The sequence below is a fragment of the Cupriavidus oxalaticus genome (assembly GCF_016894385.1).
GTDB classification, from domain to species: domain Bacteria; phylum Pseudomonadota; class Gammaproteobacteria; order Burkholderiales; family Burkholderiaceae; genus Cupriavidus; species Cupriavidus oxalaticus.
Window position 1 is genome coordinate 899221 of the sequence record NZ_CP069812.1, and the last position, 228586, is coordinate 1127806.

Genomic DNA, 228586 nt, shown 5'->3' on the forward strand with positions numbered 1-228586 from the left:
GCACCGGCAAGGCGCGCGCGGCGATCCGCCATTACCTGAAGACCACCAAGCTGGACGAAGCGATCCAGCTCGGCGAGCGGCTGCTGGAACAATGCGCGCGTCAGCTCGGCATCGAGCTGAAGGCGGTGCCGCAGTCGGTGTGGGACCGCATGATCCAGTGGACCGGCAACAAGCAGCGCGAAGACATCTTCGCCGACCTGGCCCTTGGCCGGCGCGTGCCGGCGGTGGTGGCCAAGCGCATGGAGATCCTGCTGCAGGAGCTGTCCGGCGACGTCGACAGCGCGCTGCTGGCGGCGGTGCAGACCTTTGCCGGCGAAGAGGCGCCCGCGGTGCCGATCACCGGCGACGAAGGCATGTCGATGATCTTCTCGGCATGCTGCCGCCCGATCCCGGGCGATTCGATCGTCGGCTACCTGGGCAAGGGCGAAGGGCTGCAGATCCACGTGCAGGACTGCAAGATCGCCAAGCGCCTGCACAGCAAGGATCCGGAGCACTGGATCGACGTGATGTGGGCCAAGAAGACCACGCGTGCCTTCGACGTGTCGATCAAGGTGATGGTGCGCAACGTCAAGGGCATCGTCGCGCGCGTCGCCGCGGACCTGACCGCTGCCGATGCCAACGTCGCGCACGTGGCGATGGAGCAGCAGGACGGCAGCCACCAGGAAGCCACCTACATGCAGTTCGTCATCCAGGTGCAGAGCCGCCTGCACCTGGCCAACGTGATGCGCGGGCTGCGCCGCAACCCGGATGTCATCCGCATCTTCCGCGACCGCAACGACGGCTAGGAGGCCGTTTTAGGACGGCCCTGGCGTCGTTGCGCGGCCTTGCCGCACACTTGTACTGTCTGCGGCCGCGCGCCTGGCCAGGACCGCCCTAAAACGGCCTCCTGGCTATTGTTCCCGGCGCGGGTAGCTGACTTCCAGGATGTCGATCTGCTCGACCCCGGCCGGCGTGCGCAGCGGCACGGTGTCGCCTTCGCGCGCCTTGATCAGCGCCTTGGCGATCGGCGAGATCCAGCTCACGCGGTTGCTGTCCAGGTCCACTTCGTCCATGCCCACGATGGTGATGGTGGTCTCTTCGCCGGCGCGGTTGGCGTAGGTGACGGTGGCGCCGAAGAAGATCTGGTCGTTGTCGCCCTGCAATGAGGGATCGACCACCTCGGCCTTGTCCAGGCGGCGCGTCAGGAAGCGGATGCGGCGGTCGATCTCGCGCAGGCGCTTCTTGCCGTAGAGATAGTCGCCGTTCTCGGAGCGGTCGCCATTGGATGCCGCCCACGACACGATCTGCACCACATCGGGCCGGTCGACGTCGATCAGCTGCATCAGCTCATTGCGCAGGCGGTTGTAGCCTTCGGCGGTGATGTAGTTCTTGGTGCCGGGTGGCAGCGGCGTCGCGCCTTCGGGGAGGTCGTCGTCCTCGTCGCCAGAGGACTCTTTGACAAATGCCTTGTTCATGGTCCGGATCACATCTTCGGGTTCCCATTATAGAAAAACGCTGCGGGCAGGCTCACGCTCGCAAAAAGATGCGAAAAAAGTGTCGAGGGGGGTTCACAAATCTGAAATCTCAGATATAATCTCTTTTCTCGAGTGCGGCTGTAGCTCAGTTGGATAGAGTACTTGGCTACGAACCAAGGGGTCGTGGGTTCGAATCCTGCCAGCCGCGCCACCTATGCAGTAAGAAAAGGGCTTCCGGAAACGGAAGCCCTTTTTGTTTTCCTGCCTCTCTCCCTGTCTTTCCCATCGCTTGTAGTCCCCGCGCCGCCAGCGTTTTTGCTGCGCCACGGCTTGCGCGCGTCCTTGCCGCCTCCTAGGCTCGACTCAAGGGCAGTACAAGCCAAACCGGAGCAATGGCATGGAAAACGACTGGCGCGTCGAGCAGTACCGCGACATGGATGTCTACGTCCAGGTGTCGCCGCAGGGCCAGGGCAGCATCGGTCGATGGGGCTATGAAGTGCGCGTGGCCCAGGAGGGCGTCGATCCCGCCGATGCGGGCGATACCGAAGTGCTGGTGAGCGGCTCGCAGCAGTTCGCCACGCGCCATGCGGCGGAGGTGGCGGCATTCGGTGCCGGCTATGCGCTGGTGGACCGCCTGCTCGGGCCGCCGCCCGAGTGATGCCGGTGCGCGCTTCGCCATGGCATAGATCACGGCATGATCCATGGTGATCGATGGCCAAGAAAAGACTTGCCAGATGTGCGTGAATCCGGCATAATCTTTTTCTTCAGACGCGGGGTGGAGCAGTTGGCAGCTCGTCGGGCTCATAACCCGAAGGTCGCAGGTTCAAGTCCTGCCCCCGCAACCAACACCTTTCGCGGCATCCGCCGCAATTCTTCAGGGTGTTGTTCACAAGGCCGTCCGGCCTGATTCATTCCCAGCTCCGAACTGAACTGCGAACCTCCGCGATGATCGCGCGCGGTGCTTGCTCGTCGTCAGGCCGGCAATCGTTGCGCCGCCTGCAGGAAGGTATTGCGCACCAGCGACTGGTCTTCGCGCTCGGCTGCATCGGCGCGCTCCTGCAATCGCTTGGCCAGCACCGCCAGTGTGCCTTGTGCCTGCGGACCGCCTGCCGCCTGGCATTTGGCTACCGCTTCGCGCATCACGGCATCGAGCTCGGCGCTAACATCGGCACCATCGAAGGCGCTCACAGACAGGGCTGAAATTCGTTCCAGATAGAGATTGACCAGCGCTTCGTCGTGCAGCGGTTCGGACATGTCTTCTCCTTGGCGATGACGGGAATACAAAAACCATTGTAGTGGAGCCGGCGCCTGCGCAAGCTCAAACAATAATGATTCTTGTTCGAGAGATATCCGGGTTCACATACAATACGCGTTCACGACGCGTCCGTCCGGCGTGCGCGCTTTCCCCATTCTTGCCCAAAGGTTGTCGCCACCATGTTGCTGCAGATTCCAGACGTACTTTCCAAGGCCCAGGTGGCGCAGGTCCGGCAGATCATCGACGCCGCGCCATGGACCGATGGCAATGAAACCTCGGGCTACCAGTCGGCGCTGGCCAAGCGCAACCTCCAGCTGCCCGAAGGCTCGCCAGCGGCGCGCCAGGTTGGCGACCTGATCCAGGATGCGCTGGGCAACAACGCGTTGTTCTTCTCGGCGGCACTGCCGCTGAAGGTCTATCCGCCGCTGTTCAACCGCTACGAGGGCGGGCACACCTTTGCCAACCATGTCGACAACGCGATCCGCTACCTGCGTGGCACCAGCTTCCGCATCCGCAGCGACCTGTCGGCAACGCTGTTCCTGACCGAGCCGGACCAGTACGACGGCGGCGAGCTGGTGGTCGAGGACACTTACGGCCAGCAACGCGTGAAGCTGCCGGCCGGGCATATGGTGCTGTACCCGGCCACCAGCGTCCACCACGTGACGCCGGTCACGCGCGGCGCGCGGGTGTCGTCGTTCTTCTGGATCCAGAGCATGGTGCGCGACGATGGCCAGCGCTCGCTGCTGTTCGAGATGGACGGGCGCATCCGCCAGACGGCGCAGGAACTCGGCCAGTCGCATGAAGCCGTGATCGGCCTGACCGGCGTCTACCACAACCTGCTGCGCCGCTGGGCGGACGCCTGAGCGCCGCCGGCGCCCGGCGCCGGTTACCGGATATCGGCGGGGCGCTGCGTCGATGCAACGAAGGGCGCGGCTATTCGTCGCGCCGTCGTCGCATCTGCAGCTGCAACTGCTCGATCGGGGAGGGTTGGATGCGGCGCCGTGCCGCCCGCAGGGCGCGGTTCGGCCACAGCACGTAGTTGGTGTGCGGGTCCAGCGGCTTGCCGAGATACGAGACCCAGACCTGCACGCCGTGTTCGGTTTCGGCGATCACGGCCGCGACGGCGCGCGCCGCGGCGGAAGGGGACTTGAGCAGTTCCGCCAGGGCTTCGACGCCCTGCACGACATGATGCTTTACCCCTGAAAACCATGCGTACTGACGCATGGCGGACAACAAACGCTTGGTCATGAACGCGACTCTGGTGTGGTTGGAAGTGCGAATGAGACTGCGCTCCGTTTGATTTGTTCAACGGAAGCTTGCGGACGCCAGTATGACGGTGCGTGCGCTCCCACGCATTCGGTGCGTACCCTGAGGCCGGCACTTTTGCCGGGGTGGCGGCAGCATCACACGACGCGCGCCGGCTCGGGGGCCAAGGCAGAGAGTACCATTGCCAGCCGGTCGAGCGCCGGGTCGATGTCGAGCAGGTCGATGGCGCCGAAGCCGAGCAGCAGGCCGGCGCAGGTTGGCGGCGGCGTGACATAGAAGGGGTCAAGGGTGGCCAGTTCCAGGTCCGCGAGCCGTGCCATCGCCACCAGCGCGTCGCTGGCCACGGGCACGCGCAACCGCGCCGCCAGGTGAAAGCCCGCCATGGCCGGCAGGGCTTCGAGCCACGGTGACAGGTCGCCGTGCAGCCGCGCCAGCAGCCGCGCGCGCCGCTGTGCATGGCGCGCGTGCGAGCGCCGGATATGGCGCAGCAGGTGTCCCTCCGACAGGAAGCGCGCCAGCGCCTGCTGGATCAGCGTCGGGGTGTACCAGTCCATCAGGTGCTTGACCTTGCGCGCCGCCGGCATCAGCCATGGCGGCACCACCAGGTAGCCGCCGCGCAGGCTGGCCAGCAGCGTCTTGGAAAACGTGCCCAGGTACACCACGCGCCCGTGGCGGTCCAGTGTCTGCAGCGCGTCCAGCGCTTGCCCGCCATAGCGGAACTCGCTGTCGTAATCGTCCTCCAGGATCACTGCGTGGCGGCGCGCGGCCCAGTCGAGCAGCGCCTGCCGCCGCGCCAGGCTCATCGGCACGCCCAGCGGCGACTGGTGCGACGGCGTGACGAAGACCAGTGTCGCCTCGCCGGGCAGCGCCTCCACCACCAGTCCTTCGCCGTCGACCGGCACCGGCACCACGCGCGCGCCCAGCCCCTGGAACAGCGCGCGCGCCATCGGGTAGCCGGGATCCTCCATGGCCACCGCGGCGCCCGGCCCCAGCAGCAGCCGGGCGGCCAGGTCGATGCCCTGCTGCGCGCCGCCGGTGACCAGGATGTCGGTGGGCGCACTCTGCACGCCACGGGTGAAGGCGATATGGGTGGCAATGGCCTGCCGCAGCGGCATCTCGCCGGCCGGGTCGGCGGGGCCGGGCGGGCGCTGCCGCTCCGCCGCCAGTGCCGCGCGCACGCAGCGCGACCAGGCTTCGTGCGGGAAGCGCGCGGCATCGGACTGGCCCGGCTGGAAGGCATAGCGCGCACCACTGACCGGCCCGAGGAAGGGCGTCTCGACCGCCATCCAGCGCTGCACCGCCGGCGGCAGCACCGGCGCGGCGGCGATGCGCACCGGCTTGCGCGCCAGCCCCTCGGCAACATAGGTGCCGTCGCCGACGCGGGCGTGCAGCCAGCCCTCCGCCACCAGCCGCTCGTAGGCGGTGGTCACGGTCTTGCGCGCGACGCCCAGCTGCGTGCCGAGCAGCCGCGTGGGCGGCATGCGCGCGCCGGCTTCCAGGCGCCCGGCCTGGATGGCGTCGCGGATCTGGTGGACGATCTGCGCGGTCAGGTCGCCGGCGTGGTCCAGCGCGAGATGGAGCTCCATGGTCGTTGTCCGAAATTGGTCTACCAAGTTTGACGCAAATTGGCAGTGTACGGAGCCAATCGCGAAGCCTATCGTTGAGTCCAACGGGCCAGCGCCCGCCAATCACTCAACTCAATCACTCAACCGGATCCCTGGAGAATCGACATGGAAGAACGCATGAACTGGCAAGACGTGGCCCCTGACGCCTACAAGGCCATGATCGGCGTGGAGATCTACATTGCCCGCTGCGGGCTGGAAAACAGCCTGAAGGAGCTGGTGAAGATCCGTGCCTCGCAGATCAACGGCTGTGCCTTCTGCCTCGACATGCACGTGACCGACGCGCGCAAGCACGGCGAGAGCGATCGCCGCCTGAGCCTGCTGCCGGCATGGCGCGAAGTGAGCTGGTTCACCGCGCGCGAGCGTGCCGCGCTGGCGTGGACCGAGGCGCTGACGCTGCTGCCGCAGAGCCAGGCGCCTGACGCCGACTACAACGCGGTGCGCGAGCAGTTCTCGGAAAAGGAAATTGCCGACCTGACCCTGCTGATCTCGATGATCAATGCGTGGAACCGCTTCGGCGTCGGTTTCCGCCGCCAGCCGCCGGCGCTCTGACCGCAGCACCACGGTTCGCAGCGCCACAGTTGCCGCCGCGGCCGGTCGATTGACAAGCCGCGGCGCGCTGCATTAGCTTGTGCCACAGAAGCTGCACATATGGCACAACCGCCGGCGCGCCGGCAGGGGAGGCATCGTGGCGATACGGCAAGACGCGGAAACGGATGGCGGCCCGGGAAGGGACCCGGCAAGCGGCGCGGATCCCCAGGATGCCGTCGAGGTGCGCCGCGATCGCGGCAAGGCCGTTCGCCAGCAGGTGCCACGCGGGGCGCACGAGGCGCTGGGCAACCTGGACCGCGATCCCGTCAAGCTGCTCGAGATCAGCAGCGAGGGGCGCGTGCCCCGGCTGGTGCCGCTGCGCTACGGCCGCATGCTGGAATCGCCGTTCGCCTTCTACCGCGGCACCGCCATCATCCAGGCGCACGACCTCGCCGGCACGCCCGACACGGGCCTGACCATGCAGGTCTGCGGCGATGCCCATGTGGCCAACTTCGGGGGCTATGCCACACCCGAACGCGCGCTGCTGTTCGACCTCAACGATTTCGACGAAACCAGCCCCGGTCCGTGGGAATGGGACCTGAAGCGGCTGTGCGCCAGCTTCGTGGTGGCTGCGCGCCATTTGCGCCATCCCGCCGACACCGCCGACGACCTGGTGCGCCAGGCGGCGCGCAGCTACCGGGACCGGATGCAGGCCTACGCCGGGATGGGCATGCTCGACACCTGGTACGACCGCATCACCTTCGAGCGGCTGCTGGACGAAGAGACCTCGCCCAATGTGCAGAAACGCATCCGCCGCGGCATCGAGCGCGCGGCCGACCGTACCCACGAAACGCTGCTGCCCAAGCTGGCCGAACGCGTCGAAGGCCGCTGGCGGATCCTGGACGCGCCTCCCGCCGTGTTTCATGTACGCGGCAAGCAGACGCTGTTCGATCCGGGCGACGACTGGCTGACCGCGGCAGATCCCGAACAGACGCTGGAACAGTCGTTCAAGGACTACCTGTCGACGCTGGCGCCCGACCGGCGCCGGCTGCTGGGCCACTTCACGCGCCACGACCAGGCCTTCAAGGTGGTCGGGGTCGGCAGCGTCGGCACGCGCTGCATGATCCTGCTGATGGTCGACCAGCACGACAAGCCGCTGTTCCTCCAGGTCAAGGAAGCCAGGCGCTCGGTGGTGGCGCGCTTTTTCAAGGGGCCGCAGGCGGCGCACGAGGGGCGCCGCGTGGTCGAGGGCCAGCGCCTGATGCAGGCGGCCAGCGACCTGTTCCTGGGCTGGACCAAGGGGCCGTTCGGGCGGCACTTTTACATGCGGCAGTTGCGCGACATGAAGCTCTCGCCCCAGCTCGAACTGATGGATGCGGAAGTCTTCGGCCGCTACGCCGCGCTGTGCGGCTGGGTGCTGGCGCGGGCGCATGCCAAGGGCAGCGGGCTGGCCGCCGAGGTCAGCGGCTACCTGGGGCGCAGCGACCGGATGACCGATGCGATGGTAGGCTACGCCAATGGCTATGCCGACCAGGTCGAGCGCGACTATGGGCAGTTCGTCGCCGCGTGCCGGTCGGGCCGTCTGGAGGCGCGCACCGACGCCGACATGGCGGGGGAATTCCGCGTATAGCAACGTTGCGTTCACGCTTTGCCAGGAGTCTGCCCATGACAGAAGACACCCTGCTGCAACTGATGGCCGAGGTCGAGAAGGAAGACCCGATCGACTACGCCGACCTGCCGTTCGATGACCGCGCGCTGCGCCAGCTGGCCTGCCGGCTGATCGCGGAGCGCTCGGAGCAGATGGAAGCGTCCGGCATGCCGATGGAAGCGCTGCTGGCCACGATGTGGGCCTCGACCGCGAAGCTGGTGCTCGAGAACCTGGTGCTCAACGCCCGCCTGCTGACGCTGCAGGGCATGCCCGAAGATGCCCAGGCACTGATCGACCGGATTGCGCGCCAGTCGCGCGGCGGGCCCGATCGCGAGTCCTGACAGCCTCCCGTTGCGATGTGCCGCAGTCACCACTGTCTGCGGTGCGCCGTCCATTTCGCTAAAATACCGGTTTTCGCCCAGCCGGCCCGCCGCGCCCGTCATCGTGCGCGCCAGGGCGGCCAACCAGGAGGATTTCGGGTGATCAAGTGGATAATCGTCGCGGGCTACCTCGGTGCCATCCTGTATGTGCACTTCCGCGGCAAGGTAAGGCTGAAGATCTGGCGCCAGCTGCTGGACCATTCGGCGCTGGTCGCGCCGATCAACTGCTTCATGTACGCGTTCTCGGGCGTGCCGCGCACGCCATATATCCCGGTCGATCGTTTCCCGGACCTGGAGAAGCTGCGCGCCGCGTGGCCGGAGATCCGCGACGAAGGCCTGGCGCTGGCCGCGATGCGCAAGATCAAGGCCGCGGACAAGAACGACGACGCCGGCTTCAATTCGTTCTTCAAGTACGGCTGGAAGCGCTTCTACCTGAAGTGGTACGAGGCCCAGCACCCGTCCGCCGAAGTGCTGTGCCCCAAGACCGTGGCGCTGCTGCGCGAGCTGCCGAGCGTGAAGGCCGCGATGTTCGCCGAGCTGCCGCCGGGCGGCAAGCTCAATCCGCACCGCGACCCGTTCGCCGGCTCGCTGCGCTACCACCTGGGCTTGTCCACGCCCAACGATGACCGCTGCTTCATCGAGGTCGACGGCGAGCGCCACAGCTGGCGCGACGGCGAGGGCGTGGTGTTCGACGAGACCTACCTGCACTGGGCCGAGAACCGCAGCGACGCCAACCGGCTGATCCTGTTCTGCGATATCGAGCGGCCGATGCGCTATGGCTGGGCCGCCAGGTTCAACCACTGGATGGGCCGCAAGGTCATGACCGCGGCCAGCTCGCCCAACGACGAGCACGACCAGACCGGCATGATCAACAAGCTGTTCCGCTTTGTCTGGCTGGGCGGGCAATATCGCCGCCGCTTCAAGGCGTGGAACCGCCAGCTGTACTACGTGGCGAAGTTCGGGCTGATCGTGGGGGGCGTGGCGCTGGTCATCTTCCTGTAGTACGCGATGTCATCAGCAAAAGAGCCGGCGCAAGCCGTAATACCGTTCAGTTAATGCATCAAGCACCACTGTCATTCCCGCGCAGGCGGGAATCCAGCGTCTTTTGAAGTCACTGGGTTCCCGCCTTCGCGGGAACGACAGTGGTTAACTGAACAGCATTACGGCGCAAGCCGGCTCTTTTGCGTCGGGTTGCTTCAGTTCTCGCGCCGACGCTCCTTGCCCAGCGCCTCGTAGTGCGCGCGCTTGGCTTCGTACATGCGGCTGTCGGCCACCTTGACCGCGTCGGTGAGGCGCTCGCCCTGCACGCAGGTGGCGTGGCCGATGGAAAAGCTCAGGCGCACGCCGGGATAGAAGGTGTTGTTCAGCTCGACCACCTTTTCGATCTGCTCGACCACCGTGGCGGCGCCGCGCTCGTCGCGGCCGGGCAGCAGCACCATGAATTCGTCGCCGCCGATGCGCGCCACGCAGGCCTGCTCGCCCACCGCCTTCTTCAGCACCTCGCCGGTGCGGCGCAGCAGGCCATCGCCGTCGCCGTGGCCGAACTGGTCGTTGACCACCTTGAGCCCGTTCAGGTCCACCGCCACCACGCTGACCGGCCACGGGCCCTTGCGGCCCAGCCGCGACAGTTCGTCTTCGTAGTAGGCGCGGTTGTAGAGCTTGGTCAGCACGTCGTGCTTGCCCAGGAATTCAACATAGGCCTCGGCCTTCTTGCGCGCGGTGATATCGGTCAGCGACACCAGCACCTGGTCCCAGTCGGCCTCGCAGCCGGGGAAGACCGACCACTGCATGAAGACGTCGACCTGGCGGCCGTCGAGCGCGTAGTTGATGACCTCGCGCTGCTGCCACAGCTTTTCGTGCCAGAGGTCGATCAGCTGCTCGGCGAAATGGATGCGCATGTCGTCGCGGAACACGTCGCCCAGGCGCGACAGCAGGATCTCCCTGGACTCGGCGCCGAACATCAGCAGCGTCTGCCGGTTGACGTCGAGCACGCGGATCTCCTGCATGCAGCGCGAGACGAAGTCCGGATGCACGTTGAGGAAGGTGCGGAAGTCGGTGATGCCGGCCGCGCGCACTTCATCGAGCAGCACCTTGACCGCGCTGAAGTCTTCCACCCACAGCGACACCGGCGAGTGCTCGAACAGGCCGACGGCGTATTGCTCGCTGCGGCGCAAGTCGCGTTCGGTGCGCGCGCGCGCGGTGATGTCCTCGATCGACAGCAGCACGCGCTCCCATGTGCCTTCATGGCCGGGCATCACCGTGGCTTCGAGCCGGATGTCGAGGCGTTCGCCGTCCAGCGTGTAGTTGACGGTCTGGCTGGCGAAGCGGTTGGCGCCGTCCCAGAGCTGGCCGAGTTCTTCCACGTGCTGGTCGAACATGTCGTCGCGGAAGACCGTCTCGAGGTTGGCGACGAGGTCGTCGAGGTCGGCCGCATGGAACAGGTCGAGCGTGCGCTGGTTGACGTCGATCACGCGGATCAGCGACGAACACTGCGCCACCTGGTGCGGATTGGCGCGCAGGTAGGCGCGCAGGTCGGTGACCCCGTCGCGGCGCAGTTGTTCGAAATGCACCCGCACGTCGCTGAAGTCTTCCAGCCACAGTGACACGGGGGCGAGTCGGAACAGCGTCCGGTAATCGTCGAGGCTGTTGTCCGGCCCGGTGCCGACAGGGCGGTTGCGCGATGCCGCGGATAGACTGCTCAAGGCCACTCTCCTTTGTTCTTGTTCCCGTCTGGTGGCGGGGCCTGGCAGCGTTTCCGGGAACCAGCCGGGGCCAAGGCCGCCGCGCCAGCGCATTAGGATAGGCGAGGCGGCGCCAAATGGGGCAAACGGGGCGTAAAAAGCAGGTCAATCCGGTCGCGCGGTCGCGCGCGTGTTGCAAAAATGCGCGTGGCCCCGCGCGCGGCTAGCCGGCCAGGCGGTGCACAATGCCGGCCAGCGTGGCCAGTGCCCGCTCGATCTGCGCCGAGCGCGGCGTGCCGCAGTTGATGCGCAGGCAATGGTCGAAGCGCCCGGCGTTGGAGAACATCACCCCGGGCATCACGCGGATGCCAGCCTGCAGCGCCTGGTCGAACACCGCCTCGGACGATACCTGCGCGGGCATCTCGACCCACAGGTGCATGCCGCCGCGCGGCGCACCCAGCCGTGTGCCCGCCGGAAAGCTGGCCGCCACCGCCTGCGCGAACCATTCGCGCTGCAGCTGCAGCCGCGTGCGCAGACGGCGCAGGTGCCGTTCATGCGCGCCGCTGGCGAGGAAGTCCGCCGCGGCCATCTGCGACAGCATCTCGTTGGGCCGCGACAGCCCGAACTTGAGCATTTCGACGCGCGGCTGCCATTTGCCGGCAGCGATCCAGCCGAGCCGCATGCCCGGCGCCAGCACCTTGTGCAGCGAGGCGCAGTGGATCACGTTGCCGCTGCCATCCCAGGCCTTGGCCGCCGCCGGCTGGGTATCGCCGTCGGCGGTGGCGGAGAAGCAGTCGTCCTCGATCAGCGCGATGCCGCGCGCCTCGCACCACTGCACCAGCCGCGCCTTGTGCGCGTCCGGCATGATGCAGCCGAGCGGGTTCTGCAGGTTGGGCACCACCGCCACCGCGCGGATATTGTCGTAGTGCTGCGCCGCCAGCTCGAGCGCCTCGAGCGAGATCCCGGTCTGCGGGCTGCACGGGATTTCCAGCGCGCGCATGCCGAGGCTTTCGAGGATCTGCAGCAGGCCGTAGTAGGTGGGAGACTCCACCGCGATCACGTCGCCCGGGCCGGCCACCGCGCGCAACGCCAGGTTGAGCGCCTCGGTGCAGCCGTGCGTGATGACGATCTCCTCCGGCGCCAGCTGCATCCGCGCGTGCAGCGCCTGGCGCGCGATGGCGCCGCGCAGCGGCGCATGGCCTTCCGGCTCGACCGCCTCGGCGAACAGCATCGGATGCCGGCGCAGGGCGCGCGCCGCGGCGCCGCGCAGCGCATCGGCGGGATAGAGCGAGGGCGCGCAGTAGGCACCGCCCAGGTTGGTATGGACATGCTGGTGCTGGCTGCGGGCCAGCAGTCCCGAAATGCGCTGGTGGATGCCGACGTACTGCGCGGGGTCGGGCAGCGCGGCGTCGGGTTCGGTCAGCGGTGCCAGCGGCGCGCGCAGCGGCGCCGAAACAAAATAGCCGGCGCGCGGACGGGCTTCGAGCAGGCCGTCGCTCTCCAGCTGGCGGCAGGCCTGCAGCGCCGTGGACAGGCTGACGCCGTGCAGTCCCATCAGCGCGCGCACGGACGGCATGCGGTCGCCGGCGGTCAGCGTGCCGGATTCGATGGCGCGGCGGTAGTGGCCGGCAACCTGGCGGTAGAGCGGGGTGGATTCCATGGCGGCATGGTGGCGCGGTTGGCCATCGGGGTACAGATACAGAGGCGGGGCGCCTGTATCGTAACAGTCCCGATTTTGTCCTGCTGTTCCGGTAGAGGTTGCGCGGGGATGTGCCTGCCGCTTGCTGGGGCCCGCCGATAGGCTGGAGGCCTGAATCTGTTACCGGAGCCAAGCCATGCCAAGCGTATCGATCGACACTTCAGGGCGCGTCTTGCCGGCGTCCGCCACGCGCCTGTCCGCCGGACAATGCCTGCAGCTGTGCGTGCCGGCCGGCACGGTGCTGCATGCCGGCGCCGGCCGGATCGAGGTCAGCGGGCCGCCGCAATGGCTGGCCGAAAGCTGGCACGTCCCGCGCTGGCGCCTGCGCGCGGGCGAGACGCTGGCCATACCGGCGCGTGGCTGGCTGCAGGTCGTGGCGCGCGGCGACGCCGCCTTCACCATCGCCATGCCGCTCGGCGTGATCGACCGCCTGGCGGGCCTGCTGGCGTGGCGCAGGCGCCGCGTGCCGTCGCCATGGCGGCACCGGCCGCAACCGATTGCCGACCCGGCGCCGGAAAAACTATAAAATTGCGCTCCGGCCGGCCTGGCACATTGGTGTGCCCAACCCCCCGGCCGCAGTTCCCGGGTTCCCCATGCTACGTCTAAGTGAAGTCAAACTCCCGCTCGACCATACCGAAGCCGACCTGGACGCCGCCGTGCGTGCCGGCGCCGCGCAGATCGGCGTCAAGGGAGACGGCCTGATCGGCTATACCGTATTCCGCCGCGCCCACGATGCGCGCAAGCGCTCCGATATCAAGCTGACCTACATCATCGATCTCGAAGTCAGCGACGAAGCCGCGGCGCGCAAGCGCATGGCCGGCAAGCCCAACTGGAGCGTGACGCCCGACATGGAGTACCACTTCGTCGCGCGCGCCCCGCAGGGCGGGCCCGCGCTGCGCCCGGTGGTGATCGGCATGGGCCCGTGCGGGCTGCTCGCCGGCCTGATCCTGGCGCAGTCGGGCTTCCGCCCGATCGTGCTGGAGCGCGGCAAGGAAGTGCGCGAGCGCACCAAGGACACGTTCGGCCTGTGGCGCAAGAGCGTGCTCAACCCGGAGTCGAACGTGCAGTTCGGCGAAGGCGGCGCGGGCACGTTCTCGGACGGCAAGCTGTACAGCCAGATCAAGGACCCGAAGCACTACGGGCGCAAGGTGCTGAACGAGTTCGTGCGCGCCGGCGCGCCGGAAGACATCCTGTACAAGGCGCGCCCGCATATCGGCACCTTCCGCCTGGTCAGCATGGTCGAGAAGATGCGCGCCGAGATCATCGAGCTGGGCGGCGAGATCCGCTTCGAGACCCGCGTCGACGATATCGAAATCGATGGCGGCCGGGTGCGCGGCCTGAAGCTGTCCAACGGCGAATACCTCGAGGCCGACCACGTCATCATGGCGGTGGGCCACAGCGCGCGCGACACCTTCCAGATGCTGCACGAGCGCGGCGTGTTCATGGAGGCCAAGCCGTTTTCGCTGGGCTTCCGCATCGAGCATCCGCAGGGGCTGATCAACCGCAGCCGCTTCGGCAAGTTCGCCGGCAACAAGCTGCTGGGCGCCGCCGACTACAAGGTGGTGCACCATTGCAGCAACGGGCGTTCGGTGTACAGCTTCTGCATGTGCCCGGGCGGCACGGTGGTGGCGGCGGCGTCGGAGCCGGGGCGCGTGGTCACCAACGGCATGAGCCAGTACAAGCGCGCCGAGCGCAATGCCAACGCCGGCATCGTGGTCGGGATCACGCCGGACGACTATCCGGGCGGCCCGCTGGCCGGCATCGAGTTCCAGCGCAAGTGGGAAGAGCGCGCGTTCGAGCTGGGCGGCAGCAACTACAACGCGCCGGGCCAGCTGGTGGGCGACTTTATCGCCGGCCGTGCGTCGACGTCGCTGGGCTCGGTCGAGCCTTCGTACAAGCCGGGCGTGACGCCGACCGACCTGAGCACGTCGCTGCCAGACTACGTGATCGAGGCGATCCGCGAAGGCATTCCGGAGATCGACAAGAAGCTGCCGGGCTTCGCGCTGCATGACGCGGTGCTGACCGGCGTGGAGACGCGCACCTCGTCGCCGCTGCGCATCCGCCGCAACAACGACGATTACCAGAGCATCAATGTCAGGGGCCTGTACCCGGCGGGCGAGGGCGCGGGCTATGCCGGCGGCATCTACTCGGCCGCGATCGATGGCATCGAGGTCGCTGAAGCGGTGGCGCTCAGCATCGTCGGCGGCAAGCAGGCTTAGGTTTGCCTCAGATACGCCGCGGCGCCCAGCGCCGCGGTGCGTCCGCTGGCGAAGCAGGCCGTCAGCAGGTAGCCGCCGGTGGGCGCTTCCCAGTCCAGCATTTCGCCCGCGCAGAACACGCCGGGCAGGGCGCGCAGCATCAGCCGTTCATCCATCGCTTCGAAACGCACGCCGCCGGCGCTGCTGATGACCTCGTCAATCGGCCGCGGGCGCAGCAGGCGCAGCGGCAGCGCCTTGAGCGATACGGCCAGCGTGCCGGGATCCTGCATCGCATCTTTCGCCAGGCATTCGCGCAGCAGTCCGGCCTTGACGCCGGTGATGCCGAGCCGGCTCTGCAGGTGGCTGGACAGCGAACGCGACCCGCGCGGATGGTTCACTGCGTTGCCGACCTGTTCCGCGGTGTGCGAGGGCAGCAGGTCGAGGTGGATCACCGCGCTGCCATCGGCTTCGATCCGGTCGCGGATCGGCGCCGACAGCGCATAGACCACGCTGCCTTCGATGCCGGTGGCGCTGATGACGAACTCGCCCTGGCGGTAGTGTGCGTTGCCGTCGCGATCGGTCAATGCGATCGCCACCGGCTTGACCGGCGTGCCGGCGAAACGGTCGGCAAACGATTCGCTCCATGCCGCATCGAAACCGCAGTTGGCGGGACGCAGCGGTGCGACATCGACGCCACGCTCCGTCAGCCGCGGCACCCACGCGCCATCCGATCCCAGCCGCGCCCAGCTTGCGCCGCCGAGCGCCAGCACCACGGCACGTGCGGACACGGATGCTTCGCCCTGCGGCGTGGCAAAACGCAGCGTATGCGGCGCGCCCTCATGACAGTCCAGCCAGTCCAGCCAGCGATGGCGCATATGGAACTGCACGCCGGCCTCGCGCAACCGGTGCAGCCACGCGCGCAACATCGGCGCGGCCTTCATGTCGGTCGGGAAAACGCGGCCCGAGCTGCCGACGAAGGTGTCGATGCCAAGCCCGTGCACCCACTCGCGCAGCGCCTGCGGGCCGAAGTCCCCAAGCATCGGCGCGATCTGCGCGGCACGGTCGCCATAGCGGCCGAGGAAGGCGGGTTCCGGCTCGGCATGCGTGAGGTTCATGCCGCCCTTGCCGGCCATCAGGAACTTGCGCCCGACCGACGGCATCGCGTCATAGACCGCCACGCTGAGGCCTTGCGCCACCAGTACCTCGGCCGCCATCAGCCCGGCCGGGCCGCCGCCGATGATTGCCACGTCGGGGCGGTTGGAAAGCGAAGGGGAAGGATTGGCGAGGGACATTGGCGGTCGGGCGAGGGCAGGGTGTTTCCGCGCGGATTATAGAGCCTGCGGCAGCGCTAGAATGACGGTTTCCCCCGTATTGCCATCATGTCTTCCGCCGCCACTTCCGCAGCCGCCGCAGATTCCGTTATCGCCGCCACCCGCCACTGGCTGGAACGCGCGGTGATCGGCCTGAACCTGTGCCCCTTTGCCAAGAGCGTCTATGTGAAGGAGCAGGTGCGCTACGTGGTCAGCACGGCGACCGAAGCGCCGGATGTGCTGGATGAGCTTGAGCGCGAGCTCCGCCTGCTCGATGAGACGGATCCGGCGGAGATCGACACCACGCTGCTGATCCTGCCCCGCGCGGTGGCCGATTTCCTCGACTACAACGACCTGCTGTACTTCGCCGACCGCCTGCTCGGCAGCCTGGGCCTGGCAGGCACGCTGCAGATCGCCAGCTTCCATCCGCAGTACCAGTTTGCCGATAGCGAGCCGGACGATATCGAGAACTACACCAACCGCGCACCGTATCCGATCCTGCACTTGCTGCGCGAGGACAGCATCGCGCGCGCGGCGGCGGCCTTCCCGGATGCGGCGGATATCTACGAGCGCAACCAGGCGACCATGCGCCGCCTGGGGCATGCGGGCTGGCGCCGTGTGATGGCGGGCGAGGACGAAGCCGAAGACAAGGCCACCGGCAAAAACCCGCTCCCGAAAGACTAATGCCGTTCAGTTAGCCGCCGTCGTTCCCGCGAAGGCGGGAACCCAGTGACTTCAAAAGACGCTGGATTCCCGCCTGCGCGGGAATGACGGTGGGGCTTGATCCCTTAACTGAACGGCATTACCCCCGAAAGACTGACTTACGCTGGCTCGGCCGGCGTGACCGGCGTGACCGAAACCGGAGCGGTGAAGAAGCGCTCGTTCATCTCTTCCAGCCCCAGCGTTTCCAGCACGTTCTGCAGCCGCTCCGCCGGGCGCCGGCGCGGCAGGTCCTTGTACTGGGCGATGATGAGCTCGTTCTTCATCGAGTGCTCCCATCCCACCAGCTCGGTCACGCTGACCTGGTAGCCATGCGCCTCCAGCTGCAGGCAGCGCAGCACATTGGTCACCTGGCTGCCGAATTCGCGCGTATGCAGCGGATGGCGCCAGATCTCGGTCAGCGGATTGCCCGCCAGCAGCTTGCCCTTGTGCTTGCGCAGCACGCTGGCCACTTCGGCCTGGCAGCAGGGCACCAGCACGATGTGCTGCGCGCGCTTGGCCAGCGCGAAGCGGATGGCGTCGTCGGTGGCGGTATTGCACGCATGCAGCGCGGTGACCACGTCGACGGTCGGCGGCAGCTGCGGCGAGGTGATCGAGTCCGCCACCGACAGGTTCAGGAACGACATCCCGGGAAAGCCCAGCCGCGCTGCCAGCGCCTGCGAGGTCTTCACCAGTTCCTCGCGCGTCTCGATGCCGTAGATATGGGAGTCGTCCTTCAAAGCCTTGAAGAACAGGTCATACAGGATGAAACCGAGGTACGACTTGCCGGCGCCGTGGTCGACCAGCGTGACGCGGCCGCGCTCATCCTTGACCTGCTGCAGCAGCGGCTCGATGAACTGGAACAGGTGGTAGACCTGCTTGAGCTTGCGCCGGCTGTCCTGGTTCATCTTGCCGTCGCGCGTCAGGATATGGAGTTCCTTGAGCAGCTCGAGGGACTGGCCGGGGCGGATTTCGTGGGTATTTGACATGAGGACTGCACAGGCTGCGGGACGCGGCGCGCCCCGGAAATGCCGATAGTTTACCGAAGTTCCGGCCCACCCCCACCTCGGCAGGGGGCGTTGTGCGCTCAAGTTTCGCAACCACGCTGCCGATGGTCATGGATCGATAACAAGTGGAGCGCCAGCCGCCCGGGCCTGCGCTGTCCGCCAGCGCGGGCAGGCTGCCGTGGCCGATCGGCATGCAGCTCCGCACCAAATGTCAGGGGACTCATGATGCACGAGTCGGGTTTGCGCCTGGAGCTGACCGAGCCAGGCGAGCAGGTGCATGCGCGCTACGTACCGGAGCCAGGCAGGCTGGCGCCGGATCATGCCAGCCTGAAACAGTGCCTGGACCGCCAGGGCTGGGCCGGCGCCAGGCTGGATGCACGCGCTGTCGCGCAGTTCCTGCAGCAATGCCAGCGCGCCGAACATGAAATCGACGCCGCTATCGGTGTACTGGTCGATGGCGCGTTCGAACTCGATATCACGAACGACGGCCTGGCCGTGCGGCTCACGCTGATGCCCGCCGAAGGCGGCCGCCCGGTCACGCAGGACGATATCCGCCGCGCCGTCGCCGAGCGCGGCGTGGTGCCGCCGCTCCAGGCGCTGGCGCTCGACGCCGCGCTGGCCGAAGGCCGCTGCGAGCTGCGCACCATTGCCGCCGGCGTCGCGCCGCGCCAGGGCGAGCCGGCGCGCTTCCTCAACCTGCTGCAGCCGCGCAAGCCGGCGCAGGCCGATGAAGGCGATTCGCGCGTCGACCTGCGCGACCTTGGCAACCTGCTGCTGGTCAGCCCCGGCACGCCGCTGATGCGCCGCGTCCCGGCGGTGCCCGGCCATGACGGCGTGGACGTGTTCGGCAAGCCCATTACCGCCGATCCCATGGACGATCCACCCTTTGCCGAGGGCCTGACCGGTGCCGCCGCCGATCCCGACGACCCTGACCTGCTGGTCGCCGTGATCGCCGGCGCGCCGGTGGTCGGCGTGCATGGCATTGCGGTGAGCCCGGTGGTGCAGGTGGAGGCAGTCGACCTGCATTCGGGCAACGTTGCCTTTGACGGCACGCTGCGCGTGGCGGGCGATATCCGTACCGGGATGTCGGTGCGCGTCAGCGGCGACGTGCTGGTCGAAGGCACCATCGAAGCCGCCGACATCGACGCCGGCGGCAATGTCGTGGTCAGGGGCGGCATCATCGGCAAGGCCGAGACCGGCCGTTCCGACGGCGGCATCAGCCGCGCCAGCGTGCGCTGCAAGGGCGCGGTCAAGGCGCGCTTCATCGAGAATGCCGTGGTCGAGGCCGGCACCGAGGTGAACGTCGACAGCGGCATCCGCCAGAGCGACGTTGCCGCGGGCGAGCGCATCGTGGTCGGCGGCCCCGGCGTGCAGGGCAGCATCAGCGGCGGGCGCACGCGCGCCATGCTGGCGGTGCGCGCCGCGGTGCTCGGCAGCCCTGCCGGCAGTGCCACCAACGTGCAGGTGGGCTTGAACCCTTACGCGGACGCGCAACGTGCCGCGCTCGAGGCCGACCGCCGCAGGCTGCTGGAAGAGCAGAACAAGGTCAAGCAACTGGTCGCGTTCTTTGCCGCGCATCCGGAGAAGGCCGTCGGCGACCTGCGCGAGAAGGCGCGCGCGACGCTGTTCAAGCTGTCGCGCGACCTGTTCGAGCTGGAAGGGCGCCTGGCCGAACTGGGCCAGCAAATGCAGCCATCGGCCGATGCCGTGATCGACGCCGCGCGCCGCATCCATGGCGGCGTCACGCTGCAGGTGGGCAGCCGCGTGCTCAAGGTGATGGAAGACAAGCCTGGTGGGCAGATCCGCCTGGTCGAGGACCGTATTGCCGTGACCTGACGGCGACCTTCCCCGCTCCCGAATTTGTACTATCCTGCAGGTATGTCCTGGGGTGCCGCAGGATGGGCGAGAGAGCTAGTTTCGGGCAGTGAATGCAGAAGCGGACCAGCAAACTGTGGAAGCGTTACACGGAACCGAATCACGTGGCACTTGAGATACCGGAAGGCCAGCCAATGCGGCTGGCCTTCCTCTTTTGCACGCACGTGCATCGCGCGCGATCCGACCTACACTGAAGGTGCAACCAGTCTCTCACAGGAGGTTGCCATGACTGCCGCACTGATCACGGCACTGGCGCTGATCGCTCTGGTCGCCTGCGCCGCCATTGTCATCTGGATCCTGCGCGAGAAGAACCCGACGCTGCTGCAGCAGCAGGAGCAGTCGGTGCGCACATGGTTCGACCATATGATCCACCGCCACTAGCGGCTGCACCGCCGCCTGACGGTACGTGCCGCATGAGCCCGCCGTGCAGGCTAATGCCGTTCAGTTAACCACCGTCGTTCCCGCGTAGGCGGGAACCCAGCGACTTTTTGTCCCCCATCGGGGGGCTTTAAGACGCTGGATTCCCGCCTGCGCGGGAATGACAGTAGTGATTGATACCTTAACTGAACGGTATTACGCCGTGCAGGCGGGCTTTTTCGTGGCGCCGGCCCTATGGCACGTCTCCTGCTGCCGACATGTGCAGTTCGTGCAGCCCGCTGCGCTCGACACGCGTGCCGAGCGCGCGTCCTTCGTAGGCGAACATCGCCAGCAGCCATGCGATGTCGACTTCACCCGCATATTCGAGACGGAAATGGCTGCGCCGCAGCGGCACCAGCCGCAGGTCTGCGTTGCCTGCCGCATCGAAGCTGACGAACACCATCAGCGCCAGGTCCGGCCGATAGTCGTCGTAGCCGCCGATGCCCTCGTAGTCGTTGATGAAGTCGCCACAGCCGTAGAGGATGGGTTTGCCCGCATGCAGCTCGATGCCGAGTGGATGGTGCGAGGAATGTCCATGCACGATATCCACGCCGGCCCGTTCCACCAGCCGGTGCGCGAAGGCGCGTTGCGCCGGATCGATATGGTAGCCCCAGTTGGCACCCCAATGGATCGATGCCACCACGAGGTCGCCGGCACGCCTGTCCTTGCCGATCCGCGCGGCAATGCGGTCGCACGAGGCGGCGGACCAGTCATCCAGCAGGTTTACGCCGGAGTGGCCGGCGGTGGCGCGCCATGCCGCCGGCGTGCCGCAGTTGTGCATGGCGAAGGCGAACACCGCGATGCGGCCGGCCTGGCCGCCCGGCCGCGGCAGCCACGCGGGCTGCATCGCGCTGTCCTCGTCGGGGCCGGCACCGGCGTGCGCAATCTGCGCAGCATCGAGCGCCGCCAGCGTATCGGCCAGGCCCGCACGTCCCCAGTCGAGCACATGGTTGTTCGCCAGTGATACGCAGTCGATGCATGCCGCCTGCAGGCAATCGACATTGTCCGGATGCATGCGGTAATGCACGGCCTTGCCGGGCCAGGCGTCGTCGCTGGTGGTGATCGCCGTTTCCAGGTTGGCAATGCGCGGCCATGCGCCGCGGCGGTCGAGTTCCGCGAGCGCGTCGCCCCACGGATACGCCGGCGCCACCGGGCGCGCCATCGGGCCCGCCTTGCGCTCGGCCAGGCGCACGTAGTCGAGCGCCGAATGCACATATGACTCATGCAGCAACGGCTCGCTGGGATGCGCCAGGATCTGGTCGATGCCGCGCCCGGTCATCACATCGCCACACAGGAACAGGGGAGGGGGGCTGGTTGTGTCCATTGCGTAGCCGGTCGGCGCCGTTTTGCACCGTGCCGGCAGTGCTTCCATGATAGGCGGGCGCGGCGCCATGATCGTGTTGCGGCACCTGGACGGGGCGCACTGCACGTCGCCGATCATGCCGCGTTTACATTCGGCAGGGCCCTGCCTTAAATGGTGAAGTCATCGGTCCTCGTGGCCATCTTCCTGCACCCCGGCAGCCGCGCGTCGTCCGATGGTTTCAACCCGCATCGGGAGGCAGATCATGGGCCAGTTATCCCAAGAACATGTTGAGTCACTGAAGGCGCGCCTACGCGGCCGGCTGCTGCAGCCTGCCGACGCCGCCTACGACGAAGCGCGCCGCATCTGGAACGCGATGATCGACCGCCGGCCGCAACTGATCGTGCAGGCCGCCGGCGTCGCCGACGTCGTCGCCGCGGTCAACGTTGCGCGCGAGCACGGCGTGCTGCTGGCGATACGCGGCGGCGGCCACAATATCGGCGGGCTGGCGATCTGCGATGGCGGCATGGTGCTCGACCTGACGGCGATGCGCTCGGTGCGCATTGACCCGCAGGCACAGCGTGCCTGGGTCGAACCCGGCGCCACGCTGCGCGACTTCGACCATGAGGCGCAGGCCTTCGGGCTGGCCACGCCGCTGGGCATCAACTCGACCACCGGCGTCGCGGGTCTGACCCTCGGCGGCGGCTTCGGCTGGCTCAGCCGCAAGTTCGGCACCACCGTCGACAACCTCGTCTCCGCGCAAGTGGTCACTGCCGACGGCAAGCTGGTGCGCGCCAGCGCCGACGAGCACCCCGACCTGTTCTGGGCACTGCGCGGAGGCGGCGGCAATTTCGGCGTGGTCACAATGTTCGAGTTCCGGCTGCACCCGGTCGGCCCCGAGGTCTATGGCGGCCTGATCATCTACCCGCTCGAGCAGGGTCCCACCGTGCTGCCGGCCTTTCGCGAGCAGTTCAAGTCGATGCCGGATGAATTGACGGTATGGGCGGTGTTGCGCCAGGCGCCACCGCTGCCGTTCCTGCCACCGGAGGCGCATGGCAAGCCGATCGTCGCGCTGGCGATCTGCTATATCGGCCCGCCGGAGCATGGCGCCGCGCTGGTCGAGCCGCTGCGCAAGCTGGGCACGCCTTATGGCGAGCATGTCGGACCGATGCCGTTCACGGCATGGCAGCAGGCCTTCGATCCCTTGCTGACGCCGGGGGCGCGCAACTACTGGAAGTCGCACAACTTCGCCGGGCTCGACGACGGCCTGATCGCGATGCTGGTCGAGCAGATCGGCAAGCTGCCGTCGCCGCAATGCGAGGTGTTCGTCGGCGCGATGGGCGGCCAGACCAACCGCGTGGCGCCGGACGCCACCGCCTATGCCAACCGCGACGCGCAGTTCATCATGAACCTGCACGGGCGCTGGGACACGCCGGCGGAAGACGACGCCTGCATCGGCTGGGCCCGCGAGGTGTTCCGCGCCGCGGCGCCGTTCGCGCTGGGCAGCGTCTACGTCAACTTCCTGACGCAGGAAGAAACCGACCGCGTCGGCGCCGCCTACGGTCCCAACTTCGCACGGCTGGTCGAGGTCAAGCGCCGCTACGACCCGGGCAACCTGTTCCGCCACAACCACAACATCAACCCGGCGGCATAGCGCGCAGCCGTTCACGCGGCTGCAACACTGGCGTGCCAGCATCGGCGCGACCGCGATGTATCCGACAGGAGGAGCAGATGAGACCGGGCGAGGCAGAGCTGGTACGGCGTATCCACAACGAAGTGGCCGACTACTACGACGAAGAGATCGAACTGGAACTGGACGACCGCGAAGCCAGCGAAGCCTTCGGCGACCCGGTACACCTGCCCGACGGGGCCGAACAGGACAGCCGCCGCCACTATTTCCGCGAGCTGTTCCGCCTGCAGGGCGAACTGGTGCGGCTGCAGAGCTGGGTCGCGGCCACCGGCCACAAGCTGGTGATCCTGTTCGAGGGGCGCGACGCCGCCGGCAAGGGCGGCGTGATCAAGCGCATCACGCAGCGGCTGAATCCGCGCGTGTGCCGCGTGGCCGCGCTGCCCGCGCCCAACGACCGCGAACGCACCCAGTGGTACTTCCAGCGCTACGCGGCGCACCTGCCCGCAGCCGGCGAGATCGTGCTGTTCGACCGCAGCTGGTACAACCGCGCGGGCGTGGAGCGCGTGATGGGCTTCTGCAACGACGACCAGTACGAAGAATTCTTCCGCTCAGTGCCCGAGTTCGAGAAGATGCTGGTCCGCTCCGGCATCCAGGTCGTCAAGTACTGGTTCTCGATCACGCACGACGAACAGCGCCTGCGCTTCCTCAGCCGCATCCACGACCCGCTCAAGCAATGGAAGCTCAGCCCGATGGACCTGGAATCGCAGCGGCGCTGGGAGGACTACACCAAGGCCAAGGAGACCATGCTCGAACGCACCCACATCGCCGAGGCGCCGTGGTGGGTGGTGCAGGCCGACGACAAGAAGCGCGCACGGCTGAACTGCATCCACCACCTGCTCAGCCTGGTGCCCTACCAGGACGTGGATGCACCCACGATCGTGCTGCCGGCGCGCGAGCGGCATGAGGACTATGTGCGGCATCCGGTACCGCACGAGATGTTCGTGCCGGAGGTGTACTGATCCACCTTGCCTGGTTAGGGTAAGTGCGGGGTGCGGTATCGTCCCCGCAGCGGCAGCGCTCCCTATAATGAAAACGGCCACCTGGCAAACAAGGGTGGCCGTGCATCGTGGACCTGTTTGCTTTTTGGGCGACCATGCTTGTCGCCTACCTCCTGATGAAGCACGCTGGCTGCTTCAGCCAGCCGGTGCTCTATCCCGACTTCGACCATCCGTTCCGGTATTGGTGGGCGCGGCGGTTGGGGCGGTAGCCTGTCTCATCCCCGTTCGCTGGAACGTCTTGGCCGACGCGTCTGCGGCTGCACCGTGCGCGCCATTGCGTCCCGCTGTCTGATGGCTGACAACCAGTCTGGCTGGCAGGCCGTGCGATTGATCCCCTTCTGAAACTACCTGGTGCGTCCGGCCGGCGCTGAAGGCACTGCCTAGAATGCCCCGTCCGCACGAGCTTTGCGACCACGGACACCGATAGCGCTGTCGCGTCGTTTCATCACCCAAGCGCGTGTCAGCATTGCTTCCGTTTCTGGATCAACCTATAATTTTTATAGCTCATGCCGTGGGCCAAAAGAGACTGGGAAACGCATATCCGCAAACTCTGCCGCGACACCGCGCGGATCTTCTGGACCTCGCATGCGGAGCAGCAGATGCAGGAGAGGCATATCGCCAAGGCCGTTGCACTCGACGTACTACGGCTCGGCGTCATCCGTCGCGAGCCCGAGCCTGATATCAGGACCGGCCACACCTTATGCAGGATGGAGCGGTTCTGTGCCGGCGCTCCCATTGGCATTGTCGTGGCGCTCGAGGCGGAAGGCGCCTCGGCCTGCATCGTCGTGACGGCTATCAACCTATAGCGACTTCAGGGACTTCAGGGACTTCAGGGACTTCGCTATCCATGCACCACTACACCGACGGCGGGCTGCCAAATATCTGGTTGGCCAACGGCTATGAAATCAAGCACACGCCCTACGGCGACGCGGTCTCGATCCAGGACCTGGATGGGCTGGTCAAGGCGATCTGTGGCGCGCTGATCCGCAAGAGCGCCAAGCTGACCGGCGCCGAATTCCGATACATCCGCCAGGCCATGCTGATGTCGCAAGCGACGCTGGGCCAGGCGCTCGGGCGTACGGACCAGGCCGTCGCCATTTGGGAAAAGAAGGACTGTGTTCCGAAGGCCGCCGATCTGGTCCTGCGCGTCCTGTATGCCGCGCATATGGATGGCAACGAGCGGGTGAAGAGCCTTGTGAAGGCCATGAACGCGATCGACCGCACGATCCATATCGTCATGCGCGAGACGCCGCGAGGATGGGAGCCTACCGAGACGGAAGAAGACCCGCTTGCGCTGGCTTGATTCGCACCGCTCGCGCCGCGCAGGAGCAGGCAACAAAAAACCCCGGAGAGCGTGACGCTGTCCGGGTTTGTGTGGGCGATGCCCTGAATTCTTTTGGTGCCGAAGAGAGGAATCGAACCCCCGACCTTCTCATTACGAATGAGCTGCTCTACCGACTGAGCTACTTCGGCAACAAGTTCCGGTGAACTGGAACAGCCCGCAATACTAGCAGCGTTTTTACGGCTTGGGAAGCCCTTTTGTGTCGCCGGTGCCATCCGGCGGGGGGCGGGGGGAGCCGACACGTCGTTCCCGCGAAGGCGGGAGCCCAGTGACGTTTCGTCCCCTCACCGAGGGGGCTTAAAAGACGCTGGATTCCCGCCTTCGCGGGAATGACAGCAGCCTCGGCAAGGTCCGCAAACGATCAGGCCTTGCCTTCGGCTTCGTGGTGGTAGCGGGTGACGCGTTCCACTTCGTTCTTCGAGCCCAGGATCACCGACACGCGCTGGTGCAGCTTTTCCGGCTGCACGTCCATGATGCGGATCTGTCCGTTGGTGGCGGCGCCGCCGGCCTGCTCGACCAGCATCGCCATCGGGTTGGCTTCATACATCAGGCGCAGCTTGCCGGCCTTTTCCGGCTCGCGCTTGTCCCACGGGTACATGAACACGCCGCCGCGGGTCAGGATGCGGTGCACGTCGGCGACCATCGAGGCGATCCAGCGCATGTTGAAGTTCTTGCCGCGCGGGCCTTCGTCGCCTGCCAGGCATTCGTCGATGTACTTGCGCACCGGCGGGGCCCAGTGGCGCATGTTCGACATGTTGATGGCGAATTCCTTGGTGTCTTCCGGAATCATCAGGTTGGACTGCGTCAGCACGAAGCTGCCGGCCTCGCGGTCCAGCGTGAACACGTGCACGCCGTTGCCGACGGTCAGCACCAGCGTGGTCTGCGGGCCGTACACGGCGTAGCCGGCGGCGACCTGGTGGGTGCCCGGCTGCAGGAAGTCGGCCTCGGTCACGGTCTGGCCGGGCTTGGGCATGTGCAGCACCGAGAAGATGGTGCCGATCGACACGTTGACGTCGATGTTGGACGAGCCGTCGAGCGGATCGAACAGCAGCAGGTATTCGCCCTTCGGGTAGCGGTTGGGAATCTCGTAGAACGATTCCATTTCCTCCGACGCCATCGCGGCGAGGTGGCCGCCCCACTCGTTGGCGTCGAGCAGCACTTCATTGGCGATCACGTCCAGCTTCTGCTGGGTTTCGCCCTGCACGTTGCCGGTGCCGGCCGAGCCGAGCACGCCGGCGAGCGCGCCCTTGTTGACGGCGTTGGAAATGGCCTTGCAGGCGCGCGCGACCACTTCGATCAGCAGCCGCAGTTCGGGCTGGATCGTGTTGTGCTTGCGCTGCTCCTCGACCAGGTAGCGGGTGAGGCTGATGCGAGTCATGGTTGGTTCTCCTTGGATGGCCGCAATTCTACATGCCCGGCCGGCCCCGGCCGGGCAAAGGGGGCGTTGCGGGGCCTCCCTGACATACTCCGCGGTTCAGGCGGCCAGCGCCTTGCCGACGATCTCCCTGACGTCGCGCGACAGCGAGCTGCTGGCGGCCACGCGCTCCAGTTCGGCGCGCATGCGGTCGCGCAGCGCCAGCTCGTATTTCTGCCAGCGGTCCATCACCCGCGCCAGCCGTGCGGCCACCTGCGGGTTGATGGCGTCGAGCGCCAGTACCTGGTCGGCCCAGAAACGGTAGCCCGAGCCGTCTTCGGCGTGGAACTGCGCCGGGTTGCCGGAGCAGAAGCTGAAAATCAGCGAACGCGCGCGGTTGGGGTTGCGCAGGTTGAACGCCGGGTGCTCCATCAGCCTGAGCACGGTGTCGATGGTGCGCTTGCCGGCGTGCGGGCCTCCCGGTTGCGGCCCCACGCTGCCGCGCTGCATGCCTTGCAGCGAGAACCACTTGTCGATCACCAGCGGGTCGTCCTCGAAGCGCTCGTAGAAATCGGTGAGCGCATGCTCGCGCCCGGGCGCGAAGCTGTTCACCAGCGCCGACAGCGCGGCGAAGCGGTCGGTCATGTTGTCGGCAGCCTGGTACTGCTGGTCGGCCAGCGCGTGCATGTCGGCGTCGCCGCTGTCGGCGAGGTAGCCGAGCGCGAGGTTGCGCAGCGCGCGCTTCGCGGCGGAGGTCGCATCCGGCGAATAGGGGCCGGGCGTGGCGTTGGCCTCGTAGGCCGCCAGCCAGTCGGCCTTGAGCGCGCGGGCCAGGCCTTCGCGCATGAACTGGCGGGCGCGGTGGATGGCGGCAGGATCGGCCACGCCCATGCGCTCGGCCAGGTAGGCTTCGGCGGGCAGCACCAGCGCCTGCTCGCGGAAGGCGGGGTTGAGCGTGTCGTCGGTCAGCACCGCGCGCATGGCCTGCACCAGCGCCGGGTCGAGCCTGAGTTCGCGGCCGGCCTGCACGTCGCCGACCAGCTGCAGCAGCGCGCGCGTGGCCAGGCGCTGGCCGGCTTCCCAGCGGTTGAAGGCGTCGCTGTCGTGCGCCAGCAGGAAGGTCAGCTGCGCGTCGGTGTACTCGGCATCGACGATCACCGGCGCGGAGAAATTGCGCAGCAGCGAGGGCAGCGGCGCTTCGCTCCCGCGCGGCAGATTGATGAAGCGGAAGGTCTGCTCGGCCTGCGTGAGGTCGAGCACGCGCGTGGTCGCGCCGCGCGCGCTTTCGCCCTCGAGCTGCAGCGGCAGGTCCGTGCCGTCGGCGCCGAGCAGGCCGAGCGCGAATGGGATGTGGAAGGGCTGCTTCTCGGGCGTGCCGGCGCGGGTCTCGATGCCGACCTTGGGGCAGCGCTGCGTGAGCGTCAGGGTCAGGCTGCCGTCGTCGGCGTTCCAGGCGGTGCGCGCGGTTACCACCGGCGTGCCGGCCTGGCTGTACCACAGGCCGAACTGCGTCAGGTCGCGGCCGTTGGCATCGGCCATCGCCGCGCGGAAGTCGTCGCAGGTGACGGCCTGGCCGTCATGGCGCTGGAAGTACAGGTCCATGCCCTTGCGGAAGCCGTCGCGGCCCAGCAGGGTCTGGTACATGCGCACGACCTCGGCGCCTTTCTCGTACACCGTGACGGTGTAGAAGTTGTTGATCTCTTCGTAGCTGTCCGGGCGCACCGGGTGCGCCATCGGGCCGGCGTCCTCGGGGAACTGCACCTGGCGCAGCACGCGCACGTCTTCGATGCGCTTGACCGCTCGGCCCGATTCCGAACCCATCATGTCGGCGGAGAATTCCTGGTCGCGGAATACGGTCAGGCCTTCCTTCAGCGACAGCTGGAACCAGTCGCGGCAGGTCACGCGGTTGCCGGTCCAGTTGTGGAAATATTCGTGGCCGACCACTGCCTCGATATTGGCGAAGTCCGTGTCGGTGGCGGTTTCGGCATTGGCCAGCACGTACTTGGTGTTGAAGATGTTCAGGCCCTTGTTCTCCATCGCGCCCATGTTGAAGTCGCCGACGGCGACGATCATGAAGCGGTCGAGATCGAGTTCCAGCCCGAAGCGCTGTTCATCCCAGCGGATCGAGTGGACCAGCGAATCCATCGCGTGGCGGGTCTTGTCCAGGTCGCGCGCCTCGACCCAGACCTGCAGCAGCTTGTCCTTGCCGGAGGCGGACTGGATCCGTTCCTCGATGCGTTCGAGCTTGCCGGCCACAAGCGCGAACAGGTACGACGGCTTGCGGAACGGGTCTTCCCACACGGCTTCGTGGCGGCCGTCGGGCAGGTCCTGCTGGCTGACCAGGTTGCCGTTGGACAGCAGCACCGGGTAGGCGTCGCGCCTGGCGCGCAGCGTGACGCGGAAGGTCGCCATCACGTCCGGGCGGTCGAGGAAGTAGGTGATGCGGCGGAAGCCCTCGGCCTCGCACTGGGTGAAGAAGTTGCCGTTGGACACGTACAGGCCCGACAGCGTGGTATTGGCCGCGGGCTGGCACGCGGTGGTGATCTCGAGCGTGCCCTGCGCGGGCAGCCCGGGGATGGTCAGCGTGCCGGCGTCCTGGGTGGCGTTGGCCACGGGCTTGCCGTCCAGGCTGACGCCGACCAGTTCGAGTTCGTCGCCGCACAGCACCAGCGGCGCGTCGGCCGCGGCGCCGGGCTGCCGCGCGAAACGCAGCGTGCTGGTGACGACGGTGCGCTGGGGATCGAGATCGAGCACCAGGTCGGCATGGTCGATGGCGAACGGGGGCGCGGTATAGTCCTTGCGATAGACGGTAACGGGCGTGTCGGTGCGCAGCATGGAGAGATCCTGTCTTCGGAAGACCGTTGAAAAGGGCAGGCCATGCGCGCGCGGGCGAAGCATGGCGCCGAAGTCCTCATTGTAGCCAAGGGGGTGGCGGGGCATTGTCAGCCGCCGCACCCCGGTCGGCGGGAATTCCGCCGGTGCCGCGTGGTCTCAGAGACACGCGGGACGATTTCGAGCGTGTGGAAAGCGAGGTAGCACTATGTGGCAGCGCGCAGGCGGTGTCGGCAATGAAAAAAAACGAAGCGCTGGGTCCATGGGATTCCCTGGGCTCTGGGGCGCGCTGGCGCTGCTGGTGGCGCTGCTGCTGTCAGGCTGTGCCAGCACCGTGGTGACCGATGTCACCGCCTTCAGCCAGCCCGGCTGGCAGAACGACGCGCCGCGCACCTACAGCTTCGAGCGCACGCCGGAGCAGGCGGGCCAGCTGGACCGCCAGACCTACGAACAATGGCTGGCCGAGGCGCTGTACGACGCCGGCTACGAGCAGGTGCCGGAGAAGCAGGCGCGCTACCGCATCAGCATGGACTACGACGCCGCGCCCGGCATCGTGCGCGTGGCCGAGACGGTCTATCCCGATCCCTGGTACGGCCCGTGGGGACCGTATTGGGGGCCGTACTGGGGGCCGGGCTATTACCGCCCATGGGGTCCGTGGGGGCCGTGGGGGCCGGGCTACTGGCCGCCGCAGACGGTGGTGCGCGACGTGCCGGTGCTGTTCTCTAACCTTCGCGTCTACTTCCGGGACGCCGCCAGCGGCAAGCGCGTCTACCAGGTCACGGCGCAGAACCAGACCGAGAACGGCAGCCTGCCGGCGACGATGCCATACCTGATCCGCAGCGCCTTCACGGACTTCCCGGGGGACAGCGGGCGGCCGCGGCGGGTCAAGCTGGAGGTCGAGAAGCCGCAGAAATAGGGCTGCGTGCAAATGCGTGCAGAAGCATGCCTCTGGCGTTCATTGCATACCCATTGGTAAAAGCTGTTTAACTGGGACATTCCGCCCAAAATACGGCTTTCGGACTGGCTTTGGTGGCACTTTGCACGAAGCCGGGGCTAGAATAACTGTTCGATTTTTCCGGCCTTGTGGTCGGAGTCGCCAGTTTCGCTGCCAGGTTTTTCTTCGCTTCCGGTCCTTCTCCCGATTGCGGCCGATACGAATCAGGGCGGGAGAAGGGCGCTTCCGGCACGGGCCACTTTCCGGACGAGCCAATGAGCAGCCAGAACAGCGGTGATGCACCGCAACATGCCCCGAACAGTCCTGAAGCGCAACTGCGCCTCGCTGCACTGGAATACCACCGCAGTCCCACCAAGGGAAAGATCCAGGTCACCGCGACCAAGGCGCTGTCCAACCAGCGCGACCTGTCGCTGGCCTACTCGCCGGGCGTCGCGTACGCCTGCGAGGAGATCGCGAAGGATCCCGCCACCGCCGCCGAATACACCTCGCGCGCCAACCTGGTGGCGGTGGTGACCAACGGCACCGCCGTGCTGGGCCTGGGCGACATCGGCCCGCTGGCCGGCAAGCCGGTGATGGAGGGCAAGGGCTGCCTGTTCAAGAAGTTCGCCGGCATCGATGTGTTCGACATCGAGCTCGACGCACGCGACCCGGACAAGATCGTCGAGATCGTCGCCGCGCTGGAGCCCACGCTGGGCGGCGTGAACCTGGAAGACATCAAGGCGCCGGAATGCTTCTACATCGAGCAGAAGCTGCGCGAGCGCATGAACATCCCCGTCTTCCATGATGACCAGCATGGCACCGCCATTATTTCGACGGCGGCGCTGCTCAATGGCCTGAAGGTGGTTGGCAAGGATGTCGCCAAAGTGAAGCTGGCCGTGTCCGGCGCCGGCGCGGCGGCGATTGCATGCCTGGACACCATGGTGAGCCTGGGCGTGAAGCGCGAGAACATCTCGGTGGTGGACTCCAAGGGCGTGATCTACGTTGGCCGCGACGCCAACATGGAAGCCAACAAGGCCCGCTACGCGCAGGACACCTCGGCGCGCACGCTGGCCGACATCGTCAAGGGCGCCGACGTCTTCCTGGGCTGCTCGACCGCCGGCGTGCTGACCGGCGACATGGTCAAGACCATGGCCGACAAGCCCATCATCCTGGCGCTGGCCAACCCCGAGCCGGAAATCCGCCCGGAAGTGGCCAAGGCCGCGCGCCCGGACTGCATCATCGCGACCGGCCGTTCGGACTATCCGAACCAGGTCAACAACGTGCTGTGCTTCCCGTACATCTTCCGCGGCGCGCTCGATTGCGGCGCGACCAAGATCACGGAAGCGATGAAGCTGGCCTGCGTGAAGGCGATCGCCGAGCTGGCCGAAGCCGAGCTGAACGATGCCGTGGCTGCCGCCTACGGTGGCCGCGAGCTGAAGTTCGGTCCCGACTACATCATCCCGACGCCGTTCGACCAGCGCCTGATCGAGAAGATCGCGCCGGCGGTGGCCAAGGCCGCTGAAGAGTCCGGCGTGGCCACGCGCCCGATCCAGGACCTGGAGGCGTATCGCCAGCAGCTGTCGACCTACGTCTACCACACCGGCCTGATCATGAAGCCGGTGTTCTCCGCCGCCAAGGCCGCGCCCAAGCGCGTCGCCTACGCCGAGGGCGAGGAAGAACGCGTGCTGCGCGCGGTGCAGAGCGTGGTCGACGAAGGGCTGGCACGCCCGACCCTGATCGGCCGTCCGCACGTGATCCAGATGCGCATCGAGAAGGCCGGCCTGCGTCTGAAGGCCGGCGTGGACTTCGATCTGGTCAACCCGGAAGAAGACCCGCGCTACCGCGCCTACCACGAGGCCTACCACGCGCTGCGCGGCCGCGATGGCGTCACGCCCGACATGGCCAAGGTGGCGCTGCGCCGCTCCAACACGCTGATCGGCACCATGCTGATGCACATGGGCGACGCCGACGCGCTGCTGTGCGGCACCGTGGGCCGCTTCGAGGCGCACCTGGAGCATGTGCGCGACGTGATCGGCCTGGCGCCGGGTGCCAAGGTGTTCGCGGCGATGAACGCGCTGATGCTGGAAAAGTACACGCTGTTCATCACCGACACCTTCGTCAACGACGATCCCACCGCGGAAGAGCTGGCGGCGATCGCGCAGCTGGCCGCCGAGGAGATCAGGCGCTTCGGCCTGCATCCCAAGGCCGCGTTGATGTCGCACTCGATGTTCGGCTCGTCGACCCGTCCGTCCGCGCGCAAGATGCGCGAGGCTGCCGCGATTTTGGCCAAGGCGGCACCGCACCTGGAAGTGGAAGGCGAGATGCAGGGCGACGCCGCCCTGGACGAAGACGTGCGCCGCCACTTCCTGCCGTCGACCCAGCTGGCCGGCAGCGCCAACCTGCTGGTCATGCCGACGCTGGACGCCGCCAACATCGCCTTCAACCTGCTCAAGATCACGGGCGGGCAGGGCGTGACGGTGGGCCCGATCCTGCTGGGCGCGGCCAAGCCGGTGCATATCCTGAACCCGCAGGCGACCACGCGCCGCATCGTCAACATGACGGCGGTGGCGGTGGCGGAGTGCAATGCCACCCGCTGATGCGGTGAGAGGGTAGTTGCCTGGCGTAGCGCCAGGATGCAAAAGGCCGGGTCATCGACCCGGCCTTTTGCTTGATGCTGCCCTGCCGCACGGCAAGCGCGGCAGGCATTCGGTGCGGTGGCTATTGCAGCACGTTGTACTGCTCGCGCATGACCACGATGATGGACTTGGCGGCGGCCAGCTGGGTGTCGAGGTTTTCGACGTATTCCTGTCGAAAATCGACCTCGGCGCTCCAGTTGCATCCGGTGTGGTCAGGCTGGTGCATTCGCACCGCGTGCAGCTCGCATTCGCCGCACTCGGGGTTGTTGTCGAGGCACTGGTTCAGGATGGCCATCAATTCGGATCGCGTCTTCGCATATCGCCGCATGAGTCACCTCTCAAGGATGGAGTTTTGAGGCCTGGAACACCAATCTAGGTAGCGCAAGTTGACGCTTCCAATTGAATCCCGCTATGGAGCGAAGGTTTCCGATCCGCGCGGGGGGCTTGGCATCTAATGGCGCAGCGCAGCATTCGGTTGATGTTTTCCTGCTGCAAGTGATGGGTGCAACTGCAATAAAAAGCCCGCCGGAAGGGCGGGCATCAGGACTGCGGATGAGCCGGTTACGCCATCAGAACTTGTGGCGCACGCCCACGCCGAAGGTATCGCCGTGCTCGATGCCGGTGATCTTGTCGTAGTAGTAGGCGGCGTACACGTCGGTACGCTTGGACAGGTTGTAGTCGTAGGCCACCGCGAAGGTGTTGCGCTTGAAGTCGCCCAGCGAGTTGTCGACCTTGCCGTAGGCGTAGGAGGCCAGCAGGCTGCCGGCGCCGATGGGCACGGAGGCGCCGAACTGTCCGTCGATGTGCTTGGTGTCGCCCGACGGCGCGGTGGTGGCGCGGGTCTTGATGTACTGGCCCTGCGCGAACAGCTTGACCACCTTGAAGTCATAGGACAGGCCCAGCTGGGCGGCGTCCTGGCGCGACAGGCCGGCGTCGGACATGTCGGTCGGCACGTTGTTGAAGCGCACCTGCTGGTAGGCAACGGTGGCCGCGAACGGGCCGCTGAAGTACATCAGGTTGCCGCCCCACTTGTTCTTGCCCGCGGCGCCGGCTTGCTCGCCGAACGAGTACATGATGTTGGCGGTCAGGCCACCGAAGTTCGGCGTGGAGTAAAGCACCGAGTTGTTCCAGCCCGAATCGCCGATGATGCCAGGATCCACCACCGCGCCGCTGGTCGCGCCGAAGTAGGTGTGGAAGATCGTCGGCGAGAACACGTACGAGTCGATCAGCGGGTTGAACAGGATGGTCGACACGAAGTACGGCGTGGTGTTGCGGCCCAGCTTGATCGTGCCGGCCTTGTCGTTCTGCAGGCCGACGTAGGCATTGCGGCTGAACATCGAGTCGCCGGTGAAGCGGCCGCTGTTGCCGCTGTCGGTACGGAAGAAGCCGTTCAGGTCGAAGATGGCCTTGGTGCCGCCACCCAGATCCTCGGTGCCCTTGATACCCCAGTAAGACGTCTGCATCCCGCCCGAATTGGCGACCCATGCGCGCTCGCCCACACCCGGGCTCTTGACCGCACCGACGAACATGTCGGCCTGGCCGTACAGCGTCACGCTGGACTGGGCCATGGCCGTGCCGGAAAGAAGGGTAGCCGCTACCGCCGCCAGCTTCAGTGCCGGCTTGTACTGCTTCTGCATGTTTAAGACCTCCGTGGTTTCGAATCCTGCTTGGAACGTTGTGTACTGGGTCCCTGTCGGGTTCTTTTAATGTCTTTGTGCTTTTATTCGTGCCGCCTGGCTTTGGCTCGGTGTGGTGTTGCTTGGGTGCCGGCGGCATCGGGTACAGCGTTTTTTGTTATACAGGTGACGCTTTTTTTCTCAGGCGGATACTAAGTCGTCAAGACGGAACTGCGCAATGCGATGGATCTGGTTGATGCACGTTTGCAACTCTTCTTTCGGCGAGTTTTCTACGCGGCGCGCGAACTCCGCGATGATCCCGTGGCGGTCGTAGCCGCGCACGGCGAGGATGAACGGAAAGCCGAACTTCCGGTTGTACGCGGCATTGAGCGCCTGCAGGCGATCGAACTCTTCCGGCGTGCACAGGTTCAGGCCCGCGCCGCTTTGCTCGCGCGTGGATTCGGCGGTCAGTTCGCCGCGCACCGCGGCCTTGCCGGCGAGCTCGGGGTGGGCGCGCACCAGCTTCAACTGCGCGGCCTCGCCGGCGTCATCCACGGCGCTGCGCAGCGCCTGCGCCAGCGCGGCGGCATCGGCAAAGGGGCGTTGCGTGGCAGCGGCCTCGGCGAACCACGGCGAATGTTCATAGATGCCGCCCAGCACCTGCACGAATTCCGCGACAGGCATGGTGTTGAGTTGGGCGAGGGTGTAGGTCTGGCTCATGCTGGATCCGGGTTACCTGGCGGGCGTGTAGGGGTGGGTCTCGGCCCAGTGGCGGGCGATGTCGACACGGCGGCAGATCCACACCTTGCTGTGGCCCTGCACGTAGTCGAGGAAGCGCTGCAGCGCGCGGAAGCGGCCGGGGCGGCCGAGCAGCCGGCAGTGCATGCCGATCGACAGCATCTTGGGGCTGTCCTGTCCTGCGGGATCGCCTTCCTCGTAGAGGACGTCGAACGCATCCTTCAGGTACTGGAAGAACTGCTCGCCGGTGTTGAAGCCCTGCGGCGTGGCAAAGCGCATGTCGTTCGAGTCCAGCGTGTACGGCACCACCAGGTGCGGCCTCTTCGCGCCACCGGTGACTTCCACTTCGGTCCAGAAGGGCAGGTCGTCGCCGTAGTAGTCGGAGTCGTACAGCAAGCCGCCGTGCTCGACGACAAGCCGGCGCGTGTTGGGGCTGTCGCGGCCGGTGTACCAGCCCAGCGGCAGTTCGCCGGTCAGCTCCTTGATGATCTGCATGCCGATGCGCATATGCTCGCGCTCGGTGGCTTCGTCCATGTTCTGGTAGTGGATCCAGCGCCAGCCGTGGCAGGCGATCTCGTGACCCAGCTCGACGAAGGCGCGGGTCAGTTCGGGATGGCGCTGCAGCGCCATCGACACGCCGAAGATGGTCAGCGGCAGGCCGCGCTTCTCGAACTCGCGCAGGATGCGCCAGACGCCGGCGCGCGAGCCGTATTCATAGATGCCCTCCATGCTCATATGGCGGTCGGGATAGGCCGCGGCGCCGACGATCTCGGAGAGGAACTGCTCGGAGGCGGCGTCGCCGTGCAGCACGCAGTTCTCGCCGCCTTCTTCATAGTTGAGGACGAACTGCACGGCGATGCGCGCGCCGCCCGGCCAGCGGGCGTGCGGCGGCCGGGCGCCGTAACCGATGAGATCGCGTGGATAGTTCTCTGTTGTCATGGTCGTTGCTTGCTTCAGGGAGAACCGTCCGGGCCGCGGCGCGTGCAAGCGCCGTTGACTGTGCAATGAGCGTGCCAGTCACTGGCCCGGCGGCGTACTTCGATATAACCGTTACTCGGTGCCGTGCGAATTGGCGGCGGCGTTGCGCATCGCTTCTTCGCGCGACTGGATGCCGTTGTAGAACAGGTTCAGCGCCACGGCCACGATCGTGCCGAGCACGATGCCGCTGTGGGTGAAGGGGTCGGTCCACTTCGGCAGATACTGGAAGAACGTCGGTGCCAGCGTCGGGATCATGCCGAAGCCGATCGAGATGGCGACGATGAACAGGTTGTGGCGGTTGCGGTTGAAATCGCACGAGCCCAGGATGCGGATGCCGGTGGCGGCCACCATGCCGAACATCACGATGCCGGCGCCGCCGAGCACGAACTGCGGCACCGAGGCCACCACGTGGGCCATCTTGGGGAACAGGCCGAAGGCGATCAGGATCAGGCCGCCGGCCGCGGCCACGTAGCGCGAGCGCACGCCGGTCACGGTGACCAGGCCCACGTTCTGCGAGAACGAGGTGTACGGGAAGGTGTTGAAGATGCCGCCGATCACGGTGCCCAGGCCGTCGGCGCGCAGGCCGCGGGTCAGGTCGTCGTTGCTCAGCTTCTTGCCGGTGATGTCCGACAGCGCCAGGAACATGCCGGTCGATTCCACCAGCGTGATCAGCATGACGATGCACATCGACAGGATCGCGGTTACCTCGAAGGTCGGAATGCCGAAGTGCAGCGGCGTGATGACGGCGACGAAGCTGGCTTCATCCAGGCCTTCGAACGAGACCTTGCCCATGCCCATCGCCACCAGCGTACCGATGATGATGCCCAGCAGCACCGCGCAGTTGGCAACCAGGCCGCGGCCGTACTTGGTCAGCAGCAGGATGGTCACCAGCGTCAGCCCGGCGATGCCGAGGTTGGTCAGGTCGCCGTAGGCGAGGTTGGGCACTTCCTTAGCCACGCCGTCGATCACCGCGCGCGTGGTGGGCTGGCCGCCGGCCGCCCAGTTGATGCCGACGCGCATCAGCGACACGCCGATCAGCGTGATCACCGTGCCGGTCACCACCGGCGGGAACAAGCCGAGCATGCGCCCCATCATCGGCGAAATCAGCATGCCGAAGATCCCTGACGCGATCACCGCCCCGTAGATGCCGAGCAGGCCGACGTTGGGATCGGTGCCGATGGCGATCATCGGCGCCACCGAGGCAAAGGTCACGCCCATCATCACGGGCAGGCGGATGCCGAATTTCCAGAAGCCGATCGCCTGGATCAGCGTGGCCAGGCCCGCGGCGAAGAGGTCGGCGTTGATCAGGAAAGCCAGCTGGTCCTTGGGCAGCTTGAGCGCGCCGCCAACGATCAGGGGTACGGCAACCGTGCCGGCGTACATCACCAGAACGTGCTGCAAACCAAGCGCGAGCAGGCGCCCTGAAGGCAAACGCTCGTTGGTGAGGTCCGTGGGGACCGTGGTGCTTGCGGAATTCATTGGTGCGTCTCCTCTCCTTTGGTTTGATGGGAACGCCACGTCCGTGCCTGTTCTGTTGCCAGCAATGCGTGTTGCTGGCGTTGTAAATGTTGTTATCGGCGTGCCGTCGCCGCGCTCTCGTTTGCGCTGCCTGGGAGCGTTGTGGACGGCGGGCAGTCAGGCCTTCTTTTTGCGGGGGCGTGGCGGGAACACCGTGCTAGGTGGAGCGGCCTAGTACGCTGCGAAGATCGAAGTTGCCCGGCTCGTCCGGCTGCACGCGGTCGGCGCAGGCGCCGAGGTGGTGCGCCATGCGCGACTGGGCCAGCGCGGCATCGCCCTGTTCCAGGGCGTCGAGGATTTCCTCGTGTTCGTCGAACGAGCAGGCGTTGTTGCCCGGGGCTTCCACGCTGGCGATCATCAGCGTGGTGCGCGACACCAGCCGGCGCATCATGTTGACCAGCAGGGCGTTGCCCGACAGCTCCGCCAGCGCCGTGTGGAATTCGGCGGACAGGCGGATCCATTTGGGGCGGTCGTGCGTCAGGAAGGCCTGGCGCTCGCTGGCGACCATCTTGCGCAGCGGTGCGATCACGGTCTTCACGTCAGGCATGCCGGCGAGTTTTTCCAGCACCGCGCGCTCCAGCATCTGGCGCAGCTCGAACATGTCGTGCGCCTCGTCGGTGGAGGGGCTGGCGATAAAGGCGCCGCGGTTGGGTTCCAGGTCGACCATGCCGTCGGCGGCCAGGTGCGACAGCACCTTGCGCACGGTGTGCCGCGCGGTGGCATAGATCTCGCAAAGCGAATGCTCGGTGAGCTTGGTGCGCGGCGGCAGCCGGTGCTCCATGATCGCGTCGTAGATCTCGTGGTACATGCGTTCCTCGACCGAACCCTTGCGTGCGGGCTTCTCCGGCCTGGCGGGCAGGGACCCGGTTGATTCGGCATCGGACATGCCGGTGACACCGGCAATCAGCTTCAGGCTCTTGGACATCTTGGCACCAGCAGTCATGCAATCAGGTCGGTCCGGACTCCGGTAATCCCGTGTATCAGGGACTGGTGATCCGAAAATTGTTGACAATTATTTGGTTGTGGATCCAGAATTGTCAACAAAACCAACTAAGGTTTTCGACAACTCAGGGAAATCCCTGAATTGCCAACCGGGTCGGGCAGGCGCATTGTCGCCACGCACCAACCCAGCGCCGGGATGCGTTACCAGACGTACCGAGCGGGCACCATTCCCACCAATGGTGCTAGTGAAGGCAGCGGCGCCCCTCACAACCCAATCGCAAAAGGACAAATACGATGGGACGCTTGACTACCCATGTTCTTGACACCGCTGCCGGCACGCCCGGACAAGGGATGTCGATTACTCTCCATAAAATTGTCGACAATCGCCGCGAAACCCTGAAGACCGTGGTCACCAACCACGACGGCCGCTGCGACCAGCCGCTGCTGGAAGGCGCCGACCTTGCCGCCGGCGTGTACGAACTGGAATTCGCCGCGGGCGACTATTTCCGCGCACAGGGCACCAAGCTGCCCGAGCCGGCTTTCCTGGACGTGGTGCCCCTGCGCTTCGGCATTGCCGACGTCAACGCGCACTACCACGTGCCGCTCCTGGTTTCGCCCTGGTCGTACTCGACCTACCGCGGCAGCTGACGCGGTGGCATAGGGAAACAGGAGACAAGACATGGAAGGCTATATCCTCGACTGGGCCAATATGCTGCTGCGGTGGGTGCACGTCATCACCGCGATCGCATGGATCGGCTCTTCGTTCTATTTCGTGTGGCTGGACAACAGCCTGACCAAGCCCACCGCGCCCGACCTGAAGGAAAAGGGTGTCGACGGCGAGTTGTGGGCCGTGCACGGCGGCGGCTTCTACAACCCGCAGAAGTACCTGACCGCGCCCAAGCAGTTGCCGGAGAACCTGCACTGGTTCTACTGGGAGTCGTACTCGACCTGGATGAGCGGCTTCGCGCTGCTGGTGGTGCTGTACCTGTTCAACGCCAGCACGTTCCTGATCGACAAGAATGTGTTCGACATGTCGCCTGGCGCGGCGGTCGGCTTTGCGGTGTCGTACCTGCTGATCGGCTGGATCGTCTATGACAGCATCTGCCGCCTGTTCAACAAGAACGACCGCCTGGTCGGCATCCTGGTGGCGGTCTACATCGCGGCAGCCGCTTACGTCGCATGCCATGTCTTCTCGGGCCGCGCGGCGTTCCTGCTGACCGGCGCGATGGTGGCGACGATCATGAGCGCCAACGTGCTGGCATGGATCATCCCGGGCCAGCGCAAGGTGGTGGCGGCACTGAAGGCCGGCCAGCCGGTGGACCCGATCCACGGCAAGCGCGGCAAGCAGCGCAGCGTGCACAACACCTACTTCACGCTGCCGGTGCTGTTCGCGATGCTGTCGAACCACTACAGCATGACCTACGCCCACAAGTACAACTGGGTGGTGCTGATCCTGATCATGCTGTCGGGCGTGCTGATCCGCCAGTTCTTCATCCTGAAGCACAAGGGCAAGATCAATGTGCTGTGGCCGGCCGCCGGCGTTGCCGCGCTGGGCGTGGTGGCCGTGATGATCGCGCCGCAGCCGCGCCCGGCCGTGGCCAAGGGGGGCGAGGCAGCCGCTGCGACCGTCAGCTTTGCCAAGGTGCAGGAAGTGATGAACGCACGCTGCGTGCAGTGCCACGCCGAGCAGCCGAAGATGATGCCGACGGCGGCCAAGGGGATCAAGCTGGAGACGCCTGAGGAGATCAAGACGCATGCGCAGCTGATTTATCAGCAGGCTGTACAGCAGAAGGCGATGCCGCTGGGTAATGTGACGCAGATTACCGACGACGAACGCGCGCTGTTGGGGCAGTGGTTCGAAGGCGGGGCCAAGACTACGAATTGATCGTGGTTTGAGTTGAAAAGCATTGGGGCTGGCTCTTGCCGAGCCGGCCCGCGAAATCCGAGCATCGGTGATCGACGGTCTGGAGGGCTGAGTTGTTGGCGGTCGTTAGTACCGGACCGGCGAGGGTTTGGACGGGGCCTTTGGGTCCCGTTTTTTTGTGCGCCCAGCATGGGCGCACTCTTGTGGGTGCAAGTCCCACCGTAAGTTGATCACAGCGAACGAAGCGAAGCGCAACTGCGAAAGGGCGCCCGATCGTGGGGAGGAAGCGTGGAGCGAAGCTGCGAGCCGAGGGACACGAACCGGATAGAAGGCGGTGCCGACCAGGACGAGCGGGCAAAAAGCCGCGAAGTTCTCGTGATCAAGGGGCGGCGGCGTAAATCCGGCGGTTGTGCAGCGAAGGAGTGCGTTCTTACCTGGGGAGATCTCGCCTCATGCCTGAAAGGGCAACGGCGTCGAGCCGGAGCGAGAAGTCAGCAGAGGTCGAAGTAGTTGGGGGTAGCGCCGGCAAGGCTCGAATCCGCCGACGAAGGACCAAACGAGAGGGAGTGTTCGAAGCCGTGTCGATGCAACAGGCATTGCGTCAGAAGCCCGCGCGAGCGGGGCGAGCGAGGGAAACGGACGGTGAAGCCGGCCGGGAACGCGCCTGCGACGAAGCCTGCGGCCCGCGACGCGAACCAGAGAGCACAGGGTCGGCGCTGCTGGCAGCGGCGCTGACGCGAGAGAACCTGAAGCAGGCGTTCAGGCGGGTCCGACGCAACAAAGGCGCCGCTGGCGTGGATGGTCTGGATATTGATCAGACCGCTCGTTATCTGGCGTCGGCGTGGCCTGAGATTCGCGAGCAACTGCTCAAGGGGACGTACCGGCCTAGTCCGGTACGGCGGGTAACGATTCCGAAGCCGGACGGAGGAGGCGAGCGCGAGCTCGGTATCCCGACGGTGACGGATCGGCTGATCCAGCAGGCGCTGCTGCAGGTGTTGCAGCCGATTCTGGACCCTACCTTCAGCGAGCATAGCTACGGCTTCCGTCCCGGCAGGCGTGCGCATGACGCGGTGTTGGCCGCGCAGTCGTATGTGCAGTCGGGTCGACGAGTGGTGGTGGACGTGGATCTGGAAAAATTCTTCGACCGGGTCAACCACGACATCCTGATTGATCGCCTACAGAAGCGCATCGGGGACGCCGGAGTCATCCGGCTGATCCGGGCGTATCTGAACAGCGGGCTGATGGATGGCGGGGTGGTGCTGCAACGACACGAGGGTACGCCGCAGGGCGGTCCCCTGTCCCCGTTGATGGCCAACGTGCTGCTTGATGAGGTGGACAAGGAGTTGGAGCGCCGCGGCCATTGCTTCGTGCGCTATGCCGATGACGCGAACGTGTATGTGCGCAGTCAGCGGGCGGGTGAGCGGGTGATGGCTCTGTTGCGGCGGCTGTACGGCGTACTGCGTCTGAAGGTCAACGAGGCAAAGAGCGCGGTGGCGAGCGCGTTTGGCCGCAAGTTCCTGGGTTACGAGTTCTGGGCGGACCGGGATGGTGTGGCAAAGCGCGGGGTGGCAGCCAAGGCGCTGCTGACATTCAAACAACGCATCCGCGAATTGACCCGCCGCTCAGGCGGGAGGAGTCTGCAGGCAGTGGTGGACCGGCTGCGGCCCTACGTCCAAGGCTGGAGGGCTTACTTCCGGCTGGCGCAAACCCCCAAGGTCTGGCGAACGCTGGACAAGTGGATGCGTCACCGGCTGCGGGCCATCCAGCTCAAGCACTGGCGCCGTGGTCTGACCATTTACCGTGAGTTGCGTGCGCTGGGTGCTTCGGCTGAGGCCGCCCGGCAAGCAGCGGCGAATAGCCGGTGCTGGTGGCGCAACAGCGGGGAAGCGCTGAACCGTGTCCTGACCATCGCCTACTTCGACCAGTTGGGCATGCCCCGTCTCACTTAACCTCAACCACTCGAACCGCCCGGTGCGGACCCGCATGCCGGGTGGTGTGGCAGGGGCGCAGCCAGTGACGGCTGCCCCCTATGCCGATTGTTTTCGCCGCGATGCGATCGTGGGACGGGGGCTGTGCACTGCTGGTGCAGTTGGTGACATGCTGTCGGCTGTTCAAGCGTCTGCTGTCGCTGTTGGTGACATGCTGTTGGTCGTTGAAGCGTTGGAGTCGCGGTTGGTGACATGTTGTCGGCCGTTGAGCCGCCTGGTTCCGCCCTGCTGGGCGGGTCACTTTTTGGCCGAGCGCCAAAAAGTAACCAAAAAACGCGTCGCCTGAGCGGCTGGCTATCAAGTTGGCGGCGTGGGTGGTTCGGGCGGTGGTGATTTCCGTTCGATGTGGGTAGTGGTTCTAACCTGCTACGCCAGGTGAGTTTGGGATCGTGGCTGCGTTAATCCACTATTGGACGATCCCCATGCCGGGCGTAGGCCGCCTGCTGCATGCCATATCGGTGGGACGCCTTCGGCTGCGCTACGCGCCGGCCCGAACGTGGCAGCGCGGCCGATCTCGCCATGGCCATTGCTGTCGCCGCCCAGCGAGCGAAGCGATGCGGGTTCGTGCCGGGGCGCCTCGCCCGCGAGACTGAGCCGCGCGTAGCGCAGCCGTAGGCGATGATGCGATACCGCAGGGAGCAGGCGGCCTACACCCGTCCTGGGGATGGTTCAAAAGTCGGGATTCGCCAGGCACCCACACTCACTCACCTGGCGTAGCAGGCTGGCATCGCGACCACGCCTCACTGAAACCAAAATCGCAATCTAACCAGAAGCGCCAAATTGGATCAGCCAGCCGCAGGCGACGCGCTTTTTGGTTACTTATATGAACGCGCCCCGGTTTGCAAGGTAACGCCAACATCAGGCTTGGACAGGATTGGCTGCAGACTTATATCCGGCCTTGCGATGCAGGCCATGCCTGCGGGCCCTGATGGATTTCACCGGGAGTGTCCCTATCTTTTTGCCGTGCTTTGAGCACCAGTAACCAATTGAGCTTGCACTCCCGCGGTCCAACCTGTTTTGCCATCACGCTGACATTACCGTCGCAACCTGTGGACGGGTTCCTTCCTTGCTAGCTCAGCCTGCCGTCAGGCAGGCCTGACCGAGACGTAGTCTCGGTCATAGGCCCGATCGTGGGTCAACAGGGCCCAGATGGTACGCACCGTCTTGTTGGCCAAGGCAACCGCCGCGACGTTCTTCGGCCGTCGCTGCGCGAGCAGCAGGCTCCAGCCCGGCTGGTTCTTTCTGCGCAGGTGACTCAGCACGACCCGAGCGCCATGAATCAGCAAGGTGCGCAGGTAGGGGTCGCCGCGTTTGCTGATGCCGCTCAGCCAGACCTTGCCCCCGGTGCCGGTCTGTTTGGGCACCAGGCCAAGATACGCCGCCAGTTGCCGCCCGGACTTGAAGGTGCGCGCGTCGCCAATGGTGGCGACCATGGCCGTGGCGGTCAGCATGCCGATGCCAGGAATGGCCAGAATCGTTTTGCAGGCCCGATTCTGCCGACCCCAGGCATCAATGCGTTGATCCAGGCGAGCTATCTCTCGATCGAGCCCTTCGATGCTTTGCAATTGCTCATGCACGAACTCGAACAGCAGGGGCGGCACGCCCCGTTCGATTTCGTCCATCCCTTGTACGATTTCCTTCAGGCCAGCTCGTAGCCCGGGACGGATCCGGATCCCGAATTCGAACAACATGCCGCGCAGCTGGTTGACCAGCATGGTGCGCATCTTCACGCGCAGTTGGCGCATGGCGTGCAGGCCGAGCACACATTGTTGGGACTCGGTCTTTGCTGCCACGACCGGCATGCCCGGCTGCTGGACTGCGGTCCAGATAGCACGGGCGTCGGCCGCATCGGTCTTGTTCGTCTGCACGAACGGTCGCACGTACCGGGCGTGCAGCAGCACCGGCTCATGACCCAAGGCTCGCACTTGGCGGGCCCACCAGTGCGCACTGCCACAGGCCTCCAGCGCGATGCGTCCAGGCTCGCGATTCGCGAGGAACTCCAGCAGCTTGGACCGACTGAAGCGACGATTGAAACACTTGCCCGAAGGCTCGACCCAATAGAGCTGGAAGACAGTCTTTGCAATGTCCAGACCGTAAGTCGTAGTATTCATCTCGGGTCCTCCATCCTCGCGTGGTTGGTCACACTCCCACTCTGGCACATCGATGCCGTTTCGTGAGGGGGGACCCGCCTACCCTGTCACGTTTCCCGGATGCATAACCGACTACCGGCACCTTTGATCGCAGGCCGGGGCGCGTTCATTCCATCTTTTTGGCGCTCGGCCAAAAAGTGACCCGCCCAGCAGGGCGGAACCAGGCGGTTCAAGGGCCGACAGCATGTCACCAACAGCGACAGCAGACGCTTGAACAGCCGCCAGCATGTCACCAACAGCGACCACCCCCGAATTCAACCTCCAATATTCATCAGCGCCAACACACCAAGCACCACAAAGATCCCGGCCGCAATCTTATGCACCAGCCCAATCGGCATCTTGTTGGCAAACTTGTCGCCCAGCAGCACCGCCGGCGCATTGGCAATCATCATGCCGAAGGTCGTGCCGGCCACCACAGCCACCACCGCGTCGCTGAAGCGCGCCGCCAGCGCCACCGTGGCGATCTGCGTCTTGTCACCCATCTCGGCGAAGAAGAACGCAACGATGGTGGTAGCCAGGATGCCAAGCGCGCCCTTCACCGGCTTGGCCTGCTCGGCATCGTCGAGCTTGTCGGGAATCAGCATCCACGCACCCATCGCGATAAAGCCCAACCCCAGGATCCAGCGCAGCAGGCTTTCGCCGACCACATGCGTGATCCAGCCGCCAAGCGCGCCGGCAAAGCCATGGTTGACCAGGGTGGCGATCAGGATGCCAAGGATGATCGGAATAGGTTTGCGATAGCGTGCTGCCAGAACCAGCGACAGCAGCTGCGTCTTGTCGCCCATTTCAGCAAGGGCGACGATGCCTGTGGAGACGAGGAAGGCTTCCATGTTGCTATGTGGGATAACCGGGCCGCAATGCATCGCGAGATGCCAATGACGCACACCTTTCCCGGCCCGGCCAGAAAGGTATGGTCATCGGTCTCGCCAGGCGTGGACGCTGCCTGGGCCAGTCTGGCCAGGCGGGGTCCGGAGCTGCGCACGCCATAACCGCAAGCGGTCAAGTCTGTTGACGTACGCCCCTGTCCCCCGGAATCCGCATTGCGCGGCGCGGTGAGAGCAGGGCGGCTACTCCCCAATGGAAGCGGCAATTATAACCGCGACGGCGGTGGATCGTCCATCGCCGCCGCGGTCGGTATGGCGATCAGGCCGGCACCGGCGCGTTCTCGCTGGTCTGGCGGCCGCGGAAATCGGTCCAGCACAGCGCCTTGAAGTCATACAGCTTGCAGCGGCGCGCCGTGTCGAAATACCAGCGCCAGGAGAAGTTCTCGATGATGATGCGGCCCGGCAGCGCGTGCTCCAGCAGCGCCTGCGCGCGCTTGAGGCGATACAGCGGCACGCTCATGTCGACGTGGTGCGCGGTGTGCTCCATGATGTGATGCAGCGCGGAGCCGATACCATGGCGGAAGCGCAGGTGCACTGTGGTCGAGACAAACGGCTGCGCTTTGGCCCACATGGCCTTGGTGTCGTACCAGGCCACGCTGGCATGGGTGTGGTGCACGTACAGCACGAAGCCCACGGTCACGTTCCACACCAGGAAAGGCAGCACGAAACCGGCGCCGACCAGCATCCAGGCCGACTGGCCCGTGGCAAAGGCCAGTGCCACCAGCGCGCCGATCCAGGCCACGCCGAAGGCCGCCACCAGCAGGCAATCGCGCACGAAGACCGGGCGGCGGGTGGCCATCTGGCGCTTGCTGGGGAAGAACAGCTTGCTCCACCAGATCTCGACCAGGTAGTACAGGCCCGGGCCGAAGCCGGTGCGGTAGATGCGCTCCAGCGCGCGCCGCCAGCGCGGCAGCGCGTTGAATTCTTCCAGCGAGTAGGGCGCCCAGACGAAGTCGAAGCCTTTCAGGTTGGTATAGCCGTGGTGGACCACGTTATGGCCGACTTCCCACAGGCTGTACGGCGTCAGCGACGGCAGGAAAGTCAGCCGGCCCAGCCATTTGTTCAGGCCGCGGCGCGGCGTCAGGCTCTGGTGGCAGGCATCGTGGCCGATGATGAACAGGCGCGCGATCACCAGCCCGGCCAGCACGCCCAGCCCCAGCTTGGCGGCCCAGTGCGAGGCCAGCACCACGCCGGCCAGCACGGCGGCGAACAGCAGGTAGTCGAAGGCGAACAGCGCCAGCGCGCGCGGCGTGCTGCGCTCGCCCAGCGGGATCAGCCAGCCGCGGATGACCTTGCGCGACGGGAATGGCGCGTCCGGGGCGATCGGCTCCGGCAGCGGCAGCCGGCCGGGCTTGGCGGACTGCCGGGCATGCGGGGCATGCTCGGGATGCGCTGAGGGCGTGGATGGGATTGCGGTCATGCGGAACCTTCTGGTTTTGCGGTCGGATGGCGTTGGCCAGTGCTGCCAATGCGGCCGGCGCACGCCGGCCATGGCGAAACCGCAAGGTTAGAAGGCTTTGCCGGTGGGGTTCTTGACGGGGGTCAATCCGGAGGGACGCGCTAAGCGGTAAAAGCGCGCCCGCCACGAGAGGGCGGGCGCCGTGGTGCCGGACGGGAGTGCGGTATGGGACGGATCAGGCGGCGGCGCGCACCGGCTCGCCCATGATGTAGACGCTGTCGATCACGCGGTCGTCGCCCAGCATGGCAAAGGCGAACAGTTCTTCTTCCAGCGTCTCCGAGCGGTTGCTGCGGCGGGCGATCAGCGGCGTGGCCTTGGGATCGAGCACGACGAAGTCGGCCTCGCAGCCCTCGCTGAAGCTGCCGACGCGGCCGGTCCAGCCCAGTGCCTCGGCGGCGGCGCGGGTGGCCAGGTAGAACATGCGCAGCGCGGTCAGGTAGTAGCCGCCCATGCGCGCGACCTTGTGCGCGGCGTTCATGGTGCGGAACATCGAGAACGAGGTGCCGCCGCCGACGTCGGTGGCCAGCGTCACGTTCAGGCGGTTGGCATCGGATTGGTGGAAGTCGTAGAAGCCGCTGCCCAGGAACAGGTTGGAGGTCGGGCAGTGCGCCACCGCGGCGCCGCTGTCGGCCAGCCGGCGGCGGTCGTCCTGGTCCAGGTAGATGGCGTGGCCGTACATCGCGCCAGGGCGCAGCAGGCCGTAGCGGTCGTAGACGTCCAGGTAGCTGCGCGCGTCCGGGAACAGCTCGGCGACCCATTTGACCTCGTCGCGGTTCTCGGCCACGTGGGTCTGGATAAAGGCGTCGGGGTAGGCGCGCGCCAGCTCGCCGCAGGCGGCCAGCTGTGCTTCGGTCGAGGTCGGGGCGAAGCGCGGCGTGATGGCGTACGACAGGCGGCCCTTGTTATGCCAGCGCGACAGCAGGTCGGCCGAGTCCTTCGCGCCGGTCTCGGCGGTATCGCGCAAAAATTCGGGGCAGTTGCGGTCCATCATCACCTTGCCGGTGACCATGCGCAGGTTGCGCGCCTCGCTTTCGGCGAAGAGCGCGTCGGCCGAGGCCTTGTGCACCGTGCTCCAGACCACCGCGCTGGTGGTGCCGTTGCGCAGCAGTTCTTCGGTGAAGAAACCGGCCACGCCGCGGGCGTAGTCGGGATCGGCGAAGCGGCGCTCTTCCGGGAAGGTGTAGGTGTCGAGCCAGTGCAGCAGGCCCGGCGACGGCGACGCGATCATGTCGGTCTGCGGGTAGTGCACGTGGGTGTCGATGAAGCCCGGCACGATCAGCTTGCCGCGGTGGTCGACGATCTCGGCGCCGGCCGGGATGCGGTCTGCCAGCTTCGCATACTCGCCGGCGGCGGCAATGCGGCCGTCGGTGACGATCAGTACCCCGTCGTCCCAATACTGGTACGCATCCTCATGGAACTGCGGATCGCGCAGGAAATGCAGCACGCGGCCGCGGATGGCACGGGTGGTGGACTCAGTCGTGGGGGTGGTCGTCATCGTTTGTCTCTTGTGGCCGGCCCGCGCGCGCCGACGTTACGTCACGCAGCGGGCCGGGCTATTGGCATGCGCCGCTCAGGCCGTGGGGGCCGTCGCGGGCGGGGATTTGGGCCTGGCCGACCAGAAGTGGTCGACTTCGGCCAGGAACTCGGCCTTCTGCACCTCGGGCAGGAAGGCCGCTTCAAAGCTGTTGCGCGCGAGCTTGTGGGCATCGGACTCGTCCAGCGGCAGCGCGTCGAAGGTGGCTTCCCAGTTGGCGTTCATGTAGCCGCCAAAGTAGGCCGGGTCGTCCGAATGCAGCGTGATGGCCACGCCCGCATCGAGCATGCGCTTGAGCGGGTGGTCGCGCAGGTCGGGGTAGACCTTGAGCTTGACGTTGGACAGCGGGCATACCGTCAGCGCCACGCGCTCGCGCGCCAGGCGCTGGACCAGCGCGGCATCGTCGATGGCATGCACGCCGTGGTCGATGCGTTCCACATTAAGGATGTCGAGGGCGTCTGTGACGTACTGGGCCGGGCCTTCCTCGCCAGCATGGGCGACCAGGTGCAGGCCCAGTTCTTTCGCCCGCGCGAACACGCGTGCAAACTTCTCCGGCGGGTTGCCTTGCTCGGACGAATCCAGCCCCACGCCGACAAAGCGGTCACGGTAGGGCAGCGCGGCGTCCAGCGTGGCAAAGGCGTCTTCCTCCGACAGGTGGCGCAGGAAGCACAGAATCAGGCTGCTCGAAAAATCGTACTCGGTACGTGCCTGGGCCAGGGCATCGGCAATGCCGTCGATCACCACGCCGATCGGCACGCCGCGCGCGGTATGGGTTTGCGGATCGAAGAAGATCTCGGCGTGACGGACATTGTCGGCGACGGCGCGCTTGACGTAGTCCATGGTCATGTCGAAGAAATCTTCCTCGGTCAGCAGCACGCTGGCGCCGGCGTAATAAATGTCGAGGAACGACTGCAGGTCGGTAAAGGCGTAGGCGGCGCGCAGCGCCTCCACGCTGGGGTAGGGCAGCGCCACCTGGTTGCGCTGGGCCAGCCGGAAGATCAGTTCCGGCTCGAGCGTGCCTTCGATATGCACATGCAGTTCGGCCTTGGGGGTACGGCGGATCTTGTCCGCCAGCGCGGCATCGATGGTCATGGGGGCCTCGTGTTCTCTATGCCCGCCGGCCAGGGCCGGCGGCACGGGTTCTCAGGGATGCACCGCCTCCGCCAGGCCCGCACGCAGCGCGGCTAAGCGCTGTTCGCGAACCTGGAGCAGCTGGGCGACGATGGCTACCGCAATCATAGCCGGAGCTTTGTCGGTGATCCCGGGAACCCCCATGGGGCATGTCATTTCCGCAAACCTGGCCGGGTCGATGCCATGCTCGGCCATGCGGTGTTCAAAGCGCGCGCGCTTGGTCTTGGAGCCGATCAGGCCGAAGTAGGCGAAATCGGTGCGCTTCAGGATTTCTTCGCACAGGGTCTGGTCGAGCGCATGGCTGTGCGTCATCACCAGGAAATAGCTGCCCGCCGGTGCCTGCGGGACCACGGCCTCGGGCGTGTCGCTGGCCTCGGCCTCGACGTTGTCGGGCAGGCCGCCGGGGAACAGCGTGTCGCGCTCGTCGACCCAGTGCACGCGGCACGGCAGCGTCGCCAGCACCTTGACCAGCGCATGGCCGACGTGGCCGGCGCCGAACAGCACCACGTGCATGGCGTCCGGCACCAGCGTGTCGGTCCAGCTGCCGTCCGGCTGCAGGTCGACGGTGGGCAGGACGGCGCAGCTGTCGGTAAAAGTCACCGCGCCGCTGGCGGGTACGTGCCGCTGCAGCGAGCGGTGGGTGGCGAAATTGCGCTCGACCGCGTCGAGCCACGCCAGGTCGGCCTCGCCCAAGACCTCGAATGCCAGCTGCACCACGCCGCCGCAGCACTGGCCAAGCGCCGGGCCCAGCGGGATGCGCTCGATGCGCCGCTGCTCGTGCCGCACCAGCATCTCGCGCGCGATATCCATGCCGCGCCATTCCAGGTGGCCGCCGCCGATGGTCCCGACCAGGTCGTCCGGGCTGACCAGCATGCGGATGCCGGGCTCGCGCGGGGCCGAGCCCTTGACCTCGACGATGGTCACCATCGCCACCGGCACGCCGGTGCGCACCATGCGGGCGGCGTCGGCGAAGCGGAAGGGTTTGAGCGGTGCGTCCTGCATGTGGGGGCCTTATCGGAAAACTGGGTCTTGCCTGGGGCAGGGTGGGCGCGCGCCTGCTTCGTCCGCCGGCCCCGTGCCTGTCACGGCAGGCACGGGGGGAAAGTCCGGGGCACCCGCGGGCGCGCGCTTCCTTGCGATCGCTTCGTTGCCTGCGCTCAGGCCGCTTGCGTTGCCGCTTCGCGTACCGCTTCCACGGCGTCGAGGATCGCCTCGCTGGTGGCGGGCGCCTTCAGCGGCGGGTTGATGCGGTAGTCGCCCACCGCCGCAATCGCGTCGCGGATCGCGAAGAACACCGAGAACGGCAGCAGCAGCGGCGGCTCGCCCACCGCCTTGGAGCGGTGGATGCTGTCCTCGACGTTCTGGTTCTGGAACAGGCGCACGTTGAATTCCTCGGGGCAGTCGTTGACCGTCGGGATCTTGTACGTGGACGGGGCGTGCGTCATCAGCTTGCCGTCCTTGTTCCACCACAGTTCCTCGGTGGTCAGCCAGCCCATGCCCTGGATGAACGCGCCCTCGACCTGGCCGATATCCAGCGCCGGGTTCAGCGAGCGGCCGGCGTCGTGCAGCGCGTCGGCACGCAGCAGCTTCCATTCGCCGGTCAGCGTATCGACCAGTACCTCGGAGCAGGCGGCGCCGTAGGCGTAGTAGTAGAACGGGCGGCCCTGCAGCTTGCTCTGGTCCCAGTGCAGCTTGGGCGTGGTGTAGAAGCCGTCGGACCACAGCTGCACGCGCGCCAGATAGGCCTCGCGCGCCAGTTCGCCGAAGGACACGCGCAGCTCGCCGGCGCTGACCAGGTCATCGTTGAAGCGCACGTCGGACGGCTCGACGCCGGCCTTGCGTGCTGCAAACGCGGCCAGGCGCTCGCGGATCTGGCGGGCGGCATCCTGCGCGGCCTTGCCGTTCAGGTCGGCGCCGGTCGATGCCGCGGTAGCCGAGGTGTTGGCCACCTTGCTGGTATCGGTCGCGGTCACGCGCACGCGTTCCATGCGGATGCCCAGCTCATGCGCCACCACCATCGCCACCTTGGTGTTCAGGCCCTGGCCCATTTCGGTGCCGCCGTGGTTCACCAGCACCGAGCCGTCGTTGTAGACATGCACCAGCGCGCCGGCCTGGTTGAAGTGGGCCACGTTGAACGAAATGCCGAACTTCACCGGGGTGATGGCGATGCCCTTCTTCAGGATCGGGCTCTGCGCGTTGAAGGCGCGCGTGGCCTCGCGGCGGGCGCGGTATGCGCTGGTCGCGACCAGTTCGTCGATCAGCTCGTGGATGACGTTGTCTTCCACGGTCTGGCCGTACGGCGTGACGTTGTTCCCGGTCTTGCCGTAGAAGTTGGCGCGGCGCACTTCGAGCGAATCCTTGCCGACGTTGCGGGCCACGTTGTCCAGGATGTACTCGATCGCAAACGCGCCCTGCGGGCCGCCGAAGCCGCGGAAGGCGGTATTGCTCTGGGTATTGGTCTTGCCGCAGTAGCCGTCGATCTGCACGTTCGGCAGCCAGTAGGCATTGTCGAAGTGGCAGATGGCGCGGGTCATCACCGGGCCCGACAGGTCGGCCGAGAAACCGGCGCGCGACACCATCTGGACCTTGACGCCCTCGATATGGCCCTCGTCATCGTGGCCCACTTCGTAGTCGAACACGAAATCATGGCGCTTGCCGGTGATCATCATGTCGTCGTCGCGGTCCGGACGCAGCTTGACCGGGCACATCAGCTTCCACGCGGCCAGCGCGGCGCAGCAGGCGAACAGCGCCGACTGCGATTCCTTGCCGCCGAAGCCGCCGCCCATGCGGCGGCACTCGACCAGCACCTGGTGCGCCTGCCAGCCCAGCATATGGCACACGGCGTGCTGCATCTCGGTCGGGTGCTGGGTCGAGCACCACACCTGCATGCCGTCGTTCTCGCGCGGCGCGGCGTAGGAAATCTGGCCTTCCAGGTAGAACTGTTCCTGCCCGCCGAGGTGGATCCTGCCGCCGTCCTTGTGGGCAGCGCCGGCGATATGGCTGACCGCCTCGCCGCGCTTCAGGTGCATCGGCGGCAGCACATAGCTGCCGGCTTCGTGCGCGGCTTCCGGCGACAGCACCGGCGGCAGGTCTTCATACTCGATCACGCCCAGGCGGGCGGCGCGGCGGGCGGCGTCGTGCGAGGTCGCCACCACGATAAAGACCGGCTGGCCGATGAACTGCACCACGTCGCGCGCCAGGATCGGGTCGTCGTGGATGATCGGGCCGCAGTCGTTGGTGCCGGGGATGTCGTCCACCGTCAGCACGGACACCACGCCGGGAGCGGCGCGCACCTTGTCGAGCGAGATCGACTTGATGCGGGCGTGCGCGCGGCTGCTCATGCCGAGCGCGGCGTGCAGCGTGCCGGCCAGCTCGGGGATATCGTCCGTATAGGTGGCGGTGCCGGCCACGTGCAGGTGGGCGGATTCATGCGGACGCGAGATGCCGACCTGCGGCACTGCCTCGGCGGCAATGCCGGCGTCGAGCAGGAAGGGTTCGGTTTGCTTGTTCATGCCGATTTTCCTTTTTCTCTCAGGCCGTGACGATTGCGATGGTGCCGGCGCCGGGCGCACGGACATTGACGGCTGCCGCGGGCAGCGCTTCGCTGGTGGTTTCCAGCCAGAAGCGGTACAGCAGGTTGGCGGCGCCGCGGCTGCGGTACGACGCGGTCGCCCGCATGTCGGTCAGCGGGGTGTAGTCCTGCGACAGCGCGGCCATGCCGGCGCGGGCGGTGGCTTCGTTCCACGGCCGGCCGATCAGGGCCGCTTCCGTGGCGGCCGCGCGCTTGGGCGTGGCCGCCATGCCGCCGAAGGCGATGCGCGCCTCGCGGACGATGCCGTCCTGCACGGTGATGCCGAATGCGGCACACACGGCCGAGATATCCTCGTCAAAACGTTTGGACAGCTTGTAGGTGCGGAAGTGCTGCGGCCCCGCCACGGGCACGCGCAGCGCGGCGACGAATTCGCCTTGCTGCATGGCGGTCTTCTGGTAGGCCAGGTACAGGTCTTCCAGCGGCAGCGTGCGGCGGGTTTCGCCAAGCTGCAGCACCACTTCCGTACCCAGCGCAATCAGCGCCGGCATCGAGTCGCCGATCGGCGAGCCGTTGGCGATATTGCCGCCCAGCGTGCCGGCATTGCGGATCGGCAGCGAGGCAAAGCGCTTCCACAGTTCTTCCAGTTCCGGATGCGTGGCATTCAGCGCGGCATAGGCTTTTTCCAGCGTCACGGCAGCGCCGATCTCGACCATGCCGTCGCGTTGCTCGATCCGGTTCAGGTCTTCCACCTGGCCCACGTAGAGCAGGTTGCCCAGCTCGCGGAACTGCTTGGTCACCCACAGGCCGACGTCGGTGCTGCCGGCGAGAATGCGGATATCGGGCTGCGCGGCCTTGATCGCGCCAAACTGGGCCGCGGTGCGCGGGGCGAAGAATTCCTGCCCTTGCGCGCGGTAGCGGAAGGTCTCGCCGCGCTTGAGGTTGCGCAGCGTGTCGGCGATCTGCTTCGGGTCCAGCTTGCCGTCGGTCGGGGCGGGCAGGGCCATCATGCGCTCGCCGGCGTCGATGATCGGCCGGTAGCCGGTGCAGCGGCACAGGTTGCCGGTCAGCGCGTCGCAGATGGTCTGGCGCGAAGGCGCCTCGCCGCCGGGGGTGTGCTGCTGGTACAGCGCCCACAGCGACATCACGAAGCCGGGGGTGCAGAAGCCGCACTGCGAGCCGTGGCACTCGACCATGGCTTCCTGCACCGGGTGCAGGGTGCCGTCGGCCTGGCGCAGGTCCTCGACCGTGATCAGGGCCTTGCCGTCGAGCGTGGGCAGGAACTGGATGCAGGCATTGACCGCCTTGAATTCGACGTCGCCGCCGTCCTGCAGTTCGCCAATGACGACGGTGCAGGCGCCGCAGTCGCCTTCGGCGCAGCCTTCCTTGGTGCCGGTGCAGCGGGCGTCTTCACGCAGGTACTGCAGCACGGTGCGGGTAATGGGGGCGTCGGATACTTCCTTGACCTGGCCGCGGTGGAAAAAGCGGATGGTTTGCGTCTCCATGGTCTTCTCTCTCTTGGGGATGGCGGAAACATAGCATCGCTACGTTTCATGCAATATTCGACCCAGGTGATATGCGCCATCAGCGGGCACGCCGGTCGGTGCCCGGCCGCACTGAGCGGTATGCGGATTTGACCGATTGTGGGGTGCTTGTCATACACTATGCGCCGTTCCCATCCCCCACGCCACCCATCCGGCCCCCGCCGGAGGGCTGCCCATCGCCATGCACGGACGCGACCATCTCGATACATATTTGCTGCGGGTGCTCCACACCCTGCTGACCGAGCAGAGCGTGACCCGCACCGCCGTGCGCCTGGGCCAGTCGCAGCCCGCCATCAGCAACACGCTGAAGCGCCTGCGCGAGATCACCGGCGACGCCATCCTGGTGCGGGGCAAGAACGGCATGGTGCCGACCGAGCGCGGCCGCGAACTGCTGGCGCTGGCCGAGCAAAGCCTCGCGGCGATGGACCGCATTGCCCGCCCGCCGCAGCAGTTCGACCCGGCCACCACTACGCGCACCTTCCACCTGGGGGCGCCAGACTACCTCGACGCCTTCTTCCTGCCCAATATCGTCGAACGCGTGCGCCGGCTGGCGCCGGGCGCCAAGCTGTTCGTGCATCCGATGACGTCGTCGTCGGACTTCCTCGACGACCTGGAACAGGGGCAGCTGGATATCGTGGTCGGCAACTGGCTGTCGCCGCCGGAACACCTGCATATCTCGCCGCTGTTCGACGATGAGGTGGTGTGCATGCTGGGCGCGCAGCACCCGCTGGCGCGCAAGGGACTGACGCTCAAGCACTACCTGGAGATGCCGCACCTGGCCCCGGCGCCATATGCGTCGATGCAGCGCAGCATGATCGACCAGGCGCTCGCGGAGCAGGGCTACAAGCGCAATATCCAGGTGACGCTGCCGTACTTCGGGCTGGTGCCGTATGTGCTGATGAAGACTGACATGGTCTTCACCACCGGCCGCCAGTTCGCGGCGCACTATGCGCAATATCTGCCGATCCGCATGGTGCCGTCGCCGGTGTCGTTCCCGCGCATGCGCTTCTACCAGCTGTGGCACGAGCGCTGCCACGCGGCGCCGGACATCATGTGGATCCGGCGCATGATCGCGGAGGTGGCGGCGGACCTGCCGCAATTGCCGCGGCTGGAGGCGGAGGCGGGTTGATCCCCCTGCCCCCGGGCGATTTATTTCTGCGCGGTCTGCGCCTTGTAGTTCGGGAAGAACAGCTGTTCCCCTTCCACCTTGTAACTGGCGATCGCGTCCTGCCCTTCCTTCGACGTGACCCACTCCATCAGCTTCATCGCATCCCCATAGTTGGTGCCCGGGTGCCTGGCCGGATTGACCGCGATGATCCCGTACGGGTTGAACATCTTCGGGTCGCCCTCGATGGCGATGGCCAGGCCGGTCTTGGCGCGGTAGGCGCCGTAGGTGGCGCGGTCTGACAGCGTGTAGCCCGGCATCTGCGCGGCCATGGTCAGTACCTCGCCCATGCCCAGGCCGGCACTGACGTACCACGGCTTGCCCTTGGGCTCGATGCCGATTTCTTTCCAGTACTCCTTCTCCATCACGTCGGTGCCGGAGTTGTCGCCGCGCGAGATGAACTTGCTGCCGCTGCCCGACAGCTTGCGGAAGCCGGCGAGCACGTCCTTGCCGCCCTTCAGGCCGGCCGGGTCGTTGGCCGGGCCGACCACGATGAAGTCGTTGTACATCACGTCGCGCCGGTTGACGCCGTAGCCGGCGGCGACGAAGGCGTCTTCCATCTTGCGGGCGTGGACCAGCAGCACGTCGACGTCGCCCATCTCGCCCATTTTCATCGCCTTGCCGGAGCCGACGGCGATCACCTTGACGCTGACGCCGGACTTCTGCTCAAAGCGGGGCAGCAGGTACTTCAACAAGCCGGAGTTGTCGGTGCTGGTGGTGGTGGCGAGCTTCAGTTCGCCGGCGTGCGCGGCCGACATCAGGACCACGCAGGCGGCGGCGGTGGCGCGGCGCAGGTGGCGGAACGGGCTGGAGGTGTGGCGCGGCTGCATGGGGAACCCATTGAGTTATGTTTTAATGGACATAATTGCCTTTCCCTACAGGACTCGGGGAGAATGCAGCGAAAGACAATAAAACAGGGGTGTTCATTGTGATCCAGCGGAATTTCAGATGTAAATATGAAGCGAGGAACATATGACGTTCGGCTTTGACCTGTTTCCGGTCATTGCGCCGGACGACAACCCGCGCGCCAACGACAAGGTGTTCCAGTTGCTCAAGGCCGTGCGCGAGACCGGCTCGCTGCACCGGGCCGCGCGCGAGATCGGCCTGTCCTACCGCCATGCCTGGGGGGTGATGCGCACATGGGAGGAAATGCTGGGCCGCTCCATGCTCGACATGGAGCGGGGCCGCGGCGCATCGCTGACGCGTTTTGGCGAGCGGCTGCTGCGCGCCGAGCTGCGCCTGCGCGAGTCGGTCGAACCGGTGGTGCAGAAGGCCATGGCGGATTTCATCGCCGAGCTCGACGATGCCCAGCAGCCGCAATCGTGCGTCCATTTCACCGGCAGCCATGACCCGGCCGTGGAAGTGCTGGCTGCCGCGCTCGGCCAGGCGGTCGCGCCGTTGCAGCTGGACACGGTGTTCTGCGGCAGCGTGGAAGGGCTGGTATGCCTGCAGGAGCGGCAGTCGGAGCTGGCGGGCTTCTACGTCTCGCCGGTGCAGACGGCGGGATCTGTGGCGCATGTGACCCTGCGCAAGTGGCTGCGGCCGGCCTCGGTGCGGCTGCTGCGCCTGGCGTGGCGCGAGCAGGGGCTGATCGTGGCGCCGGAGCTGGCGCGCGAGATCCGCGACCTGCGCGACCTGGTGCGCACCCAGGCGCGTTTCGTCAACCGCCAGCGCAGTTCGGGCACGCGCATGCTGTTCGACCAGTTGCTGGCGGCACAGGGCCTGTACCAGGACCAGGTCGCCGGCTATGACGAAACCGAGTTCAGCAACGAGAAGGTGGCTGAGGCGGTGCATGGCGGCCGCGCCCAGGTTGGCTTCGGGCTGCGCATGAACGCCGAAAGTCACGGCCTGGCCTTCGTGCCGCTGACGCGCGAGGCTTACTACCTGGCGCTGCGCAAGAACGACCAGACCGCCGGCTGGATGGCGGCGCTGCTGGCCTTGCTGGCCGATCCGGCGTTCGCAAAACGCATCGAGGCGCTGCCCGGCTACGCCATGGCCGAGCCGGCCGGGGTGCTGACGCCGCAGGAAGCGCTGCCCTGGTTCGGGCCGGACGGCAAGGAGGGCACCTGAGCGGCGGGCCGGGCGGCAGGAGCGGATGATGGGCTGGATGGCGGGCGCGCTGCCCGCCCGCTCCGCTCGTATTACACTCCTTGCCAGGGCGTGCCCCGCGCACGCCCGGCCTTGCAAGGAGCAACATGCTGGAAACCGCCGCGCTGGCCGCGGGCATGTCCTGGGCCAGCGGTTTTCGCCTCTATCTCGCCGTGTTCGCCGCCGGCGTGCTGGCACGCCTGGGCTGGCTGGAGCTGCCCCCCGGGCTGCAGCCGCTGGAATCCTGGTGGGTGATCGGCGTGGCCGCGGTGCTGGCCGTGGCCGAGTTCATCGCCGACAAGGTGCCGGGCTTCGACTCGGTCTGGGACGGCATCCATACCTTCGTGCGCATCCCCGCCGGCGCGATCCTGGCGGCCGCCGCGTTCGGCCAGCTCGACCCGCAGTGGATGGTGGCGGCCGGCCTGATCGGCGGCACGCTGGCCGGCACCGCGCATGCGGCCAAGGCCGGCACGCGAGTCTTGATCAACGTCTTGCCGGAACCGTTTTCCAACTGGACGGCCTCATTCACCGAGGACATGACCGCGATCGGCAGCCTGCTGCTGGCGTTTTTCCTGCCGGTGGTGTTCCTGGTGGTGCTGGTGCTGTTCCTGGTGGCCGCCATCTGGCTGCTGCCCAGGCTGTGGCGCGGCGTGCGCCGGCTGCATGCCACGCTGCGCGGCGGCAGCGCGCGGCCGGGGCGGCCGGGACCGCCCTAGCGCCTTGCCGTTCACGCCGGACTGCATTCCGGACCGTATCCCTGGTCCCTGGCTTTCCGACCGACCCGAGGCGCACCGGCGCCACGCGCAATATCCGAACAAACAACCGAACAGCTAACCGAACAACCGATGCCCCCCGAGTCCGCCATCGACGCCCCGACCACCAACGCCAGTCCCGCCGCCGGCGCGAACACCGCACAAGCAGGCAGGTTTTCCGCCTGGCGCCAGGCGCTGCGCATGGCGCGCCGCGACTGGCTCGCCGGCGAGCTTTACCTGCTGCTGTTCGCGCTGGTGCTGGCGGTGGCGGCGCTGTCCAGCGTCGGCTTCATGGCCGACCGCATGCGGCTGGGGCTGGAGCGCGATGCGCGGCAGATGATCGCCGCAGACGTGCTGCTGGTCTCGGACCATCCTTTCGACGCCGCCTTCGCGCAGCGTGCCGGGAAGCAGGGTCTGGCCGTGGCGCAGACGGTAACCTTTCCGAGCATGGCCACCGGCATCGGCAAGCCGCGCCCGGCCGGGGCCGACGCGCCCAGCCAGCTGGCCGCGCTCAAGGCTGTGACCGACGGCTATCCGCTGCGCGGCAAGCTCAGGGTGACCAACGCGCCGGGCACGCCGGACGCGCCCGCCGAAGGCATTCCGGCGCCGGGCACGGTATGGGTCGACGAAGCGCTGCTGGGCGCGCTCGGCGTGAGCGTGGGCGATGCGCTGCAGCTCGGCAGCCGCACCTTCCGCATCGACCGCATCATCACGCAGGAGATGGACCGCGGCACGGGCTTCATGAACTTCGCGCCGCGCGTGCTGATGCCGCTGTCGGACCTTGACGGCACCGGCCTGATCGGCTGGGGCAGCCGCGTGACCTACCGGCTGCTGGTGGCCGGCCCGGACGCCGCCGGGGCCGCGTACCAGAAATGGGCGCAGGATGAAATCGGCCGCCGCAAGCTGCGCAACACCCGCATCGAGTCGCTCGAATCCGGCCAGCCGCAGATGCGCGCCACGCTCGACCGGGCCGAGCGCTTCCTGTCGCTGGTGGCGGTGCTGTCGTCGATGATCGCGGCGGTGGCGATCGCGATGTCGGCGCGCCGCTACATGCAGCGCCATACCGATGCCTGCGCGGTCTACAAGTGCCTGGGGCTGTCGCGCGGGCAGATCCTGCGCGCGTTCGGGCTGGAATTCCTGCTGGTCGGTGCGGCCGGCGCGCTGGCCGGGGTGCTGATCGGCTACGTGGCGCACTACGGGCTGCTGCTGTCGCTGGGCGGGCTGCTCAAGGTGTCGTTGCCGCAGCCGTCGGCGCTGCCGGCGGTGGTGGGGGTGCTGGCGGGGCTGGTGCTGCTGACGGGGTTTGCGTTGCCGCCGCTGCTGGCGCTGACGCGCGTGGCGCCGCTGCGGGTGCTGCGCCGGGATATCGGGTTGCCGCCGGTATCGGCGTGGATTGCGTACGCGCTCGGCCTGGGTGCCTTCGTCGCGCTGCTGCTGGTGGCGGCGCGCGACCTGCGGCTCGGGCTGACCACCGCGGGCGGCTTCGTCGGTGCGGGCGTGGTGTTCGGCCTGCTGGCGCTGGGGCTGCTCACGCTGCTGTCGCGCCTGCTGCGCGGGCGCCTGCGCGGCGCCGCGTCGATGGGCTGGCGCTTCGCGCTGGCGGTGCTGGAGCGCCGCCGCGGCGTCACCGTGCTGCAGACCGTGGCGCTGGCGGTGGGGCTGATGGCGCTGCTGCTGCTCGGCATGACCCGCAACGACCTGGTCGATTCGTGGCGCAGCGCCACGCCGGCCGACGCGCCCAATCGCTTCATCATCAATATCCAGCCCGACCAGCGCGAGCCGCTGCGCACGATGCTGGCCGGCGCGGGCATCAAGGACCTGCTTTATCCGATGGTGCGCGGGCGCCTGACCCATATCGGCGAGCGTGCGATCCAGGCCGGCAGCTTCGAGGACGGCCGCGCGCGCAACCTGGTCGAGCGCGAATTCAACCTGTCCTATACCGATGTGCTGCCGGAGGGCAATCGCGTGATCGCCGGGCGGTGGTCCGACGGCAGCGCCGGCGCCGACGCGGGCGCCTCGGTGGAGGAGGGCATCGCCAAGACGCTGGGAATCCGCCTCGGCGACACCCTGCGCTTCGACGTGGCCGGCCAGGCGGTGCAGGCGCGCGTGACCTCGTTGCGCAAGCTCGACTGGGGCTCGATGCGGGTCAATTTCTTCGTGATCCTGCCGCCGGCGGCGATGCAGGGCATGCCCGAGACCTATATCACCTCGTTCCACCTGCCCGCGGCCAGCGCGGCGCTGGGTAACCGGCTGATCGCGGCCTTCCCCAACATCACGGTGGTCAATACCGACATGATCCTGCGCCAGATCCAGGACATCCTGGACCAGGTGATCGCGGCGGTGGAGTTCCTGTTTATCTTCACGCTGGCTGCCGGGGTCACGGTGCTGTACGCGGCGCTGTCCGGCGCGCGCGACGAGCGCATGCGCGACGCCGGCCTGCTCAAGGCGCTGGGGGCGTCGGCGGCGCTGGTGCGGCAGACCCAGTACGCCGAGTTCCTGGTGGTCGGCGGGCTGGCCGGCTTGCTGGCGAGCCTGGGCGCGATCGCGGTGGGCTGGGGGCTGTCGCAGTTCGTCTTCGACTTCCCGTACCGCTTTAATGCATGGATCGTGCCGGTCGGCGTGGTTTCTGGCATGCTGTGCGCTTTTGCCGGCGGCTGGCTGAGCCTGCGCGAAGTGCTGCGCCAGCCGGCGCTGGCGACCTTGCGTGACGCCTGAGCGGCGCCATGTCCTTGAGTTTGTGATGAGTACTGAATCCAATCAACAATCCGGCAACGCCGACGGCACCCCTGAGGTCACGGCGTTCGAGCTGGTCGGCGGCGAGGCGCGCGTGCGCGAGCTGGTCGACCGCTTCTACGACCTGATGGACCTCGAAACCCAGTTTGCCGGGCTGCGCGCGATCCACCCGCCTTCGCTGGAAGGCTCGCGCGACAAGCTGTTCTGGTTCCTGTGCGGCTGGCTGGGCGGTCCCAACCACTTTATCGAGCGCTTCGGCCATCCGCGCCTGCGCGCGCGCCACATGCCGTTCGAGATCGGCATCAGCGAGCGTGACCAGTGGATGCGCTGCATGGCATTGGCGATGCAGGACGTCGGCCTGCCCGAGGACCTGCAGCTGCGCCTGATGCAGGCGTTCTTCCAGACCGCCGACTGGATGCGCAACGTGGCGCGCTGAAGCCACACTGAAGCGCCTGCCTTCCCCTTTTCACCGCGAAAGAATCGCCGCCCATGTCCGTGCAACTGCCTGAAGCTGCCTGCCGCGTGCTCGACTTCTGGTTCGACCAGCCCGCTTCGGCGGCCTGGAATACCGCGCGCCCCGCATGGTTCACCAAGTCGGATGACTTCGACGCCCGGATCCGCGCGCACTTCCTGTCTGACTGGCAGGTCGCCAGCGAGGGCGCACCGGATGACTGGTCAGTCACGCCCGCAGGCGCCTGCGCGCGCGTGGTGCTGCTGGACCAGTTCCCGCGCAACATGTTCCGCAACGACCCGCGCAGCTTCGGCACCGATGCGCAGGCGCTGGCGCTGGCCAGGCGCATCGTCGCGACCGGCATGGACCGTGCGCTGCCGACCGACTACCACCGCATGTTCTGCTACATGCCGTTCGAGCATTCGGAAGTGCTGGAGGACCAGGACGAGGCGGTGCGGCTGATGACGCAGCTGCGCGAGTCCAGTGGCGGGAAGGTGGATGGGGTGGAGTGGGCCGACAAGCACCGCGAGATCATCGCGCGCTTTGGCCGCTTCCCGCACCGCAACGCGGTGCTGGGCAGGCCGGGCACGGCGGAGGAACTGGCGTTCCTGCAGCGGCCGGGCTCGTCGTTCTAGGCGCGGCAGGAGCCGCGCCGGGCGGACATCAGGTCATCAGGTCTTGTCGCGGGCCTGCTGCCACTTGTCCACGCGCACGCGCGGCGCGGCGGCCAGCTGGTCCAGCAGCGTGCCGGGCAGGTCCGCCACATGCAGCAGGTCGGCATGCACCTGCTTCAGGAACCCTTCCTGCACGGCATGGCCGAGAAAGCCCAGCATGCCGTCATAGAAGCCGCCGACATTGAGCAGTCCCACCGGCTTGTCGTGGTAGCCCAGCTGCAGCCAGGTGAAGGTCTCGAACAGCTCTTCGAAGGTGCCCACGCCGCCGGGCATGGCGATGAAGGCATCGGAACGGTCGGCCATCATCTGCTTGCGCTCGTGCATGTTGCGCACCACGTGCAGCTCGGTCAGGCCGCGGTGGCCCACTTCCTTCTGCATCAGCGCTTCCGGGATGATGCCGATGACGGTGCCGCCGTGTTCCAGCACCGCGTCGGCCACGGTCCCCATCAGGCCGACCTTGCCGCCGCCATAGACCAGCGCCAGGCCGCGTTCGGCCAGCGTGCGGCCGAGCAGGTGCGCACCCTCGGCATATTCGGGGCGGTTGCCGGGGCTGGAGCCGCAATAGACGCAGACGGATTTCACTTCTTTTCCTTTGCCGCCTCGGCGGCCGTCCTGGACGCCGCGTAGTCGCGGGCCAGCTGATCGAACGCCGCGCGCGCGCGCCCGCGCAGGTAGGGCGCGAGGATCGAGAAGATGTGGTAGCTCGAGCCATGCAGGTAGCCGCGGATCTGCTCGGCATCGTTGTACTGGCGCGGATGCTGCACGAACTGGAACGACAGCCAGTAGGTGGCGATCACCACCATGTTGGTGCAGATCGCCTCGACCTGCTCGGGCGTGGCTTCCATCTCGCCGTCTTCCAGGAACTGCCGGCAGATCTCGTGCGCAAAGCGCTGCTTCTGCTCCACGATGCGCTTGAAGTTGGTCTCCAGCATCCGGTTGCGCGCCAGCAGGTCGTTGATGTCGCGATACAGGAAGCGGTAGTTCCACAGGAACTCGGACATGTACTGCAGGTAGCCCCAGCTCTCGTCCAGGGTCGCCTTGTGGTCGTCCGGCATCTTCAGGCGGCGCTCCATCTCCTGCTCGAAGCGAACGAAGATGGAGTTGATGATGTCGTCCTTGTTGCGGAAGTGGTAATAGAGATTGCCGGGGCTGATCTCCATGGCTTCCGCGATTGTCGTGGTGGTGACGTTCGGTTCGCCGACTTCGTTGAACAGGCGCAGCGAGACGTCGAGGATGCGGTCCCTGGTGCGGCGGGGGCCGGTTTGCGGTTTCGGTTCCATGGGCGTCCGGGCGGTCGGTCGATCGGTCGATCGGTGAATCGTGGCAGGGTAGCGATTATAAGCAATCGGCCCGGCGCGCCCCCGGATGGCCCCTCGTCCGGCGTTCAGCCCGCCAGCGCGCGGACCCAGCGCGCCACGTGGGGGCCGGCAATGGCAAGCCAGGTGCCGCCGCACAGCACCAGCGCCAGCAGCACCGCGGCGCTGCCGAAGTCCTTGGCGCGCTTGGACAGGCTGTGGCGTTCCAGCGAGATCCGGTCGATCGCCGCCTCGACGCTGGAGTTGAGCAACTCCACGATCAGCACCACCAGCAGCGTGCCGAGCAGCAGGATGCGCTCGACCACCCCGACCGGCAGCAGGAAGGCGCATGGCGCCAGGATCGCCACCAGCGTCAGCTCCTGGCGGAATGCGCTTTCCTCCAGCACCGCGTAGCGCAGGCCGGACAGCGAGTTGATGGCGGCGCGCCAGGCGCGTGCCAGGCCGCGGTTGCTCTTGTGGGGGTTCTGCTCGATCGTGTAGTCAGCGCTCTGGGCTGCCGGCGGCCTCTGCAGGGGCGGGTCGGACGGCAGTTCCGGATGGGGTTTCGGCATGGCTTTGCGGTGCGGGTTGGGCCGTTGCGCCGCCCGGCTTGCCGGCGGCGAACGGCCGCAAGTGGGCCAGGAACTGCTCGGAAGCGGCGCGCCATGAAAACCGTTCGGCATGGGCTCGGGCCGTGGCGCGGTCGATGCGCAGCGCTTCCAGGCAGGCTTCGCGCAGGTCTTCGTGCATCACGCCCGCGGGGCTGTCGCCCAGCACGTCGATCGGGCCGGTGACCGGGTACGCCGCCACCGGCAGGCCGCTGGCCAGCGCTTCCAGCAGCACCAGCCCGAAGGTATCGGTGCGGCTGGGGAACACGAAGACATCAGCCGAAGCATACACCCGGGCCAGTCCCGGCTGGCTCAGCACGCCCAGGTAGTTGGCGCCCGGATAGCGCGCACGCAGCGCGGGCAGCGCGGGGCCGTCGCCAACCACCCACTTGGAGCCGGGCAGGTCGAGCGCCAGGAAGGCCTCGACGTTCTTCTCCACCGCGACGCGGCCCACGTACAGGAAAATCGGGTGCGCCGTGTTGAGCACGTTGGCGCGCTGCGGCGTGAAGATGTCGAGGTCGACGCCGCGCGTCCACAGCACGCCGTGGTCGATGCCGTGCTGGTGCAGGTCGTCGAGCACCACCGGCGTCGGCGCCATCACCGCCTGCGCCGGGCCGTGGAACCAGCGCAGGAAGCGGTAGGTCCAGGCCAGGGGGATGCCGAAGCGCGCCTGCACATACTCCGGGAAGCGCGTGTGGTAGGCCGTGGTGAAGGGCAGGCGCCGGCGCAGCGCATGGCGCCGGGCGGCCAGGCCGAGCGGGCCTTCGGTGGCGATATGCAGGGCATCGGGGCCGAATGCTTCGATGCGCCGCCGCACCCGCGCCGACGGCAGCAGCGACAGCCGGATCTCGGGATAGGTCGGGCACGGCACCGTGCGGAATTCCAGCGGCGTGATCATGTCCACCGTGTGGCCCAGTGCCTCCAGCTCGCGGCGCGTGGACTTGAGCGTGCGCACCACGCCGTTGACCTGCGGTTCCCAGGCATCGGTGACGATCAGGATCTTCATGCAGCCTCCTAGGGGGCGTTGGAAGGGCAATGCGGAATCAGGGACGCGGGAGAAATGCGGGGCCGGCATCAGCCCGCCACTGCGGCACGGCGCCGGCGGCGCGTGGCCGGTTCGGGCGGATCCATCAGCGTGGTCCAGTAGACGATCTTCAGCTCGCCCTCCATGGTCTCGACCAATGCCGACAGGCTTTCCACCCAGTCGCCGTCGTTGCAGTAGAGCTGGCCGTTGACGTCGCGGATCTCGGCCTTGTGGATGTGGCCGCAGACCACGCCATCGCAGCCGCGCCGGCGCGCTTCGTCGACCATCGCGGTCTCGAAGGCGCTGATGTAGTTGACCGCGTTCTTGACCTGGTGCTTCAGGAACTGCGACAGCGACCAGTACGGGAAGCCCAGCCGCGCGCGCAGCCGGTTGAAGTGCCGGTTCAGCGCCAGGATCACCGTGTACAGCGAGTCGCCCAGATAGGCGAGCCAGCGCGCGTGCTGCACCACGCCGTCGAACAGGTCGCCGTGCACCACCCACAGCCGGCGCCCGGTGGCGGTGACGTGGACCGCTTCTTCGCGCACGGTGATGTCGCCGAACGCCATGCCGTCGAACTGGCGCGCGGCTTCGTCGTGGTTGCCGGGCACGTAGATCACCTCGGTGCCCTTGCGCGCCTTGCGCAGCAGCTTCTGCACCACGTCGTTGTGGCTTTGCGGCCAGTACCAGCCGCGGCGCAGCTGCCAGCCGTCGATGATGTCGCCGACCAGGTAGAGCTGGTCGGATTCGTTGTGCTTGAGGAAGTCGAGCAGGTAGGTGGCCTGGCAGCCGGGCGTGCCCAGGTGGATGTCGGACAGCCAGATGGCACGGTAGCGGTGGACCTTGTGCGGCTCGGGCGGATAGGTTTGCGGCTGCTCGCGCAGCGGCGCGAGGGCGGCGGCGTCAAGGCCCGGCGGCAGGAACGCGCTCAGCGGTGCCGCGGTATCCCAGCCGCTGCGGGGACTGCGGCGCAGCCGTTGCTTCAGTTGCGCGGCCTTCGACAGGTATCCGCGGGCGGATCGGAGTGCTTGCACCATGGCAGTCCCGGTAGCGGCGATGGCTGCATTCAGCCAGCGCGCGATGACGGTGCCGTGACGGAAACATGACTGACTTGTGAAGCGTGGGAAACCGTGGCGCAGGCAGGACAGCAGCGATGCCGTCATGCCGGCTAGCGTCCGCGAGCCGACAGCTCCTGCAATGCATCCAGCACCGCCTGGATCGCGGCAGGATGCCGCAGCAGCGACACATGGCCGATGCCTGACAGCGCGATATGTCCCGCGCCGTCGAGCCAGCCGGTGCAAGGGGGGCCGGCGATCGAGTCGTGCCAGCTGAACACCGAGATCATGCGCGCGCGCAGGCGCGGGCTTTCCGCGCTGGCCAGCGCGCGCAGCCACGGGCTGCCGCAGCGCATCTGCGCGGCGTTGTGCCCGCCGCCGAAGCGCGCCAGCGCGCTGCCGTGGTGCGGGGTGCCGAGGGTCACGATGCCGGCGCAGGCGTCTTCGTCATCAGCCAGCTGCAGCGTCGCGCGCGCCACCAGTCCGCCCATGCTGTGGCACACCAGCAATGGCGCACTGCCGTATGTCGCGGTCATGCGCCGCATCGCGCCCAGCAGCGCATGCGCGTAGTCGTCGATATCGCCGAAAACGGGCAGCAGGTCGATCCCTTCGCAGCGGTAGCCTGCCGCCGCCAGTGCCGGTTGCAGGTCGAGCCAGATCGCCTGCCCGCAGGCGTAGCCGTGGACCAGCAGCACCGGCGGTGCGGCGCGGCCGGGCAGGGCGTCGGCGGGCGGGGCAAAGGGCGCGTGGGCGCGGAACGGTTGCAGCCAGTCGAACATGCGCAGCACGGACCGGATCTCGTTCAGGTAGCAGCGCAGCGCTTCAGGCAAGCGCAACGGGCGGCGTGTCGCGGCAAGTTCTTGCGGCGGTGCCGGCGGGCGGTGGCCTGGCGGCACCCACAGGCCGCGTCCGGTAAAGGCAAAGGCGATGGCGATGGCGGTTGCGAAGCCGCCGAGGATTACCGCCACCCCGGCGGCGATCGCGCCCGGCCAGGGCCATCCCGCCAGCCGCACCAGGGCAGCGCCGATGCCAAGCGCCGCGGCCGCCTGCGCGGTCACCGCCAGGCGGCGGATGCCGGCGGCGCCGAGCGTCATGCCTTGGGCGTGCGCAGGTCTGCGAGCCGCGTGCCGGCGAGGCGGTCGTGCAGGAACTGCCGGCGCGGGTCGAGCCAGGCCAGCAGGATCCAGACCAGCAGGCCGGCGCACAGCACGCCGACGAACGGGCCTTTGACCAGCCCCAGCCAGTGCCCGAGCGCCGCCGACGGCGGCAGCCAAAGCCAGGCCAGCACGTAGCGCAGCGCCGCCTGCGGCCAGCGCGGCGGCGCGCCGGCGCCGTTCTCGACGCGGATGCGCCAGGTCTGCATGGCCAGGGTCTGGCCGTTGCGCTGCCAGAACCAGGTGAAATACAGGCCCATCACCAGGAAGCTCCACAGCTGGATCGTCAGCGGACCGTCCACGCCGAAGTGCTGCAGCAGCGGTCGCAGCAGCAGGTAGCAGGCAGTGGAAGCGCTCATCACGCCGAACAGCAGTACGCCTTCGTACAGCATGCAGGCAATGCGGCGGCGCAGCGGCGGTGCCACGGGCGCAGGGGCTGCGGCGGGCTTGGGGTCGAGGGTGGTGGCAGCGGGCATGTCAGGCTAAGAAGGGCGGCGCAAGCGAGCGCGGCGCGGGCCGCGCAAGACAGCCATTATGCCAAAGGGCATACCGGGCACCACCGGGCGGGCGACCAATGGCGGGCGGCTACTGGCGGGCGGCTACTGGCGCGCCGTGCCTTCGGAGGCCGCGGCGGCCTCGGTCGCGGCTTCCGGGGCGGCCGGAGCCGTGCCGGCGGCCGCCGCAGGCGCGGTTGCCGCCGAGGCGCTGGCTGGGGCGGCTGCCGTGGCTGGCTGGACGGCCGGTTCGGATGCCGTTGCCGGCGATGCGGCCGCGGCAGAAGCAGCCTGGGCAGCCTGGGCTTCGCTGGCCGGCCTGCCGGCCGCGCCGGCGGCCCTGGGCTCGTGCCGAACCGCGTGGCCGGTGCCGCCCGGCAGGCGCTTGGTGCTCGGCAGCGCGCTGACGGCACCTGGACGGCTGGGCACGCGCTCCGCGGCGGCCAGCTTCTTCTTCTGCTCTTCCGGCAGTTGCTGGTACTTGTCCCACGCCTCGGCCTTCTTATCGGACGGCAGCGCGCGGGTGATCTGGTAGTTCTCGCGCGCCAGCCGCCGTTGATGCGGCGTCATCTGGATCCATTCAGCCATGCGCGCCTGCAGCCGGGCCTGTTCCGCCGGCGAGAACTTCGGGTAGCGCTCGGCGATGCGTAGCCACTTGCGGCGGTTCAGTTCGGGCAGGGTGTCCCACAACGGCTGCAGCGGCGCCAGGATGCGCTGGTTGACCGGGCTCAGTTCGGACCACGCGGGGCGCGCGCTGGCTGCGGCGGGTGCCGGGGCGGCGCCGGAGGCGGCTTGCGCGTGCGCGGCCGCTGGCAGCAGGCACCAGCCAGTGGCGGCGCCGGACACTGCCAGCAGCAGCGCGGCCAGCCGGCGGCGCAGGGCGTCGGGGCGGGGCAGTGCGCGCGCCATGCTATTGCCCGTGTTTCAGGAAGACGTGGAAGCCCTCGTCGGCGTAGGCCGTGGGCGGCAGGTCGTCGAGCAGCATGGCCGCATCGACATCGGCCAGCTCTTCGACGCGTTTCTGCTGCTGCCAGTGGTAGATGCCCATCAGGCCGGCGGCCAGCGCCACCAGCGTCCAGATCAGGCCCAGGCGGCGCAGCCAGGCACCGGCGCGGTGCAGCGGCGAGTCGTCCTCGTCGAACATCGGGACATGCGGTCCCGGCATGGCGAGTTGCGGCACCGGCACGGCCACTTCGGCCTTCCTGCGCGCGAGCGCGATCCGGCGCGCGGCGGCGAGCCGTTCGGCAATGTCGGCCGGCAATGCCTCGGCACTGGCATCGAGTGCTGTGCGAATCTCATGGGCGAACCGGCGTTCGCGGATATCTCTCTCGTTTATGCTCATAGTCGGACCCCCCGTGCGCGCAGCGCTTGCGCCAGAGTATGCGTGGCACGGGAACAGTGCGTCTTGACGCTGCCCTCGGAGCAGCCCATGACGGCTGCGGTTTCGGCAACGTCCATATCTTCCCAGTAACGCATCAGGAATGCCTCGCGTTGACGCGCCGGCAGGCGCTGGATCTCCTGCTCGATGATCTGCATCACCTGCGCGCGCTCGACCTTGTCGGCGCTGCTTTCCGCCGATTCGGAGCCGGCCTGCGCCTCCAGCGTCTCCAGCAGGTCGTTGTCGTCGCCGTTGCGGTCGTCGCGCAGGCTGGAGAACAGCGTGACCCACGTGTTGCGCACCTTCTGGCGGCGGAACCAGTCGTGGATGGTGTTCTGCAGGATGCGCTGGAACAGCGGCGGCAACTCGGCTGCGCCCTTGTCGCCGTATTTCTCGGCCAGCTTGATCATGGCGTCCTGCACGATATCCAGTGCCGCCTCGTCGTCGCGGACCGCGAACACGGCCTGCTTGAAGGCGCGGCGTTCGACGCTGGCGAGAAAATCGGTCAGTTCCTGGTCGGTGGCCATTCAGGCGGAATGCGGCTTGGTGTGCGGCTTGTTGCGGCGTCGTTTGCTAGGTCCTTGCCGAATGTGCTGCGTAGGGCCCGTAGCATGCGCAAGGTGCTGCGATGCTAGCAAAAAAACCTGCGCATGTACCATCTTGTATTGAGGGAAATACATTGCGCCGCGGGGGAGCTGTCATCCATCCCTGCGTAAAACCCCTGACAAGCCTGCGCAAAACAACCATAGACCGCACTGGTGCATTGCAGTATCATCGACGGTTCACACGACATCAGTGGTTGTCTCATCCGGCCGCTTATGAGGCGGTCTTCCATGCAGACGCGCACCGCTTGAACCCGAGCCACAAGTTCGGCAGAGAGCATCCAAACAATTTTTTGCCGAAAATTGCAAAGGACTGAAATGAACATGCCCAGTGCGGAATTCTCCCACGCAGACAGCAATTCATCTGCCGCACCCGAAATGATCGGGGCGGAAATTCTCGTTCACGCACTTGCCGAAGAAGGCGTCGAGTACGTCTGGGGCTACCCCGGCGGCGCAGTGCTGTATATCTACGACGAGCTCCACAAGCAAAAGAAGTTCGAGCACATCCTGGTGCGCCACGAGCAGGCCGCGGTCCATGCCGCGGACGGCTACGCACGCGCAACGGGCAAGGTGGGTGTCGCCCTGGTGACCTCGGGTCCCGGCGTGACCAATGCGGTCACCGGCATTGCCACCGCATACCTCGACTCGATCCCGATGGTGGTGATCACCGGCAACGTGCCGACCCACGCCATTGGCCAGGACGCCTTCCAGGAGTGCGACACCGTCGGCATCACCCGCCCGATCGTCAAGCACAACTTCCTGGTGAAGGACGTGCGCGACCTCGCCGCGACCATCAAGAAGGCGTTCTTCATTGCCTCGACCGGCCGTCCGGGCCCGGTGGTGGTGGACATCCCCAAGGATGTCTCGCGCAATGCCTGCAAGTACGAGTACCCCAAGTCGATCGACATGCGCTCGTACAACCCGGTGAACAAGGGCCACTCGGGCCAGATCCGCAAGGCGGTGGCACTGCTGCAGAACGCGGAGCGCCCGTACATCTACAGCGGCGGCGGCGTGGTGCTGGCCAATGCCAGCGATGAGCTGCGCCAGCTGGCCGCGATGACCGGCCACCCGGTGACCAACACGCTGATGGGCCTGGGCGCGTTCCCCGGCACCCACAAGCAGTTCGTCGGCATGCTTGGCATGCACGGCACGTATGAAGCCAACATGGCCATGCAGAACTGCGACGTGCTGATCGCCATCGGTGCCCGCTTCGACGACCGCGTGATCGGCAACCCCTCGCACTTCACCTCGCAGGCGCGCAAGATCATCCATATCGATATCGACCCGTCGTCGATCTCGAAGCGCGTCAAGGTCGATATCCCCATCGTCGGCAACGTCAAGGACGTGCTGCAGGAACTGATCGCCCAGCTCAAGGCCAGCGACGTCAAGCCCAAGCGCGAGGCCCTGGCCAAGTGGTGGGAGCAGATCGAGCAATGGCGCTCGGTAGACTGCCTGAAGTACGACCGCGACTCCGAGATCATCAAGCCGCAGTACGTGGTGGAAAAGATCTGGGAACTGACCCACGGCGACGCCTTTATCTGCTCCGACGTCGGCCAGCACCAGATGTGGGCCGCGCAGTTCTACAAGTTCAACGAGCCGCGCCGCTGGATCAACTCCGGTGGCCTGGGCACGATGGGCGTGGGCCTGCCGTACGCGATGGGCATCAAGAAGGCATTCCCGGAGAAGGAAGTCGTCACCATCACCGGTGAAGGCTCGATCCAGATGTGCATCCAGGAACTGTCGACCTGCCTGCAGTACGACACCCCGGTGAAGATCTGCTCGCTCAACAACGGCTACCTCGGCATGGTGCGCCAGTGGCAGGAGATCGAGTACGACAACCGCTACTCGCATTCCTACATGGACGCGCTGCCCGATTTCGTCAAGCTGGCCGAGGCCTACGGGCATATCGGCATGCGCGTCGAGAAGACGTCCGACGTCGAGCCGGCGCTGCGCGAGGCGTTCCGCCTGAAGGACCGTACCGTGTTTCTGGACTTCCAGACCGATCCCACCGAAAACGTCTGGCCGATGGTCCAGGCGGGCAAGGGCATTTCCGAAATGCTGCTCGGCGCGGAGGACCTGTAATGCGACACATCATTTCGGTCCTGCTGGAAAACGAAGCCGGCGCGCTGTCGCGCGTGGTGGGCCTGTTCTCGGCCCGCGGCTACAACATCGAGACGCTGACCGTGGCGCCGACCGAGGATTCCTCGCTGTCGCGCATGACGATCGTCACGACAGGTTCGGATGACATCATCGAACAGATCACCAAGCACCTGAACCGCCTGGTGGAGGTGGTCAAGGTGGTCGACCTGACCGAAGGCGCGCACATCGAGCGCGAGCTGATGCTCGTCAAGGTGCGCGCGGTCGGCAAGGAGCGCGAGGAAATGAAGCGCACCGCCGACATCTTCCGCGGCCGCATCATCGATGTCACGGAGAAGACCTACACCATCGAGCTGACCGGCAACGGCGGCAAGCTCGATGCGTTCCTGGACGCGATCGACCGTACCGCCATCCTGGAGACCGTCCGTACCGGCGGCTCGGGCATCGGCCGCGGCGAGCGCATCCTGAAGGTCTGATCCACAGCCGCTCGCACAGCCAGTCGCACAGGTTCAAGCAGTATCCCCCGGGCGGCGCGATCCGTGCGCACACAATGTGCACGAGGATGCCGCCCCCCTCATATAAAAGACAGAGATTGAAGGATTTATCATGAAAGTGTTTTACGACAAGGACGCCGACCTCTCGCTGATCAAGGGCAAGAACGTCACCATCATCGGTTATGGCTCGCAGGGCCACGCCCACGCGCTGAACCTGAAGGATTCGGGCGTCAACGTGACGGTCGGCCTGCGCAAGAGCGGCGCGTCGTGGAACAAGGCGGCCAACGCCGGCCTGCAAGTCAAGGAAGTGGCCGAGGCCGTCAAGGGCGCCGACGTGGTCATGATCCTGCTGCCGGACGAGCAGATCGCCGACGTGTACAAGAACGAAGTGCACGACAACATCAAGGAAGGCGCCGCGCTGGCCTTCGCCCACGGCTTCAACGTGCACTACGGTGCCGTGATCCCGCGCGCCGACCTGGACGTGATCATGATCGCGCCGAAGGCCCCGGGCCACACCGTGCGCGCCACGTACACGCAAGGTGGCGGCGTGCCGCACCTGATCGCCGTGCACCAGAACAAGTCCGGCGCCGCCCGTGACATCGCCCTGTCGTACGCCACCGCCAACGGCGGCGGCCGTGCCGGCATCATCGAGACCAACTTCCGCGAAGAAACCGAAACCGACCTGTTCGGCGAGCAGGCCGTGCTGTGCGGCGGTACCGTCGAGCTGATCAAGGCCGGTTTCGAAACGCTGGTGGAAGCCGGCTACGCGCCGGAAATGGCCTACTTCGAGTGCCTGCACGAACTGAAGCTGATCGTCGATCTGATCTACGAAGGCGGCATCGCCAACATGAACTACTCGATCTCCAACAACGCGGAATATGGTGAGTACGTCACCGGCCCGCGCGTGGTGACCGAAGAGACCAAGAAGGCGATGAAGCAGTGCCTGAAGGACATCCAGACCGGCGAATACGCCAAGAGCTTCCTGCTGGAGAACAAGGCCGGCGCCCCGACTCTGATCTCGCGCCGCCGCCTGAACGCCGAGCACGAGATCGAAGTGGTTGGCGAGAAGCTGCGCGCGATGATGCCGTGGATCGCCAAGAACAAGATGGTCGACCAGTCGAAGAACTGATCTGTAGCGCTGCCTGATGGCCCGCGCCGCACGGCGGCGGGCCGAAGCCGTTCAGCGTTCCGTGCCATGCCCTTCTATCATCGGAAGGGGACTGCCGGGACCTGAACGGCTTTTTGTTATCCTTGTCGAACTTTTCGGGCAAGGCGTGCGCCTGATGCTGCTCCGCGACATGGATCGGCAAGCGCCGCCGTGGCGGATACCGCCGCCGTTGCACCGTCTCGCCCTGATTTTGACTCCACCGAATCTCGTACTGCATGAACTATCCTCATCCGCTGATCGCCCGTGAAGGCTGGCCGTTCCTGGCCGGCGCCTTTGTCATTTCGCTGCTGGTGCACGCCAGCGCGGGCTTCTGGTGGGCGCTGCCGCTGTGGATCATCACGGTGTTCGTGCTGCAGTTCTTCCGTGATCCGCCGCGCCCGATCCCGTCCGCGCCCAACGCGGTGCTGGCGCCGGCCGACGGCCGCATCGTCGTGGTCGAGAAGACCATGGATCCGTATGCCAACCGCGAGGCGCTGAAGATCAGCGTCTTCATGAACGTCTTCAACGTGCATTCGAACCGCGTGTCGGTCGATGGCGCGGTGGAGAAGGTCGAATATTTCCCGGGCAAGTTCGTCAACGCCGACCTGGACAAGGCTTCGGTCGAAAACGAGCGCAATGCCGTGGTCATCCGCCGTGCCACCGACGGCCAGGTGGTCACGCTGGTGCAGGTGGCGGGCCTGGTGGCGCGCCGTATCCTCTGCTACACCAAGGTCGGCGACAAGCTCTCGCGCGGCCAGCGCTATGGCTTCATCCGCTTCGGCTCGCGCGTGGACGTGTACCTGCCGCTCGACGCGCGTCCGCGCGTGACCATTGGCGAGAAGGTGTCGGCGTCGTCGACCATCCTCGCCGAACTCGACGTGAAGTGAGCGAAGGCCTGACCAGGACCACAGGACGACAGGAGGACTGCGATGGTTGCCTTCCATCGACGTAACAAGCGGGTCAGCAGCGGCAACGTGACGCATCTGCGCCCGTTCCGCCATAACCAGCTGCGCGGTGCCGAAGACTATGACGACGATGCCGCGGACGACCACGACGACGTCGTCTACGAGCGCCAGCGGCCGCGCCGCCGCGGCATCTACCTGCTGCCCAACGCGTTCACCACCGCGGCGCTGTTCGCCGGCTTCTTCGCCATCGTGCAGGCGATGAACATGCGCTTCGACGTGGCCGCCATCGCGATCTTCGCGGCCATGGTGCTCGATGGCATGGACGGGCGCGTGGCGCGCATCACCAATACGCAGAGCGCGTTCGGCGAGCAGTATGACTCGCTGTCGGACATGACCTCGTTCGGCGTCGCGCCGGCGCTGGTGATGTACGAATGGATCCTGCATGACCTCGGCAAGTGGGGCTGGATCGCGGCCTTTGTCTACTGCACCTGCGCGGCGCTGCGGCTGGCGCGCTTCAACGCCAATATCGGCGTGGTCGACAAGCGCTTCTTCCAGGGCCTGCCCAGCCCGGCTGCCGCGGCACTGGTCGCCGGCTTTGTCTGGCTGGTGATCGACAACAAGCTGCCGGTCAAGGAGCTGTGGATGCCGTGGGTGGCGTTCGGCATCACGCTGTACGCGGGGCTGTCGATGGTGTCCAACGCGCCGTTCTACAGCGGCAAGGCGCTGGATGTGCGCTACCGCGTGCCGTTCGGCATGATGGTGCTGGTCCTGGTGCTGTTCGTGGTGGTGTCGACCGATCCGCCGGTGGCGCTGTTCGGGCTGTTCGTCGCCTACGCGATCTCGGGCTACGTGCTGTGGGGCTGGCGAGCCATCCATGGGCAGCCGGGCGGAGTCCGCAAGGTGCGCGAAAGCGGCAATGGCGGCAATGGCGGAAACGGCGGCAACGGTTGATGGTTGCCGGCAGGGAAGGGCGCTACGGCGCCCTTCGTGCTTTCCCGGTTTCACAATTGTTTTCACGCCGCGGCCACCGGGCCGTGGCATTCTGCAGTGTTTTCCACTTACCGTCAGGAGGATGTCATGGGCATGTTCGACTTCATCAAGGAAGCGGGGGAAAAGCTGTTCGGCACCGGCGAAGCCAAGGCGGCGCAGCAGGCCGCGGCGGCGGATGCGTCGGCCGAGAAGGTCGATGCCGCCAACCGTGCCGCGGGCGATGCGATCGAGGCGTATATCAGGAAGATGGGGCTCGATGCCACCGGGCTGATGGTGCAGGTGGATGGCTCGCAGGGCCTGGTGACGGTGTTCGGCGTGGCGCCCGACCAGGCTACGCGCGAGAAGATCATCCTGTGCGCCGGCAACGTCGATGGCGTGGACAAGGTCGAAGACAAGATGTCGGTCAACGTCGAGTCGTCCGAGTCGCAGTGGCATACCGTGGTCAAGGGCGACACGCTGTGGGCCATCGCGCAGGCCGCCTACGGCAACGGCGCCGAGTACAACAAGATCTTCGAGGCCAACAAGCCGATGCTTTCGCATCCGGACAAGATCTATCCGGGCCAGAAGTTGCGCATCCCGCCCAAGGGCTGAAAAGCGCGGCGACAAGCGGGCGCGTGCGGCAAAACCCTGTATTGCACGGGCGCGCCAAACCGGCTATAGTCGCTCTCATGATTTCGCGCCAAGTCCTACTCGCCCGCACCACCCTAGGTGGCCTACTAGGCCATCAGGTCGGGACGCGCGCGCGCTGAGGACAACGCTACCCTTAGCGCGGAATCCGTAAGGAACACCAACGCCCCGGCCTGCTCGTGCACGCCGGGGCGTTTTGCATTCCACAGCCGTGGAGCGCGGAACAGGCGGTAAGCCCCGGACACGGCAGGCCGGGGACAGCACACCAGAAGCTACTCAGGAGCTCCACAAAATGTCTGACAAACTCATCATTTTCGACACCACCTTGCGTGACGGCGAGCAGTCGCCCGGCGCTTCCATGACCCGCGAGGAAAAGATCCGTATCGCGCGCCAGCTGGAACGCCTGAAGGTCGATGTGATCGAGGCCGGTTTTGCGGCCAGCTCCAACGGCGACTTCGAAGCCATCCGCTCGATCGCCCAGGTGGTGAAGGATTCCACCATCTGCTCGCTGGCCCGCGCCAACGACAAGGACATCGCCCGCGCGGCCGAAGCGCTCAAGCCGGCCAACTCGTTCCGCATCCACACCTTCATCGCCACGTCCGCGCTGCACATGGAGAAGAAGCTGCGCATGACGCCGGACCAGGTGTACGAGCAGGCCCGCCTGGCAGTGCGCTTTGCGCGCCAGTTCACCGACGACATCGAGTTCTCGCCCGAGGACGGCAGCCGCTCGGACATGGACTTCCTGTGCCGCGTGCTCGAAGGCGTGATCGCGGAGGGCGCGACCACCATCAACCTGCCGGATACCGTGGGCTATGCCGTGCCGGAAGGCTACGCGGCGCTGATCCGCTCGGTGCGCGAGCGCATCCCGAATTCGGACAAGGCGATCTGGTCGGTGCACTGCCATAACGACCTCGGCATGGCAGTGGCCAACTCGCTCGCCGCGGTCAAGCTGGGCGGCGCGCGCCAGGTCGAGTGCACCATCAACGGCCTGGGCGAACGCGCCGGCAACACCAGCCTGGAAGAGGTGGTGATGGCGGTGAAGACCCGTCGCGACTACTTCGACCTGGACGTCGGCGTGGACACCACGCAGATCGTGCCGGCCTCCAAGCTGGTATCGCAGATCACCGGTTTCGTGGTGCAGCCGAACAAGGCTGTGGTCGGCGCCAACGCTTTTGCGCATGCCTCGGGCATCCACCAGGATGGCGTGCTCAAGGCGCGCGACACCTACGAGATCATGCGTGCGGAGGACGTGGGCTGGACCGCCAACAAGATCGTGCTGGGCAAGCTGTCGGGCCGCAACGCCTTCAAGCAGCGCCTGCAGGAACTCGGCATCGAGCTCGACAGCGAGAGCGAAGTCAACGCCGCCTTCACCCGCTTCAAGGAGCTGGCCGACCAGAAGGCCGAGATCTTCGACGAAGACATCATGGCGATCGTCTCGAACGAGGCCCAGCATGATGCGAACGAGCACTTCCGCTTCATCTCGCTGTCGCAGCGTTCCGAGACCGGCGAGCGCCCGCATGCACGCGTGGTGTTCAGCATGGACGGCCAGGAGCAGAGCGGCGAAGGCGAGGGCAACGGCCCGGTCGACGCCACGCTGCATGCGATCGAGTCGCGCGTGGCGAGCGGTGCCGAGATGGTGCTGTACTCGGTGAACGCGATCACCGGCGGCACCGAGGCCCAGGGCGAAGTGACCGTGCGCCTGTCCAAGGCCGGCCGCATCGTCAACGGTGTTGGCACGGACCCGGATATCGTCGCCGCCTCGGCCAAGGCCTACCTGGCCGCGCTGAACAAGCTGCACGACAAGGCCGTGCAGAAGATCAACCCGCAGATCTGACCAAGGCTTCTGCGTTAGACGGCGGACGGCTTACCCGGCCTGAGCGTACGGACCAAGCCCGCCATTCCCGACCCGGGGATGGCGGGCTTTTTCCATGGCCTCAGCGGCGCCGCTCGTCGGGATCGTAGAGCGGGTCCGGCGTGATCTGGGTCTGGCGCAGGATGCCGGCGTCGTCGAAATAGAAATTGAACAGCGACGGCCATACGTCTTCATGGAGGAACCGGTATGACCACACCTCGCGCCGCATCCGCGGGTAGTACTCGACCGGCAGCCGCGTCACGCCGAAATGCTCGGCGACGTCCTCCCGCGTCCAGGTGCCGACCTGTGCCTTGTACAGCTCCAGCGACGACAGCACGTTGCGGAAGCTGGTCAGGTTGCCGTTGCGGTCGAACTCGGCAGCATAGGCGTACTGGCCCAGCGGCTGCTTGGAGTAGATCCAGCGCGAGGTGCCGTCGGGCAGGTTGAAGATATCGGTGGGCGGCCCGAATGTCGCCTGGACCGCCGCCTTGGGCTGGCCGACCAGCTTGGTGCCCTCCTGGACCGGCATCAACGTGGTGCAGGCGCAGAGCAGTGCGGCAGCAAGTGTCAGCGTGAGCCGGCGGGCACTGCCGGCAATTGCAGGGTTCATCACGGCCTCGGTCAATGCTTTGCGGATATCGAGAGTGTAGTCCCGCGCCTGCCGTTGTGTGGTCTTGGCGCTCCTTTTTGCTGCTTCTTCGCCCAATATGATGGCATCCGAGCCAAATCCCGCCGGTCTCGCGCAAGTGGCCGTCATTTGCGCCAGATTGGCATGCTGCCGTACCATCCACCGCTTTCGGGGAGAGACTATGCGGGGCGTGGCGCGGTTGCGAGGTTGGCTGGGCGGCTTGTTGTTGGCAGTGGCAGCGGGCGCGTCCGCGCAGGAGCCGATCCGGCTGGGGATGATCGACGGACTTTCCGGCCCGTTCGCCAACGCGGGCGAGGCCGTGGCGCGCAACCTGCGCCTGGCGATCGAGCGCGTCAATGCCCGCGGCGGCGTCAAGACCGCCGAAGGCGCCCGGCCCTTCGAGCTGGTGACGTTCGACAGCAAGGGCAATGTCGACGAGAGCCTGATCCAGTTCCGCGCCCTGACTGACCGGCGCATTCCCTTCGTCCTGCAGGGCAACAGTTCGGCCGTGGCCGGGGCGCTGGTCTCTGCCGTCAACCGGCACAATGCGCGCCAGCCCGATGCGCGCGTGCTGTTCCTGAACTATTCGGCGGTCGATCCCAGCCTGACCAACGAGAACTGCAGCTTCTGGCATTTCCGTTTCGACGCCAGTGCCGACATGCGCATGCAGGCGCTGACCGAGGTCATCCGGCAGGACCAGTCCGTGCGCAAGGTCTACCTGATCGACCAGGACTACAGCTTCGGCCACCAGGTGGCGCGCTCGGCGCGCGAGATGCTGGCCGCGCGCCGCCCGGACATCCAGATCGTCGGCGACGAATTCCATCCGATCGGCAAGATCAAGGATTTTGCCCCCTATATCGCCAAGATCAAGGCGAGCGGCGCCGACGCGGTCATCACCGGCAACTGGGGCAACGACCTGACGCTGATGGTCAAGGCTGCGCGCGAGGGCGGGCTGCAGGCCAGGTTCTACACCTTCTACGGCAACGGCCTGGGCGCCCCCGCGGCAATGGGGGATGCCGGCGTCGGCCGCGTGCTGGCGGTGGCCGAATGGCACCCGAACGTGGGCGGCGCTGCCTCGGATGCGTTTTACCAGCAGTTCCGCGCGCGTTACCCCGAGCCGAAGGACGATTACGTGCATCTGCGCATGCAGATGATGGTGGAAATGCTGGCGCGCGCCATCGAGAAGGCGGGTACCACCGACGCGGTCAAGGTGGCGCGGGCGCTGGAGAACATGCGTTACGTCAACGACTTCCATGAAGCCACCATCCGCGCCGAGGACCACCAGGTGCTGCAGCCGCTGTATGTGTCCGTGATGGACAGGCAGGGCGGCGTGGTGCGGTTCGACAACGAGGGCTCGGGCTACGGCTTCCGCACCGTGCGCAAGCTGAAGGCGGCGCAGAGCACGCTGCCGACCACGTGCCGGATGGAGCGCCCTTGAGCGCTGGAATGCCGCGCGGGGGTTCCGATTCTCCTCGCGCGCCTTTTCGGCTATAATGCGCGGCTGTCGTCGACTGGCTCCTGGCCGGATGGCGGCAGATCCGTGACACGACGCATGCGGCGCATCCCGCGCTGTGGCGGTCGCAAGTGAAAGGAAATCATCATGGCAGTCGCCGATATCAACAAGTCCGAAGTCATCAAGCAGTTCGCCCGTGGCGCCAACGACACCGGCAGCCCCGAAGTGCAAGTGGCCCTGCTGACCACCCGCATCAACGAACTGACCCCGCACTTCAAGGCCAACATGAAGGATCACCATAGCCGCCGCGGCCTGCTGCGCATGGTGAGCCGCCGTCGCCGCCTGCTGGACTACCTCAAGTCCAACGACGCCGACCGCTACCGCGCCCTGATCGAAAAGCTGGGCCTGCGCAAGTAAGCTCGCGCAAGAGGTTGCGTACGATGGCAGCGCGATTCCTGGGTTTGCACGGTTTCGCGTGAGGCCTGGATGCCTGCTTCAGCATTGCTGGGGCAGGCATTTTGCATTTCTGGCCGGGCGATTGGGCGCGGGCCGGCAATGCTGCAGGTTGTTGGAGTGATTTTCGCTTCACTGCTTCCGGCGCGGATTCCGATTCGCCGGAAGTCCGTTGCGGCAAGGCGCGCAACGGAGTAAGTTGTTCTTTTTTTCTGGTTTTAGTATCCGGAACGGCCAAGGAAACAGGGCTTTGTGTCATTCCAGCGCGGCATCGGCAACAGTGACAGTGCCGCGCTGGAATGGCATAGCACTTCCCTGCGACTGCAGCTGTCTCCGGCAGTTAGCCTGCGGCTGAGAACGCAGGCGTGGCACGCTGCGCAATGATCGCGAGCAGTGATCGCGGCGTGCATGCAAGACAAGGAATGCTCATGTCCATGTTCAACAAGGTCGTCAAGGAATTCCAGTGGGGCCAGCACAAGGTCCGCATGGAAACCGGCGAAATCGCCCGCCAGGCCGGCGGCGCCGTGCTGGTCGATGTGGAAGACACCGTGGTGCTGGCGACCGTGGTCGCCGCCAAGAACCCGAAGCCGGGCCAGGACTTCTTCCCGCTGACCGTCGACTACATCGAGAAGACCTACGCGGCCGGCAAGATCCCCGGCGGCTTCTTCAAGCGTGAAGGCCGTCCGTCGGAAAACGAGACCCTGACTTCGCGCCTGATCGATCGTCCGCTGCGCCCGCTGTTCCCCGAAGGCTTCTACAACGAAGTGCAGGTGGTGGTGCACGTGGTGTCGCTGAACCCGGATGTGCCCGCCGACATCCCCGCCCTGATCGGCGCGTCGGCCGCGCTGGCCGTGTCGGGCATCCCGTTCAGCGGCCCGGTGGGCGCCGCGCGCGTCGGCTACAAGGACGGCCAGTACCTGCTGAACCCGACCCGCTCGCAGCTCGCCACCTCTGACCTGGACCTGATCGTCGCCGGTACCGAGCGCGCCGTGCTGATGGTGGAATCGGAAGCCAACCAGCTGTCGGAAGACGTGATGCTGGGCGCCGTGGTCTATGGCCACGAGCAGATGCAGACCGCCATCAACGCCATCCATGAACTGGTGCGCGAAGGCGGCAAGCCGGAGTGGGACTGGGCCCCGGCCGCCAAGAACGAGCCGCTGATCGCCAAGGTCACCGAAGTCGCGCTGCCGCTGCTGCAGGAAGCCTACCAGCTGCGCCAGAAGTCGGCGCGCAGCCAGAAGCTGAAGGAAGTGTCGGCCAACGTCGCCGCCGCGCTGGCGGAAGCCGGCGTGGAAGCCGACAAGGTGGAAGTCGGCAACATCATGTTCGACCTGGAAGCCAAGATCGTCCGCGGCCAGATCCTGAACGGCGAGCCGCGCATCGACGGCCGCGACACCCGCACCGTGCGCCCGATCGAGATCCGTTCGTCGGTGCTGCCGCGCGCGCACGGCTCGGCGCTGTTCACCCGCGGCGAGACGCAGGCGCTGGTGGTGGCCACGCTGGGCACCAAGAGCGACGAGCAGATCATCGACGCGCTGGCCGGCGAATACCGCGACCGCTTCATGCTCCACTACAACATGCCCCCGTTCGCCACCGGCGAGACGGGCCGCGTGGGCAGCCCGAAGCGCCGCGAAATCGGCCACGGCCGCCTGGCCAAGCGCGCACTGATCCCGGTGCTGCCGAAGGACGATGAATTCGCGTACACCATCCGCCTGGTTTCGGAAATCACCGAGTCCAACGGTTCGTCGTCGATGGCTTCGGTCTGCGGCGGCTGCCTGGCGCTGATGGACGCCGGCGTTCCGGTCAAGGCGCACGTGGCCGGCGTGGCCATGGGCCTGATCCTGGAAGGCAACAAGTTCGCCGTGCTGACCGACATCCTGGGCGATGAAGATCACCTGGGCGACATGGACTTCAAGGTGGCGGGTACCGACAACGGCATCACCGCGCTGCAGATGGACATCAAGGTCCAGGGCATCACCAAGGAGATCATGCAGGTCGCGCTGGCGCAGGCCAAGGAAGGCCGCCTGCATATCCTGTCGAACATGCAGGAAGCCATGGGCCACGCCCGCACCGAGCTGTCGGAGCACGCACCGCGCATGATCACGATGAAGATCCATCCGGACAAGATCCGCGAAGTGATCGGCAAGGGCGGCTCGACCATCCAGGCGCTGACCAAGGAAACCGGCACCACCATCGACATCCAGGAAGACGGCACCATCACCATTGCCTCGACCTCGACCGAAGGCATGGCCGAAGCCAAGCGCCGTATCGAGGGCATCACCGCGGAAGCCGAAGTGGGCAAGATCTACAACGGCACCGTGCTGAAGCTGCTGGACTTCGGCGCCATCGTCAACATCCTGCCGGGCAAGGATGGCCTGCTGCACATCTCGGAAATCGTCAACGAGCGTGTGAAGGACATCAAGGACTGGCTGAAGGAAGGCCAGCAGGTTCGCGTCAAGCTGATCCAGGCTGACGAGAAGGGCCGCCTGCGCCTGTCGCTGAAGGCCGCGCTGGCCGAAGAGGGCGGCAGCATCAGCCCGATCAACGCTGGTGAAGGCGCTGCCCCGGCAGCACCGGCCGGCGGCTCGGAGCAGCAGCAGTAAGCGGGACTGTGACTGTCCCAAGGTGCCGCCGCAAGGCGGTGCCGCGGAAAAATGGCCGGGCGATGCCCGGCCGTTTTTTTGTTTACACTGCGGCAACCCATCGAGCCCCCATCGAGCCAACGCTCACACCGAGCAAAGACAAGGAGCAAAGAAGCATGCAAGCCATCGAGATCCGCGAATACGGCGCCCCCGAAGTCCTCCAGCTGACCGAGCGGCCCGATCCGGTGCCCGCCGCGGGCGAGGTGCTGATCCGCGTGGCGGCCGCCGGCGTGAACCGCCCGGACGTATTCCAGCGCACCGGCAACTATCCGGTGCCGCCGGGTGCGTCGGACCTGCCTGGCCTGGAAGTGGCGGGCGTGGTGGTCGGCGGCGACCTGTCCCATGCCGACAACCGCTTCGGCTTGAAGGTGGGCGACCGCGTCTGCGCGCTGGTGCAGGGCGGCGGCTACGCGCAGCTGTGCACCGCGCCGCTGGCACAGGTATTGCCGGCGCCTGACGGCCTCAGCGATATCGAAGCCGCCGCGCTGCCGGAAACCTTCTTCACGGTGTGGAGCAATGTGTTCGACCGCGGCTACCTGGGCCAGGGCCCGCGTGGCAAGGACGAAACACTGCTGATCCAGGGCGGCTCCAGCGGCATCGGCACCACCGCGATCCAGATCGCCAAGGCGCTCGGCTTCAAGGTGTTCGTCACCGCCGGCACCGATGAAAAGTGCAAGGCGTGCGAGGACCTCGGTGCCGATCGCGCGATCAACTACAAGACGCAGGACTTCGTTGCCGAGGTGGCGGCGCTGACCGGCGGCAAGGGCGTCGACGTGATCCTCGACATGGTGGCCGGCCCGTACCTGGCACGCGAGCTGAAGTGCATCGCCGACGACGGCCGCATCGTCATCATCGCGCTGCTGGGCGGCGCCAAAGCCGAGATCCCGCTGGGCGATATCCTGCGCCGCCGCATCACCGTGACGGGCTCGACGCTGCGTCCGCGCCCGGCCTCGTTCAAGGGCAAGATCGCCGCGGCGCTGCACGAGCAGGTGTGGCCGCTGCTGGCCGCCGGCAAGATCAAGCCGGTGATCCACCAGGTCTTCCCGGCCGCGCAAGCCGCCGACGCGCACCGCCTGATGGAGTCGAGCGAGCATATTGGCAAGATCGTGCTGACCTGGTGATGCCGCGCGCCGTGTGCTGGTGCTGAAGCCACGCAACAAAATTGCCGCCGCCCGCCGTTGTCGGGCGGCGGTAGCGTCCCGCCCCTGCCACACGCTACAATAGCGGGTTTGATTTTGGAGGGGCACCTCGTGAGACAAAAGCTCGTCATCGGCAATTGGAAGATGCATGGCAGCCTGGCTGCGAACGCGGCGCTGCTGGAAGGAATCAAGGCCGGCGTGGCGCGTGCGTCGCTGGCGGTGTGCGCACCGTTCCCCTATCTTGCACAATGCCAGGCGGCGCTGAATGGCTCGCAAGTGGCTTGGGGCGCACAGGATGTCTCGGCGGAGGCGCGCGGCGCTTTCACCGGTGAGGTGGCTGCATCGATGCTGGGTGAGTTCGGCTGCGCTTATGCGCTGGTCGGCCACTCGGAGCGTCGCACCTACCATGGCGAAACCGACCAGGTCGTGGCCGCCAAGGCGCTGCGCGCGCTGGAATTCGGCATCGTCCCCGTGGTCTGCGTCGGCGAAACGCTGGCCGAGCGCGAGGCCGGCCAGACCGAGGCCGTCGTCGGGCGCCAGCTGCAGGCCGTGCTGGATGCGCTGTCGGTGGAGCAGCTGAGCCGCGTGGTGCTGGCCTACGAGCCGGTCTGGGCGATCGGTACCGGCAAGACCGCGACCAGCGCGCAGGCGCAAGCCGTGCATGCTTTCCTGCGTGGCAAGGTGGCGGAGCGCGACGCCGGCGTGGCGCAGCGCATGGCCATCCTGTACGGTGGCAGCGTCAAACCGGACAATGCGGCCGAACTGTTTTCCATGGCCGATATCGACGGGGGGCTGATTGGTGGTGCCTCGCTGAAGTCGGAAGATTTTCTCGCGATCGGCAACGCCTGAATGCCGGCCGCTCCGATCGTTTCGACGGTTTCGATCAGGAAGTAACCAGGCAAGTAACGCTTATTTAAATCAAATGGCAATCTTCAAGACTTTGTTGGTGGTGTTGCAGGTGCTGACGGCCCTGGGCGTGATTGGCCTGGTGCTGATCCAGCATGGCAAGGGCGCCGATGTGGGCGCGGCATTCGGCTCGGGCGCCTCGGGCAGCCTGTTCGGTGCCACCGGCTCGGCAAATTTCCTGTCGCGCACCACCGCCGTGCTGGCCACGCTGTTCTTCGTGTGCACGCTGGCACTGACGTTGCTGGGCAGCTACAAGCCCGCTGCATCGCTGGGCGTGATGGGCGCCGCCCCGGCCTCGGCACCGGCCACGGCAGGCGCATCGGCTCCGGATGCGGCCCCGGCCGCCGCCGCTGGCGCATCGGCGCCCGCAGGTCCCGCCGTGCCGAAATAATCCGATTGCCTTGCGGCGGATTCCTGAGTTTTTTTGCAGTTGTGCGTTGAACAAAGCAAGAAATTTAGGTTAGAATGCAAGGCTTGAAACGATTCCCCAGCGATGGGGCTTAAGCGAAGGCAAAACGCCTTGGCGAGAGTCCTTAAGGGCCTGAAAACCCGGCGCCAGGCAATATTGTTTCTCCCCCAGCCGACGTGGTGAAATTGGTAGACACGCTATCTTGAGGGGGTAGTGGCGAAAGCTGTGCGAGTTCGAGTCTCGCCGTCGGCACCAAACAACTTGATCGGAGTCCCTGGCCGGGCAATGCACCCGAGCGTGGGGCTCCGGCAGTCCGCAAGGCGGCGCGCCATGATTCTCCTGGCTTAGCGCCTGGGGTGGGCAACAGAACGCCGCTTCAGCTGGTGCTGTTGACAACATTCCAGATAAGGCTGGCCGTACCTTGAATCTCGAAGCCTACTTCCCCGTTCTCATCTTCATCATCTTCGGTGTCGTGCTCGGCGTGGCACTGATGTCGATTGGTCGGATCCTCGGTCCGAACAAGCCCGATCCCGCGAAGCTGTCGCCGTACGAGTGCGGCTTCGAAGCGTTCGAGGATGCGCGCATGAAGTTCGACGTGCGCTACTACCTCATCGCCATCCTTTTTATCCTGTTCGATCTCGAAACCGCCTTCCTGTTTCCCTGGGGTGTTGCCCTGAGGGATATCGGCTGGCCGGGTTTCATCGCCATGGGCGTGTTTCTGCTGGAATTCATCGTGGGCTTCGTCTACATCTGGAAAAAGGGCGCGCTCGATTGGGAGTGATGTGAAATGGCAATCGAAGGCGTTCTCAACGAAGGCTTTGTCACGACTACCGCTGACAAGCTGATCAATTGGACCCGCACCGGGTCGCTGTGGCCGATGACCTTCGGCCTGGCCTGCTGTGCCGTGGAAATGATGCATGCCGGCGCCGCGCGCTATGACCTGGACCGCTTCGGCGTGGTGTTCCGCCCGTCGCCGCGCCAGTCTGACGTGATGATCGTGGCCGGCACGCTGTGCAACAAGATGGCCCCCGCGCTGCGCAAGGTCTACGACCAGATGGCGGAGCCGCGCTGGGTGATCTCGATGGGCTCGTGCGCCAACGGCGGCGGCTACTACCACTATTCGTACTCGGTGGTGCGTGGCTGCGACCGGATCGTGCCGGTGGATATCTACGTGCCGGGCTGCCCGCCGACGGCCGAGGCGCTGATCTACGGCGTGATCCAGCTGCAGAACAAGATCAAGCGTACCAACACCATCGCGCGCAAGGGCTGAAATGGCGAAGCTCGACACCCTGAAGGCCGCGCTCGAGAAGGCTCTCGGCAAGCGCGTGCAGAATCTGATCGAGGCGACCGGCGAACTGACGCTGATCGTCAAGGCCGACGACTACCTGGAAGCCGCCCGCATCCTGCGCGACGATCCCTCGCTGCGCTTCGAGCAGCTGATCGACCTGTGCGGCGTGGACTATTCCGAGTTCGGCGACGGCGCCTGGGATGGCCCGCGCTTTGCCGCCGTCTCGCACCTGCTGTCGATTACCCACAACTGGCGCCTGCGCCTGCGCGTGTTCGCCCCGGATGACGATTTCCCGGTGGTGGCCAGCCTGATCGACGTGTGGAACTCGGTGAACTGGTTCGAGCGCGAAGCCTTCGATTTCTACGGCATCGTGTTTGACGGCCACCCGGACCTGCGCCGCATCCTGACCGACTACGGTTTCGTCGGCCATCCGTTCCGCAAGGATTTCCCGGTCTCCGGCTATGTCGAGATGCGCTACGACCCCGATCAGAAGCGGGTCATCTACCAGCCGGTCACGATCGAGCCGCGCGAAATCACGCCGCGCGTGATCCGCGAGGACAAGTACGGCGGTTTGGAGCACTGAGAACGCGCCATGGCAGACATCAAGAATTACACCCTGAACTTCGGCCCGCAGCACCCGGCCGCGCACGGCGTGCTGCGCCTGGTGCTCGAGCTGGACGGCGAAGTCATCCAGCGCGCCGACCCGCATATCGGCCTGCTGCACCGTGCCACCGAGAAGCTGGCCGAACAGAAGTCGTGGATCCAGAGCGTGCCCTACATGGACCGTCTCGACTACGTGTCGATGATGTCCAACGAGCATGCCTACGTGATGGCGATCGAGCGCCTGCTCGGCCTGGAAGTGCCGGTCCGCGCGCAGTACATCCGCGTGATGTTCGACGAGATCACCCGCGTCATGAACCACCTGATGTGGATCGGCGCGCACGCACTCGACGTGGGCGCGATGGCGGTGTTCCTGTACGCCTTCCGCGAGCGCGAAGACCTGTTCGACATGTACGAGGCGGTGTCGGGCGCGCGCATGCACGCGGCCTACTATCGTCCGGGCGGCGTCTACCGCGACCTGCCTGACACGATGCCGCAATATCGTGCCTCGAAGATCCACAACGAGCGCGCCATCAAGGCGATGAACGAAGCGCGTTCGGGCTCGCTGCTGGACTTCATCGAGGACTTCACCAACCGCTTCCCGAAGTACGTCGACGAGTACGAGACCCTGCTGACCGACAACCGGATCTGGAAGCAGCGCCTGGTGGACATCGGCGTGGTCAGCCCGGAACGTGCGCTGCAGATGGGCTTTACCGGCCCGATGCTGCGCGGGTCGGGCATCGAGTGGGACCTGCGCAAGAAGCAGCCGTACGAGGTGTACGACAAGATGGACTTCGACGTGCCGGTGGGCGTGGGCGGCGACTGCTACGCGCGCTACCTGGTGCGCGTGGAAGAGATGCGCCAGTCCAACCGCATCATCAGGCAGTGCATCGAATGGCTGCGCCGCAACCCGGGCCCGGTGATCACCGATAACCACAAGGTGGCGCCGCCCTCGCGCGTGGACATGAAGTCCAACATGGAAGAACTGATCCACCACTTCAAGCTGTTCACCGAAGGCATTCACGTGCCCGAAGGCGAAGCGTACGCAGCGGTGGAACACCCGAAGGGCGAGTTCGGCATCTACGCGATCTCGGACGGCGCGAACAAGCCGTACCGCCTGAAGATCCGTGCGCCCGGCTTCCCGCACCTGGCCGCGCTGGACGAAATGGCCAAGGGACACATGATTGCTGACGCGGTAACGATCATCGGCACGCAAGACATCGTCTTCGGCGAGATCGACCGCTAATCACGGACCGCCGGCCCGGACGACGATCCGGGCGCTTTCCGAGGGGCTCCGCCGGGCGGGGCGGCCCGGAAGACCTGCGGCGGACCGGCAAGGCCTAAGGCCCGCCGGCGGAACGGCAGCGACGGCTGCAAACCTGCGGATGGACGCCCAGTGGCGCTGCCTCCGCCGTTTTACTGCAATGACCATGCTATCAGCAGAAGCTCTCAAGGAAATCGATCGCGCGATCGCGAAGTATCCGGCCGACCAGAAGCAGTCGGCCGTGATGGCGGCGCTTGCCGTGGCACAGGGCGAGGTGGGCTGGGTTTCCCCCGAAGTCATGCAGTTCGTCGCCAACTACCTCGAGATGCCGCCCGTGTGGGTGGAAGAGGTGGCGACCTTCTACAACATGTACGACACCAGGCCGGTGGGCAAATTCAAGCTCGCCGTCTGCACCAACCTGCCGTGCGCCCTGTCGGGCGGCGAGCGCGCTGGCGAGTACCTGAAGCGCAAGCTCGGGATCGACTACAACGAGACCACCGCTGACGGCTGCTTCACCCTGAAAGAGGGCGAGTGCATGGGCGCTTGCGGCGACGCACCGGTGATGATCGTCAACAACACCCGCATGTGCAGCTTCATGAGCGACGACAAGCTCGACGCGCTTGTCGACGAGTTGAAGGCTGAAGCCGCCAAGGGGGGCAAGTAACATGACCAGCCTGCACGACCGCCATATCCAGCCGCTGATCCTGGCCGGCCTGGACGGCAAGAACTGGCACCTGGAAGACTACGTCAAGCGTGGCGGCTACCAGCAACTGAAGCGCATCCTGACCGGGAAGATCCCGCCCGAGCAGGTGATCGCCGACGTCAAGACATCGGGCCTGCGCGGCCGCGGCGGCGCGGGTTTCCCGACCGGCCTGAAGTGGAGCTTCATGCCGCGCACGTTCCCGGGTCAGAAATACCTGGTCTGCAACACCGATGAGGGCGAGCCTGGCACGTTCAAGGACCGCGACATCATCCGCTACAACCCGCATGCGCTGATCGAGGGCATGGCCATCGGCGCGTACGCGATGGGCATCACCGTGGGCTACAACTACATCCACGGCGAGATCTGGAACGAGTACAAGATCTTCGAGGAAGCCCTCGAAGAGGCGCGTGCCGCCGGCTTCCTGGGCGACAACATCCTGGACTCGGGCTTCAGCTTCCAGCTGCACGCCCACCATGGCTATGGCGCCTACATCTGCGGCGAGGAAACCGCGCTGCTGGAATCGCTGGAAGGCAAGAAGGGCCAGCCGCGCTTCAAGCCGCCGTTCCCGGCCAGCTTCGGCCTGTACGGCAAGCCGACCACCATCAACAACACCGAGACCTTCGCCGCGGTGCCGTTCCTGCTGGCCGTCGGCCCGGAAAACTACCTGAAGCTGGGCAAGCCGAACAATGGCGGCACCAAGATCTTCTCGGTTTCGGGCGACGTCGAGCGTCCCGGCAACTACGAGATCCCGCTGGGCACGCCCTTCGCCAAGCTGCTGGAGCTCGCCGGCGGCATGCGCGGCGGCAAGCGCATCAAGGCCGTGATCCCGGGCGGCTCGTCCGCGCCGGTGGTGCCGGGCGACCTGATGATGGCGTCCGACATGGACTACGACTCGATCGCCAAGGCCGGCTCGATGCTGGGCTCAGGCGCGGTGATCGTGATGGACGAGACGCGCTGCATGGTCCGCTCGCTGCTGCGCCTGTCGTACTTCTATTTTGAGGAATCGTGCGGCCAGTGCACGCCGTGCCGCGAAGGCACCGGCTGGCTGTACCGCATGGTCAATCGCATCGAACACGGAGAAGGGCGCCAGGAAGACCTGGACCTGCTCAACAACGTCGCGGAAAACATCATGGGCCGCACCATCTGCGCGCTCGGCGATGCCGCGGCGATGCCGGTCCGCGGCATGCTCAAGCACTACTGGAAAGAGTTCGAATATCACGTCGAACACAAGCAGTGCATGGTTCCGGCCTACATCTAAGCGTGGCAGAACATGGTTGAACTAGAGATCGACGGCAAGAAGGTTGAGGTTGCTGAGGGCAGCCTGGTGATGGAAGCGGCCCGCAAGCTGGGCACCTACATCCCGCACTTCTGCTACCACCGCAAACTGTCCATCGCGGCCAACTGCCGCATGTGCCTGGTCGAGGTCGAGAAGGCCCCGAAGGCGCTGCCTGCCTGCGCCACGCCGGTGACCCCCGGCATGAAGGTCTTCACCAATTCGGAGAAGGCCGTCAAGGCGCAGAAGTCCGTGATGGAATTCCTGCTGATCAACCACCCGCTGGATTGCCCGATCTGCGATCAGGGCGGCGAGTGCCAGCTGCAGGACCTGGCCGTGGGCTACGGTGCCTCGGAGTCGCGCTACAAGGAAGAGAAGCGCGTGGTGTTCCACAAGAACGTGGGCCCGCTGATCTCCATGGAGGAGATGACCCGCTGCATCCACTGCACCCGCTGCGTGCGCTTCGGCCAGGAAGTGGCCGGCGTGATGGAGCTGGGCATGCTCAACCGCGGCGAGCATTCGGAGATCACCACCTTCGTCGGCAAGACCGTTGACTCGGAACTGTCGGGCAACATGATCGACCTGTGCCCGGTCGGCGCGCTGACCAGCAAGCCGTTCCGCTACTCGGCTCGCACCTGGGAACTGGCCCGCCGCAAATCGGTGTCGCCGCACGACGGCCTGGGCGCGAACCTGGTGGTGCAGACCAAGAACCAGCGCGTGATGCGCGTGCTGCCGCTGGAAAACGAAGACATCAACGAGTGCTGGATCTCGGACAAGGACCGTTTCTCGTATGAAGGCCTGAACAGTGCCGACCGCCTGACCCGCCCGCTGCTGAAGCAGGGCGGCGAATGGATGGAAACCGACTGGCAGACGGCGCTGGAATACGTGGCCAATGGCCTGGCCGGCATCAAGCGCGAGCATGGCGCCGACCAGATCGCCGCGCTGGCCAGCCCGCACAGCACGCTGGAAGAGCTGTTCCTGCTGGGCAAGCTGGTGCGTGGCCTGGGCAGCGACAACGTCGACTTCCGCCTGCGCCAGTCCGACTTCTCGGCCGCGCTGAAGGGCGCGCCGTGGCTCGGCCTGCCGGTGGCCGACGTCACCGCGCTGCAACGCGTGCTGGTAATCGGCTCGTCGCTGCGCAAGGATCATCCGCTGCTGGCCTCGCGCCTGCGCCAGGCGACCAAGAAAGGTGCCCGCGTGGCCGTGCTGGGCGCCGGCGGTGAAGACCTGCTGATGCCGGCGACCCGCATCGACGTGGCGCCGTCCGGCTGGACCGCCGCACTGGCCGGCGTGGCACGTGCCGTGGCCGCCGCCAAGGGCGTCGCCGCCCCGGCCGGCACCGATGGTCTCGACGGTGGCGAAGCTGCCGCCAAGGTGGCGGAAGCGCTGCTGCAGGGCGAGCGCCGTGCCGTGTTCCTCGGCAACGAGGCCGTGCGCCATCCGCAGTTCTCGGCGCTGCATGCGCTGGCACAGTGGATCGCCACAGAGACCGGTGCGACGCTGGGCTTCCTGACCGAAGCGGCCAACACCGTCGGCGGCTACATCGCCGGCGCGCTGCCGAAGCAGGGCGGCGCCAATGCGCAGGCGATGCTGGACGCGCCGCGCAAGGCCTACATCCTGCTGAACACCGAGCCGGAATTCGACACCGCCGATCCGGGCAAGGCCCTGGCCGCGCTGTCGCAGGCCAACACGGTGGTGGTGCTGTCGCCGTTCCGTTCGGAAGCGGCCATGCAGTACGCCGACGTGATCCTGCCGGTCGCGCCGTTCACCGAAACCTCCGGCACCTTCGTCAACTGCGAAGGCAAGGCGCAGAGCTTCAACGGCGTGGTGCGCGCGCTGGGCGAGTCGCGTCCGGGCTGGAAGGTGCTGCGCGTGCTGGGCAACCTGCTCGACGTCGCCGGCTTCGACTACGAAACCGCCGAGTCGGTCCGTGCCGAAGTGCTGTCGGCCCCGGTCGAGGCACAGCTGGACAACGCCACCGACGCGCCGATCCGCGTTGCCGCCGCGGCTGCCAGCGGCATCGAACGCATCGCCGACGTGCCTATCTACCACGCCGACCCGATCGTGCGCCGCGCCGACTCGCTGCAGCTGACCGCTGCCGCGCGCCGCGCCATGCAGATCGCGCTGCCGGCCGACCTGTTTGCCCGCCTGGGCATCCAGTCGGGCGACCCGGTCCGCGTCACGCAAGGGCAGGGCAGCGTGGTGCTGCCGGCCGTGCTCGAAGCCACGCTGCCGGCCAACACCGTGCGCGTGCCGGCGGCAACGCCGGCGGCCATGAGCCTGGGCGGCATGTTCGGCACGGTCACCGTAGAGAAGGCCATCGACCTGGCAGCGGCCACCACCGGCGCCGTGGCCACGGCGTAAGAACAAGAGCGAGAAGAAGACATGATTGACTGGATTACCTCGCAAGGGCAGGGCGTGCTGGGCGCGTACTGGACGCCGCTGTGGATCCTGATCCGCGCCGTGCTGATCGTGGTGCCCCTGCTGCTGTGCGTGGCTTACCTGATCCTGTGGGAGCGCAAGCTGATCGGCTGGATGCACGTGCGTCTCGGCCCGAACCGCGTCGGCCCGCTCGGCCTGCTGCAGCCGATCGCCGACGTGCTGAAGCTGCTGCTCAAGGAAGTCATGATGCCGACGCAGGTCAGCCGCGGCATGTACCTGATCGCGCCGCTGATGGTGCTGATGCCTGCCGTGGCGGTCTGGGCCGTGATCCCGTTCCAGGCCGAAGTGGTGATGGCGGACGTCAACGCCGGCCTGCTGTACGTGATGGCGATCAGCTCGGTCGGCGTCTACGGCGTGATCCTGGCCGGCTGGGCCTCGAACTCCAAGTACGCCTTCATCGGCGCCATGCGTGCCGCCGCCCAGATGGTGTCCTATGAAATCGCCATGGGCTTTGCGCTGGTGACGGTGCTGATGGTTGCCGGCAGCCTGAACCTGTCGGCCATCGTCAACGGCCAGAACACGGGCTACTTCGCCGACATGGGCATCAACATCCTGTCGTGGAACTGGCTGCCGCTGCTGCCGATGTTCGGCGTCTACTTCATCTCGGGCGTGGCCGAAACCAACCGCCACCCGTTCGACGTGGTGGAAGGCGAATCGGAAATCGTGGCCGGCCACATGATCGAATATTCGGGCATGGGCTTCGCGCTGTTCTTCCTGGCCGAGTACATCAACATGATCATCATCTCGGCGATGACCGCGCTGATGTTCCTGGGCGGCTGGGCGCCTCCGTTCTCGAGCGTGATCACCAACGCGGTCCCCGGCTTCTTCTGGCTGCTGATCAAGGTTTTCCTGCTGCTGTCGGTCTTTATCTGGATCCGTGCCTCGTTCCCGCGCTATCGCTATGACCAGATCATGCGCCTGGGCTGGAAGGTGTTCATTCCGCTGACCGTGGTGTGGCTGATCATCGTGGCGATCTGGATCAAGTCGCCGTGGAACATCTGGCCCTGAACAGCCAAGCGACGGTGCGCCGCCTGCAACACGGCAGAGCGCGCACCGCGTGGAAATACTAGGAAGCAATCGTCATGCTGCTCGCCATCAAGGACTTCTTCAACAGCCTGCTCCTGAAGGAACTCTTCAAGGGCATGGCGCTGACCGGCCGCTATCTCTTCGCGCGCAAGGTCACCGTCCAGTTCCCGGAAGAGAAAACGCCGATCTCGCCGCGCTTCCGTGGCCTGCACGCGCTGCGCCGCTATCCCAACGGCGAAGAGCGCTGCATTGCCTGCAAGCTGTGCGAGGCGGTGTGCCCGGCGCTGGCCATCACCATCGAGTCGGATGTGCGCAACGACGGCACGCGCCGTACCACCCGCTACGACATCGACCTGACCAAGTGCATCTTCTGCGGTTTCTGCGAAGAGGCCTGCCCGGTCGACGCCATCGTGGAAACGCAGATCCTGGAGTACCACGGCGAGAAGCGCGGCGATCTGTACTTCACCAAGGACATGCTGCTGGCAGTGGGCGACCGCTACGAGCCGCAGATCGCGGCGGCCAAGGCCGCCGACGCCAAGTATCGCTGACCGGCGCACGCGCCACACGGCAGGGCTGCCGCCAGTACCACGCCTGGCAGCCGCTGCCACCGAATTTGAATACGATCCCTCCGATGTGAGGGGTCAAAGCAAGGATGCCGCAGGAGCGGGTCACCCGAAGGGGATGGCTTGTGCCGGACGGCCCTGAGAGGATCCGATAGGAACCATGGAACTCACGACCACCATCTTCTACGTCTTTGCGCTGGTGCTGGTGCTCTCCGCACTGAAAGTCATCACTGCGAAGAACCCGGTGCACTCCGCACTGTTCCTCGTGCTGTCGTTCTTCACGGCAGCCGCGATCTGGATGCTGCTCAAGGCGGAATTCCTCGCCATCCTGCTGGTGCTGGTCTATGTCGGCGCGGTGATGGTGCTGTTCCTGTTCGTGGTGATGATGATCGATATCGATATCGAGCACCTGCGCCGCGACTTCTGGACCTACGTGCCGATGGCCTCGGTGGTGGGCGCGCTGATCATCGCCGAGATGGCGATCGTGCTGGTGCGCAGCTTCATCGGCACCACCACGCCGGTGGTCGCCAGCGGTTCGCAGGAGCCGGGCTACTCGAACACCGCCGCGCTCGGCAAGCTGATCTACACCGACTATATCTACGCCTTCGAAGTGGCCGGCATCATCCTGCTGGTGGCCATCATCGCCGCCGTGGCGCTGACCCTGCGCCGCCGCAAGGACACCAAGGCCCAGGACGTGTCGGCGCAGCTGCGTACCCGCCGCGACGAGCGCGTGCGCCTGGTGCCGATGCAGGCCGAAGTCCAGAACCCGCAGACGGAAGCCGCGGCTGCCGCCAATAAGAACTAAAGCCCGGAGAAACGCTGTGCTCTCTCTCGCCCACTTCCTCGTGCTCGGTGCGATCCTGTTTGCGATCAGCATCGTCGGCATCTTCCTGAACCGCAAGAACGTGATCGTGCTGCTGATGGCGATCGAGCTGATGCTGCTTGCGGTGAACATCAACTTCGTCGCCTTCTCGCATTACCTGGGCGACCTGGCTGGTCAGGTTTTCGTTTTCTTCATCCTCACGGTGGCCGCCGCCGAGTCGGCAATCGGTCTGGCAATCCTGGTCGTGCTGTTCCGCAACCTGGATACGATCAACGTGGACGACATGGACACCCTGAAGTACTGATCCGTGCCGCACTACGCAGATAACCAAGACTCACCGACCGCACACCAATAAGCGTCCTATGGCAACCACGCTCAACCCCAACCTGCTGCTCGCGATTGCGCTGGCGCCGCTAGCCGGCTCAGCGATCGCCGGCCTGTTCGGTACCAAGTTCTTTGGCCTGTTTTCCTCGGAGTCGCGCGGCGGCCGGATCGTGGCCCACACCTCGACGATCCTCGGCGTGGCCATTTCCTTCGTGCTGTCGGTGATGGTGCTGCTCGACGTGATGAACGGCGCCGGCTACAACGGCACCGTGTACGAGTGGATGGCCATCGGCGACCTGAAGATGGAGGTCGGCTTCCTGGTCGATTCGCTGACGGCGATGATGATGGTCGTGGTGACCTTCGTCTCGCTGATGGTGCATATCTACACCGTCGGCTACATGGACGGCGATCCCGGCTACAACCGCTTCTTTGCCTACATCTCGCTCTTCACCTTCTCGATGCTGATGCTGGTGATGAGCAACAATTTCCTGCAGCTGTTCTTCGGCTGGGAAGCGGTGGGCCTGGTGTCGTACCTGCTGATCGGCTTCTGGTACACGCGCCCGACGGCGATCTTCGCCAACCTGAAGGCGTTCCTGGTCAACCGTGTGGGTGACTTCGGCTTTATCCTGGGCATCGGCCTGCTGCTGGCCTACAGCGGCAGCATGAACTACACCGAAGTATTCGCCGCGCGCGACCAGCTGGCTACCGTGGTTTTCCCGGGCACCGACTGGATGATGATCACCGTCGCGTGCATCTGCCTGTTCATCGGCGCGATGGGCAAGTCGGCGCAGTTTCCGCTGCACGTCTGGCTGCCTGACTCGATGGAAGGCCCGACCCCGATCTCCGCGCTGATCCACGCGGCAACGATGGTGACGGCCGGCATCTTCATGGTCGCGCGCATGTCGCCGCTGTTCGAGCTGTCGGACGCCGCACTGTCGTTCGTGCTGGTGATCGGCGCCATCACCGCGCTGTTCATGGGCTTCCTGGGCATCATCCAGAACGACATCAAGCGCGTGGTCGCGTACTCGACGCTGTCGCAGCTGGGCTACATGACCGTGGCGCTGGGCGCGTCGGCCTATTCGGTGGCCGTGTTCCACCTGATGACCCACGCGTTCTTCAAGGCGCTGCTGTTCCTCGGCGCGGGCTCGGTCATCATCGGCATGCACCACGACCAGGACATCCGCAACATGGGCGGCCTGCGCAAGTACATGCCGATCACCTGGATCACGTCGCTGGTGGGTTCGCTGGCGCTGATCGGCACGCCGTTCTTCGCGGGCTTCTACTCCAAGGACTCCATCATCGAGGCCGTGGCCGAGTCGCACATCGCCGGTTCGGGCTTTGCCTACTTCGCCGTGCTAGCCGGCGTGTTCGTGACTGCGTTCTACTCGTTCCGCATGTACTTCCTGGTCTTCCACGGCAAGGAGCGCTGGGGCCAGAACCATGCGCACCAGCACCATGAGGGCGACCACGAGGACGAGGAAGTCTCGCTCGACCATCACCATGGCCTGGCCGCCGGCGAGAAGCCGCACGAGTCGCCGTGGGTGGTGACCCTGCCGCTGGTGCTGCTGGCGATCCCGTCGGTGATTATCGGCGCCATCGCGATCGAGCCGATGCTGTTCGGCGATTTCTTCAAGAACGGCATCGCCTTCAAGGAAGTGATCTTCGTCGGCGAAAACCACCACGCCATGGCCGAGCTGAAGGCAGCCTTCCACGGCTGGGTGGCGATGGCGCAGCACTCGCTGACCACACCCGTGCTGTGGCTGGCCATCGCCGGTGTGGTGCTGTCGTGGTTCTTCTACATGAAGCGCCCGGACATCCCCGAGGCGATCAAGAACCGCTTCTCGGGCCTGTACAAGCTGCTGGACAACAAGTACTACATGGACGCCATCAACCAGGCCGTGTTCGCCCGCGGCGCACGCCTGCTCGGTACCGGCCTGTGGAAGGGCGGCGACCAGAGCCTGATCGACGGCCTGTTCGTCAACGGCGCGGCGCGCGTGGTGGCATCGTTCGCTTCGGCCAGCCGCTACCTGCAGTCGGGCTATATCTACCACTACGCGTTCGCGATGATCGTCGGCATGCTGGTGCTGCTGACGCTGACGATCACGGGCGTGATCGGCACCAAGTGATAGGCACCAAGTAAGGAAAACATAGAAATGGTTCTGTCTTTCTCAATCTGGCTGCCTGTCTTTTTCGGCCTGCTGATCCTGGCCTTCGGCTCGGACCGCAGCCCTGGCTTCGTGCGGTGGATGTCGCTGTTCGGCTCGATCGCCAGCTTTGTTGTCACGCTGCCGCTGGTACTCCACTTCGACCGCACGACCGCGGCGATGCAGTTCGTCGAGAAGGCGAACTGGATCGAGCGCTTCAGCATCCACTACCTGCTTGGCGTCGACGGCCTGTCGATGTGGTTCGTGGTGCTGACCGCCTTCATCACGGTGATCGTGGTGATCTCGGCCTGGGAAGTGATCACCGAGCGCGTGGCCGAGTACATGGCCTCGTTCCTGATCCTGTCGGGCCTGATGATCGGCGTGTTCTGCGCGCTGGACGGCATGCTGTTCTACGTGTTCTTCGAGGCCACGCTGATCCCGATGTACATCATCATCGGCGTCTGGGGCGGCCCGAACCGCGTGTACGCGGCCTTCAAGTTCTTCCTCTACACGCTGCTGGGCTCGCTGCTGACGCTGGTCGCGCTGCTGTACCTGTACAACAAGACCGGCACGTTCGACATCCTGCAATGGCACCAGGCCAAGCTGTCGATGAACGAGCAGATCGCGATCTTCATTGCCTTCTTCGTCGCCTTCGCGGTCAAGGTGCCGATGTGGCCGGTGCACACCTGGCTGCCCGACGCCCACGTGGAAGCGCCGACCGGCGGTTCGGTGGTGCTGGCCGCGATCATGCTGAAGCTGGGTGCCTACGGCTTCCTGCGGTTCTCGCTGCCGATCGCGCCTGACGCGAGCCACTACCTGGCCCCGTTCATCATCACGATCTCGCTGATCGCCGTGATCTACATCGGCCTGGTGGCACTGGTGCAGGCCGACATGAAGAAGCTGGTGGCTTACTCGTCGATCGCCCACATGGGCTTCGTCACGCTGGGCTTCTTCATCTTCAGCGACATCGGCGTCGAAGGCGGCATCATCCAGATGATCTCGCACGGCTTCATCTCGGGCGCCATGTTCCTGTGTATCGGCGTGCTGTATGACCGCGTGCACTCGCGCCAGATCGCCGACTACGGCGGCGTGGTGAACACCATGCCGAAGTTCGCCGCGCTGTCGGTCTTCTTCGCGATGGCCAACTGCGGCCTGCCGGCCACCTCGGGCTTTGTCGGCGAGTTCATGGTGATCCTGGGCGCCGTCAAGTTCAACTTCTGGATCGGCCTGCTGGCTGCCACCGCCCTGATCTTCGGCGCCGCCTACTCGCTGTGGATGGTCAAGCGCGTGATCTTCGGCGACATCGTGCACCAGCACGTGCGCGAGCTGGTCGACCTGAACAAGCGTGAGTTCGTCATGCTCGGCCTGCTGGCCATCATGACGCTGTACATGGGCCTGCACCCGAAGCCCTTTACCGACGTGATGCACCCGTCCGTGGTCAACCTGCTGCAGCACGCGGCGCAGTCGAAGCTGTAATCGGGGAGAGATATCAATATGCAACCGTCCTCGACACTCGCCCCCGTGGCGCCGATCATCTTCCTGGCGATCGCCATCGCCGCGATCAACTGGATCGACCTGGCCCGGGGCAAGGGCAAGCAGAGCGTGGCCTACCCGCTGTCGCTGCTGACCACGGCGGTGCTGACCGTCTGGTTCGGCATGAACGCCGCTGCCGGCGAGACGCACTATGCGTTCTCCAACCTGGTGGTGATCGATCCGATGGCCAACGTGCTGTCCGCGTTCTGCGCGGCCGGCCTGTTCATCACGCTGGTCTATACGCGCAGCTACCTGGCTGACCGCGACATGTTCGCCGGCGAGTTCTACATGCTGGCGCTGTTCACGCTGGGCGGCCAGATCGTGATGATCACCGGCAACAACTTCCTGACCCTGTACCTGGGCCTGGAACTGCTGTCGCTGTCGTCGTACGCGCTGGTGGCGCTGCGCCGCGAATCGCGCGTGACCTCGGAATCGGCGATGAAGTACTTCGTACTGGGCGCGCTGGCTTCGGGCTTCCTGCTGTACGGCATCTCGATGATGTACGGCGCCACCGGTTCGCTGAACCTGGGCGAGGTGTTCCGCGCGGTCGAGTCGGGCCGCATCAACACCACGATGCTGGCCTTCGGCGTGGTCTTTATCGTCGCCGGCCTGTCGTTCAAGCTCGGTGCCGCACCGTTCCACATGTGGATTCCCGATATCTACCAGGGCTCGCCGACCGCGGTGACGCTGCTGATCGCGGGCGGCCCGAAGGTTGCCGCGTTTGCGCTGTTCATCCGTGTGCTGGTGGAAGGCCTGCTGCCGCTGGCCAATGACTGGCAGATGATGCTGGTGGTGCTGTCGATCGTGTCGCTGGCGATCGGCAACCTGACCGCTATCGTCCAGACCAACCTGAAGCGGATGCTGGCGTACTCGACCATCTCGCACATGGGCTTCGTGCTGCTGGGCCTGCTGTCGGGCGTCGTGGCCAACAAGACTGATGGCGCCGCCGATGCGTACAGCGCGTCGATGTTCTACTCGGTGACCTACCTGCTGACCACGCTTGGCACCTTCGGCATCATCCTGCTGCGCACCAAGAAGGGCTTCGAGGCCGAGACGCTGGAAGACCTGAAGGGCATGTCGCGCCGCAACCCGTGGTTCGCCTTCCTGATGCTGGTGATGATGTTCTCGCTGGCCGGCATTCCGCCGACCGTGGGCTTCTACGCCAAGCTGGCGGTGCTGGATGCGGTGGTCAAGGCCGGCATGAGCTGGCTGGCGGTGGTTGCGGTGATGTTCTCGCTGATCGGCGCGTTCTACTACCTGCGCATCGTCAAGCTGATGTACTTCGATGAGCCGGCTGGCGAAGAGCAGCTGCAAGCGACTGCCGGCCTGCGCTCGGTGCTGAGCCTGAACGGCGCCGCCGTGATCGTGCTGGGCATTTTCCCGGCCGCGCTGATGAACCTGTGCTACCAGGCCATCCGCTCGACCCTGGGTTCCTGACCAGCCATACGCCATGAGCGCATCCGCAAGCGGCTGGTTTGTCATCCTGCTGGCACTCGTCAGTGCGAACCTGCCGTTTGTGAACCAGCGCCTGTTCATGGTGATCCCGCTCCGGTGGGCGCGCAAGCCGCTGTGGCTGCGCCTGCTGGAGCTGATCGTCTGGTATGCGGTGGCCGGTGCCGCCGGTTTCGCGGTGGAGGCCAGCCTCGGCAATGCCTTCCCGCAGGGCTGGCAGTTCTATGCCATCACCGCCTGCATGATGCTGGTGTTCGCCTTCCCGGGCTTCACCTGGCAATACCTCGTCAAACACCGCACGGCCTGAAGCCGGTCTTGTCGGCGCCGGGCCTGCCTGCTCCGGAGCGTCCATGACCGACAAGATCCAACGCGGCACCCAGTCACCTGCCGACCCCGCCGGAAACGACGACGCACTGAAGGAAGTCTGCGTCGCTTCGGCCACGGTCCATCGCGGCAAGTTCCTCACCCTCAAGCAAGACATCGTCCGCCTGCCGGATGGCAAGCAGACCGGGCGCGAGTACATCGTGCATCCGGGCGCCGTGATGATGATCCCGTTGTTCGACGATGGCACCGTGCTGATGGAACGGCAGTTCCGCTATCCGGTCGGCGAAGTCATGCTGGAATTCCCCGCCGGCAAGCTCGATCCGCAAGAGGGCGCGCAACGCTGCGGCGAACGCGAGTTGCAGGAAGAGACCGGCTATACGGCCAGGCGCTGGGACTACCTGACGCGCATCCACCCGGTCATCTCTTACTCGACCGAATTTATCGACATCTTCCTGGCGCGCGACCTGACGCACGGCGAGGCGCAGCTGGACGATGGCGAATTCCTGGAGACGTTCATCACGCCGGTGGGGCAGGTGATCGACTGGGTGCGCAGCGGGCGCATCACGGATGTGAAGACCATCATCGGCGCTTTCTGGCTGGAGAAAATCGTTTCCGGCGCCTGGCAGCCGGGCGAGCAGGCGGTGCCGCGCTGACTCGCTCCGGCAGCGGGGCGCGCACTGCGCTAAGCTGGGTGTGGAGGCGATGAGCGCATGTGCCTAAAACTGCATGTTCGTTCTCCGAACGGTCGTTCGAGAAAATTTAGCACGACCGTTCACAAAATTTCGATTCGCGGATAATATAGCTTTTGACGGGCTGGAAAGATCATGAAGGTGCTCGACCTGCGCTGCGCGCATGACCATCGTTTCGAGGGCTGGTTTGCCTCGGAGGAAGAAGCGCAGTCGCAAATCGCGCGCGACCTCGTCCAATGCCCGGTCTGTGGCGACCACGCCGTGACGCGGCTCCCCAGCGCGCCGCGCCTGAACCTGTCAGGCGCGACTGCGCCGAAGGGCGCTGCCAGGCCGGCGCAGCAAGCGGCAACCGCCGCGGCACCGGCGACACTGCAAGCGCTGTACATGAAGGCAGTGAAGCAGGTGCTGGCTCAGACCGAGGACGTTGGCGACCGCTTTGCCGAGGAGGCAAGGCGCATGCACTATGACGAAGCGCCGGAACGCGGCATCCGCGGCTCGGCTTCGCCAGAGGAAGTGCAGGCGCTGGCCGAGGAGGGCATCGAGACTTTCCCGCTTGTCGTGCCGGATGCGCTGAAGCAGACGGCTCACTGAATTGCGTCCTGTGCCCGTTGCTGTCGGCGCATGACGCGCAAGGCAGAACAAACCGCCGGCAGCCTGAGACGATGCCGGCATCATCATGGAGACGGGCATGGATCTCAACTACTCGGCGTCCGACAACGCCTTCCGCGAGGAAGTGCGTAGCTGGCTCGAAGCCAACTTGCCGGCGGACATCCGCAGCAAGATTCTCAACCACCGCCGCCCGAGCCGCGACGACCTGGTGCGCTGGCACAAGATCCTCGCCGGCAAGGGCTGGTCGGCGCCGCACTGGCCCGTCCAATTCGGCGGCACCGGCTGGAATGCCACCCAGCGCCATATCTGGGACGAGGAGAACGCCCGCGTCGGCGCACCCGGCGTGCTGCCGTTCGGCGTGGCCATGGTGGCGCCCGTGATCATGAAGTACGGCAACGAGCAGCAGAAGTCGTACTACCTGCCGCGCATCCTGGATTGCACCGACTGGTGGTGCCAGGGCTATTCCGAGCCTGGCTCGGGTTCGGACCTGGCGTCGGTGAAGACCCGCGCCGAGCTGACCTCGGACGGCAAGCACTACATCGTCAACGGCCAGAAGACCTGGACCACGCTCGGCCAGCACGCCGACATGATCTTCTGCCTGGTCCGGACCGACCCGGAAGCCAAGAAGCAGGAAGGCATCTCGTTCCTGCTGATCGACATGAAGACGCCGGGCATCACCGTGCGCCCGATCATCATGCTCGACGAAGAGCATGAAGTGAACGAGGTCTTCTTCGACAACGTCAAGGTGCCGGTCGAGAACCGCGTCGGCGAAGAGAACAAGGGCTGGACCTACGCCAAGTACCTGCTCGGCCATGAGCGCACCGGCATCGCGCGCGTGGGCAACTCCAAGCGCGAACTGGGCTTCCTGAAGCGGGTGGCGCGCCAGCAGCAGAAGAACGGCAAGCCACTGCTGGAGGATCCGGTGTTCGGCGCCAAGGTGGCCGCGCTGGAAATCGAACTGATGGCGCTGGAAATCACCGTGCTGCGCGTGGTGTCGAGCGAAGCCGCGGGCAAGGGCCCCGGTCCCGAGGCGTCGATGCTCAAGATCAAGGGCACCGAGATCCAGCAGCTGCTGACCGAGCTGATGGTCGAGGCCGTCGGCCCGTACGCCCAGCCGTTCGATACGGCCTACCTGGAGTGCGAGACCGAGCATGCGGTGACCGGCAACGACGACGCCGCGCCGCTGGCCGCGTACTACTTCAACTATCGCAAGACCTCCATCTACGGCGGGTCCAACGAAATTCAGAAGAACATCATCAGCCAGATGATTCTGGGGCTGTGAGGAGACACGTAACATGAACTTCAATCTCAGCGACGAACAGAAGCAACTGGCCGACGCCGTCCGCCGTTTTGTCGAGAAGGACTACGGTTTCGAGGACCGCAAGAAGAATTACGAGAGCGCTGCCGGCTACGGCGAATCCGCCTGGGGCTCGCTGGTCGAGCTCGGCCTGACCGCGCTGCCGGTGCCGGAAGCGCAGGGCGGTTTCGCGGGCAAGGCGCTCGACATGATGGTGGTGCAGCAGGAACTGGGCCGTGGCCTGGTGGTCGAGCCGTACCTGGCCACCGTGGTGGGTGCCTATGCACTGGGCCTGGCCGGCGGCCAGGATGCGCTGCTGGAGCAGGTCGCCGGCGGCGAGCTGAAGCTGGCCGTGGCCTTCAACGAGCCGCAGGCGCGCTATGAGCTGAACAACGTGCGCGTCACCGCCCGCGACGGCAAGCTCAACGGCCGCAAGACCGTGGTGCTGCACGGCGGCCAGGCCGACAAGCTGATCGTGTCGGCGCGCAGCAGCGGCGGCGATGCCGACCAGGATGGCATCTCGCTGTTCCTGGTCGATGCCAGGGGCGCCGGTGTCAGCATCAAGGACTACCGCACCATCGACAACCTGCGCGCGGCCGACATCACGTTCCAGGATGCGCCGGCGCAACTGCTGGGCGACGCCGGCAAGGGCTTCGCGCTGGTCGAGCAGGTGGCCGACTATGCCGCGGTGCTGCTGTGCGCCGAGGCCGTGGGCGTGATGGACACGCTCAACGCCGCCACGCTGGAATACGCCAAGACGCGCCAGCAGTTCGGCCAGCCGATCGCGCGCTTCCAGGCGCTGCAGCACCGCATGGTCGAAATGTTCATCCATGCCGAGCAGTCGCGCTCGATCACGCTGCTGGCCGCGGCCCGTTTTGAAGAGGCCACGCCGGAAGAGCGCCGCCGCTACGTCTCCGCCGCCAAGGCGCGCGTGGGGCAGGCAGCGCGCACGGTCGGCCAGGAAGCGGTGCAGATCCACGGCGGCATGGGCGTGACCAACGAACTGCCGGCGGCGCATATGTTCAAGCGGCTGACGCTGATCAACACCACCTTCGGTGACGTGGATCACCACCTGGGCCGGTTTGCCGCCCAGCCGGGGTTCCAGGAAGCAGCCTGACGCATGACTCATGCATGCTGCCGGTTGGCTCCCCTCTCCCGCGTGCGGGAGAGGGGAGCGTCCGCCGGCGGCGCCAGCTTGCGTCTTACATCCTGACCGCGCCAGGGCCTACAGGCCTTGGCGCGGTTTTTCTTTGCGCGCTGTTAGGGACGGGTTCGGCAAATACGGACGCTCCGCCCTGACACGCATGCGATCATCCTCAAGACAAGGCCATCGCCATCCATGACGGAGAGACAAGCAATGCTGTATTTCGAAGACTTTGAAGTCGGCAGCCGCCGCGAACTGGGCTCCTACGTCGTCACCGAAGAAGAGCTCCTCGCCTTTGCCCGCCAGTACGACCCGCAGCCGTTCCATATCGACAAGGAAGCCGCAGCCAACAGCATCTACGGCGGGCTGATCTCGAGCGGCTGGATGACGTGCTCGATCATGATGCGCCTGCTGGTGCTGAGCACCACCGGCAAATCGGCCAGCATGGGCTCGCCCGGCGTGGACGAGATCCGCTGGATCAAGCCGGTCTATGCCGGTGACACGCTGACCGTGGTACTCAACGTGCTGGACACGCGAGCCTCGCAATCGAAGCCGGACCGCGGCATCGTGCATACCCAGTGGGAGGCCACCAACCAGCGCGGCGAGCTGGTCTGCACCGTCAAGGGCATGGGCATGTACGGCCGACGCCCCGCATAACGACACATCCACCCACCCATCGAGGAGACAACCGAAATGCGTACCATCGCAACGCTGGAAGAACTGGAAGGCCTGCAAGGGCAGGAAGTCGCGGTCAGCGACTGGATGGAGGTGACCCAGCAGCAGGTCAACCAGTTCGCCGAGGCCACCGGCGACCACCAGTGGATCCACGTCGACGTGGAGCGCGCGAAGAAGGAGTCGCCTTATGGCGCCCCGATCGCCCATGGCTTCCTGACGCTGTCGCTGCTGCCCAGGTTCATGCAAAACGCGCTGCACATGCCGTCGAAGATCGGCGTCAACTACGGCCTGAACCGCGTGCGTTTCACCGCGCCCGTGCCGGTGGGCAGCAAATTGCGGGCACGAATCAAGCTGCTCAAGGTCGAACGGCTCGATCCGCTGCCGAAGTCGCCCGAGCTGGTGGGTGCCCAGTCCACCTGGGAGGTGACGATCGAGCGCGAGGGCAGCGAGCGTCCGGTATGTGTCGCGGAGTCGATTTCCCGCCGCTATGGATGACCCCACATCCACCGTGTGGTGTTGAGCTGCGACAAAGGTTCTGATGCACTGCGACAATATGCCACACAGAAATGTCGCACCCACAAAGCCGCGCCAATGCGCGGCTTTGTGCATATTTATTGTCGAAATTGTGATCTTGACGACAATCAAGTGCTGCGATGCGACGACAGCACATGATTGTCCGTTTATCTGAACGCTGTGTTCTGTGGCGTTGGGTTTACCCTCAATGTTGCGTTGCGGTACATTCGCGCCCACGATGTTTTACGTGTTGCGCTCCCCGGCCGAAAACCGCGCTTGCTCCCAGGTCTCTGATGGCAAGTCCGTCGGGAAGTGCAAAAGCCTCGTATTCCAACGCTACCCGGCCGCTGTACTGAGCCGGGACCGTTCGCGGTTTCGGCCACCAGGTGCCGCAGCGCCGGCAAGGTCCCACAGGGCCTGCAGCGCGCGCAGTCAGTTGTCCTTCCGTGTTCATGGCGTTGCAAGGCCGCATGGTCCTCCGGCGTTAGATTCGCCGCCCGACCGCAACGCCAGCTAAGGACACGTCCTTCCGGTTTTCCCATAGCCCCACGCCTCTTGCGCGAGCATCAGGCGGTTTAGCCACGCTTTTGCCCAAAGCGCGGTGCAACCAAACCAGTCGTGACATGAAGAAACCCATACTGCCGCGTTGGACGCGGTTCCTGCCCTGCCTCGGCCTGCTCCTGCTGGCCGGCTGCAACATGACGCTGCTCGACCCGAAAGGGCAGGTCGGCGTCGACATCAAGAACATCATCCTGATCGCCACCTGGCTCATGCTGCTGGTGGTGGTGCCGGTGATCGTGCTCACGCTGGTGTTCGCCTGGAAGTACCGCGCGTCCAATACCAAGGCGCGCTATGAGCCGGACTGGTCGCACTCGACCGCGATCGAAGTGGTGGTGTGGCTGATCCCGTGCCTGATCATCATCGCGCTGGGCATCATCACCTGGAAGTCCTCGCACGACCTGGACCCGTACAAGCCGCTGGAATCGAACAAGAAGCCGGTCACCGTCGAGGTGGTCGCGCTGAACTGGAAGTGGCTGTTCATCTATCCGGAGCTGAAGATCGCCACGGTCAACCAGATCGCCTTCCCGGTCGACACCCCGGTGAACTTCAAGATCACCTCGGATTCGATCATGAATTCGTTCTTCATCCCGCAACTGGGCAGCCAGGTGTACGCCATGGCGGGGATGGAGACCAAGCTGCACCTGATCGCCAACCATGCCGGCTCGTATGACGGCGTGTCCGCCAACTACAGCGGCGGCGGCTTCTCGGGCATGAAGTTCAAGGCGGTCGCCATGTCGAACTACGAGTTCGACGAATGGGTCGCCAAGGTGCGCGCCTCGTCGACCGAACTGGGCGTTGAAGGCTACAAGACGCTGGCACAACCCAGCGAGAAGGAGCCGGTCACGTACTACGGCAAGGTGGAAGACCAGCTCTTCCACAACATCCTGCACAAGTACATGGACCACAGCGGCACCGCGCTGGCCGACAAGGGTTTCAAGGGCGGCCCGATCTGCACGTCGCGCAACACCCTCGGTGAAGAGCAGTTGTCGATGACCACACCGGCCAAGCTGGCCACCGTGGTATCTGGCGCGTAATCCTGGGAGCAATGATGTTTGGCAAGTTGAGTTTGTCGGCGATTCCGTTTCATGACCCGATCATCATGGTCGTGCTGGCCGGCGTCGCCCTGGGCGGTGCTGCGCTGCTGGGCGCGATCACGTATTTCAAGAAGTGGGGCTACCTCTGGAACGAGTGGTTCACCTCCGTCGATCACAAGAAGATCGGCGTGATGTACTGCCTGGTCGCCCTGATCATGCTGCTGCGCGGCTTTGCCGACGCGGTCATGATGCGCACCCAGCTGGCGCTGGCCACCAATGGCGCCACCGGCGTGCTGCCGCCCGAGCACTACGACCAGATCTTCACCGCCCACGGCGTGATCATGATCTTCTTCGTGGCGATGCCGCTGATGACCGGCCTGATGAACCTGGTCGTGCCGCTGCAGATCGGCGCGCGCGACGTGGCCTTCCCGTTCCTGAACACGCTGTCGTTCTGGCTGTTCGTGGCGGGCGCCATGCTGGTCAACGTCTCGCTGGGCGTCGGTGAGTTCGCCAAGACCGGCTGGCTGGCCTACCCGCCGCTGTCGGGCCTGGACTACAGCCCCGGCGTAGGGGTGGACTATTACCTCTGGAGCTTGCAGATCTCGGGCCTGGGCACGCTGCTGACCGGCGTGAACTTCCTGGTGACGATCCTGCGCATGCGCGCCCCGGGCATGACCCTGATGCGCATGCCGGTGTTCACCTGGACCGCGCTGTGCACCAACGTGCTGATCGTGGCCGCCTTCCCGGTGCTGACCGTGACCCTGGCGCTGCTGGGCCTGGACCGCTACGCCGGTACGCACTTCTTCACCAACGACGGTGGCGGCAACGCCATGATGTACGTGAACCTGATCTGGATCTGGGGCCACCCCGAGGTGTACATCCTGATCCTGCCGGCGTTCGGTATCTTCTCTGAAGTCATTGCCACGTTCTCGGGCAAGAAGCTGTTCGGCTACAAGGGCATGGTGTACGCGACCGCCGCCATCATGGTGCTGTCGTTCATCGTGTGGCTGCACCACTTCTTCACGATGGGCTCGGGCGCCAACGTCAACGCGTTCTTCGGCATCACGACCATGATCATCTCCATCCCGACCGGGGTGAAGATCTTCAACTGGCTGTTCACCATGTATCGCGGCCGGGTCCAGATGACCTCGCCGGTGCTGTGGACGCTGGGCTTCATGATCACCTTCGTGATCGGCGGCATGACCGGCGTGCTGATGGCCGTGCCGGCTGCGGACTTCGTGCTGCACAACAGCCTGTTCCTGATCGCCCACTTCCACAACGTGATCATCGGCGGCGTGCTGTTCGGCTACCTGGCCGGCATCACCTACTGGTGGCCGAAGGCGTTCGGCTTCACGCTGAACGAGCGCCTGGGCAAGTGCGCCTTCTGGTGCTGGCTGGTCGGCTTCTACTTCGCCTTCATGCCGCTGTACGTGCTGGGCCTGATGGGCATGACCCGCCGCCTGAACCACACCGACAACCCGGCCTGGACGCCGTGGCTGTACCTGGCCGTGGTCGGCGTGGTGTTCGTGGCGCTGGGCATCTTCTTCCAGGTGCTGCAGATCGTCGTGTCGATCCGCGACCGCAAGAAGCTGGCCGACGTGACCGGCGACCCGTGGGGCGGCCGCACCCTGGAGTGGGCCACCTCGTCGCCGCCGCCGTTCTACAACTTCGCGCACACCCCGGTGGTGCGTGACCTGGACGCGTTCTCCGACATGAAGGCCCGTGGCGAGACCCTGCCGACCGAAGGTTACGAGAAGATCCACATGCCCAAGAACACGGGCGCGGGCTTCATCATCGGTGCCTTCAGCCTGGTGTTCGGCTTTGCCCTGACCTGGCATATCTGGTGGATGGCCGTCGTTGGCCTGGTGGGCATGGTGTGGGCGTTCATCCACCGCAGCAACGACGACCACATCGACTACTACGTGCCGGCCACCGAGGTCGAGCAGATCGAAACGCGCCATCTGCAGCGCATTGCTTCGCAAGCCTGAGAACCATGTCGACTCAAGTCCTAGACCGCATCCCCGCGCAGGCCGGCGCCTCGGCCCACGCCGACGCGCATGACCATGCGCACCACGATACCAGTGCCAATACGGTGTATGGCTTCTGGATCTACCTGATGAGCGACTGCATCATCTTCGCCGGGCTGTTCGCCACCTTCGCCGTGCTGCGCGGCGAGCTGGCGGGCGGGCCGTCGGCGAAGGAGCTGTTCGAGCTCAACTACGTGCTGGTGGAGACCTTCATCCTGCTGTTCTCCTCGATCACGTACGGCATGGCGATGATCTCGCTGCAGAACCGCAGCCTGAAGCACGTGCAGACGTGGCTCGGCGTCACGTTCCTGCTGGGCGCGGCCTTCATGGCGATGGAAATCAACGAGTTCCACCACCTGATCGCCGAAGGCGCCGGCCCGGGCCGCAGCGCGTTCCTGTCGTCGTTCTTCACGCTGGTCGGCACCCACGGCCTGCACGTCGCCAGCGGCATGCTGTGGATGATCGTGCTGATGTGGCAACTGGGCAAGAAGGGCATCACCCCGACGCTCAGCAAGCGCCTGATGTGCCTGTCGCTGTTCTGGCACTTCCTGGACGTGGTCTGGATCGGCGTGTTTACCGTGGTCTACCTGATGGGACATCTGTGATGGCACAACACAACGCACCCGCGGCGCACGGCGCCCATGACTCGCACGCCGCGCACGCCGCACACGATTCGCATGGCAGCACCCACGCCAGCTTCAAGTCGTATCTGATCGGCTTCGTGCTGGCGGTGATCCTGACCGTGATTCCGTTCAAGCTCGTGATGGACGGCACCATGGACAAGGGCACGATCCTCTGGATCATCCTTGGCATGGCGGCGGTGCAGATCCTGGTCCACCTGAAGTACTTCCTGCATCTGGATTCGTCGTCCGAGCAGCGCAGCAACGTGATCGCGCTGCTGTTCACGGCACTGATCCTGGTGATCGTGGTGGCCGGTTCGCTGTGGATCATGTACAACCTGAACGCCAACATGATGCCGATGTAAGGACTGCTGCTGTCCTGGCATCAAAAGAACGGGGTCCCGTAAGGGACCCCGTTTTTATTTGCCGCTACCGCATCAAGGCTTGAACGTATCGCCCAGCACCACGCCTTCGCGGCGCGGGTCGGCGCCGCCCACCAGCACCGCCGAGCCCCCGATGGTGCTGCGGATGATCGCGCTCAGGCCGCTCGACTGCGCGTTGATGTTGACGGTGTGGCCGAGGTCGCGCAGCCCCCTGACCAGCGGGTCGTTGTCGCCCGCCAGTCCGCCGGACGGCACGCTGGTGTCGACGTTGGGATGCTCGCCGCCGACGATCATGGGCGATCCCGCGGCGCCGTTGGAGCCGCCGAAGTCGATCATCGACACCGCCTGCTGCGCGTCCATGCCCCAGTCCAGCGACGCGACCAGCGTCTTGGCCACGTACTGGATGATGGTGGCACCGCCCGGCGACCCGGTGGTCATGTAGAAGTCGCCGCGCGAGCCATCGGCATTGCGCTTGAACACCAGCGTCGGCGACATCGAGCTGCGCGGCCGCTTGCCCGGCTGCACACGGTTGGCGACCAGCACGCCGTCCACGGAAGGCGCGGCGTTGAAGTCGGTCAGCTCGTTGTTCAGCAGGAAGCCGTTGGTCATGTGGTAGGACCCCAGCCCCGACTCGATGGTGGTGGTCATCGACACCACGTTGCCGTACTTGTCGTGCAGCGACAGGTGGGTGGTGCCGCGCTCCTCCACGGACGACGGCGACAGCGGCACGTCGCCCAGGTTGCCAGCCGCCACCGGCGTTGTCAGCACACCGGTCGTGCTGATCAGGCTGGCGCGCTGGCTCAGGTAGGGCTTGTTCAGCATGCTGTCCCAGCCGCCGCCCGGCAGGCCGATGAAGTCGGTGTCGGCCACGTACTTGTTGCGGTCGGCATAGGCCAGGTGGCCGGCTTCCCCTAGCAGGTGGGCGCCCAGCACGCTGGGCCGGCCGCCATTCTGGTCGACCAGCGTCGGCGCATGGCTGGCCATGTCGAAGTTCTCGACGATGCCCAGGATCTGCGCCACCGCGATGCCGCCGGAGGAGGGCGGCGGCATGCCGCATATCTCGTACTGGCGATAGGTGGTGCAGACCGCCGTGCGCTTCTTGGCCTGGTAGTTGGCGAGGTCGTCCAGCGTGGTCACGCCCGGCGTGGTGTTGCCGTCGTAGGTGGTCTGGATCTTGGCGACGATGGCCTGGGCGATCGGGCCGTTCTTGTAGAAGGCGTCGGCGCCGTCAGAGGCGATGGCGCTGAACACATTGGCCAGCGCCGGGTTCTTGATGATGGTGTTGACCGCGCGCGGGGTGCCGTCGGGATTCAGGAAATACGCCGCCATCTCCGGATCGCGCTGGATATTGGCCACCGTGGTCGTGCCGGAGATCGCGGCGGCCATGCGCGGCGGGATGGCGAAGCCGTCCGTGGCCAGCTTGATGGCCGGCGAGAACAGCGCCTTCCACGGCTGCTTGCCGTGCTCGCTGTGGGCCAGTTCGAGCACGCGCAGCGTGCCGGGTGTGCCGATCGAGCGGCCACTGCGTACCGCGCTGGGCGCCGGCGCGGTCTGGTCGGACGCGGACTTCCACTGGATGTAGTTTTCGTCGGCGCCTGCCGGGGCGGTCTCGCGGCCATCGTAGGCGGTCACGGCCTTGGTCGCCGCGTCGTAATACATGATGAAGGCGCCGCCGCCGATGCCGGAAGACTGCGGCTCTACCAGGTTCAATACCATCTGCGCGGCGACCGCGGCATCGACGGCGGTGCCGCCGTCCTTGAGCACGTCGCAGGCGACCTTGGTCGAGAGCGGGTTGTTGGTCACCGCCATATAGGTCTTGCTGTAGACCGTCGCCTTGGGCGCGTAGCCGGTGGCCTGCTCGGGCGCGCTGGGATCGCCGGGCAGCACCACGGCCTGGCCGCCGGTGCTGCCGTCGAGTTCGCAGCCGGAGGGCGTGGCCGGCGGCGTGGTGACGACCGGTGGCGGGTCGTCGCCGCCTCCGCATGCGCCCAGCGCCAGGGTGAAGACGGCCAGGGCCAGGATGCCCTTGCGGCGGGGTGAGCACGAGGCCTGGAGCGACGATTGCGGGACGGCGGTTGACGCCGTCTGATCTTCGGATAACGGCATGGCTTCTCTCTGGTTGTGTGGACCCGCGTTCTTGTGCCGACCGGCGCCTGGCGCGATCGGCTGCCGCGTCATGGCGGGGTGGACGGCGGCTACCTCTTACCGTAGGTTGGCCGCGCGCCTGTCTTAATGGATGGTTGTACCGATTTACAGTCATCCAATTCGGGTTTAAAAGACTGCTTACTTCCGCGTGGATTGTCGCCATTGGCAAGCCGCGTACGCTTCAGCGCCTTTTCCCCTTGCGCAGTGCGCCGCCGACCGGCAGCGGACGACACGACCGATTCTGGCGCATGGCCGCGACCCGCTCGCGGACACCATGCACCGTCACTGCTCCCATTTGTCCCGTTGCACCGTCTCAGTGCCGACTCGCGCCGCACGCTCGTGGTGCGCGATGGTTTCCCACGACCCGGTGAAGCCATGCGCGCCGCGCGTAGCAGCCGGGTTGCCGCTCAAAACCGATGGCACGCTAGTTGCAGATGCATCACCCCGGGGAGCGTGTCCCTACTAACACCACAAACGGGAGCTGCAAATGCAACGACGTGACATGCTGAAGCTGTCGGCCATCGCCGCCGCGGCAATGATCGGTACCAGCCCGCTGGCCATGGCGCAGTCCAGGGAACCGATCAAGGTCGGGATCCTGCACTCGCTGTCCGGCACGATGGCCATCTCGGAGACGTCGCTGAAAGACGTGGCCCTGATGACCATCGACGAGATCAACAAGAGCGGCGGCGTGCTCGGACGCAAGCTCGAGCCGGTGGTGGTGGACCCGGCCTCCAACTGGCCGCTGTTCGCCGAGAAGGCGCGTCAGCTGGTCAGCAAGGACAAGGTCGCGGTGACCTTCGGCTGCTGGACCTCGGTGTCGCGCAAGTCGGTGCTGCCGGTCTATGAAGAACTGAACTCGCTGCTGTTCTACCCGGTGCAGTACGAAGGCGAGGAAATGTCGAAGAACGTCTTCTACACCGGCGCCGCGCCCAACCAGCAGGCGATCCCGGCAGTGGAATACCTGATGAGCAAGGAAGGCGGCGGTGCCAAGCGCTTCTTCCTGCTTGGCACCGACTATGTCTACCCGCGCACCACCAACAAGATCCTGCGCGCCTTCCTGAAGAGCAAGGGCGTTGCCGACAAGGACATCGAAGAGGTCTACACCCCGTTCGGCCACAGCGACTACCAGACCATCGTCGCCAATATCAAGAAGTTCTCGCAGGGCGGCAAGACCGCGGTGATCTCGACCATCAATGGCGATTCCAACGTGCCGTTCTACAAGGAGCTGGGCAATGCCGGCCTGAAGGCCAAGGACGTGCCGGTGGTGGCGTTCTCGGTGGGCGAGGAAGAACTGCGCGGCATCGACACCAAGCCGCTGGTCGGCCACCTGGCGGCATGGAACTACTTCATGTCGGTCAAGAATCCGCAGAACGACGCCTTCAGGAAGCAGTGGGCGGCGTGGGTCAAGGCCAACAACCTGCCGGGCGGCGACAAGCGCGTGACCAACGACCCGATGGAAGCCACCTATGTCGGCATCCACATGTGGGCGCAGGCCGTGAAGAAGGCCGGCACCACCGATACCGACAAGGTGCGCGCGGCGATGTACGGCCAGACCTTCAAGGCGCCGGACGGCTTCACGCTGACCATGGGCGAGAACCACCACCTGTACAAGCCGGTGATGATCGGCGAAGTGAAGGGCGATGGGCAGTTCTCGGTGGTGTGGAAGACGCCGAAGGCGGTGCGCGCGCAGCCGTGGAGCCCGTTCATCGCCGGGAATGAAGGGAAGCCGGACAAGGTGATGTAAGGCAGTCTCTACCTGCCGGTTTCTCCCCTCTCCCGCTTGCGGGAGAGGGGCCGGGGGTGAGGGCGGGCGCTGGCAGATCCGACGGCACTCACTTCGTCATAAACGCCGGCCCTCACCCCCAACCCCTCTCCCACGCAGTGGGAGAGGGGAGCAAACACCCAGTCTGCCAACACTTTCGCTTCTGCCAGCCTCTATGCGCTATCCGATATCTCGAACCGCCATGCCCTGGCTGCGCGCCTTGCTGGCAGTGCTGCTGCTGGCCTCAGCGCCGTGGGCCACCGCGCTGACGCAGGCCGACCTGAAGCCGCTGGCCGAAGACGACTTCGACGCCAAGACCGCCGCGCTGTCCGCGCTGGCCAAGGCAGCGCCCGCCGAAGCCGGCCCGATCCTGAAGGCCCTGCAGGACGACACCCTGCAATATGCGCCGTCGGCCGGCATGGTGCGCCAGGATGGCGACAAGGTGGTCGATGCCATCACCGGCAAGCCCGTCACGGTCAAGCCGGACGAACTCGAATCCCTGACCCTGAACAACAGCCTGCGCGCGCTGGTCGACAGCGCCGCCAGCAGCCTGCTGCTGCAATCGCCCGACATCGCGGTGCGCGCGCAGGCCATCGCGACGTTGCGCGACCAGCCCGAAAGCGCCTCGCTCGCCGCCGTGGAAGCCGCGCGCAAGAACGAGGCAGATGCCGGCCTGCGCGCCAGCCTCGACGTCATCTGGGCCAACCTCGTGCTGGCCGATGCATCCGATGCCGCCACCCGCGATGCGCGGCTCGATGCCATCCGCATCCTCGCCAGGGACAGCAACCCGCAGAGCCGCCAGAAGCTGGCGCCGCTGGTCGAGCGCGACAGCACCGGCAACTACCGCGAGGCGGATGCGGACGTGCGCCTGGCCGCGCAGCAGGCACTGGACCAGCTGCGCAGCGACCAGCGCCGCGCGGAACTGATCGGCAACCTGTTCGCCGGCCTGAGCCTGGGCAGCGTACTGCTGCTGGCTGCATTGGGCCTGGCCATCACCTATGGCCTGATCGGCGTCATCAACATGGCGCACGGCGAGTTCCTGATGATCGGCGCCTATGCCACCTATGTGGTGCAGACGCTGTTCCGCACCTATGCACCGGATGCGTTCGCGTGGTACCTGCCCGCCGCGCTGCCGGCGTCGTTCCTGGCGGCGGCGGTGGTGGGCTTCGTGCTGGAGCGGCTGGTGCTGCGCCACCTGTATGGCCGCCCGCTGGAAACGCTGCTGGCCACCTTCGGCATCAGCCTGCTGCTGATGCAGGCGGTGCGCACGCTGTTCGGCGCGCAGAACGTGGAGGTCGCCAATCCCGGATGGATGAGCGGCGGCTTCGAATGGATGCCGGGGCTGGTGATCCCGTACAACCGCGTCGTCATCATCCTGTTCGCGCTGGCGGTGGTGGCGGTGGCGTGGGCGGTGCTCAACCGCACGCGGCTGGGGCTGTTCGTGCGCGCCACCACGCAGAACCGCACCATGGCGGCCTGCGTCGGCGTGCGCACGTGGAAGGTCGACAGCTACGCCTTTGCCTTCGGTGCCGGCATCGCCGGGCTCGGCGGCTGCGCGCTGTCGCAGATCGGCAATGTCGGTCCCGACCTGGGCCAGGCCTACATCATCGATTCATTCATGGTGGTGGTGCTGGGCGGGGTGGGGCAGCTGGCCGGCACCATCGTGGGTGCGTTCGGGCTGGGCATCATCAACAAGTTCATCGAGCCGTTCTATGGCGCGGTGCTGGCCAAGATCTTTGTCCTGGTGCTGATCGTGCTCTTCATCCAGAAGCGGCCGCAGGGACTTTTCGCGCTCAAGGGGCGCAGCGCGGAGGCATGATGCAGCGATTCCAACCGAATTCTTCCGCGGCCCCGTTCCGGCTCGCCGTACCCGAGCGCCAGTCGCTGTTTTCGCCGCGCGGCTGGATGGCGCTGCTGGCGCTGACCGTGATCGTCGGCATCGGCGTGCCGGTGTGCGCGCTGCTGGTGCCGGAGGGCCATCCGCTGCACCTGTCGGCGTACGCGCTGACGCTGGTCGGCAAGATCATGTGCTTTGCGCTGGCGGCGATCGCGCTTGACCTGGTGTGGGGCTACTGCGGCATCCTGAGCCTCGGCCATGGCCTGTTCTTCGCGCTGGGCGGCTATGCCATGGGCATGTACCTGATGCGCTCGATCGGGCGCGAAGGCGTGTACAAGAGCGACCTGCCGGATTTCATGGTGTTCCTCGACTGGAAGGAGCTGCCGTGGTTCTGGCATGGCACCGACCACCTTGGCTACGCGCTGCTGCTGGTGGTGCTGGTGCCGGGGGTGGTGGCGTGGCTGTTCGGCTTCTTTGCCTTCCGCTCGCGCATCAAGGGCGTGTACCTGTCGATCATCACGCAGGCGATGACGTATGCGGCGATGCTGCTGTTCTTCCGCAACGAGACCGGCTTCGGCGGCAACAACGGCTTCACCGATTTCAAGCGCATCGCAGGGTTTGCCATCGCCGCGCCGCAGACGCGCACGGCGCTGTTCGTGCTGACCTTCCTGGCGCTGCTGGGCGGCTTCGTCGCCTGCCGCTACATCGTCACGTCCAAGCTGGGCCGCGTGGTCACGGCGGTGCGCGATGCGGAAATGCGGGTCATGTTCTCCGGCTACAACCCGCTCGGCTACAAGCTGTTCGTGTGGACCTTCTCGGCCGTGCTGTGCGGCATCGCCGGCGCGCTGTACGTGCCGCAGGTCGGCATCATCAACCCGGGCGAGATGTCGCCCGGCAACTCGATCGAGATGGCGGTGTGGGTGGCCGTGGGCGGGCGCGGCACGCTGATCGGGCCGGTCATCGGCGCGTTCCTTGTCAACGGTGCCAAGACGCTCTTCACCGCCCACTTCGCCGAATACTGGCTGTTCCTGCTGGGGGCGATGTTCGTGCTGGTGACGCTTTACTTGCCCGACGGCGTGATCGGCCTGTGGAAGCGCATGCATGAGCGCCTGCATGAACGCCTGCATGAGCGCCGCGCTTCCGCCGTTGCATCATCAGTGCCCGAGCCGGTTTCCACGCCGGCGGTTGCGGGCCGCACGGGAGGTGAAGCATGAACGCCGCACTCGAACACGGCCAGGCCGAGAGCGGCGACGCCACCGGGCTGGGCCGGGTGCTGGAGCCGGGCACCATCGATGTGTCGCATGGACCGATCCTCTACCTGGAAGACGTGACCGTGCGGTTCGGCGGCTTCCGCGCGCTCAACACGCTGAACCTGTCGATCGATCACGGCGAGCTGCGCTGCGTGATCGGCCCCAACGGCGCTGGCAAGACCACGATGATGGATGTCATCACCGGCAAGACCGGGCCGCGCAACGCCAATGTCAGCGGGCGTGTGTTCCTGGGCCAGACCATCGACCTGATGCGGATGACCGAGCCGCGCATCGCGCAGGTCGGCATCGGCCGCAAGTTCCAGAAGCCGACCGTGTTCGAGCAGCACGCGGTGTGGGAGAACCTGGAACTGGCGATGAAGGCAGACAAGCGCTGGTGGTCGTCGTTGCGCGCGCGGCTGACCGGCGCAGGCCATCGCCGCATCGAGGAGACGCTGGCGCTGACCGGCCTGGAGGACGAGGCGTACCGGCCCGCCGGGCTGCTGTCGCACGGGCAGAAGCAGCGGCTGGAGATCGGCATGCTGCTGATGCAGCAGCCGCAGCTGTTGCTGCTTGATGAACCGGTGGCGGGCATGACCGATGAGGAAACCACGCAGCTCGCCAGCCTGCTCAACGGCCTGCGGGGCAGCTGCTCGATGATGGTGGTGGAGCACGACATGGAGTTCGTGGCCGCGCTGGCCGGCGCTGCCGGCAAGGTCACGGTGCTGGCCGAGGGCAGCGTGCTGGCCGAAGGCACGCTCGACAGCGTCAAGCGCGACGAACGCGTGATCGAATCCTACCTGGGGAGATAGGCATGCTGCAGGTCAATGCACTGAACCAGTTCTACGGCGGCAGCCATATCCTGCGCAACGTTTCGTTCGACGTGCCGGCGGGGAAGCTGACCACGCTGCTCGGCCGCAACGGTGTAGGCAAGAGCACGCTGCTGAAATGCCTGATGGGCGTGGTGCCGACGCGCAGCGGCAGCATCCACTGGGACGGCAAGCCGCTGGAGAAGAAGGCGCCGTATGAGCGCGTCTGCGCCGGGCTGGCCTATGTGCCGCAGGGGCGCGAGATCTTTCCGCGGCTGACGGTCGAGGAGAACCTGCTGATCGGTGCCGCCAGCCGCGCGCGGCCCTCTGGCGTGCCGGATCGCATCTATCAGCTGTTCCCGGTGCTGCGCACCATGCGGCTGCGCCGCGGCGGCGACCTCTCCGGCGGCCAGCAGCAGCAACTGGCGATCGGACGGGCGCTGATGAGCGAACCGCAACTGCTGATCCTCGACGAGCCGACCGAGGGCATCCAGCCATCGATCATCCAGGACATCGGCCGCGCGCTGCGGCTGCTGGTGGACGAGTTCGGCATGACGGTGCTGCTGGTCGAGCAATACTACGAATTCGCGCGCCATATCGCCGACCACTATGTGGTGATGAGCCGGGGCGAGGTGGTCGCGCGCGGTGCCGGGGCCAGCATGGAGCAGGACGGCGTACGGGAGCTGATCGCCGTGTAAGGGGGGATGGGGAATGCGCATCGCACGCCGCTTTCCGTCCGGGCAGGCGGCGCGCTATGATTGCCTGCAACCCCCGCCATCGCGCGCCCGCCGCCGGCCTTGCCACGCCATGCGTCATCCCGATTTTCCTTCGTCACTCGCCGTGCCCGCCGCATGGCAGGCCAGCCTGCGGCTGCGCTTTGCGCAACGCGGCGAACGCACCGCGCTGGTCGAGCGCCGCCACCAGGGGCCGCTGCTGGTACAGAAGCCGCTCTATCCCGAAGGCGGCATCTGCCATGCCGTCATCCTGCATCCGCCGGCAGGCGTGGCGGGCGGCGACAGCCTGGATATCGAGGTGACGGTCGAAGCCGGCGCACACGCGGTGCTGGCCACGCCCGGCGCCACCAAGTGGTACAAGTCGCTCGGCCGCGACGCGGCGCAGCAGGTGCGGCTGTCGGTCGGCGCGGGGGCGCGGCTGGACTGGCTGCCGCAGGAGAACATCGTGTTCGACGATGCGCGCGCGCGCATTGCCACCGTGCTGGACGTCGCGCCGGGCGGCAGTGCCATCGGCTGGGATGCCGTGGTGCTGGGCCGGCAGGCATCGGGCGAGCAATGGGCGCGTGGCGCGCTGTGGCTCGATACCCGCGTCGGCGCCGGCGAGCGCGCGTTGTGGATCGAACAGTCGCATCTCGATGCGGATTCGCCGCTGCGCACCGCGGTGGCGGGACTCGACGGACTCAATGTGCTGGGCACGCTGTGGGCGGTGGGCGAGGGCGCCACGCAGGAACTGGCGGAAGCGCTGGCCGAAGGGTTGCCCTACGGTCCGGAACTGCGCGCTGGCGTGACCTGCGTGGCGGCCCATGGCCAGTCGATGCTGCTGGTGCGCGTGCTCGGCCGGCAGATGGAAGCCGTGCGCCACGTGATGGTCGACAGCTGGAGCGCACTGCGCGAGCCGATGCACGGCGTGGTGGCGCGGCCGCTGCGGCTGTGGGCGACGTAGGACCGCGAACGGACAGCAAGACAGACAAGGAACAAGAGATGGAACTGACGCCGAGAGAGAAGGACAAGCTGCTGATCTTCACCGCCGCGCTGCTGGCCGAACGGCGCAAGGCGCGCGGGCTCAAGCTCAACTATCCGGAAGCGGTGGCGCTGATCACCGCCGCCATCATGGAAGGCGCGCGCGACGGCCGCACCGTGGCCGAGCTGATGCACGAAGGCACCACCGTGCTGACGCGCGATGACGTGATGGATGGCATCGCCGAGATGATCCCCGAGATCCAGGTGGAAGCTACGTTTCCCGATGGCACCAAGCTGGTGACCGTGCACCATCCCATCGTCTGAGCCTGCGCCTGGGCGACCGATTTCGTCCGATTCGAACAACAAATCCAACCGAGAACCGATATGACCCGCACTGCCTGCCTGCGCCTTGCGCTGGGCACCTCCCTCGCCGTTGCCGCCACCGCCGCGCTGGCGCATCCCGGCCATGACGCCGCTACCGTCGGCGCCAGCCTTTGGGCCGGCCTGGCGCACCCGTTCACTGGCGCCGACCACTTGCTGGCGATGGCGGCGGTGGGCGTGTGGAGCGCGCTGGTGGCACGCTCGGCCGCCGATACGCTGCGCCTGCCGCTGGTCTTTGTCGCGCTGATGCTGGCCGGTGCCGCGCTCGGGCTGGCCGGCATGGCATTGCCCGCGGTGGAACCGATGATCGCCGTGTCGTTGCTGGTGGTGGGGCTGATGCTGGCGCTGCGCGCCAGGCTGCCGGCGTGGGCCGGCGCCTTGCTGGTTGGCGGCTTTGCGGTGTTCCACGGTTACGCGCATGGCGCGGAGCTGCCGGCCACCGCCCACGCGCTGCCCGCCGTGCTGGCCTACGTCGGCGGCTTTGCCGTTGCGACCATGGCGCTGCACCTGCTCGGCATCGGCGCCGGCACGCTGCTGCTGCGCCGCCATGCCGGCTGGCTGGCCCGCCTGGCCGGCGCCGGCGTGGCGCTGTACGGTGCCGGCCTGCTGGTGGCCTGAGGAGATACACAATGATCCCCGGTGAACTGATGCCCGCCGATGGCGAGATCGAACTCAATGCCGGCCGCGCCACGGTCAGCGTGACGGTGGCCAATACCGGCGACCGGCCGATCCAGGTCGGCTCGCACTTCCATTTCTACGAGACCAACGCCGCGCTGTCGTTCGATCGCGAGGCCACGCGCGGCTTCCGCCTGAATATCGCGGCGGGCACGGCGGTGCGGTTCGAGCCGGGCCAGACCCGCACTGTCGAACTGGTGACGCTGGATGGCCACCGCATCGTCTATGGCTTCAACGGCAAGATCATGGGAGCGCTGTGATGGCAAGGATCTCCAGGCAGGCCTATGCGGAGATGTTCGGCCCCACCACCGGCGACCGCGTGCGGCTGGCCGACACCGGGCTCATTATCGAAGTCGAGAAGGACTTCACCATCTACGGCGAGGAAGTGAAGTTCGGCGGCGGCAAGGTGATCCGAGACGGCATGGGCCAGAGCCAGCGCATGGCGAAGGACTGCGTCGACACGGTGATCACCAATGCGCTGATCGTCGACCACTGGGGCATCGTCAAGGCCGACATCGGGCTGAAGGACGGGCGCATCGCGTCGATCGGCAAGGCCGGCAACCCGGATATCCAGCCGGGGGTGACCATCGTGGTCGGGCCGGGCACCGAGGTGATCGCGGGCGAGGGCATGATCGTCACCGCGGGCGGCATCGACAGCCACATCCATTTCATCTGCCCGCAGCAGATCGAAGAGGCGCTGATGAGCGGCGTCACTACCATGATCGGCGGCGGCACCGGGCCGGCGACGGGCACCTTCGCCACCACGGTGACACCGGGGCCGTGGTTCATGGAACGGATGCTGCAGGCGGCGGACGCCTACCCGATGAATATCGGCCTGCTCGGCAAGGGCAACGCCAGCCAGCAGGCGCCGCTCCTGGAGCAGGTGGAGGCCGGTGCGATCGGGCTGAAGCTGCACGAGGACTGGGGCACCACGCCGGCGGCGATCGACACCTGCCTGTCGGTGGCGGACGCGACCGATACGCAGGTGGCGATCCATACCGATACGCTGAACGAGGCCGGCTTTGTCGAAGCCACCATCGCCGCCTTCAAGGGCCGCACCATCCATACGTACCACACCGAAGGCGCCGGCGGCGGCCATGCGCCGGACATCATCAAGGTGTGCGGCGAGGCCAACGTGCTGCCGTCGTCGACCAACCCGACGCGGCCCTACACGGTGAACACGCTGGACGAGCACCTCGACATGCTGATGGTGTGCCACCACCTCGATCCGTCGATCGCCGAGGATATCGCCTTCGCCGAAAGCCGCATCCGCCGCGAGACCATCGCCGCGGAAGATATCCTGCACGACCTCGGTGCGTTCTCGATGATCTCCAGCGACTCGCAGGCCATGGGCCGCGTCGGCGAGGTCATCATCCGCACCTGGCAGACCGCGCACAAGATGGCGCTGCAGCGCGGCAAGCTGCCCGGCGATCCGCATGATGCGCGCGGCGGGCACGACAACTTCCGCGTCAAGCGCTATGTCGCCAAGTACACCATCAACCCGGCGCTGACGCATGGCATTGCGCACGAGGTGGGCTCGGTCGAGGTCGGCAAGTGGGCCGACCTGGTGCTGTGGCGGCCGGCGTTCTTCGGCGTCAAGCCGAGCCTGATCCTGAAGGGCGGCATGATCGCTGCCGCGGCGATGGGTGATCCCAATGCGTCGATCCCGACACCGCAGCCGGTGCATTACCGGCCGATGTTCGCGTCGGCGGGCGGGGCGCTGCACCGGTCTTCGCTGACCTTTGTCTCGCAGGCGGCGCTTTCGGCCAATATCGGCGAGCGCTACGACCTCGCCAAGACGCTGTCGGCGGTGCGCGGCACGCGCACGGTCAGCAAGCGCGACATGATGCACAATGACTGGCAACCGCACGTCACGGTCGATCCGGAGACCTACCAGGTCGTCGCCGACGGCCAGCTGCTGACCTGCGAGCCGGCCACCGAGCTGCCCATGGCGCAGCGCTATTTCCTGTTCTGAACCGCCGGGGCCCGCGCCCCGCATCGCGCATGCTGAAGATCGACAAATTCCTGAGCGCCCCACACGGCATCGCGCCGGTGCTGGTGTGCCGTGCCCCCAAGCTGGTCCTGCCTTTCAACGAACGCAGCAAGAGCCGCCTGCGCGCGGTGCTCGACAACGGCACCGAGGCCGCGCTGTTCCTGCCGCGCGGCACGGTGCTGCGGGGCGGGGACTTGCTGGTGGCCGAAGATGGCAGCTTTGTCGAAGTGCAGGCCGCGGCGGAGGCCGTGCTGGATGTGCGTTCGGAGGATCCGCACGCGCTGATGCGCGCGGCGTATCACCTTGGCAACCGGCACACGCCGGTGGAGATCGGGCGCGACTATCTGCGGCTGGAGTATGACCCCGTGCTGGCCGATATGCTGCAGCGCCTGGGCGTGCGCGCCGAGCGCGCGGAGCTGCCGTTCGAGCCGGAGGCCGGGGCGTATGGCGGCGGGCACAAGCATGGGCACGATGCCACGTTCGCGGAGGACTATGCGGCGGCGCAGGCGGTGTTCCATGAGCATCATGGGCACTCGCACTCGCACTCGCACTCGCACTCGCACTCGCACTCGCATGATCATGGCAAAGGAGCTCATGTGCATGACGAGAGCTGTGGACATGGACACTAGGTAAGGTCATGGGCAAGGGGAAGCCTGGGCAGGCGGCCGGACCATACTTCGTCGACGCGCCGGGCCCTCACCCCGGCCCTCTCCCGCAAGCGGGAGAGGGAGTACACCATCGGCGATCGGACGAGGCTACGGCCTTTTCAGGTACCGATGGTGTGCTCCCCTCTCCCGCTTGCGGGAGAGGGGAGCACACCGCCGTTAAGCGGCGGCCGTAACCATGACCAACCTCCACCAACTCATCTCCCTGCTCCACCTGGCATCGCCCGCCTTGCCCATCGGCGGCTTCAGCTATTCGCAAGGGCTTGAAGCCGCGATCGAGGCCGGCAGCATCCATGACGCCATGACCGCCGAGCGCTGGATCCGCGACAACCTGCTGCACGTCCAGGCCCAATGCGAAGCGCCGCTGTGGCTGCTGTTGCATCGCCACTGGCATGCCGGCGACACGGCCGCAGTGCGGGCCTGGAACGACTGGTTCCACGCCACCCGTGAAACCTCGGAGCTGCGCCTCGAGACCGAGCAGATGGGCTGGTCGCTGGCGAAGCTGATTGCACAGATGGAATGGGGTACGCCCGCATTGCGCGAAGCGCTGGCAACGCTATCGCCGGTCTGCCTGCCAACCGCCTTCACCGCAGCCTGCGTCGCGCTGGACGTCGACGCCCGCGACGGCCTGGCCGCCTATTGCTTCAACTGGGCCGAGAACCAGGTTGCCGCCGCGATCAAGGCGGTGCCGCTGGGCCAGGTTGCCGGGCAGCACATGCTGCGCCGCCTGCATGCGGCGGTACTGCAAACCGTTGACGAAGCCGCGCGCCGTGCCGATGCCACGCCGCCGCAGCTGTCCACCTTTTCCCCGATGCTGGGCCTGCTTTGCGCACGCCATGAAACGCAGTACTCCCGGCTGTTCCGTTCCTGAATCCACACCACACCATGACCCAGGCCCGTACCAAGAAGAACCCTCCGCTGCGCGTCGGCGTCGGCGGCCCGGTAGGCTCCGGCAAGACCACGCTGCTGGAGATGCTGTGCAAGGCCATGCGCGACCGCTATGACCTGGTCGCGATCACCAACGACATCTACACCAAGGAAGACCAGCGCCTGCTGACGATTTCCGGCGCGTTGCCGGCGGAGCGCATCATGGGCGTGGAAACCGGCGGCTGCCCGCACACCGCGATCCGCGAGGATGCGTCGATCAACCTGGAAGCGGTGGACCGCATGCTGGCGAAGTTCCCGGATGCCGACGTGGTGTTCATCGAGTCCGGCGGCGACAACCTCGCAGCAACGTTCAGCCCAGAACTTTCTGATCTGACGATCTACGTGATCGACGTAGCCGGCGGTGAGAAAATTCCGAGAAAAGGCGGCCCGGGGATTACCAAGTCCGACCTGCTGGTGATCAACAAGACAGACCTGGCGCCGTACGTCGGCGCGTCGCTGGAAGTGATGGAGAGCGATGCCCGCAAGATGCGCGGCGCCCGACCGTTCGTGATGGGCAGCGTCAAGTCCGGACAGGGCCTGGACGAAGTGATCCGCTTCATCGAACGGCAGGGCATGCTCGGCGTCTAGGATTCGATGTCGCTCGCGGCCGCCCTGGCGCCGGGTTTGACATAGCTCACCGGCGGACGGAAGCTGCCCTTGCCTGCCAGGGCCCGCGCAACCGCCGCCACCAGGTTCAGCTCGGGCTCGTTGAGCTCGGCCATATGGCGCACGGTGGCCTCGATGGCTGCCTGCTGCCGGTTGCCGTAGGGCATCGGCGGCTGCTCCACCTGCAGCTCGCTGGCATCGTGGCGGGCGAAGTCCAGCATTTCGGACGGCGGGACCGCAAGGGTCTCGGCCAGCGTGCAGATATTGATCAGCGCCAGGTTGCGCTTGCCCCCTTCGATGCCGCTCAGGTAGGAACGCGCCAGACCGCTTTCGAGCGACAGCGTTTCCTGGGACCAGCCGCGCTGCTTGCGCAGCCAGGCGAGATGCAATCCGAAAAGTCTGAGATGTCGAGTAGTCATGGGATCGTAGGAAGTTCGGAGTGTTCTGAGGCTAAGGGTTTGACCTTGAGGCCACGACAACTTATTCTCCCCCTCACTATCGATGCCCGATCCGCGGATTAAGGGATGCGCCAGTGCATATGGCGCGGCACGATGGCATGACACCGGGCGGCTTGCATGGCCGTGCCAGACGGGACCACTGCGCGATGCCAGGCGCGACGCGTTCGCGCGTGCGCCGCATTGCGCGGACAGGATGACCGCGTCCTGTCGCCCTGCCCAGGGAATTGCCATGCAGATCTTCACGCTGTTCGAGGCGCAGATGCGCGCCTTCCACCCCGGCCACCATGCGGTGGCGGACCTGACCATCGGTTTCCAGTCGCGCTTGCTGTCCGCCACGGCAGGGCTTGGCGAAACCTGCGACTACGTATTTCTCCGCGCGGGAGAGGCCCAGCCCGAATTCGTGGCGCAGCGGCCCGAGTGGTGGGCCTGCCTGCGCGGCGGGATGCGCCTGTCGGCGCCCGGGCGCGGCAGCCTGCTGGCGGGCGGCGGCGAGTTGTTCGCGCCCGCCACCGGCGTGCCGATGCAGGTCCGTGCGACGGTCGATACGATTTTGGTGCGCGCGGTGGCGCAGGACGTGGCCGCGGGGCCGGTGTGGCTGCCTGCTGGCGCGCGTCGCGGCACGCTGGGGAAGGTGGGCGCGGACGACGCTGACGGCATGGCTGGCGCATCACCGGACGGGTCCGCGCTGCAACGCCCGTCAGGCATGCAGCCTGAGTTCATCCAGCTTGATGACTCGGGCGGCGACTGGGCGCAGCGGCTGCGCGCGCGCGGCTTGCGCTGGGCGCTGTGCTATCGCGGTGCTGCAGGCTTGTACTGGCACGGGCCGGAGGCGCCGGCGGCGGACGAGTCGGACGAGTCGGATGAGGCGGCGTTCCTGCAGCCCGGCGCGCTTTACGCGCCGGATGCGAATGAAACCTGCCGTCTCGACGTGCTGATGCCCGGCACGGCGCTGCTGTGCTGTTTCGGGCCGCCGCGCCAGCACGGCGAACGTGGGAGCGAAAACGAAGGCGGGACCGGCCAGGCCGCGCGGTGCCCCGAACGGCTGCCCAGGGAGCGGGCCGACACGCCGGCACTGGTGGCCGCGTGAACACCGCGGCGGCCCGGGGCCATGCCCGGGCCGGCCTTCAGTGGCGCTTGTACTGCGTGGCGCCGAACAGCACCTCGCGCGCCTTGTCGTCCTGCAGCGCCTTGCGCGCGCTGGCCAGCACCTCGACGCCGCGCTTGACCGCGGGACGCTCGGCGATCTCGTTGAACCAGCGCTTCAGGTTCGGGTAGTCGTCCAGCTCGACGCCCTGGTTCTGCCAGCTGCGCAGCCACGGGAAGGTGGCGATGTCGGCGATGGTGTACTGGTCGCCGGCCAGCCATTCGTGCTTCGACAGCTGCGTGTCGATCACGCCGTACAGGCGTTTGGCTTCGTTGGTGTAGCGATTGACCGCGTACTCGATCTGCTCCGGCGCGTAGATGCGGAAGTGGTGCGCCTGGCCCAGCATCGGGCCGACGCCGCCCATCTGGAACATCAGCCACTGCAGCGCGTCGTACTTGCCGCGCACGTCCTCGGGCAGGAACCTGCCGGTCTTGCCGGCCAGGTACAGCAGGATCGCGCCCGATTCGAACAGCGAGATCGGCTTGCCGTCGGGGCCGTCGGGATCGACGATGGCGGGAATCTTGTTGTTGGGGCTGATCTTCAGGAAGTCCTCGCCGAACTGGTCGCCGGCGCCGATATTGATCGGATGGACCTTGTACTCCAGGCCACATTCCTCCAGCATGATGTGGACCTTGTGGCCGTTGGGCGTTGCCCAGGTATAGACGTCGATCATCGCAATGGCTCCCCTGGCTGCGATCGTGGTGACTGCCACGTCAACCACTGACGTGGCGAACCGGGCGATTTAAGCACAGAAGAAAAAAACGCGCAGGCAGGCTGCGCGTTTCCATGCTGGCGTCAGGGGCGAGCGCGCCCCCGCGGCGGGCGCTCAGAAGCCGCGCGCCACCGGCATCTTGATGCTGTCCGGGTTCACGTTCATGTGCTTGGCCAGTTCCAGCTTGGCGATGGCGTTGCGGTGCACCTCGTCCGGACCGTCGGCCAGGCGCAGCGTGCGCTGGTGCGCCCACCAGCTGGCCAGCGGGAAGTCGCTCGACACGCCCGCGGCGCCGTGCACCTGGATGGCCCAGTCGATCACCTTCAGCGCCACGTTCGGTGCCACCACCTTGATCATCGCGATCTCGGCCTTGGCCACCTTGTTGCCGACGGTGTCCATCATGTACGCGGCCTTGAGCGTCAGCAGGCGCGCCATCTCGATCTCGCAGCGCGCTTCGGCGATGCGTTCCTGGGTCACGCCCTGGCTGGCCACCGGCTTGCCGAAGGCCACGCGCGACAGCGCGCGCTTGCACAGCAGCTCCAGCGCGCGCTCGGCCACGCCGATGCTGCGCATGCAGTGGTGGATGCGGCCCGGGCCGAGGCGGCCCTGCGCGATCTCGAAGCCGCGGCCTTCGCCCAGCAGGATGTTCGAAGCCGGCACGCGCACGTTCTTCAGCTCGATCTCCATGTGGCCGTGCGGCGCGTCGTCGTAGCCGAACACCGGCAGGAAGCGCTTGATGGTGATGCCCGGGGTGTCGGCCGGCACCACGACCATCGACTGCTGCTCATGGCGGCCGGCGTCGGGATTGGTCTTGCCCATCACGATGTAGACCTTGCAGCGCGGATCGCCGGCGCCCGAGGACCACCACTTGGTGCCGTTGATGACGTAGTGGTCGCCATCGCGCTCGATGCGGCATTCGATATTGGTGGCGTCGGAGGAGGCCACCGCCGGCTCGGTCATCAGGAAGGCCGAGCGGATCTCGCCGGCGAGCAGCGGCTCCAGCCACTTGTCCTTCAGCTCCTCGGAGGCATAGCGCTCCAGCGTCTCCATGTTGCCGGTGTCGGGCGCGGCGCAGTTGAAGACCTCGGCCGACCAGGGCACCCGGCCCATGATCTCGCACAGCGTGGCGTATTCCAGGTTGGACAGGCCCTGGGGGGCGCGCGGCGAGCGCGGCAGGAACAGGTTCCACAGGCCGGCTTCGCGCGCCAGCGGCTTGAGTTCCTCGATCACCCTGGTCGGGATCCAGGCGTTGCCGGCGCGGCGGTTCGCGTCGATCTCCTCGGCGAAGCGCTTCTCGTTCGGATAGATGTGCTTGTCAAAGAAGGCCAGCAGCTTGGCCTGCATTTCCTTGACCTTCGGGCTGTACTCGAAATCCATGTGGTCTCCTCGCTACGGGATCGATGGGCGCCGCGCCTTGGCAATGGCGGGCAACGGCGCCGGTTGGCTTCGTCGTTCAGGCAGACTTCGCCGATGCAATGCACTCTATCTGAAAGACAGTAATTAGAAAAATGAATTTTCTGGATTTGGCAGTATCAATTCCCTGCATTCCGTGACAGAATCGCCGTCATGCAGCTCTCCCGCATCGACCTCAACCTCTTCGTGGTGTTCGACGCCATCTACAGCGAAGGCAGCATCACCGCGGCCGCGCGCCAGCTCAACCTGACGCAGCCGGCGGTCAGCCATGCGCTGGGGCGCTTGCGCACGCTGTTCGACGACCCGCTGTTCGAGCGCCGCGGGCAGGGCATGGCGCCCACGCCGCTGGCCCGTTCGCTGGCCGGCGAGGTGCGCGGCGCGCTGCAGTCGTTTGCCCGGACGCTGCAGGACACGCCGCACTTCGATCCCACCAATACGGTGCGGCGCTTCACCATCGGCATGCGCGACGCGCTGGAATCGACGCTGCTGCCGCCGCTGATGGCGCGGGTCACGGCAATGGCGCCGCACGTGGAAATCGCCGCGATCCGCTTTGACCGGCGCGAGATGGAGTCCGAGCTGCTGGCCGGCACCATCGACACCGCGATCGATATCCTGCTGCCGGTGTCGCCGGCCATCCACCACGCGCCGTTCATGAACGACCCGATGGTGGTGCTGGCGCGCCGCGACCATCCGCTGGTGAAAAAGGAACTCACGCTGGAGCGCTACCTCGCGGCCGAGCACGTGCACGTGTCGTCGCGCCGGCGCGGCGCCGGCCTGGAAGACCAGGCGCTGCACCGCATGGGCCTGACGCGGCGCGTGCGGCTGCGCTGCCAGCACTATGCCGCCGCGTGCCGCGTGGTCAGCTGCACCGACCTGCTGGCCACGCTGCCGCTGCGCTACGCGCGCATCGCCAACGAGCCCTATGCCAACCGGTTGCTGTCGCTGCCGTTCAAGGTTCCGACGCTGGAACTGCACCTGTACTGGCACGCGGGTGGCGAGAACGACGGCGCCAACCGGTGGCTGCGCGAGCAGCTGATGGCGGTGATGACATCACTCGGTGGCGGCACCGCTGATGTGACGCCTGCGGGTTAAGCGCAGTGCGCATCGCATGCCGGTTACGCCAACGTGCGCCCGGCGTCGCCCCGGTGCCGCGCGCGCGGGTCACACGTAAGGAATTGTTCGCAGGCTAGACCCTGCCGGGTCACGCTCATACCATCGACCGGTCTTTCTGCCTCCGGCGCCTCCCGCGCCGGTTGTCCGCGCGTGCGGATCCCTCAGGCAGACGCCTTATTCCACGACTACGACACATCCAGACCGATGACCGGGACACGCTTGCTTGCTGATTGCCAACCGACGCTGCCGCGACGCGCGCGCCGCACCACGTTCACCCTGACCGGCCTCTGCGCTGCTGCCGTGCTGGCCCTGTCCGCCTGTGGCGGCGGCGGTGGAGACGGCGGCGACGGCGCCACGTCGGCCGGCGCGCCGCAGGGCTCCTCGCAATCAGGAACCCAGTCCAGCGCGAACCCGGGTTCGACGTCTTCCACGCCGACCACTGCCGGCGGCTGCTACACCGTCAGCGGCGCGGCACCGGCACCCGCGGCCGGCAGCGGCATCACCTTGCTGCCGGCGCGCGGCAGCGCGGTCAGCAACTACCGCGTACTCGACGAGCCGCGCAGCGCGGGCCTGTGCTATGCCAACTACCGCCGCGAACAGGTCGGCCTGCCGCCGCTGGCCGCGCGCGACGCGCTCAACACCGTGGCGCAGAACCACACCGGGTACATGCTGGCCAACGCCACGCTGACGCACGACGAAGTCAGCGGCAAGTCCGGCTATACCGGTGCCACGCCCAACGCGCGCATCCAGGCGGCTTACCCGACCAATGCGACGGCGGAAGTGGTGGCTGGCGCCAATCGCTGGACCTCGGTGGCCAATGCCAACCTGTCGATGTCGCCCAAGGATGCGCTGGTCTCCGACCTGATCAACGCGCCGTTCCACCGCGCCGCGCTGCTGGGCAGCTACGGCTCTGCCGGCAGCGGCTTTGCCGAGAACGTGGGCCCGAACGGCAGCGGCACCTCGGCGAGCTACTACCAGACCATCGACCTGGCCGATGCGTCCAAGGGCGGCAGCGACAACCAGATGGTGGCTTACCCGTTCAATGGCCAAGCCGACGTGCCGGCGAGCTGGGTCAACTCCGAAAGCCCCAACCCGGCGCCGGGCTACGAAGGCAAGACCGTGGGCTACCCGGTCTCGCTGCAGGCGATCAACACCTCGCTGCAGTTCGATGCCGACAATTTTGCGATCACGGACGCGCAGGGCAACAGCGTCAACTGCCTGAAGGTCGACAGCCGCTCGTCGGGCCTGTCCAGCGCCGCGCGCGGGCTGGCGATCTGCACGCCGGTGGCACCGCTGGCGAGCGGCCAGCGCTACAACGTGCGCGTGACCGGCCGGCTGGGTTCGCAGCCGGTGGACCTGAGCTGGTCGTTCACCACGCGCTGATCTTCCCCGATCAGCCAGGCACCGCCGCGCTCACTGCGGCGCGCGGTGCTGCAGCCCGATGCGCACCTGGCCCGGCGCCAGCGTGCGGTCGGCCTGCACGGCATACGGCAACGGCGGGCGCTGCCCCGCCGGCATCGACTGCCACAGCCGTTGCACCCATTCCCTGATTTCAGCGCTGTCCGGTTCGGCCGCCCACACGCCGAGCGGCGTGGCTGCCTGCATGCGCGCCGCGATCGCCGCGGGATCTTCCTGTACCGATACGACCATCGCTGCGGCGGCAAGCGCCGCAGGCGCGCGTGCCGCTGCCAGCGGCGGGGCGGCCTTGCGGGCGGCGTCGGCCTGCGGGGCGGCGGCTGGCGCCGGTGCGGACGGGGCTGACGGCGCAGGCGCGGCTTCCGCCATGGCGGAGTAGGCAGGCATCGGCGGGGCCGCTGCGACGGCGGGTGCCTGGGGCAGCAAGCCTTCGGTGGCAGGGGCGGGCATGGCCTGCGTTTCGCCGCGTGGCGTCGTCTTGCGTTCGGCGGACGGCTGCACGCGCTGGCGCGGGGCGGCTTCGCGTGCCTGCCGTAGCTCCCGCGATGCCGACGGAGCGGCCTTGGGTGCCGGCGGCGTGGGGTTTGCCGGCGTGGCGACGGGTGCGTCCTGCGCGCGCCCAGGATCGTCCCGGGCCGCCGGCGCCGCAGTCGGCGCGGGCGCGGTTGCCGGTACGGCTGCCGGTGTGGCCGACTCGCGCACCGCGCCCGGCTGCAAGGCGCCTTCGTCGACCTGCCGCAGCACGATGCTGGTGGTCAGTCCCGCCACGGCCGCCACGCTCGCCACGGCGCCGAGCGAACGCCACCAACGGCGTGCGCGTGTCGTGCGTATCTGTTCTGTCCGCACTGTGGCCTGCGCGATGGCCGTGCTGCGCGTCTGCGCTGCCAGCCAGTCGCGCGTGGCATCGCTGACAGGCGCACCCAGCGCCTGCGCCGCCGGTTGGCCTGCCGCAATGCCGGCCAACACCGCATCGCGCCGGCCCGCCTGCGCTGCCTGCAGCCGCGCGGCTGCTTCCAGCACCGCGGACGCCAGCCCGGGTGGCGCGGCGAATTGCGGGGCGAGTGGCAGGGCGCCGGCGCGGCGCGCGTCGGCTTCCTGCTGGGCCGCGTGCGCCGCCGCTTGCACGGCAGCGGCCAGCCGCTCCGGCGGCACGTAGGCAGGCAATGCCTTCAGCAGCGCGGCAAGCCGGTCCTGCCCGTCGATGAAGCGGTCGGCGGCGCTCATGGCCTGGGCTCCCGCGTGCCGGGCACGCTGCCTGCCAGGTCGGCACGCAGGCGCGCGAAGGCATAGCGCAGCCGGCTCTTCACCGTCTCGAACTTCTCGCCCAGCATCTGCGCGATATCCTCGACGCTCATGTCGCTGAAGAAGCGCAGCACCACCACCTCGCGCTGTGCCGCCGGTAGCTGCAGCAGTGCGAGGTGGACATAGTGCGCATGCTGCCGCAGCTGCAGCTCGGCTTCCGGCGACAGGTCGTCGGCGGGCAGCTCCGGCGGCCGGCCGTCGTCCGTGTCGTGGCGCTGGCGCGCATCCGCGCTGCGCACCTGGTCGAGCCAGGCATTGCGCGCGATCTGGTACAGGAAGGTGCGGAATGCCGCGGCCGGCTGATAGTCGCCGCAGCGGGTCATCAGCTTGATCCACGTCTTCTGCGCGATGTCCTCGGCCTCGCCGGTGTTGCCCTGGCACAGCCACGCCACGTAGTTGTAGAGGCCGGCGTTATGGCGGCGGAACAGCTCGGCGATGGGTTGCTCGATGATGCCGGACGCGACCAGCAGCATCAGGTCGGGATCGGGCAGCGCGGCCAGGGGAGGCGGCGGGACGGGGTCTGGAGCCTGCATGGGGCGGAGTATAGGAGAGCGCCGGGCGGGGCGGCAAAGCGCTGCGCCGCCCTGCGTCGCGACATTGTCAGCGCGCCGCACGCTCGGGAACCGCGCCACCGGCATGCGCCGGCTTGCTGGTTGCGAGGCTTTGCGCGAGGTCGACCAGCTTGAGGAATTCGCCGCGGTAGCCGAAACGGTCGGTGCCGCGCGCGCCTTGCGCCAGCGCGTGCGCCTCGGCGTAGCCCCAGCTTCCGGTGTGCTTGCCGCCGCGCAGCGCCTGGCCGAAGCCGGCCACGGCGGCGGCGAAGCGGAAGTCGTCGTCGCCCTGGGCCAGGGGCCGGATCGCCTGCCGCGCCACGATGACATCCATCAGCTGGCTCGTGCTGGCCGCGGGCAGCTTGTAGCGCAGCTTCACATGCGCCAGTTCGCCGTCGCGGCCGGGTGCAGGGCTGGTGGGCGTGGCCGGCTGGTAGCGCAGCGGATCGGCCAGCCCGGGCTGGCCGGCCAGTGTCAGCTCGTACAGCGCGGTCACGGTATGGCCCGCGCCGATGTCGCCGGCGTCGACCTTGTCGTTGTTGAAATCCTCGCGCGCCAGCATGCGGTTTTCATAGCCGATCAGCCGGTATTCCCTGACCGTCGCCGGGTTGAATTCCACCTGGATCTTCACGTCGCGCGCGATGGTGGCCAGCGTCGAGCTGACCTCGTTCACCAGCACCTTGTTGCCTTCCATCAGGTTGTCGATATACGAGTACGCGCCGTCGCCGGCATCGGCCAGCTGCTCCATCAGCTGCTCGTTGTAGTTGCCGGTGCCGAAGCCCAGCGTCGACAGCGACACGCCCGACCTGCGCTTCTCTTCGACCATGCCCTTGAGTTGCCGGTAGTCGGTCACGCCGACATTGAAGTCGCCGTCGGTGGCCAGCAGTACCCGGTTGATGCCGCCCGCGATATAGCCCTGCTGCGCGGCCTGGTAGGCCAGCGCGATGCCGCTGGCGCCGGCGGTGCTGCCGCCGGCCACCAGCTGGTCGATGGCGGCGCTGATCGCAGCCTTGTCGCTGCCCGGCGTAGGCGGCAGCGCCACGCGGGTGCTGCCGGCATAGGTGACCAGCGTGATGCGGTCCTGCGCGCGCAGCTTGTTCACCAGCAGCTTCAGCGAGGACTTGAGCAGCGGCAGCTTGTCAGGCGAGTCCATCGAGCCGGACACATCGACCAGGAACACCAGGTTGGCCGCCGGCAGCGCACCGCTGGCAATGTCCTTGCCCTTGATGCCGATGCGCAGCAGCACGTTGGACGGAGGCCACGGCGCGGGCGCCAGCGCGGTGTGCACGGCGAAGGGCCTGCCGTCGGCGGGCTGGGCGTAGTCGTACGGGAAGTAGTTCAGCAATTCCTCCACGCGTACGGCATCAGCGGGCGGCAGGCGGCCGGCATTGAGCAGGCGGCGCATATTGCTGTAGCTGCCGGTATCGACGTCGATGCTGAAGGTGGACACCGGCGCCTGCGCGACGAGCCTGACGCCGTTCTCGTCGATCTGGCCGTAGCGCTCGCGGTCCGCGGCCTGGGGGAGCGGCAGGTGGTAGGGCCGCGGCATGGCCAACGCGGCACGGGGTGCAAGAGCGCGCATCTCGGCAGCCGGTGCGGCATTTGCGGCCTTGGCCGCTTCGGCGGTGTGGTCCCGGACCGGCGCGGGCGCCGGGGCCGGCGGGGCGGATTGCGGCGCCTGCGTCAGCGCAGGCGAATGCCCGCCGCAGCCCGGCAGCGCCAGTGCCAGCGCGGCGGCGCAGCAGGCAGCGGCGGCCCGGATCCGCCGGGCGCCAACGGTGGACACGACCGGTGCGCGAAGTTGCATGTTGTTCTCCTGGTGGGCCGCAGGCGGGACGCCAGGTGGCCTGTCCATGAAACGGCGCACGGTTCGCGGCAGGGTTAAATATTCCAAGTTTTTCTGCTGCACGCTCAGTCAGGTGACGGAAATCAGACTTTGCCCGACCCCCGCATGCGGCGATCGCCACTACAATCGCCTGATTCCTTCCCCCAGGAGACATCGCATGGCCCGCTTTGACCTCGATTCGATGGTGTGGCGCAGCACGCTGGCCCTGACTACGGCCGCGCTGCTTGGCGCGTGTGGAACGCAGGGCGGAGGGACCGGGACGCCCGCCGCAACGGCTGCGCCAGATGCCACCGCGGCCGTGCCCGCGGCAGCGCCCGCAGCGGCCATGCCGCCTGCCCCGGAGGTCGCTTCCGGCTACCGCGCCGGCATGTCGACGGTCTATGCGCAGCGCCATATGGCCGCCGCGGCCAATCCGCTGGCCAGCGAGGCCGGGCGCGCCATGCTGCGCCAGGGCGGCTCGGCCATCGATGCCGCCATCGCCATGCAGGCCGTGCTGACGCTGGTCGAGCCGCAGGCCACCGGCATCGGTGGCGGCGCCTTCATCATGTACTGGGACGGCAAGCGCGTTCAGGCCTTCGACGGCCGCGAGACCGCTCCCGCCGGCGCCACCGAAAACCTGTTCATGCGCCCCGACGGCAAGCCGATGGAATTCAGCGAGGCACAGATCGGCGGACGTTCGGTCGGCACGCCGGGTGTGATGCGCGCGCTGGAGATGGCGCATCGGCAGCACGGGCGCCTGCCGTGGGCCAAGCTGTTCGAGCCGGCGATCTCGCTGGCGGAGAAGGGCTTCCCGATCTCGCAGCGCCTCTACACGCAGGTGGCCGCCGACAAGTTCCTGGCCAACTCGCCGGAAATGGCCGTGTACTTCCTTGATGCGCAGGGCAAGCCCAAGCCGGCCGGCACGGTGCTGAAGAACCCCAAGCTCGCACAGACGCTGCGCGATATCGCGCGGCGCGGCGCGGGCGTGCTGTACGGCGGCCCGATCGCGCAGGACATCGTCGCCAAGGTCAACGGCAGTGCCAACCGGGGCTCGCTGTCGATGGCGGACCTGCGCGGCTACCGGGCCAAGCAGCGCGTGCCGGTCTGCACCGACTACAAGCGCTGGAAGATCTGCGGCATGCCGCCGCCGTCATCGGGCGGCATCGCGATTGCGCAGATCCTGGGCACGCTGCAGGCGCTGGAGACCAAGAATCCCAAGTACGCGCTGGCGGCGCTCAAGCCGCAAAACGTCAATACGCCCGCGCAGGTGGAGGCCAATCCGGACGCGGTCCACGCCATCTCCGAAGCCGACCGCCTGGCCTATGCCGACCGCGGCCTGTATGTGGCCGATTCCGATTTTGTGCAGATCGATGTGGCCGGCCTGGTCAATCCCAACTACCTGGCGTCCCGAGCCGAGCTGATCGGCGACAAGAGCATGGGCAAGGCGCAGCCGGGCGTGCCGCCGGGGCCTGCGGTAGCGTACGCTCCCGACCGGTCGCCGCCGCGCATTTCCACCTCGCAGATCGTCGCGGTCGATGACCGCGGCGGCGCGATCTCGATGACCACGACGATCGAGTCGTACTTCGGCTCGCATCTGATGGTGCGCGGGTTCATGCTGAACAACCAGCTGACCGACTTCTCCTTCGTGCCGAGCGAGAACGGCAAGCCGGTGGCCAATCGCGTCGAGCCGGGCAAGCGGCCGCGTTCGTCGATGGCGCCGACACTGGTGTTCGACCGCCAGACCGGGCAGTTGGTGGCCACGGTCGGTTCGCCCGGCGGCTCGCAGATCATCGAGTATGTGTCCAAGACGCTGGTCGGCATGCTGGACTGGAACATGGATCCGCAGGCTGCGATCGGCATGGGTAACTTCGGCAGCCGGAATGGGCCTACTGAAGTGGAGAAGGGGCTGGTGTCGCCGGGGTTGGTGCAGGCGCTGCAGCAGCGCGGGCATCAGGTTGCCGAGATTGAGATGACCAGCGGGACGCAGGCTATCGTGCGTCGGCAGGGGTCAGATGGGAAGGTGGTCTGGGCGGGTGGGGCGGATCCGCGGAGGGAAGGGGTGGCGGTGGGGGATTAAGGGGGAGCGGGCGGTTTTCAGCGTGCTATTGTGGTCGCTGTTTGGTGACATGTTGTTTGATGTTGAAGCGTTGGTGTCGCTGTTGATGACATGCTGTCGGCCGTTGAACCGCCTGGTTCCGCCCTCCTGGGCGGGTCACTTTTTGGCCGAGCGCCAAAAAGTAACCAAAAAGCGCGTCGCCTGAGCGGCTGGCTATCAATTCATCGGCGTGGGTGGTTCGGGCGGTGGTGATTTCCGTTCGATGTGGGTGGTGGTTCGGACCTGCTACGCCAGGTGAGTTTGGGATGGTGGCTGCGTTAATCCACTATTGGACGATCCCCATGCAGAGCGTAGGCCGCCTGCTGCCGGCGTCAACGCGGGGACGCCTTCGGCTGCGCTGCGCGCGCTCAGTATCGTAGGTTTTGCGCGCTGGCACTCCGTGGGGGCGCTGGCCCTCACCCCCGCCCCTCTCCCGCTCGCGGGAGAGGGGAGCAAACAAGCGAGGAGGGACAGGCTTGTGGGCTCATCGGCGATAACTCCAAGCGAGCGCAGCGACGCGTTCCGTGCCAAGGCCCGTGACCTGAGATACTGCCGGCGCGCAGCGCAGCCGTAGGCGTTCCTATGTTGCCGTCAGCAGCAGGGGCCACGCCCAGCTCTGGGCTCGTTCAACCATCGCGTCGATCCCGCGCCACCGTGGCGCACCAAGGCGTCAGGCAGTCCCGCTCTGCAACGAAGCCAAGCCCCGTACGAAATCCCAGGCACACTACGATAAGAGTGACCGCCCGCAGGGCCGCAAACGCGCTTTTTGGTTACTTTTTGGCGCTCGGCCAAAAAGTGACCCGCCCAGGAGGGCGGAACCAGGCGGTTCAACGGCCGACAGCATGTCACCAACAGCGACAGACCAGCGCTAAAACAGGCAACAGCATGTCATCAACCGCGACAACACGTCCCCCCTCACCCCCCAGCCTTCTTCGCATACTCCCACCCCATCTCCGCCATCGGCCGCGCCCGCTTACCCGCATCCGTAGCCTGCGCCGACGAAGCCGTTCCATCCACCACGCGCTTCATGATCCCCTGCAGAATCCCGGCAATACGGAACATGCTGAAGGCAAGATAGAAATTCCAGTCGCCAGTGATCGCACGCCCGGTGCGCTGCTCGTACATGCGGCGATACGTTGCCTCGTCAGGAATCCCCAATCCGGCATAGTCCAGCCCCGCAATCCCGCGGAACTGCCCCGGCGCGATATGCCAGCTCATGCAGTGGTAGCTGAAGTCCGCCATCGGGTGCCCCAGCGTGGACAACTCCCAGTCCAGCACCGCGAGCACGCGCGGCTCCGTTGGATGGAACATCAGGTTGTCCAGCCGGTAATCGCCATGCACGATCGACGTCAGGTCCGCGTCTTCCTGCGGAATATGCTGCGGCAGCCAGTCCATCAGCGCATCCATGGCCGGGATCGACTCGGTCTCCGACAGCTTGTATTGCTTGGTCCAGCGCTCGATCTGGCGCTGGAAGTAGTTGCCGGGCTTGCCGTAGTCCCCCAGCCCGATGGCGTTGTAATCGACGGTATGCAGCGCGGCGATGACGCGATTCATCTCGTCATAGATGGCACTGCGCTCGGCCTTGTCCATGCCGGGCAGCGACTGGTCCCACAGCACGCGGCCGGCGACGAACTCCATGATGTAGAAGGCGCGGCCGATCACCGATTCGTCTTCGCACAGCGCATACATGCGCGCCACCGGCACGTCGGTGCCGGCGAGGGCGGCCATCACGCGGTATTCGCGCTCGATGGCATGTGCGGACGGCAGCAGCTTGCTCTTGGGGCCGGGCTTGGCGCGCATCACATAGGTCTGGCCCGGCGTGACCAGCTTGAAGGTCGGGTTGGACTGCCCGCCCTTGAACTGCTCGATGGTCAGCGGGCCGGCAAAGCCCTCCACGTGCTGGCGCATCCAGGCTTCCAGCGCATCGGTGTCGAAGCGTTGCTGGTCTGCCACCGGGCGCGTGCCCTCGAAGTGCGATACGTTGCTCGTCATGCTGTCTCCGTTGGTTTTCTGTTCGGGTTCGGTTGGATGGCTTGGGTGACTCAGGCGGCCGGCTGGCGTCCGCGCAAATACTGGTGCAGCAGCACTTCCATGGTGGTGTGGCGCGAGCCGCTGTGGACGGGCGTGGGCGGCGAGTAGTTGGTCATGCGCACCACCCAGTCGAGCGGGCCGTCGCCCATGTCGAGCACATTGATGCAGCCCGCCGTCTGCAGCAGCGAGCCGAACAGCACGCGCCGCCCACAGGTGATGGCCTGCGACAGGATGGCGCGGTTGGTGCCGCCGTGCAGCACCATCAGCACGGTGTCCCATTCCGGGTCTTCGCGCAGGCGATCGAGCCCGGGCAGCACGCGGTCGAGAAAGGCGCCGATGGTCTCGCCATTGAGAAAGCGCTTGTCTTCGGGGACCTCGCCTTCGAAGGCGCCGACGAAGGCGTCGCGCAGGTCGGCATCGGCGATCGCGGACAAGTCGCCGCCGCGGATCTCCTGGAATTCTGGCCAGACCTCGGGCACCACGCCGTCCATCTCGGGCAGTTCGGCCAGCACGCGCTCGGCGGTCTCGACCGTGCGCGGCAGGCCACTGACGATGACGCGATCGAAGCGGATCTGCTCGGCGGCAAAGGTGCGTCCGGCGGCGGTGGCCTGCATGCGGCCGGTTTCGTTGAGCGGCACCATCTCCGGCAGGGCGGGACGCCCGCCTTCATCGAAATACGAGACGGCACCATGCCGCATCAGGTAGATGCGGCGACGCGAGGACGGCGGCAATTCCATGCGTTGTCTCCTTGTGTTGTGCGGGCGTGCCCGTCTGTTGCGGGCTTGCCATGAAGACGGGCAGAGGCCCGTCCGGGTCTGTCAGCGGTACTGCGGCTTGCGTTTCTCCAGGAAAGCGCTGATGCCTTCGCCGCCATCCGGGTGATGCAGCGCGGCGACAAAGTTGTCGCGCTCGGCCAGCAGGTGTTCGTCGAGCGAGGCCGTGGCCGCATAGTTGATCAGGCCCTTGATGCGGCCGACCGCATGCGGCGATTGCCTGGCCAGGCCTGCGGCCAGGCGCAGCGACTCGGCCAGCGCCTCGCCCGACGGCGTGACGCGGTTGACGAGGCCGAACTGGGCCAGCCGCTCGCCGCTGACCGGCTTGCCTTCCATCATCAGCTCGCTGGCGAGCTGGCGCGGCAGCGCGCGCGCCAGTTCGTACGAGCCGCCGCCATCGGGCGTGAGCCCGACCGAGACGTAGGCCATCACGAACTTGGCGTCGCTGGCCGCGACCACGAAGTCGCACGCCAGCACCAGCGACAGGCCGGCGCCGGCGGCCGCGCCTTCCACCGCCGCGATGATCGGCTTGGGAAAGGCGTGCAGCGAGCGGATAAAGCCGTTCAGCACTTCGATGCTGGCGGCCTGCACCTCGGGCGGCTGGCTGCGGTTGCCCAGCAGCCGGTTCAGGTTGCCGCCGGCGCAGAACATGCCGTCGGCACCGGTGAAGATCACCGCGCGGATCGAATCGTCGGCGGCGGCCGCGTCGAGCGCCGCCTTGGAGCCCGCATAGATGTCCGGGTGCAGCGCGTTGCGCGCCTCGGGGTTCGAGATGGTCAGGACCAGCGTCGAATCGACGCGTTCGGATAGCAGTTGTGCGGGCATGGGGCGGACTCTGGAAACCGGACTCTGAAAACGATAAGGAACGGACTTACTGCTCTTCGGCCAGCAGCGACAGGCCGAGGCCGGCACGGCGCCACAGCCACGGGCTCGGGCGGTAACGCATGTCGCCGGTCAGCGCCTCCATGTTGCGCAGCGTTTCCAGCACCAGCTGCGGGCCGACCGCGTCGCCGAGCGCCAGCGGGCCCTTCGGGTAGCCGAGGCCGAGGTTCACGGCGAGGTCGATGTCCGCCGGCGTGGCGATGCGCTGCTGCGCGATATCGCTGGCGATATTGATGATGCAGCAGAGCACGCGCTGGGCAACGAAGCCGGCCGAGTCGCGGATCAGCGTGACCGGCACGCCGTCGCTGCCAAAGAGGCCATGCGCGGCATCGCGCGCGGCGGCGCGGGTGGCCGGCGTGGTCATCAGCGTGCGGCGCCTGGTGGCCTCGAACGGCAGCAGCGTGTCGATGGCGACGGTGCGGGCCGGGTCCAGGCCCTGCTGCAGCGCGCTGGTGGTGGCGTCCAGGCCCAGCGGCGTGACGACGATGAGCGCATCGGCAGACGGCTTGTTGCCGCCTTCCGGGGTCACGCCCAGCGCGCCCAGCAGCCTGGTCACCATGGCGTGGCCGCGCTCGCTGTCATGGCTGACCCAGACGCTCGTCGGGCGCGCGCCCGGCACCGCGGCGGCGGCCGGCACCTGCTTCTGGCCATCGGCGTAGCGGTAGAAGCCGGCGCCGGCCTTGCGGCCGATCAGCCCGCCGACCGCGCGGATCGCCGTGATCGGCGACGGACGGTAGCGCGGCTCCTGGTAGAACTGGTTGTAGATCGACTCCATCACCGGGTGCGACACGTCCAGCCCGGTCAGGTCCATCAGCTCGAACGGGCCCATGCGGAAGCCGGCCTGCTCGCGCATGATGTTGTCGATGTCGGCAAACTCGGCCACGCCTTCCTGCGCGACCTTCAGGCCTTCGATATTCATGCCGCGGCCGGCATGGTTGACGATAAAGCCCGGCATGTCCTTGCAGCGCACCGGGGTATGGCCCATGCGGCGCGACAGCGCCATCAGCGCGTCGCCCACCGTGGGGTCGCCCGACAGGCCGTCGATGACCTCGACCACCTTCATCAGCGGCACCGGGTTGAAGAAGTGGTAGCCGGCGATGCGGCCCGGGTGCTTCGAACCCACGGCGATCGCGGTGATCGACAGCGACGAGGTGTTCGAGGCGATAATCGCGTTGTCGCGCAGGATCGCTTCCAGCTTCGCGATCAGGTCGCGCTTGACTTCCAGCTTCTCGACAATGGCTTCCAGCACCATGTCGCAGTCGGCCAGGTCTTCCAGCGCGCCGCAGGGCTTGACGCGGGCCAGCGTGGCCTCGGCGTCGGCGGCGCTGATCTTGCCCTTGTCGGCGAGCTTGGCCAGCGTGTCCTGCAGGTACTGGCGGGCGGCGGCCACAGCTTGCGGGTTGGCGTCGTACAGGTTGACGGTCAGGCCAGCCTGGGCGGCGATCTGCGCGATGCCGCGGCCCATGGCGCCGGTGCCGACGATGCCCAGCGTGTCGATGGTGAAAGTGCTCATCATTCGTCCCAAAAGTTGTGGTTAAATTAGCACGATCGTACGTTTTTTGCATCTTTCCGAACAGACCGGAAGGGCAGGCGGCGTGCGCTGATCGGCCAGGCCGGACACGGCAGGCCCCGGATGGTCCACAATCCCCCTCAGACCCGTGCTCGTGCGGGCGATCATTCCAACGACGGAGAGAGACGACATGCTGAAGCTCTGCGGTTTTGCCGCCAGCAACTACTACAACAAAGTGAAGCTGGCGCTGCTGGAAAAGAACGTGCCGTTCGAAGAGGTGCTGGCCTGGATCGGCGAGACCGATCCGGCCGCAACGCCGGCGGGCAAGGTGCCCTACATGATCACCGAATCCGGCTCGCTGTGCGAGTCGGAAGTCATCGTCGAATACCTGGAAGCGGCTTACCCGCAGACGCCGCTGCTGCCGAAGGACCCGCTGCAGGCCGGCAAGGTGCGCGAGATCGTCACCTTCATGGAGCTGTACCTGGAACTGACGGCGCGCGAGCTGTATGCGGAAGCGTTCTTCGGCGGCAAGGTCAGCGACAGCGTCAAGGAGCGCCAGCACAAGCTGCTGGCGCGCTATATCCCGGCGTTTGCCAGGCTGGCGAAGTTCTCGCCGTATATCGCCGGCGATAGCTTCACGCTGGCCGATTGCGCGGCGGCGGTGCACCTGCCGCTGGTGTCGTCGTGCACCAAGATCATCTATGGCACGGATATGCTGGCTGACCTGCCGGTCAAGGATTACCTGAAGACGCTGTCGCAGCGCGAGTCGGTGCAGAAGGTCAACGCGGACCGGAAGGCGAATACCGAGCTGATGATGAGCCGCAGCAAGAAGTAAGCGGTTCGACCAAGCGATTCGATTTGCCACTTGTTTGCTCCCCTCTCCCGCTTGCGGGAGAGGGGAGCAAACATGCCGGCCCGCGAAGGCATCAGGAAGCAAAAACGCCCGCAAATCGCGGGCGTTTTTTTGTCTGAGCGATTGCTTTAAAGCTTCCCCAACCTCTCCAGCGCCAGCGCCAGCGTCTCTTCCTTCTTCGCAAAACAGAACCGCACCACGCCCGACTCACGCGGCTGCGAATAGAACGCCGACACCGGAATCGCCGCCACGCCGATCTCGCGCGTCAGCCACATGGCGAAGTCCGCCTCGCTCAGGTCGGAAATGGCCGAGTAGTCGACACACTGGAAGTAGGTGCCATCCGACGGCAGCAGCTTGAAGCGCGAACCGGCCAGCCCCGCGCGGAAGACATCGCGCTTGGCCTGGTAGAACGCCGGCAGCTGCAGGTAGGGCGCGGGATCCGCCATGTAGTCGGCCAGGCCATGCTGCACCGGCGTATTGACGGTGAACACGTTGAACTGGTGCACCTTGCGGAACTCGGCCATCAGTGCCACCGGCGCGGCCACGTAGCCGATCTTCCAGCCGGTCACATGATACGTCTTGCCGAAGCTGGAGATCACGAAGCTGCGGCGCGCCAGCTCGGGATGGCGCGAGACTGACTCATGCCGCTGGCCGTCGTAGACCATGTGCTCGTAGACCTCGTCGGAGAGCAGCAGGATGTCGGTGCCGGCCAGGATCTGCGCCAGCTTGTCCATGTCGCCCGCGCGCCAGATCGTGCCGGTGGGGTTGTGCGGCGTGTTGACGAGGATCATGCGCGTGCGCGGGGTGATCGCGGCGGCGAGCTTGTCGAAGGGCACGCGGAACTCGGGCGCCTCCAGCGTGACCGGCACGGCGGTGGCGCCGGCCAGTTCGATCGCGGGCAGGTAGCTGTCGTAGCAGGGTTCGAGCACGATCACTTCGTCGCCCGGGTGCACGGCGCACAGGATCGCGGTCAGGATGCCCTGCGTGGCGCCGGCGGTGACGGTGATCTCGGACTCCCAGCTGTACTGGCGGCCGTACAGCGCGGCGATCTTGTCGGCAATGGCCTGGCGCAGGCGCGGCACGCCCGCCATCGGCGGGTACTGGTTATGGCCGGCGCGCATCGCCCCGGTGACGGCATCGACGATCTTCGGGTCGCAATCGAAGTCCGGAAAGCCCTGGCCCAGGTTGACGGCGTTCTTCTCGATGGCCAGGGCCGACATCACGGTGAAGATGGTGGTGCCGACGCCGGGCAGGCGCGAGGGCGGCGGGGTCAGGGGAGCGAGCGTGGTGTCTGCGGACATGTTGCGGGCGTGTCGATGCGGTAAGAGGAGGAGCGCGCGTGCCGAACCGGCCGCGCGCGCGATCCGGCAATTCTAAAGCGGATCGGCGGTGATGTCGGCTGTGGTGTCAGTCCGGGCGGCCAGCCAGGCGCCAAAGCCCGGCGGCGTCAGCACCTCGACCCCGCTGGAGCGGCGCAGGCGGCTGCGCAGCTTGAGCACCGCCTTGTCCTTCGATACCAGGCACGCGGCGCCGGCAAAGTGGGCCAGCTCGACAAACTTCTGGTCGTCGGTGTCCTTGCAGCGGGGCAGCCTGATGGCATCGGCTTCGTCCTGCGGCGGCAGCGGTTCGACGCGGGTCAGGCGGTCGACGGTGGCGAGCGCGGCGTCGATATCGACCTCGAAACGGGCAAATTGCGGATAAGCCAGCACACGGCGCAGCTCTTCGCGGCAATCGGCACGGATCACAGGGGCGATGGTGCCGGCTTCCAGCGCCTGGCGGATCGGCTCGACACGGGGGTCGCGGAAAACCAGCAGGTCGACCCAGATATTGGAGTCGAGCACCACGCAGGGCGCGCCCGTCAGGGCGGATGTGATGCCGGCGGGGCTGGCGGGATGGTCGGTTCCGGTACTGTCGAGGCGCATTCGCTACAATCTTGGCTGGTTTGTCCTTGGCTACTGCCGCGATTTTGCCATGCTCATCGTTTTGTCTCCCGCCAAGTCACTGGACTACGAGACACCCCCACGTATCAAGACCCATACGCTGCCGCGTTTCATCGACCGTTCCGCCACGCTGATCGAGCGCCTGCGCAAGCTTGCGCCGCAGGACGTGGGCGCGCTGATGGACATCTCCGACAAGCTCGCCGTGCTCAATGTCACGCGCTATGCCGAGTGGTCGCCCGAATTTACCGCGGCCAACAGCAAGCAGGCGGTGCTGGCCTTCAACGGCGACGTCTACGACGGCCTCGATGCGAAGACGCTGAGCGCCGAGGACCTCGCCTTCGCGCAGAAGCACCTGCGCATCCTGTCCGGCCTGTACGGCGTGCTGCGCCCGCTGGACTGGATGCAGCCCTACCGGCTGGAGATGGGCACGCGCCTCGACAACGCCGCCGGCAAGGACCTGTATGCGTTCTGGGGTGACGAGGTCACGCAGACGATCAACGGCGACATGGCCGCGCTCAAGCAGGAAGGTGCGCCGGTGCTGGTCAACCTGGCCTCGGAAGAGTATTTCAAGGTGGTGCGGCCCAAGGTGCTGCAGGCGCGCATCGTCACGCCGGTGTTCGAGGACTGGAAGGGCGGCCGCTACAAGATCATCTCGTTCCACGCCAAGCGCGCGCGCGGCACGATGGCGCGCTACGCGGTCACGCACCGCATCACCGAGCCGGAAAAGCTCAAGCGCTTCGCCGAGGACGGCTATGCCTTCGATGCCTCCGCTTCCGACGCCGGCCGCTGGGTGTTCCGCCGCCGCCTGGAAGACTGAACCCCGGAAGACTGAACCCTAACGCAACGAGACCGCCAGCCATGCCTTCCGCCCTGCATATCTCCTCGCATTTCGATTCGGGTGCCATCGAGGTCGAGGCGCTCGACCGTGCCGACGATATCCGCCTGCGCCTGCGCGCCGATTCGCACGCCGACTTCCGGCAGTGGTTCCACTTCCGCCTGCAGGGTGCGGCGGGGCAGGCGTGCCGGATGCATTTCCTCAACGCGGGCGACTGCACCTACCCGGACGGCTGGCGCGACTACCGCGCGGTGGCCTCGTATGACCGCGCGCACTGGTTCCGCGTGCCGACCGGTTTCGACGGGAAGGTGATGACGGTGGAATTCACGCCCGAGCACGACAGCATCTGGTTCGCGTATTTCGAGCCCTATCCCGACGAGCGCCACCTGTCGCTGCTGGCGAGCTGCCAGCGCTCGCCGCTGGCGCAATTGTCGCACCTGGGCAGCACCGTCGACGGCCGCGACATGACGCGCGTTACGCTGGGCCAGCCCGGCCCCGGCAAGAAGACCATCTGGATGATCGCGCGCCAGCATCCGGGCGAGAGCATGGCCGAATGGTTTGTCGAGGGCGTGCTGCAGCGGCTGACCGGCACCGGCACCTGGGCCGGCGATCCGGTCGCGCGCAAGCTGCTGGAGCGCGCCGTGTTCCATATCGTGCCGAACATGAACCCGGATGGCTCGGCGCGCGGCAACCTGCGCACCAACGCCGCGGGCGCCAACCTGAACCGCGAATGGATGTCGCCCAGCGTGGATACCAGCCCGGAGGTCTACCACGTGCGCCGCGCCATCGAGGCCACGGGGTGTGACATGTTCTTCGATATCCACGGCGACGAGGGCCTGCCGTATAACTTCGTCGCCGGCAGCGAGATGCTGCCCGGCTTTACCGAGGCGCGCCGGCGCGAGCAGCAGCGCTTCATCGAAGCCTTCAAGCGCGCGTCGCCGGACTTCCAGGACGTGCACGGCTATGCCGCCAGCAAGTACAACGCCGACGCGCTCAAGCTCGCGTCCAAGTACATCGGCCATACCTTCGGCTGCCTGGCGCTGACGCTGGAAATGCCGTTCAAGGACAACGCCGATTTGCCCGATGCGGAGGTGGGCTGGAACGGCGCGCGCAGCGCGCTGCTGGGCACGGCGATGCTGCAGGCGATCCTGGATTACCTGGGCTGAGGCTGGGGCTGGGTTTGCTTCCGGTTTGCTCCGCTCTCCCATAAATGGGAGAGGGGAGAAAACATGCGCCCGCGCAGGCGCGCCGCACATTACTGCTTCTTCTTGGCCTTGCTGCTGGTCTTCGCCGACCCCGACGCCGATTTCGACGAAGCCGACTTCGTCGACTTGGCGGCGGTGGACTTGCCCGACTTCGACGACGCCGTGCTCTTGCCCTTGGCCCCCTTGCGGCTCTTGCTGGCCGAGGCGGCCCGGCTCGACGTGGGCACCGCCGGCGCGGCAGCGGGTTCGCTGATGGTGGCGCCGCTGGTGTCCTGCAGTTCGTACGCCAGCATCATGCCATCGTCGTAGCCGCAGCGCACGCGCACGGGCTGCCAGTCGTTGTCGCCACGGCGCTTGTGCGCGGTGGCGTTGAACGTCACCACGGTGCTGACCGGCACGGCCTGCTTGCCGGGCGAGAAGCGCCCGCTCCAGGGCTCGGTCGTGGCCTGTCCGGCGGCGAGCGCGCCGGTGGGGATCTTCAGGGCATCGTAGGTGGCCGAACGCGGCACCACCCAGCTGGCGTGCGCGGCGCAGTCGGCGACGTCGCTGGTGGCGTTCTCGGTCTTCATCAGCTGCTCGCGCATGCGTGCGCGGTACTCGGACAGGCTCACGCGGCCGCGGTCGGGCAGGGTGATGGTCTTGGTGGGCGGCGTGGAGGTGGCGGCAGGGGCGGCAGGGGTAGCAGCGGCGGGCCTGGCGGGGGCGGCTGTCGGGGCGGCGGCGGGAGCCTGGGCGGCGGCCTCGTCGGCCGGCATGTTGGCGCAGCCCGCCAGCCCGATCGCACCGGCCACCGCGGCAGCCACCAGGCGGAGCCGGCTGCCGAGCAGTTCGGAAATTCGTCGGATCACAGTGTTTGCGGTGTTTGCGGTGTTTGCGGTGTTTGCGTTCTGGGATTGGCCTGCCGGCGCGGGGCCGGCAGGCCGGTAGCTTCGCAAGGGAATGCCATGATAGAGGAAACCTATCCGGCAAAGTTCCTAAATCTTGTTACCTGTTCTTCTAACGCAATGACGACGCGCAGGAAGCGGCCTGCTTTCTAGCAGATATTTCCCATGTGGCACAACTGCGGGGAACCCGCACGGCCGGTCCGCGGTGATCCCGCGCGGACCGGCCGTGGCGCGTTGGCAAACGCCTCAGGCCACGCGCGAGGGCATTGCGCGGGTGAAGCGCAGCAGCTCGTCGAGCAATGCGTTCAGGTTGTGGCGCAGCTTGGCAAAGCCGGCGGTGTGGGTCAGGCCCACCTCGTCCATGTACAGCTTGCGGTTGACCTCGAGCTGCAGGCTGTGGCGCCCGGCCTGCGGCTGGCCGACCACGCGCACGATTTCCACGCCCTTGTACGGGTGGTTGCGCCAGACCTCGTAGCCCATGTCCTTGAGCACGCCCTCGATGCGGTCGGTGAAGCGCTTGTCGCAGGTGGTGCCGTCGCGGTCGCCGACGACGAAGTCGGGGTGCTCCAGGCCAGGGAACTCGGTCGCGTACTGCGCGGCGTGGCTCGGCATCGAATGGCAGTTGATGTGCCAGGCGCTGCCATGGCTGGCGACGGCGCGGTCGGCCAGCTTCTGCAGCTGCGCGTAGTAGGGCAGGTAGCAGCGGTTGATGCGCGCCTGCACTTCTTCCACGGCGAGCTTGCGGTCGTAGATTGCCTCGCCGCTGTCGAGCACGCGCCAGACCAGGCCCTTGCCGAGCCGGGTCTTGGAGGTTTCCTGCTTCGCGCCGGGCCAGGGGGCCTCGAGCAGCGCTTCGTCGATTTCCTCCAGCGCGCGGTTGGCATCGAGGTAGCTGCGCGGGAAGCCCGCGCACAAGAGCGGGATGCCGCGCGCCGGCGCGCCGGCGTAGAGTTCGTCGACGAAGGTGTCCTCGGCCTGCCGCAGCAGCGGCAGCGGCAGCGCGGGATCGGGGCGGAAGTCCGTCGGATAGGTGGTCGCGCTGTGCGGCGAATCCAGGAACAGCGGGGCGGGCTCGCCCTCGGGCTGGTACAGGAAGAACGGACTATCCGCGGTGGTTCGGTCGGTATCGGTCATGGTCTGCGCCAAAGGTCAGTCGAGCGAGATCTTGGCGGCCGCGGCCACGCGCTTGTTCTTGGCCACTTCGCTCTTGATCTGCGCGGCGAAGTGCGCCGGGGTGTCGCCCACCGGGGTCGCGCCCAGCTTTTCCAGCTTGGCCTTGACCTCCGGCGTCGCCAGCACCTTGACGGCGGCGGCATGCAGCTTGTTCTGGATGTCGGCCGGCAGGTTGGCCGGGGCGATCAGGCCGAACCAGGCGGCGTCGTTGACCTCGCCCAGGCCCAGCTCGGCGAAGGTCGGCACGTTCGGCAGCGCCGCCACGCGCTTGGGCGCGGCCACGGCCAGCGCGCGCAGCTTGCCGCCTTCGATGAACGGCAGCGACGACGGCAGGTTGTCGAACAGCACCTGCACCTGGCCGGCCAGCGCGTCGTTCAGCGCCGGGCCCACGCCCTTGTACGGCACGTGCAGCAGTTCGGTCTTGCTGCTCATCTTGAACAGTTCCCCCATCATGTGCGAGACGCTGCCGTTGCCGGCCGAGCCATAGGCCAGCTTGTTCGGCTGCGACTGCGCCAGCGCGATAAAGGACTTCATGTCGGTGGCCTTGACCGCCGGGTTGATGCTCATCACGTTCGGCACCGAGGCCAGGTTGGTGATGGTGGTGAAGTCCTTGGTTGCATCGTAGGACAGGCGCGGGTAGACCGCAGGGTTGATGCCGTGGGTCGAGGCCGTGGCGATGCCCAGCGTGTAGCCGTCCGGCGCGGCCTTGGACAGGAAGGTGGTGCCGATGCTGCCGCCGGCGCCGCCGCGGTTGTCGACCACCACGGCCTGGCCCAGTTGCTGGCCAAGCTTGTCGGCGACGATGCGCGCCACGATATCCGTGGTGCCGCCAGCCGGGAAGGGCACCACAAGCGTGATCGGCTTGGTCGGGTAGCCGGACTGGGCGGCAGCGCTGAACGACAGGCCGGTGGCGAGGGCGGCCGAGGCGGCGGCCAGGACGCGGAGAAGGTGGCGACGTTGCATGATGTCTTGTGGGGAAAGGTATCGAGAAAGAGACAAAGGGGTTTTCACGATTCTGCTCGTCCAGGCAAGTCCCTCGCAAACGAAATAAAATCCCTAGCTCATTCCAATTGGTCGTGAAGTCGAGGTGATGTATGCGACGTATGTGCCCGTCGCTGACCGAACTGCAAGCGTTCGAGGCGGCAGCCCGACACAACAGTTTTACAGTCGCGGCGCGCGAATTGCACGTGACGCAGGGTGCCATCAGCAAGCAAGTGCGCAACCTGGAAGCCTACCTGGGGACCGAGTTGTTCGAACGGGTGCGCCAGCGGCTGGTGCTGACCGATGCCGGCGCACGCTACCTGGAGCGCATTGGCCCCAGCCTGAACGAACTGGAGGCAGCCACGGTCGAGCTGATGGCGCGCCAGGGGCGCGGGGGCGTGCTGCATATTGCCAGCATGCCCACGCTCGGTGCCAAGTGGCTGATCCCGCGCCTGCCACAGTTCTTTGCGCGGCATCCGGAAGTCACGCTGGAATTCGTGCCGCATGCGCAGGGCTACGATTTTTCCGAGCCGGATCTCGACGCGGCGATCCGCTTCGGCGATGGCGTCTGGCCAGGCAGCCTGGCTGACTACATGACCGGACGCGAAGTGCTGCCGGTGTGCCGCCCGGGCTTGCTGGCCGACGAGCCTGGCGGCGTCGCGCGCACGCCGGATGCGCTGCTGCGCTACCCGTTGCTGCACCACACTACGGTGCCCGAGGCGTGGCCCGACTGGTTCGCCACGCTGGGCGTGACCACCCGCCAGGCCTGGAGCGGCGCGCGCTTCGACCAGTTCTCGCTGCTGACGCAGGCGGCGCTGTCAGGACTTGGCATCGCGCTGATCCCGCGCTGCCTGATCGAAGAGGAGCTTGCCACCGGCGCACTGATGGTCGCGCATCCGGCGCAGGTGCTGGCCAAGAAGGGCTATTACCTGTGCTACCCGGAACAGAAGCAGCATTTGCCGGCGCTGCGGACGTTCCGCGCCTGGGTGATGGAAGGGGCCGACCTGGCGCGGCCTGGCTGAGGCGGGGGTGCCTTGCATACCGGCGGTTTGCTCCGCTCTCCCGCATGCGGGAGAGCGGAGCCTGGTCCGTGCGGCGTAGGCTACGGCGCGCTTTTTGAAGAGTCTTACTTCGACAACACCTTCATCGCCTGTTCCAGCCCCGCCAGCGTGACCGGGTACATGCGTCCCTTCATCAACTGGTTGATCACGGTGATCGACTGGCGGTACTGCCACAGGCCTTCCGGCTCGGGGTTGAGCCAGACGAAATGCGGGAACTGCTCGGTCATGCGGTTCAGCCACACCGCGCCGGCCTCGGCGTTGTTGTACTCGACCGAGCCGCCGGGCTGCAGGATCTCGTACGGGCTCATGGTGGCGTCGCCGACGAAGATGATCTTGTAGTCGGAGGTGTACTTGTGCAGCAGGTCCCACGTCGCCAGCTTCTCGGCGTGGCGGCGGCGGTTGTTCTTCCACACGTAGTCGTACAGGCAGTTGTGGAAGTAGTAGTACTCCAGGTGCTTGAACTCGGTCTTGGTGGCCGAGAACAGTTCTTCCACGCGCTTGATGTGGTCGTCCATCGAGCCGCCCACGTCCATCAGCATCAGCACCTTGACCTTGTTGTGGCGCTCGGGCCGCAGCTTGATGTCGAGCAGGCCGGCATTGGCCGCGGTCGAGTGGATGGTGTCGTCCAGGTCCAGCTCGGTGTCGGCCCCGTCGCGTGCAAAACGGCGCAGGCGGCGCAGCGCCACCTTGATGTTGCGCGTGCCCAGCTCGACCTGGTCGTCGTAGTCCTTGTAGGTGCGCGCTTCCCACACCTTGATCGCGGTGCGGTTGCCCTTGCTCGGGCCGCCGATGCGGATGCCTTCCGGGTTGTAGCCGCCGTGGCCGAACGGCGAGGTGCCGCCGGTGCCGATCCACTTGTTGCCGCCCTCGTGCTTTTCCTTCTGCTCCTCGAGCAGTTGCTTGAGGCGCTCCATCAGCTTGTCGAGGCCGCCCATGGCCTCGATCCTGGCCTTTTCCTCGGCCGACAGCTCGCGCTCCAGCGTCTTCTGCAGCCAGTCGAGCGGGATATCGGACTTCCAGTCGACCAGGCTTTCCACGCCCTTGAAGTACGCGGCAAAGGCCTGGTCGAACTTGTCGAAGTGCTTTTCGTCCTTGACCAGCGTCATGCGCGACAGGTAGTAGAACTCGTCGATCGAGGGCGTGATGACCTGCGCCTTGAGCGCTTCCAGCATGGTCAGGTATTCCTTGACCGAGACCGGCAGCTTGGCGTGGCGCAGCGAGAAGAAGAAGTCGATCAGCATGATGCCTTGCTCTGGGGATAGGCGGCCGCTTCAGCGCGGACGGTCGAGCTGGAATTGCAGGTGTTGACGCACCGTCGGCCATTCGCTGGCGATGATCGAAAACACCACGGTGTCGCGCAACGAGCCATCCGGCATGCGCTGGTGGTTGCGCAGCACGCCGTCCTGCTTGGCGCCGAGGCGTGCGATCGCGGCGCGGCTCTGCTGGTTCATCCAGTGCGTGCGGAATTCCACGGCGATGCAGTCGAGCTGGTCGAAGGCATGGCCGAGCAGCATCAGCTTGCACTCGGTGTTCAGCGGCGAGCGCTGGACCCGGCGCGCGTACCAGGTCGAGCCGATCTCCACGCGCCGGTTGGCCGCGTCGATATTCATGTAGGTGGTCATTCCCGCCAGCTCGCCCGCGGCGTCGCGCACCGCGAACGGCAGCATCGAGCCCTGTTCCTGCAGGCCCAGGCGCCGCGCGATCTCGGCTTCCATGCGCTCGGGCGCGGGCACGCTGGTGTACCAGAGCCTGTGCAGTTCGCCGTCGGCGCAGGCGGCGCGCAGGCCATCGGCATGCTCGGGCCGCAGCGGCTCCAGCGTGGCGTGCCTGCCGGCCAGGGTCACGGGTCTGGCAAAGGCGGTCATGACAGGCAGCCCGCTCAGCGGTTGGCGCGGTTCATGAACACCAGGCGCTCGAACAGGTGCACATCCTGCTCGTTCTTCAGCAGCGCGCCGTGCAGCGGCGGGATCGCTGCCTTCTTGTCCGGGCTCTTCAGTGCCTCGGGCGGGATGTCCTCGGCCATCAGCAGCTTGAGCCAGTCGATCAGCTCGGAGGTGGACGGCTTCTTCTTCAGGCCCGGCAGGTTGCGCATCTCGTAGAACGATTCCAGCGCGGCGGCGACCAGCTCGCGCTTGATGCCGGGGTAGTGCACGTCGACGATCTGCTGCATGGTGTCGGCGTCCGGGAACTTGATGTAGTGGAAGAAGCAGCGGCGCAGGAACGCGTCGGGCAGTTCCTTCTCGTTGTTCGAGGTGATGATCACCAGCGGGCGGTGCCTGGCCTGGACCAGTTCGCGCGTCTCGTAGACGTAGAACTCCATGCGGTCGAGTTCGCGCAGCAGGTCGTTGGGGAATTCGATGTCGGCCTTGTCGATCTCGTCGATCAGCAGCACCACTTGCTGGTCGGCCTCGAAGGCCTGCCACAGCACGCCCTTGACGATGTAGTTGCGGATGTCGTGCACGCGATCGTCGCCGAGCTGCGAGTCGCGCAGGCGCGAGACCGCGTCGTATTCGTACAGGCCCTGTTGCGCCTTGGTGGTCGACTTGATATGCCACTGCAGCAGCGGCATGCCCAGCGCGGCGGCCACTTCCTCGGCCAGCATGGTCTTGCCGGTGCCGGGCTCGCCCTTGATCAGCAGCGGGCGCTGCAGCGTGCGCGCGGCGTTGACGGCCAGCTTGAGGTCGTCGGTGGCGACATACTGGTCACTGCCCTCGAAACGGGCCTGCTGGGCGGAAGAAGCTTGGGCGGAAGCGTTGGCGGTGTTTGACATGAGGCAACCTGGAGGTGACGGCCCTGTCTTGGTCGGTTCGGGCCGGGTTGGCGTGTTTGGCGCAGTCTCGTCGCGCTGTCACGCGCGCTTTCATTATGGGCGGTATGGTTCGTCCGGACTCGGCGCCGAGCGTCTGCGAACGGTCGTGCGCTTTACCGGAATTGGCCAGTATAAAAGACCTTTGCGGTTCGTGTTGGACGGGGCTGACAGACGCCACGCAACGGCGGGCGGTTGCTGGACTGCCAGGTGTCGCCTGCGGTACAATGCGCCGGTTTGACGCGCCCCCACGTCCAGTTCTCCAGTATCCGGCAGTCCGCGTTCAGAAGTCCCAGCGGCCCGACCGGGTCGCGGCGATTGCGCGAGGTGGTTCCAGAATGGTGTTCCACATCACGGCAATGATCCCGGATGCCGAATGTCTGGGCGGGTCTGGCAGGTTGCACCTCTTGCAACCCCATTGGCAGCCAGGCTTTCCCAGAAGCATTCTGAAACCGTCTCCGCCCCGGCAGGGCAGGTCACGCACGGTTTAATTTCCAATCCGCAAAGACAATGAAAAAGCTCCTCACGATGGTGGTGCTGGGCGCGGCTGCAATGGCCACGCAGGCACAGGAAGTCAAGGGCAATGGAGACGCTGCCAAGGACAAGGTTGCAATGTGCATCGGATGCCACGGCATTCCGGGCTACCGTGCGTCGTTCCCCGAGATCTATGAAGTGCCGCTGCTGGGTGGCCAGAGCGCCAAGTACATCGAAAATGCGCTGAAGGCGTACCAGAAAGGCGAACGCAAGCACCCGACCATGCGCAGCATCGCCGCCACGCTGACCGAGCAGGATATCGCCGACGTGGCCGCCTACTACTCGCAGCAGACGGCGAGTACCCGGAACAACTCCCTGAAGTAAGAGACCCACCATGAATACGCTCAAGACGCTTTCGATCGCGCTCGGCGCCCTCGTGCTGGGTGCCGCCGCACTGCCGGCTTCGGCCGCCGACCTCGCCAACGGCAAGGCGCTGGTGCAGAAGGGTGCCTGCGTGGCCTGCCACGGCGAGGGGATGAACAAGCCGATCTCGCCCGACTATCCCAAGCTGGCCGGCCAGCATGCCGACTACCTGTACCACGCGATGATGTCGTACCAGGTGTCGGGCAACGCGCTGGTGGGCCGCTCCAATGCGATCATGGCCGGCCAGGTCAACGCCAATCCGGCGGTGACCGACAAGGACGGCAAGCCGCGTCCGTTCACGCGCAAGGAGCTGAAGGATATGGCTGCGTATATCGAGTCGCTGCCGGGCGACCTGGTGCTGAAGAAGTAAGCCCTGGCGCGGTGTTTGCCGCGCCGTCGCAGAGGGAAAGGCCGCCTTGGTACGGGCGGCCTTTTCATTTGGCGGTGCGCAGCGCGCCAGCGTCTACGCCCCCACACTTGCCAGCCGGCGGCGCATCCCTGCCGTGGCCCAGGGCTCGGTGTCGCCCACGACCAGCGCGTCGACGCCGATCGCACTGTGCAGCAGTCCGGCCGCGGCGGACTGGCCCGCGACCATCAACGCGGCGCCCAGGCCGTTGACCGCCGCGGCCTGTGAAGCCACCAGCGTTACGCCACGCGGACCCGCCGCCGGCATGCCGGTGGCAGGGTCGAGCACGTGGTGGTAGCGCCTGCCGTTGGCGACGAAGCAGCGCTCATAGTCGCCCGATGAGGCCACCACGGCATCGGATATCTCCAATACGCCCAGCAGCCGCGCCGGTGCGCGCGGGTCGCGCACGCCCACGCGCCAGTCGCGCCCTTGCAGCTGGCCGCTCGCCAGCACATCGCCGCCGCCGTTGATCATGGCATGGCGCAATCCGTGCCTGCGCAGCGCCTGCATGCCCGCCTGCAGGATCGGCAGCTTGGCGATGCCGCCCAGGTCCAGGCGCATGCCGGGGCGCAGCAGCATCGCTTCGCCGCGGCGTTCGTCGAGCATGACCTGCCGGTAGTCCACCAGCGTCCGTTCGCGTGCCAGCTCGGCGGCAGCCGGCACGCGCGCGTTGTCTTCACCGAAGTGCCAGCCGGCGAAGGCGCCGACGGTGATGTCGAACGCGCCACCGGTGCGCGCCGACAGCGCTGCAGCGGCTTGCAGCACTGCCATCAGTTCCGGTGCGACCGGCACCGGCTGCCGGCCCGCTGCGCGCTGCAGGGCGCTGACCTGGCTGTCCGGCCGGTAGCGCGACATCAATTGCTCCAGGCGCGCCATCTCGGCAAGGGCGGCGGCGATGCCGGACCTTGCAGCCAGGTAAGAACTGTCCTGCACCACGATATCGACCTGCGTGCCCAGCAGGCGCCGTGAGGCGCGCGTGACCGTGGCATCGGCCAGCGCCGGCCTGACGAACATGGCGGTGGCAAGCATCGGCACGCTGGCCGCGGCGGCGCGCAGCACGTTGCGCCGCATGGCGTCGATACGAGAGGAGGAAGACAGCGTTGCCGGCAGGGTCTTGGCGCGCATGACAGGGTGGGCGGCGCATGCCGCATTAGTCGTTGACGGTGTGGTGTCGCCATTCTCCGTTCAGCCTTCGTAAAAAACATGCATCAAAAATGAATATTTAAGAAATCCATGACGACCGTCAACCTCGCTGACGCCAACTGCTTCGACTATCTGTAACCGGCAACATCAGGCCACCCACACAACGAAGAGAGCCGGCGGAGCACTCCGCCCTTTGCAATGACGGTTCGAGGATCGAAGATGACGAGGCATTCCCAAGACCCACTGGCACACACCGATGCACCGGCGGCACCGGGACGAAGGCGCTTTATCAATACCGCGGCGCTGGCCGGGCTGGCCGGCGTGGCGGCGTGCACGGACAAGGGCGGGGCACCCGCCGCGACCACCCCCGCAAGCGCTGCCCAGGCAGCACAGGGCAGCGCGCATGCCGGTGCGTCGGTGCACCTGAAGCCGGGCGAGCTGGATACCTACTACGGCCTGTGGAGCGGCGGCCATGCGGGCGACGTGCGCGTGCTGGGCCTGCCCTCGGGGCGCGAGCTGCACCGCATTCCGTGCTTCGTGCCCGATGCGCTGACGGGCTGGGGCATCACCAATGAATCCAAGCGCGTGATGGGCACGCGCCCCGACGGCAACGTGCTGTACAACGTCGGCGACACGCACCATGTGCATGCCTCGTACAAGGACGGCAACTACGATGGCCGCTACGCGTGGATCAACGACAAGATCAACGCGCGGCTGGCGCGCATCCGGCTCGACTATTTCGTCTGCGACAAGATCACCGACCTGCCCAACGTGCAGGGCTTCCACGGCATCTTCCCGGACAAGCGCGATCCCGTCGACGCGAACATCAACTACACCACGCGCGTGTTCTGCGGCGCGGAGTTCGCCCTGCCGCTGCCCAATACGCCGACCGAGGACGCCGGCAAGTACCGCTCGCTGTTCACCTGTGTCGATGCGCAGACGATGGCGGTGCGCTGGCAGGTGCTGATCGACGGCAACTGCGACCTGGTCGCCACCTCGTACGACGGCAAGCTGGCCGCCACCAACCAGTACAACGTCGAGATGGGCGCGCGCTATGAAGACATGATGTCGGCCGAACGCGATGCCTGCCTGTTCTTCAACATCGCCCGCATCGAGGCCGCGATCAAGGATGGGAAGTTCAAGACCATCGGCGACTCGAAGGTGCCGGTGGTCGACGGCACGCACGCGGCCAACGCCGACCCGAAGACCGCGCTGACCACCTACGTTTCTGTGCCGAAGAACCCGCACGGCGTCAATGCCAGCCCGGACCAGAAGTACTTTGTCTGCGCCGGCAAGTTGTCGCCGACCGGCACCGTGATCGAACTGGCCAAGGTGCTGGACTGGTTCGACGGCAAGCTGGAGACGCCCGACGACGCCATCGTCGCCGAGGTCGAGCTGGGCCTGGGGCCGCTGCATACCGCCTTCGACGGACGTGGCAACGCCTACACCACGCTGTTCCTCGACAGCCAGATCGTCAAGTGGAATCTCGATGCGGCGATCCGCTTCCACAAGGGCGACAAGAACGCCAAGTACGTGGTCGACCGGCTCGACGTGCAGTACCAGCCCGGCCACCTGAACGCCTCCCAGTCCGAGACGATCGCCGCCGACGGCAAGTTCCTGGCAGTGGGCTGCAAGTTCTCCAAGGACCGCTTCCTGCCGGTGGGGCCGCTGCATGCCGAGAACGAGCAGCTGATCGACATCTCGGGCGACAAGATGGTGCTGCTGGCGGACCACCCGGTGCACAGCGAACCGCACGACTTCATCATCTTCCGCCGCGAGCTGCTGCGGCCGAAGCAGGTCTATGCGCTGGATGACTTCCCGCTGGCGGTGAAGGATCCGCAGCAGTCGGGCGTGTTCCGCAACGGCAAGAAGGTGACGGTGAAGATCACGTCGCAGGCGCCGGTGTTCTCGCTGCGCGAGATCAAGCTGAAGAAGGGCGACGAGGTCACGCTGATCCTGACCAACCTGGACAAGATCGAAGACCTGACGCACGGGTTTGCCATCCCCAGGTACAACATCAACTTCATCGTCAATCCGCTCGAAACCGCGTCGGTGACTTTTGTTGCCGACAAGCCGGGCGTGTTCTGGTGCTACTGCACCCACTTCTGCCACGCGCTGCATCTTGAGATGCGCAGCCGCATGATCGTCGAGGCCTGAGACGGCATGCGTGGATGACCTGGCGCGGCGCCTGCCGCTGCGCCGGTCGTTCACTTGCCCCCAATTCCATGATCCACGCATTTCTCGATCGGCTTGCGGTGTGCTTCGTCGCGTGCCTGCTGGCGCTTGGCTTTGCCGTGCCGGCACACGCCGGCGCATACGAGGCGGCCTTGCCGCCGGCGCTGTCCACTTCCGCCGACCTGTGTGCAATGGTGCCTTGCACGGAGGTGCTGCCCGGCGCGACCAGTTTCTCTACCCGCAAGGGACAACCGCCCTACGTAGAGGGCTATCGCACCGGCGCGGACGGCAAGCGCGAGCTGCTCGGATATGTGATGCTGTCCACCGATATCACCGATACGCCGGCGTATTCCGGCAAGCCGGTGGTGACGCTGATCGGCATGGACGCGCGGGGACAGTACACGGGCGTCAAGGTGCTGAAGCATTCCGAGCCGATCCTGCTGCTGGGCATCCCGGAATCGGCGCTGCTCGATTTCAACCGGCAGTACGTCGGCAAGTCGGTGGCAGACAAGATCGAGGTCGGCCAGTCGCGGCCGGACGAGGGCGTGGTCGGCGTCGATGCGATTTCCGGCGCCACCGTGACAGTGATCGCGCAGAACCAGGTGCTGACCACCTCGGGCTCGGCGGTGGCGCGGCAGGTCGGCATCCTGGCGCCGACACAGCGGGCACCGGCGCGGTTCGCCGAAAGCGGAAAACAATATGGCTGGCAGCAGCTGGTGGCCGGCGGACTGGTGCAGCGGCTGCTCGTGCAGCCGGCGCAGGTCGGGCTGCCCGGCAGCGGCGAGCCCTTTGTCGAACTCTGGTTTGGCGACCTCAACCATCCCGACATCGGCCGCAGCGTGCTGGGCGATGCCGGCTGGCAGGGGCTGCGCGCGCAGCTGAAGCCCGGCGAGCATGCCATCTTCGTGATCCGCACCGCGGGGGCGGAGTCGTTCAAGGGTTCGGGCTTCGTGCGTGGCGGCATCTATGATCGCGTGCAAGTGCGCCAGGGCGCCGACGCGTTCACCTTCCGCGACCTGGACTACCTCAATCTCTACGGCGTCGCGGCGCAGGGAGCGCCGGCGGTGACCGAGTCGGCGATCTTCGTGATCCGGTCGCCGGCGTTTTCCGCGGCCTATCCGTGGAAGCTGTCATTCCTCGGCAACCGCGTCGACCGTGCCACCGGCACGCGCAGCTTCGCCAGCTTCGATGCGCCGTACTGGTTGCCGGCAGCGATGCTGCAGGGCGGCCGGCCGCATATCGACGAACCCGAGGCGCCGTGGCGCAAGGTCTGGCGCAAGCAGGCCACCGCCATCGCGTTGTTTATCGCGCTGCTGGGCGCAGTCACGCTGGTCTACGCACTGCGCGACCGCCTGACGCGGCGCGCCACGCACAAGAACAAATGGCCGGTCAATGCGTTCAAGTACACGGCGTGGGCGCTCAGCATCGTCTTTGTCGGCTTCGGGGCGATGGCGCAGCCGTCGATCACGCAGGTGCTGACGTGGTTCCACGCGCTGCTGCTGCGCTGGGACTGGGCGTTGTTCCTCAGCGATCCGTTTATCTTCTGCTTCTGGATCTTTATCATCCTCACCGTGTTTCTGTTCGGGCGGGGGCTGTTCTGCGGCTGGCTGTGCCCGTTCGGCTCGCTGTCCGAGGCGATCTACAAGCTGGGCCGTTTCCTGGGGCTGAAGCGATGGCAGCGGCAACTGCCGCGTCGCTGGCATGACCGGCTCAAGTGGGTCAAGTACGGCGTGTTCTTCGGGCTGTTGGCGGTGTCGGTGTTTTCGATGGGGCTGGCCGAGATGCTGGCAGAGATCGAGCCGTTCAAGACGACCTTCCTGGTCGGCATCCCGAACCGCGCGTGGCCCTACGGGTTGTTCGCGTGCACGTTGCTGGGACTGTCGCTGTTTATCGAACGGCCCTACTGCAAGTACCTGTGCCCGCTTGGCGCAGCATTGGCGATGCCGAGCACGTTCCGCTGGTTTGGCCTGCGGCGCAAGCCCGACTGCAACCACTGCAAGGCGTGCGCGGTCGGCTGCGGCGCACAGGCGATCGATGCCGCTGGCCGCATCGACCATCGCGAATGCCTGCATTGCCTCGACTGCATGGTGCTCTATACCGACACGCGCGGCTGCCCGCCGCTGGCGCGCGAGCGCAAGCGGCGCGAGCGGGACGGGCTGCCGCTGACACCGGTGGGACGCAACGGGTATTTCATCCCGCTGGTGCCGGCGCCGGTGCCGTTGCGAGCCCAGGCGGCGCAGCCGTCGGGCCCCGATCCGCGCATGCCGACCGACCCGGTGGCGCCGCCATACGCGGCAACGGACGGCGCCGCGCGCTGGGTCGCCGAGTTGTGGGACCACTTGTGTCCATGGAGCGGGCAGGGCTGGCGCACCGCCGCCGCACTGCAACTGGCGGGGCTCGCGGTGGCGCTGGCCGCAACCGTTGCGTGGGCACTGGCGGCCAGCGGACAGATGCGCGCCGGCGCGGTGATCGGCTGGTGGCTGGGCTGGAGCCTCTATGAAGTGCTGATCCGCCTGTCCGGCAAGCGCTACGTCAAGGATGGCCCGTGGTGGCGCGGCCGCTACCGGCGCGCCACCGTGATGGACATGCTCAGCTATGTCGGCTTCAAGAACCTGCTGATCGGTGCGGTGCTGTTCCTGGCGCTGAAGGCGATGGGGATGCTGGCCGCATGAAGCTGCTGCTCGGTATCGCGCTCCTATGGATAAGCTGCGCGCAGGCTGCGACCTGGCGCGTGCAGCCCGGCCAGTCGCTGCAGGCGGCGATCGATGCCGCCGGCCCAGGCGACACCATCGAGATCGCGCGCGGCCACTACACCGGCAACTTCGCCGTCGACAAGCCGCTGGTGCTGCGCGGCATCGCGCGGCCCACGCTCAGCGGCGCGCTGCGCGGCGATACGCTGCGCATCACGGCGCCGGACGTGACCATCGAAGGCTTGATCGTGCGCGACTCCGGCGACAGCTTGAAGGACCAGAACGCCGGCATCTATATCCGCCCCGGCGCGCACCGCGCGGTGGTGCGCGATTGCGACCTGACCTACAACCTGTTCGGGCTGTGGATCGAGAAGGCCGACGATGTCCGCATCGAGCGCAACACCATCACCGGCAAGCGCGACTACAACTCGGCGCAGCGCGGCAACGGCGTGCAGCTCTACAACACGCGCGGCGCACGCATCCTCGACAACAACATCGGCTTCGTGCGCGACGCGCTTTATGTCGATGTCTCGCATCACGCCATCTTTCGCGGCAACCGGCTGCACCACAGCCGCTACGGCACCCATTACATGAACTCGTACCACAACCTGTGGGAAGGCAACGACAGCTACCGCAACCGCGGCGGGCTGGCGCTGATGGAAGTGCGCGACCAGGTCGTGCGCAACAACCGCACCTGGGGCAATGCCGACCACGGCATCATGCTGCGCACGCTGCAGGACTCGGTGATCGAAGGCAATGTGGTCGCCGGCAACCAGCGCGGCTTCTTTATCTACGACGTCGAGTACGTGACGCTGCGCGGCAACCTGGTGCTGGGCAATGCGACCGGCGTGCATCTGTCGGCCGGCTCGACGCGCAACGTGGTGCAGGGCAACGATTTCATCGGCAACCGCGAGCCGGTGCGCTACGTGGGCGCGCGCGACGAGCCGTGGGGCGGGCGCGGGCAGGGCAACTACTGGAGCAACTACCTGGGCTGGGACCGCGACGGCGATGGCGTGGGCGACGTGGCGTACCAGGCCAATGACCTCGTCGACCGGCTCGGCTGGCGCTACCCCGGGGTGACGCTGCTGCTGGGCAGTCCGGCGCTGCAGGCGCTGCGGCTGGCGGGACGGCAGTTCCCGGTGATCCGGGCGCCGGGCGTGGTCGATGCCTATCCGCGGATGCGGCCGGTGCGCGCCAACTGGAGGGACTGGAATGCTCAGGCCAGCGATCATTGATATGCACGACGCCATCGTGCTGGCCGGCGTCAGCCGGCATTTCGGCGCGCTGCGCGCCGTCGACGATGTCAGCCTCAGCGTAGGACAGGGCGAACTGCTCGGGCTGATCGGGCACAACGGCGCGGGCAAGAGCACGCTGTTCAGGATGATGCTGGGGCTGTTGCCGCCCACGCATGGCACCTTGCGCGTCGCCGGTGCCGACGTGGGCAGCCGCGCCTTTCGCGCCGCGCGCCGCGGCATCGGCTACCTGCCCGAGCATCTGGTGCTGTATGACAACCTGAGCGGGCTGGAAACGCTGCGCTTCTTCGCGCGCCTGAAGGGCGCGCACGCGGATGCCTGTGCGCCGATGCTCGACCAGGTCGGCCTGTCCGCCGCCGCCGCGCGCCCGGTGCGCGAGTATTCGAAAGGCATGCGCCAGCGGCTCGGCTTCGCGCAGGCGCTGCTCGGCGCGCCGCGCGTGCTGTTCCTCGACGAGCCGACCAATGGGCTGGACCCTGCCGCGATCCGCGATTTCTACCGGATGCTCAATGCGCTGCGCGAGCGCGGCGTGACCATCGTCATCACCTCGCACATCCTGGCCGAACTGCAGCAGCGCATCGACCGCTTTGCCATTCTTGCCGCCGGCCGCTTGCAGGCCACCGGCAGCCTGGAGGCGCTGCGCGCGCAGGCGGGGCTGCCGCTGACGCTGCTGCTGCGCCTCGAACCGGGTGCGCGCGAGCACGCGCTGCGCCTGTTGCGCACGCAAGCGTACGGCATGATCGAAGTGGTGGAAGGGGAGCCGGATGAACTGACCGTGCGTTGTCCCGTTGCCGCCAAGATGCCGGTGCTCGCCGCATTGCAGCCGCTTGCAGGCCGCCTGCGTGACCTGCAGATCCGCGAGCCCTCGCTCGAAGACCTGTTCCTCGGCATGCGGGGGCAAGCATGAGCGCGCGCATCGATGCAAGGCAGGTGGCAGCGATCGCCGCCAAGGAATTCCGCGACCGCATGCGCAACCGCTGGGTGCTGGCCGTGGCGGTCGTCTTCACCGCGCTGTCGGTGGCGATCGGCTATTTCGGCGGCGCCGAGCAGGGTGTGCTCGGACCGCGCTCGCTGGAGTTCGTCATCACCAGCCTGGCGAGCCTGGTGATCTACCTGGTGCCGATGATCGCGCTGCTGCTCGGCTTCGATGCCGTGGTGGGCGAGCGCGAGCGCGGCTCGCTGGACCTGCTGCTGTCGTTGCCATTGACGCGCGGCGAGCTGCTGCTGGGCAAGTACCTCGGGCTGGCCGCCGCATTGCTGCTGGCCACCGCCGGCGGCTTTGCGTTGATGGCGGTGCTGCTGGCGCGCCAGTTCGGCTGGCCGGGCCTGTACCACTACCTCGGCTTTGTCGCCAGCGCCGGGCTGCTGGGCCTGGCGTTCCTGAGCCTGGCGCTGTGGCTGTCGGTGCTGTCGCGCGACCGCGCGCAGGCATCGGGCCTGGCGATCGGCCTGTGGTTCTTTTTCGTGCTGGTGTTCGACCTGCTGCTGCTCGGCCTGCTGGTCGCCGGCGCCGGAGAGGGCGGCGCCAGCGCGTCCGGCACCGACTGGATCGCGTGGCTGCTGCTGCTCAACCCCGCGGACCTGTTCCGCATCGTCAATGCCTTTTCACTCGACCAGTTGCGCAGCGCCGGCGGCGTTGCCAGCATCGTGCCGCCAGCGCTGGCCAGCCCCTGGCCCACCGGCGCGGCGCTGCTGGCGTGGATCGCCGTGCCGCTGGTCCTTGCTGCCAGGAGATTCCGCTGATGTGTTCCCCATCCTCGTTGCGTCGCCGCCGCCTGATGCTTGCCATGGCCGGCGCCACGGTCCTCGTTGCCGCCTGCGGCAAGAAGCCGGAAGGCGCCGCGCAGCCGCAGGAAATCGAATCCGCCACCGCCTGCGTGCTGGATGGCATGCTGCTGGCCGACTATCCCGGCCCCAAGGCGCAGATCTTCTACGCCGGCGAGGCGCGCCCGCAGTGGTTTTGCGACACGGTGGAAATGTTCCACGCGCTGCTGCGGCCCGAGCAGGTCCGGCCGGTGCGCGCGGTGTTCGTGCAGGACATGGCGCGGGCTGACTGGGAACGGCCGCGCGGCCACTGGTTCGATGCCACCACCGGCGTGTATGTCGCCGGCAGCGGGCGCCACGGATCGATGGGGCCGACACTGGCGAGCTTCCGGGCCGAAAGCGATGCCAGCGCCTTTATCGCCCGCCATGGCGGCAGGCTGCTGCGCTACGCCGAGGTGACGCCGGAACTGGCGGACCTCAGCGGCGGCGCCATGCACGACAGCCGGATGTAATGGCTGTCACGCTAGGCGCGCGCGATTGGGGGTTCAGTTGCCGCTGCCCGGCACCAGGCGGCGCTGGCGCACCGATTCCGCCAGGCCTTCCAGCACCTTGACCGACTCATCCCAGCCGATGCAAGCATCGGTGACCGACTGGCCGTAGGTCAGGTTCTCCACCGGCGTGCCTTGCACGTGGTCCTGGCGGCCCGCCACCAGGTGCGATTCGACCATCACGCCGATGATGCGCTGGTCGCCGCCGGCGATCTGGCCGCCGATGTCTTCGCACACCGGGATCTGGTTCTCATGCTTCTTGCTGCTGTTGGCATGCGAGGCATCGATCATCAGGCGCGAGGCCAGCCCGGCCTTGGCGATGGCGTCGCACGCTTCCTGCACGCTGGCGGCATCGTAGTTGGGCGCCTTGCCGCCGCGCAGGATGACGTGGCAGTCCTCGTTGCCCGAGGTTGACACGATCGCCGAGTGGCCGCCCTTGGTCACCGACAGGAAATGGTGCGGCTGTGACGCGGCCTTGATCGCGTCCACGGCGATCTTGACGTTGCCGTCGGTGCCGTTCTTGAAACCCACCGGGCACGACAGTCCCGAGGCCAGCTCGCGGTGCACCTGCGACTCGGTGGTGCGCGCGCCGATCGCGCCCCAGCTGACCAGGTCGGCGATGTATTGCGGGCTGATCATGTCGAGGTACTCGGTGCCGGTCGGCACGCCCATCTCGCTGATGTTCAGCAGCAGCTCGCGCGCGGTGCGCAGGCCGTCGTTGATCTTGAAGCTGCCGTCCATGTGCGGGTCGTTGATCAGGCCCTTCCAGCCCACCGTGGTGCGCGGCTTCTCGAAGTAGACGCGCATCACCACTTCCAGCTCATTGGCGAAGCGGTCGCGCTGCACCTTGAGCAGCTTGGCGTATTCCAGCGCGGCGCGGGTGTCATGGATCGAACACGGGCCGATGATGACGATGAGCCGGTCATCCATGCCGTGCAGGATGCGGTGCATGGCCTGGCGCGCGCCGTAGATCACGTCCGAAGCCGCTTCTGAGCAGCCAAATTCGCGGATCAGGTGCGCCGGCGGCAGCAGCTCCTTGAGTTCGCGAATGCGCAGGTCGTCGGTGTTCTTCAGCATGATGGCTCCGGGATTCTTGTGAGGTCGTGAGAGTGGGGAAGCAATTGGATATAAAAAAACCGCCAGGGTCGCTGGCGGTTTCTTTTGTATTCGGGGCGCTTACAGCCGTCCCTCCCTATCCGCCAGCGGTGTGAGATCGCTAAAGAAGTAAAAGTAAAACTTAGCGGACATGGCGGAAAAGGATGTTGGCTGGGGTCAGCTTGATTCGATTTTGTGGATAGGCGCCGGATTTATGCTGCACTGCGTAAAGCAAAGGCAGGAAATTGCGCGCCAGTCGGCAAAACTTCGAGGCGCCTTGGTTGCCTGCGGCGCGACGAAGCATCTTTATAGCGCCTTTTGACAAGGTTGGCAAGTGTCCGCGACACCGCGCGAGAGCGTGTCGCCGTGCGCCATTTCCTGCTGTATCGGCCAAGGCCGCCGCCTATATTGAACGGGAGGGAGCGCACGGGGAGGTGCATGATGAGCGTCGACGAAGCGAGGCTGAATGCCTTCATGGAGAAATTCGTCCACGATATCGGCGCGGTGATGCACGCGGCCACGGTGGTGGTCGGCGATGAACTGGGCCTGTACAAGGCCATGGCGGAAAAGCCGATGACCGCCGATGTGCTGGCGCAAAAGACCCGTACCGACGTGCGCTACCTGCGCGAATGGCTGTCGGCCCAGGCCGCCAGCGGCTACGTCGACTACGATCCCGACAGCGCGGAGTTCAGCCTGAACGAAGAACAGGCCCTGGCGCTGGCGCAAGAGGGCAGCCCGGCGTTCATTCCCGGCGCGTTCCAGATTGCCGTGGCGCAGTTCCGCGCCATTCCCAGGATGATCGATATCTTCCGCAACGGGCGCGGGCTGGGCTGGCATGAACACGACCCGGCGCTGTTCCACGGCACCGAACGCTTTTTCCGGCCGGGCTATGCCGCGCACCTGGTCTCGGAATGGATCCCCGCGCTCGACGGCATCGAGGCGCGGCTCAAGGACGGTGCCAGCGTGGCCGACGTCGGCTGCGGCCATGGCGCGTCGACCATCATCATGGCGCAGGCCTATCCGGCCTCGCGCTTCGTCGGCTTCGACTACCACGAGCCGTCGGTACGCCATGCCACCGAGGCCGCGCGGCGCGCGGGGGTGGGTGATCGCGTGCGCTTCGAAGTGGCCAGCGCGAAGGACTATGCCGGCCAGGACTACGACCTGGTGGCGGTGTTCGACTGCCTGCACGACATGGGCGATCCGGTCGGCGCGGCGCGGCACGTGCGCGAGACGCTGCGGCCGGACGGCGCGTGGCTGATCGTCGAGCCGTTTGCCAACGACAAGCTGGAAGACAACCTCAACCCGGTGGGGCGCGTGTTCTATTCCGCGTCGACCTTCATTTGCACGCCGGCGTCGCGTTCGCAGGAAGTGGGGTTGTGCCTGGGCGCGCAGGCAGGCGAGGCACGCCTGCGGGGCGTGGCCGAGCAGGCGGGCTTCGGCAGCTTCCGCAGGGCGGCGCAGACACCGTTCAACCTGGTGTACGAGGCGCGGCCCCTCGCACCGGAAGCGCCATGAAAAACGGGACCCGCGGGTCCCGTTTCCTTGAGGCGGCGTACCGTCAGGCCGTGCCGCCCACCGTCATGTTTTCAATGCGCAGCGTCGGCTGGCCCACGCCCACCGGCACGCTCTGGCCTTCCTTGCCGCACACGCCAACGCCCGAATCCAGGCGCATGTCGTTGCCGATCATGGTCACGTCCTTCAGCGATTCCGGGCCGTTGCCGACCAGCGTCGCGCCCTTGACCGGGTACGTGATCTTGCCGTCCTCGATCATGTACGCCTCGCTCGCCGAGAACACGAACTTGCCGTTGGTGATGTCGACCTGGCCGCCGCCGAAGTTGACCGCATACAGGCCCCGCTTGACGCTGGCGATGATTTCCTGCGGATCCTTGTCGCCGTTGAGCATGTAGGTGTTGGTCATGCGCGGCATCGGCAGCGCGGCATAGCTTTCGCGGCGCGCGTTGCCGGTGACCGGCATCTTCATCAGGCGCGCGTTGAGCGTGTCCTGGATATAGCCGCGCAGGATGCCGTCCTCGATCAGCGTGGTGCACTGGGTCGGGTTGCCTTCGTCATCCAGGTTGAGCGAGCCGCGGCGGTTGGCCAGCGTGCCGTCGTCGACCACGGTCACGCCCCTGGCCGCGACGCGCTCGCCCATGCGGCCGGCGAAAGCCGATGAGCCCTTGCGGTTGAAGTCGCCTTCCAGCCCATGGCCGACGGCCTCATGCAGCAGCACGCCGGGCCAGCCCGGGCCCAGCACGACGGTCATCGCGCCGGCCGGGGCGGGGCGGGCGTCCAGGTTGACCAGCGCCGACGACACGGCTTCGTCCACGTACTTCTGCAACAGGTCGTCGGAGAAGTACCCGTAGGCATAGCGGCCGCCGCCGCCCGACGAGCCGATCTCGCGGCGCCCGCCCTGCTCGGCGATCACCGTCACCGACACGCGCACCAGCGGCCGCACGTCGGCGGCGATCACGCCGTCGCTGCGCGCCACCAGCACCACGTCGTATTCGCCGGCCAGGCCGGCCATCACCTGCACCACGCGCGGGTCCTTGGCGCGCGCCATGCGTTCGATGCGTTCCAGCAGTGCCACCTTTTCGGCGGCGCTCATCGAATCCAGCGGGTCGTTGGGTGCATACAGGCTGCGGCCGGCGTGCGAGGCCAGTTCGCCCGCCACCTTGACGCGGCCGTTGCCGGCGCGGCCGATGGTGCGGGTGGCGGCTGCCGCCTGCGACAGCGCGGCCAGGCTGATGTCGTCCGAATAGGCAAAGGCGGTCTTGTCGCCCGATACGGCGCGCACGCCCACGCCCTGGTCGATGCTGAAGCTGCCCGACTTGACGATGCCTTCTTCCAGGCTCCACGCCTCGTTGCGGGTGTACTGGAAGTACAGGTCGGCATAGTCGACCTTGTGCGTGAAGATATCGGCCAGCACGCGCTGCAGCTTGGCCTCGTCCAGGCCGTACGGCGCCAGCAGCAGTTGCTGCGCGGTGGCCAGGTTGCGGATTCCGAGATCGCCGGCGTTCATGAGATGTCCTTTCTTCTGTTTGCCGCCCCGGCAGTTCATGGAGCTTGCCGGTAGCGTGAAATGCCTGGTGCGGGCGCCGCATGCGACTACATGCGACCACATACATGCGGCCCCGCGGTTGCGTACATGCTACAGCACCCGGTGTCGCAGTGCCGGCAGGTTTTGCCTGACTTCTTCCAGCCGCGCCGGGTCGATGGTGCCGGCCACCACGCCTTCGCCTTCGGGCAGCATGGCCAGCACTTCGCCCCACGGGTCGACCAGCATCGAATGGCCCCAGGTGCGGCGTCCGTTCTCATGCTTGCCACCCTGTGCGGCGGCCAGCACATAACACTGGTTTTCGATCGCGCGGGCGCGCAGCAGGATTTCCCAGTGCGCCTGGCCCGTGGTGTAGGTGAAGGCGGCCGGCATCAGGATCAGGCTGGTGCCGGCGCCGGACGCCAGGCCGCGGTACAGCTCGGGAAAGCGCAGGTCGTAGCACACCGACATGGCCACGCGGCCGCACGGCGCGTCGAAGCTGACCGGGGTGCGGCCGGCCAGGATGGTGCGCGATTCGTCATAGCTTTCGGCTCCGCGCGTGAAGCCGAACAGGTGGATCTTGTCGTAGCGCGCCACGCGCTCGCCGCGCGGGTCGAAGGCGAGCGAGGTGTTGTACACGCGCGCCGGGTCGTCGCACCACATCGGCAGCGTGCCGCCCACCAGCCAGATGCCGTGGCGGCGCGCGGCGCCGGCCAGGAACTGCTGCACCGGGCCATCGCCGTCGTGCTCGCGCACGGCCACCTTGTCCGCTTCGGAGCGGCCCATCATGCAGAAGTACTCGGGCAGCAGCACCAGCTGCGCGCCGCCGGCGGCGGCCTCGGCGATCAGCGCCTCGGCGCGCGCCAGGTTGGCATCGAGCGAAGTGCCGGTAACGGTCTGCACGGCGGCCACGCGGAACGGGGCGGGGGCGGTCATGGGCGTTGGTTTCCTCTTTGGACTCTCTTGATCTCTCTCGGACGGCAGCGGCTTCAGTGCGGGAGCGCGGGCTCGGCGCGGTTCTGGAAGCGGGGGGCTTGCGTATTATTCTCCTCCACTTTGCCGATCTGCGGGTTGGCCCAGCTGCCGGTGATGCGGTAGTGCTGGGTGAACACCTTGGAGAACTCGTCGGCAAACAGCAGTTGCGCCGCGAGCGTGCCGATGCCCAGCACCGGGTTGACAAAGGCGGCCGCCACTGAGGTCGAGGTGGCATTGATGCGCGGCACCACCTCCACGCGCAGGTCCTGGGTCTCGCGCAGCAGGTTGGCGGTGCCGCTCATGCTGGCCATGATCTGCGGGCTCCTGAGTTCGAAATCCTGGATGGTGCCGACGCCGTTCTCGATCGTGCCGGCGCCGGAAATGCGGTCGAACAGCAGTCCGCGGCCCGACAGGCTGCGGAAGTCCAGCGTGGCAAAGCGCAGCAGCCCCTGCAGGCTGAGCACGCCCAGCAGCCGCGCCGCGCCCGGCTCGACGCTCAGGATCTGGCCGTTCTCCAGGTCGAGCGACAGCTTGCCGGACAGCGTCGGGTAGTCGATCGACAGCGGCGAGCCGCGCCAGGCCACGCGGCCTTCCAGCTTGCCCTTGCCGTCGCGCAGCGTGTGCGGCAGCCCCAGCCGGTTCAGCGTGGCGCCGGCGTCGCCGATGTCGATGACGAACGACAACAGGGTGCGGCGCTCGGCATTGCCGTCGGCGCGCAGCCGGCGCGGCACGCGCCAGCTGCCGTGGCCGGTCAGCGTGGCATCGGGCTGCTCGATCTTCAGCTGGTCCAGGGTCCAGACCGGGTCGGTGCCGCTGGTGCCGGTATGCGCCTTCACTTCCAGCCTGCCGAAGTCGTGGCCGCGCAGCACGAACTGCTCGGCGACCAGGTCGATGGCGGGCAGTTCGTCGATGCTGCTGGCGAGGGCGTCGACCACGTTGCGCTCGTCGCTGGCATCGGGCACGTTCAGGCGCGACAGGCGCAGTTGCAGCGCGCCCGTGGCGCTGGCACCGGCACCGGCACCGGCACCGGCAGGGGCCGGCTGCCACTGCACGGCGCCGGCGATCTGGCGCGACTCGATCCTGGCGTTCCAGCCGTCGGCGTTGCGCGTGGCGTCGAGCGCCACGTCATCGAGCGTGCGGCCCATGCCATGGAGCGTGCCGGCGCGCAGTGCAATGCGGCCCGGCAGGAAGGACGAGGGGCGCGTACCATCGCCCGCAGCCGTCGGGCCGGCGAGGGCGGCGCGCCAGGCGTCGATGTCGAGCCGGTCGAAGGTCGCCGCGGCGCTGACGCCGGCCACCGGCGCCGGCGCCGCCTGCTGCACGCCGATGCCGCCGGCAACGACTTCGATGGCATTGCCGCCGTTCTGGTCGCGGCGCAACAGGTAGCGTGCGTTAAGGGCGCTGCCCAGCTGCAGCGCAAGTTCGTCGACGCCGGCGCGGCCGGGCGCCGGGCGCAGCTCGACGCGCAGCGGCAGGTCGTGCGGCGCCGCCTTGGCCAGCGGTGCCGGCAAGCCGATCGCCATGCCGTTGAGCGAGGAATTCAGCTGCACCTGCAGCTCGTGTTCGCGCATCGCGATCACGGTGCTGTAGCCGGTGCTGCCTTCCAGCCTGGCCGCCAGCGGCGCCAGCGCCGAGCCTGCCGCGGCCTCGCGCAGGCCTGCGGCGGAGACGGTGCCGCTTGCGGTGACGCGCGTGCCCCCTTCGGGCTGGGTGCCGCCGCCGAGCTTCACTTCGCCGCCCAGGAAGCGCGCGCGCAGGTTCTCCAGCCCGAACCCGTGCTCGTTGAACGTGATGTCCCCGCTGGCGTTGCCGAATGCCGGCAGCTGCGGGCCGAGCACGACGTCGTTGCCGGGGAAGCGGAAACGTCCCTCCACCCTGGCCGCGTTGGCGTGCTCAAGCGGCATGTCGAGCTTGAGCCTGAGCTCGCCGTTGCCCTGCGCGCGCGCCGCGTCGGCCACGCGCGCGGTCCATTCGCGCACCGGCGAAGCGGCGATATAGCGCAGGAAGCCCTGCACCGGCCCGCTGGCGCCGCCATCGATGGCGAGGCGGCCATGTTCGCTGAGGTCGTCGATGCTGCCGCTGACATCCTGCAGCGCCACGCCCGGGATGTCATGCACCGTCGCGCGCCGTGCCAGGAAGGTCATGCCGCCGCGGTCGAACGTGACCTGCCCGGCGATGTCGGTGAACGCCGGCCACAGCGGCGCGCCGCCCGCGCCAGTCTCGTGCGGCGCGATCTGGTAGCTGACGCGCTCGATCGGCACGTCGACGCGGAACTCGCCCGCCTTCTCGAACGGCGCGTGGAACGGGAAATGCTCCAGGTCGCCCTTGAGCAGGAAGCTGACGCCGGCTGCGTCGCCACGCATCAGCGCGCCCGCCAGGTAATGCCGGGTGCCCGCCGGGATGGTCAGCGGCAGGTAGCGCGGCACGCGCGCGACCTGGGCGCGGGTCATCTCGCCGCTCAGGTCGGCGATGCCGGAGGTGCCGTCGCCGCCGGCGCGCCAGGTGCCGCGCACGGAGCCCGCGGCATCCGCATTGGCAAAGCGGATGCCGTCCAGCGTCACCACCAGCTTGCCGCCGGCGTGGTGCCAGCGCACGTCGCCGCCGATCTGGTCGAACGGCACGCGCGGCTCCTCGAACAGCCCGGGCACCGCCAGCGACGCGCCATTGCCTTCGAAGCGCGCATTGCCTTGCTGGTCGTCGAACGAGAACGTGCCCGACAGGCGCGAGAAACCGGGCGTGCCCAGCCGCGGACGGCCCCTGGCATCCAGGGCCGGTACCGCCGGCTGGCCGTTGACCGAGACGTCGCGCAGCGTGCCCTGCACGCTGTAGTGGGGCTGGCCGCCGCTGCGGTCGAGCATGCCGGCGCGCTCGCGGCTCCAGCTGACGTTGAGGTTGTCGATGTGGCCGGCCGGCTGCAGCGTGCGCAGCCGGCGCAGCACCGCGGTCTCCAGCGGCATCGAGCTGGCCAGCGCGCGCACCGTGTTCAGGTCCAGCGTGGGCGCCTTCAGCGTGAGCTTGCGCAGGCTGCCGTCCTTCGCATAAGCCCAGCCGAGCTCGACCTTGCGCATGCCTTCGCGCCAGTTGCCGTCGGCGGGCGCCGCCTTGCCGTCGGCGGTCTGCCACAGCAGCGTGTCGACGGTGAGCAGGTTGCTGCCGTCGCGTTCGGTCCGGTGCAGCAGGAAGGCCTGCGCATTGGCCAGCCGCAGCGGGGCAGCGGCGCCGGCCAGCTGCAGGTCGACGCTGCTGGCGCGCAGCCGGGTCTGGCTGCGCACGATGCGGCCCTGGCGGAACTCGATGCTGCCGTCGGTGCTGAAGGTACCGCTGGCCACGCCCTCGACCATGGCCAGGTAGCGCTGCAGCACCGGCAACTCCAGCTGGGCCACGTCCCAGCTGGCCTGGCCGCTCCAGTAGCGCCAGTTGCCGGCGCTGTGCAGGTAATCGTTCTGGAAGCTGGACTTGACCACCAGTGGGCGCGGGCCCAGTGCCGGCGAGCGCGCTTCCAGCGTCACCGCATGGCGCGAGCCGTTGCGGCGGGTGTCGAGGCGGATTTCGCCGATATCGAGCTGCGGCAGGCCGGCCTTCTCGTCGAGCCAGCGCAGCCTGCCGTCGGACAGCGACACGCGGCCCTGCGACATCAGCCAGCCCAGGAAGCGGTCGTCTTCCTGCTGGCCGCCGGTGGCATCGACCGGCATGCCGCCGACCAGCAGCTTGCCCTCGGGCGTGCGGCGCACCAGGATGTCGGTGCCGGTGGCGCCCAGGCTGACGAACTGCAGGTTCATGCTGAACAGCGAGCGCCACGACAGCTTGCCGTCGAGCGTGGCGGTCGACAGCAGCACGCGCTTGCCATCGTCCAGGGCGCGCAGGTCGCGGGCGCGGAAGGCGGGGTGCCAGCCATCCCAGTAGGTATCGAGCGCGCCGATGGTCACCTGTGCCGACAGCGCGACCGAGCCGCGCTCCTCCAGCCATTGGCGCGCGGTTGATGCCTGCGGCCATAGCACGAAGCGGATCAGCAGGCCCGCCACCAGCGCCAGCACGCCGAGCACCAGCGCCAGCCGTACCAGCGCGCGTCCCAGGCCGCGCCACAACGGGTGGCGCACCACGCCAACGGCCGCGCGCGCGCCGGCGCCGGCAAGGCCGCGCAAACGCGCCAGGCCCTGCGCGGGGCGCGGCAGGGCAGGGGAATCGATACCTGGAGCAGCCAAGGAATGAGCGGGTGATGGCGAAGCGGGGTTGTTCGCGGGATTGTTCGAGGGATTGTTCGAGGCGTGGCTGGCTGGGCTTTTGACGGTGTCGTTGGCCGGCGTTGGCGGCGTAGCGGCGGCCACATGCCCGCCCGCGCCGCCAGTGGGGGGAGAACCGTCAGCGGGTTGTGAGGCGCGGCTGGACATGCGCAGATTATCCGACAATACTAGCCGCTCTCCAATCTGGTGCCCGGCTGGCTACAACAGGAAGACGCGCACCGCGCGCGGCGCGAACCGGGGCAGCATGGCCCGGGCACGCCCGTTCTGGCGCCCGTTCTGGCGCCCCGTTCTGGCAGCCAGATACCGGCGGCACCTTTTCGGCCGCCCCTTTTTTCGCATTTCAAGTTACTGGAATGACTGCCTCCGACCCGACGAGTTCCGCCGCTGGCGATCCCCCCGATCAACATGGCGCGGGCGCCACACCGGCACCGGCTGACCTGGCGGCTCCGGCGGCGGCGCTTGCCGCTGGCGAGGGCCCCGGGACCATGACCGCCGGCGCCTTTGCCGTCACCGCGGCGCAGTCGTTGCCGCAGGGTCTGCAGGCGGCCGACCATGGCGGCCACGCAGGCGGCCACATATTGTACTCGGCGGCGTATTCCCACTACGCGCGGCGGGTGCTGCAGGCCCGCCCCGAACTGCCCGCGGTGATCGCGGCGGCGGCCGGACAGCCGCTGACGCGCGCGTGGATGGAGGCGCGGCTGCAGGCGCTGCACGAACCCTCGGCCGATGCCGAGGAAGCCACCAGGCGCACGTTGCGCCGGCTGCGCGCCGAAGTCATGTGCGCGGTGATCGAGCGTGACCTGCGCGGCCTGGCCCCGCTGGGCGAAATCACCGGCGCCATGACCGACCTGGCCGAACTGGCGATCCAGCATGGCCTGGCGGTGCTGGGCGCTGATCTCGCCACCACTTTCGGCCGCCCGGTCGGGGAGCAGAGCGGCGAGGTGCAGGAGCTGGTGGTGGTCGGCATGGGCAAGCTCGGCGGGCGCGAGCTGAACGTCTCGTCCGACATCGACCTGATCTTCCTGTATGACGAAGACGGCGACACGCAGGGCGGTACGCGCAGCCTGTCCAACCACGAGTATTTCATCCGCCTCGGCCGCCGCCTGATCAACCTGCTTGCCGAGGTGACCGCCGACGGCTACGTGTTCCGCGTCGACATGCGGCTGCGGCCCAATGGCGACGCCGGCCCGCTGGCGTGCAGCCTGGGCATGCTGGAGGAATACCTGGTGGTGCAGGGGCGCGAGTGGGAGCGCTACGCCTGGATCAAGGGCCGCGTGGTGTCGGCGCTCGACACGCCGCACGCGCAGCGCACCGCCGGCCTGCTGGCGCGCCTGACCACGCCGTTCGTGTTCCGCCGCTACCTGGACTACGGCGTGATCGCGGCGATCCGCTCGCTGCATGCGCAGATCCGCAGCGAGGCCGCCAAGCGCAGCGGCGGGCTCGCGGGCCACGGCATGAATATCGGCAGCCAGCGCTCGTTCAATATCAAGCTCGGCCGCGGCGGTATCCGCGAGATCGAATTCATGGCGCAGGTGTTCCAGCTGATCCGCGGCGGCCAGGATCCCGAGCTGCGCGTGCGGCCGACGCTCGAAGTGCTCGGCGTGGCGGTCGGGCGCGGCCTGCTGCCTGCCGGCCAGGCCGGACAGCTGGGCGACGCCTACCGCTTCCTGCGCCAGCTGGAGCACCGCCTGCAGTACCGCGACGACGCCCAGACCCACCACCTGCCGACCTCGGCAGACGAGCAGCTGGCGGTGGCGCGGATGATGGGCTGCGCCAGCTGGAACGAGCTGCTGGCGCGGCTGGCGGCGCTGCAGGAGCCGGTGGCGCAGCAGTTCGAGGCCACCTTCTCGGATCCCGACGCCGCGTCCTGCGAAGCCCTGTGGCCCGACATCGTGCTCGACGACAACGCCGCGCGCGCGCAGGACAACCCGCAGCAGGAGGCCGCCGCGCAGGCACAGGGCGGGCAGGGCGGCCAGGGAGGGTGTGACGACGATGCCACGCCGTGCCGGCGCCTGCAGGCAGCCGGCTTCACCGACTGCACCGGCCTGCTCGACCGGCTGCGCGCGACCGCGTCGTCGCTGCGCTACCGCGCGCTGTCCGAATCCAGCCGTGCCCGCTTCGACCAGCTGGTGAACCGCGCGCTCGACCTGGCCGCGCGCCAGGGCGATGCCGACAGCACCATCGCGCGCTTTATCGACTTCCTCGAGGCCATCAGCCGGCGCGCCTCCTACCTGTCGCTGCTGTCCGAGTACCCGCAGGCGATGGACCGTGTCGCGCAGACGCTGCACGCCTCGCGCTGGGCCGCGGCCTACCTGACGCGCCATCCGCAACTGCTCGACGAACTGCTCGACAGCGATGCGCTGGCCGGCGCGCCCGACTGGGCCGCGTTCCGCAAGCGCCTGCACGAGCGGCTGCTGGCCGCCGAAGGGCAGGTCGAGCACCAGATGGACATCCTGCGCCGCGAGCATCATGCCGAGACCTTCCGCGTGCTGCTGCAGGACCTGCACGGCATGCTGACGGTGGAGCAGGTTGCCGACCGCCTGTCCGACCTGGCCGACGCCATGCTCGATGCCACGCTGCAGACGGTGTGGCGCCAGCTCGCCACGCGCCATCGCGACACGCCGCGCTTCGCGGTGATCGCCTACGGCCGGCTCGGCGGCAAGGAGCTGGGCTATGCCTCGGACCTCGACATCATCTTCCTGTATGACGACGAGCACGAGCGCGCGCCCGATGTCTACGCCGCCTTCGCGCGCCGGCTGATCACCTGGCTCACCAGCCATACCGCGGCCGGCGCGCTGTTCGACGTCGATACGCGGCTGCGCCCCAACGGCGCGGCCGGCCTGCTGGTCACCAGCTTCGACGCCTTCCGCCGCTACCAGCTGCGCGAGGGCGACAACACCGCATGGGTCTGGGAACACCAGGCGCTCACGCGCGCGCGCTTCTGTGCCGGCGACGCAGCCATCGGCGAGCGCTTCGAGGCGCTGCGCGACGAGGTGCTGCGCCAGGAGCGCGATGCCGCGGTGCTGCGCGACGAGATCGTGCAGATGCGCCGCAAGGTCGCCGAGGGCCATCCCAACCCCACCACCCTGTTCGACCTCAAGCACGACCGCGGCGGCATGGTCGACATCGAGTTCACGGTGCAGTACCTGGTGCTGCTGCACAGCCGCGCGCATCCGCAGCTGACGCGTAATGCCGGCAATATCGCGCTGCTGCGCGAGGCCGGCGAACTCGGGCTGATCGATGCTGCGCTGGCCGTGGCGGTGGGCGACGCCTACCGGCTGTTCCGCGCGCGCCAGCACCAGTTGCGGCTCGACGGCCAGGCGCAGGCGCGCCTGGCGGCGGAATCGGTTGCCGCGCAGACGGCGCAGGTGCGCACGCTGTGGCAGGCCGTATTCGGTGAGGACTGAGGCCGCGGTGGCCCCGAGCCGTCCCGCCGGGGCCTCGTGGCCGGGACTGCTGGCGGCGATCGCGCTGGTCTGGGCGCTGTCGGCCTGCTTCACTTTCCTGCCGTGGTGGCACGCCCACGGGCTCTACCTGCGCGATGCGGTGCGCCTCGACGGCCAGTGGTGGCGGCTGGCGACCGCCATGTGGGTGCACCTGGACGCGATGCACTGGCTGGCCAACGCACTGGCGGCCGCGGGCCTGCTGGCGCTGGCCGGGCGCACGGCGCGGGCGCCCGCTATGCTGCTGGTGCTGCTGGCTTGCGGCCTTGCCGTGCAGGTGGCGCTGCTGCGCGTGCCATCGGTCGGCTGGTATGGCGGCTTGTCCGGCGCCTTGCACGGGCTGGCGCTATGGGGCGGGCTCAGCCTGTTGCGCGCGCCCGGGCTGTCGCGCGTGCTCGGCGTGCTGCTGAGCCTGGGTGTGCTGGCCAAGGTGTGGCTGGAACAATCGTGGCTGGCGCCGGTGATCTTTGACCCGTCATGGGGGTTCGGCGTGGTGCGCGCCGCGCACGCAGCCGGCGCGGTGGCCGGACTGCTGTGCTGGGTGTTGCAGGAGTGGTGGCTGGCGCGGCGGCCGCTGCGCAGCGCTGGCGGCGGCTGAGCCGCATCCGGGGCACGGCAAGCTGGCAGGGCAACTTTTATGCGCGCCGGCGCAGCGCGAAGCCGAGCAGGCCCGTGCAGGCCAGCGCGAGCGCAAGCCAGCGTGGCACCGCACCGCCGCCGCCGTCATCGGACGGTGCCGGTGCGGCGGCCGCCGGCGGGGCCGACACAGCGGCGGCCAGCGCGTTGTCGGCATCCAGCAGGCCGGCGCCGCACACGCCTGGATTGGTGGTGCAGAAGGTGCCGGATGGATGCGGCCGCGCCGAGGACTTCAGCGCCGCGGTCACCTGCGCCGGCGACAGCGACCCATTCAGCGCAAACATCATCGCGACCACGCCCGACACCATCGGCGCCGCGAAGCTCGTGCCCTGCGACGACGATACCGTGTATGCGCCGACCGACGTTTCGCCGTTGTTGCCGAGCGTGCGGATCACCGACGGCGTCGATGTGCAGGCTCCGTTCTGTACGCGCGAGTTGCCGCAGCCGCCGCCTGGCGCGCTGATCGCGACCTGCGGGCCGACATTGGCATAGGTCGCGTTCTCTCCGTCGTTGGCATGGGCCGTCACCGCGATCACGCCGTTGCAGTCGCCCGGCGCCTCGACCGCGCCACGGTTGTTGCCTGCCGCGGCGACCACCACGACGCCGCGCGCGTTCAGGTCGTTGACCGCCTGCTGCTCGATGCTGCTGCAGGTGCCGCCGCCAAGGCTGATATTGACCACGCGCGCCGGCGTCGGGTTGGCCGGCACATTGGGCACCGGCATGCCGCCCGCCCAGCGCATGCCATCGACGGTATCGGACAGCAGCGCGCCGCACCGCCCCGAGACCCGCACCGGCAGGATGCGCGCGCTCCAGTCCACCGCGGCGATGCCTTCGCCGTTGTCGGTGGCCGCGCCCAGCACGCTTGCCACGCGCGTGCCGTGCCAGCTGTTGGCCGTGGCTTCGGTGGTCGGCGAGGAACTGCCCGGGCAGGTGAAGCCGGATGGGACGTTGTCGCCGGCATCGGTGGCATCGCCGTCGCGCCCGTCGTTATCGTTGGAGACAGTGGTGCTGCTGATGAAGTCATAGCCCGGCAGCAGCCGCGCGGCCAGGTCGGGATGGGGCAGCGTGCCGGTATCGACCACCGCGATCACGATGCCGCTGCTGCCGCGCGTGCGGTCCCATGCGCGCGGCAGGTTGACGCCGCCGACCGCGGTGCCGGTGCCCATCAGGTACGGCTGGTTGGCGCGGAATTCCGGGTCGTTGGGCAGGGTGTCATGCAGCCGCAGCCAGCGGTCCGGCACGGCGTCGGCCACGCGCGGATCCTGGCGCAGTCGTGCGGCCGCGGCTTCCGGGTCGGTGGCGAGTTCGTCGGGCACCTGCAGCAGGTCCATGTTGCCGCCCATGGGCCGGCGCAGCGTGGCGGCGATGCCGGTGCGCTCGCGCAACTGCTGCAGCCGGCTTGCTGGCTGCGCCGCCTCGGCCGAGGCGGCCGGTGCCTTGCCGGCCGCGTCTGGCGTGACGGTGGGGGCCGTGCCATCGCGCCAGCGCACGATGATCTGGCCAGTATAGGTGGAAGCCGAAGTGGAGGCGCTGGCCGCGAATGCCGCGTTGGTCGGTGCCGCGGCGCACAGTGCGGCGATGGCAACCAGGGATGCCCGCCATCGATAGACCGGGATGCAGCGACGGAACACGGACTGCGCGGGATGCGGCATGTATTCCTCCAGGTGCACTCCGCGCGGCATCGGCCGCGCAAGGGGATGCTATGTAGGGAATACGATCCGCCGCGGTTGTGCAAGGGCTACCGAAGGTTTAGAACCCACCGCTTGCGGACAGGCCCGGGGCGCCGGCTCAGCTCTTGGGCATGTCCCGGCTGGTCGGCATGGTACGGTTGGGCTGGATCATCCGGTCCGGCTCGGCGGTCTCGATACGTGGGGTGGCGCGCAGCGTATCCACTGCCTGGTCGATGGTGGCATCCGCCGATTTGGAGATCGCCGTCACCAGCCAGACCCCGCCCGACATGGGGCGCTTGACCACATAGCGGATCGGGCCCTTGATCTCGGCCAGCAGCTTGCCGGCATCCTCGGACATGTCGACCGCGGGCGGCTTGAACTTGACCATGATGTCGCCCACCGCGCGGTCGTCGGTGATGCTGCCCGGCGGCGGGGCGTAAGGCCCCGACTGCGCCTTGCAGCCGGACAGTGCCAGCAGTGCGGCCGTGGCCGCGGTGGCCAGGGCCAGTACGGCACGCAAGGGGCGGTGGCGGCGGCCTGCCGGCGGCGCGTGGCGGGTCATGGTGGGGCTCCTGTGAAAGTGGGTTCGGTAGGCCGATGCGGGCGCGCGGCGGCAAGCGTCAGCCGGCGGCGCGGCGGCCGCGCCGGCCTTCCTTTGCCGTGCCGCGCAGCGGGGCGCCGGCCTGGGCCTCGGCGCCTTGTGCCAGCATCTCTTCGGCATGCTGCAGCGTGGTCGCGGTGACGGTGGCGCCGCCCAGCATGCGAGCGGTCTCGACCACGCGCCCGGCCGGGTCGAGTACGCGGATACGCGAACGAGTAACCGAGCGCGTGACCGAGCCCTCACCGCCATCGGTGGTTTCCTTGCTGACGAGCAGGTGCGTGCCGGCCTGCGCGGCGACCTGCGGCAAGTGGGTCACGCACAGCACCTGGCGCGCGCGGCCCAGTTCCTGCAGGCGCCGGCCGACCACTTCGGCGACGGCGCCGCCGATGCCGGTGTCGACTTCGTCGAAGATCAGCGTCGGCGTGGGCGAGGCCTCGCTGGTGATGACCGAGATCGCCAGGCTGATGCGCGCCAGTTCGCCGCCGGACGCGACCCGCGCCAGCGGCCGCGCGCTGACGCCGGCATGGCCGGCCACCAGGAACTCGACCTGCTCCAGGCCGTAGCTCTGGCCTTCTTCCAGCGTGTTCAGCGCGGCGACGAAGCTGCCGCCCGCCATCGACAGGCCCTGCATGGCCTCGGTGACCGCGGCCGACAGCGCCTGCGCCGCCTGCGAGCGCGCATGGCTGAGGTGCTGCGCCAGCGTCAGGTAGGCGGCCTTGGCGGCGGCTTCGCGCGCCATCACCTTGTTCAGGTCCTGCGCGGCCTGCAGGTCGTCGAGCTGCTGGCGGCGCGCCAGCAGCTCATCGGGCAGCTGCTCGGGAGGCAGGCGGTACTTGCGCGCGGTGGCGTGCAGCGCGTGCATGCGTTCTTCGACGGCCTGCAGCCGTTCCGGATCCAGCTCGAGCCGGTCGACGTAGCGGGTCAGCGAGTGCGCGGCTTCCTCGGCCTGCACCTGGGCCGGCTCGAGCGCGGCCAGCACGTCGCGCAGCGCCGGGTCGACGTCGGCCAGCTGCTGCAGCCGGTGCACGATCGTGTTCAGCGCCGACAGCACCGAGCCGTCGGCCTCGGACAGCGCGTCCAGCGCCGCGCGGCTGCCGTCGATCAGCCCGGCGGCGTGCGACAGGCGGTTGTACTCGGCCTGGATCTCTTCCCATTCGCCCGGCTGCGGGTTGAGCTTGTCGAGCTCGCCCACCTGCCACTCCAGCCGCTCGCGCTCGAGCTGCATCTCGCGCGACTGGTGCTCGACCGCCTCGCGCTGGCGCACGCAGGCGCGCCACGCGCGCCAGGCCTCGGCCACCGCGCCGGCCTGCTGGGTCAGCCCGGCGTGGGCATCGAACAGCAGGCGCTGGGCATCCGGGCGCAGCAGCAGCTGGTGCGCGTGCTGGCCGTGGATGTCGACCAGCTGGTCGCCCACTTCGCGCAACTGCGCCAGCGTGGCCGCGGCGCCGTTGATAAAGGCCTTGCTGCGGCCGCCGGCATCGACCGTGCGGCGCAGCAGCACCGAGCCGGCGCCGTCGTCATCGTCGCCATCGGCGGCATTGAGCTCGCGCTCGGCCAGCCAGGCGTCGAGCGCCGGGTGGGTCGTGAACGTGGCGCTGATGCTGGCGCGTGGGGCGCCTTCGCGCACGATGCCGGCGTCGGCGCGCTCACCCAGCACCAGGGCCAGGGCGTCGATCAGGATCGACTTGCCGGCGCCGGTCTCGCCGGTGAAGACGGTGAAGCCGGAGGTGAAATCCAGGTCGAGCGAGTCGACGATGACGAAATCGCGGATGGACAGGCTGCGCAGCATCGTGGCGGGAAGTGGGATCGGTCCGGGAGGGCGGGCTGGCGATGGGTCGGGGTGGCTAGCTCGGGCTCTGGGGGCGGCTCAGAGGCGGTTGTCTTCGGACGGGTATTCGTGCCAGTGCAGCTTCTTGCGCAGCGTGGCGTAGTAGTTGTAGCCCACCGGGTGCAGCAGGTTGATGCTCTTCTCCGAGCGCCGCACCACGATGCGGTCGCCGGGCAGCAGCGAGGTCAGCGACTGCATGTCGAAGTTGACGCTGGCGTCGCGCGCGCTGGCGACCTCGATGGTGACCTCCGCATCGTGCGGCAGCACGATCGGCCGGTTCGACAGCGCATGCGGGGCGATCGGCACCAGCACCACGCCCGACAGCGTCGGGTGCAGGATCGGGCCGCCGGCGGACAGCGCGTAGGCGGTCGAGCCGGTCGCGGTCGACACGATCAGGCCGTCCGAACGCTGGTTGTACATGAAGTTGCCGTCCACGGACACGGCCAGCTCGACCATGCCGGAAATGCCCGAGCGGTTCACCACCACGTCGTTCAGCGCCAGCGCGGAAAAAATGATGCTGTCGTCGCGTACCACGCGTGACTCGAGCAGCAGCCGGTTCTCGGCCTCGTAGCGGCCGTCGAGCATGTCGGGCAGCACCGTGTGCACGTCTTCCAGCGCGATGTCGGTCATGAAGCCGAGCCGCCCGTGGTTGACCCCGATCAGCGGCACGTCGTGGCCGGCCAGCTGGCGGGCGATGCCCAGCAGCGTGCCGTCGCCGCCCAGCACCACCGCCACGTCGGCGTGCTGGCCGATTTCCTCGGCCGACAGGGCAGGGTAGGCGGTCAGCCCGGTGGCCAGCGCGGTTTCGCGCTCGAACACCACATCCTGGCCATTGCGCAGGATATAAGAGGCGATCTCCTCCAGCGGTCCTTCGATGCCGGCAGTCGAGTAGCGGCCCACCAGGGCGACGGTGTGGAACGAAGTGCGCAAGGCGCTGGCTCTCTGGGGCGCGGACATGCCGGGATTAGACCATACCGCCGCTGCCGTTGCCAGCAGGCGGCGCCGCCGCAACCCAGGCGGGGCGCCAGAAGGTCTAAAACTTGCGTAAAATCGGGGCATCATGGATGAACGTTCCAAAACGCTGCTCAAGACCCTGATCGAGCGCTACATCGCCGAAGGCCAGCCGGTCGGATCCCGCACCCTGTCGAAGTACTCGGGGCTGGACCTGTCGCCGGCGACCATCCGCAATGTGATGTCCGACCTGGAGGAAATGGGCTTTATCGCCAGCCCGCACACGTCGGCAGGCCGCATCCCGACGCCGCGCGGGTACCGGCTGTTCGTCGATTCCATGCTGACGGCCAAGCCGCTGGAGCGCAACGCCGACCTGGCCGAGCTGACCGGCCAGATCCAGGGCCAGCTCGGCGGCCAGCAGCTCGGGCCGCAGCGCATGATCACGACGGCGGCGCGCACGCTGTCCAACCTGTCGCACTTCGCCGGCGTGGTGATGACGCCCCGGCGTGCGCAGGCGTTCCGGCAGATCGAATTCATGCGCCTGTCCGAGAAGCGCATCCTGCTGATCATCGTCAGTCCCGAGGGCGATGTGCAGAACCGGATCATCCAGACCGAACTGGCATACACCCCGGCCCAGCTGATCGAGGCGGCCAACTACTTCAACTCGCACTACGCCGGCATGAGCTTCGACGCCGTGCGCGGCCACCTGCGCGTCGAGCTGCGGGACCTGCGCCGCGACATGTCGCAGCTGATGCAGGCCGCGGTCGAGGCAGGCAGCGTGGCCGAGGACGAGGAAGACGACCACGTCTATATCAGCGGCGAGCGCAAGCTGCTGGAAGTGGAAGACCTGTCTTCCAGCATGGACAAGCTGCGCCGGCTGTTCGACGTGTTCGAGCACAAGACCAGCCTGCTGCAGCTGCTCGACGTTTCCAGCCACGCGCAGGGCGTGCAGATCTTCATCGGCGGTGAAAGCCAGCTGGTGCCGCTGGAAGACATGGCGGTCATCACCGCGCCGTACGAGGTCGACGGGCAGATCGTCGGCACCCTCGGCGTGATCGGCCCGACACGCATGGCGTATGAGCGCGTGATCCCGATCGTCGACATCACCGCGCGGCTGCTGTCCAGCGCGCTGAGCCAGAACCAGTGACGCGGCAGGCTGGCCTGACAAGCTGCCCCATTCCTGCCGAGCGCCGCCTGCGCCGGCGCGCCGCCGTGGCGCGCTCCCGGCCGTGCGCCAACCCGGAAGCGACATGACGTTTTCACCCGAACCGGTCTACCAGCACGGACAGGCGCCGCGCACGGCGATCCTGCTGGTCAACCTGGGTACTCCCGATGCACCCACGCCGAAGGCAGTGGGGCGCTACCTGAAGGAATTCCTGTCCGACCCGCGCGTGGTCGAGATCCCGCGCGCCGCCTGGCTGCCGCTGTTGCATGGCGTGATCCTGCCGCTGCGCTCGCGTGCATCGGCGCTGAAGTACGAGTCGATCTGGCTGCGCGAGGCGCATATGACCGGCTCGCCGCTGCTGGTCTACAGCGAGCGCCAGGCGCATGCGCTGCAGCGGCTGCTGAACCAGAACGGCCACGAGGTCACGGTGGCGTGCGCCATGCGCTACGGCAACCCGTCGATCGCCTCGGTGATGGAGGCGCTGCGCCGCCAGGGCTGCGAGCAGGTGCTGGTGCTGCCGATGTATCCGCAGTACTCCGGCACCACTACCGCGACCGCGTTCGACGAAGTGTTCCGCGTGCTCGGCCAATGGCGCAACCAGCCCGAGCTGCGGCTGGTCAAACATTTCCATGACCACCCGGCTTATATCTCGGCGCTGCACCAGCAGGTCGGGGCCTACTGGTCACAGCATGGCATGCCCGACTTCGCGCGCGGCGACAAGCTGATCCTGTCGTTCCACGGCGTGCCGCGGCGCACGCTGGAGCTGGGGGACCCGTATCACTGCGAGTGCCTGAAGACCGGCCGGCTGCTGGGTGACGCGCTGGGCCTGCAGCCGGGGCAGTACCAGGTGACGTTCCAGTCTCGTTTCGGCAAGGCGGAGTGGCTGCAGCCGTACACGGCCCCGACGCTGGCCGAACTCGGCAAGGTTGGCGCCGGCCGGGTCGATGTGTTCTGCCCGGGCTTCCCGGCAGACTGCATCGAGACGCTGGAGGAAATCGCGATGGAAGGGCAGACCGAGTTCAAGGTCGCGGGCGGCAAGGATTTCCACTTTATTCCTTGCCTGAACGACGCGGCGCCGTGGGTGGCGGCGATGGCGGAGATTGCCCTGCAGCACCTGCAGGGCTGGCCGCTCGATACGCCGCACCCGCATGAACTGGAAGCGCGCCGCTCGCGCGCGCAGACCCGGGGAGCCGCAGCATGAACGTGGATTACGAAGCGGATGCGCGCCAGCGCATCGACAAATGGCTATGGTGCGCGCGTTTCTTCAAGACGCGCTCGCTTGCGGCCGAGGCGGTGGAGCGCGGCAAGGTGACTGTCAACGGGCAGCTGGTCAAGAATTCGCGCGAAGTGCGGCCCGGCGACAAGGTCGCGCTCGAAGCGCACCAGCAGCGCTGGGAACTGCAGGTCAAGGGCATTGCCCCGGCGCGCGGCCCGGCACCGGTGGCGCAGACGCTGTATGAAGAAAGCGCCGACAGCCAGGCGCGCCGGCAGGCCGAGGCCGAGCGCCGCCGCCTGCAGCCGGAGCCCGCCGCGCAGTTGCAGGGCCGCCCGACCAAGCGCGACCGCCGCCGCATCGATGATTTCCGGCACTGAGGCTGGCAGCGTGTTGGACAAAACGACACGCGGCAGCGCCGGCAGGGTGCCGGGGCCGCCGCGGTGCGGGCTTGTGCCGGGAAATTGCGCGGGCGCCTATTCCTGCGTGACTTGCTGGGTGACGATAGGAACGATGTAGTGCTTGAACACCGCCTTGCCACTGCCATACTCGGTATCGCGCGGCGTGAAGGCGCCGGACAGGCAGATAAAGGCGGTCATGACCGCCAGGGCGGCCACGAGGCAGAGCGTCACGACTGGCAGCTTATGCATGGCCAACCTTTCGGAAGAGGCACAAAAATGAACCATCTCCAGGCTCCCATCATTTTTGTCATTTTTCTTAATGAGAATGGTAGTGAGTGCAGTGCAGCAAGGCAATAAGGCGCCAATTGCATAACTCACGCCTTTGTAACCGCTTGTTTCCGCGTCTCGCCGGCGCCACTCTTGAAATCCGGCGCGACGCCACCAATTGCCGCTAAACACGCCGATTGACCCACCGCGGCCGTGCCCACGGACGGCCGCGCCAATGCATTGATACGGATCGACATGGAAGAACAGAAGCAGACGCCATCCAACCCGACGCCCAACGACGAAGCCAGCGCTGCCGCCGCGCAGGAGAGCGCCGCGCCGGAGGCTGCCGCCGTGGAGGACGTGGCGGCCCAGCTGGCCGCCCTGGAAGCCAAGGCGCGTGAGCATTACGACCTGTACATGCGCGCGGTCGCGGAAGGCGAGAATATCCGCCGCCGGGCGCAGGAAGACGTCACCAAGGCCCACAAATTCGCCATCGAGAACTTCGCCGACAACCTGCTGCCGGTGATGGACAGCCTGCAGGCCGCGCTGGCGGACGGCTCGGGCGACATCGCCAAGCTGCGCGAAGGCGTCGAACTGACCGCGCGCCAGCTGGCCGCCGCGTTCGAGCGCGGCAAGATCGTGGAACTGAACCCGGTCGGCGAGAAGTTCGACCCGCACCGCCACCAGGCCATCTCGATGGTGCCGGCCGACCAGGAACCCAATACCGTCGTCACCGTGCTGCAGCGTGGCTATACCATTGCGGACCGCGTGCTGCGGCCGGCACTGGTGACGGTGGCGGCACCGAAGTAAGCCAGGACCGCCTGGCGGCTGACGTTGCGCCCGGTGCCGTTCAGGCCCGGGCGTTTTGCTTTTTGCCTTTGCGGGAGCCAACCCGGGAGCCAACCATGTCAAGCGAATCGCCGGCCGGCGCGCCGTCCGCGGACCAGGCCGCGGCCCCCCACCTCGACCATCGCGCCTTCGAGGCCTTCGGCATGCGCCAGGTCGACGACGCCAGCATCGACGCCGCGATCGCGCAGGCCGGCGATGCGCTGGTGTGCGTGTTCTTCTGGGGCGTGGATTGCTTCAATTGCGAGATGGCAAAGAAAGCCATGCTCGCCAACCCGGAGCCGATCCGGGCACTGGACCTGCACTGGCTGCACGCCAACGTCTATGAGCACCCCGCATTGGGCAAGCGCTTCGGCTTGCACGGCATCCCGGTGTTCATGTTCTTCCAGAACGGCAAGAAGCTGGGCCGTGCCACCGGCTGGCATGGCCACGGCCAGTTTGCCGCCGCGGTGGCCAATGCCCGGCTGAAGGCCGGCGGCAAGCCGCTGGCGGGATGAACCGGCAAGCCAGGCGGCATCCGGCCTCTAGCGCGACAGCGCGTAGCCGATGCGGAACTGCCAGGGCAGCTTGTGGTTGTAGTCGAGCAGGCTTTCGCCATAGCCGACGAAGTAACCCGCCATCAGGTAACCCGCGGTACCTGGCAGCAGCCGCGCCAGCGGATAGGTGACCTGCGCATCGACGCTGCCGTACCACTTGCGCGTGCCCTTGCGCAGCGTGGCGGCAAACTCCCAGGAATCCGGACGCCCATAGGCGATGCCCAGGTCCATGTAGCCGCGGTAATGGGCGATGTCCGGGTTGTCGCCCTTTTCCACGTAGGCATAGAGCTTTGGCGCGACGCGCCAGTGCCAGTCGTTCTGGTCGCCGATGTAAAACGTCGGCTTGACGAACACGGTGTTGATGCTGCGCGACTCGTCGCCGCTGCGGCCGTTGGACTCGTGCTCCACGCCGGCCGCCAGCGACAGCCGGCTGAAGGCGCGGTTGCGCACGCCGGTATCTGACAGGTAGTAGAACAGGCTCGGCCGGTAGTTGGTGTCGCGGAACGGCTTGGACTGCTCCGACAGGTCCCACAGCGAGAACTGGGTGAAGCCGAGGTAGAGGTTGTCGAACAGGCTTTTGGATGCCGGGTCCTCGCCCTGGAAGATCCGGTACTTGAAGCTGAACTGGAACTTCGCGTTGGCGCCATCGTGCGCACCGACGGTGAAGTACATCGGGTCGTAGAAGGACAGGCGCGCGCTGTCGCGCAGGTCCGCCGGCGCCGGCGCGGTGGCGCTTGCGCTGGTCACTGGCGTGACGGGAGCCGGGGTCGCCTCAGCGGCTTCGCCAGCAGGCCCCGGCGTGGCGGCTACCGCGGGCGGGGAGGCGGTGGCCGCCTCGCCCGGCTGGGGCAGCCGGTTCAGCGTGACCAGCACCGGCGCGGCGTCGATGCCGGTCGCATCCAGCCGCACCTGGCCGCGCAGCTGCGGCGGCAGGGTCACGGTGTAGCGGATGGCACGGTGCTCGCCGCGGCGCAGGTTGACCATGGCGGGTCCGGATACCTCGCGCCACAGTACCAGCCGTACCGGCGCCTGCATTTCGCTCGACGCGGTGACTTCCAGCGTATCGGGGATCCGGTAGCGGCGCGTCGCGCCGTCGGCGCTGACCACCAGCGTCAGCGTCAGCGGCTGGTTGCCGTCGATCACGCGTGGCGGCTGCAGCAGCGCCACGCCGGCGTGTGCGGCCAGGGGCCAGGCGAACGCCAGGGACAGGCAAAGGGGGGCGACGGCGCGGCTGGCAGGCGCCAGCCGGCGGGGCAGGGTCAATCGGGACATGGTGCTGGGCACCGCGGGGCGCGGCTGGAACGGCGCGCTGCGGCATTGGGAAATTTCGGAACCCGCAAAGCCTACCACGCGGTAGAAAGCGGGTTGTGACGAAATGTACGCAACCGTTAGAGACGGTTAGCAAAGCTGCTGGCAGCCAGCCAGCGTGGCAGGCTCAGCGCATCGCGCGCCGGCGCACGCTGTCGACGTATTGGTCGCCGTCCGGCGGCAGGCCGCTGCGCTGTGCCTGCCACAGCATCTCGCCCAGGCACTCCATCACCTGGTGCTGGGCCTCGTGCGGCGAATCGAGCCGGCGCGCAAGCGCCTCGTAAGCCTCGCGGATGCCGCGTGGCTGGTCGACCGAGACCTGTTCCGAGATCGACAGGTGCATCGCCAGGTGCAGGAAGGGGTTGGTCTGGCCTTGCTCGGGGGTGTAGTCCTGCGTCAGCGCGCCTTCGGTGTCGCGCAGCAGGTCGTGGTACTCGGGATGCTCGCCGATCCAGTCGACGGCGATGGCTTCCAGCGGCGTCAGCACGCTGCCCGCGATCTGCTTCTGCCAGGCTTCGCAGAAGAAACGGCGGACTTCTTCTCGTGAGGGATTAAACATGGTGGCGCCATTGTAAACGAGGGGCGCGGCGAGCGCTGGCGCCTCCGCGCCGCCAAGTAGAATGCGGGATCGCCGACTTCCCGCCACCTTCATGACCGCCTCTGCCTCCACCGCCGCCCAGGAACAGGCCCGCGCCAAGCTTGCCGGCGTGCTGCTGATCGCGGTGTCGGCCAGCGCCTTCGGCGCGATGGCGATCTTTGCGCGCTTTGCCTATGCGGCCGGTGCCGACGTCTACGGCCTGCTGCTCGTACGTTTCGTGCTCGCGGCGGGAGCGCTGGCGTGGGTGATGCGCACGCGCGGCATCGGCCTGCCGCCGTGGCGGCGCGTGCTGGCGCTGGCGGCGATGGGAGGCATCGGCTACGTTGGCCAGTCGTTCTGCTTTTTCAGCGCGCTGAACCATGCGCAGGCCAGCCTGGTGGCGCTGCTGCTGTACCTGTACCCGCTGTTCGTGACGATCCTGGCCGCGGTGTTCCTGAAAGAGCGGCTGACCACGGCGGCCGTGATCGCGCTGGTGCTGTGCTCGGTGGGAGCGGGGCTGACGGTGGGCGGCGGCGAGGGTTCGCCGCTGGGCATCGCGCTGGGGCTGGCGGCGGCGGTGATCTATTCGGTCTACATCATCGTCGGCGCGCGCGTGACCGCCGGCGTCAACCCGATCGCCACGACCACGGTGATCTGCACCGCGGCCGCGCTGGTCTACGGCGCGGTCGGCCTGCTGCGCCTTGGCGCGGGCGTGCCGCCGCAGTTCCCGGCGAGCGCCGGCGGCTGGCTGGCGCTGGCGGCGATCGCGCTGCTGTCGACGGTGCTGGCGATCCTGACCTTCTTTGCCGGGCTGCAACGGCTCGGCGCGGCGCAGGCTTCGATGCTGTCGACGCTCGAACCGGTGGTCACGGTGCTGCTGGCGGCGTTGCTGCTGGGCGAGCATGTCGGCGGCACGCAGGCGCTGGGCGGCGGGCTGATCCTGGCCGGGGTGCTGTGGCTGACGCGGCGCAGCAGCGCGCCGGCGCCGGCCCGCAGCGACATGCAAGAGAATTGAACGGGTCGGTCAAAGGCGCTGGCGCGGCATATCCCGGTCCTTGGGTAGAATCGCGGCTTCTGACATTTCTTGGATAGGAAAGAGCCGCATGTCCCAGATCGACCAAGCCGCGCTGGCGCAACTGTTCACCGAGGCCCGCACCCACAGCGTGTGGCAGGACCGGCACGTGGACGACGCCGTCCTGCACCAGATCTATGACGCGATGAAGTTCGGCCCGACCGCTGCCAACAGCGGCCCGGCCCGCATCGTCTTCGTCAAGAGCGCGGCCGAGAAGGCGCGCCTGGTGGAATGCGTGTCGGCCGGCAACGTCGACAAGACCCGCTCGGCGCCGGTCACCGCGATCATCGCCTTCGACAAGGCCTTCCACGACCAGCTGCCGCGCCTGTTCCCGCACGCCGACGCGCGTGCCTGGTATGCCGGCAACGACGAGAAAATCGCCCGCGACGCCCTGATGAACAGCTCGCTGCAAGGCGGCTACTTCATCCTGGCCGCACGTGCGCTGGGCCTGGATTGCGGCCCGATGGGCGGTTTCGACGCCGACAAGGTCAACGCGGCCTTCTTCCCCGATGGCAAGTGGTCGGTCAACTTCCTGGTCAACCTGGGCTATGGCGTTGCCGACAAGGTGTATCCGCGCCTGCCGCGCCTGTCGTTCGACGAAGCCTGCCGCATCGTCTGACGATTAACCATTGTCGTTTCCGCCTGCGCGGGAATGACGGTAGTGCTTGCCTTGATTCCGGCGCGCGGCTACGTCAGGCAGTCCATTCCTGCACCGGATGGCAGGCGAGATAACGCCCGGGTGCGGCAATGCCGAGCCGCGCGCGGGCAGCGTCGAGCGGTTCGTGCAACAGCTTTTCATAGTCCTCGCCCAGCAGCCACGCGGCGCGGCGTCCCAGCCGGTAGCCCTCCAGCACGGCGCGCGCAAAGGCCAGGCTGCCGGTCACGCGCAGGCTTTTCAGCGACGCCGCGATGGCGATGAAGGCCCATCCCTTGCCGCCGGTCTGCGCGTAGCTGAATGCCACCAGCGCGGCTTCGCCAAGGCTTTCGTCGGCGCGGTAGCCGGTGAGCACATGCCAGATGTCGTGGATGTCGCGGGTACGCCGGCCGAACCACATGTACGCGTCCTCGATCACCGGCTCCTGGTCGAGGTTGGAGACCTTGGCCAGCCCGTCCGCGCTGTAGCCGGTGTGTTCCAGGAACGCGCGATACGCCGCGCCGACCGTGCCCGGGGCGAAGCTGGCGATATAGGCGGGATCGGACAGGCGCCCGGCCAGTTCGATGCGCTGGTAGACCATGCGCCTGCCATCGGGCGTGGACAGCAGGCGGCCGAAGTTGCGCGGCATCGACGGGCCGTTCAGCGCGCGCATGATGCGGAACACCTGCTCGGTGTCGTTGCCGTTCGCCAGCAGCTTGCGCACGGCCCGGAACGCGGCGAAGACATCCTGCTTGTAGGGATTGGAGGCGGTCGGGGTGGTCATGGCAGAGATCCGTGAGTCAGCATGAGTCAGCGTGCGTCAGGCGAACTGCGCCGGGGCGGTGGCCGGGGCATGCAACGGCGCGGCGGCGTCGCGCACAAAGTCGACACAGGTGTCGATGGCGGTGACCGGCAGCATATGGCCGCCGTCCACCAGCGCCAGCGTGGCGCCCGGCACGCTGGCCGCCAGCGCTTCGCCATGCTCGGCAAAGTCGAGGATGCGGTCATCGCGGCCAAACAGCACGCTCACCGGCACGCGCAGCGAGCCATAGTGCGGCAGCATGGCCGGCAGGCTTCGCGCGGCACCGATCAGGTCTTCGGCAGCGGCGAGGAAATGGGAGGGCCGCAGCGCCAGCAGGCCGCCGCCCCGGGTCGGGAAGTCGAGCGGGAACGGGTCGGGACCGAACACGATCTCCATGACGTCTTCACGGCGCCGTTCCGACATCGGCACCACCAGCGTCCACGCCAGCAGCCGGCGCAAGGCGCCCGGCACGGTCATCGCCTGGAACACCGGCGAAACCGCCTTGGGCGGATGGGTGAGCGGCGCGATCAGCGCCAGGCCGCCGACGCGCCCCGGGTGATGGATGGCCAGTGCCAGCGCGATCGCGCCGCCAAGCGAGTGGCCGACCACCAGCGGTTTCTCCAATCCAAGCTGGCTGCACAGCGCCGCAAGCGCATCGGCCTGTGCCGGCAAATCCGCTGCGGTGCCTGCCACGCGCGTCGAGTGGCCCGCGCCGGGGCGGTCGACGGCGATCACGCGGAAGTGGCGGGCGAGCGGTTCGATCATGCCGTAGCCGAAGTTCTCCAGCTGACCCGACAGGCCGTGCACCAGCAGCACGGCGGGCCCCTGGCCGCGCTCGATCACGTGCAGCCGCGCGCCGGGCACGTCGACAAAGCGTCCACGCGGCGGCATTGCGGCCTCGATGCGCCGGACGGTGCGCAGCGTGTACAGCCATAGCGCCGCGCCCACCACCACGAGCACAGCGATCAGCAGGCCAAGGACGGTCAGGGCAATAGTCACGATTGCACCTCGCTGGCGGCAACGGCCGGCACGGTAGTGGTTTCGGCAGGGCCCTGGCTGTCCCGGCGGGGCCGGCCAGCCTGCGTGGACGAAGGCACGACATCGAATTGCAGCACGCCGTCGGCGATGCGCCCGTGCCGGATCGTCAGCATGTCTTTCAGGTAGTTCTGATAGACGCGCCATGGCTTGCGGTCGCCTTGACGGGGCAGCACGGTGGCGGCGCGTTGCACATAGCCCGAAGTGAAATCCAGGAACGGCGTGGGTTGCATGCCGGCCGGCGCGCGCGCCATCGCCACGCGGTGGCCATGGCGATCCATATGGCGCAGCAGGCGGCAAACGTACTCGGCCGTCAGGTCGGCCTTGAGCGTCCAAGAGGCGTTGGTGTAGCCGAAGGCGAGCACCAGGTTGGGCACGCCGCTCAGCATCATCCCCTTGTACGCGTACGACTCGGCGGGGCGGCGCGGCTCGCCGTCGACGCTCACCGCGATGTCGCCCAGCATGTTCAGCTTCAGCCCGGTGGCTACGACGACGGTATCCGCGGCGAGCGTCTTGCCGCTGGCCAGCACGATGCCGTCTTTGGTGAACCGGTCGATGGTATCGGTCTCCACCGTGGCACGGCCCTCGCGGATGGCGCCGAACAGGTCGCCATCGGGCACCAGGCACAGGCGCTGGTCCCACGGGTTGTAGCGGGGCGTGAGATGCCTGGTGACGTCGAAACCCGGCGCCAGCTGCGCCGCCGCCATGCCGATCAGCTTTTCCCGGGTGCGCTCCGGCCGCCGCCGTGCCAGCTGGAAGAACATCATGCCGAGCAGCACGTTCTTCCAGCGCGTGGCACCGTAGGCCAGCCGCTCGGGCAGCAGGCGGCGCAGCTGGCGGGCGATCGCGTCCTCGGCGGGGCGCGTCACGATGTAGGTGGGCGAGCGTTGCAGCATGGTGACGTGCGCGGCGCGCTTTGCCATCTCCGGCACCAGCGTCACCGCGGTGGCGCCGCTGCCGATCACCACCACGCGCTTGCCGCCGTAGTCGAGCGATTCGTCCCAGAACTGCGGATGCACAATGCGACCGCGGAACCTTTCCTCGTCGGCAAACGCCGGGCGATGGCCTTCGGCATAGCTGTAATAGCCGGCGCAGACATAAAGCAAGCGGGCGCGCAGGCGCAAACGGCTGTGATCCGTCGTGCGCTCGGCTTCCACCGTCCAGCAGGCCGCGGCGCTGTCCCAGGCGGCGCTGACGACCTTGTGGCCGAAGCGGATATGCGGCGTGATGCCGGCTTCGTCGGCGGTCTCGCGGATATAGGCGCGGATCGACGGCCCGTCGGCGATGGCCCTGGCGCCGCGCCAGGGCTTGAAGCGGTAGCCCAGCGTGTACATGTCCGAGTCGGAACGGATGCCGGGGTAGCGGAACAGGTCCCAGGTGCCGCCGATGGCGTCGCGGGCTTCCAGGATGGCGTAGCGCTTGCCGGGGCAGCGCATCTGCAGGTGGCGCGCGGCGCCGATGCCGGACAGGCCGGCGCCTACGATCAGGACATCCAGCACGGCATCATCGGGGTGGGGTGCGGTCATGTCGGGCATCCGGGCGAGTGGCGCTTCTGACAACATAGGTTGTCAGAAGCGATATGACAAGGCATCTGACAATAGGGAATGTCATAATGGCGCGCATGACCACCGAGCTCACTCCCGCACGCCGCTACCGCGGCGCCGAAGCCGAGGAACGGCGCGCCCAGCGCCGGGGCCAGCTGATTGCCGCGGCGGTGCAGGTCTATGGCGAGCGTGGCTACCAGAACGCTACGGTCAAGGCCGTGTGCGAGGCCGCGGGCCTGACCGAGCGCTATTTCTACGAGTCATTCGCCAACAGCGAGGCGCTGCTGCTGGCGTCGTTCCAGGCTGTTACCCACCGCTTGCTGCAGACTCTGGCCCGCGCCGGGGAGTCGGCAGGCGGCGACGGCCCCAACCGGGCGCTGGCGATGCTGCGCGCCTATTTCGGGGCCCTGCAATGCGAGCCGCGTTCGGCGCGGGTGTTCCTGGTGGAGATCCGCGGCGTCAGCAAGCTGGTCGATGGCGCACTGGCGGATTCGCTGAGCGAATTTGGCGGCCTGCTGGCGCAAGCGCTGCTGCCGCCGGGGCGGCAACTCGATCCGTTGCTGACAGCCGGCGTGGCGGGCGGGGTCATCCATGTCGCGCTGCGCTGGATCGGACAGGGCTACATGCCCGACGTCGAGGTGGTGGCGCGCACGGCGCTGCAACTGGCCATGGTGCTGGCGCGCGAGCCGGACTAAGGGCCGCCGCCAGGGCAGCTTACAGCTGCGGCGCTTCCGTCTTTTCCCTGAACTCGCACAGCGGCTCGATCACGCAGTGCCAGCATTCCGGCTTGCGCGCCTTGCACACGTAGCGGCCGTGCAGGATCAGCCAATGGTGCGCATCGTGCAGGAATTCATGCGGCACGCACTTGAGCAGTTTCTGCTCGACCACCTCCACGTTCTTGCCGGGCGCCAGCCCGGTGCGGTTCGCGACCCGGAAGATATGCGTATCGACCGCAATGGTGGGCTCGCCGAAAGCCGTGTTGAGGACCACGTTGGCGGTCTTGCGGCCCACGCCCGGCAGCGCTTCCAGCGCTTCGCGGTCGGGCGGCACCTTGCCGCCGTGCCGCTCGAGCAGGATGCGGCAGGTCTCGATGACATGCTTCGCCTTGGTCTTGTACAGGCCGATGGTCTTGATGTACTCGCTCAGCCCGGCCTCGCCGAGGTCGAGCATCTGCTGCGGTGTGTGGGCGACCGGGAACAGCCGGCGCGTGGCCTTGTTGACGCCGACGTCGGTGGCCTGTGCCGACAGCAGCACGGCAATCAGCAGCTCGAACGGCGAGCTGTATTCCAGTTCAGTGGTCGGGGCCGGGGTGACTTCGCGCAGCGTCTCGAAAATGGCACGGCACTTGGCGGCGTTCATTGTTGTTGTTCCGGGTCGGGTTTGGCGCCGGGACCGGCGGCCGGCTCGGTCAGGCCGGCACGCGCGCGGCGGGCTTCGGCGGCATCGATCTGCGCCTGCACGGCGGGCGAGACGTTTTCCGTATTGCGCGGTTGCGCGGCCTGCTGCTTCTGGCGGGCGCGCTCGATCGCAGCCTGGATGATGGCGCGCTTGCGTTCCTGCGCGGCGCGCTCGGCGTCATCTTGCGGGGCTTCGGCCTGCACCGCGGCCAGCTTGGCCGCGGCCTTGGCGGCCAGGCGCGCGTCGTTTTCCTCGCGCTCGCGCACCAGCCGGGCCTGGCGCGCCAGGTAGCGTTCGTGGGCCGCATCGGCCTGGGCCTGCGACCACGCCTCCCAGCCGGTGCGCTCGCCGGTGACCGGGATCATGGCGATGCAGTCGACCGGGCAGGGCGCCACGCACAGGTCGCAGCCGGTGCACAGCTCGGGAATCACCGTATGCATCTGCTTGGCGGCGCCGGCGATGGCGTCGACCGGGCATGCCTGGATGCAAAGGGTGCATCCGATACACAGGTTTTCGTCAATCAGCGCCACCGCGCGCGGTTGCTCGGTGCCGCGTTCGGGATCGAGCGGCAAGGGTTCGGCGCCGAGCACCCCGGCCAGCCGGCGCACCCCTTCCGCGCCACCCGGCGGGCAGCGGTTGCAGGCCGCCTCGCCGGCGGCCATGGCCTCGGCATAGGGGCGGCAACCGTTGAATCCGCATTTGGTGCACTGGGTCTGGGGCAGCAGGGCCTCGATGCGGTCGGCAAGGGTCTTGACGGCGGGATTCACGACAACAGGCTGGAATTCAGGAGACAAACGGGATCGGGACCGGACTGGATATTGATGGGATGCATGCGGCGTTGTGCGTGCTTGGTGACACAATTGCGGCCCGGCGAACCCCCAAGGGGCTTGCATCGGGGCACAATCGTCCCGCGAAACCATCGCCGGCGGGCCTCAGCGGCCCGGCCGGGCTTCTTCGAGCCCTCGCGCCGCAAGGATTATCCCCGATTTCGCCGATGGACAGAAACGGCGATGATGCGCGTCGCGCAGCCGGACTGCCGCATTCCGGCGTGTGCCATAATCCGCGCAACGATCGACCTGCCATCCATGTCAACAGAGACCAAGACCAAACGCGACCCCGAAGGGACGCGCCGACGCATCCTCGCTGCGGCCACCGAGGAATTCGCCAAGGGTGGTCTGGCCGGCGCCCGCGTCGACCAGATTGCCCGGCGCGCGGAAACCAACGAACGCATGCTGTATTACTACTATGGCAGCAAGGAAGGGTTGTTCCTGGCCGTGCTGGAAAAACAGTACGCCGAATTCCGCGCCGCCGAAGAGAAGCTGCACCTGGTCGACGAAGACCCGATCGCCGGCGTGCGCGCGCTGGCCCGTTTTGTCTGGGACTGGTATTACCAGCATCCCGAGTTCATCCGCCTGATCAACAGCGAGAACCTGCACGAAGCCCGCCACCTGAAGAAATCCGCGCAGCTGCAGCAGCTGATCAACCCGATCGTGGACGTGCTGGCCGACGTGATCCACAGGGGCCAGCAGCAGGGCGTGTTCCGCGACAATATCGACGTGCCGCAGTTCTACCTGACGATCTCGGCGCTGGGTTACTACGTGCTGTCCAACCGCTACACCATCAGCGCCGTGACCGGCCGCGACGTGGCGTCGCAGCACGAGCACGAGCGCTTTGCCGAATTGCATACGGAGATGCTGCTCTGCTACCTGAAGCGCTCCTGCTGCCCCGAGAGCGCGCCATAAAAAGAAACGCCCGCGATTGCGGGCGTTGTCCTGTCTGCGGCAGCGTTATTTCGCCGCGGGCTGGTGGTACTTGCGGATGAAATCGCGCAGGTCCGGATAGATGTTCTCGCGCCAGCGCCGGCCCGAGAAAATCCCGTAGTGGCCGCATCGCGGCGCGGTCACGTGCTGCTTGCGGTCTTTCGGAATGCCGCTGCACAGGTCGTGCGCGGCGGCGGTCTGGCCCGCGCCCGAGATATCGTCCAGTTCGCCCTCCACCGTCATCAGCGCGGTGCCCTGGATATCCTGCGGCCGCACCGGCTTGCCATCGATCGCCCACGTGCCGTTGGCCAGGCGGAATTCCTGGAACACTTCGCGGATGGTGTCGAGGTAATACTCGGCGGCCATGTCCAGCACCGCATTGTATTCGTCGTAGAAGCGCACATGCGCCTCGGCGTCGTCGGCGTCGCCCTCGACCAGGCTCAGGTAATAGTCATAGTGCGAGGACAGGTGCCGGTCCGGGTTCATCGCCACGAAGCCGGCATGCTGCAGGAAGCCCGGATACACCCGGCGGCCATGGCCAGGGTAGTTGGCCGGCACGGTGTAGATCACGTTGTTCTCGAACCACTCGAACGACTTGTTGATGGCCAGCGAGTTGACCGCGGTCGGGCTCTTGCGGGCATCGATCGGGCCGCCCATCATGGTCATGGTGCGCGGCGTGGTCTCGCCGGCGGAGGCCATCAGCGAGATCGCGGCCAGCACCGGCACGGTCGGCTGGCACACCGAGACCACATGCAGGTTCTCGGCGCCGATATGGCGGATGAATTCCTGGATGTAGTAGATGTAGTCCGAAAGGTGGAAGGCGCCGTCCTCAATCGGCACCATGCGCGCGTCGATCCAGTCGGTCACGTAGACCTTGTGGTCCTGCAGCAACGTGCGCACGGTGTCGCGCAGCAGCGTGGCATGGTGGCCCGACAGCGGCGCGCACACCAGCACCACCGGCTCGTCCTTCAGCAGCTTGATGGTTTCCGGATCGTCCGCATAACGCTTGAAGCGCAGCAGCTTGCAGAACGGCTTTTCCAGCACCGACTGCTCGACGATGGGGATGTCGCGCCCGTTGGAGCGCACCGACTTGATGTCGAAGCCGGGTTTTTCGTATTCCTTGCCGAGCCGGTACAGCAGCTCATAGCCGGCAGCCAGGCGGGGAGCGCCGGGCACCAGTGACATTGGGCTGAGGGGATTGGTGAATGTCTTGGCGGTCGCCTGCGCCCATGCGGTGAGCGGGTGCAGGATCGAGCGCTGGAACTCATGCAATTGGTAGAGCATGCCGTTTCTGCCTGGTCTTACTTCTGGTCACGTACCACCAAGTACTAATGTACTGACAATACACCTGGGATCGTGTCGCGGATTATGCCCGTTATCGAACGACCGTGCTAACGATCTTGCTTCGCAGCATATACCTTAAGGTACTTCCGTATCTGCGGAACACAATAAGGCATTGGCCTGATTTTTGGATGACACTGTCCTACAAGACTGAAAACAAATGCAAAAAGCGGCCGAAGCCGCTTTTTTTGTGACGCTTTGTGATGTTTGCGCCAGTTGCGACGCCTTGCCGCCCGTTGCCCTGCAGCAACGCCGGCCGCGTTACATCACCGCTGCGATCGCATTGACCACCGCATCGATGTTGCGGCTGTTCAGCGCCGCCACGCAGATGCGGCCGGTGCCGACCGCGTAGATGCCGTGCTCGTTGCGCAGGCGGTCCACCTGGGCCGAGGTCAGGCCCGAGTACGAGAACATGCCGCGCTGGGCCTTGACGAAGGAGAAGTCGCCCGGCACGCCCTTGGCGGCCAGCTTGTCCACCAGCGCATGGCGCATCAGCTTGATGCGGTCGCGCATTTCGGCCAGCTCTTCTTCCCACATGGCGCGCAGTTCCGGGCTGTTCAGCACGGTAGCGACCACGGTGCCGCCGTGCGTCGGCGGGTTGGAGTAGTTGGTGCGGATCACGCGCTTGACCTGCGACATCACGCGCTGGGCTTCTTCCTTGGCGGTGGTGACGATCGACAGCGCGCCCACGCGCTCGCCGTACAGCGAGAAGCTCTTCGAGAACGAGCTCGACACGAAGAAGGGCAGGCCGGAGTCGGCGAACAGGCGCACGGCGGCGCCGTCGGCGTCGATGCCGTCGGCGAAGCCCTGGTAGGCCATGTCCAGGAACGGAATCAGGTTGCGTTCCTTGACCAGTTCCACCACTTGCTTCCACTGCTCGGGCGACAGGTCCACGCCGGTCGGGTTATGGCAGCAGGCGTGCAGCACGACGATGGTGTTGGCCGGGTACGACTTCAGCGATTCCACCATGCCGGCGAAGTTCAGGCCGTGGCTGGCAGCATCGTAGTAGGCGTAGTTGACCACCGGGAAGCCGGCGGCTTCGAACAGCGCGCGGTGGTTTTCCCAGCTCGGGTCGCTGATGGCGACCTTGGCGTCCGGGTACAGGCGCTTGAGGAAGTCGGCGCCGATCTTCAGCGCGCCGGTGCCGCCCAGTGCCTGGGCCGTCACCACGCGGCCTTCGGTGATCAGCGGCGATTCCTTGCCGAACAGCAGCGTCTGCACGGCCTGGTCATAGGCGGCGATGCCTTCGATCGGCAGGTAGCCACGCGGGGTGGCGGTAGTCAGACGGGCTTTTTCTGCCTCCTGGACGGCGCGCAGCAGGGGGATTTTCCCTTCGTCGGTGAAGTACACGCCAACGCCCAGGTTGACCTTGGTGGCGCGGGTGTCGGCATTGAAGGCTTCGTTGAGGCCCAGGATCGGGTCGCGCGGGGCCATCTCGACGGCAGAAAACAAACTCATTTGGAATCTCGTGGTCGGCAATGAAAGAAAACGGGAAGGCGTAGAATGCTCCGGACTGCGCTGGCGGCTGGCAGGCCCCGTCCCGTTCTGGCCGGGATCGGCCCGAAGCCGTTGGAAACGGCTTGAAGCGGGGGCTGTCAACCCCAAGATTCTAGCGTATCCGCCCGTTTTCCTGAGGTTTTTCCCTAATCTCGCCATCACTTCTTTCGTTACTTCTTTATTACTTCTCCCGCTATTTCGCCCCCTATGTCGAACCTCGCAGAAGCCGCGCCGGCCCTGGACGAAAGCAAATTCGTCACATTTCCCGGCTCCCCGTTCCAGCTGTATCAGCCGTTCCCGCCCGCCGGGGACCAGCCGGAAGCGATCCGCCAGCTGGTGGAAGGGGTGGAGGACGGTCTCTCGTACCAGACACTGCTGGGCGTGACCGGGTCGGGCAAGACCTTCACCATGGCCAACGTGATCGCCCGGATGGGACGGCCGGCGATCGTGTTCGCGCCCAACAAGACGCTGGCGGCCCAGCTTTATGCCGAGTTCCGCGAGTTCTTCCCGCGCAATGCGGTCGAGTACTTCGTCAGCTACTACGACTACTACCAGCCTGAGGCCTACGTGCCGCAGCGCGACCTGTTCATCGAGAAGGACTCGTCGATCAACGAGCATATCGAGCAGATGCGGCTGTCGGCGACCAAGAGCCTGCTGGAGCGCCGCGACACGGTGATCGTGGCGACGGTCTCGGCGATCTATGGTATCGGCAACCCGAACGAATACCACCAGATGATTCTCACTTTGCGGGCCGGCGACAAGATCAGCCAGCGCGACGTGATCGCGCGCCTGATCGCCATGCAGTACACCCGCAACGAGACCGATTTCCAGCGCGGCACGTTCCGCGTGCGCGGCGACACCATCGACATCTTCCCGGCGGAACACGCCGAGATGGCGGTGCGGCTGGAGATGTTCGACGACGAAGTGGAGTCGCTGCAGTTCTTCGATCCGCTGACCGGCCGCGTGAAACAGAAGATCCCGCGCTTTACGGTCTATCCGTCGAGCCACTACGTGACGCCGCGCGAGACCGTGCTGCGCGCGATCGAGGCGATCAAGGACGAGCTGCGCGACCGGCTGGAGTTCTTCCACAAGGAAAACCGGCTGGTCGAGGCGCAGCGGCTGGAGCAGCGTACCCGCTTCGATCTCGAAATGCTTTCGGAGCTGGGCTTCTGCAAGGGCATCGAGAACTATTCGCGCCACCTGTCCGGCGCGCGCCCCGGGGAGCCGCCGCCGACGCTGGTCGACTACCTGCCGTCCGATGCGCTGATGTTCCTGGACGAATCGCACGTGCTGATCGGCCAGCTCAACGGCATGTACAACGGCGACCGCGCGCGCAAGACCACGCTGGTCGAGTATGGCTTCCGGCTGCCGTCGGCGCTGGACAACCGGCCGCTCAAGTTCGACGAGTTCGAGCGCAAGATGCGCCAGGTGATGTTCGTCACCGCGACGCCGGCGCAGTTCGAGCAGGAGCATGCCGGGCAGGTGGTGGAGCAGGTGGTGCGCCCGACCGGGCTGGTCGACCCGACCATCGTCGTGCGTCCGGCGACCACGCAGGTGGACGACCTGCTGTCGGAAATCCACGCGCGCGTGGAGGTCAACGAGCGCGTGCTGGTGACCACGCTGACCAAGCGCATGGCCGAGCAGCTGACCGAGTTCCTGTCCGAGAACGGCGTCAAGGTGCGCTACCTGCACTCGGACATCGACACGGTGGAGCGCGTCGAGATCATCCGCGACCTGCGCCTGGGCACCTTCGACGTGCTGGTCGGCATCAACCTGCTGCGCGAGGGCCTGGATATCCCCGAAGTCTCGCTGGTGGCGATCCTGGACGCGGACAAGGAAGGCTTCCTGCGCGCCGAGCGCTCGCTGATCCAGACCATCGGCCGCGCCGCGCGCAACGTCAATGGCACCGCCATCCTGTATGCCGACCGCATGACCGACTCGATGCAGAAGGCCATCAGCGAGACCGAGCGCCGCCGCGCCAAGCAGATGGCTTTCAACGAGGCCAACGGCATCATTCCGCGCGGCGTGGTCAAGCGCATCAAGGACATCATCGACGGCGTGTACAACGCCAGCGATGCCAGGGCCGAGCTGCAGGCCGCGCAGGAGCAGGCGCGCTACGAGGACATGAGCGAGAAGCAGGTGTCCAAGGAAATCAAGCGGCTGGAAAAGCTCATGCTCGACCATGCCCGCAACCTGGAGTTCGAGCAGGCGGCGCAGGTGCGCGACCAGCTGGCCAAGCTCAAGGCGCAGGTGTTCGGCGCCAGCGGCGAGGGCGCGCTGCCGCCGGCGTGAGTCCGGCTGCGGCGCTGGCCTATAGTGAAAAGCGTCATCACGTTGCTGGCGGCCAGGCTGCCGGCATGAGCCAGGCGCAAGGAGCTGCCATGGAACGCCAATTCGAGTACGGGGGCTATCTGGTGGTCGCCAGCGCGGTGCCCAATGCCGCAGGCGGCTTTGCCGGGCAGATGCGCATTGCCGACGCCTTTGGCGAGCCGGCTGGCCCGACCTACGAGGCCATTGCCGGCGATGCGCCCACGCAGGAAGCGGCCGTAGCGCTGGCCGAGGCTACGGCAATGCGGGCCATCGATGCGGGCGAGGTCCGCTAGCCGCCCACCCTGTCCCATTTCCCGAGGAGAACACACAATGACCGAAATCGGCGAGTGGAAGAAGAAGGTCTATGAAACCCACGAGGTACAGGTCCAGGTCAAGCAACGCTCGCAAAGCGAATGGTCGTACACGGTGCGCGTCTGCCGCCCCGGGACCAATATCCGCGCCGCCGGCACGCTGACCGAGACCTCGCACATCACCGACCATTACAAATCCGCCGAAGCCGCCACCGTGGCCGGGTTTGCACACGGCGAGCGCCTGGCCAAACAGCTCGCCTAGGCGGCCCGGCGTCCTGGGACGGGCCGGCAGGCATTGGCGGCCGTTCCGGGCAGGCGGTTAGAATCTGCCCCTCTCCAAACGCGGGGCACGCTGGCAGGAAGCCTTGAGCGCCATGCCGCAGCCGCGCTTGCGCCTTGATCGATCGATGAAGAAATACGCCATCCTGATGTGTTGCATGGGCAACATCTGTCGCTCGCCGACAGCGGAGGGCGTGCTGCGCGCCAAGCTGGCGGCTGCCGGACTGGAGCCGCTGGTCGAACTGGATTCGGCCGGTACCCACGAATACCACCTGGGCCGGGCGCCCGACCCGCGGACGCAGCGCGCGGCGCTGCGGCGCGGCTATGACTTGTCTGCGCTGCGCGCCCGCAAGGTCGGCCTGCCCGATTTCGACCGCTTCGATCTGATCCTGGCGATGGACCGCGCCAATCTCGATGGCCTGGCGCTCCTGCATCCCGACGCCGGCGACAAGGTGCGCCTGCTGATGAGCTTCGCCACCTGCCACGATGCCGACGAAGTGCCGGACCCGTACTACGGCGAGGGCGACGGCTTCGAGCGCGTGCTGGACTACGTCGAGGACGCTTGCGACGGCCTGGTCGCGATGCTGCAGCAGCGGTTGCAGCGTCCCGCTGACTGATCCGCGGTGCGGCGCCGCATCCTGGAATACCCGTTGGCGCTGGCCTGGCCGCCCGGGGCGGCAAGCCCGGCGAGGGCTGCCGGGGAGCGCAGCGCTTGATGCGCTGCGGCAGGGGTAGTTGACTGAATTAGTCGGGTACCTTTATACTTGACGGAAACGATCAAGTATTCGCTTTACCCCAGAGCCCTGCACCATGAGACTGACCACCAAAGGCCGCTTCGCGGTCACTGCGATGATCGACCTGGCCATGCGCCAGGACCAGGGACCGGTGACGCTCGCCGGCATCAGCCAGCGCCAGAAGATCTCGTTGTCCTACCTGGAACAGCTGTTCGGCAAGCTGCGCCGGCATGAGATCGTCGAAAGCGTGCGCGGTCCGGGCGGTGGCTACAGCCTGGCGCGCAAGGCCGAAGACGTCACGGTGGCGGACATCATCATCGCCGTCGACGAGCCGCTGGACGCCACCCAGTGCGGCGGAAAGGGCAATTGTAACGGAGATGACGGCTCCGGGCGTTGCATGACCCACGAACTGTGGGCAACGCTGAACCAGAAGATGGTCGAGTACCTCGACTCCGTCTCCCTCAAGAACCTGGTCGACCAGCAGCGTGCCCGCCAGCCGGCGGTGCTGCACGACATGCGCGAGGAAGCCGCGCAGCCGGCCGCCGCCGCGGCGCGCGGCAAGGCCGACAAGCAGGAAAAGCCGGTCCGGGCGAGGGTGGTGAATTCAGTATTCAGCCTGGCGCAGTCCTGAGCGTCTACCAGCGCACACGGCAGGCAACGACAGTAATCAGCGATACAGCGGTCCCTAAAAGGCAGTCATAACGATGAGCACCCCACATTTCCCCATCTACATGGATTACTCGGCCACCACGCCGGTGGACCCGCGCGTGGCGGACAAGATGATTCCGTACCTGCGCGAGCAGTTCGGCAACCCCGCCTCGCGCAGCCATGCGTACGGCTGGGACGCGGAGCGCGCGGTGGAAGAAGCGCGTGAGCAGGTTGCCGCACTGGTTGGCGCCGACCCGCGCGAGATCGTGTGGACGTCGGGTGCGACCGAATCGGACAACCTGGCGATCAAGGGTGCCGCGAACTTCTATTCGGGCAAGGGCAAGCACATCATCACCGTGAAGACCGAGCACAAGGCCGTGCTCGACACCACGCGCGAACTGGAGCGCCAGGGGTTCGAGGTGACTTACCTGGACGTGAAGGACAACGGCCTGCTCGACATGGACGTGTTCAGGCAGGCGCTGCGCCCGGACACGATCCTGGTGTCGGTGATGCTGGTCAACAACGAGATCGGCGTGATCCAGGACGTCGAGCAGATCGGCGAGATCTGCCGCGAGAAGGGCATCATCTTCCACTGCGACGCCGCGCAGGCGACCGGCAAGGTGGCGATCGACCTGAACAAGCTGAAGTGCGACCTGATGTCGTTCTCGGCCCACAAGACCTATGGCCCGAAGGGCATCGGCGCGCTGTACGTGCGCCGCAAGCCGCGCGTGCGCATCGAGGCGCAGATGCACGGCGGCGGCCATGAGCGCGGCATGCGCTCGGGCACGCTGGCTACGCACCAGATCGTCGGCATGGGCGAAGCCTTCCGCATCGCCCGCGAAGAGATGGCCACGGAAAACGAACGCATCCGCATGCTGCGCGACCGCCTGTGGAACGGCTTGTCGGATATGGAAGAGGTCTACCTGAACGGTGACCTGGAGCAGCGTGTGCCGCACAACCTGAACGTCAGCTTCAACTTCGTCGAAGGCGAGTCGCTGATCATGGCGATCAAGGACGTGGCGGTGTCGTCGGGCTCGGCCTGCACCTCGGCTTCGCTGGAGCCGTCGTACGTGCTGCGCGCGCTGGGCCGCAACGATGAACTGGCGCACAGCTCGATCCGCTTCACGGTCGGCCGCTTCACCACCGAGCAGGAGATCGACTACACCGTCCAGCTGCTCAAGTCGAAGATCGGCAAGCTGCGCGACCTGTCGCCGCTGTGGGAAATGTTCAAGGACGGCGTCGACCTGAATTCGATCCAGTGGGCCGCGCACTGAGCGCATTGAGTCCCTGCAGGATCCAGCCAAAACAAAAGCAAGACCCCCGTAAAAGATACGCAAGAGGTAAGCAAAATGTCATACAGCACGAAGGTTCTCGACCACTATGAAAACCCCCGCAACGTCGGTTCGTTCGACAAGAACGACGATGCGGTCGGCACCGGCATGGTCGGCGCCCCGGCTTGCGGCGACGTGATGAAGCTGCAGATCAAGGTCAACGAGGCTGGCGTGATCGAAGACGCCAAGTTCAAGACCTACGGCTGCGGCTCGGCCATCGCCTCGTCGTCGCTGGTGACCGAGTGGGTCAAGGGCAAGACCGTTGACCAGGCGCTGGAGATCAAGAACACCCAGATCGCCGAGGAACTGGCGCTGCCGCCGGTGAAGATCCACTGCTCGATCCTGGCCGAAGACGCGATCAAGGCCGCTGTCGAAGACTACAAGAAGAAGCACGGCGCCGAGCAGAAGGCCGCCTGATCCTGTCGATCGACAAGAAGCACGAAGGAAGACGCAACGATGATCACGATGACCGAGAAGGCGGCCAGGCACGTCGCCCGCTACCTGGAACGCCGCGGCAAGGGCGTGGGCCTGCGCCTGGGCGTGAAGACCACAGGCTGCTCGGGCCTGGCCTACAAGCTGGAATATGTGGACGAACTGCTGCCGGAAGACGCGGTGTTCGAGTCGCACGGCATCAAGGTCATCGTTGACGCCAAGAGCCTGCCGTACATCGACGGCACCGAACTCGACTATGCGCGCGAAGGGTTGAACGAAGGATTCCGCTTCAACAACCCCAACGTCAAGGACGAGTGCGGCTGCGGCGAATCGTTCACGGTCTGAGCCGCATTGCGGTAGCGTCGGTGGAGCGCAGCATCACCGGGTTCCACCGGGACGAGGAAGGCCATTGGGTGGCCGAACTCGATTGCGGCCATGGCCAGCACGTCCGGCACGATCCGCCGTGGCAGTTGCGGCCGTGGACGCAGAGCGAGCAGGGCCGCGCCGGCATGATCGGCATGCGGGTGAACTGCCTGAAGTGCGACCGCAACGAAGCGCCGGCGGAGTGGGCGCTGGCGCGGGCCAGCCAGCCTGCCGGCCGGTGATGGCGGCGAATGGACGAAGGGGCGGCGCGGCCGCTCTTTTTTCTTGGGGAAGCAGTTGAAAGACGATTTTTTTGCGCTGTTCGGCCTGCCGGCGCAGTTCGGCGTCGACGAGGCCGCGCTGGATGCGGCCTATCGCACCGTGCAGTCGCAGGCGCACCCGGACCGCTTCGCCAGCGCCGGCGATGCCGAGCGCCGCGTGGCCATGCAGTGGGCCGCGCATGCCAATGAAGCCTATCGCACGCTGCGCCAGCCGCTGCGGCGCGCGACCTACCTGCTGAAGCTGCGCGGCGTGGACGTGCAGGCGGAGAACAACACCGCCATGTCGCCCGCCTTCCTGATGCAGCAGATGGAGTGGCGCGAAGCGCTGCAGGAAGCGGTAGAAGCGCGCGACGTGGACCGCCTCGATGCGCTGTTGCGCGAGCTGCGCCAGGAAAAGCGCGAGCGCCACGCCGCAATGGGCGCGCTGCTCGACGCCGGCGACAACGAAGCCGCCGGTGGCGCGGTTCGCCAACTGATGTTTATCGAGAAGATCGAGCACGATACCAGCGAGGCTATCGACCGGCTGGAAGACTGACCGGCACGATTGCCGGGGCCGTGACACAATGGCGCCCGGCGCGAACCCCGCCTGTGCGGCAGGTTCCCCAGCCGACCAAGACAGCGAAGAAATACCATGGCACTGCTCCAGATTTCCGAACCCGGCATGTCGCCGGCGCCCCACCAACGCCGCCTGGCCGTCGGCATCGACCTCGGCACCACCAACTCGCTGGTGGCCGCGGTGCGCAGCAGCATTCCCGAAGTGCTGGGCGACGAGCGCGGCCGCGCGCTGCTGCCTTCGGTCGTGCGCTACCTGCCGGACCGTACCGCGCATATCGGCTACCGGGCCCAGGACGAAGCGGTGCGCGATCCCAAGAACACCATCGTCTCGGTCAAGCGCTTCATGGGCCGCGGCCTGCGCGACGTGGCCAATATCGAGCACAGCCCGTACGACTTCGTCGATGCGCCCGGCATGGTGCAGATCAAGACCGCCGCGGGCGTGAAGAGCCCGGTGGAAATTTCGGCCGAGATCCTGGCCACGCTGCGCCAGCGCGCCGAAGACACGCTGGGCGACGACCTGGTCGGCGCGGTCATCACCGTGCCGGCCTATTTCGATGAAGCTCAGCGCCAGGCAACCAAGGACGCCGCGCGCCTGGCCGGCCTGGAAGTGCTGCGCCTGCTCAACGAGCCCACCGCCGCGGCCATTGCCTATGGCCTCGACAACGCCGCCGAAGGCGTCTACGCGGTCTACGACCTGGGCGGCGGCACCTTCGATATCTCGGTGCTCAAGCTCACGCGCGGCGTGTTCGAGGTGATGGCCACCGGCGGCGATTCGGCGCTGGGCGGCGATGACTTCGACCAGCGCCTGCTGTGCTGGATCGTCGAGCAGGCCAGCCTGCAGCCGCTGTCGGCGCAGGACATGCGCCTGCTGATGGTGCGCGCGCGCGCCGCCAAGGAAGCGCTGTCGGAAGCGGACAGCACCGTGATCGATGCCGTGCTCGACTCCGGCGAGATCGTCCACCTGACGCTGACCGACGAGACCTTCGAGAAGATCACCGCGCATCTGGTGCAGAAGACGCTGGCGCCGGTGCGCAAGGCGCTGCGCGACGCCGGCGTGACGCCCGAGGACGTCAAGGGCGTGGTGCTGGTCGGCGGCGCCACGCGCATGCCGTCGATCCGCAAGGCCGTTGGCGATTACTTCGGCCAGACCCCGCTGACCAATCTCGACCCCGACCGCGTGGTGGCGCTGGGCGCCGCCATGCAGGCCAACCTGCTGGCCGGCAACCATGCGCCGGGCGAAGACTGGCTGCTGCTCGACGTGATCCCGCTGTCGCTGGGCGTCGAGACCATGGGCGGCCTGGTCGAGAAGATCATCCCGCGCAACAGCACCATTCCGGTGGCGCGCGCGCAGGAATTCACCACCTTCAAGGACGGCCAGACCGCGATGGCGATCCACGTGCTGCAGGGCGAGCGCGAGCTGGCCAGCGACTGCCGCTCGCTGGCGCGCTTCGAGCTGCGCGGCATCCCGCCGATGGTGGCCGGCGCGGCGCGCATTCGCGTGACCTACCAGGTCGATGCCGACGGCCTGCTGTCCGTGACCGCGCGCGAGACGCATTCGGGCGTGGAAGCCTCGGTGACGGTCAAGCCGTCGTATGGTCTGGCCGACGACGATATCGCGCGCATGCTGCAGGACAGCTTCCGCGAGGCCGAGCACGACATGAAGAGCCGTGCGCTGGCCGAGGAACGTGTCGAGGCCGACCGCCTGGTCGAGGCCACCGAGCGTGCGCTGCAGACCGATGGCGACTTGCTGTCGGCCGAGGAGCGCGCACAGGTCGAAGCGCTGATCGCCGGCGTGCGCGAGATCGCCAGGGGTGAAGACCACCTGGCGATCCGCGCCGCGGTGGAAAAACTGTCGCACGGCACCGATGAATTCGCCGCCCGCCGCATGGACCGCTCGATCAAGAGCGCGCTGGCCGGGCGCAATGTGCAGGAACTGGGCTGATCACCGCGCCTGCACCGCATTACAGACCCCAGGAAACGACATGCCACAGATCATTGTTTTGCCCCACGTCGAATATTGCCCGGAAGGGAAGGTGATCGAGGCCGAGAAGGGCGTCAGCGTCCTCGATTCGCTGCTTTCCCACGGTATCGATCTCGAACACGCGTGCGAGAAATCGTGCGCCTGCACCACTTGCCACGTGATCGTGCGCGAAGGTTTCGACTCGCTCAACGAGGCGGAAGAGAAGGAAGAAGACCTGCTCGACAAAGCCTGGGGGCTGGAGCCGAATTCGCGGCTGTCGTGCCAGGCCATCGTCGACGAGGACGACCTGACCGTCGAGATTCCCAAGTACACCATCAACCACGCCAAGGAAGGCCACTGAGCCGCCGGCACAGATCTCAGCGGAGAACGAACCCATGAAGTGGACCGATACCTACGACATCGCCGCCGCGCTGTACGACAAGTACCCCGACGTCGACCCGGCCGGCGTGCGCTTTACCGAGTTGCGCAGCTGGGTGCTGGAACTCGACGGCTTTGCCGACGACCCGGCGCGTTCGGGCGAGAAGATCCTGGAGGCGATCCAGCAGGCGTGGATCCAGGAAGCGGAATAGGGTTTCCGTATCGGGACAAGGCAAAAGGCCGGCGTGATGCCGGCCTTTTGCCTTGGGGCTGCGACGCAGCCTTGATCGACTGCTGGTGTGCTCCCTCTCCCGCTTGCGGGAGAGGGGAGCAAACCGTCAGTCTTCCTTGCGCAGGTGCGGGAACAGGATGACGTCGCGGATATTCGGGCTATCCGTCAGCAGCATCACCAGCCGGTCAATGCCGATACCGCAGCCGCCCGTCGGAGGCATGCCGTATTCCAGCGCGCGGATATAGTCCGCATCGAAATACATCGCCTCTTCGTCGCCCGCATCCTTCTGCTCGACCTGCTTGCGGAAGCGGTCGGCCTGGTCCTCGGCATCGTTCAGCTCCGAGAAGCCGTTGGCGATCTCGCGGCCGGTGATGAACAGCTCGAAACGCTCGGTGATGCCCGGCACCGTGTCGGAGGCGCGCGCCAGCGGCGAGACCTCGACCGGGTAGTCGACGATGAAGGTCGGCTCCCACAGCTGGCTCTCGGCGGTTTCCTCGAACAGCACCAGTTGCAGTGTGCCCAGGCCGGCGTTGAGGAACTGCGGCGCGTTGGTGTTGACGCCGAACTTCTTCAGCTCGGCGCGCAGGAACTCGGCATCGGCCAGTTGCGCGTCGGTGTACTGCGGCGCGAATTTCTGGATCGCCTGGCAGATGGTCAGGCGGTGGAATGGCTTCGACAGGTCGAGCTCGCGCTCCTGGTAGGTCAGCACGGCGCTGCCGCGCGCGTCGATCGCGGCCTTGCGGATCAGGTCTTCGGTGAAGTCCATCAGCCAGCGGTAGTCCGTGTAGGCCGCGTAGAACTCCATCATGGTGAACTCGGGATTGTGGCGCGGGCTCACCCCCTCGTTGCGGAAGTTGCGGTTGATCTCGAACACGCGCTCGAAGCCGCCGACGACCAGGCGCTTCAGGTACAGCTCGGGCGCGATGCGCATGAACATCTGCATGTCCAGCGCATTATGGTGCGTGATGAACGGCTTGGCCGCGGCGCCGCCCGGGATCGGGTGCAGCATCGGCGTTTCCACTTCCATGAAGCCGGCGTCGGCCATATGGCGGCGCAGCGACGAGATCGCGTTGGTGCGGGCGCGGAAGGTGTTGCGCGTCTCCGGCGACACGATCAGGTCGACATAGCGCTGGCGGTACTTCATTTCCTGGTCGGCCAGGCCGTGGAACTTGTCCGGCAGCGGGCGCAGCGACTTGGACAGCAGGCGCAGCTCGCGCACCTGCACCGACAGCTCGCCCTTGTTGGTGCGGAACAGCTCGCCGCGGGCGCTGATGATGTCGCCCAGGTCCCAGTGCTTGAAGGCGGCGTAGACCTCTTCGCCGACCCTGTCGCGGGTGATGTAGAACTGGATCTGGCCGCTGCCGTCCTGCACGGTGGCGAAGCTGGCCTTGCCCATCACGCGCTTGAGCATCATGCGGCCGGCGATCGCGACTTCGACCGGGCTGGCTTCGAGCGCGGCCTGGTCGGTCTCGCCGTATTGCGCGTGCAGCGCGGCGGCCTGGTGGGTGGGACGGAAATCGTTGGGGAAGGCCACGCCTTGCTGGCGCAGCGCGGCCAGTTTCTCGCGCCGCTCCGCGATGATCTTGTTCTCGTCGGCGGCGGGCGTGTCCGCGGTGGCCGGCTTGGCCTGCGACTTGGCCTGGGCGTGATTCGGTTCGGTCATGATGTCTTGTGGCGTCGCGCGCGGCGGGCCGCGCGCGGGTTCAGTATGGCTTCAGTAATTGCGGAGATCGTCCAGCTCGGTGCTGCCGAAATCCGGGCGGTGCAGGTAGGCGACGATGCGGCCCGCGGTTTCCTCGGCGGAAGCGAGCTGCTCGTTCGCCTTCAGGTCGCGGAAGCGCTGCACCTGGGCAAAGTCGGCGTTGCGGATCACGTCCTGCATGCCGGTATCGATCACGCCCGGCGCCAGCGCCACCGCGCGCACGGTGCGCGGTGCCGGTGCCTGCGCATACTCGGCGTTGACCGAGCGCATGAACATGTCCAGGCCCGCCTTGCCGGCGCAGTAGGCGCTCCAGCCCTCGATCGGGCGGCGCGCCGCGCCGGAAGAGATCGCCAGCACCTTGCGCGGGCAGTCGAACTTCTCGGTGCGCTCCAGGAACGCCGCGGTCATCGTCATCGGCGCCGCCAGGTTGGTCAGCAGGTGCGGCACCAGCGTGCTTTCCTGCAGGCGCGAGACCGGGCCGATCGGCTCGACCACGCCGGCGTTCAGGATCAGCGTGGCGCTGGCCGGCGGCTGGTCGAGGGTATCGATCACGCTGGCCAGCCAGGTGGCCGCGGGGCCGGCCTGGGACAGGTCCTGCAGGTGCCAGGCCACCGGCACGCCGCTCATGGTGGCGATGCGCTCCAGCTCGTTGTTGCGGCTGCGCGCGACGCAGATCAGGCGGTTGCCCGGCACGAGCAGCGCGTTGGTCAGTGCCGCGCCCAGCCCGCGCGAGGCGCCGGTGATGATGTAGAGGTGATTGGCTTCGCTCATGGTGCCCCGGTCGGAAAGGCCGCCGCGCCGGTGTGGCGCGTGCGGCGGTACAGCGATGATCCAGCGATTGCGGTGATGTTGCTGTGCCGCCGCGGGCGGCCCTGTGCGGCTTTATACGGCCTTACAGTCCCTGCTTGAGGCTGGCCTCGATGAACGGGTCCAGGTCGCCGTCCAGCACCTTCTGGGTGTTGGACATTTCCACGTTGGTGCGCAGGTCCTTGATGCGGCTCTGGTCCAGCACGTAGGAGCGGATCTGGTGGCCCCAGCCCACGTCGGTCTTGCCGGCTTCGAGCTTGTCGGCCTCGGCCTGGCGCTTGCGCATCTCGTGCTCGTACAGGCGCGACTTCAGCATCGACATGGCCTCGGCACGGTTGCGGTGCTGCGAGCGGTCGTTCTGGCACTGCACCACGATGCCGGTCGGGATGTGCGTGATCCGCACGGCCGAGTCGGTCTTGTTGATGTGCTGGCCGCCGGCGCCCGAGGCGCGGTAGGTATCCACGCGCAGGTCAGCCGGGTTGACTTCCACTTCGAACGAGTCGTCCACCTCGGGGTAGACGAACACCGACGAGAACGAGGTATGGCGCCCGCCCGACGAATCGAACGGCGACTTGCGCACCAGCCGGTGCACGCCGGTCTCGGTACGCAGGTAGCCGAAGGCGTACTCGCCCTCGATCTTGATGGTCGCGCTCTTGATGCCGGCCACGTCGCCTTCGGACTCTTCCAGCACCTCGGCCTTGAAGCCCTTGCGTTCGCAGTACTTCAGGTACTGGCGCAGCAGCATCGAGGCCCAGTCGCACGCTTCGGTGCCGCCGGCGCCGGCCTGGATGTCGATGAAGGCGTTGGCCTGGTCCATCTCGCCGGAGAACATGCGGCGGAATTCCATGTCCGCGACGATCTCCTCGAAGCCCTTGACGTCGGCCTCGATCGCTGCCAGCGTCTCGTCGTCGCCTTCTTCCCTGGCGAGCTCGAACAGCTCCTCGGCGCCGCCAAGGTCGTCCGTAAGCTTGCCCAGGACGCCTACGACGCCCTCGAGGCTCTTCTTTTCCTTGCCGAGATCCTGGGCACGCTTGGGGTTGTTCCAGACGTCCGGGTCTTCCAGCAGGCCGTTGACTTCGTCCAGCCTTCCTACTTTGACATCGTAGTCAAAGATACCCCCGTAGATCTTCCGTCCGGGAACGGAGATCGGAGATGGCACCGGAGATGGCGTTGAGGCGTTCTGCTTCCATGATGTTCCTGCGCTTCGAAAACCTTGAATTATAGCGGATCGGTGCCCGGGATCGGTCGCGGATTCGGGCATTTGCGGCGGCCCAGGCGTGCCGAGCGGCGAACGGAAAGGCCATGCGATGGTCTATCCGGCGGTGCCGGGCAGCGCACGCGGCGATAATACGCATTCGCAAGCCGCCCCCGGCATGAAGACAAACAGGGACGCATGACGAAAACCAGACATGACATCGAGCCAGGCCGGCGCCGCGCGCTGGGCCTGCTGCTGGCCGCCACGGCCGCCGCGCTCGCGGCCGGGTGCGGCACCACCGGCGGCCCCGTGCCGGATGGCTATTACCGCGTGGAGCGGGGCGATACGCTCTATTCGATCGCCCGCAAGCACGGCCGCACCGTGCGCGACCTGACCCGCTGGAACCGCGACATCACCAGCCCCAGCCAGATCGAGGTGGGCCAGCTGATCCGCGTGCGGCCGCCTGGCGGCAGCGCCGCGGCCTCGACCGGCACCGGCCAGGCCGTCACCGATACCCCGCGTGCCGACAGCGGCGCGTCAAGGCCGCCCGCCAGCAGCATCCGCCTGCAATGGCCGGCCGATGGCCGCGTCACCGCGCGCTACTCGCCGCCCGCCAGCAAGGGCCTGACCATTGCCGTGCCGGCCAACGGCACGGTGCGCGCCGCCGCGTCCGGCCGGGCCATCCATGTGGGCAACCTGCGCGGCTACGGCATGCTGGTGATCGTCAAGCACAACGACGACTGGCTGACCGTCTACGGCAACCTGGACCAGCCGCTGGTCAGCGAGGGCGCCACGGTCGCGGCCGGGCAGGACGTGGGCCGCATGGGCGCCAGCGCCAGCGAACTGCATTTCGAGGTGCGCGCCAACGGCAAGCCGGTCGATCCGGCGGCCTACCTGCCTGCGCGCGGCTAGGCCAATGCCGGCCGGGCCGATGCCCCGGCCGGCACGCTACTGCGCGTGCTCGATCACCAGCTGCACGCGGGTGACGCCGTTGAAGGTGTTGTTGTCGAGCCGGTAGGCCACCTGCGCGCTGGCGCCGAGCGATTCCGCGTGGTTGAACCAGATCGCATCGAAGCGCTGGCTGCCGCGCCCGAGTTGCAGCTTCAGGTGCTTGCCCTTGAGCACGCTCTGGCGCAGTACGTCGAACTCGCCACAGAAGGTCGGGGCGGGGAAGCCCTGGCCCCATACCTGCTGCTCCAGCAGCGTGACGAATTCCGGGCTGAAGCACCCGTCCTCGATATCGCCGTCGGTCTCGATCACGCGCGCGAGCTGGTCGTCGGTCAGCCATTCCTTGCCGACCGCCTCGAAGGCTTCCTGGAACTCGGCAAAGCGCTCGGCGCGCACGGTCAGGCCGGCCGCCATGGCATGGCCGCCGAACTTGACCATCATGCCGGGGCAGCGCTTGGACACCAGGTCGAGCGCATCGCGCAGGTGGAAGCCCGGGATCGAGCGGCCCGAGCCCTTGATGGTGGCTTCATCGCCGGGCGCGAAGGTGATGGTGGGGCGGTGGTACTTGTCCTTGAGCCGCGACGCGACGATGCCGATCACGCCCTGGTGCCAGGTGTCGTTGAACACGCTGACGGTAAAGCGCGCCGACGGGTCCGGGCCGGCAAGACCGGCCATGGGCTGCTCCAGGATCTGCAGGGCCTCCTGCTGCATGCCGGCCTCGATATCGCGCCGCTCGCGGTTCATGCTGTCGAGTTCCTGCGCGATTTCCCAGGCGCGGTTGGCATCGTCGGTCAGCAGGCATTCAATGCCCAGCGACATGTCCGCCAGCCGGCCGGCCGCGTTCAGCCGAGGCCCCAGCCCGAAGCCGAGGTCGAAGGTATTGGCGCGCGAAGCCTCCCGTCCCGCGGCGCGGAACAGCGCCGCCACGCCCGGCTGCATGCGTCCCGCGCGCATCCGGCGCAGGCCCTGCGCCACCAGGATGCGGTTGTTGGTGTCGAGCTTGACCACGTCGGCGACGGTGCCCAGCGCCACCAGGTCGAGCAGGGTCTGCAGCGGCGGCTGTGTGGCCTGGGTGTAGACGCCGCGCCGGCGCAGCTCGGCGCGCAGCGCCAGCAGCACGTAGAACATCACGCCCACGCCCGCCAGGTTCTTGCTCGGGAATTCGCAGCCCGGCTGGTTCGGGTTGACGATTACCGCCGCGTCCGGCAGTTCGGCGCCCGGCAGGTGATGGTCGGTCACCACCACGTCGATCCCCAGCGCATTGGCCGCGGCCACGCCGTCGACGCTGGCGATGCCGTTGTCGACCGTGACGATCACGTCCGGCTGCTGCCTGGCCGCCAGCGCCACGATTTCCGGCGTCAGGCCGTAGCCGTACTCGAAGCGGTTCGGCACGATGTACTCGACCCGCGCGCCCAGCATGCGCAGCCCGCGCACGCCGACCGCGCAGGCGGTGGCGCCGTCGCAGTCATAGTCGGCGACGATCAGCAGGCGCTTGCCGGCGGCGATGGCGTCGGCGAGGTAGGCGGCGGCATGGCCGATGCCTTTCATGGCGCCCGGTGGCACCAGTTCAGGCAGGTCGGTCGCCAGCTCGGCGGTGCGGGCCACGCCGCGCGCGGCCAGGATGCGGGCCAGCGTGGGATGCAGGCCGGCGGCGGCCAGCGTGGTGACGTGTTCGGGGGAAAAGGTGCGGATGGCGATCCGGGTCATGGCAGGGCGGTCTTGTTCTTGCGTGGGGGGCGACGTTGGGTAACGTTGGGTGACGTAAGGCGACGTTCAGGCGGCGAAGGCGAGATCGGACAGCAGGGCGCGCCAGTCGCCGCGCTGGCCCATGCCGCGCCAGAACTTGCGCAGGTCGGCACGGGTCACGGTGAACTCGGCAAAATGGTTCTCGCCGCCCAGCACCAGCGTCACGGCGTCGATGCCGCCTGCGGCCAGCGCCTCCAGCGCCGGCGCGAACCAGTCGGCATCGAGCGCATGCATGCGCTCGATCCACAGGCCCCAGTCCTCCGTGATATGGGCTTCGGCGGCAAGTTCCAGCATCGCCAGCACCGATCCCCCGGGCGCCGCCACGCCGGCCAGTCCCGCCGGCACCGGCAGCACGCGGCTGCCGGCGGCCAGCGCCAGCCCGGCCAGGAACGGGTCGTCGCTCAGTACCGTGTCGGCCAGGCGCGGCACGGCCTGCAGCGCGCCGCCGCCATACAGCCAGACCGAGTTCACCGGCAGCTCGCCGCGCGCCTCGCGGGCCTGGTTGACCGGGTGGTCGAACCAGGTCATCTGGATCTCGTTCTGTACCCGGCGCCAGTCGCGCGCACGCTCGCCGGCCTGCATCCAGATATCGATGTTGCGCCCGGCCGCGCGCAGCGGCGTGGTGGCTTCCAGCGGGCCGAACACGGCTTCGGGCAGGTACCAGCGCGACGGGCACGGCGTCTGCAGCGCGATGCCGGACTCCCGCAGCAGCGGATCGATGGCGGCGTGCAGCGCCGCCGCCTCATCCTGACGGATGCCGAGGTGCGCCGGCGGCATCAGCACCAGGTGGTCGCGCGCCGCGTGGATGTGCACCGGCTGCAGGCAGGCCCAGGCCTGGCCGTCCGGGGCCGGGGCGGTTGCGCCGCTGTCCGCCAGCCGCATATAAGGCGCCGACGGCACCCGGCCGGTGTCCAGTCCCGTCTTGCCGGCCAGCCAGCGTTCCTGCGGCAGGCTGCGCAGGAACGGGTCGTCATGCCGCTCGCGCGGGCCGGGCGTGGCCCGCGTCAGCAACTTTCCGAGCGCGGGCAGCTCCAACTGCCGCAGCAGCGCGCCGGGAATGACGTCGTCGCGGCCGTCGTCGCCGGCGCCCGGCGGGACGGAAAAGGGCACAATCAGGGTCAGGTGCGTCATCATGGTGGCGAGATTGTAAACTTCCGGCTGGCCGATGCCAGTCCCGCGCCGCTCCCGAGCCCCGCGGACGGCGCCCGCCACGGCTCGCATGAGTGCCGCCGGCGCCCCTTGCAAGGGCGGCGGCGATTTCCCGAAACAACAGGAATCCTCTTGAACTTTCCCTACGAGTGGCAGATCGGCTGGCGATACACCCGCGCAAGCAAGCGCGCCAGCCGCAACACCTTCATTTCGTTTATCTCGATGATCTCGATGTTCGGGATCGCCCTGGGCGTGGCCGCGCTGATCGTGGTGCTGTCGGTGATGAACGGCTTCCAGAAAGAGGTGCGCGACCGCATGCTGTCGGTGCTGGCGCATATCGAGGTCATCGGCCCGTCGTCGCTGCCCGACTGGCAGCACACCGCGGCCGAGGCGATGCAGAACAAGGAAGTGGCCGGCGCGGCGCCCTATGTGGCGGCGCAGGCCATGCTGACCCGCGACGATGCCGTGCGCGGCGTGCTGCTGCGCGGCGTCGAGCCGTCGCAGGAGCCTAAGGTCTCGGACATCGGCAGCCAGTTCAAGTCCGGCAGCATGAACGCGCTGGTGCCGGGCGAATTCGGCATCGCGCTGGGCAACGAGCTGGCCAATGCCATGGGCGTGCAGGTCGGCGACAAGGTCACGCTGGTCGCGCCGCAGGGCACCATCACGCCGGCCGGCGTGCTGCCGCGGCTCAAGCAGTTCACCGTGACCGGCATCTTCTCGTCGGGCCACTTCGAGTTCGACAGCGCGCTGGCGCTGGTCAACATGCACGATGCCGAGACGCTGTTCCGCCTGAGCGGCCCGACCGGCGTGCGGCTGAAGCTGCAGGACATGCAGCGCGCGCCGCAGGTGGCGCAGCAGCTTGCCGGCACCATGTCGGGCGAGCTCTACCTGCGCGACTGGTCCAAGCAGAACCGCAACTGGTTCGCCGCGGTGCAGACCGAGAAGCGCATGATGTTCATCATCCTGACGCTGATCATCGCGGTGGCGGCATTCAACCTGGTGTCGACGCTGGTGATGACCGTGACCGACAAGCAGGCCGATATCGCCATCCTGCGCACCATGGGTGCGCAGCCCCGCTCGATCATGAAGATCTTTATCGTGCAAGGCATCGCCATCGGCTTTATCGGCACGCTCCTTGGCGTGGGCGGCGGTACGCTGATCGCGACCAATATCGACGTGATCGTGCCGTTTATCGAGCGCGTGCTGAGCGTGCAGTTCCTGCCGCGCGACATCTATTTCATCAGCGAATTGCCCTCGGATCCCCGCGTGAACGACATCGCCACCATCGGCATCATCTCTTTCGTGCTGGCCACGCTGGCCACGCTCTACCCCAGCTGGCGTGCCGCCCGCGTCAACCCCGCGGAGGCGCTGCGCTATGAGTGAAGCCGTGCTGCAAGCGGATACCGCCGCCAACGCGGCGGGCCAGCCGGGTGCCGGTTCGCCGGTGCTGGTGGCGGAGGGCCTGACCAAGCGCTTTCGCCAGGGCGGGCTCGATGTCGAAGTGCTGCGCGGCGTGGACGTGCGCGTCAATGCCGGCGAGAAGGTTGCCATCGTCGGCGCGTCCGGCTCGGGCAAGAGCACGCTGCTGCATGTGCTGGGCGGGCTCGACAATCCCGACTCGGGCCGCGTTGCGCTGCTCGGCAAGCCGTTCACGGCGCTGCGCGAGCGCGAGCGCAACGTGGTGCGCAACCGCTCGCTGGGCTTTGTCTACCAGTTCCACCACCTGCTGCCGGAATTCACCGCGCTCGACAACGTGGCGATGCCGATGCGCATCCGCGGCCTGACGCAGCACGATGCGCGCGGCACGGCGCAGGCCATGCTGGAACGCGTGGGGCTGGGCGGCCGCTCCAGACACCGGCCGGGCGAGCTGTCCGGCGGCGAGCGCCAGCGCGTGGCGATCGCGCGCGCGCTGGTGGGGCAGCCTGCCTGCGTGCTGGCCGACGAACCCACCGGCAACCTCGACGACCATACCGCCGGCGGCGTCTACGATCTGATGCTGGAGCTGTCGCGCACGCTCGGCACCAGTTTCGTCATCGTCACCCACGACCTCGACCTGGCGGGCCGCTGCGACCGCGTGCTGCGGCTGCGCGACGGCCACCTGCACCAGGAACGCTAGGGCAAGCCGCGGCACTCCACCATGTGGATCGACACCCACTGCCATCTCGACGCGCGTGAATTCGACGCTGACCGGCGCCAGGTCGCCGACGCGGCCGAGGCCGCCGGCGTACGCGGCATCGTGGTGCCGGCGGTGGCGGTGTGGAATTTCGAGGCGGTGCGCACGCTGGCGCACGAGGACGCGCGCTGTGTCTATGCGCTCGGCATCCATCCGCTCTGTTCGGCCGGTACCGGGCAGGCCGATATCGATGCGCTGCGGCGCGAGGTGGCGGCCAGCATGGGCGATCCGCGTTTCGTCGGCATCGGCGAGATCGGGCTCGATTTCTTTGTCGCCGGTCTCGATAGCCATCACCAGGCCTGGCTCTATGCCGAACAGCTGAAGATCGCGCGCGAATTCGACCTGCCGGTGCTGCTGCATGTGCGCAAGTCGCAGGACCAGGTCGGCGCGCAGTTGCGCAAGCTGGGCGTGAAGCGCGGCATCGCCCATGCGTTCAACGGCAGCCATGAGCAGGCGCGGCGCTTTGTCGAGCAGGGCCTCAAGCTCGGCTTCGGCGGCAACCTGACCTTCAGCCGCGCGCGCCAGATCCGCCGGCTGGCTACGGACATGCCGCTGGAGGCGCTGGTGCTGGAAACCGACGCTCCCGATATCGCACCCGCGTGGCTTGCCGATGACCAGTTCGGCGAGCAGCACAAGGTGCGCAACACCCCCGCCGAAGTCGCCGGCGTGGCGCGCGTGCTGGGCGAGCTGCGCGGCATCGATGCCGCGGCGCTGGCGCAGGCAACCTGGCGCAATGCGGTCGAGGCACTGCCGCGGCTGGCTGCGTTCGCCGGGACCATGGCGCCGGCCGGACACACAACTTCCACGACTTCCTGACAGGCTGACAAGCTTTTCGCCGCGTCGCGCGGTTACAACTCTGGCTGTGTGCAATCAGCCGGGGAGGTGCCGTGCGCGTGGTCGTGTTGGCGTTCGTCGCGGGATGCTGGGTGCTGCAGCAGCAGGCAACGCTGCCGCGGCAGGACGTCGTGCGCATGGCCGCTGCCGGCCTGGCGCTGGCGGGCATCGCGATGCTGCTGCGTGGCAGGGCCCTGCGTGCCGCATGGCGCGGACTGGTGCTGGCCGCCGTGGCCGCGGTGGCCGTTGGCGCCGCGTTCTGCTGGGCGGCATGGCGCGCCGATATGCGCTTGCGGGAGTGGTTGCCTGCATCGCTCGAATCGCGCGATTTCGACGTGCAGGGTGTGGTTTCCGGATTGCCGTCGGAATCAGCGGGCGGCGTCCGCTTTGCCTTCACCGTCGGGAAGACCGTACCGGATGGGCCGGACGAACCATGGTTGTTGCCCGGCCGGCTGCTTCTCCACTGGCGCGACGCGCCGCCTGACCTGTACCCCGGCCAGCGCTACACCCTGACCATACGCCTGCGGCGCCCGCGCGGACTGGCCAATCCCTTCGGCTTCGACTATGCCTATTGGCTGCTGGCGCAGGGTTATGGCGCGACGGGTTACGTACGACGCGCGCATGGTCCGCCCCAGGATGCAACGCGGGAACGGCTCGCATGGCGCATCGAAGCGTGGCGCGCGGCAGTGCGCGATCACCTGCGCGCGGCGTTGCCGGCTGATGCGCGCTATGGCCCGGTGCTGATTGCGCTGGTGATCGGCGACCAACGCGGCATCGATACGGAAGACTGGCAGTTGTTCCGGCGTACCGGCATCAGCCACCTGGTCAGCATTTCAGGCTTGCATATCACCATGATCGCTGGCATGGCGGGGTCGTTCGCCGGCCTGCTGTGGCGGCATTCGTTCGGGCTGGGGCGCAGGCTGCGCCGGCCGCTGCCCCTGTGGCTGCCGGCCAGGCACGCGGCCCTGGTGACGGCGGTAGCCGGTGCGATGACATACGGACTGCTGGCCGGGATGCAGGTGCCCGCGTTGCGCACGGTGGCGATGCTATGCGTGGCCGCGCTGGCGGTATGGAGTGGGCGCGCACCGCCGGCGTCGGTGGTGCTGGCCTGCGCGGCACTGGCGGCATTGCTGCTGGATCCGTGGGCGGTGATGTCGCCGGGCTTCTGGCTGTCTTTTGGCGCGGTGGCGGTGATTTTCTACGCTGCCCGGTCCGGGCATGGCGCGCCGGAAACTCGCTGGCAACGCATGTGTGCCACGCTTGCCGCCGCGGCGCGCACGCAATGGGCGGTGACAGCCGGGCTGGTGCCGCTGACGCTGTTGCTGTTCCAGCAGGTGTCGGTGGTGTCGCCGCTCGCCAATGCGATCGCGATCCCGGTGGTCAGCCTGCTGGTGACGCCGCTGTCGCTGGCCGCCGCTGCCGTGCCGGCGACGCTGGCCGCGCCGGTGCTGGCCGTCGCGCATCAGGCCATGGTGTGGCTGGCCGCTTTGCTGGGCTGGCTTTCCAGTCTGCCGTGGGCCATGTGGGAGGCGCCGGTATCGGGGCCGTTGCCGTTGCTGCTCGCCTTGCTCGGGATCGCGCTGTTGCTGGCGCCGCCCGCCGGTGCCGCGGTGCGCCTGCATGGCGGCCTGCTGGTGTTGCCGCTCGTATTGGCGCGCGGCCCGCCGGTGGCGCATGGCGAGTTCCGTGCGGTGATGCTCGACGTGGGGCAGGGGACCGCTGTGCTGGTGCAGACGCGTGCGCATGCGTTGCTGTACGACACGGGCCCTGCCTATGCATCGGGCGGCAGCGCGGGTGCGCAAGTGGTGGTGCCGGTGCTGCGCGGCCTGGGCCTCGGCCGGCTCGACCAGCTGATGGTGAGCCATGAAGACGCGGACCATGCCGGTGGCGTGGCGGACGTGTCGGCGGCGGTGGCCGTGGCGGCGCGCAGTACCGGCGCGCCGCCGGACCATGCCTTGCTTGGGCCGCCAGCATCCGGCTGGGCGCCCTGCGCGGCCGGGCAGCAATGGGACTGGGACGGCGTGCGTTTCACGGTGCTGCATCCGCTGCCATCGCAGTCGCAACAGGCGGCGATCGCCAGCAACGCCCGTAGCTGCGTGCTGAGCGTGGCGACCGCGCGGCATCGCCTGTTGCTGACCGGCGATATCGGCGTGGCCGAAGAGCGCGCGCTGATCGACCGGCTGTCGCCCGATGCGCTGCATGCCGACGTGATGGTGGTGGCGCACCATGGCAGCGGCACGTCTTCCGGTGTCGCGTGGCTGGAAGCGGTGCGGCCCGGGGCCGCGGTATTCCAGCTGGGCTATGCCAACCGCTACCGCCATCCGCGCGCCGACGTGTGGGAGCGTTATGGGCGCGCCGGCATTGCCCGCTACCGCAGCGACGAAACCGGCGCGGTGACCATGGCCACCGCGCCGGCGGGTTATACGCTGTCGGTGTTCCGGCAGGCTGAGCCGCGCTACTGGCGCGACCGGCCGGATGCGCCGCGCTAGCCAGGCTTGCGGCGTCGCGTGCGGGTGGCCGCCGGGGCCGGCTTCACGTCCCCGGCATCCGGCTGGGCCGTGGCGCGGCCTCGGGCCGGCGGCAGCGTGCGTGCCGGTTCGGCGCCCGCGATGCGGCGTTCGCGCAGGTGGGCCTTGGCGCGCTGCAGGCCGGCGGCGACCGATTCCGCGCGCTCCAGCGCCACCCCTGCGGCCAGCACGTCGCCAAGCACAAGGTGACTGATGCGGGAGGTCATCGGCGTATAGACCTCGCTGTCTTCCTCGACGTCGGAAAACACGCAGACGTCGGCCAGCCTGGCCAGCGGCGAGCCGCTGTGGGTGATCGCCAGCACGCTGGCGCCGCTGCTGCGCGCCAGCGTGGCGGCGGTCAGCATGTCCCAGGTGCGGCCGCTGTTGGACACCAGCACCGCCACGTCGCCGGCGCCGAGCAGTGCGGCGGACATGCTGAAGACATGCGGGTCGGAGTAGGCGACGGTCGGCATGCCGAGGCGGAAGAACTTGTGCTGGATGTCGAGCGCGACGATGCCGGAATTGCCGCAGCCGTAGAACTCGATGCGGCGCGCGCGCGCCAGCAGGTGGATGCCGTGTTCGATCTGGTCGGCCGACAGCGCGTTGCGCACGCTCATCAGCGTGGCGATGGTGCGGTCGAACACCTTGCCGGCGATGTCGGCGGGTCGGTCGTGGGCCTCCACGTCCTGGTGCACGAAGGGCATGCCGCCGCCGACGTTCTGCGCGAACTGCAGCTTGAATTCGCGGAAGCCGTCGTAGCCCAGCGCGGCGCAGAAGCGTGCGATGGTGGGCTGCGACACGCCTGCGCGCTCGGCCAGTTCGGGCATCGACAGGCGGATCACGGCGGCGCCGTGCTCGGCGACGTAGTCCGCCAGTCGGCGTTCGGAGGGGCGGAGCGTGTCGTAGACGGCAAGGATTCGGTCGCGCATGGCGGCGGGCGGATATCAGGTTGTTCGGGATCTCTAATGTAGAGATTCTACATCCGTTGACGCGGCATCGTGCCCGAAATCGTGCTTGCCTGGCTGTCAGGGTTTGCCCGTGATGTGGGAAAGCGAGCAAGATTGAGCGCCATTGTGATGCATGATCCAGTCGACGGCGGCATTGCAATCGGTAATAATGTAGAAAATCTACATGCGATCGCGCCGTTTTGGTGCTACGCCCCGACAAAAGGAACGTCTCCGCCATGCCCATTGCCGTCCATGCCGAGCTGTTGGCCGTCACCGAACGCATCGTTGCCCGCAGCCGCGCCAGCCGTGCCGCCTACCTTGCACGCTGCGAGCGTGCGCAAGCCGAGCTGGGACCGCTGCGGGGCATGTCCTGCGCCAACCTGGCGCACGGCTTCGCCGCACTGCCAGCCAACGACAAGCTGAAGCTGCGCGTCGACCATGCGCCCAATCTCGGCATCGTCACCGCGTACAACGACATGCTGTCGGCCCACCAGCCGTATGAGCGCTATCCCGGCGTGATCCGCGAAGCCGCGCGCGCGGTGGGGGCCGTGGCGCAGGTGGCGGGCGGCGTGCCGGCGATGTGCGATGGCATCACGCAGGGCAATCCCGGCATGGAGCTATCCCTGTTCTCGCGCGATGCGATTGCCATGGGCACGGCGATCGCGTTGTCGCACAACACCTTCGATGCGGCGCTGATGCTGGGCGTGTGCGACAAGATCGTGCCGGGCCTGCTGATGGGCGCGCTGCAGTTCGGCCACCTGCCGGTGGTGTTTGTGCCGGCGGGCCCGATGGCCACCGGCCTGTCCAACAAGGAGAAGGCGCGCGTGCGCCAGCTTTACGCCACCGGCCAGGTCGGCCGCGATGCGCTGCTCGAGGCCGAATGCCAGGCCTACCACGGCGCCGGCACCTGCACCTTCTACGGCACCGCCAACAGCAACCAGTTCCTGATGGAAATCATGGGCCTGCACCTGCCCGGCGCGGCCTTCGTCCACCCGGACAGCGGCCTGCGCGACGCGCTGACGGCCGCCGCCGCGCAGCGCGCGATCGCGCTGAGCGCGCGCGGCAGCGAATACCTGCCGCTGGCGCGCATCGTCGACGAGCGCGCCGTGGCCAACGCCATGGTCGGCCTGCTGGCGACGGGCGGCTCCACCAACCACACCATCCACCTGGTGGCGATGGCGCGCGCCGCCGGCATCATCATCGACTGGGACGACTTCGACCAGCTGTCGCGCATCACGCCGCTGCTCGCGCGGGTGTATCCGAACGGCTCCGCCGACGTGAACCACTTCCATGCGGCCGGCGGCGCCGGGCTGATCATCCGCGAGCTGCTGCAGGCCGGGCTGCTGCATGAGGACGTGCAGACCGTCGCGGGCCCGGGCCTGGCGCGCTACACGCAGGAGCCGGTGATGCGCGATGGCGTGCTGCAATGGCGTAACGGGGCGACGGCAAGCGGCGACGCCCAGGTCGTTGCCAGCGCCGCGGCGCCGTTCTCGCCCGAAGGCGGGCTGCGGCTGATGCAGGGCAACCTGGGCCGCGGTGTGATCAAGGTCTCGGCCGTGGCGGCCGAGCACCGCGTGGTCGAGGCGCCGGTGCGCGTCTTCGATGCCCAGGAAGCGCTGCAGGCGGCGTTCGACGCCGGCGAACTGAATGGCGACCTGGTCGCCGTGGTCCGCTTCCAGGGGCCGAACGCCAACGGCATGCCCGAGCTGCATCGCCTGACGCCGGTGCTGGGCGCGCTGCAGGACGCCGGCCACAAGGTGGCGCTGGTGACCGACGGCCGCATGTCGGGCGCGTCGGGCAAGGTGCCCGCGGTGATCCACGTCGGCCCGGAAGCACTGGCCGGCGGCGCGCTGGCCCGCGTGCGCGACGGCGACCGCATCCGCGTCGACGCGGTGGCAGGCGTGCTGCAATGGCTGGGCGACGAGGGCGAGTTCGCGGCGCGCGCGCCGGCGGTGGCCCCGGCCGACGATTTTGCCCGGTTCAGCCTCGGGCGCGGCCTGTTCGGCGCGTTCCGGCGCCATGCGCGCATCGCGGAAGAGGGGGGCAGCGCACTCGACCTGTCCGAAGCGGATGCCGGCGCCGCGCCAGTCGCATCCGCCGCCGCCGTGGCGGCGCAAACCGTCGCACAATAGCCTTACGCACCTGCCTCACGACAGCAAGACGATACCAAGACCGACGGAGCAGACATGATCTATATCCTGATGGGCGTTTCCGGCAGCGGCAAGACCACGGTCGGCCAGTTGCTGGCACAGCGCCTGGGCTGCGGCTTCCATGACGCGGACGAGTTCCACAGCGAGGCCAACAAGGCCAAGATGCACGCGGGCATCCCGCTGAGCGACGAAGACCGCTGGCCCTGGCTGGCGGCGATGCGCGCCGCCATCGACGCAGCGCGCGCCGAAGGCCGGACCCACGTGTTCACCTGCTCGGCCCTGCGCCAGGCGTACCGCGACCGGCTCACGCCGCCCGACGGCGGCGTGACCTTCGTCCACATGAAGGGCGATGCCGCACTGATCGCCGGGCGCCTGTCCGCCCGCACCGACCACTTCTTCAATCCCGAGCTGCTGCAGAGCCAGTTCGATACGCTGGAAGCGCCGCGCGACGCGCTGGTGCTCGATATCCGCCAGTCGCCAGAAGTCCTGGTGGACACCATCCTGCAGGCTTCCGCTCGCTGAACCTTCCGCCCGCGATCGACCGCGCCATCGCATGACGGCCGCCAGCCACGCTGGCGGCCGTTTTTGCGTGCGCTGGCAGACATCTTGCTAGCTCACTTTCCGTGCCGGCCGCGATC

208 protein-coding genes, 4 tRNA genes and 1 riboswitch (1 of these 213 cut by a window edge) are annotated in these 228586 nt (G+C 67.0%); of the genes, 129 read left to right on the forward strand and 83 right to left on the reverse strand.

Translation table 11 applies throughout. From position 1 onward, the window contains the following. On the forward strand, positions 1-785 hold the 3' end of the coding sequence (locus JTE92_RS16475) for a RelA/SpoT family protein (RefSeq protein ID WP_063237148.1). Its footprint begins 1630 nt before the window's first position; only the last 785 of its 2415 coding nucleotides appear in the window; its start codon lies beyond the left edge, outside the window; it ends in the stop codon at positions 783-785. Between the two features lie 105 nt (positions 786-890). Here JTE92_RS16475 and greB read toward each other — a convergent pair whose 3' ends face one another. Continuing rightward, the gene (greB, locus tag JTE92_RS16480; RefSeq protein ID WP_063237149.1) at positions 891-1454 is read right to left on the reverse strand and encodes a transcription elongation factor GreB; all 564 of its coding nucleotides are present in this window, start codon (positions 1452-1454) and stop codon (positions 891-893) included. A gap of 134 nt (positions 1455-1588) precedes the next feature. On the opposite strand from greB, the gene JTE92_RS16485 reads away from it, so the two are divergent. From JTE92_RS16485 to JTE92_RS16495, 3 genes are all read left to right on the forward strand, one after another. Beyond that, positions 1589-1665 (forward strand) — tRNA-Arg (locus tag JTE92_RS16485). A 186-nt stretch (positions 1666-1851) separates the two neighbouring features. Then, positions 1852-2112: a hypothetical protein gene (locus JTE92_RS16490; RefSeq protein WP_063237150.1), complete on the forward strand. Its 261-nt coding sequence runs from the start codon at positions 1852-1854 to the stop codon at positions 2110-2112. 111 nt (positions 2113-2223) lie between these two features. Then, a tRNA-Met gene (locus tag JTE92_RS16495) sits at positions 2224-2299 on the forward strand. Between the two features lie 127 nt (positions 2300-2426). Here JTE92_RS16495 and JTE92_RS16500 read toward each other — a convergent pair. Further along, a complete protein-coding gene (locus tag JTE92_RS16500) occupies positions 2427-2708 on the reverse strand; it encodes a hypothetical protein (protein ID WP_063237151.1) in 282 nt (93 codons plus the stop codon). 180 nt (positions 2709-2888) lie between these two features. Between JTE92_RS16500 and JTE92_RS16505 the strand changes: the two genes are divergently transcribed. Continuing rightward, entirely contained in the window at positions 2889-3572 is a 684-nt protein-coding gene (locus tag JTE92_RS16505; RefSeq protein ID WP_063237152.1) for a Fe2+-dependent dioxygenase, read from the forward strand. A 70-nt stretch (positions 3573-3642) separates the two neighbouring features. Here JTE92_RS16505 and JTE92_RS16510 read toward each other — a convergent pair whose 3' ends face one another. Beyond that, a complete protein-coding gene (locus tag JTE92_RS16510; RefSeq protein WP_063237153.1) occupies positions 3643-3957 on the reverse strand; it encodes a hypothetical protein in 315 nt (104 codons plus the stop codon). Between the two features lie 155 nt (positions 3958-4112). Continuing rightward, a complete protein-coding gene (pdxR, locus tag JTE92_RS16515; protein ID WP_063237154.1) occupies positions 4113-5561 on the reverse strand; it encodes a MocR-like pyridoxine biosynthesis transcription factor PdxR in 1449 nt (482 codons plus the stop codon). Positions 5562-5705: 144 nt separating this feature from the next. Here pdxR and JTE92_RS16520 point away from each other — a divergent pair, with 144 nt between their 5' ends. The 4 genes from JTE92_RS16520 (at position 5706) to lpxO (ending at position 9158) form a co-directional block, all read left to right on the forward strand. Continuing rightward, positions 5706-6149, forward strand: a complete 444-nt coding sequence (locus JTE92_RS16520; protein WP_063237155.1) for a carboxymuconolactone decarboxylase family protein — start codon at positions 5706-5708, stop codon at positions 6147-6149. Positions 6150-6369: 220 nt separating this feature from the next. Then, positions 6370-7758 (forward strand): DUF2252 domain-containing protein, encoded by a 1389-nt coding sequence (locus tag JTE92_RS16525; RefSeq protein ID WP_232353345.1) that lies wholly within the window; start codon positions 6370-6372, stop codon positions 7756-7758. A 35-nt stretch (positions 7759-7793) separates the two neighbouring features. Next, positions 7794-8117, forward strand: a complete 324-nt coding sequence (locus JTE92_RS16530; protein WP_063237156.1) for a hypothetical protein — start codon at positions 7794-7796, stop codon at positions 8115-8117. A gap of 138 nt (positions 8118-8255) precedes the next feature. Then, a complete protein-coding gene (gene lpxO / locus JTE92_RS16535) occupies positions 8256-9158 on the forward strand; it encodes a lipid A hydroxylase LpxO (protein WP_063237157.1) in 903 nt (300 codons plus the stop codon). A 194-nt stretch (positions 9159-9352) separates the two neighbouring features. Here lpxO and JTE92_RS16540 read toward each other — a convergent pair whose 3' ends face one another. Together JTE92_RS16540 and JTE92_RS16545 are read right to left on the reverse strand one after the other, a co-directional pair. After that, the gene (locus tag JTE92_RS16540) at positions 9353-10858 is read right to left on the reverse strand and encodes a sensor domain-containing diguanylate cyclase (protein ID WP_174544830.1); all 1506 of its coding nucleotides are present in this window, start codon (positions 10856-10858) and stop codon (positions 9353-9355) included. 202 nt (positions 10859-11060) lie between these two features. After that, positions 11061-12497: an aminotransferase-like domain-containing protein gene (locus JTE92_RS16545; RefSeq protein ID WP_063237158.1), complete on the reverse strand. Its 1437-nt coding sequence runs from the start codon at positions 12495-12497 to the stop codon at positions 11061-11063. Between the two features lie 175 nt (positions 12498-12672). Here JTE92_RS16545 and JTE92_RS16550 point away from each other — a divergent pair, with 175 nt between their 5' ends. Further along, entirely contained in the window at positions 12673-13062 is a 390-nt protein-coding gene (locus tag JTE92_RS16550) for a hypothetical protein (protein WP_063237159.1), read from the forward strand. A 67-nt stretch (positions 13063-13129) separates the two neighbouring features. Continuing rightward, positions 13130-14755, forward strand: a complete 1626-nt coding sequence (locus JTE92_RS16555; RefSeq protein WP_063237160.1) for an NAD(P)/FAD-dependent oxidoreductase — start codon at positions 13130-13132, stop codon at positions 14753-14755. Here JTE92_RS16555 and JTE92_RS16560 read toward each other — a convergent pair. Further along, positions 14752-16026, reverse strand: a complete 1275-nt coding sequence (locus JTE92_RS16560) for a TIGR03862 family flavoprotein (protein ID WP_063237161.1) — start codon at positions 16024-16026, stop codon at positions 14752-14754. The genes JTE92_RS16555 and JTE92_RS16560 overlap by 4 nt on opposite strands. 87 nt (positions 16027-16113) lie before the next feature. Between JTE92_RS16560 and JTE92_RS16565 the strand changes: the two genes are divergently transcribed. Continuing rightward, positions 16114-16728, forward strand: a complete 615-nt coding sequence (locus JTE92_RS16565) for a DUF1415 domain-containing protein (RefSeq protein ID WP_063237162.1) — start codon at positions 16114-16116, stop codon at positions 16726-16728. Between the two features lie 137 nt (positions 16729-16865). Here the strand turns inward: JTE92_RS16565 and JTE92_RS16570 are convergent, their stop codons facing one another. After that, a complete protein-coding gene (locus JTE92_RS16570; RefSeq protein WP_063237163.1) occupies positions 16866-17732 on the reverse strand; it encodes a class I SAM-dependent methyltransferase in 867 nt (288 codons plus the stop codon). A gap of 240 nt (positions 17733-17972) precedes the next feature. Here JTE92_RS16570 and JTE92_RS16575 point away from each other — a divergent pair, with 240 nt between their 5' ends. After that, positions 17973-19586, forward strand: a complete 1614-nt coding sequence (locus JTE92_RS16575) for a flagellar assembly protein A (RefSeq protein WP_063237164.1) — start codon at positions 17973-17975, stop codon at positions 19584-19586. 264 nt (positions 19587-19850) lie between these two features. After that, positions 19851-20006 (forward strand): hypothetical protein, encoded by a 156-nt coding sequence (locus JTE92_RS16580; RefSeq protein WP_167525686.1) that lies wholly within the window; start codon positions 19851-19853, stop codon positions 20004-20006. A 229-nt stretch (positions 20007-20235) separates the two neighbouring features. On the opposite strand, the gene JTE92_RS16585 is transcribed toward JTE92_RS16580, so the two are convergent. Further along, complete coding sequence (locus JTE92_RS16585) at positions 20236-21366, reverse strand: CapA family protein (protein WP_063237199.1); 1131 nt, start codon at positions 21364-21366, stop codon at positions 20236-20238. 241 nt (positions 21367-21607) lie between these two features. Between JTE92_RS16585 and JTE92_RS16590 the strand changes: the two genes are divergently transcribed. From JTE92_RS16590 to JTE92_RS16605, 4 genes are all read left to right on the forward strand, one after another. Beyond that, positions 21608-22996, forward strand: coding sequence for an FAD-binding oxidoreductase (locus JTE92_RS16590; protein ID WP_063237165.1), 1389 nt, complete (start codon positions 21608-21610; stop codon positions 22994-22996). A 77-nt stretch (positions 22997-23073) separates the two neighbouring features. Then, positions 23074-23991 carry a polyphosphate kinase 2 gene (gene ppk2, locus JTE92_RS16595; RefSeq protein WP_063237166.1) on the forward strand — a complete coding sequence of 306 codons (918 nt, stop codon included), beginning with the start codon at positions 23074-23076 and terminating at the stop codon, positions 23989-23991. A gap of 545 nt (positions 23992-24536) precedes the next feature. Next, positions 24537-24836, forward strand: coding sequence for a DUF4258 domain-containing protein (locus JTE92_RS16600; protein WP_063237167.1), 300 nt, complete (start codon positions 24537-24539; stop codon positions 24834-24836). A 41-nt stretch (positions 24837-24877) separates the two neighbouring features. Beyond that, positions 24878-25333 (forward strand): hypothetical protein, encoded by a 456-nt coding sequence (locus JTE92_RS16605; RefSeq protein WP_063237168.1) that lies wholly within the window; start codon positions 24878-24880, stop codon positions 25331-25333. A 94-nt stretch (positions 25334-25427) separates the two neighbouring features. Here JTE92_RS16605 and JTE92_RS16610 read toward each other — a convergent pair. The 3 genes from JTE92_RS16610 to pepN form a co-directional block, all read right to left on the reverse strand. Beyond that, positions 25428-25503 (reverse strand) — tRNA-Thr (locus tag JTE92_RS16610). Positions 25504-25733: 230 nt separating this feature from the next. Continuing rightward, positions 25734-26750 (reverse strand): class 1 fructose-bisphosphatase, encoded by a 1017-nt coding sequence (locus tag JTE92_RS16615; protein WP_063237169.1) that lies wholly within the window; start codon positions 26748-26750, stop codon positions 25734-25736. Between the two features lie 96 nt (positions 26751-26846). Continuing rightward, positions 26847-29561, reverse strand: coding sequence for an aminopeptidase N (gene pepN, locus JTE92_RS16620; protein WP_063237170.1), 2715 nt, complete (start codon positions 29559-29561; stop codon positions 26847-26849). Between the two features lie 259 nt (positions 29562-29820). Between pepN and JTE92_RS16625 the strand changes: the two genes are divergently transcribed. Beyond that, entirely contained in the window at positions 29821-30474 is a 654-nt protein-coding gene (locus JTE92_RS16625) for a DUF4136 domain-containing protein (protein WP_232353230.1), read from the forward strand. A 293-nt stretch (positions 30475-30767) separates the two neighbouring features. Next, the gene (locus JTE92_RS16630) at positions 30768-33089 is read left to right on the forward strand and encodes an NADP-dependent malic enzyme (RefSeq protein WP_063237171.1); all 2322 of its coding nucleotides are present in this window, start codon (positions 30768-30770) and stop codon (positions 33087-33089) included. Between the two features lie 121 nt (positions 33090-33210). Here JTE92_RS16630 and JTE92_RS16635 read toward each other — a convergent pair whose 3' ends face one another. The 6 genes from JTE92_RS16635 to JTE92_RS16660 all read right to left on the reverse strand — a co-directional run bounded on the left by JTE92_RS16635 (position 33211) and on the right by JTE92_RS16660 (position 38903). After that, positions 33211-33456, reverse strand: a complete 246-nt coding sequence (locus JTE92_RS16635) for a hypothetical protein (RefSeq protein ID WP_029045604.1) — start codon at positions 33454-33456, stop codon at positions 33211-33213. A gap of 241 nt (positions 33457-33697) precedes the next feature. Next, positions 33698-34765, reverse strand: coding sequence for a porin (locus tag JTE92_RS16640; protein ID WP_063237172.1), 1068 nt, complete (start codon positions 34763-34765; stop codon positions 33698-33700). A gap of 180 nt (positions 34766-34945) precedes the next feature. Further along, positions 34946-35464, reverse strand: coding sequence for a 2-oxo-4-hydroxy-4-carboxy-5-ureidoimidazoline decarboxylase (gene uraD / locus JTE92_RS16645; protein WP_063237173.1), 519 nt, complete (start codon positions 35462-35464; stop codon positions 34946-34948). Between the two features lie 12 nt (positions 35465-35476). Further along, positions 35477-36421 carry an allantoinase PuuE gene (puuE, locus tag JTE92_RS16650; protein ID WP_063237174.1) on the reverse strand — a complete coding sequence of 315 codons (945 nt, stop codon included), beginning with the start codon at positions 36419-36421 and terminating at the stop codon, positions 35477-35479. 111 nt (positions 36422-36532) lie between these two features. Then, positions 36533-37939 (reverse strand): nucleobase:cation symporter-2 family protein, encoded by a 1407-nt coding sequence (locus JTE92_RS16655; protein WP_063237175.1) that lies wholly within the window; start codon positions 37937-37939, stop codon positions 36533-36535. Between the two features lie 196 nt (positions 37940-38135). Further along, the gene (locus JTE92_RS16660; protein WP_063237201.1) at positions 38136-38903 is read right to left on the reverse strand and encodes a GntR family transcriptional regulator; all 768 of its coding nucleotides are present in this window, start codon (positions 38901-38903) and stop codon (positions 38136-38138) included. Positions 38904-39214: 311 nt separating this feature from the next. Here JTE92_RS16660 and uraH point away from each other — a divergent pair, with 311 nt between their 5' ends. The 3 genes from uraH to ltrA all read left to right on the forward strand — a co-directional run bounded on the left by uraH (position 39215) and on the right by ltrA (position 42733). Next, complete coding sequence (uraH, locus tag JTE92_RS16665; protein ID WP_029044808.1) at positions 39215-39568, forward strand: hydroxyisourate hydrolase; 354 nt, start codon at positions 39215-39217, stop codon at positions 39566-39568. A gap of 31 nt (positions 39569-39599) precedes the next feature. Continuing rightward, positions 39600-40805 carry a urate hydroxylase PuuD gene (locus tag JTE92_RS16670; RefSeq protein WP_063237176.1) on the forward strand — a complete coding sequence of 402 codons (1206 nt, stop codon included), beginning with the start codon at positions 39600-39602 and terminating at the stop codon, positions 40803-40805. A gap of 557 nt (positions 40806-41362) precedes the next feature. Further along, on the forward strand, positions 41363-42733 hold the full coding sequence (gene ltrA, locus JTE92_RS16675; RefSeq protein WP_063237202.1) for a group II intron reverse transcriptase/maturase: 1371 nt from the start codon (positions 41363-41365) through the stop codon (positions 42731-42733). A gap of 1124 nt (positions 42734-43857) precedes the next feature. Here the strand turns inward: ltrA and JTE92_RS16680 are convergent. The 8 genes from JTE92_RS16680 to xdhA all read right to left on the reverse strand — a co-directional run bounded on the left by JTE92_RS16680 (position 43858) and on the right by xdhA (position 54964). After that, positions 43858-44883, reverse strand: a complete 1026-nt coding sequence (locus JTE92_RS16680; protein WP_063242165.1) for an IS110 family RNA-guided transposase — start codon at positions 44881-44883, stop codon at positions 43858-43860. Between the two features lie 293 nt (positions 44884-45176). Further along, complete coding sequence (locus tag JTE92_RS16685; protein ID WP_063242171.1) at positions 45177-45752, reverse strand: TMEM165/GDT1 family protein; 576 nt, start codon at positions 45750-45752, stop codon at positions 45177-45179. Positions 45753-45885: 133 nt separating this feature from the next. Next, positions 45886-46010, reverse strand: a riboswitch (yybP-ykoY riboswitch). Between the two features lie 55 nt (positions 46011-46065). Next, positions 46066-47226, reverse strand: a complete 1161-nt coding sequence (locus JTE92_RS16690; RefSeq protein ID WP_232353231.1) for a fatty acid desaturase — start codon at positions 47224-47226, stop codon at positions 46066-46068. Between the two features lie 214 nt (positions 47227-47440). Beyond that, complete coding sequence (gene guaD, locus JTE92_RS16695; protein WP_063241440.1) at positions 47441-48760, reverse strand: guanine deaminase; 1320 nt, start codon at positions 48758-48760, stop codon at positions 47441-47443. 75 nt (positions 48761-48835) lie between these two features. Beyond that, positions 48836-49891 (reverse strand): adenosine deaminase, encoded by a 1056-nt coding sequence (locus JTE92_RS16700; protein WP_063241441.1) that lies wholly within the window; start codon positions 49889-49891, stop codon positions 48836-48838. A 51-nt stretch (positions 49892-49942) separates the two neighbouring features. Further along, a complete protein-coding gene (xdhC, locus tag JTE92_RS16705) occupies positions 49943-50932 on the reverse strand; it encodes a xanthine dehydrogenase accessory protein XdhC (protein ID WP_063241442.1) in 990 nt (329 codons plus the stop codon). Positions 50933-51087: 155 nt separating this feature from the next. Further along, positions 51088-53442 carry a xanthine dehydrogenase molybdopterin binding subunit gene (gene xdhB, locus JTE92_RS16710; protein WP_063241443.1) on the reverse strand — a complete coding sequence of 785 codons (2355 nt, stop codon included), beginning with the start codon at positions 53440-53442 and terminating at the stop codon, positions 51088-51090. Positions 53443-53461: 19 nt separating this feature from the next. Continuing rightward, the gene (gene xdhA, locus JTE92_RS16715; RefSeq protein WP_063241444.1) at positions 53462-54964 is read right to left on the reverse strand and encodes a xanthine dehydrogenase small subunit; all 1503 of its coding nucleotides are present in this window, start codon (positions 54962-54964) and stop codon (positions 53462-53464) included. 220 nt (positions 54965-55184) lie between these two features. On the opposite strand from xdhA, the gene JTE92_RS16720 reads away from it, so the two are divergent. Then, complete coding sequence (locus JTE92_RS16720; RefSeq protein WP_063241445.1) at positions 55185-56132, forward strand: LysR substrate-binding domain-containing protein; 948 nt, start codon at positions 55185-55187, stop codon at positions 56130-56132. Positions 56133-56152: 20 nt separating this feature from the next. Here JTE92_RS16720 and JTE92_RS16725 read toward each other — a convergent pair whose 3' ends face one another. Further along, positions 56153-56998: an ABC transporter substrate-binding protein gene (locus tag JTE92_RS16725; protein WP_063241446.1), complete on the reverse strand. Its 846-nt coding sequence runs from the start codon at positions 56996-56998 to the stop codon at positions 56153-56155. A gap of 142 nt (positions 56999-57140) precedes the next feature. On the opposite strand from JTE92_RS16725, the gene JTE92_RS16730 reads away from it, so the two are divergent. From JTE92_RS16730 to JTE92_RS16750, 5 genes are all read left to right on the forward strand, one after another. Continuing rightward, positions 57141-58238, forward strand: a complete 1098-nt coding sequence (locus tag JTE92_RS16730; RefSeq protein ID WP_063241447.1) for a substrate-binding domain-containing protein — start codon at positions 57141-57143, stop codon at positions 58236-58238. A gap of 125 nt (positions 58239-58363) precedes the next feature. Beyond that, positions 58364-58972, forward strand: coding sequence for a DUF4126 domain-containing protein (locus tag JTE92_RS16735; protein WP_063241448.1), 609 nt, complete (start codon positions 58364-58366; stop codon positions 58970-58972). A gap of 129 nt (positions 58973-59101) precedes the next feature. Next, positions 59102-61723, forward strand: a complete 2622-nt coding sequence (locus JTE92_RS16740) for an ABC transporter permease (protein ID WP_063241449.1) — start codon at positions 59102-59104, stop codon at positions 61721-61723. A gap of 25 nt (positions 61724-61748) precedes the next feature. Continuing rightward, a complete protein-coding gene (locus JTE92_RS16745) occupies positions 61749-62177 on the forward strand; it encodes a group II truncated hemoglobin (protein WP_063241450.1) in 429 nt (142 codons plus the stop codon). Between the two features lie 53 nt (positions 62178-62230). Continuing rightward, on the forward strand, positions 62231-62827 hold the full coding sequence (locus tag JTE92_RS16750) for a DUF924 family protein (protein WP_063241451.1): 597 nt from the start codon (positions 62231-62233) through the stop codon (positions 62825-62827). A gap of 36 nt (positions 62828-62863) precedes the next feature. On the opposite strand, the gene JTE92_RS16755 is transcribed toward JTE92_RS16750, so the two are convergent. The 10 genes from JTE92_RS16755 to JTE92_RS16800 all read right to left on the reverse strand — a co-directional run bounded on the left by JTE92_RS16755 (position 62864) and on the right by JTE92_RS16800 (position 70398). Next, positions 62864-63448 (reverse strand): LOG family protein, encoded by a 585-nt coding sequence (locus tag JTE92_RS16755; RefSeq protein WP_063241452.1) that lies wholly within the window; start codon positions 63446-63448, stop codon positions 62864-62866. Beyond that, positions 63445-64146 carry a TetR/AcrR family transcriptional regulator gene (locus tag JTE92_RS16760; RefSeq protein WP_063241453.1) on the reverse strand — a complete coding sequence of 234 codons (702 nt, stop codon included), beginning with the start codon at positions 64144-64146 and terminating at the stop codon, positions 63445-63447. Before JTE92_RS16760 ends, JTE92_RS16755 begins: the two co-directional genes overlap by 4 nt. Before the next feature lie 104 nt (positions 64147-64250). Beyond that, the gene (locus JTE92_RS16765; RefSeq protein ID WP_063241454.1) at positions 64251-64733 is read right to left on the reverse strand and encodes a diacylglycerol kinase; all 483 of its coding nucleotides are present in this window, start codon (positions 64731-64733) and stop codon (positions 64251-64253) included. After that, positions 64663-65775, reverse strand: a complete 1113-nt coding sequence (locus JTE92_RS16770) for a glycosyltransferase family 4 protein (RefSeq protein WP_063241455.1) — start codon at positions 65773-65775, stop codon at positions 64663-64665. The genes JTE92_RS16765 and JTE92_RS16770 overlap by 71 nt, the downstream gene beginning before the upstream one ends. A 68-nt stretch (positions 65776-65843) precedes the next feature. Continuing rightward, positions 65844-66827: a UDP-2,3-diacylglucosamine diphosphatase gene (locus tag JTE92_RS16775; protein ID WP_063241515.1), complete on the reverse strand. Its 984-nt coding sequence runs from the start codon at positions 66825-66827 to the stop codon at positions 65844-65846. Positions 66828-66958: 131 nt separating this feature from the next. Further along, positions 66959-67939: an esterase/lipase family protein gene (locus tag JTE92_RS16780; RefSeq protein WP_063241456.1), complete on the reverse strand. Its 981-nt coding sequence runs from the start codon at positions 67937-67939 to the stop codon at positions 66959-66961. Further along, on the reverse strand, positions 67936-68475 hold the full coding sequence (locus JTE92_RS16785) for an RDD family protein (protein WP_063241457.1): 540 nt from the start codon (positions 68473-68475) through the stop codon (positions 67936-67938). Before JTE92_RS16785 ends, JTE92_RS16780 begins: the two co-directional genes overlap by 4 nt. Positions 68476-68598: 123 nt before the next feature. Further along, the gene (locus tag JTE92_RS16790) at positions 68599-69402 is read right to left on the reverse strand and encodes a DUF3106 domain-containing protein (RefSeq protein ID WP_063241458.1); all 804 of its coding nucleotides are present in this window, start codon (positions 69400-69402) and stop codon (positions 68599-68601) included. A 1-nt stretch (position 69403) separates the two neighbouring features. Then, positions 69404-69835 (reverse strand): DUF3619 family protein, encoded by a 432-nt coding sequence (locus tag JTE92_RS16795; RefSeq protein ID WP_063241459.1) that lies wholly within the window; start codon positions 69833-69835, stop codon positions 69404-69406. Then, the gene (locus JTE92_RS16800; RefSeq protein ID WP_063241460.1) at positions 69832-70398 is read right to left on the reverse strand and encodes an RNA polymerase sigma factor; all 567 of its coding nucleotides are present in this window, start codon (positions 70396-70398) and stop codon (positions 69832-69834) included. Before JTE92_RS16800 ends, JTE92_RS16795 begins: the two co-directional genes overlap by 4 nt. Before the next feature lie 393 nt (positions 70399-70791). Here JTE92_RS16800 and JTE92_RS16805 point away from each other — a divergent pair, with 393 nt between their 5' ends. The 7 genes from JTE92_RS16805 to JTE92_RS16835 all read left to right on the forward strand — a co-directional run bounded on the left by JTE92_RS16805 (position 70792) and on the right by JTE92_RS16835 (position 78567). Further along, positions 70792-72555 (forward strand): acetolactate synthase 3 catalytic subunit, encoded by a 1764-nt coding sequence (locus tag JTE92_RS16805; protein WP_063241461.1) that lies wholly within the window; start codon positions 70792-70794, stop codon positions 72553-72555. Beyond that, on the forward strand, positions 72555-73046 hold the full coding sequence (ilvN, locus tag JTE92_RS16810; protein ID WP_063241462.1) for an acetolactate synthase small subunit: 492 nt from the start codon (positions 72555-72557) through the stop codon (positions 73044-73046). The genes JTE92_RS16805 and ilvN overlap by 1 nt, the downstream gene beginning before the upstream one ends. Before the next feature lie 130 nt (positions 73047-73176). Next, the gene (ilvC, locus tag JTE92_RS16815) at positions 73177-74193 is read left to right on the forward strand and encodes a ketol-acid reductoisomerase (RefSeq protein ID WP_029044781.1); all 1017 of its coding nucleotides are present in this window, start codon (positions 73177-73179) and stop codon (positions 74191-74193) included. Between the two features lie 254 nt (positions 74194-74447). After that, positions 74448-75098: a phosphatidylserine decarboxylase gene (locus JTE92_RS16820; protein WP_063241463.1), complete on the forward strand. Its 651-nt coding sequence runs from the start codon at positions 74448-74450 to the stop codon at positions 75096-75098. Positions 75099-75140: 42 nt separating this feature from the next. After that, positions 75141-76067: a CDP-diacylglycerol--serine O-phosphatidyltransferase gene (pssA, locus tag JTE92_RS16825; RefSeq protein WP_063241464.1), complete on the forward strand. Its 927-nt coding sequence runs from the start codon at positions 75141-75143 to the stop codon at positions 76065-76067. A gap of 126 nt (positions 76068-76193) precedes the next feature. Further along, positions 76194-76697 carry a peptidoglycan-binding protein LysM gene (gene lysM, locus JTE92_RS16830; protein WP_063241465.1) on the forward strand — a complete coding sequence of 168 codons (504 nt, stop codon included), beginning with the start codon at positions 76194-76196 and terminating at the stop codon, positions 76695-76697. Positions 76698-77025: 328 nt separating this feature from the next. Beyond that, a complete protein-coding gene (locus JTE92_RS16835) occupies positions 77026-78567 on the forward strand; it encodes a 2-isopropylmalate synthase (RefSeq protein ID WP_063241466.1) in 1542 nt (513 codons plus the stop codon). Positions 78568-78667: 100 nt separating this feature from the next. Here the strand turns inward: JTE92_RS16835 and JTE92_RS16840 are convergent, their stop codons facing one another. Continuing rightward, complete coding sequence (locus JTE92_RS16840; protein WP_063241516.1) at positions 78668-79195, reverse strand: hypothetical protein; 528 nt, start codon at positions 79193-79195, stop codon at positions 78668-78670. 199 nt (positions 79196-79394) lie between these two features. Here JTE92_RS16840 and JTE92_RS16845 point away from each other — a divergent pair, with 199 nt between their 5' ends. The 32 genes from JTE92_RS16845 (at position 79395) to cyoD (ending at position 111508) form a co-directional block, all read left to right on the forward strand. Next, positions 79395-80651: a branched-chain amino acid ABC transporter substrate-binding protein gene (locus JTE92_RS16845; protein WP_063241467.1), complete on the forward strand. Its 1257-nt coding sequence runs from the start codon at positions 79395-79397 to the stop codon at positions 80649-80651. A 162-nt stretch (positions 80652-80813) separates the two neighbouring features. Then, the gene (gene rpsO, locus JTE92_RS16850; protein ID WP_010809136.1) at positions 80814-81083 is read left to right on the forward strand and encodes a 30S ribosomal protein S15; all 270 of its coding nucleotides are present in this window, start codon (positions 80814-80816) and stop codon (positions 81081-81083) included. A gap of 464 nt (positions 81084-81547) precedes the next feature. Beyond that, on the forward strand, positions 81548-83722 hold the full coding sequence (gene pnp, locus JTE92_RS16855) for a polyribonucleotide nucleotidyltransferase (RefSeq protein WP_063241468.1): 2175 nt from the start codon (positions 81548-81550) through the stop codon (positions 83720-83722). 155 nt (positions 83723-83877) lie between these two features. Continuing rightward, positions 83878-84882, forward strand: coding sequence for an NAD(P)H-quinone oxidoreductase (locus JTE92_RS16860; RefSeq protein WP_063241469.1), 1005 nt, complete (start codon positions 83878-83880; stop codon positions 84880-84882). Positions 84883-85044: 162 nt separating this feature from the next. After that, positions 85045-85749 (forward strand): triose-phosphate isomerase, encoded by a 705-nt coding sequence (gene tpiA, locus JTE92_RS16865; RefSeq protein WP_063241470.1) that lies wholly within the window; start codon positions 85045-85047, stop codon positions 85747-85749. A 73-nt stretch (positions 85750-85822) separates the two neighbouring features. Further along, on the forward strand, positions 85823-86197 hold the full coding sequence (gene secG, locus JTE92_RS16870) for a preprotein translocase subunit SecG (RefSeq protein ID WP_063241471.1): 375 nt from the start codon (positions 85823-85825) through the stop codon (positions 86195-86197). A 188-nt stretch (positions 86198-86385) separates the two neighbouring features. Beyond that, positions 86386-86470: transfer RNA gene (locus tag JTE92_RS16875), tRNA-Leu, on the forward strand. 166 nt (positions 86471-86636) lie between these two features. Next, positions 86637-86996, forward strand: coding sequence for an NADH-quinone oxidoreductase subunit A (locus JTE92_RS16880; protein WP_010809131.1), 360 nt, complete (start codon positions 86637-86639; stop codon positions 86994-86996). Between the two features lie 6 nt (positions 86997-87002). Then, positions 87003-87485: a NuoB/complex I 20 kDa subunit family protein gene (locus JTE92_RS16885; protein ID WP_011297145.1), complete on the forward strand. Its 483-nt coding sequence runs from the start codon at positions 87003-87005 to the stop codon at positions 87483-87485. A 1-nt stretch (position 87486) separates the two neighbouring features. Beyond that, positions 87487-88086: an NADH-quinone oxidoreductase subunit C gene (locus tag JTE92_RS16890; protein ID WP_063241472.1), complete on the forward strand. Its 600-nt coding sequence runs from the start codon at positions 87487-87489 to the stop codon at positions 88084-88086. 9 nt (positions 88087-88095) lie between these two features. Then, a complete protein-coding gene (locus tag JTE92_RS16895) occupies positions 88096-89349 on the forward strand; it encodes an NADH-quinone oxidoreductase subunit D (protein ID WP_063241473.1) in 1254 nt (417 codons plus the stop codon). 184 nt (positions 89350-89533) lie between these two features. Next, a complete protein-coding gene (gene nuoE, locus JTE92_RS16900; RefSeq protein WP_063241517.1) occupies positions 89534-90031 on the forward strand; it encodes an NADH-quinone oxidoreductase subunit NuoE in 498 nt (165 codons plus the stop codon). Between the two features lies 1 nt (position 90032). After that, a complete protein-coding gene (nuoF, locus tag JTE92_RS16905) occupies positions 90033-91328 on the forward strand; it encodes an NADH-quinone oxidoreductase subunit NuoF (RefSeq protein WP_063241474.1) in 1296 nt (431 codons plus the stop codon). Positions 91329-91340: 12 nt separating this feature from the next. Beyond that, on the forward strand, positions 91341-93707 hold the full coding sequence (nuoG, locus tag JTE92_RS16910; RefSeq protein WP_063241475.1) for an NADH-quinone oxidoreductase subunit NuoG: 2367 nt from the start codon (positions 91341-91343) through the stop codon (positions 93705-93707). Positions 93708-93728: 21 nt separating this feature from the next. Next, entirely contained in the window at positions 93729-94793 is a 1065-nt protein-coding gene (gene nuoH / locus JTE92_RS16915; protein ID WP_063241476.1) for an NADH-quinone oxidoreductase subunit NuoH, read from the forward strand. A 74-nt stretch (positions 94794-94867) separates the two neighbouring features. Beyond that, the gene (gene nuoI / locus JTE92_RS16920) at positions 94868-95359 is read left to right on the forward strand and encodes an NADH-quinone oxidoreductase subunit NuoI (RefSeq protein WP_022534067.1); all 492 of its coding nucleotides are present in this window, start codon (positions 94868-94870) and stop codon (positions 95357-95359) included. Between the two features lie 175 nt (positions 95360-95534). After that, positions 95535-96179, forward strand: coding sequence for an NADH-quinone oxidoreductase subunit J (locus JTE92_RS16925; RefSeq protein WP_063241477.1), 645 nt, complete (start codon positions 95535-95537; stop codon positions 96177-96179). Positions 96180-96195: 16 nt separating this feature from the next. Next, on the forward strand, positions 96196-96501 hold the full coding sequence (gene nuoK, locus JTE92_RS16930) for an NADH-quinone oxidoreductase subunit NuoK (protein ID WP_029044763.1): 306 nt from the start codon (positions 96196-96198) through the stop codon (positions 96499-96501). A gap of 58 nt (positions 96502-96559) precedes the next feature. Next, positions 96560-98647 carry an NADH-quinone oxidoreductase subunit L gene (nuoL, locus tag JTE92_RS16935; RefSeq protein WP_063241478.1) on the forward strand — a complete coding sequence of 696 codons (2088 nt, stop codon included), beginning with the start codon at positions 96560-96562 and terminating at the stop codon, positions 98645-98647. 27 nt (positions 98648-98674) lie between these two features. Next, on the forward strand, positions 98675-100141 hold the full coding sequence (locus tag JTE92_RS16940) for an NADH-quinone oxidoreductase subunit M (RefSeq protein WP_063241479.1): 1467 nt from the start codon (positions 98675-98677) through the stop codon (positions 100139-100141). Positions 100142-100159: 18 nt separating this feature from the next. Continuing rightward, positions 100160-101635, forward strand: coding sequence for an NADH-quinone oxidoreductase subunit NuoN (gene nuoN, locus JTE92_RS16945; RefSeq protein WP_063241480.1), 1476 nt, complete (start codon positions 100160-100162; stop codon positions 101633-101635). A 13-nt stretch (positions 101636-101648) separates the two neighbouring features. Further along, the gene (locus JTE92_RS16950) at positions 101649-101957 is read left to right on the forward strand and encodes a DUF2818 family protein (protein WP_063241481.1); all 309 of its coding nucleotides are present in this window, start codon (positions 101649-101651) and stop codon (positions 101955-101957) included. Positions 101958-102000: 43 nt separating this feature from the next. After that, entirely contained in the window at positions 102001-102627 is a 627-nt protein-coding gene (locus JTE92_RS16955; protein ID WP_063241482.1) for an NUDIX domain-containing protein, read from the forward strand. A gap of 171 nt (positions 102628-102798) precedes the next feature. Next, positions 102799-103254, forward strand: coding sequence for a DUF1178 family protein (locus JTE92_RS16960; protein ID WP_063241483.1), 456 nt, complete (start codon positions 102799-102801; stop codon positions 103252-103254). A gap of 97 nt (positions 103255-103351) precedes the next feature. Continuing rightward, entirely contained in the window at positions 103352-104554 is a 1203-nt protein-coding gene (locus JTE92_RS16965; RefSeq protein ID WP_063241484.1) for an acyl-CoA dehydrogenase family protein, read from the forward strand. A 13-nt stretch (positions 104555-104567) separates the two neighbouring features. Further along, the gene (locus JTE92_RS16970) at positions 104568-105686 is read left to right on the forward strand and encodes an acyl-CoA dehydrogenase family protein (protein ID WP_063241485.1); all 1119 of its coding nucleotides are present in this window, start codon (positions 104568-104570) and stop codon (positions 105684-105686) included. A 240-nt stretch (positions 105687-105926) separates the two neighbouring features. Next, on the forward strand, positions 105927-106370 hold the full coding sequence (locus tag JTE92_RS16975) for a MaoC family dehydratase (RefSeq protein ID WP_063241486.1): 444 nt from the start codon (positions 105927-105929) through the stop codon (positions 106368-106370). Positions 106371-106406: 36 nt separating this feature from the next. Then, on the forward strand, positions 106407-106883 hold the full coding sequence (locus JTE92_RS16980) for a MaoC family dehydratase (RefSeq protein ID WP_063241487.1): 477 nt from the start codon (positions 106407-106409) through the stop codon (positions 106881-106883). 641 nt (positions 106884-107524) lie between these two features. Beyond that, the gene (gene cyoA / locus JTE92_RS16985; protein ID WP_063241488.1) at positions 107525-108496 is read left to right on the forward strand and encodes a ubiquinol oxidase subunit II; all 972 of its coding nucleotides are present in this window, start codon (positions 107525-107527) and stop codon (positions 108494-108496) included. 14 nt (positions 108497-108510) lie between these two features. Then, positions 108511-110484: a cytochrome o ubiquinol oxidase subunit I gene (cyoB, locus tag JTE92_RS16990; protein WP_063241518.1), complete on the forward strand. Its 1974-nt coding sequence runs from the start codon at positions 108511-108513 to the stop codon at positions 110482-110484. 5 nt (positions 110485-110489) lie between these two features. Further along, entirely contained in the window at positions 110490-111128 is a 639-nt protein-coding gene (gene cyoC, locus JTE92_RS16995) for a cytochrome o ubiquinol oxidase subunit III (protein WP_063241489.1), read from the forward strand. After that, positions 111128-111508 (forward strand): cytochrome o ubiquinol oxidase subunit IV, encoded by a 381-nt coding sequence (gene cyoD / locus JTE92_RS17000; RefSeq protein WP_063241490.1) that lies wholly within the window; start codon positions 111128-111130, stop codon positions 111506-111508. Before cyoC ends, cyoD begins: the two co-directional genes overlap by 1 nt. A gap of 72 nt (positions 111509-111580) precedes the next feature. On the opposite strand, the gene JTE92_RS17005 is transcribed toward cyoD, so the two are convergent. After that, a complete protein-coding gene (locus JTE92_RS17005; RefSeq protein WP_063241491.1) occupies positions 111581-113632 on the reverse strand; it encodes a gamma-glutamyltransferase family protein in 2052 nt (683 codons plus the stop codon). Positions 113633-114158: 526 nt separating this feature from the next. On the opposite strand from JTE92_RS17005, the gene urtA reads away from it, so the two are divergent. The 13 genes from urtA to ureG all read left to right on the forward strand — a co-directional run bounded on the left by urtA (position 114159) and on the right by ureG (position 126249). Continuing rightward, the gene (urtA, locus tag JTE92_RS17010; protein ID WP_063241492.1) at positions 114159-115415 is read left to right on the forward strand and encodes an urea ABC transporter substrate-binding protein; all 1257 of its coding nucleotides are present in this window, start codon (positions 114159-114161) and stop codon (positions 115413-115415) included. Between the two features lie 193 nt (positions 115416-115608). Continuing rightward, the gene (gene urtB, locus JTE92_RS17015) at positions 115609-117252 is read left to right on the forward strand and encodes an urea ABC transporter permease subunit UrtB (protein ID WP_084254790.1); all 1644 of its coding nucleotides are present in this window, start codon (positions 115609-115611) and stop codon (positions 117250-117252) included. Then, a complete protein-coding gene (urtC, locus tag JTE92_RS17020) occupies positions 117252-118484 on the forward strand; it encodes an urea ABC transporter permease subunit UrtC (protein ID WP_063241494.1) in 1233 nt (410 codons plus the stop codon). The genes urtB and urtC overlap by 1 nt, the downstream gene beginning before the upstream one ends. Further along, the gene (gene urtD / locus JTE92_RS17025; protein ID WP_063241495.1) at positions 118481-119329 is read left to right on the forward strand and encodes an urea ABC transporter ATP-binding protein UrtD; all 849 of its coding nucleotides are present in this window, start codon (positions 118481-118483) and stop codon (positions 119327-119329) included. The genes urtC and urtD overlap by 4 nt, the downstream gene beginning before the upstream one ends. Positions 119330-119331: 2 nt before the next feature. Then, on the forward strand, positions 119332-120024 hold the full coding sequence (gene urtE, locus JTE92_RS17030) for an urea ABC transporter ATP-binding subunit UrtE (RefSeq protein WP_063241496.1): 693 nt from the start codon (positions 119332-119334) through the stop codon (positions 120022-120024). A gap of 109 nt (positions 120025-120133) precedes the next feature. After that, entirely contained in the window at positions 120134-121003 is an 870-nt protein-coding gene (locus JTE92_RS17035) for an urease accessory protein UreD (RefSeq protein ID WP_063241497.1), read from the forward strand. A gap of 38 nt (positions 121004-121041) precedes the next feature. Continuing rightward, entirely contained in the window at positions 121042-121344 is a 303-nt protein-coding gene (locus JTE92_RS17040) for an urease subunit gamma (protein WP_018005472.1), read from the forward strand. Positions 121345-121404: 60 nt separating this feature from the next. After that, positions 121405-122019: a HupE/UreJ family protein gene (locus JTE92_RS17045; RefSeq protein ID WP_063241498.1), complete on the forward strand. Its 615-nt coding sequence runs from the start codon at positions 121405-121407 to the stop codon at positions 122017-122019. A gap of 11 nt (positions 122020-122030) precedes the next feature. Further along, positions 122031-122336: an urease subunit beta gene (locus tag JTE92_RS17050; protein WP_063241499.1), complete on the forward strand. Its 306-nt coding sequence runs from the start codon at positions 122031-122033 to the stop codon at positions 122334-122336. Continuing rightward, complete coding sequence (gene ureC / locus JTE92_RS17055; protein WP_063241500.1) at positions 122336-124051, forward strand: urease subunit alpha; 1716 nt, start codon at positions 122336-122338, stop codon at positions 124049-124051. Before JTE92_RS17050 ends, ureC begins: the two co-directional genes overlap by 1 nt. 29 nt (positions 124052-124080) lie before the next feature. Next, positions 124081-124698, forward strand: coding sequence for an urease accessory protein UreE (gene ureE, locus JTE92_RS17060; RefSeq protein WP_063241501.1), 618 nt, complete (start codon positions 124081-124083; stop codon positions 124696-124698). A gap of 214 nt (positions 124699-124912) precedes the next feature. After that, a complete protein-coding gene (locus JTE92_RS17065) occupies positions 124913-125605 on the forward strand; it encodes an urease accessory protein UreF (protein WP_063241502.1) in 693 nt (230 codons plus the stop codon). A gap of 14 nt (positions 125606-125619) precedes the next feature. Next, positions 125620-126249, forward strand: coding sequence for an urease accessory protein UreG (gene ureG, locus JTE92_RS17070; protein ID WP_063241503.1), 630 nt, complete (start codon positions 125620-125622; stop codon positions 126247-126249). On the opposite strand, the gene JTE92_RS17075 is transcribed toward ureG, so the two are convergent. Beyond that, the gene (locus tag JTE92_RS17075) at positions 126246-126686 is read right to left on the reverse strand and encodes a helix-turn-helix domain-containing protein (protein WP_063241504.1); all 441 of its coding nucleotides are present in this window, start codon (positions 126684-126686) and stop codon (positions 126246-126248) included. The genes ureG and JTE92_RS17075 overlap by 4 nt on opposite strands. Before the next feature lie 268 nt (positions 126687-126954). Here JTE92_RS17075 and JTE92_RS17080 point away from each other — a divergent pair, with 268 nt between their 5' ends. Then, positions 126955-127812 carry a hypothetical protein gene (locus JTE92_RS17080; RefSeq protein WP_063241505.1) on the forward strand — a complete coding sequence of 286 codons (858 nt, stop codon included), beginning with the start codon at positions 126955-126957 and terminating at the stop codon, positions 127810-127812. Positions 127813-127849: 37 nt separating this feature from the next. On the opposite strand, the gene JTE92_RS17085 is transcribed toward JTE92_RS17080, so the two are convergent. After that, positions 127850-128542, reverse strand: coding sequence for a glutathione binding-like protein (locus JTE92_RS17085; RefSeq protein WP_063241506.1), 693 nt, complete (start codon positions 128540-128542; stop codon positions 127850-127852). Positions 128543-128695: 153 nt separating this feature from the next. Beyond that, entirely contained in the window at positions 128696-129958 is a 1263-nt protein-coding gene (locus tag JTE92_RS17090) for an acyl-CoA dehydrogenase family protein (protein ID WP_063241507.1), read from the reverse strand. Positions 129959-130147: 189 nt separating this feature from the next. Between JTE92_RS17090 and JTE92_RS17095 the strand changes: the two genes are divergently transcribed. Together JTE92_RS17095 and JTE92_RS17100 are read left to right on the forward strand one after the other, a co-directional pair. Next, positions 130148-131086 (forward strand): LysR family transcriptional regulator, encoded by a 939-nt coding sequence (locus tag JTE92_RS17095; protein WP_063241508.1) that lies wholly within the window; start codon positions 130148-130150, stop codon positions 131084-131086. Positions 131087-131311: 225 nt separating this feature from the next. Next, positions 131312-132490, forward strand: coding sequence for a CAP domain-containing protein (locus tag JTE92_RS17100; protein ID WP_063241509.1), 1179 nt, complete (start codon positions 131312-131314; stop codon positions 132488-132490). 30 nt (positions 132491-132520) lie between these two features. On the opposite strand, the gene JTE92_RS17105 is transcribed toward JTE92_RS17100, so the two are convergent. From JTE92_RS17105 to JTE92_RS17115, 3 genes are all read right to left on the reverse strand, one after another. Continuing rightward, positions 132521-133747 (reverse strand): hypothetical protein, encoded by a 1227-nt coding sequence (locus tag JTE92_RS17105; protein ID WP_063241510.1) that lies wholly within the window; start codon positions 133745-133747, stop codon positions 132521-132523. Next, positions 133744-134358, reverse strand: coding sequence for a sigma-70 family RNA polymerase sigma factor (locus tag JTE92_RS17110; RefSeq protein WP_063241511.1), 615 nt, complete (start codon positions 134356-134358; stop codon positions 133744-133746). Before JTE92_RS17110 ends, JTE92_RS17105 begins: the two co-directional genes overlap by 4 nt. 67 nt (positions 134359-134425) lie before the next feature. Beyond that, positions 134426-136183, reverse strand: coding sequence for a vWA domain-containing protein (locus JTE92_RS17115; protein WP_063241512.1), 1758 nt, complete (start codon positions 136181-136183; stop codon positions 134426-134428). A 196-nt stretch (positions 136184-136379) separates the two neighbouring features. Here JTE92_RS17115 and ggt point away from each other — a divergent pair, with 196 nt between their 5' ends. Then, entirely contained in the window at positions 136380-138278 is a 1899-nt protein-coding gene (ggt, locus tag JTE92_RS17120; RefSeq protein WP_063241513.1) for a gamma-glutamyltransferase, read from the forward strand. 933 nt (positions 138279-139211) lie between these two features. On the opposite strand, the gene JTE92_RS17125 is transcribed toward ggt, so the two are convergent. From JTE92_RS17125 to JTE92_RS17140, 4 genes are all read right to left on the reverse strand, one after another. Beyond that, positions 139212-140288: a phosphotransferase gene (locus tag JTE92_RS17125; protein WP_063238356.1), complete on the reverse strand. Its 1077-nt coding sequence runs from the start codon at positions 140286-140288 to the stop codon at positions 139212-139214. Between the two features lie 50 nt (positions 140289-140338). Further along, positions 140339-141064 (reverse strand): histidine phosphatase family protein, encoded by a 726-nt coding sequence (locus JTE92_RS17130; protein ID WP_063238357.1) that lies wholly within the window; start codon positions 141062-141064, stop codon positions 140339-140341. Positions 141065-141145: 81 nt separating this feature from the next. Beyond that, complete coding sequence (locus tag JTE92_RS17135; protein ID WP_063238358.1) at positions 141146-141925, reverse strand: oxepin-CoA hydrolase, alternative type; 780 nt, start codon at positions 141923-141925, stop codon at positions 141146-141148. A gap of 46 nt (positions 141926-141971) precedes the next feature. Continuing rightward, positions 141972-143495 carry a 3-hydroxyacyl-CoA dehydrogenase gene (locus JTE92_RS17140; RefSeq protein ID WP_063238359.1) on the reverse strand — a complete coding sequence of 508 codons (1524 nt, stop codon included), beginning with the start codon at positions 143493-143495 and terminating at the stop codon, positions 141972-141974. 187 nt (positions 143496-143682) lie between these two features. On the opposite strand from JTE92_RS17140, the gene JTE92_RS17145 reads away from it, so the two are divergent. Continuing rightward, on the forward strand, positions 143683-144327 hold the full coding sequence (locus tag JTE92_RS17145; protein ID WP_063238360.1) for a glutathione S-transferase: 645 nt from the start codon (positions 143683-143685) through the stop codon (positions 144325-144327). A gap of 146 nt (positions 144328-144473) precedes the next feature. On the opposite strand, the gene JTE92_RS17150 is transcribed toward JTE92_RS17145, so the two are convergent. Beyond that, entirely contained in the window at positions 144474-145646 is a 1173-nt protein-coding gene (locus tag JTE92_RS17150; RefSeq protein ID WP_063238361.1) for a pyridoxal phosphate-dependent aminotransferase, read from the reverse strand. Between the two features lie 72 nt (positions 145647-145718). Continuing rightward, positions 145719-146267 carry a PIN domain-containing protein gene (locus tag JTE92_RS17155; RefSeq protein ID WP_063238362.1) on the reverse strand — a complete coding sequence of 183 codons (549 nt, stop codon included), beginning with the start codon at positions 146265-146267 and terminating at the stop codon, positions 145719-145721. 49 nt (positions 146268-146316) lie between these two features. Here JTE92_RS17155 and yaaA point away from each other — a divergent pair, with 49 nt between their 5' ends. Both yaaA and JTE92_RS17165 read left to right on the forward strand, forming a co-directional pair. Beyond that, positions 146317-147102 (forward strand): peroxide stress protein YaaA, encoded by a 786-nt coding sequence (gene yaaA, locus JTE92_RS17160; protein WP_063238363.1) that lies wholly within the window; start codon positions 146317-146319, stop codon positions 147100-147102. A 41-nt stretch (positions 147103-147143) separates the two neighbouring features. Further along, a complete protein-coding gene (locus JTE92_RS17165) occupies positions 147144-148286 on the forward strand; it encodes a M14 family metallopeptidase (RefSeq protein WP_063238364.1) in 1143 nt (380 codons plus the stop codon). Between the two features lie 89 nt (positions 148287-148375). Here the strand turns inward: JTE92_RS17165 and JTE92_RS17170 are convergent, their stop codons facing one another. The 3 genes from JTE92_RS17170 to JTE92_RS17180 all read right to left on the reverse strand — a co-directional run bounded on the left by JTE92_RS17170 (position 148376) and on the right by JTE92_RS17180 (position 151345). Continuing rightward, entirely contained in the window at positions 148376-149173 is a 798-nt protein-coding gene (locus tag JTE92_RS17170) for a BspC domain-containing protein (protein WP_371136924.1), read from the reverse strand. A gap of 282 nt (positions 149174-149455) precedes the next feature. Next, on the reverse strand, positions 149456-150343 hold the full coding sequence (locus tag JTE92_RS17175; protein ID WP_063238365.1) for an N-formylglutamate amidohydrolase: 888 nt from the start codon (positions 150341-150343) through the stop codon (positions 149456-149458). 15 nt (positions 150344-150358) lie between these two features. After that, positions 150359-151345, reverse strand: coding sequence for a Bug family tripartite tricarboxylate transporter substrate binding protein (locus JTE92_RS17180; RefSeq protein ID WP_063238366.1), 987 nt, complete (start codon positions 151343-151345; stop codon positions 150359-150361). Between the two features lie 131 nt (positions 151346-151476). Here JTE92_RS17180 and JTE92_RS17185 point away from each other — a divergent pair, with 131 nt between their 5' ends. Further along, positions 151477-152385, forward strand: a complete 909-nt coding sequence (locus JTE92_RS17185) for a LysR family transcriptional regulator (RefSeq protein WP_063238367.1) — start codon at positions 151477-151479, stop codon at positions 152383-152385. Positions 152386-152489: 104 nt separating this feature from the next. Here the strand turns inward: JTE92_RS17185 and JTE92_RS17190 are convergent, their stop codons facing one another. Genes JTE92_RS17190 through JTE92_RS17200 form a run of 3 tightly spaced genes read right to left on the reverse strand, consistent with a single transcriptional unit; the run spans position 152490 to position 155194 of the window. After that, positions 152490-153665 (reverse strand): vWA domain-containing protein, encoded by a 1176-nt coding sequence (locus JTE92_RS17190; protein ID WP_063238368.1) that lies wholly within the window; start codon positions 153663-153665, stop codon positions 152490-152492. A gap of 30 nt (positions 153666-153695) precedes the next feature. Then, positions 153696-154289 (reverse strand): GNAT family N-acetyltransferase, encoded by a 594-nt coding sequence (locus tag JTE92_RS17195; RefSeq protein WP_063238369.1) that lies wholly within the window; start codon positions 154287-154289, stop codon positions 153696-153698. Between the two features lie 14 nt (positions 154290-154303). Then, positions 154304-155194, reverse strand: coding sequence for an AAA family ATPase (locus JTE92_RS17200; protein WP_063238370.1), 891 nt, complete (start codon positions 155192-155194; stop codon positions 154304-154306). A gap of 546 nt (positions 155195-155740) precedes the next feature. Here JTE92_RS17200 and JTE92_RS17205 point away from each other — a divergent pair. Next, positions 155741-156088, forward strand: coding sequence for a c-type cytochrome (locus JTE92_RS17205; protein WP_063238371.1), 348 nt, complete (start codon positions 155741-155743; stop codon positions 156086-156088). A 10-nt stretch (positions 156089-156098) separates the two neighbouring features. Next, a complete protein-coding gene (locus tag JTE92_RS17210; protein WP_063238372.1) occupies positions 156099-156497 on the forward strand; it encodes a c-type cytochrome in 399 nt (132 codons plus the stop codon). A 93-nt stretch (positions 156498-156590) separates the two neighbouring features. Here JTE92_RS17210 and JTE92_RS17215 read toward each other — a convergent pair whose 3' ends face one another. Further along, a complete protein-coding gene (locus tag JTE92_RS17215) occupies positions 156591-157604 on the reverse strand; it encodes an FAD:protein FMN transferase (RefSeq protein WP_063238373.1) in 1014 nt (337 codons plus the stop codon). Between the two features lie 291 nt (positions 157605-157895). Between JTE92_RS17215 and nosZ the strand changes: the two genes are divergently transcribed. The 6 genes from nosZ (at position 157896) to JTE92_RS17245 (ending at position 166070) form a co-directional block, all read left to right on the forward strand. After that, complete coding sequence (gene nosZ, locus JTE92_RS17220; RefSeq protein ID WP_063238374.1) at positions 157896-159833, forward strand: TAT-dependent nitrous-oxide reductase; 1938 nt, start codon at positions 157896-157898, stop codon at positions 159831-159833. A gap of 68 nt (positions 159834-159901) precedes the next feature. Continuing rightward, positions 159902-162523, forward strand: a complete 2622-nt coding sequence (locus JTE92_RS17225; protein WP_063238691.1) for a NosR/NirI family protein — start codon at positions 159902-159904, stop codon at positions 162521-162523. Further along, complete coding sequence (locus tag JTE92_RS17230; RefSeq protein ID WP_063238375.1) at positions 162520-163776, forward strand: nitrous oxide reductase family maturation protein NosD; 1257 nt, start codon at positions 162520-162522, stop codon at positions 163774-163776. The genes JTE92_RS17225 and JTE92_RS17230 overlap by 4 nt, the downstream gene beginning before the upstream one ends. Beyond that, positions 163754-164701 (forward strand): ABC transporter ATP-binding protein, encoded by a 948-nt coding sequence (locus JTE92_RS17235; protein WP_063238376.1) that lies wholly within the window; start codon positions 163754-163756, stop codon positions 164699-164701. The genes JTE92_RS17230 and JTE92_RS17235 overlap by 23 nt, the downstream gene beginning before the upstream one ends. Next, positions 164698-165537, forward strand: coding sequence for an ABC transporter permease (locus JTE92_RS17240; RefSeq protein ID WP_174544851.1), 840 nt, complete (start codon positions 164698-164700; stop codon positions 165535-165537). Before JTE92_RS17235 ends, JTE92_RS17240 begins: the two co-directional genes overlap by 4 nt. Continuing rightward, on the forward strand, positions 165537-166070 hold the full coding sequence (locus JTE92_RS17245; protein ID WP_063238377.1) for a nitrous oxide reductase accessory protein NosL: 534 nt from the start codon (positions 165537-165539) through the stop codon (positions 166068-166070). The genes JTE92_RS17240 and JTE92_RS17245 overlap by 1 nt, the downstream gene beginning before the upstream one ends. 33 nt (positions 166071-166103) lie before the next feature. Here the strand turns inward: JTE92_RS17245 and aroG are convergent, their stop codons facing one another. Further along, the gene (aroG, locus tag JTE92_RS17250) at positions 166104-167183 is read right to left on the reverse strand and encodes a 3-deoxy-7-phosphoheptulonate synthase AroG (RefSeq protein WP_063238378.1); all 1080 of its coding nucleotides are present in this window, start codon (positions 167181-167183) and stop codon (positions 166104-166106) included. Positions 167184-167343: 160 nt separating this feature from the next. Then, complete coding sequence (locus JTE92_RS17255) at positions 167344-167505, reverse strand: hypothetical protein (protein ID WP_157096919.1); 162 nt, start codon at positions 167503-167505, stop codon at positions 167344-167346. A 137-nt stretch (positions 167506-167642) separates the two neighbouring features. Here JTE92_RS17255 and JTE92_RS17260 point away from each other — a divergent pair, with 137 nt between their 5' ends. Beyond that, entirely contained in the window at positions 167643-168716 is a 1074-nt protein-coding gene (locus tag JTE92_RS17260; protein ID WP_063238693.1) for a class I SAM-dependent methyltransferase, read from the forward strand. Between the two features lie 43 nt (positions 168717-168759). Here the strand turns inward: JTE92_RS17260 and tldD are convergent, their stop codons facing one another. From tldD to JTE92_RS17275, 3 genes are all read right to left on the reverse strand, one after another. Continuing rightward, on the reverse strand, positions 168760-170220 hold the full coding sequence (gene tldD, locus JTE92_RS17265; RefSeq protein ID WP_063238379.1) for a metalloprotease TldD: 1461 nt from the start codon (positions 170218-170220) through the stop codon (positions 168760-168762). A gap of 129 nt (positions 170221-170349) precedes the next feature. Beyond that, positions 170350-171171, reverse strand: a complete 822-nt coding sequence (locus JTE92_RS17270) for a carbon-nitrogen hydrolase family protein (RefSeq protein WP_063238380.1) — start codon at positions 171169-171171, stop codon at positions 170350-170352. Positions 171172-171224: 53 nt separating this feature from the next. After that, positions 171225-175598, reverse strand: a complete 4374-nt coding sequence (locus JTE92_RS17275) for a YhdP family protein (protein WP_232353238.1) — start codon at positions 175596-175598, stop codon at positions 171225-171227. A gap of 338 nt (positions 175599-175936) precedes the next feature. Here JTE92_RS17275 and glnE point away from each other — a divergent pair, with 338 nt between their 5' ends. Continuing rightward, complete coding sequence (glnE, locus tag JTE92_RS17280) at positions 175937-178858, forward strand: bifunctional [glutamate--ammonia ligase]-adenylyl-L-tyrosine phosphorylase/[glutamate--ammonia-ligase] adenylyltransferase (RefSeq protein ID WP_459539741.1); 2922 nt, start codon at positions 175937-175939, stop codon at positions 178856-178858. Continuing rightward, complete coding sequence (gene rrtA / locus JTE92_RS17285) at positions 178848-179492, forward strand: rhombosortase (RefSeq protein ID WP_063238382.1); 645 nt, start codon at positions 178848-178850, stop codon at positions 179490-179492. The genes glnE and rrtA overlap by 11 nt, the downstream gene beginning before the upstream one ends. A 37-nt stretch (positions 179493-179529) precedes the next feature. Here rrtA and JTE92_RS17290 read toward each other — a convergent pair whose 3' ends face one another. The 4 genes from JTE92_RS17290 to JTE92_RS17305 form a co-directional block, all read right to left on the reverse strand. Beyond that, a complete protein-coding gene (locus tag JTE92_RS17290; protein WP_063238695.1) occupies positions 179530-181182 on the reverse strand; it encodes a rhombosortase-dependent MprA family serine protease in 1653 nt (550 codons plus the stop codon). Between the two features lie 136 nt (positions 181183-181318). Continuing rightward, entirely contained in the window at positions 181319-181762 is a 444-nt protein-coding gene (locus tag JTE92_RS17295; protein WP_063238383.1) for a hypothetical protein, read from the reverse strand. A 58-nt stretch (positions 181763-181820) separates the two neighbouring features. Then, complete coding sequence (gene recN, locus JTE92_RS17300; RefSeq protein WP_063238384.1) at positions 181821-183590, reverse strand: DNA repair protein RecN; 1770 nt, start codon at positions 183588-183590, stop codon at positions 181821-181823. 78 nt (positions 183591-183668) lie between these two features. After that, entirely contained in the window at positions 183669-184586 is a 918-nt protein-coding gene (locus tag JTE92_RS17305) for an NAD kinase (protein ID WP_063238385.1), read from the reverse strand. Positions 184587-184689: 103 nt separating this feature from the next. Between JTE92_RS17305 and hrcA the strand changes: the two genes are divergently transcribed. The 3 genes from hrcA (at position 184690) to JTE92_RS17320 (ending at position 187338) form a co-directional block, all read left to right on the forward strand. Beyond that, the gene (hrcA, locus tag JTE92_RS17310) at positions 184690-185727 is read left to right on the forward strand and encodes a heat-inducible transcriptional repressor HrcA (protein ID WP_063238386.1); all 1038 of its coding nucleotides are present in this window, start codon (positions 184690-184692) and stop codon (positions 185725-185727) included. A gap of 103 nt (positions 185728-185830) precedes the next feature. Further along, entirely contained in the window at positions 185831-186946 is a 1116-nt protein-coding gene (gene hemH, locus JTE92_RS17315; RefSeq protein WP_063238387.1) for a ferrochelatase, read from the forward strand. Then, positions 186943-187338 (forward strand): RNA-binding S4 domain-containing protein, encoded by a 396-nt coding sequence (locus JTE92_RS17320; protein ID WP_063238388.1) that lies wholly within the window; start codon positions 186943-186945, stop codon positions 187336-187338. Before hemH ends, JTE92_RS17320 begins: the two co-directional genes overlap by 4 nt. A gap of 96 nt (positions 187339-187434) precedes the next feature. Here JTE92_RS17320 and JTE92_RS17325 read toward each other — a convergent pair whose 3' ends face one another. Further along, positions 187435-187608 carry a hypothetical protein gene (locus JTE92_RS17325; RefSeq protein WP_169834803.1) on the reverse strand — a complete coding sequence of 58 codons (174 nt, stop codon included), beginning with the start codon at positions 187606-187608 and terminating at the stop codon, positions 187435-187437. 273 nt (positions 187609-187881) lie between these two features. Between JTE92_RS17325 and grpE the strand changes: the two genes are divergently transcribed. Both grpE and JTE92_RS17335 read left to right on the forward strand, forming a co-directional pair. Beyond that, on the forward strand, positions 187882-188436 hold the full coding sequence (gene grpE / locus JTE92_RS17330) for a nucleotide exchange factor GrpE (RefSeq protein ID WP_063238390.1): 555 nt from the start codon (positions 187882-187884) through the stop codon (positions 188434-188436). 95 nt (positions 188437-188531) lie between these two features. Continuing rightward, positions 188532-188969, forward strand: a complete 438-nt coding sequence (locus JTE92_RS17335; protein ID WP_063238391.1) for a thioredoxin family protein — start codon at positions 188532-188534, stop codon at positions 188967-188969. A gap of 27 nt (positions 188970-188996) precedes the next feature. Here JTE92_RS17335 and JTE92_RS17340 read toward each other — a convergent pair whose 3' ends face one another. Both JTE92_RS17340 and JTE92_RS17345 read right to left on the reverse strand, forming a co-directional pair. Then, on the reverse strand, positions 188997-190280 hold the full coding sequence (locus JTE92_RS17340; protein WP_063238696.1) for a phospholipase A: 1284 nt from the start codon (positions 190278-190280) through the stop codon (positions 188997-188999). A 163-nt stretch (positions 190281-190443) separates the two neighbouring features. Further along, positions 190444-190875, reverse strand: coding sequence for a DUF1841 family protein (locus tag JTE92_RS17345; RefSeq protein WP_063238392.1), 432 nt, complete (start codon positions 190873-190875; stop codon positions 190444-190446). A gap of 91 nt (positions 190876-190966) precedes the next feature. On the opposite strand from JTE92_RS17345, the gene JTE92_RS17350 reads away from it, so the two are divergent. Continuing rightward, positions 190967-191908 carry a DMT family transporter gene (locus JTE92_RS17350; protein ID WP_063238393.1) on the forward strand — a complete coding sequence of 314 codons (942 nt, stop codon included), beginning with the start codon at positions 190967-190969 and terminating at the stop codon, positions 191906-191908. Positions 191909-191996: 88 nt separating this feature from the next. Further along, complete coding sequence (locus JTE92_RS17355; RefSeq protein WP_063238394.1) at positions 191997-192584, forward strand: malonic semialdehyde reductase; 588 nt, start codon at positions 191997-191999, stop codon at positions 192582-192584. 73 nt (positions 192585-192657) lie between these two features. On the opposite strand, the gene JTE92_RS17360 is transcribed toward JTE92_RS17355, so the two are convergent. The 3 genes from JTE92_RS17360 to JTE92_RS17370 are packed head-to-tail and all read right to left on the reverse strand — an operon-like array spanning position 192658 to position 195962. Continuing rightward, the gene (locus tag JTE92_RS17360; protein ID WP_063238395.1) at positions 192658-193383 is read right to left on the reverse strand and encodes a Coq4 family protein; all 726 of its coding nucleotides are present in this window, start codon (positions 193381-193383) and stop codon (positions 192658-192660) included. A gap of 36 nt (positions 193384-193419) precedes the next feature. After that, positions 193420-194400, reverse strand: a complete 981-nt coding sequence (locus tag JTE92_RS17365) for an alpha/beta fold hydrolase (RefSeq protein WP_063238396.1) — start codon at positions 194398-194400, stop codon at positions 193420-193422. Further along, the gene (locus tag JTE92_RS17370; RefSeq protein WP_063238397.1) at positions 194397-195962 is read right to left on the reverse strand and encodes a flavin-containing monooxygenase; all 1566 of its coding nucleotides are present in this window, start codon (positions 195960-195962) and stop codon (positions 194397-194399) included. Before JTE92_RS17370 ends, JTE92_RS17365 begins: the two co-directional genes overlap by 4 nt. A gap of 86 nt (positions 195963-196048) precedes the next feature. Between JTE92_RS17370 and JTE92_RS17375 the strand changes: the two genes are divergently transcribed. Continuing rightward, the gene (locus tag JTE92_RS17375; protein WP_063238398.1) at positions 196049-196675 is read left to right on the forward strand and encodes a TetR/AcrR family transcriptional regulator; all 627 of its coding nucleotides are present in this window, start codon (positions 196049-196051) and stop codon (positions 196673-196675) included. 19 nt (positions 196676-196694) lie between these two features. On the opposite strand, the gene nth is transcribed toward JTE92_RS17375, so the two are convergent. Then, positions 196695-197339: an endonuclease III gene (nth, locus tag JTE92_RS17380; RefSeq protein WP_063238399.1), complete on the reverse strand. Its 645-nt coding sequence runs from the start codon at positions 197337-197339 to the stop codon at positions 196695-196697. Then, positions 197336-198145 (reverse strand): electron transport complex subunit RsxB, encoded by an 810-nt coding sequence (rsxB, locus tag JTE92_RS17385; protein ID WP_063238400.1) that lies wholly within the window; start codon positions 198143-198145, stop codon positions 197336-197338. Before rsxB ends, nth begins: the two co-directional genes overlap by 4 nt. Before the next feature lie 318 nt (positions 198146-198463). Between rsxB and JTE92_RS17390 the strand changes: the two genes are divergently transcribed. Next, positions 198464-199120, forward strand: coding sequence for a TetR/AcrR family transcriptional regulator (locus JTE92_RS17390; RefSeq protein WP_063238697.1), 657 nt, complete (start codon positions 198464-198466; stop codon positions 199118-199120). Positions 199121-199165: 45 nt separating this feature from the next. On the opposite strand, the gene JTE92_RS17395 is transcribed toward JTE92_RS17390, so the two are convergent. Continuing rightward, positions 199166-200422, reverse strand: a complete 1257-nt coding sequence (locus JTE92_RS17395) for a polyhydroxyalkanoate depolymerase (RefSeq protein WP_063238401.1) — start codon at positions 200420-200422, stop codon at positions 199166-199168. Between the two features lie 318 nt (positions 200423-200740). Then, entirely contained in the window at positions 200741-201937 is a 1197-nt protein-coding gene (locus tag JTE92_RS17400; protein ID WP_063238402.1) for an amino acid aminotransferase, read from the reverse strand. A 246-nt stretch (positions 201938-202183) separates the two neighbouring features. On the opposite strand from JTE92_RS17400, the gene uvrB reads away from it, so the two are divergent. The 13 genes from uvrB to iscX all read left to right on the forward strand — a co-directional run bounded on the left by uvrB (position 202184) and on the right by iscX (position 211770). Beyond that, positions 202184-204268: an excinuclease ABC subunit UvrB gene (gene uvrB / locus JTE92_RS17405; protein WP_063238403.1), complete on the forward strand. Its 2085-nt coding sequence runs from the start codon at positions 202184-202186 to the stop codon at positions 204266-204268. 89 nt (positions 204269-204357) lie between these two features. Beyond that, positions 204358-204579, forward strand: coding sequence for a hypothetical protein (locus JTE92_RS17410; protein ID WP_063238404.1), 222 nt, complete (start codon positions 204358-204360; stop codon positions 204577-204579). A 37-nt stretch (positions 204580-204616) separates the two neighbouring features. Then, positions 204617-204859, forward strand: a complete 243-nt coding sequence (locus JTE92_RS17415) for a hypothetical protein (RefSeq protein WP_063238405.1) — start codon at positions 204617-204619, stop codon at positions 204857-204859. Between the two features lie 145 nt (positions 204860-205004). After that, the gene (locus JTE92_RS17420) at positions 205005-205493 is read left to right on the forward strand and encodes a low molecular weight protein-tyrosine-phosphatase (RefSeq protein ID WP_063238698.1); all 489 of its coding nucleotides are present in this window, start codon (positions 205005-205007) and stop codon (positions 205491-205493) included. 193 nt (positions 205494-205686) lie between these two features. After that, positions 205687-206241, forward strand: coding sequence for a Fe-S cluster assembly transcriptional regulator IscR (iscR, locus tag JTE92_RS17425; RefSeq protein ID WP_063238406.1), 555 nt, complete (start codon positions 205687-205689; stop codon positions 206239-206241). A gap of 67 nt (positions 206242-206308) precedes the next feature. After that, entirely contained in the window at positions 206309-207532 is a 1224-nt protein-coding gene (locus tag JTE92_RS17430) for an IscS subfamily cysteine desulfurase (RefSeq protein ID WP_275440562.1), read from the forward strand. A 75-nt stretch (positions 207533-207607) separates the two neighbouring features. Next, on the forward strand, positions 207608-208006 hold the full coding sequence (gene iscU / locus JTE92_RS17435; protein WP_010809025.1) for a Fe-S cluster assembly scaffold IscU: 399 nt from the start codon (positions 207608-207610) through the stop codon (positions 208004-208006). A gap of 39 nt (positions 208007-208045) precedes the next feature. Further along, a complete protein-coding gene (gene iscA, locus JTE92_RS17440) occupies positions 208046-208366 on the forward strand; it encodes an iron-sulfur cluster assembly protein IscA (RefSeq protein ID WP_063238408.1) in 321 nt (106 codons plus the stop codon). Between the two features lie 20 nt (positions 208367-208386). Beyond that, a complete protein-coding gene (locus JTE92_RS17445; protein WP_063238409.1) occupies positions 208387-208626 on the forward strand; it encodes a DUF3565 domain-containing protein in 240 nt (79 codons plus the stop codon). Positions 208627-208681: 55 nt separating this feature from the next. Beyond that, positions 208682-209200 carry a Fe-S protein assembly co-chaperone HscB gene (gene hscB / locus JTE92_RS17450; protein ID WP_063238410.1) on the forward strand — a complete coding sequence of 173 codons (519 nt, stop codon included), beginning with the start codon at positions 208682-208684 and terminating at the stop codon, positions 209198-209200. A 96-nt stretch (positions 209201-209296) separates the two neighbouring features. Next, on the forward strand, positions 209297-211162 hold the full coding sequence (gene hscA, locus JTE92_RS17455; protein ID WP_063238411.1) for a Fe-S protein assembly chaperone HscA: 1866 nt from the start codon (positions 209297-209299) through the stop codon (positions 211160-211162). Positions 211163-211202: 40 nt separating this feature from the next. Continuing rightward, the gene (gene fdx, locus JTE92_RS17460) at positions 211203-211541 is read left to right on the forward strand and encodes an ISC system 2Fe-2S type ferredoxin (RefSeq protein WP_063238412.1); all 339 of its coding nucleotides are present in this window, start codon (positions 211203-211205) and stop codon (positions 211539-211541) included. Between the two features lie 34 nt (positions 211542-211575). Further along, positions 211576-211770 (forward strand): Fe-S cluster assembly protein IscX, encoded by a 195-nt coding sequence (gene iscX / locus JTE92_RS17465; protein WP_029046871.1) that lies wholly within the window; start codon positions 211576-211578, stop codon positions 211768-211770. A 126-nt stretch (positions 211771-211896) separates the two neighbouring features. Here iscX and lysS read toward each other — a convergent pair whose 3' ends face one another. From lysS to prfB, 3 genes are all read right to left on the reverse strand, one after another. After that, complete coding sequence (gene lysS / locus JTE92_RS17470; RefSeq protein WP_063238413.1) at positions 211897-213453, reverse strand: lysine--tRNA ligase; 1557 nt, start codon at positions 213451-213453, stop codon at positions 211897-211899. Between the two features lie 51 nt (positions 213454-213504). Further along, positions 213505-214263, reverse strand: a complete 759-nt coding sequence (locus JTE92_RS17475) for an SDR family oxidoreductase (RefSeq protein WP_063238414.1) — start codon at positions 214261-214263, stop codon at positions 213505-213507. A 121-nt stretch (positions 214264-214384) separates the two neighbouring features. Continuing rightward, a protein-coding gene (gene prfB, locus JTE92_RS17480) for a peptide chain release factor 2 (RefSeq protein ID WP_116386764.1) occupies positions 214385-215489 on the reverse strand; the annotation gives its coding sequence in 2 pieces (ribosomal slippage) (positions 214385-215407 and positions 215409-215489; 1104 coding nt in all). 203 nt (positions 215490-215692) lie between these two features. Here prfB and JTE92_RS17485 point away from each other — a divergent pair. Further along, the gene (locus JTE92_RS17485) at positions 215693-216406 is read left to right on the forward strand and encodes a peptidoglycan DD-metalloendopeptidase family protein (protein WP_063238415.1); all 714 of its coding nucleotides are present in this window, start codon (positions 215693-215695) and stop codon (positions 216404-216406) included. Positions 216407-216442: 36 nt separating this feature from the next. Here the strand turns inward: JTE92_RS17485 and recJ are convergent, their stop codons facing one another. Together recJ and JTE92_RS17495 are read right to left on the reverse strand one after the other, a co-directional pair. Beyond that, positions 216443-218149, reverse strand: a complete 1707-nt coding sequence (gene recJ, locus JTE92_RS17490; protein WP_063238416.1) for a single-stranded-DNA-specific exonuclease RecJ — start codon at positions 218147-218149, stop codon at positions 216443-216445. Between the two features lie 66 nt (positions 218150-218215). Beyond that, positions 218216-219322, reverse strand: a complete 1107-nt coding sequence (locus JTE92_RS17495; protein ID WP_063238417.1) for a hypothetical protein — start codon at positions 219320-219322, stop codon at positions 218216-218218. Positions 219323-219469: 147 nt separating this feature from the next. Here JTE92_RS17495 and JTE92_RS17500 point away from each other — a divergent pair, with 147 nt between their 5' ends. The 4 genes from JTE92_RS17500 (at position 219470) to JTE92_RS17515 (ending at position 224833) form a co-directional block, all read left to right on the forward strand. Next, a complete protein-coding gene (locus JTE92_RS17500; protein WP_063238418.1) occupies positions 219470-220720 on the forward strand; it encodes a lipoprotein-releasing ABC transporter permease subunit in 1251 nt (416 codons plus the stop codon). After that, positions 220713-221453, forward strand: coding sequence for a lipoprotein-releasing ABC transporter ATP-binding protein LolD (lolD, locus tag JTE92_RS17505; protein ID WP_063238419.1), 741 nt, complete (start codon positions 220713-220715; stop codon positions 221451-221453). Before JTE92_RS17500 ends, lolD begins: the two co-directional genes overlap by 8 nt. Positions 221454-221474: 21 nt before the next feature. After that, the gene (locus JTE92_RS17510; RefSeq protein WP_063238420.1) at positions 221475-222326 is read left to right on the forward strand and encodes a TatD family hydrolase; all 852 of its coding nucleotides are present in this window, start codon (positions 221475-221477) and stop codon (positions 222324-222326) included. Between the two features lie 71 nt (positions 222327-222397). Then, a complete protein-coding gene (locus tag JTE92_RS17515) occupies positions 222398-224833 on the forward strand; it encodes a DNA internalization-related competence protein ComEC/Rec2 (RefSeq protein ID WP_063238421.1) in 2436 nt (811 codons plus the stop codon). On the opposite strand, the gene JTE92_RS17520 is transcribed toward JTE92_RS17515, so the two are convergent. Next, the gene (locus tag JTE92_RS17520) at positions 224830-225780 is read right to left on the reverse strand and encodes a MurR/RpiR family transcriptional regulator (RefSeq protein ID WP_063238422.1); all 951 of its coding nucleotides are present in this window, start codon (positions 225778-225780) and stop codon (positions 224830-224832) included. The two genes, JTE92_RS17515 and JTE92_RS17520, sit on opposite strands and share 4 nt — an antisense overlap. Positions 225781-226034: 254 nt before the next feature. Here JTE92_RS17520 and edd point away from each other — a divergent pair, with 254 nt between their 5' ends. Both edd and JTE92_RS17530 read left to right on the forward strand, forming a co-directional pair. After that, positions 226035-227930, forward strand: a complete 1896-nt coding sequence (gene edd / locus JTE92_RS17525) for a phosphogluconate dehydratase (RefSeq protein WP_063238423.1) — start codon at positions 226035-226037, stop codon at positions 227928-227930. Between the two features lie 54 nt (positions 227931-227984). Beyond that, on the forward strand, positions 227985-228470 hold the full coding sequence (locus tag JTE92_RS17530; protein ID WP_063238424.1) for a gluconokinase: 486 nt from the start codon (positions 227985-227987) through the stop codon (positions 228468-228470). Positions 228471-228586: the final 116 nt, after the last annotated feature.

Coding starts and splice junctions, on each gene's coding strand:
- greB (WP_063237149.1), bottom strand. CDS start 1,454: ATGAACAAGGCATTTGTCAAAGAGTCCTCTGGCGACGAGGACGACGAC.
- JTE92_RS16490 (WP_063237150.1), top strand. CDS start 1,852: ATGGAAAACGACTGGCGCGTCGAGCAGTACCGCGACATGGATGTCTAC.
- JTE92_RS16500 (WP_063237151.1), bottom strand. CDS start 2,708: ATGTCCGAACCGCTGCACGACGAAGCGCTGGTCAATCTCTATCTGGAA.
- JTE92_RS16505 (WP_063237152.1), top strand. CDS start 2,889: ATGTTGCTGCAGATTCCAGACGTACTTTCCAAGGCCCAGGTGGCGCAG.
- JTE92_RS16510 (WP_063237153.1), bottom strand. CDS start 3,957: ATGACCAAGCGTTTGTTGTCCGCCATGCGTCAGTACGCATGGTTTTCA.
- pdxR (WP_063237154.1), bottom strand. CDS start 5,561: ATGGAGCTCCATCTCGCGCTGGACCACGCCGGCGACCTGACCGCGCAG.
- JTE92_RS16520 (WP_063237155.1), top strand. CDS start 5,706: ATGGAAGAACGCATGAACTGGCAAGACGTGGCCCCTGACGCCTACAAG.
- JTE92_RS16530 (WP_063237156.1), top strand. CDS start 7,794: ATGACAGAAGACACCCTGCTGCAACTGATGGCCGAGGTCGAGAAGGAA.
- JTE92_RS16545 (WP_063237158.1), bottom strand. CDS start 12,497: ATGGAATCCACCCCGCTCTACCGCCAGGTTGCCGGCCACTACCGCCGC.
- JTE92_RS16550 (WP_063237159.1), top strand. CDS start 12,673: ATGCCAAGCGTATCGATCGACACTTCAGGGCGCGTCTTGCCGGCGTCC.
- JTE92_RS16555 (WP_063237160.1), top strand. CDS start 13,130: ATGCTACGTCTAAGTGAAGTCAAACTCCCGCTCGACCATACCGAAGCC.
- JTE92_RS16560 (WP_063237161.1), bottom strand. CDS start 16,026: ATGTCCCTCGCCAATCCTTCCCCTTCGCTTTCCAACCGCCCCGACGTG.
- JTE92_RS16565 (WP_063237162.1), top strand. CDS start 16,114: ATGTCTTCCGCCGCCACTTCCGCAGCCGCCGCAGATTCCGTTATCGCC.
- JTE92_RS16570 (WP_063237163.1), bottom strand. CDS start 17,732: ATGTCAAATACCCACGAAATCCGCCCCGGCCAGTCCCTCGAGCTGCTC.
- JTE92_RS16575 (WP_063237164.1), top strand. CDS start 17,973: ATGATGCACGAGTCGGGTTTGCGCCTGGAGCTGACCGAGCCAGGCGAG.
- JTE92_RS16580 (WP_167525686.1), top strand. CDS start 19,851: ATGACTGCCGCACTGATCACGGCACTGGCGCTGATCGCTCTGGTCGCC.
- JTE92_RS16585 (WP_063237199.1), bottom strand. CDS start 21,366: ATGGACACAACCAGCCCCCCTCCCCTGTTCCTGTGTGGCGATGTGATG.
- JTE92_RS16590 (WP_063237165.1), top strand. CDS start 21,608: ATGGGCCAGTTATCCCAAGAACATGTTGAGTCACTGAAGGCGCGCCTA.
- ppk2 (WP_063237166.1), top strand. CDS start 23,074: ATGAGACCGGGCGAGGCAGAGCTGGTACGGCGTATCCACAACGAAGTG.
- JTE92_RS16600 (WP_063237167.1), top strand. CDS start 24,537: ATGCCGTGGGCCAAAAGAGACTGGGAAACGCATATCCGCAAACTCTGC.
- JTE92_RS16605 (WP_063237168.1), top strand. CDS start 24,878: ATGCACCACTACACCGACGGCGGGCTGCCAAATATCTGGTTGGCCAAC.
- JTE92_RS16615 (WP_063237169.1), bottom strand. CDS start 26,750: ATGACTCGCATCAGCCTCACCCGCTACCTGGTCGAGGAGCAGCGCAAG.
- pepN (WP_063237170.1), bottom strand. CDS start 29,561: ATGCTGCGCACCGACACGCCCGTTACCGTCTATCGCAAGGACTATACC.
- JTE92_RS16625 (WP_232353230.1), top strand. CDS start 29,821: ATGGGATTCCCTGGGCTCTGGGGCGCGCTGGCGCTGCTGGTGGCGCTG.
- JTE92_RS16630 (WP_063237171.1), top strand. CDS start 30,768: ATGAGCAGCCAGAACAGCGGTGATGCACCGCAACATGCCCCGAACAGT.
- JTE92_RS16635 (WP_029045604.1), bottom strand. CDS start 33,456: ATGCGGCGATATGCGAAGACGCGATCCGAATTGATGGCCATCCTGAAC.
- JTE92_RS16640 (WP_063237172.1), bottom strand. CDS start 34,765: ATGCAGAAGCAGTACAAGCCGGCACTGAAGCTGGCGGCGGTAGCGGCT.
- uraD (WP_063237173.1), bottom strand. CDS start 35,464: ATGAGCCAGACCTACACCCTCGCCCAACTCAACACCATGCCTGTCGCG.
- puuE (WP_063237174.1), bottom strand. CDS start 36,421: ATGACAACAGAGAACTATCCACGCGATCTCATCGGTTACGGCGCCCGG.
- JTE92_RS16655 (WP_063237175.1), bottom strand. CDS start 37,939: ATGAATTCCGCAAGCACCACGGTCCCCACGGACCTCACCAACGAGCGT.
- JTE92_RS16660 (WP_063237201.1), bottom strand. CDS start 38,903: ATGTCCAAGAGCCTGAAGCTGATTGCCGGTGTCACCGGCATGTCCGAT.
- uraH (WP_029044808.1), top strand. CDS start 39,215: ATGGGACGCTTGACTACCCATGTTCTTGACACCGCTGCCGGCACGCCC.
- JTE92_RS16670 (WP_063237176.1), top strand. CDS start 39,600: ATGGAAGGCTATATCCTCGACTGGGCCAATATGCTGCTGCGGTGGGTG.
- JTE92_RS16680 (WP_063242165.1), bottom strand. CDS start 44,883: ATGAATACTACGACTTACGGTCTGGACATTGCAAAGACTGTCTTCCAG.
- JTE92_RS16685 (WP_063242171.1), bottom strand. CDS start 45,752: ATGGAAGCCTTCCTCGTCTCCACAGGCATCGTCGCCCTTGCTGAAATG.
- JTE92_RS16690 (WP_232353231.1), bottom strand. CDS start 47,226: ATGACCGCAATCCCATCCACGCCCTCAGCGCATCCCGAGCATGCCCCG.
- guaD (WP_063241440.1), bottom strand. CDS start 48,760: ATGACGACCACCCCCACGACTGAGTCCACCACCCGTGCCATCCGCGGC.
- JTE92_RS16700 (WP_063241441.1), bottom strand. CDS start 49,891: ATGACCATCGATGCCGCGCTGGCGGACAAGATCCGCCGTACCCCCAAG.
- xdhC (WP_063241442.1), bottom strand. CDS start 50,932: ATGCAGGACGCACCGCTCAAACCCTTCCGCTTCGCCGACGCCGCCCGC.
- xdhB (WP_063241443.1), bottom strand. CDS start 53,442: ATGAACAAGCAAACCGAACCCTTCCTGCTCGACGCCGGCATTGCCGCC.
- xdhA (WP_063241444.1), bottom strand. CDS start 54,964: ATGGAGACGCAAACCATCCGCTTTTTCCACCGCGGCCAGGTCAAGGAA.
- JTE92_RS16720 (WP_063241445.1), top strand. CDS start 55,185: ATGCACGGACGCGACCATCTCGATACATATTTGCTGCGGGTGCTCCAC.
- JTE92_RS16725 (WP_063241446.1), bottom strand. CDS start 56,998: ATGCAGCCGCGCCACACCTCCAGCCCGTTCCGCCACCTGCGCCGCGCC.
- JTE92_RS16730 (WP_063241447.1), top strand. CDS start 57,141: ATGACGTTCGGCTTTGACCTGTTTCCGGTCATTGCGCCGGACGACAAC.
- JTE92_RS16735 (WP_063241448.1), top strand. CDS start 58,364: ATGCTGGAAACCGCCGCGCTGGCCGCGGGCATGTCCTGGGCCAGCGGT.
- JTE92_RS16740 (WP_063241449.1), top strand. CDS start 59,102: ATGCCCCCCGAGTCCGCCATCGACGCCCCGACCACCAACGCCAGTCCC.
- JTE92_RS16745 (WP_063241450.1), top strand. CDS start 61,749: ATGAGTACTGAATCCAATCAACAATCCGGCAACGCCGACGGCACCCCT.
- JTE92_RS16750 (WP_063241451.1), top strand. CDS start 62,231: ATGTCCGTGCAACTGCCTGAAGCTGCCTGCCGCGTGCTCGACTTCTGG.
- JTE92_RS16760 (WP_063241453.1), bottom strand. CDS start 64,146: ATGGAACCGAAACCGCAAACCGGCCCCCGCCGCACCAGGGACCGCATC.
- JTE92_RS16765 (WP_063241454.1), bottom strand. CDS start 64,733: ATGCCGAAACCCCATCCGGAACTGCCGTCCGACCCGCCCCTGCAGAGG.
- JTE92_RS16770 (WP_063241455.1), bottom strand. CDS start 65,775: ATGAAGATCCTGATCGTCACCGATGCCTGGGAACCGCAGGTCAACGGC.
- JTE92_RS16775 (WP_063241515.1), bottom strand. CDS start 66,827: ATGGTGCAAGCACTCCGATCCGCCCGCGGATACCTGTCGAAGGCCGCG.
- JTE92_RS16780 (WP_063241456.1), bottom strand. CDS start 67,939: ATGACGCTCGGCGCCGCCGGCATCCGCCGCCTGGCGGTGACCGCGCAG.
- JTE92_RS16785 (WP_063241457.1), bottom strand. CDS start 68,475: ATGCCCGCTGCCACCACCCTCGACCCCAAGCCCGCCGCAGCCCCTGCG.
- JTE92_RS16790 (WP_063241458.1), bottom strand. CDS start 69,402: ATGGCGCGCGCACTGCCCCGCCCCGACGCCCTGCGCCGCCGGCTGGCC.
- JTE92_RS16795 (WP_063241459.1), bottom strand. CDS start 69,835: ATGAGCATAAACGAGAGAGATATCCGCGAACGCCGGTTCGCCCATGAG.
- JTE92_RS16800 (WP_063241460.1), bottom strand. CDS start 70,398: ATGGCCACCGACCAGGAACTGACCGATTTTCTCGCCAGCGTCGAACGC.
- JTE92_RS16805 (WP_063241461.1), top strand. CDS start 70,792: ATGAACATGCCCAGTGCGGAATTCTCCCACGCAGACAGCAATTCATCT.
- ilvN (WP_063241462.1), top strand. CDS start 72,555: ATGCGACACATCATTTCGGTCCTGCTGGAAAACGAAGCCGGCGCGCTG.
- ilvC (WP_029044781.1), top strand. CDS start 73,177: ATGAAAGTGTTTTACGACAAGGACGCCGACCTCTCGCTGATCAAGGGC.
- JTE92_RS16820 (WP_063241463.1), top strand. CDS start 74,448: ATGAACTATCCTCATCCGCTGATCGCCCGTGAAGGCTGGCCGTTCCTG.
- pssA (WP_063241464.1), top strand. CDS start 75,141: ATGGTTGCCTTCCATCGACGTAACAAGCGGGTCAGCAGCGGCAACGTG.
- lysM (WP_063241465.1), top strand. CDS start 76,194: ATGGGCATGTTCGACTTCATCAAGGAAGCGGGGGAAAAGCTGTTCGGC.
- JTE92_RS16835 (WP_063241466.1), top strand. CDS start 77,026: ATGTCTGACAAACTCATCATTTTCGACACCACCTTGCGTGACGGCGAG.
- JTE92_RS16840 (WP_063241516.1), bottom strand. CDS start 79,195: ATGAACCCTGCAATTGCCGGCAGTGCCCGCCGGCTCACGCTGACACTT.
- JTE92_RS16845 (WP_063241467.1), top strand. CDS start 79,395: ATGCGGGGCGTGGCGCGGTTGCGAGGTTGGCTGGGCGGCTTGTTGTTG.
- rpsO (WP_010809136.1), top strand. CDS start 80,814: ATGGCAGTCGCCGATATCAACAAGTCCGAAGTCATCAAGCAGTTCGCC.
- pnp (WP_063241468.1), top strand. CDS start 81,548: ATGTCCATGTTCAACAAGGTCGTCAAGGAATTCCAGTGGGGCCAGCAC.
- JTE92_RS16860 (WP_063241469.1), top strand. CDS start 83,878: ATGCAAGCCATCGAGATCCGCGAATACGGCGCCCCCGAAGTCCTCCAG.
- tpiA (WP_063241470.1), top strand. CDS start 85,045: ATGCATGGCAGCCTGGCTGCGAACGCGGCGCTGCTGGAAGGAATCAAG.
- secG (WP_063241471.1), top strand. CDS start 85,823: ATGGCAATCTTCAAGACTTTGTTGGTGGTGTTGCAGGTGCTGACGGCC.
- JTE92_RS16885 (WP_011297145.1), top strand. CDS start 87,003: ATGGCAATCGAAGGCGTTCTCAACGAAGGCTTTGTCACGACTACCGCT.
- JTE92_RS16890 (WP_063241472.1), top strand. CDS start 87,487: ATGGCGAAGCTCGACACCCTGAAGGCCGCGCTCGAGAAGGCTCTCGGC.
- JTE92_RS16895 (WP_063241473.1), top strand. CDS start 88,096: ATGGCAGACATCAAGAATTACACCCTGAACTTCGGCCCGCAGCACCCG.
- nuoE (WP_063241517.1), top strand. CDS start 89,534: ATGCTATCAGCAGAAGCTCTCAAGGAAATCGATCGCGCGATCGCGAAG.
- nuoF (WP_063241474.1), top strand. CDS start 90,033: ATGACCAGCCTGCACGACCGCCATATCCAGCCGCTGATCCTGGCCGGC.
- nuoG (WP_063241475.1), top strand. CDS start 91,341: ATGGTTGAACTAGAGATCGACGGCAAGAAGGTTGAGGTTGCTGAGGGC.
- nuoH (WP_063241476.1), top strand. CDS start 93,729: ATGATTGACTGGATTACCTCGCAAGGGCAGGGCGTGCTGGGCGCGTAC.
- nuoI (WP_022534067.1), top strand. CDS start 94,868: ATGCTGCTCGCCATCAAGGACTTCTTCAACAGCCTGCTCCTGAAGGAA.
- JTE92_RS16925 (WP_063241477.1), top strand. CDS start 95,535: ATGGAACTCACGACCACCATCTTCTACGTCTTTGCGCTGGTGCTGGTG.
- nuoL (WP_063241478.1), top strand. CDS start 96,560: ATGGCAACCACGCTCAACCCCAACCTGCTGCTCGCGATTGCGCTGGCG.
- JTE92_RS16940 (WP_063241479.1), top strand. CDS start 98,675: ATGGTTCTGTCTTTCTCAATCTGGCTGCCTGTCTTTTTCGGCCTGCTG.
- nuoN (WP_063241480.1), top strand. CDS start 100,160: ATGCAACCGTCCTCGACACTCGCCCCCGTGGCGCCGATCATCTTCCTG.
- JTE92_RS16950 (WP_063241481.1), top strand. CDS start 101,649: ATGAGCGCATCCGCAAGCGGCTGGTTTGTCATCCTGCTGGCACTCGTC.
- JTE92_RS16955 (WP_063241482.1), top strand. CDS start 102,001: ATGACCGACAAGATCCAACGCGGCACCCAGTCACCTGCCGACCCCGCC.
- JTE92_RS16960 (WP_063241483.1), top strand. CDS start 102,799: ATGAAGGTGCTCGACCTGCGCTGCGCGCATGACCATCGTTTCGAGGGC.
- JTE92_RS16965 (WP_063241484.1), top strand. CDS start 103,352: ATGGATCTCAACTACTCGGCGTCCGACAACGCCTTCCGCGAGGAAGTG.
- JTE92_RS16970 (WP_063241485.1), top strand. CDS start 104,568: ATGAACTTCAATCTCAGCGACGAACAGAAGCAACTGGCCGACGCCGTC.
- JTE92_RS16975 (WP_063241486.1), top strand. CDS start 105,927: ATGCTGTATTTCGAAGACTTTGAAGTCGGCAGCCGCCGCGAACTGGGC.
- JTE92_RS16980 (WP_063241487.1), top strand. CDS start 106,407: ATGCGTACCATCGCAACGCTGGAAGAACTGGAAGGCCTGCAAGGGCAG.
- cyoA (WP_063241488.1), top strand. CDS start 107,525: ATGAAGAAACCCATACTGCCGCGTTGGACGCGGTTCCTGCCCTGCCTC.
- cyoB (WP_063241518.1), top strand. CDS start 108,511: ATGTTTGGCAAGTTGAGTTTGTCGGCGATTCCGTTTCATGACCCGATC.
- cyoC (WP_063241489.1), top strand. CDS start 110,490: ATGTCGACTCAAGTCCTAGACCGCATCCCCGCGCAGGCCGGCGCCTCG.
- cyoD (WP_063241490.1), top strand. CDS start 111,128: ATGGCACAACACAACGCACCCGCGGCGCACGGCGCCCATGACTCGCAC.
- JTE92_RS17005 (WP_063241491.1), bottom strand. CDS start 113,632: ATGCCGTTATCCGAAGATCAGACGGCGTCAACCGCCGTCCCGCAATCG.
- urtA (WP_063241492.1), top strand. CDS start 114,159: ATGCAACGACGTGACATGCTGAAGCTGTCGGCCATCGCCGCCGCGGCA.
- urtB (WP_084254790.1), top strand. CDS start 115,609: ATGCGCTATCCGATATCTCGAACCGCCATGCCCTGGCTGCGCGCCTTG.
- urtC (WP_063241494.1), top strand. CDS start 117,252: ATGCAGCGATTCCAACCGAATTCTTCCGCGGCCCCGTTCCGGCTCGCC.
- urtD (WP_063241495.1), top strand. CDS start 118,481: ATGAACGCCGCACTCGAACACGGCCAGGCCGAGAGCGGCGACGCCACC.
- urtE (WP_063241496.1), top strand. CDS start 119,332: ATGCTGCAGGTCAATGCACTGAACCAGTTCTACGGCGGCAGCCATATC.
- JTE92_RS17035 (WP_063241497.1), top strand. CDS start 120,134: ATGCGTCATCCCGATTTTCCTTCGTCACTCGCCGTGCCCGCCGCATGG.
- JTE92_RS17040 (WP_018005472.1), top strand. CDS start 121,042: ATGGAACTGACGCCGAGAGAGAAGGACAAGCTGCTGATCTTCACCGCC.
- JTE92_RS17045 (WP_063241498.1), top strand. CDS start 121,405: ATGACCCGCACTGCCTGCCTGCGCCTTGCGCTGGGCACCTCCCTCGCC.
- JTE92_RS17050 (WP_063241499.1), top strand. CDS start 122,031: ATGATCCCCGGTGAACTGATGCCCGCCGATGGCGAGATCGAACTCAAT.
- ureC (WP_063241500.1), top strand. CDS start 122,336: ATGGCAAGGATCTCCAGGCAGGCCTATGCGGAGATGTTCGGCCCCACC.
- ureE (WP_063241501.1), top strand. CDS start 124,081: ATGCTGAAGATCGACAAATTCCTGAGCGCCCCACACGGCATCGCGCCG.
- JTE92_RS17065 (WP_063241502.1), top strand. CDS start 124,913: ATGACCAACCTCCACCAACTCATCTCCCTGCTCCACCTGGCATCGCCC.
- ureG (WP_063241503.1), top strand. CDS start 125,620: ATGACCCAGGCCCGTACCAAGAAGAACCCTCCGCTGCGCGTCGGCGTC.
- JTE92_RS17075 (WP_063241504.1), bottom strand. CDS start 126,686: ATGACTACTCGACATCTCAGACTTTTCGGATTGCATCTCGCCTGGCTG.
- JTE92_RS17080 (WP_063241505.1), top strand. CDS start 126,955: ATGCAGATCTTCACGCTGTTCGAGGCGCAGATGCGCGCCTTCCACCCC.
- JTE92_RS17085 (WP_063241506.1), bottom strand. CDS start 128,542: ATGATCGACGTCTATACCTGGGCAACGCCCAACGGCCACAAGGTCCAC.
- JTE92_RS17090 (WP_063241507.1), bottom strand. CDS start 129,958: ATGGATTTCGAGTACAGCCCGAAGGTCAAGGAAATGCAGGCCAAGCTG.
- JTE92_RS17095 (WP_063241508.1), top strand. CDS start 130,148: ATGCAGCTCTCCCGCATCGACCTCAACCTCTTCGTGGTGTTCGACGCC.
- JTE92_RS17100 (WP_063241509.1), top strand. CDS start 131,312: ATGACCGGGACACGCTTGCTTGCTGATTGCCAACCGACGCTGCCGCGA.
- JTE92_RS17105 (WP_063241510.1), bottom strand. CDS start 133,747: ATGAGCGCCGCCGACCGCTTCATCGACGGGCAGGACCGGCTTGCCGCG.
- JTE92_RS17110 (WP_063241511.1), bottom strand. CDS start 134,358: ATGCAGGCTCCAGACCCCGTCCCGCCGCCTCCCCTGGCCGCGCTGCCC.
- JTE92_RS17115 (WP_063241512.1), bottom strand. CDS start 136,183: ATGCAACTTCGCGCACCGGTCGTGTCCACCGTTGGCGCCCGGCGGATC.
- ggt (WP_063241513.1), top strand. CDS start 136,380: ATGGCCCGCTTTGACCTCGATTCGATGGTGTGGCGCAGCACGCTGGCC.
- JTE92_RS17125 (WP_063238356.1), bottom strand. CDS start 140,288: ATGACGAGCAACGTATCGCACTTCGAGGGCACGCGCCCGGTGGCAGAC.
- JTE92_RS17130 (WP_063238357.1), bottom strand. CDS start 141,064: ATGGAATTGCCGCCGTCCTCGCGTCGCCGCATCTACCTGATGCGGCAT.
- JTE92_RS17135 (WP_063238358.1), bottom strand. CDS start 141,925: ATGCCCGCACAACTGCTATCCGAACGCGTCGATTCGACGCTGGTCCTG.
- JTE92_RS17140 (WP_063238359.1), bottom strand. CDS start 143,495: ATGAGCACTTTCACCATCGACACGCTGGGCATCGTCGGCACCGGCGCC.
- JTE92_RS17145 (WP_063238360.1), top strand. CDS start 143,683: ATGCTGAAGCTCTGCGGTTTTGCCGCCAGCAACTACTACAACAAAGTG.
- JTE92_RS17150 (WP_063238361.1), bottom strand. CDS start 145,646: ATGTCCGCAGACACCACGCTCGCTCCCCTGACCCCGCCGCCCTCGCGC.
- JTE92_RS17155 (WP_063238362.1), bottom strand. CDS start 146,267: ATGCGCCTCGACAGTACCGGAACCGACCATCCCGCCAGCCCCGCCGGC.
- yaaA (WP_063238363.1), top strand. CDS start 146,317: ATGCTCATCGTTTTGTCTCCCGCCAAGTCACTGGACTACGAGACACCC.
- JTE92_RS17165 (WP_063238364.1), top strand. CDS start 147,144: ATGCCTTCCGCCCTGCATATCTCCTCGCATTTCGATTCGGGTGCCATC.
- JTE92_RS17175 (WP_063238365.1), bottom strand. CDS start 150,343: ATGACCGATACCGACCGAACCACCGCGGATAGTCCGTTCTTCCTGTAC.
- JTE92_RS17180 (WP_063238366.1), bottom strand. CDS start 151,345: ATGCAACGTCGCCACCTTCTCCGCGTCCTGGCCGCCGCCTCGGCCGCC.
- JTE92_RS17185 (WP_063238367.1), top strand. CDS start 151,477: ATGCGACGTATGTGCCCGTCGCTGACCGAACTGCAAGCGTTCGAGGCG.
- JTE92_RS17190 (WP_063238368.1), bottom strand. CDS start 153,665: ATGCTGATCGACTTCTTCTTCTCGCTGCGCCACGCCAAGCTGCCGGTC.
- JTE92_RS17195 (WP_063238369.1), bottom strand. CDS start 154,289: ATGACCGCCTTTGCCAGACCCGTGACCCTGGCCGGCAGGCACGCCACG.
- JTE92_RS17200 (WP_063238370.1), bottom strand. CDS start 155,194: ATGTCAAACACCGCCAACGCTTCCGCCCAAGCTTCTTCCGCCCAGCAG.
- JTE92_RS17205 (WP_063238371.1), top strand. CDS start 155,741: ATGAAAAAGCTCCTCACGATGGTGGTGCTGGGCGCGGCTGCAATGGCC.
- JTE92_RS17210 (WP_063238372.1), top strand. CDS start 156,099: ATGAATACGCTCAAGACGCTTTCGATCGCGCTCGGCGCCCTCGTGCTG.
- JTE92_RS17215 (WP_063238373.1), bottom strand. CDS start 157,604: ATGCGGCGCAACGTGCTGCGCGCCGCCGCGGCCAGCGTGCCGATGCTT.
- nosZ (WP_063238374.1), top strand. CDS start 157,896: ATGACGAGGCATTCCCAAGACCCACTGGCACACACCGATGCACCGGCG.
- JTE92_RS17225 (WP_063238691.1), top strand. CDS start 159,902: ATGATCCACGCATTTCTCGATCGGCTTGCGGTGTGCTTCGTCGCGTGC.
- JTE92_RS17230 (WP_063238375.1), top strand. CDS start 162,520: ATGAAGCTGCTGCTCGGTATCGCGCTCCTATGGATAAGCTGCGCGCAG.
- JTE92_RS17235 (WP_063238376.1), top strand. CDS start 163,754: ATGCTCAGGCCAGCGATCATTGATATGCACGACGCCATCGTGCTGGCC.
- JTE92_RS17240 (WP_174544851.1), top strand. CDS start 164,698: ATGAGCGCGCGCATCGATGCAAGGCAGGTGGCAGCGATCGCCGCCAAG.
- JTE92_RS17245 (WP_063238377.1), top strand. CDS start 165,537: ATGTGTTCCCCATCCTCGTTGCGTCGCCGCCGCCTGATGCTTGCCATG.
- aroG (WP_063238378.1), bottom strand. CDS start 167,183: ATGCTGAAGAACACCGACGACCTGCGCATTCGCGAACTCAAGGAGCTG.
- JTE92_RS17255 (WP_157096919.1), bottom strand. CDS start 167,505: ATGCTTCGTCGCGCCGCAGGCAACCAAGGCGCCTCGAAGTTTTGCCGA.
- JTE92_RS17260 (WP_063238693.1), top strand. CDS start 167,643: ATGAGCGTCGACGAAGCGAGGCTGAATGCCTTCATGGAGAAATTCGTC.
- tldD (WP_063238379.1), bottom strand. CDS start 170,220: ATGAACGCCGGCGATCTCGGAATCCGCAACCTGGCCACCGCGCAGCAA.
- JTE92_RS17270 (WP_063238380.1), bottom strand. CDS start 171,171: ATGACCGCCCCCGCCCCGTTCCGCGTGGCCGCCGTGCAGACCGTTACC.
- JTE92_RS17275 (WP_232353238.1), bottom strand. CDS start 175,598: ATGTCCAGCCGCGCCTCACAACCCGCTGACGGTTCTCCCCCCACTGGC.
- glnE (WP_459539741.1), top strand. CDS start 175,937: ATGACCGCCGGCGCCTTTGCCGTCACCGCGGCGCAGTCGTTGCCGCAG.
- JTE92_RS17290 (WP_063238695.1), bottom strand. CDS start 181,182: ATGCCGCATCCCGCGCAGTCCGTGTTCCGTCGCTGCATCCCGGTCTAT.
- JTE92_RS17295 (WP_063238383.1), bottom strand. CDS start 181,762: ATGACCCGCCACGCGCCGCCGGCAGGCCGCCGCCACCGCCCCTTGCGT.
- recN (WP_063238384.1), bottom strand. CDS start 183,590: ATGCTGCGCAGCCTGTCCATCCGCGATTTCGTCATCGTCGACTCGCTC.
- JTE92_RS17305 (WP_063238385.1), bottom strand. CDS start 184,586: ATGTCCGCGCCCCAGAGAGCCAGCGCCTTGCGCACTTCGTTCCACACC.
- hrcA (WP_063238386.1), top strand. CDS start 184,690: ATGGATGAACGTTCCAAAACGCTGCTCAAGACCCTGATCGAGCGCTAC.
- hemH (WP_063238387.1), top strand. CDS start 185,831: ATGACGTTTTCACCCGAACCGGTCTACCAGCACGGACAGGCGCCGCGC.
- JTE92_RS17320 (WP_063238388.1), top strand. CDS start 186,943: ATGAACGTGGATTACGAAGCGGATGCGCGCCAGCGCATCGACAAATGG.
- JTE92_RS17325 (WP_169834803.1), bottom strand. CDS start 187,608: ATGCATAAGCTGCCAGTCGTGACGCTCTGCCTCGTGGCCGCCCTGGCG.
- grpE (WP_063238390.1), top strand. CDS start 187,882: ATGGAAGAACAGAAGCAGACGCCATCCAACCCGACGCCCAACGACGAA.
- JTE92_RS17335 (WP_063238391.1), top strand. CDS start 188,532: ATGTCAAGCGAATCGCCGGCCGGCGCGCCGTCCGCGGACCAGGCCGCG.
- JTE92_RS17340 (WP_063238696.1), bottom strand. CDS start 190,280: ATGTCCCGATTGACCCTGCCCCGCCGGCTGGCGCCTGCCAGCCGCGCC.
- JTE92_RS17345 (WP_063238392.1), bottom strand. CDS start 190,875: ATGTTTAATCCCTCACGAGAAGAAGTCCGCCGTTTCTTCTGCGAAGCC.
- JTE92_RS17350 (WP_063238393.1), top strand. CDS start 190,967: ATGACCGCCTCTGCCTCCACCGCCGCCCAGGAACAGGCCCGCGCCAAG.
- JTE92_RS17355 (WP_063238394.1), top strand. CDS start 191,997: ATGTCCCAGATCGACCAAGCCGCGCTGGCGCAACTGTTCACCGAGGCC.
- JTE92_RS17360 (WP_063238395.1), bottom strand. CDS start 193,383: ATGACCACCCCGACCGCCTCCAATCCCTACAAGCAGGATGTCTTCGCC.
- JTE92_RS17370 (WP_063238397.1), bottom strand. CDS start 195,962: ATGACCGCACCCCACCCCGATGATGCCGTGCTGGATGTCCTGATCGTA.
- JTE92_RS17375 (WP_063238398.1), top strand. CDS start 196,049: ATGGCGCGCATGACCACCGAGCTCACTCCCGCACGCCGCTACCGCGGC.
- nth (WP_063238399.1), bottom strand. CDS start 197,339: ATGAACGCCGCCAAGTGCCGTGCCATTTTCGAGACGCTGCGCGAAGTC.
- JTE92_RS17390 (WP_063238697.1), top strand. CDS start 198,464: ATGTCAACAGAGACCAAGACCAAACGCGACCCCGAAGGGACGCGCCGA.
- JTE92_RS17395 (WP_063238401.1), bottom strand. CDS start 200,422: ATGCTCTACCAATTGCATGAGTTCCAGCGCTCGATCCTGCACCCGCTC.
- JTE92_RS17400 (WP_063238402.1), bottom strand. CDS start 201,937: ATGAGTTTGTTTTCTGCCGTCGAGATGGCCCCGCGCGACCCGATCCTG.
- uvrB (WP_063238403.1), top strand. CDS start 202,184: ATGTCGAACCTCGCAGAAGCCGCGCCGGCCCTGGACGAAAGCAAATTC.
- JTE92_RS17410 (WP_063238404.1), top strand. CDS start 204,358: ATGGAACGCCAATTCGAGTACGGGGGCTATCTGGTGGTCGCCAGCGCG.
- JTE92_RS17415 (WP_063238405.1), top strand. CDS start 204,617: ATGACCGAAATCGGCGAGTGGAAGAAGAAGGTCTATGAAACCCACGAG.
- JTE92_RS17420 (WP_063238698.1), top strand. CDS start 205,005: ATGAAGAAATACGCCATCCTGATGTGTTGCATGGGCAACATCTGTCGC.
- iscR (WP_063238406.1), top strand. CDS start 205,687: ATGAGACTGACCACCAAAGGCCGCTTCGCGGTCACTGCGATGATCGAC.
- iscU (WP_010809025.1), top strand. CDS start 207,608: ATGTCATACAGCACGAAGGTTCTCGACCACTATGAAAACCCCCGCAAC.
- iscA (WP_063238408.1), top strand. CDS start 208,046: ATGATCACGATGACCGAGAAGGCGGCCAGGCACGTCGCCCGCTACCTG.
- hscA (WP_063238411.1), top strand. CDS start 209,297: ATGGCACTGCTCCAGATTTCCGAACCCGGCATGTCGCCGGCGCCCCAC.
- fdx (WP_063238412.1), top strand. CDS start 211,203: ATGCCACAGATCATTGTTTTGCCCCACGTCGAATATTGCCCGGAAGGG.
- iscX (WP_029046871.1), top strand. CDS start 211,576: ATGAAGTGGACCGATACCTACGACATCGCCGCCGCGCTGTACGACAAG.
- lysS (WP_063238413.1), bottom strand. CDS start 213,453: ATGACCGAACCGAATCACGCCCAGGCCAAGTCGCAGGCCAAGCCGGCC.
- JTE92_RS17475 (WP_063238414.1), bottom strand. CDS start 214,263: ATGAGCGAAGCCAATCACCTCTACATCATCACCGGCGCCTCGCGCGGG.
- JTE92_RS17485 (WP_063238415.1), top strand. CDS start 215,693: ATGACGAAAACCAGACATGACATCGAGCCAGGCCGGCGCCGCGCGCTG.
- recJ (WP_063238416.1), bottom strand. CDS start 218,149: ATGACCCGGATCGCCATCCGCACCTTTTCCCCCGAACACGTCACCACG.
- JTE92_RS17495 (WP_063238417.1), bottom strand. CDS start 219,322: ATGATGACGCACCTGACCCTGATTGTGCCCTTTTCCGTCCCGCCGGGC.
- lolD (WP_063238419.1), top strand. CDS start 220,713: ATGAGTGAAGCCGTGCTGCAAGCGGATACCGCCGCCAACGCGGCGGGC.
- JTE92_RS17510 (WP_063238420.1), top strand. CDS start 221,475: ATGTGGATCGACACCCACTGCCATCTCGACGCGCGTGAATTCGACGCT.
- JTE92_RS17520 (WP_063238422.1), bottom strand. CDS start 225,780: ATGCGCGACCGAATCCTTGCCGTCTACGACACGCTCCGCCCCTCCGAA.
- edd (WP_063238423.1), top strand. CDS start 226,035: ATGCCCATTGCCGTCCATGCCGAGCTGTTGGCCGTCACCGAACGCATC.
- JTE92_RS17530 (WP_063238424.1), top strand. CDS start 227,985: ATGATCTATATCCTGATGGGCGTTTCCGGCAGCGGCAAGACCACGGTC.